182 protein-coding genes, 1 tRNA gene, 2 pseudogenes and 1 riboswitch (1 of these 186 running past the window's edge) are annotated in these 204,043 nt (G+C 66.4%); of the genes and pseudogenes, 74 read left to right on the top strand and 111 right to left on the bottom strand.

What is annotated here, in order from left to right; all coding sequences use genetic code 11:
• From WG902_RS21030 to WG902_RS21020, 3 genes are all read right to left on the bottom strand, one after another.
• Window positions 1–4,761 (bottom strand): Ig-like domain-containing protein (locus WG902_RS21030; protein WP_340062167.1); only part of this gene is annotated, 4,761 nt, incomplete at its 3' end.
• 107 nt (window positions 4,762–4,868) lie between these two features.
• Window positions 4,869–6,221, bottom strand: coding sequence for an HlyD family type I secretion periplasmic adaptor subunit (locus WG902_RS21025; RefSeq protein ID WP_340062166.1), 1,353 nt, complete (start codon window positions 6,219–6,221; stop codon window positions 4,869–4,871).
• Entirely contained in the window at window positions 6,221–8,416 is a 2,196-nt protein-coding gene (locus WG902_RS21020) for a type I secretion system permease/ATPase (RefSeq protein ID WP_340062165.1), read from the bottom strand. Before WG902_RS21020 ends, WG902_RS21025 begins: the two co-directional genes overlap by 1 nt.
• A 259-nt stretch (window positions 8,417–8,675) precedes the next feature.
• Here WG902_RS21020 and WG902_RS21015 point away from each other — a divergent pair, with 259 nt between their 5' ends.
• Entirely contained in the window at window positions 8,676–9,770 is a 1,095-nt protein-coding gene (locus WG902_RS21015; RefSeq protein ID WP_340062164.1) for an amidohydrolase family protein, read from the top strand.
• On the opposite strand, the gene WG902_RS21010 is transcribed toward WG902_RS21015, so the two are convergent.
• Window positions 9,760–10,293: a GNAT family N-acetyltransferase gene (locus WG902_RS21010; protein WP_340062163.1), complete on the bottom strand. Its 534-nt coding sequence runs from the start codon at window positions 10,291–10,293 to the stop codon at window positions 9,760–9,762. The genes WG902_RS21015 and WG902_RS21010 overlap by 11 nt on opposite strands.
• Before the next feature lie 39 nt (window positions 10,294–10,332).
• Window positions 10,333–10,542 (bottom strand): DUF3606 domain-containing protein, encoded by a 210-nt coding sequence (locus tag WG902_RS21005; protein ID WP_340062162.1) that lies wholly within the window; start codon window positions 10,540–10,542, stop codon window positions 10,333–10,335.
• 112 nt (window positions 10,543–10,654) lie between these two features.
• Here WG902_RS21005 and gspF point away from each other — a divergent pair, with 112 nt between their 5' ends.
• On the top strand, window positions 10,655–11,878 hold the full coding sequence (gene gspF, locus WG902_RS21000; RefSeq protein WP_340062161.1) for a type II secretion system inner membrane protein GspF: 1,224 nt from the start codon (window positions 10,655–10,657) through the stop codon (window positions 11,876–11,878).
• 3 nt (window positions 11,879–11,881) lie between these two features.
• The gene (locus WG902_RS20995; protein ID WP_340062160.1) at window positions 11,882–12,787 is read left to right on the top strand and encodes a 5'-nucleotidase; all 906 of its coding nucleotides are present in this window, start codon (window positions 11,882–11,884) and stop codon (window positions 12,785–12,787) included.
• Here WG902_RS20995 and ribB read toward each other — a convergent pair.
• A complete protein-coding gene (gene ribB, locus WG902_RS20990) occupies window positions 12,782–13,426 on the bottom strand; it encodes a 3,4-dihydroxy-2-butanone-4-phosphate synthase (protein WP_340062159.1) in 645 nt (214 codons plus the stop codon). The genes WG902_RS20995 and ribB overlap by 6 nt on opposite strands.
• Window positions 13,427–13,525: 99 nt before the next feature.
• Window positions 13,526–13,679, bottom strand: a riboswitch (FMN riboswitch).
• A gap of 97 nt (window positions 13,680–13,776) precedes the next feature.
• Here ribB and WG902_RS20985 point away from each other — a divergent pair.
• Window positions 13,777–14,697, top strand: a complete 921-nt coding sequence (locus WG902_RS20985; RefSeq protein ID WP_340062158.1) for a DMT family transporter — start codon at window positions 13,777–13,779, stop codon at window positions 14,695–14,697.
• Window positions 14,698–14,736: 39 nt separating this feature from the next.
• On the opposite strand, the gene acuI is transcribed toward WG902_RS20985, so the two are convergent.
• Genes acuI through WG902_RS20955 form a run of 6 tightly spaced genes read right to left on the bottom strand, consistent with a single transcriptional unit; the run spans window position 14,737 to window position 19,849 of the window.
• Window positions 14,737–15,714, bottom strand: coding sequence for an acrylyl-CoA reductase (NADPH) (gene acuI / locus WG902_RS20980; protein ID WP_340062157.1), 978 nt, complete (start codon window positions 15,712–15,714; stop codon window positions 14,737–14,739).
• A 28-nt stretch (window positions 15,715–15,742) separates the two neighbouring features.
• Window positions 15,743–16,270, bottom strand: a complete 528-nt coding sequence (locus WG902_RS20975; protein ID WP_340062156.1) for a Crp/Fnr family transcriptional regulator — start codon at window positions 16,268–16,270, stop codon at window positions 15,743–15,745.
• 23 nt (window positions 16,271–16,293) lie between these two features.
• Window positions 16,294–16,914, bottom strand: a complete 621-nt coding sequence (locus tag WG902_RS20970) for an ABC-type transport auxiliary lipoprotein family protein (protein ID WP_340062155.1) — start codon at window positions 16,912–16,914, stop codon at window positions 16,294–16,296.
• Window positions 16,911–17,888: an MlaD family protein gene (locus tag WG902_RS20965; RefSeq protein WP_340062154.1), complete on the bottom strand. Its 978-nt coding sequence runs from the start codon at window positions 17,886–17,888 to the stop codon at window positions 16,911–16,913. The genes WG902_RS20970 and WG902_RS20965 overlap by 4 nt, the downstream gene beginning before the upstream one ends.
• A 27-nt stretch (window positions 17,889–17,915) precedes the next feature.
• Window positions 17,916–18,740, bottom strand: a complete 825-nt coding sequence (locus tag WG902_RS20960; RefSeq protein WP_340062153.1) for an ABC transporter ATP-binding protein — start codon at window positions 18,738–18,740, stop codon at window positions 17,916–17,918.
• Window positions 18,740–19,849, bottom strand: a complete 1,110-nt coding sequence (locus WG902_RS20955) for an MlaE family ABC transporter permease (RefSeq protein WP_340062152.1) — start codon at window positions 19,847–19,849, stop codon at window positions 18,740–18,742. The genes WG902_RS20960 and WG902_RS20955 overlap by 1 nt, the downstream gene beginning before the upstream one ends.
• A 94-nt stretch (window positions 19,850–19,943) precedes the next feature.
• Between WG902_RS20955 and WG902_RS20950 the strand changes: the two genes are divergently transcribed.
• The 8 genes from WG902_RS20950 to WG902_RS20915 all read left to right on the top strand — a co-directional run bounded on the left by WG902_RS20950 (window position 19,944) and on the right by WG902_RS20915 (window position 29,759).
• Window positions 19,944–20,717: an enoyl-CoA hydratase-related protein gene (locus WG902_RS20950; RefSeq protein ID WP_340062151.1), complete on the top strand. Its 774-nt coding sequence runs from the start codon at window positions 19,944–19,946 to the stop codon at window positions 20,715–20,717.
• Window positions 20,718–20,778: 61 nt separating this feature from the next.
• Window positions 20,779–22,572, top strand: coding sequence for an acyclic terpene utilization AtuA family protein (locus tag WG902_RS20945; protein ID WP_340062150.1), 1,794 nt, complete (start codon window positions 20,779–20,781; stop codon window positions 22,570–22,572).
• Between the two features lie 30 nt (window positions 22,573–22,602).
• Window positions 22,603–24,144, top strand: a complete 1,542-nt coding sequence (locus tag WG902_RS20940; protein ID WP_340062149.1) for a CoA-acylating methylmalonate-semialdehyde dehydrogenase — start codon at window positions 22,603–22,605, stop codon at window positions 24,142–24,144.
• Between the two features lie 183 nt (window positions 24,145–24,327).
• A complete protein-coding gene (locus WG902_RS20935) occupies window positions 24,328–25,959 on the top strand; it encodes a GMC family oxidoreductase (protein ID WP_340062147.1) in 1,632 nt (543 codons plus the stop codon).
• Between the two features lie 74 nt (window positions 25,960–26,033).
• The gene (locus WG902_RS20930; protein ID WP_340062146.1) at window positions 26,034–27,380 is read left to right on the top strand and encodes a methyltransferase domain-containing protein; all 1,347 of its coding nucleotides are present in this window, start codon (window positions 26,034–26,036) and stop codon (window positions 27,378–27,380) included.
• Window positions 27,373–28,308, top strand: a complete 936-nt coding sequence (locus WG902_RS20925; protein ID WP_340062145.1) for a glycosyltransferase family 2 protein — start codon at window positions 27,373–27,375, stop codon at window positions 28,306–28,308. The genes WG902_RS20930 and WG902_RS20925 overlap by 8 nt, the downstream gene beginning before the upstream one ends.
• Complete coding sequence (locus WG902_RS20920) at window positions 28,292–28,975, top strand: CmcI family methyltransferase (RefSeq protein ID WP_340062144.1); 684 nt, start codon at window positions 28,292–28,294, stop codon at window positions 28,973–28,975. The genes WG902_RS20925 and WG902_RS20920 overlap by 17 nt, the downstream gene beginning before the upstream one ends.
• 4 nt (window positions 28,976–28,979) lie before the next feature.
• A complete protein-coding gene (locus tag WG902_RS20915; RefSeq protein ID WP_340062143.1) occupies window positions 28,980–29,759 on the top strand; it encodes a sulfite exporter TauE/SafE family protein in 780 nt (259 codons plus the stop codon).
• Between the two features lie 21 nt (window positions 29,760–29,780).
• On the opposite strand, the gene WG902_RS20910 is transcribed toward WG902_RS20915, so the two are convergent.
• The 3 genes from WG902_RS20910 to cysQ all read right to left on the bottom strand — a co-directional run bounded on the left by WG902_RS20910 (window position 29,781) and on the right by cysQ (window position 34,304).
• The gene (locus WG902_RS20910) at window positions 29,781–31,184 is read right to left on the bottom strand and encodes a capsule biosynthesis protein (protein WP_340062141.1); all 1,404 of its coding nucleotides are present in this window, start codon (window positions 31,182–31,184) and stop codon (window positions 29,781–29,783) included.
• Window positions 31,181–33,352 (bottom strand): capsular polysaccharide biosynthesis protein, encoded by a 2,172-nt coding sequence (locus tag WG902_RS20905; RefSeq protein WP_340062140.1) that lies wholly within the window; start codon window positions 33,350–33,352, stop codon window positions 31,181–31,183. The genes WG902_RS20910 and WG902_RS20905 overlap by 4 nt, the downstream gene beginning before the upstream one ends.
• A 163-nt stretch (window positions 33,353–33,515) precedes the next feature.
• Entirely contained in the window at window positions 33,516–34,304 is a 789-nt protein-coding gene (gene cysQ, locus WG902_RS20900) for a 3'(2'),5'-bisphosphate nucleotidase CysQ (protein WP_340062139.1), read from the bottom strand.
• Between the two features lie 97 nt (window positions 34,305–34,401).
• Between cysQ and WG902_RS20895 the strand changes: the two are divergent.
• The 3 genes and pseudogenes from WG902_RS20895 to cysN all read left to right on the top strand — a co-directional run.
• Window positions 34,402–34,590, top strand: a pseudogene (locus WG902_RS20895) (helix-turn-helix domain-containing protein); the annotation flags it as partial.
• A 591-nt stretch (window positions 34,591–35,181) separates the two neighbouring features.
• Window positions 35,182–36,081 carry a sulfate adenylyltransferase subunit CysD gene (gene cysD, locus WG902_RS20890; RefSeq protein ID WP_340062177.1) on the top strand — a complete coding sequence of 300 codons (900 nt, stop codon included), beginning with the start codon at window positions 35,182–35,184 and terminating at the stop codon, window positions 36,079–36,081.
• Complete coding sequence (gene cysN, locus WG902_RS20885; protein WP_340062138.1) at window positions 36,082–37,986, top strand: sulfate adenylyltransferase subunit CysN; 1,905 nt, start codon at window positions 36,082–36,084, stop codon at window positions 37,984–37,986.
• Between the two features lie 40 nt (window positions 37,987–38,026).
• Here the strand turns inward: cysN and WG902_RS20880 are convergent, their stop codons facing one another.
• Genes WG902_RS20880 through WG902_RS20865 form a run of 4 tightly spaced genes read right to left on the bottom strand, consistent with a single transcriptional unit; the run spans window position 38,027 to window position 41,749 of the window.
• Window positions 38,027–38,722: a class I SAM-dependent methyltransferase gene (locus tag WG902_RS20880; protein ID WP_340062137.1), complete on the bottom strand. Its 696-nt coding sequence runs from the start codon at window positions 38,720–38,722 to the stop codon at window positions 38,027–38,029.
• Window positions 38,723–38,730: 8 nt separating this feature from the next.
• A complete protein-coding gene (locus WG902_RS20875; protein WP_340062136.1) occupies window positions 38,731–39,147 on the bottom strand; it encodes a glycosyltransferase in 417 nt (138 codons plus the stop codon).
• Window positions 39,144–39,689, bottom strand: a complete 546-nt coding sequence (locus tag WG902_RS20870) for a hypothetical protein (protein WP_340062135.1) — start codon at window positions 39,687–39,689, stop codon at window positions 39,144–39,146. Before WG902_RS20870 ends, WG902_RS20875 begins: the two co-directional genes overlap by 4 nt.
• Window positions 39,677–41,749, bottom strand: a complete 2,073-nt coding sequence (locus tag WG902_RS20865) for a glycosyltransferase family 2 protein (RefSeq protein ID WP_340062134.1) — start codon at window positions 41,747–41,749, stop codon at window positions 39,677–39,679. Before WG902_RS20865 ends, WG902_RS20870 begins: the two co-directional genes overlap by 13 nt.
• Window positions 41,750–41,870: 121 nt before the next feature.
• Here WG902_RS20865 and WG902_RS20860 point away from each other — a divergent pair, with 121 nt between their 5' ends.
• Complete coding sequence (locus WG902_RS20860) at window positions 41,871–42,176, top strand: hypothetical protein (RefSeq protein ID WP_340062133.1); 306 nt, start codon at window positions 41,871–41,873, stop codon at window positions 42,174–42,176.
• Between the two features lie 32 nt (window positions 42,177–42,208).
• Here the strand turns inward: WG902_RS20860 and WG902_RS20855 are convergent, their stop codons facing one another.
• Together WG902_RS20855 and WG902_RS20850 are read right to left on the bottom strand one after the other, a co-directional pair.
• Window positions 42,209–42,919 (bottom strand): hypothetical protein, encoded by a 711-nt coding sequence (locus WG902_RS20855; RefSeq protein WP_340062131.1) that lies wholly within the window; start codon window positions 42,917–42,919, stop codon window positions 42,209–42,211.
• Between the two features lie 10 nt (window positions 42,920–42,929).
• Window positions 42,930–44,192 carry a GSCFA domain-containing protein gene (locus WG902_RS20850; RefSeq protein WP_340062130.1) on the bottom strand — a complete coding sequence of 421 codons (1,263 nt, stop codon included), beginning with the start codon at window positions 44,190–44,192 and terminating at the stop codon, window positions 42,930–42,932.
• A gap of 122 nt (window positions 44,193–44,314) precedes the next feature.
• On the opposite strand from WG902_RS20850, the gene WG902_RS20845 reads away from it, so the two are divergent.
• Window positions 44,315–46,141, top strand: a complete 1,827-nt coding sequence (locus WG902_RS20845; RefSeq protein WP_340062129.1) for a GSCFA domain-containing protein — start codon at window positions 44,315–44,317, stop codon at window positions 46,139–46,141.
• A 22-nt stretch (window positions 46,142–46,163) separates the two neighbouring features.
• The gene (locus tag WG902_RS20840; protein WP_340062128.1) at window positions 46,164–47,243 is read left to right on the top strand and encodes a sialate O-acetylesterase; all 1,080 of its coding nucleotides are present in this window, start codon (window positions 46,164–46,166) and stop codon (window positions 47,241–47,243) included.
• Here the strand turns inward: WG902_RS20840 and WG902_RS20835 are convergent.
• From WG902_RS20835 to rfbB, 13 genes are all read right to left on the bottom strand, one after another.
• The gene (locus WG902_RS20835; protein WP_340062127.1) at window positions 47,224–48,318 is read right to left on the bottom strand and encodes a hypothetical protein; all 1,095 of its coding nucleotides are present in this window, start codon (window positions 48,316–48,318) and stop codon (window positions 47,224–47,226) included. The two genes, WG902_RS20840 and WG902_RS20835, sit on opposite strands and share 20 nt — an antisense overlap.
• A 16-nt stretch (window positions 48,319–48,334) precedes the next feature.
• Complete coding sequence (locus WG902_RS20830) at window positions 48,335–49,561, bottom strand: hypothetical protein (protein WP_340062125.1); 1,227 nt, start codon at window positions 49,559–49,561, stop codon at window positions 48,335–48,337.
• Window positions 49,558–51,030: a hypothetical protein gene (locus WG902_RS20825; RefSeq protein WP_340062124.1), complete on the bottom strand. Its 1,473-nt coding sequence runs from the start codon at window positions 51,028–51,030 to the stop codon at window positions 49,558–49,560. Before WG902_RS20825 ends, WG902_RS20830 begins: the two co-directional genes overlap by 4 nt.
• Window positions 51,002–51,922: a sulfotransferase gene (locus WG902_RS20820; RefSeq protein ID WP_340062122.1), complete on the bottom strand. Its 921-nt coding sequence runs from the start codon at window positions 51,920–51,922 to the stop codon at window positions 51,002–51,004. The genes WG902_RS20825 and WG902_RS20820 overlap by 29 nt, the downstream gene beginning before the upstream one ends.
• A complete protein-coding gene (locus tag WG902_RS20815; protein ID WP_340062121.1) occupies window positions 51,900–56,258 on the bottom strand; it encodes a glycosyltransferase in 4,359 nt (1,452 codons plus the stop codon). The genes WG902_RS20820 and WG902_RS20815 overlap by 23 nt, the downstream gene beginning before the upstream one ends.
• A complete protein-coding gene (locus WG902_RS20810; protein ID WP_340062120.1) occupies window positions 56,255–56,917 on the bottom strand; it encodes an ABC transporter ATP-binding protein in 663 nt (220 codons plus the stop codon). The genes WG902_RS20815 and WG902_RS20810 overlap by 4 nt, the downstream gene beginning before the upstream one ends.
• Window positions 56,914–57,741: an ABC transporter permease gene (locus WG902_RS20805; RefSeq protein ID WP_340062119.1), complete on the bottom strand. Its 828-nt coding sequence runs from the start codon at window positions 57,739–57,741 to the stop codon at window positions 56,914–56,916. Before WG902_RS20805 ends, WG902_RS20810 begins: the two co-directional genes overlap by 4 nt.
• Before the next feature lie 245 nt (window positions 57,742–57,986).
• The gene (locus WG902_RS20800) at window positions 57,987–59,771 is read right to left on the bottom strand and encodes a polysaccharide biosynthesis/export family protein (RefSeq protein WP_340062118.1); all 1,785 of its coding nucleotides are present in this window, start codon (window positions 59,769–59,771) and stop codon (window positions 57,987–57,989) included.
• A 3-nt stretch (window positions 59,772–59,774) separates the two neighbouring features.
• On the bottom strand, window positions 59,775–60,968 hold the full coding sequence (locus tag WG902_RS20795; protein ID WP_340062117.1) for a chain-length determining protein: 1,194 nt from the start codon (window positions 60,966–60,968) through the stop codon (window positions 59,775–59,777).
• A 97-nt stretch (window positions 60,969–61,065) separates the two neighbouring features.
• A complete protein-coding gene (gene rfbC / locus WG902_RS20790; RefSeq protein ID WP_340062116.1) occupies window positions 61,066–61,623 on the bottom strand; it encodes a dTDP-4-dehydrorhamnose 3,5-epimerase in 558 nt (185 codons plus the stop codon).
• On the bottom strand, window positions 61,620–62,510 hold the full coding sequence (gene rfbA, locus WG902_RS20785) for a glucose-1-phosphate thymidylyltransferase RfbA (RefSeq protein WP_340062115.1): 891 nt from the start codon (window positions 62,508–62,510) through the stop codon (window positions 61,620–61,622). The genes rfbC and rfbA overlap by 4 nt, the downstream gene beginning before the upstream one ends.
• A 5-nt stretch (window positions 62,511–62,515) precedes the next feature.
• Window positions 62,516–63,412, bottom strand: a complete 897-nt coding sequence (gene rfbD, locus WG902_RS20780; RefSeq protein WP_340062114.1) for a dTDP-4-dehydrorhamnose reductase — start codon at window positions 63,410–63,412, stop codon at window positions 62,516–62,518.
• A gap of 8 nt (window positions 63,413–63,420) precedes the next feature.
• Window positions 63,421–64,485, bottom strand: coding sequence for a dTDP-glucose 4,6-dehydratase (gene rfbB / locus WG902_RS20775; protein WP_340062113.1), 1,065 nt, complete (start codon window positions 64,483–64,485; stop codon window positions 63,421–63,423).
• A gap of 344 nt (window positions 64,486–64,829) precedes the next feature.
• On the opposite strand from rfbB, the gene WG902_RS20770 reads away from it, so the two are divergent.
• Together WG902_RS20770 and WG902_RS20765 are read left to right on the top strand one after the other, a co-directional pair.
• Window positions 64,830–65,588: a sulfite exporter TauE/SafE family protein gene (locus WG902_RS20770; protein ID WP_340062112.1), complete on the top strand. Its 759-nt coding sequence runs from the start codon at window positions 64,830–64,832 to the stop codon at window positions 65,586–65,588.
• Between the two features lie 23 nt (window positions 65,589–65,611).
• On the top strand, window positions 65,612–66,139 hold the full coding sequence (locus WG902_RS20765; RefSeq protein ID WP_340062111.1) for a DUF2946 family protein: 528 nt from the start codon (window positions 65,612–65,614) through the stop codon (window positions 66,137–66,139).
• 48 nt (window positions 66,140–66,187) lie between these two features.
• On the opposite strand, the gene WG902_RS20760 is transcribed toward WG902_RS20765, so the two are convergent.
• Window positions 66,188–67,111 (bottom strand): c-type cytochrome, encoded by a 924-nt coding sequence (locus WG902_RS20760; RefSeq protein ID WP_340062110.1) that lies wholly within the window; start codon window positions 67,109–67,111, stop codon window positions 66,188–66,190.
• A 95-nt stretch (window positions 67,112–67,206) separates the two neighbouring features.
• Window positions 67,207–67,926 (bottom strand): Crp/Fnr family transcriptional regulator, encoded by a 720-nt coding sequence (locus tag WG902_RS20755; protein ID WP_340062109.1) that lies wholly within the window; start codon window positions 67,924–67,926, stop codon window positions 67,207–67,209.
• 227 nt (window positions 67,927–68,153) lie between these two features.
• Between WG902_RS20755 and WG902_RS20750 the strand changes: the two genes are divergently transcribed.
• Window positions 68,154–69,293: a sensor histidine kinase gene (locus WG902_RS20750; RefSeq protein ID WP_340062108.1), complete on the top strand. Its 1,140-nt coding sequence runs from the start codon at window positions 68,154–68,156 to the stop codon at window positions 69,291–69,293.
• Here the strand turns inward: WG902_RS20750 and WG902_RS20745 are convergent.
• Window positions 69,283–69,654: a hypothetical protein gene (locus WG902_RS20745; RefSeq protein ID WP_340062107.1), complete on the bottom strand. Its 372-nt coding sequence runs from the start codon at window positions 69,652–69,654 to the stop codon at window positions 69,283–69,285. The genes WG902_RS20750 and WG902_RS20745 overlap by 11 nt on opposite strands.
• 120 nt (window positions 69,655–69,774) lie before the next feature.
• Between WG902_RS20745 and WG902_RS20740 the strand changes: the two genes are divergently transcribed.
• The 6 genes from WG902_RS20740 to WG902_RS20715 all read left to right on the top strand — a co-directional run bounded on the left by WG902_RS20740 (window position 69,775) and on the right by WG902_RS20715 (window position 75,111).
• Window positions 69,775–69,850, top strand: a tRNA-Arg gene (locus WG902_RS20740).
• A 158-nt stretch (window positions 69,851–70,008) separates the two neighbouring features.
• A complete protein-coding gene (locus WG902_RS20735) occupies window positions 70,009–70,932 on the top strand; it encodes a hypothetical protein (RefSeq protein ID WP_340062106.1) in 924 nt (307 codons plus the stop codon).
• A gap of 197 nt (window positions 70,933–71,129) precedes the next feature.
• Complete coding sequence (locus WG902_RS20730; protein ID WP_340062105.1) at window positions 71,130–71,390, top strand: hypothetical protein; 261 nt, start codon at window positions 71,130–71,132, stop codon at window positions 71,388–71,390.
• A gap of 180 nt (window positions 71,391–71,570) precedes the next feature.
• Entirely contained in the window at window positions 71,571–72,872 is a 1,302-nt protein-coding gene (locus WG902_RS20725; RefSeq protein ID WP_340062104.1) for a DUF3987 domain-containing protein, read from the top strand.
• 12 nt (window positions 72,873–72,884) lie between these two features.
• Entirely contained in the window at window positions 72,885–74,108 is a 1,224-nt protein-coding gene (locus tag WG902_RS20720; RefSeq protein ID WP_340062103.1) for a hypothetical protein, read from the top strand.
• Entirely contained in the window at window positions 74,086–75,111 is a 1,026-nt protein-coding gene (locus WG902_RS20715; RefSeq protein ID WP_340062102.1) for a hypothetical protein, read from the top strand. Before WG902_RS20720 ends, WG902_RS20715 begins: the two co-directional genes overlap by 23 nt.
• A 42-nt stretch (window positions 75,112–75,153) precedes the next feature.
• Here the strand turns inward: WG902_RS20715 and WG902_RS20710 are convergent, their stop codons facing one another.
• The 4 genes from WG902_RS20710 to WG902_RS20695 form a co-directional block, all read right to left on the bottom strand.
• Window positions 75,154–75,858: a MobA/MobL family protein gene (locus WG902_RS20710; RefSeq protein ID WP_340062100.1), complete on the bottom strand. Its 705-nt coding sequence runs from the start codon at window positions 75,856–75,858 to the stop codon at window positions 75,154–75,156.
• Between the two features lie 615 nt (window positions 75,859–76,473).
• A complete protein-coding gene (locus tag WG902_RS20705) occupies window positions 76,474–76,959 on the bottom strand; it encodes a PaaI family thioesterase (protein WP_340062099.1) in 486 nt (161 codons plus the stop codon).
• On the bottom strand, window positions 76,943–77,497 hold the full coding sequence (locus WG902_RS20700; RefSeq protein ID WP_340062098.1) for a DUF4396 domain-containing protein: 555 nt from the start codon (window positions 77,495–77,497) through the stop codon (window positions 76,943–76,945). The genes WG902_RS20705 and WG902_RS20700 overlap by 17 nt, the downstream gene beginning before the upstream one ends.
• Window positions 77,498–77,506: 9 nt before the next feature.
• Window positions 77,507–77,764, bottom strand: a complete 258-nt coding sequence (locus WG902_RS20695) for a hypothetical protein (protein WP_340062097.1) — start codon at window positions 77,762–77,764, stop codon at window positions 77,507–77,509.
• A gap of 144 nt (window positions 77,765–77,908) precedes the next feature.
• Between WG902_RS20695 and WG902_RS20690 the strand changes: the two genes are divergently transcribed.
• Window positions 77,909–78,817, top strand: coding sequence for a LysR family transcriptional regulator (locus WG902_RS20690; RefSeq protein WP_340062096.1), 909 nt, complete (start codon window positions 77,909–77,911; stop codon window positions 78,815–78,817).
• 118 nt (window positions 78,818–78,935) lie between these two features.
• Complete coding sequence (locus WG902_RS20685) at window positions 78,936–79,334, top strand: tautomerase family protein (protein WP_340062095.1); 399 nt, start codon at window positions 78,936–78,938, stop codon at window positions 79,332–79,334.
• Here the strand turns inward: WG902_RS20685 and WG902_RS20680 are convergent.
• Together WG902_RS20680 and WG902_RS20675 are read right to left on the bottom strand one after the other, a co-directional pair.
• Entirely contained in the window at window positions 79,298–80,266 is a 969-nt protein-coding gene (locus WG902_RS20680) for a LysR family transcriptional regulator (protein WP_340062094.1), read from the bottom strand. The two genes, WG902_RS20685 and WG902_RS20680, sit on opposite strands and share 37 nt — an antisense overlap.
• A gap of 88 nt (window positions 80,267–80,354) precedes the next feature.
• Window positions 80,355–81,185, bottom strand: a pseudogene (locus WG902_RS20675) (LysR family transcriptional regulator).
• A 129-nt stretch (window positions 81,186–81,314) separates the two neighbouring features.
• Here WG902_RS20675 and WG902_RS20670 point away from each other — a divergent pair.
• The 3 genes from WG902_RS20670 to WG902_RS20660 are packed head-to-tail and all read left to right on the top strand — an operon-like array spanning window position 81,315 to window position 83,057.
• On the top strand, window positions 81,315–81,734 hold the full coding sequence (locus tag WG902_RS20670; RefSeq protein ID WP_340062093.1) for a DoxX family protein: 420 nt from the start codon (window positions 81,315–81,317) through the stop codon (window positions 81,732–81,734).
• A gap of 41 nt (window positions 81,735–81,775) precedes the next feature.
• Window positions 81,776–82,390, top strand: coding sequence for a glutathione transferase GstA (gstA, locus tag WG902_RS20665; RefSeq protein ID WP_340062092.1), 615 nt, complete (start codon window positions 81,776–81,778; stop codon window positions 82,388–82,390).
• A 7-nt stretch (window positions 82,391–82,397) separates the two neighbouring features.
• On the top strand, window positions 82,398–83,057 hold the full coding sequence (locus WG902_RS20660; protein ID WP_340062091.1) for a glutathione S-transferase family protein: 660 nt from the start codon (window positions 82,398–82,400) through the stop codon (window positions 83,055–83,057).
• Between the two features lie 180 nt (window positions 83,058–83,237).
• On the opposite strand, the gene WG902_RS20655 is transcribed toward WG902_RS20660, so the two are convergent.
• From WG902_RS20655 to WG902_RS20600, 12 genes are all read right to left on the bottom strand, one after another.
• Window positions 83,238–83,672 carry a GNAT family N-acetyltransferase gene (locus WG902_RS20655; RefSeq protein ID WP_340062090.1) on the bottom strand — a complete coding sequence of 145 codons (435 nt, stop codon included), beginning with the start codon at window positions 83,670–83,672 and terminating at the stop codon, window positions 83,238–83,240.
• A gap of 347 nt (window positions 83,673–84,019) precedes the next feature.
• Window positions 84,020–84,358 (bottom strand): ISC system 2Fe-2S type ferredoxin, encoded by a 339-nt coding sequence (gene fdx, locus WG902_RS20650; protein ID WP_340062089.1) that lies wholly within the window; start codon window positions 84,356–84,358, stop codon window positions 84,020–84,022.
• Between the two features lie 203 nt (window positions 84,359–84,561).
• The gene (locus WG902_RS20645) at window positions 84,562–84,759 is read right to left on the bottom strand and encodes a heavy-metal-associated domain-containing protein (RefSeq protein WP_340062088.1); all 198 of its coding nucleotides are present in this window, start codon (window positions 84,757–84,759) and stop codon (window positions 84,562–84,564) included.
• Window positions 84,760–84,968: 209 nt separating this feature from the next.
• Window positions 84,969–85,457 (bottom strand): Cu(I)-responsive transcriptional regulator, encoded by a 489-nt coding sequence (gene cueR / locus WG902_RS20640; protein ID WP_340062176.1) that lies wholly within the window; start codon window positions 85,455–85,457, stop codon window positions 84,969–84,971.
• 46 nt (window positions 85,458–85,503) lie between these two features.
• Entirely contained in the window at window positions 85,504–86,526 is a 1,023-nt protein-coding gene (locus WG902_RS20635) for a 2Fe-2S iron-sulfur cluster-binding protein (RefSeq protein WP_340062087.1), read from the bottom strand.
• Window positions 86,527–86,532: 6 nt separating this feature from the next.
• Window positions 86,533–86,799 carry a glutaredoxin family protein gene (locus WG902_RS20630; protein WP_340062086.1) on the bottom strand — a complete coding sequence of 89 codons (267 nt, stop codon included), beginning with the start codon at window positions 86,797–86,799 and terminating at the stop codon, window positions 86,533–86,535.
• A 27-nt stretch (window positions 86,800–86,826) separates the two neighbouring features.
• Window positions 86,827–89,424 carry a heavy metal translocating P-type ATPase gene (locus tag WG902_RS20625; protein ID WP_340062085.1) on the bottom strand — a complete coding sequence of 866 codons (2,598 nt, stop codon included), beginning with the start codon at window positions 89,422–89,424 and terminating at the stop codon, window positions 86,827–86,829.
• 60 nt (window positions 89,425–89,484) lie between these two features.
• Window positions 89,485–90,987 (bottom strand): TolC family protein, encoded by a 1,503-nt coding sequence (locus tag WG902_RS20620; RefSeq protein ID WP_340062084.1) that lies wholly within the window; start codon window positions 90,985–90,987, stop codon window positions 89,485–89,487.
• A complete protein-coding gene (locus tag WG902_RS20615; RefSeq protein ID WP_340062083.1) occupies window positions 90,984–94,160 on the bottom strand; it encodes an efflux RND transporter permease subunit in 3,177 nt (1,058 codons plus the stop codon). The genes WG902_RS20620 and WG902_RS20615 overlap by 4 nt, the downstream gene beginning before the upstream one ends.
• Window positions 94,157–95,323 carry an efflux RND transporter periplasmic adaptor subunit gene (locus WG902_RS20610; RefSeq protein ID WP_340062082.1) on the bottom strand — a complete coding sequence of 389 codons (1,167 nt, stop codon included), beginning with the start codon at window positions 95,321–95,323 and terminating at the stop codon, window positions 94,157–94,159. Before WG902_RS20610 ends, WG902_RS20615 begins: the two co-directional genes overlap by 4 nt.
• 62 nt (window positions 95,324–95,385) lie before the next feature.
• The gene (locus tag WG902_RS20605) at window positions 95,386–95,601 is read right to left on the bottom strand and encodes a hypothetical protein (protein WP_340062081.1); all 216 of its coding nucleotides are present in this window, start codon (window positions 95,599–95,601) and stop codon (window positions 95,386–95,388) included.
• Window positions 95,602–96,114: 513 nt separating this feature from the next.
• Entirely contained in the window at window positions 96,115–97,071 is a 957-nt protein-coding gene (locus WG902_RS20600; protein ID WP_340062080.1) for a GlxA family transcriptional regulator, read from the bottom strand.
• Window positions 97,072–97,258: 187 nt separating this feature from the next.
• Between WG902_RS20600 and WG902_RS20595 the strand changes: the two genes are divergently transcribed.
• Complete coding sequence (locus WG902_RS20595; RefSeq protein WP_340062079.1) at window positions 97,259–97,558, top strand: hypothetical protein; 300 nt, start codon at window positions 97,259–97,261, stop codon at window positions 97,556–97,558.
• A gap of 450 nt (window positions 97,559–98,008) precedes the next feature.
• Here the strand turns inward: WG902_RS20595 and WG902_RS20590 are convergent, their stop codons facing one another.
• Window positions 98,009–98,203 carry a heavy-metal-associated domain-containing protein gene (locus WG902_RS20590; RefSeq protein ID WP_340062078.1) on the bottom strand — a complete coding sequence of 65 codons (195 nt, stop codon included), beginning with the start codon at window positions 98,201–98,203 and terminating at the stop codon, window positions 98,009–98,011.
• Between the two features lie 171 nt (window positions 98,204–98,374).
• Between WG902_RS20590 and WG902_RS20585 the strand changes: the two genes are divergently transcribed.
• The 5 genes from WG902_RS20585 (at window position 98,375) to WG902_RS20565 (ending at window position 100,693) form a co-directional block, all read left to right on the top strand.
• Complete coding sequence (locus tag WG902_RS20585) at window positions 98,375–98,545, top strand: hypothetical protein (RefSeq protein WP_340062077.1); 171 nt, start codon at window positions 98,375–98,377, stop codon at window positions 98,543–98,545.
• Window positions 98,542–99,012: a Cu(I)-responsive transcriptional regulator gene (cueR, locus tag WG902_RS20580; protein ID WP_340062076.1), complete on the top strand. Its 471-nt coding sequence runs from the start codon at window positions 98,542–98,544 to the stop codon at window positions 99,010–99,012. Before WG902_RS20585 ends, cueR (WG902_RS20580) begins: the two co-directional genes overlap by 4 nt.
• A gap of 88 nt (window positions 99,013–99,100) precedes the next feature.
• Entirely contained in the window at window positions 99,101–99,445 is a 345-nt protein-coding gene (locus WG902_RS20575) for a hypothetical protein (protein ID WP_340062075.1), read from the top strand.
• A gap of 109 nt (window positions 99,446–99,554) precedes the next feature.
• Entirely contained in the window at window positions 99,555–100,331 is a 777-nt protein-coding gene (locus tag WG902_RS20570; RefSeq protein WP_340062074.1) for a HupE/UreJ family protein, read from the top strand.
• 11 nt (window positions 100,332–100,342) lie between these two features.
• Window positions 100,343–100,693 (top strand): DUF6488 family protein, encoded by a 351-nt coding sequence (locus WG902_RS20565; protein ID WP_340062073.1) that lies wholly within the window; start codon window positions 100,343–100,345, stop codon window positions 100,691–100,693.
• Window positions 100,694–101,005: 312 nt separating this feature from the next.
• Here the strand turns inward: WG902_RS20565 and WG902_RS20560 are convergent, their stop codons facing one another.
• On the bottom strand, window positions 101,006–101,320 hold the full coding sequence (locus WG902_RS20560; protein WP_340062072.1) for a heavy-metal-associated domain-containing protein: 315 nt from the start codon (window positions 101,318–101,320) through the stop codon (window positions 101,006–101,008).
• A gap of 147 nt (window positions 101,321–101,467) precedes the next feature.
• Window positions 101,468–101,980, bottom strand: coding sequence for a DUF305 domain-containing protein (locus WG902_RS20555; RefSeq protein ID WP_340062071.1), 513 nt, complete (start codon window positions 101,978–101,980; stop codon window positions 101,468–101,470).
• Between the two features lie 1,096 nt (window positions 101,981–103,076).
• Here WG902_RS20555 and WG902_RS20550 point away from each other — a divergent pair.
• From WG902_RS20550 to WG902_RS20515, 8 genes are all read left to right on the top strand, one after another.
• Window positions 103,077–104,498 (top strand): TolC family protein, encoded by a 1,422-nt coding sequence (locus tag WG902_RS20550; RefSeq protein WP_340062070.1) that lies wholly within the window; start codon window positions 103,077–103,079, stop codon window positions 104,496–104,498.
• A 26-nt stretch (window positions 104,499–104,524) separates the two neighbouring features.
• Complete coding sequence (locus WG902_RS20545; protein WP_340062069.1) at window positions 104,525–105,940, top strand: multicopper oxidase family protein; 1,416 nt, start codon at window positions 104,525–104,527, stop codon at window positions 105,938–105,940.
• A 39-nt stretch (window positions 105,941–105,979) separates the two neighbouring features.
• Window positions 105,980–106,507 carry a cupredoxin domain-containing protein gene (locus tag WG902_RS20540; RefSeq protein ID WP_340062068.1) on the top strand — a complete coding sequence of 176 codons (528 nt, stop codon included), beginning with the start codon at window positions 105,980–105,982 and terminating at the stop codon, window positions 106,505–106,507.
• Complete coding sequence (locus WG902_RS20535; protein WP_340062067.1) at window positions 106,479–106,991, top strand: DUF411 domain-containing protein; 513 nt, start codon at window positions 106,479–106,481, stop codon at window positions 106,989–106,991. Before WG902_RS20540 ends, WG902_RS20535 begins: the two co-directional genes overlap by 29 nt.
• Window positions 106,988–107,296 (top strand): copper-binding protein, encoded by a 309-nt coding sequence (locus WG902_RS20530; protein ID WP_445263714.1) that lies wholly within the window; start codon window positions 106,988–106,990, stop codon window positions 107,294–107,296. The genes WG902_RS20535 and WG902_RS20530 overlap by 4 nt, the downstream gene beginning before the upstream one ends.
• Window positions 107,297–107,600: 304 nt before the next feature.
• Complete coding sequence (locus WG902_RS20525) at window positions 107,601–107,972, top strand: four-helix bundle copper-binding protein (protein WP_340062066.1); 372 nt, start codon at window positions 107,601–107,603, stop codon at window positions 107,970–107,972.
• 30 nt (window positions 107,973–108,002) lie between these two features.
• Window positions 108,003–108,392: a DUF305 domain-containing protein gene (locus WG902_RS20520; protein WP_340062065.1), complete on the top strand. Its 390-nt coding sequence runs from the start codon at window positions 108,003–108,005 to the stop codon at window positions 108,390–108,392.
• A gap of 168 nt (window positions 108,393–108,560) precedes the next feature.
• Entirely contained in the window at window positions 108,561–108,854 is a 294-nt protein-coding gene (locus WG902_RS20515; RefSeq protein WP_340062064.1) for a copper-binding protein, read from the top strand.
• 17 nt (window positions 108,855–108,871) lie between these two features.
• Here WG902_RS20515 and WG902_RS20510 read toward each other — a convergent pair whose 3' ends face one another.
• Both WG902_RS20510 and WG902_RS20505 read right to left on the bottom strand, forming a co-directional pair.
• Window positions 108,872–110,281: a heavy metal sensor histidine kinase gene (locus WG902_RS20510; protein ID WP_340062063.1), complete on the bottom strand. Its 1,410-nt coding sequence runs from the start codon at window positions 110,279–110,281 to the stop codon at window positions 108,872–108,874.
• Window positions 110,278–110,952 (bottom strand): heavy metal response regulator transcription factor, encoded by a 675-nt coding sequence (locus WG902_RS20505; RefSeq protein ID WP_340062062.1) that lies wholly within the window; start codon window positions 110,950–110,952, stop codon window positions 110,278–110,280. The genes WG902_RS20510 and WG902_RS20505 overlap by 4 nt, the downstream gene beginning before the upstream one ends.
• Before the next feature lie 138 nt (window positions 110,953–111,090).
• On the opposite strand from WG902_RS20505, the gene WG902_RS20500 reads away from it, so the two are divergent.
• From WG902_RS20500 to WG902_RS20490, 3 genes are all read left to right on the top strand, one after another.
• Window positions 111,091–111,519: a hypothetical protein gene (locus WG902_RS20500; RefSeq protein WP_340062061.1), complete on the top strand. Its 429-nt coding sequence runs from the start codon at window positions 111,091–111,093 to the stop codon at window positions 111,517–111,519.
• Window positions 111,520–111,654: 135 nt separating this feature from the next.
• On the top strand, window positions 111,655–114,018 hold the full coding sequence (locus WG902_RS20495) for a heavy metal translocating P-type ATPase (protein ID WP_340062060.1): 2,364 nt from the start codon (window positions 111,655–111,657) through the stop codon (window positions 114,016–114,018).
• 15 nt (window positions 114,019–114,033) lie between these two features.
• Window positions 114,034–115,437 (top strand): multicopper oxidase family protein, encoded by a 1,404-nt coding sequence (locus tag WG902_RS20490; protein ID WP_340062059.1) that lies wholly within the window; start codon window positions 114,034–114,036, stop codon window positions 115,435–115,437.
• A 76-nt stretch (window positions 115,438–115,513) separates the two neighbouring features.
• On the opposite strand, the gene WG902_RS20485 is transcribed toward WG902_RS20490, so the two are convergent.
• The 5 genes from WG902_RS20485 to cadR all read right to left on the bottom strand — a co-directional run bounded on the left by WG902_RS20485 (window position 115,514) and on the right by cadR (window position 122,576).
• A complete protein-coding gene (locus WG902_RS20485; RefSeq protein WP_340062058.1) occupies window positions 115,514–118,690 on the bottom strand; it encodes an efflux RND transporter permease subunit in 3,177 nt (1,058 codons plus the stop codon).
• Complete coding sequence (locus tag WG902_RS20480) at window positions 118,687–120,327, bottom strand: efflux RND transporter periplasmic adaptor subunit (protein ID WP_340062057.1); 1,641 nt, start codon at window positions 120,325–120,327, stop codon at window positions 118,687–118,689. The genes WG902_RS20485 and WG902_RS20480 overlap by 4 nt, the downstream gene beginning before the upstream one ends.
• Before the next feature lie 13 nt (window positions 120,328–120,340).
• Window positions 120,341–121,597: a TolC family protein gene (locus WG902_RS20475; RefSeq protein ID WP_340062056.1), complete on the bottom strand. Its 1,257-nt coding sequence runs from the start codon at window positions 121,595–121,597 to the stop codon at window positions 120,341–120,343.
• 62 nt (window positions 121,598–121,659) lie between these two features.
• Entirely contained in the window at window positions 121,660–122,049 is a 390-nt protein-coding gene (locus WG902_RS20470; RefSeq protein ID WP_340062055.1) for a hypothetical protein, read from the bottom strand.
• A 62-nt stretch (window positions 122,050–122,111) separates the two neighbouring features.
• Window positions 122,112–122,576 (bottom strand): Cd(II)/Pb(II)-responsive transcriptional regulator, encoded by a 465-nt coding sequence (gene cadR / locus WG902_RS20465; RefSeq protein ID WP_340062054.1) that lies wholly within the window; start codon window positions 122,574–122,576, stop codon window positions 122,112–122,114.
• A gap of 85 nt (window positions 122,577–122,661) precedes the next feature.
• Here cadR and WG902_RS20460 point away from each other — a divergent pair, with 85 nt between their 5' ends.
• Together WG902_RS20460 and lspA are read left to right on the top strand one after the other, a co-directional pair.
• The gene (locus tag WG902_RS20460; protein ID WP_340062053.1) at window positions 122,662–124,971 is read left to right on the top strand and encodes a heavy metal translocating P-type ATPase; all 2,310 of its coding nucleotides are present in this window, start codon (window positions 122,662–122,664) and stop codon (window positions 124,969–124,971) included.
• Window positions 124,968–125,507, top strand: a complete 540-nt coding sequence (gene lspA / locus WG902_RS20455; protein ID WP_340062052.1) for a signal peptidase II — start codon at window positions 124,968–124,970, stop codon at window positions 125,505–125,507. The genes WG902_RS20460 and lspA overlap by 4 nt, the downstream gene beginning before the upstream one ends.
• 238 nt (window positions 125,508–125,745) lie before the next feature.
• On the opposite strand, the gene WG902_RS20450 is transcribed toward lspA, so the two are convergent.
• Window positions 125,746–127,119: a heavy metal sensor histidine kinase gene (locus WG902_RS20450; protein WP_340062051.1), complete on the bottom strand. Its 1,374-nt coding sequence runs from the start codon at window positions 127,117–127,119 to the stop codon at window positions 125,746–125,748.
• The gene (locus WG902_RS20445) at window positions 127,116–127,793 is read right to left on the bottom strand and encodes a heavy metal response regulator transcription factor (protein ID WP_340062050.1); all 678 of its coding nucleotides are present in this window, start codon (window positions 127,791–127,793) and stop codon (window positions 127,116–127,118) included. The genes WG902_RS20450 and WG902_RS20445 overlap by 4 nt, the downstream gene beginning before the upstream one ends.
• A 161-nt stretch (window positions 127,794–127,954) precedes the next feature.
• Between WG902_RS20445 and WG902_RS20440 the strand changes: the two genes are divergently transcribed.
• Window positions 127,955–128,284, top strand: coding sequence for a DUF4148 domain-containing protein (locus WG902_RS20440; protein WP_340062049.1), 330 nt, complete (start codon window positions 127,955–127,957; stop codon window positions 128,282–128,284).
• Between the two features lie 193 nt (window positions 128,285–128,477).
• Here WG902_RS20440 and WG902_RS20435 read toward each other — a convergent pair whose 3' ends face one another.
• The 9 genes from WG902_RS20435 to WG902_RS20395 form a co-directional block, all read right to left on the bottom strand.
• Window positions 128,478–129,365, bottom strand: a complete 888-nt coding sequence (locus WG902_RS20435) for a cation diffusion facilitator family transporter (RefSeq protein WP_340062048.1) — start codon at window positions 129,363–129,365, stop codon at window positions 128,478–128,480.
• Between the two features lie 120 nt (window positions 129,366–129,485).
• Window positions 129,486–129,839 carry a hypothetical protein gene (locus WG902_RS20430; RefSeq protein ID WP_340062047.1) on the bottom strand — a complete coding sequence of 118 codons (354 nt, stop codon included), beginning with the start codon at window positions 129,837–129,839 and terminating at the stop codon, window positions 129,486–129,488.
• On the bottom strand, window positions 129,839–130,210 hold the full coding sequence (locus tag WG902_RS20425; RefSeq protein WP_340062046.1) for a hypothetical protein: 372 nt from the start codon (window positions 130,208–130,210) through the stop codon (window positions 129,839–129,841). Before WG902_RS20425 ends, WG902_RS20430 begins: the two co-directional genes overlap by 1 nt.
• 42 nt (window positions 130,211–130,252) lie before the next feature.
• On the bottom strand, window positions 130,253–133,366 hold the full coding sequence (locus tag WG902_RS20420) for an efflux RND transporter permease subunit (RefSeq protein ID WP_340062045.1): 3,114 nt from the start codon (window positions 133,364–133,366) through the stop codon (window positions 130,253–130,255).
• Window positions 133,367–133,373: 7 nt separating this feature from the next.
• Window positions 133,374–134,486, bottom strand: coding sequence for an efflux RND transporter periplasmic adaptor subunit (locus WG902_RS20415; protein WP_340062044.1), 1,113 nt, complete (start codon window positions 134,484–134,486; stop codon window positions 133,374–133,376).
• Window positions 134,483–135,043: a hypothetical protein gene (locus WG902_RS20410; RefSeq protein WP_340062043.1), complete on the bottom strand. Its 561-nt coding sequence runs from the start codon at window positions 135,041–135,043 to the stop codon at window positions 134,483–134,485. The genes WG902_RS20415 and WG902_RS20410 overlap by 4 nt, the downstream gene beginning before the upstream one ends.
• Window positions 135,040–136,218 carry a TolC family protein gene (locus tag WG902_RS20405; protein WP_340062042.1) on the bottom strand — a complete coding sequence of 393 codons (1,179 nt, stop codon included), beginning with the start codon at window positions 136,216–136,218 and terminating at the stop codon, window positions 135,040–135,042. Before WG902_RS20405 ends, WG902_RS20410 begins: the two co-directional genes overlap by 4 nt.
• Before the next feature lie 105 nt (window positions 136,219–136,323).
• Window positions 136,324–136,674: a hypothetical protein gene (locus WG902_RS20400; RefSeq protein ID WP_340062041.1), complete on the bottom strand. Its 351-nt coding sequence runs from the start codon at window positions 136,672–136,674 to the stop codon at window positions 136,324–136,326.
• Window positions 136,675–137,644: 970 nt separating this feature from the next.
• Entirely contained in the window at window positions 137,645–138,664 is a 1,020-nt protein-coding gene (locus WG902_RS20395; protein ID WP_340062174.1) for a zinc-dependent alcohol dehydrogenase, read from the bottom strand.
• 205 nt (window positions 138,665–138,869) lie between these two features.
• Between WG902_RS20395 and WG902_RS20390 the strand changes: the two genes are divergently transcribed.
• Together WG902_RS20390 and WG902_RS20385 are read left to right on the top strand one after the other, a co-directional pair.
• A complete protein-coding gene (locus WG902_RS20390; RefSeq protein WP_340062040.1) occupies window positions 138,870–140,276 on the top strand; it encodes an SLC13 family permease in 1,407 nt (468 codons plus the stop codon).
• An 85-nt stretch (window positions 140,277–140,361) separates the two neighbouring features.
• A complete protein-coding gene (locus WG902_RS20385) occupies window positions 140,362–142,050 on the top strand; it encodes a hypothetical protein (RefSeq protein ID WP_340062039.1) in 1,689 nt (562 codons plus the stop codon).
• An 8-nt stretch (window positions 142,051–142,058) separates the two neighbouring features.
• Here WG902_RS20385 and WG902_RS20380 read toward each other — a convergent pair whose 3' ends face one another.
• Both WG902_RS20380 and WG902_RS20375 read right to left on the bottom strand, forming a co-directional pair.
• A complete protein-coding gene (locus WG902_RS20380) occupies window positions 142,059–142,496 on the bottom strand; it encodes a hypothetical protein (RefSeq protein WP_340062038.1) in 438 nt (145 codons plus the stop codon).
• Between the two features lie 4 nt (window positions 142,497–142,500).
• Window positions 142,501–142,797 (bottom strand): heavy-metal-associated domain-containing protein, encoded by a 297-nt coding sequence (locus WG902_RS20375; protein ID WP_340062037.1) that lies wholly within the window; start codon window positions 142,795–142,797, stop codon window positions 142,501–142,503.
• Window positions 142,798–142,986: 189 nt separating this feature from the next.
• On the opposite strand from WG902_RS20375, the gene WG902_RS20370 reads away from it, so the two are divergent.
• Both WG902_RS20370 and WG902_RS20365 read left to right on the top strand, forming a co-directional pair.
• The gene (locus WG902_RS20370; RefSeq protein WP_340062036.1) at window positions 142,987–145,413 is read left to right on the top strand and encodes a heavy metal translocating P-type ATPase; all 2,427 of its coding nucleotides are present in this window, start codon (window positions 142,987–142,989) and stop codon (window positions 145,411–145,413) included.
• Entirely contained in the window at window positions 145,410–146,459 is a 1,050-nt protein-coding gene (locus WG902_RS20365; RefSeq protein WP_340062035.1) for a type II glyceraldehyde-3-phosphate dehydrogenase, read from the top strand. Before WG902_RS20370 ends, WG902_RS20365 begins: the two co-directional genes overlap by 4 nt.
• A gap of 13 nt (window positions 146,460–146,472) precedes the next feature.
• On the opposite strand, the gene WG902_RS20360 is transcribed toward WG902_RS20365, so the two are convergent.
• Window positions 146,473–147,132 (bottom strand): DUF6629 family protein, encoded by a 660-nt coding sequence (locus WG902_RS20360; RefSeq protein ID WP_340062034.1) that lies wholly within the window; start codon window positions 147,130–147,132, stop codon window positions 146,473–146,475.
• A 112-nt stretch (window positions 147,133–147,244) separates the two neighbouring features.
• Between WG902_RS20360 and WG902_RS20355 the strand changes: the two genes are divergently transcribed.
• The 4 genes from WG902_RS20355 to WG902_RS20340 all read left to right on the top strand — a co-directional run bounded on the left by WG902_RS20355 (window position 147,245) and on the right by WG902_RS20340 (window position 153,753).
• A complete protein-coding gene (locus WG902_RS20355; protein WP_340062033.1) occupies window positions 147,245–147,580 on the top strand; it encodes a hypothetical protein in 336 nt (111 codons plus the stop codon).
• A 78-nt stretch (window positions 147,581–147,658) separates the two neighbouring features.
• Window positions 147,659–148,939 carry a TolC family protein gene (locus tag WG902_RS20350; protein WP_340062032.1) on the top strand — a complete coding sequence of 427 codons (1,281 nt, stop codon included), beginning with the start codon at window positions 147,659–147,661 and terminating at the stop codon, window positions 148,937–148,939.
• Window positions 148,936–150,555: an efflux RND transporter periplasmic adaptor subunit gene (locus WG902_RS20345; protein ID WP_340062031.1), complete on the top strand. Its 1,620-nt coding sequence runs from the start codon at window positions 148,936–148,938 to the stop codon at window positions 150,553–150,555. The genes WG902_RS20350 and WG902_RS20345 overlap by 4 nt, the downstream gene beginning before the upstream one ends.
• A 9-nt stretch (window positions 150,556–150,564) precedes the next feature.
• Window positions 150,565–153,753 (top strand): efflux RND transporter permease subunit, encoded by a 3,189-nt coding sequence (locus WG902_RS20340; protein WP_340062030.1) that lies wholly within the window; start codon window positions 150,565–150,567, stop codon window positions 153,751–153,753.
• An 85-nt stretch (window positions 153,754–153,838) separates the two neighbouring features.
• Here the strand turns inward: WG902_RS20340 and WG902_RS20335 are convergent, their stop codons facing one another.
• The 5 genes from WG902_RS20335 to WG902_RS20315 form a co-directional block, all read right to left on the bottom strand.
• A complete protein-coding gene (locus tag WG902_RS20335; protein ID WP_340062029.1) occupies window positions 153,839–154,087 on the bottom strand; it encodes a hypothetical protein in 249 nt (82 codons plus the stop codon).
• Between the two features lie 409 nt (window positions 154,088–154,496).
• Window positions 154,497–154,949, bottom strand: a complete 453-nt coding sequence (locus tag WG902_RS20330) for a universal stress protein (RefSeq protein ID WP_340062028.1) — start codon at window positions 154,947–154,949, stop codon at window positions 154,497–154,499.
• A 63-nt stretch (window positions 154,950–155,012) separates the two neighbouring features.
• A complete protein-coding gene (locus tag WG902_RS20325) occupies window positions 155,013–156,134 on the bottom strand; it encodes an acetate/propionate family kinase (RefSeq protein ID WP_340062027.1) in 1,122 nt (373 codons plus the stop codon).
• Window positions 156,131–157,300 carry an MFS transporter gene (locus WG902_RS20320; protein WP_340062026.1) on the bottom strand — a complete coding sequence of 390 codons (1,170 nt, stop codon included), beginning with the start codon at window positions 157,298–157,300 and terminating at the stop codon, window positions 156,131–156,133. Before WG902_RS20320 ends, WG902_RS20325 begins: the two co-directional genes overlap by 4 nt.
• Before the next feature lie 32 nt (window positions 157,301–157,332).
• Window positions 157,333–159,780, bottom strand: a complete 2,448-nt coding sequence (locus WG902_RS20315; RefSeq protein WP_340062025.1) for a xylulose 5-phosphate 3-epimerase — start codon at window positions 159,778–159,780, stop codon at window positions 157,333–157,335.
• Between the two features lie 207 nt (window positions 159,781–159,987).
• Here WG902_RS20315 and WG902_RS20310 point away from each other — a divergent pair, with 207 nt between their 5' ends.
• The gene (locus WG902_RS20310; RefSeq protein ID WP_340062024.1) at window positions 159,988–161,271 is read left to right on the top strand and encodes an MgtC/SapB family protein; all 1,284 of its coding nucleotides are present in this window, start codon (window positions 159,988–159,990) and stop codon (window positions 161,269–161,271) included.
• 6 nt (window positions 161,272–161,277) lie between these two features.
• On the opposite strand, the gene WG902_RS20305 is transcribed toward WG902_RS20310, so the two are convergent.
• The 12 genes from WG902_RS20305 to WG902_RS20250 form a co-directional block, all read right to left on the bottom strand.
• On the bottom strand, window positions 161,278–161,703 hold the full coding sequence (locus WG902_RS20305) for a hypothetical protein (RefSeq protein WP_340062023.1): 426 nt from the start codon (window positions 161,701–161,703) through the stop codon (window positions 161,278–161,280).
• Window positions 161,700–162,596: a ribose-phosphate pyrophosphokinase gene (locus tag WG902_RS20300; protein WP_340062021.1), complete on the bottom strand. Its 897-nt coding sequence runs from the start codon at window positions 162,594–162,596 to the stop codon at window positions 161,700–161,702. The genes WG902_RS20305 and WG902_RS20300 overlap by 4 nt, the downstream gene beginning before the upstream one ends.
• Window positions 162,593–164,119 (bottom strand): thymidine phosphorylase family protein, encoded by a 1,527-nt coding sequence (locus WG902_RS20295; RefSeq protein WP_340062020.1) that lies wholly within the window; start codon window positions 164,117–164,119, stop codon window positions 162,593–162,595. Before WG902_RS20295 ends, WG902_RS20300 begins: the two co-directional genes overlap by 4 nt.
• A complete protein-coding gene (locus WG902_RS20290; RefSeq protein ID WP_340062019.1) occupies window positions 164,119–165,474 on the bottom strand; it encodes an MBL fold metallo-hydrolase in 1,356 nt (451 codons plus the stop codon). Before WG902_RS20290 ends, WG902_RS20295 begins: the two co-directional genes overlap by 1 nt.
• 36 nt (window positions 165,475–165,510) lie before the next feature.
• The gene (locus WG902_RS20285) at window positions 165,511–166,161 is read right to left on the bottom strand and encodes a methyltransferase family protein (RefSeq protein ID WP_340062018.1); all 651 of its coding nucleotides are present in this window, start codon (window positions 166,159–166,161) and stop codon (window positions 165,511–165,513) included.
• Window positions 166,158–166,451: a DUF2933 domain-containing protein gene (locus WG902_RS20280; protein WP_445263713.1), complete on the bottom strand. Its 294-nt coding sequence runs from the start codon at window positions 166,449–166,451 to the stop codon at window positions 166,158–166,160. The genes WG902_RS20285 and WG902_RS20280 overlap by 4 nt, the downstream gene beginning before the upstream one ends.
• A 333-nt stretch (window positions 166,452–166,784) precedes the next feature.
• Window positions 166,785–167,408: a RadC family protein gene (gene radC, locus WG902_RS20275; RefSeq protein ID WP_340062172.1), complete on the bottom strand. Its 624-nt coding sequence runs from the start codon at window positions 167,406–167,408 to the stop codon at window positions 166,785–166,787.
• A 26-nt stretch (window positions 167,409–167,434) separates the two neighbouring features.
• Window positions 167,435–167,734 (bottom strand): hypothetical protein, encoded by a 300-nt coding sequence (locus WG902_RS20270; protein ID WP_340062017.1) that lies wholly within the window; start codon window positions 167,732–167,734, stop codon window positions 167,435–167,437.
• A 110-nt stretch (window positions 167,735–167,844) separates the two neighbouring features.
• Window positions 167,845–168,750 carry a recombination directionality factor gene (locus WG902_RS20265; RefSeq protein ID WP_340062016.1) on the bottom strand — a complete coding sequence of 302 codons (906 nt, stop codon included), beginning with the start codon at window positions 168,748–168,750 and terminating at the stop codon, window positions 167,845–167,847.
• A 47-nt stretch (window positions 168,751–168,797) separates the two neighbouring features.
• Window positions 168,798–169,805 carry a YqaJ viral recombinase family nuclease gene (locus tag WG902_RS20260; protein ID WP_340062015.1) on the bottom strand — a complete coding sequence of 336 codons (1,008 nt, stop codon included), beginning with the start codon at window positions 169,803–169,805 and terminating at the stop codon, window positions 168,798–168,800.
• Window positions 169,806–169,876: 71 nt separating this feature from the next.
• Window positions 169,877–170,839: a DUF932 domain-containing protein gene (locus tag WG902_RS20255; protein ID WP_340062014.1), complete on the bottom strand. Its 963-nt coding sequence runs from the start codon at window positions 170,837–170,839 to the stop codon at window positions 169,877–169,879.
• Window positions 170,840–170,848: 9 nt separating this feature from the next.
• On the bottom strand, window positions 170,849–171,457 hold the full coding sequence (locus WG902_RS20250; protein ID WP_340062013.1) for a hypothetical protein: 609 nt from the start codon (window positions 171,455–171,457) through the stop codon (window positions 170,849–170,851).
• On the opposite strand from WG902_RS20250, the gene WG902_RS20245 reads away from it, so the two are divergent.
• On the top strand, window positions 171,456–171,893 hold the full coding sequence (locus WG902_RS20245; RefSeq protein WP_340062012.1) for a helix-turn-helix domain-containing protein: 438 nt from the start codon (window positions 171,456–171,458) through the stop codon (window positions 171,891–171,893). The two genes, WG902_RS20250 and WG902_RS20245, sit on opposite strands and share 2 nt — an antisense overlap.
• 147 nt (window positions 171,894–172,040) lie before the next feature.
• The gene (locus WG902_RS20240) at window positions 172,041–172,832 is read left to right on the top strand and encodes a DUF5131 family protein (protein WP_340062011.1); all 792 of its coding nucleotides are present in this window, start codon (window positions 172,041–172,043) and stop codon (window positions 172,830–172,832) included.
• 31 nt (window positions 172,833–172,863) lie between these two features.
• Here the strand turns inward: WG902_RS20240 and tcmP are convergent, their stop codons facing one another.
• Window positions 172,864–173,700, bottom strand: a complete 837-nt coding sequence (gene tcmP, locus WG902_RS20235) for a three-Cys-motif partner protein TcmP (RefSeq protein ID WP_340062010.1) — start codon at window positions 173,698–173,700, stop codon at window positions 172,864–172,866.
• Window positions 173,701–173,806: 106 nt separating this feature from the next.
• Between tcmP and WG902_RS20230 the strand changes: the two genes are divergently transcribed.
• Window positions 173,807–174,271 (top strand): aminotransferase class I/II-fold pyridoxal phosphate-dependent enzyme, encoded by a 465-nt coding sequence (locus tag WG902_RS20230; RefSeq protein WP_340062009.1) that lies wholly within the window; start codon window positions 173,807–173,809, stop codon window positions 174,269–174,271.
• A gap of 957 nt (window positions 174,272–175,228) precedes the next feature.
• Here WG902_RS20230 and WG902_RS20225 read toward each other — a convergent pair.
• A complete protein-coding gene (locus WG902_RS20225) occupies window positions 175,229–178,495 on the bottom strand; it encodes a DEAD/DEAH box helicase (RefSeq protein ID WP_340062008.1) in 3,267 nt (1,088 codons plus the stop codon).
• An 896-nt stretch (window positions 178,496–179,391) separates the two neighbouring features.
• On the opposite strand from WG902_RS20225, the gene WG902_RS20220 reads away from it, so the two are divergent.
• Window positions 179,392–179,742 carry a hypothetical protein gene (locus WG902_RS20220; RefSeq protein WP_340062007.1) on the top strand — a complete coding sequence of 117 codons (351 nt, stop codon included), beginning with the start codon at window positions 179,392–179,394 and terminating at the stop codon, window positions 179,740–179,742.
• A 338-nt stretch (window positions 179,743–180,080) separates the two neighbouring features.
• Here the strand turns inward: WG902_RS20220 and WG902_RS20215 are convergent, their stop codons facing one another.
• The 7 genes from WG902_RS20215 to paaA all read right to left on the bottom strand — a co-directional run bounded on the left by WG902_RS20215 (window position 180,081) and on the right by paaA (window position 185,998).
• The gene (locus tag WG902_RS20215; RefSeq protein ID WP_340062006.1) at window positions 180,081–181,433 is read right to left on the bottom strand and encodes a tyrosine-type recombinase/integrase; all 1,353 of its coding nucleotides are present in this window, start codon (window positions 181,431–181,433) and stop codon (window positions 180,081–180,083) included.
• Window positions 181,434–181,674: 241 nt separating this feature from the next.
• Window positions 181,675–182,301: a TetR/AcrR family transcriptional regulator gene (locus WG902_RS20210; protein WP_340062005.1), complete on the bottom strand. Its 627-nt coding sequence runs from the start codon at window positions 182,299–182,301 to the stop codon at window positions 181,675–181,677.
• An 8-nt stretch (window positions 182,302–182,309) separates the two neighbouring features.
• Complete coding sequence (gene paaE / locus WG902_RS20205; protein ID WP_340062004.1) at window positions 182,310–183,392, bottom strand: 1,2-phenylacetyl-CoA epoxidase subunit PaaE; 1,083 nt, start codon at window positions 183,390–183,392, stop codon at window positions 182,310–182,312.
• Complete coding sequence (paaD, locus tag WG902_RS20200; RefSeq protein WP_445263712.1) at window positions 183,389–183,922, bottom strand: 1,2-phenylacetyl-CoA epoxidase subunit PaaD; 534 nt, start codon at window positions 183,920–183,922, stop codon at window positions 183,389–183,391. The genes paaE and paaD overlap by 4 nt, the downstream gene beginning before the upstream one ends.
• Window positions 183,916–184,689 carry a 1,2-phenylacetyl-CoA epoxidase subunit PaaC gene (gene paaC, locus WG902_RS20195; protein WP_340062002.1) on the bottom strand — a complete coding sequence of 258 codons (774 nt, stop codon included), beginning with the start codon at window positions 184,687–184,689 and terminating at the stop codon, window positions 183,916–183,918. The genes paaD and paaC overlap by 7 nt, the downstream gene beginning before the upstream one ends.
• Before the next feature lie 8 nt (window positions 184,690–184,697).
• Window positions 184,698–184,991, bottom strand: coding sequence for a 1,2-phenylacetyl-CoA epoxidase subunit PaaB (gene paaB / locus WG902_RS20190; RefSeq protein ID WP_340062001.1), 294 nt, complete (start codon window positions 184,989–184,991; stop codon window positions 184,698–184,700).
• On the bottom strand, window positions 184,988–185,998 hold the full coding sequence (paaA, locus tag WG902_RS20185) for a 1,2-phenylacetyl-CoA epoxidase subunit PaaA (protein ID WP_340062000.1): 1,011 nt from the start codon (window positions 185,996–185,998) through the stop codon (window positions 184,988–184,990). Before paaA ends, paaB begins: the two co-directional genes overlap by 4 nt.
• A 194-nt stretch (window positions 185,999–186,192) precedes the next feature.
• Between paaA and WG902_RS20180 the strand changes: the two genes are divergently transcribed.
• The 3 genes from WG902_RS20180 to WG902_RS20170 are packed head-to-tail and all read left to right on the top strand — an operon-like array spanning window position 186,193 to window position 188,862.
• Window positions 186,193–187,698: a DUF4331 domain-containing protein gene (locus WG902_RS20180; protein ID WP_340061999.1), complete on the top strand. Its 1,506-nt coding sequence runs from the start codon at window positions 186,193–186,195 to the stop codon at window positions 187,696–187,698.
• A 14-nt stretch (window positions 187,699–187,712) separates the two neighbouring features.
• Window positions 187,713–187,985 carry a hypothetical protein gene (locus tag WG902_RS20175; RefSeq protein ID WP_340061998.1) on the top strand — a complete coding sequence of 91 codons (273 nt, stop codon included), beginning with the start codon at window positions 187,713–187,715 and terminating at the stop codon, window positions 187,983–187,985.
• 1 nt (window position 187,986) lies between these two features.
• Window positions 187,987–188,862, top strand: coding sequence for a DUF4198 domain-containing protein (locus WG902_RS20170; RefSeq protein ID WP_340061997.1), 876 nt, complete (start codon window positions 187,987–187,989; stop codon window positions 188,860–188,862).
• On the opposite strand, the gene WG902_RS20165 is transcribed toward WG902_RS20170, so the two are convergent.
• Window positions 188,823–189,299 carry a cupin domain-containing protein gene (locus WG902_RS20165; protein WP_340061996.1) on the bottom strand — a complete coding sequence of 159 codons (477 nt, stop codon included), beginning with the start codon at window positions 189,297–189,299 and terminating at the stop codon, window positions 188,823–188,825. The genes WG902_RS20170 and WG902_RS20165 overlap by 40 nt on opposite strands.
• Window positions 189,296–190,036, bottom strand: coding sequence for an RNA polymerase sigma factor (locus WG902_RS20160; RefSeq protein ID WP_340061995.1), 741 nt, complete (start codon window positions 190,034–190,036; stop codon window positions 189,296–189,298). Before WG902_RS20160 ends, WG902_RS20165 begins: the two co-directional genes overlap by 4 nt.
• Between WG902_RS20160 and WG902_RS20155 the strand changes: the two genes are divergently transcribed.
• A complete protein-coding gene (locus WG902_RS20155) occupies window positions 190,035–190,841 on the top strand; it encodes a substrate-binding domain-containing protein (RefSeq protein WP_340061994.1) in 807 nt (268 codons plus the stop codon). The genes WG902_RS20160 and WG902_RS20155 overlap by 2 nt on opposite strands.
• Before the next feature lie 3 nt (window positions 190,842–190,844).
• On the opposite strand, the gene WG902_RS20150 is transcribed toward WG902_RS20155, so the two are convergent.
• The gene (locus tag WG902_RS20150; RefSeq protein ID WP_340061993.1) at window positions 190,845–191,348 is read right to left on the bottom strand and encodes an Lrp/AsnC family transcriptional regulator; all 504 of its coding nucleotides are present in this window, start codon (window positions 191,346–191,348) and stop codon (window positions 190,845–190,847) included.
• Between the two features lie 101 nt (window positions 191,349–191,449).
• Here WG902_RS20150 and WG902_RS20145 point away from each other — a divergent pair, with 101 nt between their 5' ends.
• Window positions 191,450–195,016 (top strand): indolepyruvate ferredoxin oxidoreductase family protein, encoded by a 3,567-nt coding sequence (locus WG902_RS20145; protein WP_340061992.1) that lies wholly within the window; start codon window positions 191,450–191,452, stop codon window positions 195,014–195,016.
• Window positions 195,017–195,161: 145 nt separating this feature from the next.
• Here WG902_RS20145 and WG902_RS20140 read toward each other — a convergent pair whose 3' ends face one another.
• Entirely contained in the window at window positions 195,162–195,875 is a 714-nt protein-coding gene (locus WG902_RS20140) for a glutathione S-transferase N-terminal domain-containing protein (RefSeq protein WP_340061991.1), read from the bottom strand.
• Between the two features lie 49 nt (window positions 195,876–195,924).
• Here WG902_RS20140 and WG902_RS20135 point away from each other — a divergent pair, with 49 nt between their 5' ends.
• The 4 genes from WG902_RS20135 to WG902_RS20120 are packed head-to-tail and all read left to right on the top strand — an operon-like array spanning window position 195,925 to window position 202,162.
• Window positions 195,925–197,703, top strand: a complete 1,779-nt coding sequence (locus WG902_RS20135; protein ID WP_340061990.1) for a type I secretion system permease/ATPase — start codon at window positions 195,925–195,927, stop codon at window positions 197,701–197,703.
• Window positions 197,700–199,427, top strand: coding sequence for a type I secretion system permease/ATPase (locus WG902_RS20130; RefSeq protein WP_340061989.1), 1,728 nt, complete (start codon window positions 197,700–197,702; stop codon window positions 199,425–199,427). Before WG902_RS20135 ends, WG902_RS20130 begins: the two co-directional genes overlap by 4 nt.
• 28 nt (window positions 199,428–199,455) lie before the next feature.
• Window positions 199,456–200,820, top strand: a complete 1,365-nt coding sequence (locus tag WG902_RS20125; RefSeq protein ID WP_340061988.1) for an HlyD family type I secretion periplasmic adaptor subunit — start codon at window positions 199,456–199,458, stop codon at window positions 200,818–200,820.
• 1 nt (window position 200,821) lies between these two features.
• Window positions 200,822–202,162, top strand: coding sequence for a TolC family outer membrane protein (locus tag WG902_RS20120; RefSeq protein ID WP_340061987.1), 1,341 nt, complete (start codon window positions 200,822–200,824; stop codon window positions 202,160–202,162).
• 36 nt (window positions 202,163–202,198) lie between these two features.
• Here WG902_RS20120 and pgi read toward each other — a convergent pair whose 3' ends face one another.
• Both pgi and tal read right to left on the bottom strand, forming a co-directional pair.
• On the bottom strand, window positions 202,199–203,737 hold the full coding sequence (gene pgi, locus WG902_RS20115; protein ID WP_340061986.1) for a glucose-6-phosphate isomerase: 1,539 nt from the start codon (window positions 203,735–203,737) through the stop codon (window positions 202,199–202,201).
• 4 nt (window positions 203,738–203,741) lie between these two features.
• A protein-coding gene (tal, locus tag WG902_RS20110) for a transaldolase (RefSeq protein ID WP_340061985.1) crosses the window boundary here: on the bottom strand, window positions 203,742–204,043 show its final stretch. It continues 646 nt past the right edge of the window; only the last 302 of its 948 coding nucleotides appear in the window; its start codon lies beyond the right edge, outside the window; its stop codon occupies window positions 203,742–203,744.

Genomic DNA, 204,043 nt, shown 5'->3' with positions numbered 1-204,043 from the left:
AGCACCGGTGAAGTTCGGGTTGGGCGTGAAGACCGCGTTGCCGCCGACGATGACGACCGTGCCACCGACCGGATTGCCCACCGCCGTGACCGTGAGCGTGTCGCCGTCCGGATCGGTGTCGTTGCCGGCCAGGGTCGCCAGCGAGATGGCCACCGGCGTGTCTTCGATCGTGGTTGCCGTGTCGTTGTTGGCCGTCGGTGCATCCTGCACCGGCGTCACGTTGACCGTGACGGTGGCCGTGCTCGTGCCGCCATTGCCGTCGCTGACCGTGTAGTCGTAGCTGGCCGTGCCCGTGAAGTTGGGGTTCGGCGTGAAGGTGACGTTGCCGCCCGCCAGGCTGACCGTTCCGCCCACCGGGTTGCCGACACCGGTCACGCTCAACGTGTCGCCCGTGTCCGGGTCGCTGTCGTTGGCCAGCAGCGAAGCGGTGGTCATGACGACCGGGGTGTCCTCCGCCGTGCTGAAGCCGTCGTCGTTCGCGGTGGGCGCATCGTTGGCCGCCGTGACGTTCACCGTGACGGTGGCGGTGTCCGTGCCGCCGTTGCCGTCGGAGACCGTGTACTCGAAGGTCGCCACCCCCACGAAGTTCGGGGCCGGCGTGAAGACCGCGTTGCCGCCGACGATCGCCACCGTGCCGCCCACGGGGCTGCCCACTGCCGTCACCGTGAGCACGTCGCCATCGGGGTCCGTGTCGTTGCCCGACAGCGTGGCCAGGGAGATGCTGACCGGCGTGTCCTCGGTGGTGCTGGCCGTGTCGTTGTTGGCCGTCGGCGCATCCTGCACCGGCGTCACGTTGATCGTCACCGTCGCAGTGGAGGTGCCGCCGTTGCCGTCGCTGATCGTGTAGTCGTACGTCGCCGTGCCGGTGAAGTCCGGGTCCGGCGTGAAGGTCACGTTGCCGCCCGCCAGGCTGACCGAGCCCCCCACCGGATTGGAGACACCGGTCAACGTGAGGGTGTCGCCGGCGTCCGGGTCCGTGTCATTGGCCAGCAGCGAGGCAACCGTCATGGTCACGGGCGTGTCTTCCGCCGTGCTGAACGCATTCGCATTCGCCGTCGGCGCGTCCTGCGCCGCGGTGACGGTCACCGTGACGGTGCCGGTGTCGGTGCCGCCGTTGCCATCGGAGACCGTGTACTCGAAGGTCGCAGCACCCACGAAGTCGGCGGCCGGCGTGAACACCGCGTTGCCCCCCACGATCACGACCGTGCCGCCGACAGCGTTGCCCACGGCGGTCACCGTCAGCGTGTCGCCGTCCGGGTCGGTGTCGTTGGCAGCCAGCGACGCCAGCGGAATCGACACCGGGGTGTCCTCCGTCGTGGCCGCCACGTCGTTGTTGGCCGACGGCCCGTCCTGCGCGGGCGTGACGTTGATGGTCACCGTGGCCGTGCTGGTGCCGCCGTTGCCGTCGCTGATCGTGTAGTCGTAGCTGGCCGTTCCCGTGAAGTTCGGGTCCGGCGTGAAAGTGACGGTGCCTCCCGCCAGGCTCACCGTGCCGCCCACCGGGTTGGCGACGCCCGCCACCACCAGCGTGTCGCCCGCATCGGGATCGGTGTCGTTGGCCAGCAGCGAAGCCACGGTCATCGTCACCGGTGTGTCTTCCGCCGTGCTGAAGGCGTTCGGGTTGGCCGTCGGCGCGTCCTGCACCGGCGTCACGTTCACCGTGACCGTGGCCGTGTCCGTGTTGCCCTGTCCGTCGCTGATCGTGTATTGGAACGTCGCCGCGCCGGTGAAATCAGCAGCCGGCGTGAACACGACGTTGCCGCCGACGATGGCCACGGAACCGCCGACCGCGGAGCCGACGGCGCTGACCGTCAGCGTGTCGCCTTCCAGGTCGCTGTCGTTCAGCAACAGGGTTGCGGGCGCGATCGTGATCGGCGTGTCCTCGACCGTGGTCGCGACGTCGTTCACCGCGTTCGGTGGGTCCTGCACCGGCGTGACGTTCACCGTCACCGTGGCCGTCGAGGTGCCGCCACGGCCGTCGCTGATCGTGTAGTCGAAGGTGGCGGTGCCGGTGAAGTTCGCGGCAGGCGTGAAGACCACGTTGCCGCCCGCCAACGACACCGTGCCGCCGACCGGATTGGAGACGCCCGTCACCGTGAGCGTGTCACCCCCGTCGGGATCGCTATCGTTGGCCAGCAGGGAAGCCGTGGTCATCGTGACCGGCGTGTCCTCCGCCGTGCTGAAGCTGTCCGCGCTGGCGGTCGGCGGGTCCTGGGCAGCCGCCACGTTGACCCTGACGATGGCGGTATCGGTATTGCCGTTGCCGTCGCTCACGGTGTAGGTGAAGCTGCCCACGCCCGTGAAGTCGGGGTTCGGCGTGAAGACGATGTTGCCGCCCACGATGGCGACCGTGCCGCCGATCGCGCCGCCCACGGCAGTGATCGCCAGGACGTCGCCATCCGGATCCGTATCGTTGGCCAGCAACGTGCCGGGGGCGATGGTGATCGGCGTGTCTTCCGTGGTGCCCACCACGTTGTTGCGGGCGTTCGGCGGGTCCTGCACCGGCGTGACGGTGACCGTGACGGTGGCGGTGGAGGTTCCACCGTTGCCGTCGCTGACCGTGTAGTCGTAGCTGGCGGTGCCCGTGAAGTTCGGGCTCGGGGTGAAGGTGACGTTGCCGCCCACCAGCGTGACGGTGCCACCCACGGGATTGGAGACGCCCGTGACCGTCAAGGTGTCGGTGACGTCCGGATCCGTGTCGTTGGCCAGCAGGGACGCCACCGTCATGATGACCGGCGTGTCCTCCGCGGTGCTGAATGCGTCGGCCGTGGCAACCGGGGGTTCCTGCGCCGCAGCCACGTCGACGAAGACGACCGCGGTATCGGTGCCGCCGTTGCCGTCGCTAACGGTGTACCTGAAGCGGCCGGTGCCGAAGAAGTCGGGGGCCGGCGTGAAGACCACGTTGCCGCCCACCAGGGCGACCGTGCCGCCGACGGCGCCGCCGACGGCGGTGATCACCAGCGTGTCGCCGTCGGCGTCCCGGTCGTTGCCCAGCAGCGTGGCGGGCGCGATGGTGATCGGCGTGTCCTCGGTCGTGGAGACCGTGTCGGGGCGCGCGTCCGGCGCGTCCTGCACCGGTGTGACATTCACGGTGACCGTGGCGGTGTCGGTGCCGCCCTGGCCGTCGCTGACGGTGTAGGTGAAGCTGCCGACGCCACTGAAGTCGGTTGCCGGAGTGAACACCACGTTGCCACCCACCAGCGCCACCGTCCCGCCGACGGCTGAACCGACGGCGGTGATGGTGAGCGGATCCCCCTCGGGATCCGTGTCGTTGCCCAGCAAGGTGGCCGGCGGGATGGTCAACGGCGTGTCTTCGGCCGTGGTCAACGCATCGTTGCGGGCGACCGGCGGATCCTGCACCGGCGCAACGTCGACCGTGACGGTCGCCGTGGACCTGCCACCGTTGCCGTCACCGATCGTGTACGTGAAGCTTGCGATGCCCGTGAAGTCGGGCGCCGGAGTGAAGGTGACGTTGCCACCCGCCAGCGCCACGGTGCCGCCGACGGCGCCGCCCACTGACAGCAGGTGCAGCACGTCGCCGCTGTCCGGATCGGCGTCGTTGGCCAGCAGGCTCGCAGCGCTGATCGTGACGGGCGTGTCTTCCGTCGTCGCCAGGTTGTCGGCGGTCGCCACCGGCGGGTCCTGCACGGGAACGACGTCCACCACCACCGTCGCGGTCGACGTGCGCCCCGATGTGTCCGTGACGGTGTAGGTGAAGCTGCCGGCGCCGGTGAAGTCGGCAGTCGGCACGAAGACGATGTTGCCGCCGGCGATGCTGACGCTGCCGCCCGTGGCGCCCGAGACGCCGGTGACGGCGAGGGCTTCGCCGTCGGCGTCGCTGTCGTTGGCCAGCAGCGTGCCGGCGCCGATGGTCAGCGGCGTGTCCTCGTTCGTGCGAACCCGGTCGTCGGCTGCGACGGGCGCGTCAGGTGCCGGTTGCACATCGACCGTGACCGTCGCGGTGCTGGTGCCGCCGTTGCCGTCGCTGATGGTGTAGACGAAGCTGCCGGTGCCGCTGAAGTCCGGATCGGGCGTGAAGACGATGGTGCCACCGACGATGGCCACGGTTCCGCCGATCGGCGAGCCCACCGAAACGACAGTGAGCACGTCCCCGTCGGCGTCGCTGTCGTTCGCCAGCAGCGTGCCGACGGCGATGGCCACGGCCGTGTCCTCGCGCGTGCTCGCCCGGTCGTCCAGGGCCACCGGCGCCGCGGGAGGCACCACCACGGGCGGCACGGGCGGCACGGGATGGATCGGGGTGACCGGGGTGTCCGGCGCTTCGTACTCCACGCCGTAGATCGGGGACCGGCCCGTGGGCGGCAGGCCGTCCGGTCCCGCAGTTCCCAGGCTTTCGTTCACGCGGTCCAGGCGGATGAAGCCGTGGCCGTCGTCGAACCGGACGCGGTCCAGCAGGATGGAACGGCCTTCGTTGTTTTCTTCTTCCCCGGTCCCTTCGGTGTCGACGGAGCCGGTCCGCGTGCGTTCGCCGGTGCGGGCCAGCAGCTGGCCGCGCTCCGCTTCGTTGTCCGCGAGCAGGCTGTCGAAGAGGGCGGCGCCGAGGGTGACGCTTTCCCCGGCGCGGAGCACGAAGCGGCCTGCCTGCGCGAAGGCGAGCTCGACCAGGGCGGCCGCCATCGTCTCGATGACCTCCCCTTCGAATACGCGGTCACCGACCTTCAGCTGGCGCTGTCGCCCGTCCTCGGACCGGGCCAGCACCACACCTTCGACCATGACCACCGTCCCTACGACGCGCGGTTCCATCTGCTCCTCAACGACATCCTCGATAACGAAAAGTGTATCTACACGTTACAAGCCACAGCGCTCTCCGGTCGGGGACGGACGGCCCGCGCTGCACACTTTTGCAGCATTCAACGCTCCGTGAACGCCGACTGCCGGGCCCGGATCACGGGTTTGAGCAGATAGGCAAGCACTGACTTCTGGCCGGTGAGGATGTTCACCTCCGCGACCATGCCGGGAATGATGGGCAGCCCCTGGGCCAGCTGCGACTTGCCGGTCCGCACGCGAACCATGTAGAACGTGTTGCCCTTGTCGTCCGTGACGGAGTCGGCGCCGATCATCTCGACCCGTCCTTCCAGCCCCCCGTAGATCGTGTAGTCATAGGCGGTGAACTTGACGATGGCCTTGGCGCCAGGCCGCAGGAAGGCGATGTCCTTGGCGAGCACGCGCGCATCCAGCAGTAGCGTCTCTTCCAGCGGCACCACTTCCACGATGTCCTTGCCCGGCTGGACCACGCCGCCGACGGTGGCCACGTACAGCTTCTTGACGGTGCCGCGCAGCGGCGACCGGATGACGGACTTGTCCACCTTGTCGGCCAGGCCGGCGCTGCCGGCCGCACTGGCATTCAGGCGCGCCAGGTTTTCCGACAGCTCCTTGCGCGCCTCGCTGCGGAACTGCAGCGTGATTTCCTGGATCTTGCGGGTGCTTTCGCTCATCGCCGACTGCGCCTTGGAGATCTGGGCTGCGGCGATGTCGCGCTCGCCGAGGAAGCGGCTGGCTTCGCGTTCCAGGCGCAGCACATCGACTTCCGACACCGCGCCACTGGCGATCAGCGGCTTCGTGTAAGCCAGTTCCTGGGCGGTGAGCTGGTAGGCCTTGGCCGCCTGCTCCCGCTTGGCCTGCGCCTCGGCGATCTCCTGGCGGCGCTGGGCAAGCTGCTGCTCCGCCACCGACAGCTGGGCCGCGAGCGCGGAACGCGCGGCCTGGTAGGCCTGCAGTTCCGCGTCCGCCGTCTTCGGCGTCTGTGCCACCGCTTCGGGCGGCGCCACGAAGGCCGTGTCGTCCGCCAGCGCCTTCAGGCGGGCCACCCGCGTCAGCAGCGACAGGTACTGCGAGCGGTTCTCCGCGACCGAGGAGTCGAAGCGGGTGGTGTCGATGTTGACCAGCACCTGGCCGGCTTCCACCACCTGCCCTTCCTTCACCAGGATCTCGGAGACGACGCCGCCGTCCAGGCTTTGCAGCACCTGCAATTGCTTGGAGGGAATGACGCGGCCCTCGCCGCGCGTGATCTCGTCCACCTTGGTGAAGCTGGCCCAGGCCAGGCCAAGCGCCAGCGTGAGCCAGAAAGCCCGCAGCAGCCAGCGCGCGCGCAGCGGCTCCTGGTCCAGTTCGGCACGGGCGGCGTCGGCCGCGAAGCCGGGCTCCGGCGGCGCCTCGGCCTCGCCACGCCAGGTGCGCAGCGCGCCGCGCAAGCTGGCGAACATCACGACGCCTTCCCCACCCGGCCGGCCTTGAGCTCGCCCAGCACCTGCTCGCGCGGACCGTCGGCCACCACCTGGCCCTCGTCCAGCACGATGACGCGCGTGGCCAGGTCCAGCAGGCTGCTGCGGTGCGTGACGATCACGACCGTCTTGTCCTGGGAGAAGGCGCGCAGCCGGTCCTTGAACTGCGCTTCGGAGGCATAGTCCATGGCGCCGGTCGGTTCGTCGAGCAACAGCACCGGCGGGTCCAGCAGCGCGGCGCGCGCGATCGCCACGCCCTGGCGCTGGCCACCGGAGAGCGTCTCGCCGCGCTCGCCGATCAGCATGTCGAAGCCTTGCGGGTGCCCATTGACGAAGGGCGCCAGCCCGGCGACCTCGGCCGCCGCCAGCACCGCGGCGTCGTCCGCATGCGGAGCGGCGATGGTGATGTTGTCGCGCAGGGTGCCGTAGAACAGCATCGGCTCCTGCGCCACGTAGCCGATGTTGCGGCGCACATCGGCCGGGTCGATCTGGCGCAGGTCGATGCCGTCCACCGTGATGGTGCCCTTCAACGGCGGGTACAGGCCGAGCATCAGGCGCTGCAGCGTGGTCTTGCCGGACCCGATGCGGCCGATGACCACCACCTTCTCGCCGGCGCGCACGCGCAGCGACACGCCGCGCAGGCACTCGTCGTCGCGGCCAGGGTAGGCGAAGTGCACGTCCTTGAAGACGATGTCGCCCGCCAGCCGTGGCCGGTGCACGAAGCGGCTCTCCTCCTGCCGCTCGCGCTGCGCCTCCATCGTCGTCTCCAGCGACAGCAGCGCCATCTTGGCGCTGTGGTATTGCATCAGCAGGCCCACCACCTGCGACAGCGGGCCCATCGCCCGGCCGCCCAGCATGGTGCAGGCGATCAGGCCGCCCATGGACAGGTGCCCGAAGTTGATCAGGTAGACCCCGCCCACGATCATTGCGATGTTCACGCCCTGCTGCAGCGTCATCACCCCGTTGCTGACGGACGAAGACAGCAGGCGCTGCTGCGCGGAACTGCGCGACAGGAAGGCCGCCGTGCTTTCCAGCCGTGCCTGCATCACGCGCTCGGCGCCGTGCGCCTTGATGGTTTCCAGCGTGGTCAGCGCTTCGACCAGCGTGGCGTTGCGCATGCTGGCGGCGCGGAACGTGGTCTCGGACAGCTTGTGCATGCGGGCCTGCACCACCCAGCTGTAGGCGACCACCAGCAGGATGCCGACGATCGGCGCGAACACCAGCGGCCACGAGATGAGCGCCACGACGATGAGGAACAGGATGGCGAAGGGCAGGTCCACCACCGCCGTCACGGTGGCCGAGGCGATGAAGTCGCGCACCACCTCGAAGGAGCGCAGCGTCGCCGCGTAAGCGCCCACCGAAGGCGGACGCTCGGCCAGCTTCATGCCCAGCACGCGCTCCATGATCAGCGCGGACAGCTTGATGTCCACCCGGCTGCCCGCCAGGTCGACGAAGTAGCCGCGCATCAGGCGCACGAGGTAATCGACGCCGAGGATCAGCAGCAGGCCGATGGTCAGCATCCACAGCGTTTCGACCGCGAAGTTCGGCACCACGCGGTCGTACACGTTCATGCTGAACAAGGGCATGGCCAGCGCGAACACGTTGATCAGGAGGGCCGCCGCCAGCACGTCGCGGTACAGAGGCATCTGCTCGGCCACCGCGCCCCAGAACCAGTGGCGGTCCCGCAGGTTCATCAATTGCGGCGTGCGGGCGTCGAAGCGGAACTTCGGTCGCGCGCTGATGGCGTAGCCGGCGTAACGCGCCTGGAGCTCCTCGCGCGCCAGGGTCACCGAGCCCTCGCCCGCTTCGGGCATCAGCACCTCGGCGCTGGCCCCGTCGGCGCTCCAGCGCGCCAGCACGCAGGCCTGGTTGCCTTGCAGGATCAGGATGATGGGGAACAGCGCGGCGTCGAGTTGCGCCAGCGACTTGGAGATCACCCGCGTGGCCAGGCCGGCGCGCTGGGCCGCGCGGCCGAACAGGGAAGGTGTCAGGCCCTCTTTTCCGAGCGGCAAGCCTGCGCACAGCGCTGCGGGGCTGGCCGGACGGCCGTGGATGCGGGTCAGTTCGACCAGGCAGTCGAGCAAGGGGTCGATCCGCAACGCGTCGGCAATGCCCGGGCGCGGGGCGGTGGCCCCGGCCGCAGCGGCCAGCCTCAGTGGCGCGTCAACATTGCTCATGCCCATCCTTGCGAACTCGGCGGCAGTGTCTGCCGATTCGAAAGCATTAAGGTGTTTTACCGTCAGTCACCTTAAGCAATGGTCGAAATTGTCGACGTAAGTACCTGTTTAGACAGGAAAAATGTCTCAACTCGTCAACACGCGTTGCGACCAGGCAACACCCGTCGGCGCGGCTTCGGAAGGCGGCTTGCCCCGTTGACAGGGCCCGCTTGCTGCCTAGAGTCGCGTGCACCTCCCAACAAAAGCAGGAGACAGATCCATGGAAGATTCGCAGCCGCTGCAGGCCCGCCTGCGCCATTGCACCGATTGCAGCCCGGGCACCAGCCGGCGCGGCTTCCTGCTCGGGGCCCTCGGCAGCGCGGCGCTCGCTGCGTGCTCGACGCCCGGCACTTCGCAACCTCCGGCGATGGCGCTCGGGGCAGGCCGGCGAATCGACGTGCATCACCATGCGTCGCCGCCGGCGTGGCTGGCGGTCGCGCGCCAACGCGGCATCGACGGACTGGCGATCAACTGGTCGGTGGAGAAGTCGCTGGCGGACATGGACCGCGGCGGCGTGCAGGCCTCCGTCGTGTCCATCACCACACCCGGCGTCGTGTTCCAGGACATGGACGTGGCCGCGGGCCGGCGGCTGGCGCGCGAATGCAATGAATGGCAGGCGCAGCTGGTTCGGGACCACCCCGGGCGGTTCGGCTTCTTCGCCGCGCTGCCGATGCGGGACACCGAGGGCAGCCTGGCCGAGATCGCCTACGCGCTGGACGTGCTCAAGGCCGACGGCATCGGCCTGCTCACCAGCTATGGCGACAAGTGGCTGGGCGATCCGTCGTACTTCCCCATCATGGAGGAACTGAACCGGCGCAAGGCGGTCGTGTACACGCACCCGACGGCAGCCAACTGCTGCGGCAACCTGCAGGCCAACGTCCAGCCCGTGATGATCGAGTTCGGCACCGACACCACGCGCACCATCGCGTCGGTCTTGTTCAACGGCAACGCCAGGCGCTTTCGCGACATCCGGTGGATCTTCTCCCATGCGGGGGGAACGATGCCCTTCCTGGTCGAGCGTTTCGTGCGCAACCCGATCCTGGTGCCCAGTTCGGCTGCGCTCTTTCCCGAGGGTGTCCTGCCGGAACTGCGGCGGTTCTATTACGACACCGCGCAGACGGCGAATCCGTCGGCGATGTCGGCGCTGACCAGGATCATCCCGACGTCGCAGATCGTCTTCGGCACCGACTACCCTTACCGGACGGCGTTCGACCACGTGAAAGGGCTGCGCGAGGCGGGCACCTTCGATGCCGCCGCGCTGGCGATGATCGAGCGCACCACGGCGCTGTCGCTGCTGCCCCGCTTCAGGGGTTAGGAAAGACGCGCGAATACAGCACGGTGTCGATCAGCCGGCCGTCCTTGGTGGCCGCGCAGCGCAGCACGGCGTCGCGCGCGAACCCAGCCTTCTCCAGCACGCGCATGGAGGCGGGGTTCCATTCGAACACCTGGGCTTCCAGCCGGGCGAACAAGCCTTCGGCCCCCACGTGGTCGGCCAGCGCTCGCGCGGCGGCGCTGGCGATCCCGCGGCCCCAATACGCTTCACCGAGCCAGTAGCCGAACTGCGCCGTCGCCTGGAAAATGCCCTCGCCCGCGATGGCGCCGATGCCGCCCGCCACGCCGGCGTCGACCTCGATCGCCAGTTGCAGGCTGGCGCCCGGATTGGCGGCGATCGCGAGCCAGAGATCGCCGTCCTCCGGCGTGTACGGATGCGGGAAGGTGTGCGTCATGTTGCGCCACACCGCGCGACTGTTCGCCTGCGCGATCAGTTCCGGCTTGTCCGCAGCGCGCCAGGGGCGCAGCACGCAACCGGGCAGGGCGGTCGGCAGGGGGGAGCGCATGGCGCGATGCTAGCGGAGCAAGGCGCCGTAGCGGGGGCCTCAGCCCCCGAGTTCCTTGACGCGGTCGGAATTCGTGGTGCTGCGCGCGCCCTTCAAGTGCATCTCGACGTCGGCCGCTTTGTCACCCACCGCTTTCACGGCGTCGTGCAATTGTTCGACCGTGGTGTCGAGTTTCCTGGCCCATTGCGCGGCGGCCTGTTGGTCGTCCACGTCGATGCGGTCCGGTTTCACGCCTGGTGGTGTCTGCATGAGCAATCTCCCGTTCGTTGTCCTCCAAGCTAACCCGGCACGGGGCGGCAGCGTGTAGGCCGCCGCCGCAGGCAAGGCAGCGGCCGCCGGGGCGTACCCGTATCATCCCCGCATGCCAGCTTACGCATTCGAGGCACTCGACGCGGAGGGCGCCACCCAGAAAGGCGTGATCGATGCGGACACCGCCAAGGCGGCGCGCGGGATGCTGCGCGGCCGCTCGCTCGTGCCGCTGGAAGTGCGGCCGGTGTCCACCGGCGAAAACGCCGGCGCCGGCGCCAACGCCGTGCTGTTCCGCCGGCGCATCTTCAGCGCCACCGAACTCGCCGTCTGGACGCGCCAGCTGGCGGGCCTGGTCGGCTCGGGCCTGACGCTGGAGCGCGCGCTGACCGCACTGGCGGAAGAAGCCGAGAACGAACAGCAGCATCACCTCGTTGCCGCGCTGAGGGCCGAGGTGAACGCGGGCTCGCCCTTCGCCAAGGCGCTGGCGCGTTTTCCGCGAGAATTCTCCGAGATCTACATCGCGGTGGTCGGCGCGGGCGAGCAGACCGGGCACCTGGGCGCCGTCCTGGAGCGGCTGGCCGATGACCTGGAAGACCGCCAGGCGCTGAATGCCAAGTTGATGGCCGCCACCCTGTATCCCGCCATCGTCACCGTGGTCGCCATCGTGATCGTGCTGCTGCTGATGACCTACGTCGTGCCGCAAGTGGCCAACGTCTTCGCCGGCAGCAAGCGCGCCCTGCCCTTCCTCACCGTCCTGATGCTGGGGCTGAGCGCCTTCCTGCGCAGCTGGGGCCTTGCGATGCTCGTGGTGCTGTTCGGCGCGTTCGTCCTGCTGCGCCTGTCCCTGCGCAACCCGGCTTTCCGCGAACGTTTCGACGCCGGCTGGCTGAACCTGCCGCTGGTGGGACGCCTCTCGCGCGGCTACAACGCTGCGCGCTTTGCCGGCACGCTGGCCATGCTGGCGGGCGCGGGCGTGCCGATCCTCAAGGCGCTCCAGGCGGCCGCCGAAACCCTGGGCAACCGGGCAATGCGCGCCGACGCGCTGGACGCGCTGGTGCTGGTGCGTGAAGGCGCGCCGCTGTACTCGGCGTTGGCGCAGAAGAAGCGCTTCCCCGGCCTGCTGGGCATGTTCGCCCGCCTCGGCGAGCAGACGGGCCAGCTGCCGTCCATGTTGCAGCGCGCGGCCAAGCAGCTGTCGGCGGAGGTGCAGCGGCGCGCCCTGCAGTTCGCAACCTTGCTGGAGCCGCTGTTGATCGTCGGCATGGGGCTGGTGGTCATGCTGATCGTGCTGGCGGTGCTGCTGCCCATCATCCAGCTCAACCAGTTCGTGAGATAAGGCATGGCGTCCGTTTCCCTCGACGACAAGCTGGTGGTGGCGATCTCCTCGCGCGCCCTGTTCGACTTCGAGGAAGAGAACCGCGTCTTCGAAAGCGGCGACGCGGCCGGCTACATGCAGATGCAGTTGCAGCGGCTGGACCAGCCGGCGCGGCCGGGCATCGCCTTCTCGCTGGTGAAGAAGCTGCTGGCTTTCAATGACACCTCGGCACAACGCGTGGAGGTCGTGGTGCTTTCGCGCAATGACCCGGTGTCGGGCATGCGGGTGTTTCGCTCGGCCAAGGCCAACGGGATCGACCTGCAGCGCGGCGTCTTCACGCAGGGGCGCTCGCCGTTCGCCTATCTGCGGCCGCTGAAGGCGACCCTCTTCCTGTCCACCAACGCCGACGACGTGCGCGGCGCGCTCGCAGCCGGTTTTCCCGCGGCCCGCGTGCTGACCGAGTCCGTGCTCGCCAGCGTGAACTACCCGAAGGAAGTGCGCATCGCCTTCGACGGCGATGCGGTGCTGTTCTCCGACGAGGCCGAGCGCGTGTTCCAGAATCAGGGCCTGGAAGCGTTCCAGCAGCACGAGCTGACCAAGGCCGCGCAGCCGCTGCCCGGCGGCCCGTTCAAGCCGCTGCTCCTGGCGCTGCATCGCCTGCAACAAGCCGCCAACGCGCAGATGCGCATCCGCACGGCGCTGGTCACCGCCCGTAGCGCGCCGGCGCATGAGCGGGCGATCCGCACGCTGATGGACTGGAACATCCAGGTGGACGAAGCGATGTTCCTGGGCGGGCTGCCCAAAGGCGAGTTCCTGCGCGAGTTCGAACCGGATTTCTTCTTCGACGACCAGACGCGGCACGTGGCGCACGCCGCCCTGCACGTGCCGTCGGGGCATGTGTCGGCCGGCATCGCCAACCTCGTTTCATAGGCCCGACAGCCGAAATTGCCGAACGGCTTCGACGGTGGTGCACAGCAGGCCGTGCCGCTGCGCGAACGCGCTGACCTGCTCGCCGCGCGCCATGCTGCCGTCCGCATTCATCAACTCGCACAGCACGCCCGCCGGTTCGCAGCCGGCCAGCTCCGCCAGGTCTGCCGCCGCCTCCGTGTGGCCCTGGCGCTCCAGCACGCCGCCGGCCCGCGCCACCAGCGGGAAGACGTGGCCGGGGCTGACGATCTCGCTGCGCTCGAGGGTCGAGCGCAGCGCGCACCGGATGGTCTGCACGCGGTCCGCTGCCGACACGCCGGTGCTCACGCCGTGCGCGGCTTCGATCGATTGCGTGAAGGCCGTGGCATGGCGCGACCGGTTGACTTCCACCATCGGGCGCAGCCGCAATGCGTCGGCGCGGTCCGGCCGGATGCAAAGGCAGACGATGCCGCTGCCTTCGCGGATCAACAGGGCCATCGAGGCCGGCGTGATGCGCTCGGCGGCGACGATGAGGTCCGCTTCGTTCTCGCGGTCGGCGTCGTCGAGCACGAGCACCGGCCGGCCGGCGGCGACCGCGGCAAGGATGTCGGAGAAGGGAGCCAGCGCAATGGCGCCGGCGGGTTCGAGGATGGCAGTGGTCATGAAACGCTCCTGTTGTTGAACAAAAACGCTCCAAGGCGGCAAGAACGCGCACGCCTGTCCTTGCGGACGAGCGCACGCACATCGCGCGCACGGATGCGCGCGAATCTTCTTTCATCCGGACTGTGACCGTCGGCTCCGGCATTCAACCGGATCTGCTGACCACGGCGTTCACGGGGAACGTCGCGCGCTCGCGGGCTCGCGGCTTGCGCCACTTACCGCCGGTGGGGAATTCCACCCCGCCCTGAAGACCCGGCCATCATAGGCGCGACGGTTTGCCCTGCGCGTCGCGTGGGTGTCAGCGCGCCTGCTTTCGTTCGCGTTTCGCGTTTCCGCCCTATAGTGACCCGCCGATGCCCACGCGCCGCACCTTGTTCGCCCGCCATGCGCTTGCCGCGCAGTGGCGCTTCTCGCGGCTGCACGCCACCACGCATGCCTTGCTGTGGTCCGCGGCCGCGGGCTTGCTGTTCGTCGTCCTGAACTCCATCATGCGCGGGCTGTCGCAGGTGCTCGACCCCTTCCAGGTGCAGTTCCTGCGCTACGCGTTGGGGCTGGCGGTGATGCTCCCGCTGGTGGCCCGCGCCGGCCTGGCCGCGTGCCGGCCGCAGAACCTGGCCGGCCAGTTCACGCGCGGCGGCGTGCACACCATCGGCCTGTGCCTGTGGTTCATCGCGGTGCCGCACATCACCATTGCGGACACCACCGCCATCGGCTTCACCGGCCCGATCTTCATCATGCTGGGCGCGGTGCTGGTGTTCAAGGAACCGATGCGCTGGGAGCGCTGGCTGGCGGCCGCCATCGGGCTGGCCGGCGTGCTGATCGTGGTGGCGCCCAAGCTGTCGGGCGGCGGCGGCATCTACACGCTGGTGATGCTCGCATCCGCTCCCGTGTTCGCGGCGTCCTTCCTCATGACGAAGGCGCTGACCCGCTACGAGCGCACCGAGGTGATCGTGTTGTGGCAGTCGATCTCCGTGGCCTTGTTCAGCCTGCCGCTGGCGCTGTGGCATTGGCAGGCGCCGACCATTGCGCAGTGGCTCCTGTGCCTGCTGTGCGGCATCCTCGGAAGCGCGGGGCATTACTGCCTGACGCGGTCCTATGCCGCGGCGGACATCTCGGCCACGCAATCGGTGAAGTTCCTCGACCTGGTGTGGGCGACGCTGATCGGCTGGCTGGCCTTCAGCGACGAACCGAGCCGCTCCACGCTGATCGGCGGCGTGGTGATCTGCGCCTCGACGATCTGGATCGCGCGGCGGGAGTCCCGGGGACCACGTTAGTTGCCGGAGTTCTGCTGCGCGCTCACCGCCAGCCTGGGTCTACGTCGTGCGGACCACGTAACGCCCCCGCACCTGCCCCGCCATCAACTTCTGCGCGGCGGCAACGGCTTCGTCGAGGCCGATCTCCGTGCTCATCGCCTGCAGCAGGCGCGGGTCCAGGTCGCGCGACAGCCGCAGCCAGGCCTGTTCGCGCAGGTGGATCGGCGCCATCACGCTGTCCACACCCAGCAGCGCCACGCCGCGCAGGATGAAGGGCGCCACGCTCGCCGGCAGGTCCATGCCCTGCGCCAGGCCGCAGGCCGCCACCGCGCCGCCGTAGCGCACCTGCGCACACGCGTTGGCCAGGATGTGGCTGCCGACCGCATCGACCACGCCTGCCCAGCGCTCCTTCTGCAGCGGCTTGCCGGGGGCGGACAGCTCCGCGCGGTCGATCACGCCGGCGGCGCCGAGGGTGCGCAGGTACTCCGCTTCCGCGGCCTTGCCCGTTGCGGCGACCACCCGGTGTCCCAGCTTGTGCAGCAGCGCCACGGCCACCGAACCGACGCCGCCCGTGGCGCCCGTCACCAGGACCTCGCCGTCCCCGGCGCGCAGTCCGTGGCGCTCCAGCGCCAGCACGCACAGCATGGCGGTGTAGCCCGCCGTGCCGATGGCCATCGCCTGCCGCGCGTCGAATGCGGCGGGACGGCGGACCAGCCATTGGCTTTTCAGCCGCGCCTTGCCCGCCAGGCAACCCTTGTGCGTTTCGCCGACGCCGAAGCCGTTGAGGACGACGGCGTCGCCGGCCTTCCACGCGGGCGAGGAACTTTCGATCACGCTCCCCGACCCGTCGATGCCGGCCACCATCGGCCAGCTGCGCACGACCGGAGACCGGTTGGTGATGGCGAGCCCGTCCTTGTAGTTGAGCGTCGAATATTCGATCGCCACGGTGACGTCGCCTTCGGGCAGGAAGTCGTCGTCGACCTCGCGCACGCCGGCGCGGAATTCGGGTTCCTTTTCCAGGACCAGGGCACGGAACATGAAGTGTCTCCTCTGTAGGCGGCGCTGCTCACGCGACTTGCTGGCGCAGCACCTTGACCAGCTGTCCGCTGGTGTTGCGCAGCCGCTGGGCGAGCAGTTGCGTGAGCTTGACGAGCAACTTGGCGCCGACTTCCGGACGCGAGCGGATCAACATGCTCACGGCTGCGCGATCCAGCACCGCGGCTTCCACCGTGCTCAGCGCCCAGCAACTGGCGTAGCGCGGTTCGCCGTCGAACATGGACATCTCGCCCAGCACCGCGCCGGTGCGCAGCACGGCCAGCCGCGTGTTGTCGCCGCGCTCCTCGGGCGCGGCCTCAGGGCCGATGCGCTTGCCCACGTCCACCGTTCCATTCAGCAGCAGCATCATCCAGTCGTTGGAGTCGCCTTCGACGATGAGCATCTGCCCGGGCTGCGCGCGCACGTGCAGCATCAGGGCGCCCAACACGTCCACCTCCGCACTGGAGAAATCCTGCAACAAGGGAGTCTGCTGCACCAGTCCGGGCCATTGCGACAGGCGCTCGCAGGCGCCGAGGATCTCCAGTCCCGCGGCTTGCATCTGTTCCTGGAGCGTCCCGGCCACTAACGCTGCTCCAGCCACGCCGCGATGTCGCGCGCCGCGGTGTCGGCCGCCGCGGTGAGGGCCCGCACCCCGCCTGCTGCATCGGCGGTGGGGGCCGGATGTTCCACAGCGAAGCTGCGTTGCGCCACGAAGCGCTCGCCGGCCGGGGTGTTTTCCAGCAATGTGCCACGCAGCCGCAACACGCCCTTGCTGTCGCTCGCGGAGTCGAAGCGGTGGCTGAACTCCTCCAACTGCACGCGCAGCACCAGCGGCACGCTGCCAGGGCGCCGCGCCAGCGTCGCGGAGGCGATCTCGTCCACCACCGCCCGATCGCGGCCCAGCACGGTGCGCAGCCGCTGCGCCAGCAGATGCCCCGGCGGTGCCGACCAGCGCGCCAGGGCATAGGCACGCAGCTGGTAGGGGTCGTCGTAGGCCAGGCGATAGAGCAGCGAGGTGGATTCCAGCGCGGCGTTCACTTCGATGTCCCCCAGCAGCAGCGTTGGCCGTGACGGGGCGCCTCCCGCAGTGGCGGCCGGCGCGGGGCCGAAGTCGTACACGGTCTGGCGCGCCGGCTTGTCCGGCAATGCACTGCACGCCGCCAGCACGGACAGCAGGCCGAGGCACAGGAGCCGGCGCATCATCGGCGGCCCCCTGGCGCCTGGAACCCGGGCTCGCCCGGCCCCGGCAGCGCCTTGCCGTCGCCATACAAAAGCGATTGCGGGTTGTCGCTGAAGTCATTGAGCGTGCGGCTCAGGGTGCGCGCGGCGCGGCTCGTGTCGTCCGAGGCGCGGCTCACGCGCGGCAGGGTCGAGACACTCAGGTTTTCAGCGGCGCTGGACAGCGCCTCCGTGCCTTCGGACAGGCGATCGAACGGACCGCCCGGGGCGTTGAGGCGCTGTGCGGTCTGGCCGAACTGCGTGGCGGTGACGCCGAACTGCGTGGCGGCGACGCCCACCTGCTCGGACGCCTTCTGAACCCCGCGCAGGGTGGTCGTGGCCTCGGCCAGCGCCGGGTCGAGCCGGCGGGTGACCGTTGTGTCCAGGTTCTTGGCCAACTGGTTGGCGCTTTCGGAGGCGCGGGCGATGTTTTCCAGGGCCGCGGCGATGCGCTTCTGGTTGGTGTCGTCCAGCAACGTGTTCACGCGCTCGGTGGCTTTCTGCACCTGGTCCAGGATCACCTCGCCTTTTTCCTCGATGCGCTGCAGCAGGCCGGGACGCAGCGGGATGCGCGGCGGCACTTCGTCGTTGGGCTCGAGGCGGGGCGCGGGCTTGCCGTCGTCGGACAGCTGCACGAAGGCCAAGCCGGTCACGCCCTGGTAGCTGAGCATGGCAAAGCTGTCGCGGGTGAGCGGCGTTTCGCGGTCCACCTCCAGCCGGATCAGAACGTTGCCGGGCACCTTGGGGTCGAACCCGATGTCCTTGACCTTGCCGACGTCGACGCCCCGAAACCGCACCGGCGCCTGCTCCTGCAGGCCGCTGACGGTCTCGCGGGTCGTGATCTCGTACTTGTCGCGTGCAGCGGTGTCGCGCGTGAGCCAGGCAGCGAGTGCCAGCACCAGCGCGGTGAGTAGCGCGACGAAGATGCCCGCAGCGAGGGCATGGGCCTTGTTTTCCATGGTGTGTGTTTTACCCTTTCCTCGACTTCAGATGGCAAACGGGTATTCGCGCAGCAGTTCCATCGCCCGCTGGCCGCGTTCTCCCAGGAAAAAGTCCTCCACGAACGGATGCCGGAAGGCGACCACGTCGCGCGGCCGGGCCGTGACGATCACGCGCTGCTCCGCCAGCACGGCGATGCGGCTGGACAGCTCGAACAGCGTGTCCAGGTCGTGCGTCACCATCACCACCGTCAGCGCCAGGTCCCGGTGCAGCGACCGCAGCAGCTGCACGAAGCCGTCGGAGCTGTCCGGGTCCAGCCCGGCCGTCGGCTCGTCCAGCAGCAGCAGCGGCGGATCCATGATGAGGGCCCGCGCCAGCGCCGCCCGCTTGATCATGCCCCCGGACAGCTCCGACGGCATTTTCTCGGCGTCGCCCGGCTTCAGGCCGACCATCTGCAGCTTGACCATCGCCGCCTCTTCGACCACGCGGTGCGGCAAGGTCTTCAGTTCGCGCAGCGGGAAGGCGATGTTCTCCAGCACCGTGAAGGCAGAGAACAGCGCGCCATGCTGGAACAGCATGCCGATGCGGCTGGACGCGCCGCGCCGGGACAGGTTCTGCAGCGGCTGCCCCATGATGCGCACCTCGCCGGCCGCCGGCCGCTCCAGCCCCAGGATCTGCCGCAGCAGCACCGTCTTGCCGGAACCGGAGCCGCCCACGATGGACAGCACCTCGCCGCGTTCCACGGTGAGATCGAGGTTCTTGTGGATGACGACGCGCCGGTCCGGCATGTTGAAGATGGACGACAGCTTGCGGATCTCCACCATCGGCCCCTGCGCCGGCAGCACCTCGATGCCTTCTTTTTCCCCGGCCATCACATTCCCACCTGGCTGAAGAGCACGGCGAACAGGGCGTCCACCAGGATCACCACCGTGATCGCCGTCACCACCGAGGCCGTCGTGCCCTGCCCCAGGCTCTGGGTGTTGGGCTCCACCCGCAGGCCGAAGTGGCAACCGATCAACGCGATGAGGACGCCGAACACCACGGACTTGGACATGCCCAGCACGAGGTTTTGCACGCTCACCGCGGAAGGCAATGCGTTCAGGAAGAAGATCGGGCTGATGCCCAGCGAGAGGTCGGCCGCCACCATGCCGCCCAGCAGCCCCGCCAAGGTGGTCCAGCCGGAGATCAGCGGCATGGCGATGGCCAGCGCCATCGCGCGGGGCATCACCAGCCGGTACGTGTGGGAGATGCCCATCACCCGCATCGCATCCAGTTCGTCCGTCACGCGCATGACGCCGATCTCCGCCGTGATGGCCGATCCGCTGCGGCCCGCGATCAGGATGGCCGCCAGCATCGGCCCGAGCTCGCGCACCAGCGAGACGCCCAGGATGTCCACGATGTAGGCATCGGCTCCGAACTGGCGCAGCTGCTGCGAGGTGAGGTAGGCCAGCACCACCCCGATCAGCCCGCCCACGAGAGCCGTGATCGGCAACGCTGTGGCGCCGATGCGGTACAGGTGGCCGGAAAAATCGCGCCATGGCCCGTTCTGCGGGCGGCGGATCAGCTCCCGCAAGTCCAGGGTGAGGCGGCCCAGAAGCTGGATGAAACCCGTCAGGTGGCCCAGGCCGCGCAGCAGGCTGGCGCCGAACTCGAGGAACCTGTCCCCCCACCCGAGGCGGGGCCGCCGTTGCCGCTTGCCGGTGAACTGCGCCACCCGTTCCAGGATGGTCCGCTGCGCGGGCAACAGCTCCACGTTCTCGGGCCAGCGCTGGCCCCACTGTTTCCACAGCAACTGCGCGCCGACGTGGTCGACCACCGCCTCCCGCAGGTCCCACAGGGTCGCGCGGTCCGCTGGGAGGTCGCGTTCGAGGTCCGGGACGAGCCGGGCACGGGCGAACTGGCCGGCCGTCCAGTCGCCAAGGAGGCGAACGGCGCCGCCGGGCGCTGGCTCTCGTTCGAAACGGGGCGTGGCGTCGGTCATGGTTGGGGAGCCGCCCATCCTAACGGCAGAGCCACTTCCTGTCGTGTAGGAGAAGGGGCCGGGGCGGTATAACGCCAGCGAAGGAGGTCCTGCCATGGCGAACGACGACGAACTGGGGGTGGAGCGGCGCGGGCCTGCCCTGTGGCTGACGATCCGCCGCGAAGAGCGCCGCAACGCCATGAGCCACGCCGTGCTCGCCGGGATGGCCCAGGCCATCGACACCGCCCAGGCCGACCGGGACGTGCGCGCGATCGTGATCACCGGCGCCGGCGAGAAGGCTTTCTGCGCCGGCGCCGACCTGCAGTCGGCCCAGGCCTTCACCACCGACTACTCCGACCCGACCGGCCACTTCGCCCGGCTGCTGCGGCGCGCCCGTGCCAGCCACGTCCCGCTGGTGGCGCGCGTCAATGGCGCCTGCATGGCCGGCGGCATGGGGCTGCTGGCGATGTGCGACCTGGCGGTGGCGGCGCGGCACGCAGTGTTCGGCCTGCCTGAAGTGAAGGTGGGGGTCTTCCCGGCCCAGGTGCTGACGGTGCTGCAGCACCTGGTGCCGCGGCGCAAGCTCGCGGAGCTGTGCCTCACCGGCGAAAGCATCACCAGCAGCGAGGCGCTGGAGATGGGCCTGGTGAACTACGTGGACGACGACCTGGACCAGCGGCTGGACTGGCTGCTGGCGCGAATGGCCGACAAGTCGCCGGCCGCCATCCGCCGCGGCTTGTACACGCTGAAGGCGATCGACACGATGGCTTTCGAGGAATCGATGGCGTTCACCGAAAGCCAGATCGCCCTGTTCACCCTCACGGAAGACGCCAGGGAAGGCCAGGCCGCCTTCCAGCAAAGGCGCAAGCCGCAATGGAAGGGGCGCTGAGCATGAGCCGCCGGGCCGCCCCAAGGCGAATCCCGCAGCGCGTAGCGCGGAGGGTAGTCCAGTGACCCGCACCATCCGCATCGGCGGCGCTTCCGGCTTCTGGGGCGACAGCAGCGTCGGCGCGCCGCAACTGGTTCAGCACGGCAACGTGGACTTCCTGGTGTTCGACTACCTGGCCGAACTCACGATGTCCATCCTGGCGGCGGCGCGTGGCAAGAACCCGGAACTGGGCTACGCCACCGATTTCGTGCAGGTGACGATGAAGTCGATCCTGCGCGATGTCGCCGGCAAGGGCATCCGCGTGATCAGCAACGCGGGCGGCGTCCATCCGCAGGCCTGCGCCGATGCGCTGCAGGCGCTGGCCGCCGAACAAGGCGTCGCCCTGAAGATCGCGGTCGTCACCGGGGACGACGTGATGCCGCTGGTGCCGGCCTTGCGCGAGCAAGGCGTGCGTGAGCTGCAGTCCGGCCAGCCGTTGCCGGAACGCCTGCTGACCGCCAACGCGTATCTCGGCGCGCTGCCGATCCGCGCGGCCCTGGACGCCGGTGCGCAGGTGGTCATCACCGGCCGCTGCGTCGACAGCGCGGTCACGCTCGGCGCGCTGATGCACGCCTTCGGCTGGAGCGAGGACGACTACGACCGGCTGGCACAGGGCAGCCTGGCCGGCCACGTCATCGAATGCGGCTGCCAGGCCACCGGCGGCCTGCACACGGACTGGGAAGCGGTGCCCGACTGGGCGCACATCGGCTACCCGGTGATCGAGTGCGAAGCCGACGGCAGCTTCGTGGTCGGCAAGCCGCAGGGCACGGGCGGCCTGGTCAACACGGCGGTCGTGGCCGAACAGGTGCTGTATGAAATCGGCGATCCGCGCCGCTATCTGCTGCCTGACGTCACCTGCGACTTCTCCGAGGTGCGCCTCGAGCAGCTGGGCGAGCACCGGGTGCGCGTCACCGGCGCGCGCGGCCTGGCGCCGGGGCCGCATTACAAGGTGTCCGCCACGTACATGGATGGCTGGCGCTGCACCGCCCAGCTCACCATCGTGGGCATGGATGCGGCGCGCAAGGCGCAACGCACGGGCGAGGCGATCCTGCAGCGCACGCGCGAACTGATTGCGCAGCGGCGCTGGCTGCCTTTCACGCGCACCCACATCGAGGTGCTGGGATCGGAGCAGGCCAACTACGGCCCGCAGGCCCGGACGCGGGAGGTGCGCGAAGCGGTGTTGCAGGTCGCCGTGATGCACCCGCAAAAGGAGGCGTTGGAGCTGTTCGCGCGCGAGGTCGCGCCGGCCGGCACCAGCTGGTCGCCCGGCACCACGGGGGCCGGCGGCCGCCACAGTCCGGCGCCGGCGATCCGGCAGTTTGCCTTCCTGCTGGACAAGTCCCACGTGGCACCGCAGTTGCGCATGGGCACCAAGATGATTTCCGTGGCCGTCCCGATGGGCCAGCCGCCGGTACCGCCCCCCGCCGCCGCGCTGCCTGATCCGGTGCGAATGGGTGCCGAGCACGCCACGGTGGAAGTTCCATTGATCCGCGTCGCCTATGCCCGCAGCGGCGACAAGGGCAACCATTCCAACATCGGCGTCATTGCCCGCCGCCCCGAGTGGCTGCCGCAGCTGCGCGCCGAACTCACCGAGGCGCGCGTGAAGTCCTGGCTCGGCCACCTGGTGGCAGGCGAAGTGCGGCGCTTCGACCTGCCGGGCCTGCATGCGATGAATTTTCTCTGCACCGAAGCGCTGGACGGCGGCGGCATGGCATCGCTGCGCAACGACCCCCTCGGCAAGGGGATGGCGCAGATCCTGCTGTCGATGCCGATCCGCATTCCCGCTGACTGGCTCCCCCCTGCGGGGGCGCGTTAGACTGCCCTTCTCTCCCCAGGAAGTCCTGCCATGAATGCTCCCGACAAGAACCGGCCGTCCGCCTCCCTGTCCTCCATCGAACACTGGATCGGCGGCCGCATCGTCCCCGGCCAGGGCGGCCGCCGCTCCGACGTCTTCAACCCCGCCACCGGCCAGGTGACGGGCAAGGTCGCGCTGGCCAACAGCGATGAAGTGGCGCAAGCCGTCGCGGCCGCCCAGGCCGCATTTCCGGCCTGGGCCGACACGCCCCCCATTCGACGGGCCCGTGTGATGTTCAAGTTCCTCGAGCTGCTGAACAAGCACCGCGACGAACTGGCACGCATGATCACCGCCGAACACGGCAAGGTGTTCACCGACGCGCAGGGCGAAGTGACGCGCGGCATCGACATCGTCGAATTCGCCTGCGGCATCCCGCAGCTGCTCAAGGGCGACTACACGGACCAGGTCTCCACCGGCATCGACAACTGGACGATGCGCCAGCCGCTCGGCGTGGTGGCCGGCATCACGCCGTTCAACTTCCCGGTGATGGTCCCGATGTGGATGTATCCGGTGGCCATCGCCGCGGGCAACTGCTTCATCCTCAAGCCGAGCCCGCTGGACCCGACGCCCTCGATCCGCATGGCGGAACTGCTGAAGGAAGCCGGGCTGCCCGATGGCGTGTTCAACGTGGTGCAGGGTGACAAGGACGCCGTCGACGCGCTGCTGGAGCACCCCGGCGTGAAGGCGATCTCCTTCGTCGGCTCCACCACCATCGCGCAGAAGATCTACGAGACCGGCGCGCGCCACGGCAAGCGCGTGCAGGCGCTGGGCGGCGCCAAGAACCACATGGTGGTGATGCCCGATGCGGACATGGACCAGGCCGTGGACGCGCTGATCGGCTCGGCCTTCGGCTCCGCCGGCGAGCGCTGCATGGCGATCTCGCTGGGCGTGCTGGTGGGGGATGCCGCCGACAAGATCATGCCGATGCTCGCGAAGCGGACGCAGGAGCTGAAGATCAAGAACGGCGTGGAGCTCGACGCCGAGATGGGCCCGATCATCAGCAGCGCGGCGCACCAGCGCATCACCGGCTACATCGGCCAGGGCGAGACCGAGGGCGCAAAGCTGGTGGTGGACGGCCGCAAGTTCCAGGGCGCCAAGGCGGGCGCGGGCTGCGACGCCGGCTTCTGGATCGGCGGCACGCTGTTCGACAACGTCACGCCGCAGATGAAGATCTACAAGGAAGAGATCTTCGGCCCGGTGCTGGGTTGCGCCCGCGTGAAGGACCTGAAGGAAGCCACCGAGCTGGTGAACAGCCATGAGTACGGCAATGGCGTGTCGCTGTTCACGCGCGACGGCAACACCGCGCGCGAGTTCTCGCGCCGCGTCGAAGTCGGCATGGTGGGCGTCAACGTGCCGATCCCGGTGCCGATGGCGTGGCATGGCTTCGGCGGCTGGAAGAAGAGCCTGTTCGGCGACATGCATGCCTATGGCGAGGAAGGCGTGCGCTTCTACACCAAGCAGAAGTCGATCATGCAGCGCTGGCCGGAGAGCATCGGCAAGGGCGCGGAGTTCGTGATGCCGACAGCGAAGTAGAAGACCAGACAGCCGGATAACCGGACGCAGAAGTCGCAGAAGTTACGCAGAAGACGCAGAAGAACATCCAAGAAAATGTCTTCGGTTTCTTTTGCGCCTTCTGCGTAACTTCTGCGCCTTCTGCGTCCGGGTGTTGGGTGTGGCGGTCGCCAGCGCAGCAGCCGCAAAGAGGAGACAAGAGCAGTGAGCGACACCACGTTCGACTACGTGATCATCGGCGCGGGCACGGCAGGGTGCCTGTTGGCGAACCGTCTGTCAAAGGACCCGTCCAAGCGGGTGCTGCTGATCGAGGCCGGCCGCAAGGACGACTACCACTGGATCCACATCCCGGTCGGCTACCTCTATTGCATCGGCAACGCCCGCACCGACTGGCTGTACTACACCGAGGCGGACGACGGACTGAACGGCCGCAAGCTGCGCTATCCGCGCGGCAAGACGCTGGGCGGCTGCTCCAGCATCAACGGCATGATCTACATGCGCGGCCAGGCGCGCGACTACGACGGCTGGGCGCAACGCGTCGGTGATCCGGGCTGGACCTGGGACAACTGCCTGCCCTACTTCAAGAAGCACGAGGACTACTACAAGGGCGCGGACGACGTGCACGGCGCCGGCGGCGAATGGCGGGTGGAAAAGCAGAGGCTGCGCTGGGACGTGCTGGACGCTTTCGCGGCCGCCGCGCAGGAGGCGGGCATTCCGCACAGCGAGGACTTCAACCGCGGCACGAATGAAGGCGTCGGCTACTTCCAGGTCAACCAGAAGAACGGCTGGCGCTGGAACACCGCGAAGGCCTTCCTGCGACCCACGTGCTACGGCAGGCCGAACTTCGAGCTGTGGACCGGTGCGCACGTTTCGCGCCTGACCTTCGAGACGTTGCCCGACGGCACCAGGCGCTGCACCGGCGCGGAGGTGTGGAACGGCACGGAGCTGGTGCGGGCGCACGCGGAGCACGAGACGCTGCTGTGCGCGGGCAGCATCGGCTCGCCGCAGATCCTGCAACTCTCCGGCATCGGGCCGGCCGAGCTGCTGCGCACGCACGGGATCCCGGTCGTCGCGGACCTGCCCGGGGTGGGCGAGAACCTGCAGGACCACCTGCAGATCCGCGCTGTCTTCAAGGTGGACGGCGTCGCCACGCTGAACACGCTGGCCAGCAGCTGGTGGGGCAAGCTGAAGATCGGCATGGAATACGCGCTCAAGCGAACCGGCCCCATGAGCATGGCGCCCTCGCAGCTGGGCGCCTTCACGCGCAGCAGCCCGGAGCACGCGTATCCCAACATCGAATACCACGTGCAGCCTCTCAGCCTGGACGCATTCGGCGACCCGCTGCACGCGTTCAACGCCTTCACGGCCAGCGTGTGCAACCTCAATCCGACCAGCCGGGGCTCGGTGCGCATCCGCAGCAACAAGTTCGAGGACGCGCCGGCGATCGCAACGAACTACCTGAGCACGCCGGAGGACCGCAAGGTCGCCGCCGACTCCCTGCGCGTCACGCGGCGCATCGCGCAACAGCCGGCGCTGGCGAAGTACAAGCCCACGGAATGGCGCCCGGGCCCGCAGTACCAGAGCGACGAGGACCTGGCGCGGCTGGCCGGCGACATCGCGACCACCATCTTCCACCCGGTGGGCACCACCATGATGGGCGCGGACAGCGACCCGCGGGCGGTGCTCGACTCGCGCTTGTGCGTGCGCGGCGTCACGGGGCTGCGCGTGGTGGACGCCGGCGCCATGCCCACGATCACCAGCGGCAACACCAACTCGCCGGTGCTCATGATGGCGGAGAAGGCCGCGGAGTGGATCCTGCAGGACGCGAGGGGCTGATCGGCTGAGCCGGCTCCGCCGGCCGGCGCACCAGGGTTCGCGATTACCATAGCTCCTCCTTCCTCCAGCTTCACATGCATCCCAGCTCCCTCGAGAACATGCAATGGTGCTACCGGCGCTACGCTGCGCCGCGCATCCTCGGCAGCACCCAGGAGTTCACGGTCCTGGACGTCGGCGGAGCGAATCACAACGGCAGCTACGCCGATGTGTTCAGTGCGCCGAACGTTCGCTACATCGGCATGGACCTGGCCGCGGGTCCCGGTGTGGAGGTCGTCCTGCAGGACCCGTACCGTTTCCCGCAGCAAGACGCTTCGGTGGACTTCGTCATCTCCGGCCAGATGCTCGAGCACTGCGAGCTTTTCTGGCTGGCATTCGCCGAAATGGTCCGGGTACTCAAGCCGGATGGCTTCCTGTTCCTGATCGCCCCGTCGGGGGGGCCCATCCACCGCTATCCCGTCGACTGCTATCGCTACTATCCGGACGCCTACCGAGCGCTTGCCAAGCACGCGAACTGCCACGTGGTGGACCTGCGCCACGACGATCGCGGCCCATGGAATGACCTCGTTGGCGTCTTCTCCCGCACCCCGCGGCCCAAGGCGCTTCCCCATCCCGCGACGAAGGCGGCCACCGCTCCCGTGGCCGTGCCGCCGGGCACGCCGGAGCAGGAGGCCGTGCGCGGCGCCAGGCCCTACCTGGAGGTGTTGCAGGAGTTGCACGAAGGATTGCGGCCGCGCGCGTACCTGGAGATCGGGGTGCGCAACGGCCGCAGCCTGCAGCTCGCCGGATGTCCGGCCCTGGGCATCGATCCCGAACCGGACCTCACGGTGGAACTTCCCGCCACGACGCACGTGCTGCGCATGACCAGCGACGATTTCTTCGAGCTCGAGACGGCGCGCTTGCGCGACCTCGCGCCCGATTTCGTCTTCATCGACGGCATGCACCTGTTCGAGTTCGCCTTGCGCGACTTCATGCACGTGGAGCGGCTGCTGGCGCCGGGAACGGTCGTGGTGATCGATGACGTGTTTCCGAACCATCCTTCCCAGGCCCGGCGCGAGCGCTCCACGCGCGTCTGGACGGGCGACGTCTGGCGGCTGTTCGATACGCTGCAGAAGATGCGCCCCGACCTGGCACTGTGTGCGCTGGACACGGCGCCGACCGGCCTGCTCGTGATCGCCGCACTGAGCCCTGACCATCGCGCGCTTTGGCAGCGCTATAACCCGACAGTGCGCACCATCCAGTGCGCCACGGACGCGCCGCCTGCTGCCATCCTCGAGCGCCATGGCGCCGTGTCCCCCCAGGGCGAGCCGCTGGCCCGGCTCATCGGACTGCTGCAGCAGTACCGCGCCGCGGCACCAACGGACACAAAGGCCCGCGAAACCCTGCGTCGCGGGCTTCGCCAGCTGGCGCCGCCGCATGCCTGACGCCAACAGGCCGCTGCGGATGACGGTGGTGCTCGTCGCCTACAACATGGCGCGCGAGATTCCCCGCACGGTGAAGTCGCTGTCGGCGACCATGCAACGGGGACTCGGCCACGCCGACTACGAAATCCTGCTGGTGGACAACGGGTCCACGCAAGCCTTCGACGAAGCGCTCTGCAAAAGTCTTGCCCCGAACCTGCGCGTGCTTCGCGTCCCGGATGCGGGACCCTCACCGGTACATGCCATCAACATGGGGCTTGCCGCAGCGCAGGGCGAACTGGTCGGCGTGATGATCGACGGCGCCCGCATGGCATCGCCTGGCTTGCTCGCCACCGCGCTCGCGGCGTCCCGCGTCCATCGCCGCGCAGTGGTCGGCACGCTGGCTTTCCACCTGGGGCCCGACGTGCAGCCGCGCAGCGTGGCGAATGGCTACGACCAGCAGGCGGAGGATCGGTTGCTGGCCTCGAGCGGCTGGGACTCGGATGGCTACCGGCTGTTCGACATCTCCGTGTTCGCCGGCTCCTCGCAAGACGGCTGGTTCGTCGTGCCGGCGGAGACCAATGCCTTGTTCCTGCGCGCCGAATTGTGGTCGGAACTGGGTGGATTCGACGAAGGGTTCGTCGGCCCCGGTGGCGGGCTGGCGAACCTGGACACCTGGTCCCGCGCTTGTGCCCTGGCGGATACGCAGGTGGTGATGTTGCTCGGCGAAGGCACCTTTCATCAGGTCCACGGGGGGATTGCCACGAATTCGCCGATCTCCAAGTGGCCCACGTTCCACGAGGAATACGTCCGGCTGCGAGGCCGTGCGTACGAGCGCCCGCGGCCCACCCCGACGTTCTATGGGTCGCTTGCGGCCATCCCGCGTGCCACCCTGGAGCACTCACTGCACCGCCATTACGACCTGAGCACCCCCCATGCAAGCCGACCCTGAATCGCCCGTCGTCGCCCAAGGCCGCTCCTTCGACACCGACCTTCCCCCCAGCGTGCTGGGGGACATCCAGAAAGGGGTCATGCGCTCGGTCTACCGCGGCGTTCCCTTCCTGAAGAGCCCGTTCGACATCGGCATCTACCTGCAGTTGCTGAGCCGGATCGCGCCTCGCTCCGTGATCGAGATCGGTACCAAGCATGGGGGCAGCGCGCTGTGGTTCGCCGACATGCTCAGTGCTGCGGGCGTGACGGCGCCCCGGGTCGTGTCCGTCGACATCAAGCCGATCGCCAAGGTCAAGGACCCGCGCATCCTGTTCCTGGAAGGGGACGCAGCCGACTTGTCGCCGGCCCTCACGCCCGCACTCCTGGCCTCGCTGCCGCGCCCCTGGCTGGTCGTCGAGGACAGCAGCCATTTCCATCATCATGTGCTGGGGACCTTGTGGTTTTTCGACGGGTACCTGCGGCCTGGCGACTGCATCGTCGTCGAAGACGGCGTGGTCGCGCACCTTGCGGACCCCGTGTACCGGCAGTACGAGAACGGGCCCAATCGTGCCGTGCGCGACTTCCTCCAGGACGCAGGTGACGCCTACCGGATCGATGACTCGCTGTGCGATTTCTACGGCCGCAACGCCACCTACAACCCCAACGGATACCTGCTGCGGGTGAGCTGATCAGATGATCGATGGCGCCTATTCGGCCGCCGGCGCCCTGACCGGGCTGCTGGTCGGCCTGACCGGCGTGGGCGGCGGCTCCCTGATGACGCCCATCCTGCTGCTGTTCTTCGGGGTTCCACCGGCGACCGCGGTCGCGACCGACCTGTGGTTCGCGGCCCTCACCAAGATGGTGGGTGCGCGCGTGCATTCCTATGGCGGCCAGATCGACTGGCAGGTGGTTCGCCGGCTGTGGGCGGGGAGCTTGCCGGTCGCCATCGTCGTCGTGACCGTCGTCGCCCTGGGCAACAACGTCGGCAAGCTGGACTGGCTGACGAAGGCGATCGGCGTGGGGGTTCTCATCACGGCGGCGGGCCTGCTGCTGGCGCCGAGACTGCTCGCCAAGGCGCGAGAGCGCCGGCTGCACGACCCCGTCCACTTCCACAAGCTCCAGCCGCCGCTGACGGTGGCGGCGGGCGCGACGCTGGGCCTGTGCGTCGCCCTCACTTCCGTCGGCGCCGGCGCGCTGGGCAACGTCATGTTGCTGTTCCTGTACCCGCTGAGGATGACGCCGCACCGCCTGGTGGCCACCGATATCGTGCATGCGATCCCGCTGACGCTGGCGGCGGGCACCGGCTACCTGATCGCCGGCATGGTGGACTTCCGCATGCTCGCCAGCATGCTGGCCGGCGGCATTCCGGCGATCATCGTCGGCAGCCTGCTGGCGCGCAAGTTCTCGAGCCGATGGCTGCAGGTCGTGCTGGCCCTGGTGCTCGTGGCAGTGGGCGTGAAGACGCTTCTTTGACGCGCTGCGCCGCGGCGGGCCTCAGGCCCGCACGTCCATGCGTTCCTGTTCGTAGTACACGGGGATCGTGCGCTCGGCCTCCAGCGCCTGCGCCAGGGGAGCCGCCCACACCGGAACGGGCTGGTCCGTCTCGCGCGTCTTGATCGCGACAACGGTCTGGATCGGGGGCAGCCGCCACACCGGCACGGCCAGGTGCGGCTCGCGCTGGGGCGACTGCGCGTCCCAGACCACCCCGGTGGACGAGGCCAGGCCCGGCAGGCGGCGATAGAAACTGCCATTGAGCTGGGTGGCAGCGACGAGGTGGCTGCGAAAGCGCCGATACAGGGCGGGGTCTGGCTTGTGCCGCGTCGACTCCGACCAGAAATCGTCCAGCGGGCCCTGGTAGGTGAGCCCGGGCATGTCGTACAGGGCACGCCCGCACACCTTGGTGGGTGCGGCGTGGTACAGCGCCGACAAGCCTACGGTGCTGTTGACAAGCACGACGCCACGGGCATGGTCCAGCAGCGTGGGCAAGTGCTGGTCATGGATGTACCGCAACCGCCCGCCGAGCTGCAGCTCGTGCGCCAGTTTGCGGATCAGCCGCGAGTAGTCGCGATAGCCGCGGTCCATCGGATGGTGCTTGAAGACCAGGAGCGTGTCGTCCGGCGCCCGGGAGGCGAACGACCGCACGGTGTCTTCGATGAAGTTCTCGATCCCCGGAAACGTGGCATGCACGCGGATCTGGGCGTCGTTGAACACCTGCAGGGGCGCCAGGAAATAGCGGCCCTTGAGTTCGCCGGTCAGTTCGTCCTGCGCGCCGCTCTCCACGCGCCTGTACCACTGCTTGCGCCAGACGGATCGCAGCCACGGGAAGGCTTCGAGGACGTTCAGGGGGCGGTGATGCACATAGTGCGGAAAGAACAGGCTGCCCAGGGAACCGATCGTGAAGTACCAGAAGCCGCAGCGGACCATGTCCCAGTAGGAGTTGCCCACCGGCAGCGCCTCCTGCTCGCTCTCGGCGGGCGCGCTGTAGGCCTGGGCCACCCGCGGCAGCCGCGAATAGCCGTTGACGCCCGAGCGTTCCAGGGTGATGTAGTCGGGACGGACGTAGCCTTCCTCGAACACGCCGACTTCCACGCCCAGCGCGGTGGCCACCCGGTGGGCGGCCTGGTGCACCGGTCGACAGTCGCCGAACAGGAACACGACGTCGATGTCCAGCCGGCGCAGCTGCGCCTCGAACCAGGTCGGCCACGCATCCATCGTGCCGCGGTAGTTCATGGCGCCGCGACGGTAGAAGAACCAGTCGCCGGCGTTGAAGTTGACCTTGTGCACTTCGGCGCCGACGGCGCGCAGGTCAGCCGCGAGGCGGGCGAAAAACGGCCCCACGGGCCCTTGCAGCAGCAGCACGCGCTTGCCTGAAAACGTCCGCAAACCCTGATCGATCATTCTTTTCCCCAACCCAGCCAGGCACGCGCCACCACCTGCAGTTTTCGTACCTGCCTGCGCACGAGGCCCACCCTCAGTTTGTCAAGTTGCCCGCTCGCCTCGAGGGCATTGCGTGTTTCGACGATCCGGGCCAGGACCGCTTCGCACGTCGTAAAGCCCCGGAGCTCCCAATCCCAATAGACAGGGTAACGCAGCAAGGCCCCGGCCACCAGCTCTTCGACCCCCAGCCGGCGGGTGCGCCGGGCCAGCGCCGCGCCCCCCACGGCCCGGTCTTCGGTCAATCCCCAGCCCGCGTAGAACGGCTGGCCATAGGTCACCACCTTCTTGCCCCGCAGCAGCGCGTCGAAGCCCGTGAGCGAAGTGATGGTGTGGACCTCGTCCGCCGCCTCGATGCAGCGGACGACGGAAACATCTGTTTCCACATGATCGGCAAAGGCGCGGGCCCGGGCCAGCGCCAGCCGGCCGGCACGGTTGCCGCTCACCACGTCGGGGTGCGGCTTGTAGACGATGAAGGCGTCGGGGCGGGCCTGTCGGGCGGCCTCCAGCAGCGCGAGGTTGGTCTTCACCTGCGCGCTGCCCAGGCGGATCGAGGCGTCGTCCTCCACCTGGCCCGGCACCAGCAGGACCGGCCGTCCGCGGTGGTCCCAGGCCGGCGCCGTCCTGGGCTCGATGTTGTACTTGGTGATGTCGTGGGCCACGATGAAGGCCTGGACCTGGCGGGCGCGCTCCAGCTCCTGCGGCGTGAATCCGCCGGCGTTGAGCAGCTGCTCCAGCGCGCAGGGCCGGCTCGGGTCGAAATAGATGCCCTCTGCGTCCAGCACCAGCGACTGCGGACGGATCAGGTCCGAGCCCAGGCCGACGGAACGCACGAAACCGTCTTCCATGCGCACCAGCCGGCCCTGGCATTCGCGGGCCAGTTCGGCCAGCCCTTCGGGCGCGGTGGCGCCCCAGAACACGAACCAGTCGCCGGGCCGGGGGTCCAGGCGACGGGCCGCGGCGGCGCTGCGCACGAAGGCAAGCTGGCCGCCGGTGGTGGCCAGGATCGGCCGCAGGTTGGAAGCTTTCCAGCGGGGCACCGCGACGCAGACCAGGCGCGAGGGCCGGCCGTGGCCGCGCAAGCCATGGATCGTTTCCTTCTGCCGCACCAGCCACTCGATGACGTCGAAGATGCTGCCCTGCCGGCGGGTGGCAGGGTTGAGGTAGCGGGTGTAGCGGAAGTACGCCGCGGCGAACAATTCGTCCACGGAGCGGCGCCGGTTGCGGCGCGGCACCGGCTGCCGGTCGTCGGTGGAGCCCCAGCCCGCGTACCAGGGCAGGCCGAAGCAGGTGACGGGCTTGCCCGCCAGCAATGCCTCGAAGCCCATCGTCGAACTGACCACGTACACGTGGTCCATGTGCTTCATGAGGCTCAAGGGATTGATCGCCTCGCGCAGGACGACGGTGCCGGCGTCGTCCCGCACCTGCGTGAGGTAGCCGCGCTTGCGGCCGGACGTCACTTCGGGATGCGTCTTGACGTAGACCGTCGCGCCAGGGTTTTCGCGGCGGGCAGCGGCCAGCATGGCGTCGAAGGTCCCTGCATCCGCGCCACCGAGCGTGACACTCAGGTCGCCGGCAGTCTGGTCCACCACCAGCACCTTGCGGCCAGCCGCTCGCGCCGGGGTGGGGCCGGACCAGTCGGGCGCGTGGTTGTATTTGCTCAGGCCGTGCTGCAGGATCAATGCGCGGGCCCGGGCGACGTCCTCGCCGACGCCGGCCAGCAGGTCATCGCCGGAGTTCAGCAGGTTTTCGAGGGTGCTCGGACGCGTGGAGTCGTAGAACACCCCGACCTCGTCGACGACGATGGACAGCGGCGGAAAGTGCTCTCCGGTGCCCAGGGAGCGCAGGAAGCCGTCTTCGAGTGCCAGGCAAGGCAGGCCCGTGTGCTTGGCCCAGGCCAGCGCCGGGTGGATGCGGCGACGGCGGCCCCATTCGGCCACGGCAGTGAGTTCGCGCCGCGCGACCTTGCCCAGGGGCTGGATGGCCATGCCCACCAGTTCGCCCAGGAACGGCAATCGGAGAATGCCGCGGGACTGGACGCCCACGATGCCTCGCACGGCAACCGTCATCGCCGGTACCGGGGACCGGCCTGCGATGCCCGGCAGCACGCCCGGAACGCGGGCGCGCGGCATGCCTTCTGACAGTGCATTCCGGGCGTCATCCAGCGATTGTCTCAGGCCGGGCGCTTTGCACCATCGCAGGGTTGCCGTATGAACAGGTTCTTTACGACCGGTCGTCGCTCAAAGACGACGCGACAGCGACAGAGTCCGGGCTCCTGACTCGGCCATACGCCCTTCATGCGCGTTGCCCCCAGCAGGCGAAGTGCGGGTTGTCGAAGCCCGGCTTCCCGTAAAGGAGGGGGCCGCCCTGCACGCAGTCGACCGTGCCGCCGGCGCCCAGCACCACGGCGTGCCCGGCGGCGATATCCCATTCCATGGTTCGCCCAAGGCGGGGGTACACGTCCGCCGAACCCTGCGCGACCTGGCAGAGCTTGAGGGACGAGCCCACGCTGATGCTGGCGGCCACCTTGCGTCCGGCCAGGAAGGCGTCGAGCGCGGAGGCGTCACCGTGCGAGCGGCTGGCGACCACCGTCAGGCCGTCGGCGGGCGTGTTGCGGCAGGCGATGGGGCGGCGCTCGCCCCCCTCTTCGACAAAGCTGCCGAGGCCGGGGCCGCCGGCCCACAGCTGTTCCAGCGCGGGGGCGTAGACCACCCCCAGCACGGGGCGACCATCCTCGATGAGCGCCACGTTCACCGTGAACTCGCCGTTGCGGCTGATGAACTCCTTCGTGCCGTCGAGCGGATCGACCAGCCAGAACATGCGGCCGATCTGCGGCACGTCCCCGGCGGAAACGGCTTCCTCGGCCACCACCGGCACGCCGGCAGCCACGGCCCGCAGCCGCGGGGTGATGAGGGCTTCGGCGCGCTCGTCCGCCAGCGTGACCGGGGACGCATCGGCCTTGTTCACCGCCTGGAAGTCCGTCGCGTAAACCTTCATGACCTCCGCGCCGGCGGCACGAACCACCTGCACCACCTGCTCCAGAAGTTCGCGCGTGACGCGGACTTCGCTCCCTTCCTTTGTCATCCACTGCTCCAAAACCGTGCCCGGCATGATTGTCGAGGATGCCCGTCGAATTTTAGGGTTTAATAACGCTTGAAATTTTTAATGCTTAATAGTCGGAATGGGAACCAGGCAGCTCACCGTGGTGGAGCTCAATCGGCAACGCCGGCAGGCGGTGCAATTGCGGCTCGAAGGGCAGACGCTGGCGCAGGTTGCCGAAGCCACCGGGCTGAGCACCCCCACCATCATCTCCGCGGTGAAGGCGTTCAAGCAGGCGGGATGGGGCGCGGTGACGGTGAATCCGCGCCGTGGCCGGCCGGTCCGCGGCACCGGGTCGCTGACCGGCGCACTGGAACTGGAACTGTTGCAGGCCATGCTGGCTGCACCCTCGCCCTGGAGCGTCAGCGCCGTCGTCGACTGGGTTGCATTGCACGGCCTGGTCGTGAGTCGCTCCGGCATCCTGCAATGGTGCCGCCGCACCGGACTGTACGACCCCGAACACGCGCTGCCCGCCGGGCAGCCTGGTTCGTCCGCCTTCGCCCTCTACTCGCTGGACGTCAGGCTGTCGGCGCAACAGCAGGCGGTGCTGGGCCCGCGGCTGGTGTCGCGCGTGGCGGTGGACACCCGCGGCCAGGTGCGCTGGCGCCTGTTCCGCGACAGCCAGATCCCAGCGGCTGAGCACGTTACGCTGTTCGAACAGCTGCGCTCGTCCGGTCGCGGCAAACTTCGGCTGACAATGCCGGGTGCGCGTGCCCTGCGCCAGCTGCCCGAAGTGCAAGCCTGGCTCGAGCAGCAGGCCGGCCGCGTCAGCCTCGATGACCCCGTGGTGGCGCCCGTCGCGGGCCGCGCTGCCTTCCCACCGAATCCGCCCCCGGGGCCCCGCCTCGCAGAGAACCCAACGATGAACCTCACCCATCTTCAACGGCTGGAAGCCGAAAGCATCCACATCATGCGCGAGGTCGTGGCGGAAGCCGACAACCCCGTGATGCTCTATTCCATCGGCAAGGACAGCGCGGTGATGCTGCACCTGGCCATGAAGGCCTTCCACCCCGCCAAGCCGCCCTTCAAGCTCCTGCACGTCGACACGCGCTGGAAATTCCGCGACATGTACGCCTTTCGCGACCGCATGGCCAAGGAGCTGGGTCTGGACCTGCTGGTGCACATCAATCCGGACGGCGTCGCCAAGGACATCAACCCGTTCACCCACGGCTCGTCGATCCACACCGACATCATGAAGACCGAGGGCCTGAAGCAGGCGCTGGACAAGTACGGCTTCGACGCGGCCTTCGGCGGCGCCCGCCGCGACGAGGAAAAGTCCCGCGCCAAGGAGCGCATCTTTTCCTTCCGCACCGCGCAGCACCGCTGGGACCCCAAGGGCCAGCGCCCCGAGCTCTGGCACCTGTACAACGCGCGCAAGCACAAGGGCGAGTCGATGCGCGTGTTCCCCATCTCCAACTGGACCGAGCTGGACATCTGGCAGTACATCTACCTGCAGAACATCCCGATCGTGCCGCTGTACTACGCGGCCGAGCGCCCGGTGGTGGAGCGCGACGGCGTGCTGATCATGGTGGACGACGACCGCATGAAGTTGCGACCGGGCGAGACGCCCATGATGAAGAAGGTGCGCTTCCGCACGCTCGGCTGCTACCCGCTGACCGGCGCGGTGGAGTCCACCGCGGCCACGCTGCCGGAGATCATCCAGGAGATGCTGCTGACCACCACGTCGGAGCGGCAAGGCCGCGTGATCGACCACGACAGCGTCGGCTCCATGGAGAAGAAGAAGCAGGAGGGATATTTCTAAATGGCACACGTCTCCGACCTCATCGCGACCGACATCGAGCAGTACCTCAAGTCGCACGAGCACAAGAGCCTGCTGCGCTTCATCACCTGCGGCAGCGTGGACGACGGCAAGAGCACGCTGATCGGCCGCCTGCTGTACGAGTCGAAGATGCTGTTCGACGACCAGCTCGCGGCGCTGGAAGCGGACTCGCGCAAGTTCGGCACCCAGGGCGAGCAGCTCGACTTCGCGCTGCTGGTGGACGGCCTCGCCGCGGAACGCGAGCAGGGCATCACCATCGACGTGGCGTACCGCTTCTTCTCCACCGACCGCCGCAAGTTCATCGTTGCCGACACCCCCGGCCACGAGCAGTACACGCGCAACATGGTGACGGGAGCCTCCACCGCCGACATCGCCGCGATCCTGGTCGACGCCCGCAAGGGCATCCTGACCCAGACGCGCCGCCACAGCTACCTGGTGTCGCTGATGGGCATCCGCAAGGTGGTCGTCGCCATCAACAAGATGGACCTGGTGGGCTACAGCCAGCAGGTGTTCGACAAGATCGTCGAGGAGTATCGCGCCTTCGCCAAGCAGGTCGGGCTGGAGGAAGTGACGGTGATTCCGGTCTCCGCCTTCAAGGGCGACAACATCGTGGAGCCCAGCGAGCAGATGCCCTGGTACCACGGCACCACGCTCATGGGCTACCTGGAGACGGTGGAAATCGACGAGTCGCGCATGCAGAAGACACCGATGCGCCTGCCGGTGCAGTGGGTCAACCGGCCGAACCTCGACTTCCGCGGCTTCGCCGGCACGCTGGCCAGCGGCAAGGTGGAACTCGGCGAGCGCATCCGCGTCCTGCCGTCAGGCAAGGAAAGCACCGTCACGCGCATCGTCACCTTCGACGGCGACCTGCGGCAGGCGGTGGCCGGCCAGGCGGTGACGCTGACGCTGGCCGACGAGATCGACATCTCGCGCGGCAACGTCATCTGCAGCGCGATGGCGCCCGCCAGCGTCGCCGACCAGTTCGAGGCCACGCTGATCTGGATGCACGACGAGCCGCTGCTGCCCGGCCGCCCCTACCTGGTGAAGATCGGGACGCAGACGGTCACGGCTTCCATCACCGACATCAAGTACCAGGTGAACGTGAACACGCTGGAGCACGTGGCCGCCAAGACGCTGGAGCTCAACGCGATCGGCATCTGCAACCTGAGCATGGACCGGCCCGTCGCGTTCGACTCCTACGCGGAGAACCGCGAGACCGGCGGCTTCATCATCGTCGACCGCCTGACCAACAACACGGTGGGCGCGGGCCTGCTGCATTTCGCCCTGCGCCGCAGCCACAACATCCACATGCAGCACGTGGACGTGAACAAGGAAGCGCGCGCCCGCGTGATGGGCCAGAAGCCCTGCGTGCTGTGGTTCACCGGCTTCTCGGGCTCGGGCAAGTCCACCATCGCCAACATGGTGGAAAAGCAGCTGCATGCCATGGGCCGCCACACCTACCTGCTCGACGGCGACAACGTGCGGCATGGCCTGAACAAGGACCTGGGCTTCACCGACGCCGACCGGGTGGAGAACATCCGCCGGGTGGCGGAGGTCGCGCGGCTGATGGTGGACGCCGGCCTGATCGTGCTGACGGCGTTCATCTCGCCGTTCGAGGCGGAGCGCGCGATGGCGCGCAGCCTCGTCGGTGAGGGTGAGTTCATCGAGATCTTCGTCGACACGCCCCTTGCCGTGGCGGAGCAGCGCGACGTCAAGGGTCTGTACAAGAAGGCGCGCCGGGGTGAGCTGAAGAACTTCACCGGCATCGACTCACCGTACGAGCGGCCCTCCGAGCCACAGCTGGTGCTGGACACCACGCGCATCTCGCCGGAAGACGCAGCCGGCCAGGTGCTGGACCTGTTGAAGCGGCGCGGCCACTTCGGCTGACGCGGCCGGTTGCGGCTGGTGCGGAGACTGCCGTCGCCGCTCAGCTCCCGCCGGCGTCGTGCACGCCGTGCCTGGGAGTGAACACCAGCATGCGCTGGTCGCGTGGGTGCGACCAGTCGCCGATGTGGCGGACGGCCAGCCCGCAGTTGTCCGCCATCCACTGGAATTCCGCCACGGAGTAGTGGAAAGGATCCTTCCCGTAGCGGGTGACCACGCCTCCAGGCGCGTGCGTGATCGGCTCCACGTGAACGGGATGCGGCGCCTCGAAGAAGGTCGCGAAGAAGCGTCCGTCCGGCTTGAGCACCTTCGCGACGTTCAGCAGGCATTCGCAGATGTGGTTCACCGGCAAGTGCGAGAACACCGACTGCGCGATGACGAAGTCGAACTGCGTCCCGAACCGGGACACATTGAATTCGGGATCGACCAGCAACCGGGCCTGCTTGAGTTCCAGTCCGGCGAGCTCGAGCTCATGGTAGCCGGCGTTGATCAGCGACTGGTTGATATCCAGGCCGGCGTACTGCCCGGGCTCGAGAAATTCCACGAACCGGATGCCGCCTCGCAGCGCGCCGCAACCGACATCCAGCAGCGAATGGTGCGGCTGCAGCCCCTGGCTGCGCAGGAACTCCAGCTGCAGCCGGCCCATTTCCTCCCACAGCCCGCCGACCCAGCCGCGATGTTCGCCGCGTTGGATGGCATCGTCGTCGATCTGGCGTTCGTAGTCGTTGAAGGTCGGCATGTGTGCTTTCAGGTCTGGAGCCGCTCGCGCGCGGCGATCGCCAGCGACTGGCGCGCGGGCTCGTCCCGCGCGAGTTGCAGGATGGCCTCGGCCCACGCATTCGGACGCATCGGCAGGACCAGGCCGTCGATGCCGGGCCGCACGAACCCGCCGCAGGCGCCCGCCACGGCGTAGATGCCGGCGGCGCCTGCACGCGTGATGTCGAAGAACTTGGTGCACGAGCGCGCGCGGTTGAACGGCAGTTCCAGCAGCGGCGCCAGGCCGATGTGGCGTCCCGGCTGGTCGAGGAACGCCTCGTAGGCCGGCCACTTCATCGGATGCACGACGGTCACTCGCGGCATGCTGCGGTACAGCCGGTACACGTCCTGGCCGCCGATGATCTCGAACACCACCCGCGGGTCCCGCTCCTGCACCTGCTCGATCACCGGACGCAGCCAGCGGATCTCGGCGCGATGCGAGGCGCTGCCGTGATAGAAGACGCGGCACGCGCCCTCCGTGCCCGGCAGCGGCCGCGGCTCCACCCGCAGGGGGACCAGGCGGCGTACTTCTTCTGCAGCCAGGCCGTGGAGACCCAGAGTTGCGCGTCCACCTTCTGCAGCCAGCCCGCATGGCGCGCAGCCTGCCGGTACAGCTTGTAGCGATAGCGCCAGGGCATGTCGTCCCAGGCCGCGGGATCGAGGACATCGTCGTCCATGAAGAAGACGAGTTGCGCCATTCCCGTGCGTTCGGCCTGCACCTTGCGGCGCCACAGCGGAGGGATGTAGCGCACGAACACCACCACGGCGTTCGCCAGGCTGACCTCCGGCGGCGGGTCGTCGAAGAGGCAGCGATGGAGGCGGCGTCCCTGCCCGGCGCAGGCGGGGTGGACGAAGTAATCGGTCGACGGGTTGGCACGCTCCTCCACGAGGTACACGTCCACGCCGGCCGGCAGCACGTCGAGCTCGACGGAAGATCTCAGGAGGTCCAAGGCTTGTCCACCACCGGCGCATGACTGAGCGAAAAGTCCGGGCGTTCGTGGCTGAGGTTGGGGTTGTAGAACGGATCGCGGCCGAGCACGTGCTGCCAGCGCCGCCGCATCCAGGCTGCCTCGCGTTTCGCGCGGCGCAGCTGCTGCCGCGTCAAGTCCTTGCCGCGCGAAATGGACTCGTGGTGGACCAGGACGGCGTGCGGCGTCCAGGCCACGCGCCCGCCCGCATCCCTGACACGCAGGCAGTAGTCGACGTCGTTGAAGGCCACCGGAAGGTTCGCGGCGTCGAGACCGCCGAGGGCCAGGTAACGATTGCGCCAGGTCAGCATGCATGCGGCGGTCACGGCCGAATACTCCTGGGCGACGACCGCGCGATCGCAGTAGCCCGGATCGTCCGACTTCAGGAAAGCGTGCGCGTGGTTCGCAACGCCTCCCACGCCGACAAGATCGCCCCCGTGCTGCACCAGTCCGTTCGGATACAGGAGCTTGGCCCCGACCACGTCCACGCCGGGCTGCAGCGCGTGCGAAACCATTTCCTCCAGCCAGCCGGGCTCCATGACTTCCGTATCGTTGTTGAGGAGGCAGACCAGTTGCCCGGCCGCCTCCTGCACCGCCATGTTGTTGATGGCGGCGTAGTTGAACGGGGCATCGTAGCGCAACAGGCGTACCAAGCCGGCGTCCTGCTGCGAACGCATCCACGCCAGTGCGTCGGCGTCGACGCTCTGGTTGTCCACCAGCAGGATCTCGTAACGGGGATACCGCGTGTGCCTGCGCACGCTCTCGATGCACAACCGGGTGATCGCCAGCGCATCGCGCGTCGGCACGATGATGCTCACCAGTGGCGGCTGCGCAGGCAGCGGGTGGCGGACGCGCCAACAGCCGGCGCGGACCGGTTCGACCGTGGACCCCGCGCCGCGCCGCGCGAGGTGGGCCCTGACGGCGTTCAACGCCCATGGGTCCGCGCTTTCCGGATTCACCGCGCCGCGGTGCAGGAGCACCGAGGGAATGTGCGCAACGTGTAGCCCGGGCTCTTCTCGCACCGTGTCGAGCACCCGCAGGACGGCGCCGTAGCAGCCGTGCCTGGCGTCGTCGGGTTCGAGGCCTCCCGCGCGCGCCAGCGCGTGCGCTTTCAACACCACCGCTTCGCCGAAGAAGCGCGTGCTGCGCGCGTGGGCCCAGGACCATGCGGGCTTGAAACGGGGGTTGCGGCGCTGCCCCTCGCCATCGATCTCGTCCTCGTCGGCGTAGAGCATGCAGGCATCGGGACGTCGCAAGGCCTCGTGCGCGAACCAGAACAGCGCATGGGCGGGAAGCTCATCGCCCGCGCGCAGCAGGAGCACCCACTGGCCGGCATCCGCCCCCCCCAGGACTGCGTTGAAGTCCCGCAGCACGGCCGCGGCGTCCGCGCTGCCCGGATCCCAGGGGGTCACGCGATGGCGCGGGTGCAACTGCGCCTGCAGCGACGCGAAACTGCGCTCGCGCGCCAGGCCTTCGGCTCCAGCGAGCAGCACGTGGAAGAAGGGGGCGTCCTGCGCACTGGCGACCTGCCTGCGCATGGCCTGCCTGTCCGCATCCGACAGCGTGTCGAAGCGCCGGATCCAGTCCGGGTAGCTGGGCGCGGGGGCGTGGGCGCGCAGGCGCGTCGCGAGCTCGTAAGCGGCGGCCAGGTCGGAGAAGAAGCGGGGCCACGTGAGGCCGAGCCGGTGGCGCTTGGCGGCGGGCTGCTGCCACAGGGCCGCCAGCACGCGCTGCGCCATCCGCCAGCGGCGCTCCAGCGAGCCCACCGGCCGGATGCGCATGGCGCCCAGTTCGTGGACCGGTGCGTCGCCAATGTCGAGTCGCAGGGCCTGCACGCCTGCCGGCAGCCACAGGAGGTCGTTGACCATGCCCTTGGCGGAGGTCGCAACGCTCACATGGCCGGCAGACGAGGAGCTCGTCGCGCCGTCGAAGTACAGCCGGGCGTCGTACGCACCTCCCTGGCGCCGCAGCGAGCCCTGGAGCAGGTGCCAGCCCCCCGCCGCGGACCGCGGCTCGACGGCTATGTGCACTGCCTCGTTCAAGAATGTTGTCTTCAAATGTGGAGCTTCCGGGTCCGGATACTAAATGTTCCAGCCGGGCACGCTGCCCCAGTGTCGCTGCGGGTGCCTGCTATATTTCTCCCATAGGACACGAAAGGTTTTCATGAAGATCAACGAAGCAGTTGCCCAGGCAATGCTCAACAAGGAAAGGGTGTTCAAGGACATCTCCGAACCCCAGGCCATCCGCATCGTGAAGGCGGCGCTGGCCGAGATCGCCAAGGAGATCGACGGAACGCAAGAAGGGAAGGTTTCGGTTCCCGGCTTTGCGACATTCAAGATCAAGCAGGTCGAGATCGAAAAGGACGGCAAGAAGGTTCCCCTCAAGCGCATCATGGCGCGCATGAAGGTGCGCAAGTCGGATTCGGACGAGGTCGAGGACGAGGACGAAGACGAAGACGACGAGGATTGACCCCCGGGCGGTGCAACGCCGCCCAGCGCACGTCAAGCGCCCGTCTTCAAGCCCACGGCTGGAAAGAAGCTCTCTTCCAGCCAGATCCGGCCGAAATCCCCGTTCATGTGCTTGTTGTCGACGTCCTTGTGCAGTTCGTTCGACTTCGCGTCGCCGATGTCCAGGCGGGTCGATCCGGCGGAGAACTCGGGCCTGGTGAACCAATCGTTCGCGAAGGTTCGCCTGGGCTGCTGCACCAGGCGCAGGTCTTCACCGCGCAGCGCGTCTTTCGTCAGGTCGTACACGCCGCCGTAGGGCAGGCTGCGGTTGACAGCGCGCCGCTTGCGCCCTTCCGCCTCCTGCGGATCGTGGCCGACGTACACCGGCTTGTTCGTCGCCTGCCGCAGCAGGGAACACAGGTGGAAGTTGAGCGTTCCGACCGCGGTGTCGCGACACGCCTGGCGCTGCACCGCGGCGCTCAGCTGCGTCTCCACCACCGGCAGACGGAAGCCGAGTCCGTACACGAGGAATGCATCGTAGTCGTCCAGCACCACCTCGCGCTTGCCACCGCTGGTGTGGCTGATCGCGCGCGCCAGGTTCTCGTTCCTCGGAACCAGTCGCTTGTTTTCCAGTCGCAGCCCTTCCATCGCACTCGCCCGGGACGCAAAAAATTCCATGGTGAATTTTTGCCGGCCCCCCGGCAGCTTCTCGAGGCCCAGCTTCAGGCTCGCCACATGGCTGTTGCCCAGCACACAGATTCTCACGTCGCAGACCTCACTTCGTCCTGGCAAAGGCGTTCAGGAGTTCCTCCTCGCACACGACCTCGTCGCTCTTGGCGGGCTGGCCGGTCGCGGCCCGTCGCGCCGCCTGCCGCTCCAGGCGCCTGGCGATCCGCTCGGGCGTGTCCGGGCGATCGGGGCGATTCGGCCCGTTCGGCCGGTCCGGGGCTTGCGCGCCGATGCGGTTGGGCCGGTTCGGGCGCTCAGGGCGGTTGGGCCGGTCTGCCCGGTTGGGACGATCGGCGCGGTCCGGCCGGTTGGGTCGATTCGGCCGGTCGATTCGTTCGGCCGCCGTTTCCTCGAACGGGAACTTCGCGCCGAGGCAGGCGAAAAAGGAGCGCATCACGTGCTCGACGCCGGCGTGATTGACGCTGCGCTGGTTGGCCTCGAAGAAGGTGCCACGGAAAGGCGTGGAGCTGATGATCTCGTACGACGGGAAGTAATCCGCGAAATCGAGCTGCCGCGCGACCATCCCGGCCACCGCGCGCAGCACCGACTTCGACTCCATCGTGGCCACCAGCACGTGGTTGCCCGACATGGTGGCCGTCAGCGGGACCGGCGAAACCGTCAGCAGGAACCTGATGTCGGGATTGAGTTGCTTCACGCGCTTGAGCGTGTCCACCAGCGTCTTGCGGATCGTGGGGAAGTCCTGGTTCACGAACTCGTGCTCGAGCGCGTCGAATTCGCCGGCCACCGTGCCCGGGCACATCGGGTATTCGTAGCCATGCCGCTTGTTCACCCAGCTCTCGGTGAGCCCGAGCGTGAACACGAACACGCTGGAGCCGGTCAGCGCCGCGCGGAACGCGTCGATGGCTGCCTGGCGGGAGCGCACCAGTTCCTCGCGCGACTCGAAGCCTTCGGGCTCGATGTTGGGCCGGAAGGGGTCGAAGTAGCGGCCGTCCTTCTCCCAGACTTCCGCCGGCGGCGAGGAGGCGCGGGTGGCCCAGTCCACCCACTGCTTCAACAGCGACACCGTGTAGATGTTGCCGGTGCGCGCGGAGAAGACGCCGTAGTTGAACTTCTTGGCGCTCTCGGCGCTGAGCCCCGGCGGGGTGGGCTCGGCGAGCATCCAGTTGAAGCCGTTGGCCGCCAGGGCACGGCCGATGTGCTGGGCGAAGCAGGAGCCGAAAGTCGCGACCTGCATGGTGCGGCCGATGCTGAATTTCGGTTCCCACAGGCCTTCGATGTCGAACATGTTGCGCTTGGCAACGGCCGACGACCAGAAGAATCTCTCGTCGAGGGATGCATAGGGGTGCATGGTGGTAGCTCCTGCGTTGGCAACGCTTGGCCGAAAGCTTACCTCAGCGCACGGCCTGCTATATTTCCCCTCGCCCCGCCGGGAGGAGCTGTATGAAAAGCGCGTCGCCATCGAGTCCTGCAATGAAGCTGCTGTTCGTGGGACGCAGCCACGTCACGTGCATCAACGAAGCTTACGATTCCGGCGCAAGCCCCGACATCGACTGCGAGTTCGTGTACCTGCACGAATATGCGAAGAAAGGCTCCGGCCCGCCGCAACCCCTGCAGCACGTGCGGGGACCCGTGGTCGTTGAAAACTACCACACCGGCCGCATCCGGGACATCATCGCCTCGGTCAAGGCCGATGTGCTTTGCATTTCCCTGCACGGCAACGAACATTACGCCACGTCCCTGATCGACGTTGGCCTGTCGCTGGAGGACCTCCTGGCAGAAGTGGAACGCAAGGTGCGGCTGCTGGCCCTGCCCTGGCTGCAGTTCTTCAAGGGGCTGCACCCCCGGGTCCTGCTGGTGCCGCCGCCGCCGCCCAAGGAAGAGGCGCAGATCCTTGCGCACCCGGGCAAGATGCGGGAAAGGATCAAGGGGCAGCGCCTGAGTCCTGTGCCTGTGCGCGTCGCCGCCTGGAAGCATCATGTGCAGTTGCTGCGCACCGAGGCCGCCCGCGCCGGTGTCGGCTTCCTGGAACCCCCACCGGCCGTCTTCACGGACGCCGGCCTGCTGCGTCCGGAGTTCGCGGCCGACGACCCCACGCACGGGAACCCCCGCTTCGGGGCGCTGCTGATCTCGGAGATCGCGGCAAGGATGTCGCCTTCCGGTTCGCGGTCCGGCAACGCCGAACGGGTTTCACCCCCCACTGCTGCAGCGGCTGCGCGGGCGGGGACGCCGGAGCCCGCCGCGCCGAAGTCCCATCCGTACAAGGGCCTGCCGGACGCCGCCTTCTGGCGCGAATCCGTCGCCTCCGTTCCTGTCGGCAGCCTGGACCCCGTGCGCCAGGTGCCCTTCGGCATCGGCAAGGCCGACAAGGTGGCCACGGCGGGCAGTTGCTTCGCGCAGCACATCTCCAAGCGGCTGCGCAAGGGCGGCTTTCACTTCCTGCTGACCGAGCAGGCCGCGAACGCTTCCGACAAGGACGCGGAGGCGCGCGGCTTCTACGATTTCTCCGCCCGCTACGGGAACGTCTACACCTCGCGCCAGCTGGTGCAGCTGTTCGACCGCGCCTTCGGCTTCTTCACCCCGCTGGAAGACCACTGGACGCTGGAAGGCGGCCGGGTGTGCGACCCGTTCCGCCCCCGCATCGAGCCCGACGGCTTCGCGAGCGTCGAGGCCCTGCGCGCCGACCGACAGCGGCACCTGGCGGCGGTGCGGCGGATGTTCGAGGAGCTCGACGTCTTCGTGTTCACGCTCGGCCTGACCGAATGCTGGATCTCCAGGCTCGACGGCGCCGCCTACCCCATCGCCCCCGGCGTGAGCGGCGGCGAATTCAATGCGGCCAAGCACGCATTCGTCAACCTGACCGTCGAGGACATCACGAACGACCTTCGTGCGTTCATCGCGAAGCTGCGCCTGGTGAACCCGAAGGCGCGCCTGATCTTCACCGTGTCGCCCGTGCCGCTGGCGGCAACCTATTCGGACGAACACGTCCTCGTGGCCACCACGTACTCCAAGTCCGTGCTTCGCGTCGCAGCGGAGATGACGGCGCGTGCGCACGAAGGCGTGCAGTATTTCCCCTCCTACGAAATCATCACCGGCGCCTACTCGCGCGGGAAGTACTTCGCCCAGGATCTTCGCAGTGTCACGGACGAAGGCGTCTCGCACGTCATGCAGGTGTTCATGAACCGGATGACGGCGGACGCGTCCCCATCCGCAGGCACGCCGGACGCGAAAGCGCTCCTCTCGGAACTCGACGACCTGGCAGAGGCGGTCTGCGACGAAGCGCTGCTGGCCCGTCGCTGAGCACCACGACACGAGGACGGAGATGATGCGCATCTGTCCGGCCCTGCCTGCCTCGCTGCCGCGCCAGCTGCTGGCAACGGCCCTCTTGCTGGCCTGCCTGCCCGCCATGGCACTGGGCCTGCCGCCAGTGCTGTCAGACGGTGCAGTGTTCCAGCGCGGCAAACCTGTCCGCCTGTGGGGCACGGCGAAGCCGGGCGAAAAGGTCACGGCTGCGTGGAGCGGTGTCACGGGCTCCGCGTCGGCGACGGACGCCGGCACTTGGCGGATCGACCTCGCCGCGCCGCAGCAGGCTGCCGGGGACATCGTCGTCACTGCGGCCGGCGGGGAGCAAATGCGCATCCGCAACGCGGTGCTGGGCCAGGTCTGGCTGTGCGGCGGCCAGTCGAACATGGCGATGCAGTTGCGGCGCACCGACCAAGCCGGCATGGCCGGCCAGGCGCTCGCGGCGCCGGCGCGGGTGCGCATGTTCCGCGCCCCGACGCCGGACGTGAACCGCTCCGGCGAGGGCGTGTGGGTCGACGACTCGCGGGACGCGGCGCTGGGCTTTTCGGCGGTGTGCTACCTGACCGGTCGCTTGCTGGCGACGCACTACAAGGACGTGGTGGGCCTCGTCGACACCTCCGTCGGCGCCACGGGCATCGAGGCGTGGGTGCCGGAGTCGGGGCAGGCCATCGTCACGCCGCAGGGGCGGCAGCGCCGGTCCAATCGGCATTCGATGGCAGGCGCCGGCGCGGCTTTCAATGCGGTGGTGAAACCGGTTGCTCCGTTCACCGCGAGGGGGCTGCTGTGGTACCAGGGCGAAGGCGACTACCGCCGCAACTCCGGCCGCTACGCCGAGCTCTTCGTCGCCACGATGGCGCACTGGCGCAAGCAGTTCGAGCAGCCGGACCTGCCCATCGTCTACATGCAGCTGCCGCAGTACGACGCCATCAAGACCGGAGGCTGGGAAGAAGTCCGCAGCCAGCAGGCGAAGGCGGAACGCATGTTGCCCGGCTTGCGCATGGCGGCGTCGAACGGCATCGTCGCCGCCGAAATCCACCCCACGGACAAGATGGAAGTCGCGCGCCGCCTCTTTGCACGCGCTACAGCCGCAACCCCTTGAGCCCGCGGGCGGCACGCCGCCATCCCGGGGGTCGTGCCCGCTCCCGAGGTTCCGGCACCTGCGCCAGGCAGGCGCTGAAATGCCTGTTCAGCAAATCGACCATCGTCTCCGAGCTGCCCGCCTCGATCCCCTTGGCCTGCAGCAACGCGCGATAGCCCGAAATCCACGCCGGGTCGATGTCGTTGATGTACTGCTCGAGTTCATCCGCCGGCATGACGGCCCCCGTGTCAACCTCGACCGGAAACGCGACGCCGCATTCCTTGGCCAGCCAGGCGATGTCGTCCCGGTCGATGGCCCCGGGCCGGAACTGCGCCGGCAGGTCGAACCTGCCCTTGAAGTGCGCGTTCAGTTCCTGGACCATGGCCACCCTCGCCCGCGTCTGCGTGCGATTCTCGAGCGAGGGCATGCCGGACCGGTTGAACAGGTGCATCAGCTTCATCGTGGGTTCGGAAAGGCTTTCGTTCGAGCGCACTTCCTTTTGCGGATCGAAGGGGATGCCCCACAGGTGGCAGAAGTCGGAAACCACCGAGCCGTCACGCAGGTTGGGCCGCGCAAACTCCTTCACGGAGAACTTGTCGCGGCCGAAGATCTCGATGAAGGGGACGAACTTCTTGCGGTAGTTGGCGCGCGACAGGGAGTAGCCGGCATAGCCTCCCTTGATCCGCTGCTGGAGCGCCGACGAGCTGTAGCCTATGGGATCGCGCACGTACGCGAACACCCGCACCTCGTCCACGTGCTTGTAGAAAATGTCCCGCAGCTCCTGAACGGCGTTCGGGGACAGGAAGACCATTCCCTCCCCGGAGATCACGAACTTGTCGAACTCCTTTTGCGCCAGCTCGGCCTCGAGCTGGGCGCGAATGCGCTGCTTCAGGGCTTCGGGGTTGTCCGAGCGCCCCGGCAGCGCCCGTCGACCCTTGGGTGTGCGATCGCCGAACGCCACGGAAAGCGGCCCCGAGTGGTTGGGGCTGCCCAGCGTCACGTACTTCACCCGGTCCTGCGCCAGGCCGCCGAGGCTGCGCTGGATCGACGTCGTCCCTGTCTTGTGCATCCCGATATGCAGGATCAGCTGTCTCATCGTGTCCTCTTGCTTGTCAGTTCGCCAGCTTCGTGGCGGCGTCGAGGATTTCCTGCGGCGTGCCCACCAGGATGTACGACTCGCCCCGCACGGCTTCGTACACCCCGCTGGCCGTCTCGAGCGGGCTCAGCAGGCCGGTGCTGGAGACGCGCGTTCCCATCAGCCACATCCCGCCGGTGCGGCTGAGGTTTCCGAGCAGTTGCCGACGGGTGACGCGCCGGTCCTCGTACTTCAACGCGTCATCCTTGGCCGAGCGGCCGACCACGTTGAAGGTGTTGACGCGGTTCGGCGGCTGGAAGAAACCAACCGCGGTGCCGGTCTTCGGGTCCGAACCGCTGGCGAAGATGACGAGGGAGGTGATGGCCGCATCCATTTCCTCCACGTCCCCGCGGCCGGAGCGGCCCGCCACGAGCCGGCCGCCGCCGTCGACGGTGAAGACGACGCTGGGCGACCACACCGCCCTGTCCCCGCGGATGGTGGAGCTCATGAGCATCTTGCTCAAGGTCGTCTCGGTGGCAGGGTGCACTCCGGCGGGCATCTCCACCGAGATGTCGGGGACCGCCTGCGTGGCGTCGAAGATGCGCGTCTTGCGGCCGAACTGCAGGATGGCTCCCGGCTTGCGCACATAGCGCAACTCGTATTCGAAGCGGAAGGCGGCGATGCGGATCCGGGCGCCGTCGGACACGTTGCTGTAGCGCCCGATGAAATCGAATTCGCTGGTCAGCTCGTCGGCCTGCTTGCCCGGCAACGCGGACTCGTCGATCCCGTCCTCGTCGGAATTCCCGCCGTCCTTCGGGTACGGATCCGCGGCCAGGTTCTCCCACTGCGTGAAATCGTAGCCGCGGTCGCCGTGCCACAGCGACAGGGGCCGGCGCGGCAGCAGCATCTCGTTGCCGCGAACGATGACCTCCACGTGCGTGCCGGCGCGGTCGGTGAAGCCGGCCTGCGTGGGGTTGTACTTGCGGCCGTGCAGCTCGTCGCGGATGGTCACCTGGCCGCCGCGGCCGTAGCGGGCGGCGACCGGACCGATGATGTCGCCCACGCCGGGGATCGACAGCTTGTTGATGTACCCGCCGCCCTTGTCGGAAACACCCAGCACCACGCCCGCCGACGTGATCTGGTGCGTGGTGATGTCGGCGTCCTGCGGGCGCCCCTCGACAACGATGGCGAAAGGCGCCGCAACCGCCATGAGCGGCACGGCAAGGACGAGAGCGACGAGACCGCGCAGCAAGGGGTGGCTCATTGGATGGTTGCCTGGTATTCCTTGAGCTTCTTCTTGATGGCGGCTCCGTTCGGCCGCAGTGCGGCGGCGGCCGTCATGAGCGCCAGCGCCTTCTGCGGATCCTCCTTCTCGATGCGGATGGCCTCGTTGCGCAAGGCGTTGACGAGTCGCGGGTCCGTGCACGCCAGGGGCTCGCCGGCCGCGGCAGCCCCGCCCCCCGCGGCGCGGCCTGCAGCCCTGGCAGCGGCCGGCCCGTTGGCCCCCCTTGCAACCGCCGCGCCGTTGGCCACCCTGGCAGCAGCAGCGCCGTTGGCCACCCTGCCAGCGGCGGCGCCGTTGGCCGCCCTCGCCGCGGCAGCGCCGTTGCCGGCGCCCATCCCTTGCCTGGCGGGACCGGGGCGCAGCGGCCGATGGGGCGCGCCCTCGCCGGGCGTCATGCTTTCGCCCTCCGCCGCCATCAGCTTGACGACCGTGTCGATCACGGTGGTGTAGATGGCGCGCACCGGAGGCAGCTCCCGCACGATCTTCTTGCCCGTGGGGTCGAAGACCTTCATCGGGGTCTTGCTCAGGTACTTGGTGTTCAGGTGCTCGATGGCCGGACGGAACACAACCTCGAGGTGGCGCAGCACCTTGTCGTCGAGCAGGATCTCCGTCTCGTGTTCAGGGTCGGCGTAGATCAGCGCGTCCGAAATGCGCGCGGAGAACGAGTTCGTGCCGCCGGGCACGTACTGGACGTATTTCTGATTGACCATGCGCAGGAGTTCCGACTCCTCGGCATCGAGCGAACGGTTCACCTTCGTGTCGGGCATGGGCGGCACCTTGGCGGGGTTGACGCCCAAGGCCTCCAGCATCGACTTTTCCAGGCCACGCTCGCGCTCGCTGTCGTAGTGGTAGACGTGGAGGTTCTCGAAGTTTCGCGCGAAGGAGGCCACCACCTCGAACTGCTGGATCTTGTCGCGCTTGAGGCCATACATGCGGAACGTCTGCGTGCCCAGGTGCCGCTTGATGAGCTGCTGGTAGGCGGAGTAGACGTAGTCGTAGACATCGCGTACGTACACGATGATCGCGACGCGCAGGCCGACGCGCGCCGCCTGCGCCTTGAGGTCGCGCAGGGTCTCGTCGCTCAGGCTCTGGAAAGCCTCCGACGACAGGAAGATCTTGCCGCAGGGCGACTTCGCGAGCTCCTGCATGAACGCCTCCCCCTCACCCGCTGCGATGGCGTCGATGAGCTTCTTGCCGTTGCCGCTGGTGATGGCGTAGTCGTCGAGCTTGCGGCGGCCGAAGGACGGGTAGTCCACCCCCAGCCGGCGCAGCACGTCCGCCTGGTGATTCAGCCAGACCTGCAGGGCCGACGAGCCGGTCTTGCCGCAGCCGATATGGATGTAGAGGGTTCGTTCATCCGACATGCTGGAACGCTTGATCCCTTGTTCGGAGACCCACCGCTTCACGGCGCCCAGCCGCTCAGGGATGTTGCCAGGGTGAGTTTTCAAGATCACGTACCTCGTTGACGACGCGGGCGCGCAGGACGTCGCCCGATTGAAGGACCAGTTCCGGCGGCAACTGGAAACTGTAGGCGCAGGCCTGGTTGAACCGCTGCATCAGGTCGGGACGCGGCTGGTCTGCGACCACGGTGCCGACCTTGTCGCCATTGACGAACAGGTCGACCGACGCCGGCTTCTTGCTGTGCAGCATGCGCGCCCAGCCGTACATCTTGCCGTTGGCAATGCCGCCCAGGCGACCCTGGGCCTTGGTGATGCGGGAGACGTCGAGGTAATGCTCGGGGTTGGGCTGGATGAAGGCCTGCGCTGCGTCCAGCTGTTCCTCGCGCGGTTCCACGCCGCAGAAACGCGCGAGCTCGCGCACGAAGTGGGCGGGGTCGGCCATCGCCTTCTCATACGACACGAGCATGGCACGCACGGGGCGCGCGCGCAGGAAGGCGAGCGTCTTCGCGTATTGCTGCATCGCCTTGTCCATGCCGGGCAGCAGGTCCGACAGCATGGAGATCGTGTTGCGCTGCGCGATGCTCATCACGTCCTTGTAGACAAAGATGTAGCGCGGCGCGTCGAGCACCCGGTGCACGTCGTCCAGGTGGTCGACGGACCAGGGTCGCTTCCAGCCCCACACCGCGTGGCTGCCGGAATATGCGGCCGCGACCGCCTTCGCCGCCTCCCAGTCCTTCTGCTCGAAGGCGGTGGACAGGCGCATGTCCTCGAAGACCGGGGGGTTGGCGCGGTCACCCATGAACACGCCCAGGTGCATCATGCTGCCGGCCACCATCGATGTGCCGCCGCGCGCGACGCCCACCACGACAACCGCTTTCGAAGTGCTGTCGGAGGGGGAGCCGGTGACGGCGACGCCTTTATTGGTCAGCGGATCGCTCATTCTGTTCCCACTCGATCGAGAAGTCTTCCTTCTTGTATGTGAGGTTCCGATTGTAGTAGCGGTCCTTTCGCAGTCCCTCGCCCCACTTGTCCATCATGAAGCGCACTTCGCCGTTGAAGCGCGTGATCTTTTCGGGCGTGTCTTCCAGGCCGCGGCTGATGGATTCATGGTGGTACAGCTCCGCGTAGGGCGTCCACAGGTTGCGGTAACCGGCGGCCTGGACGCGCAGGCAGAAATCGACGTCGTTGAAGGCGATCGCCAGGTTGACCTCGTCGAGCCCCCCCACCTCGCGGTACACGTCCCGTCGCACGATGAGGCAGGCGCCAGTGACCGCCGACAGGCTCTGCACCAGCTTGAGCCGGCCGAAATAGCCCGCGCTGTGCCGCGGCGCGGTCTTGTGGCTGTGGCCGGCGACGCCGCCCAGGCCGAGGATCACGCCCCCATGCTGGATCGTGTCGTTCGTGTAGTAGAGCTTGGCCCCGACGCAGCCGATTTCGGGCCGGCATGCGTGGCTGACCATCTCGGTCAGCCAGTCCGCGCTGACGACTTCGACGTCGTTGTTCACCAGCCCGATGATGTCGCCGCTCGCATGCCGCTCCGCGAAGTTGTTGATCGCGGAGTAGTTGAACGGATGGTCGTAGCGCAGCACCCGCACGCGCTTGTCCTCCCGCTGGATCTGCTCGAAGAATTCGAGCGTCTCCGCTTCCACGCTGCCGTTGTCCACGAGCAGGATCTCGAAGTTCGGGTACGTCGTCTTCTGCAGGATGCTGCGCACGGCGACTTCGGTCAGCGCGCGCCGGTCACGGGTGGGGATGATCAGGCTGGCCATCGGCGCCGGCGAAGGCAGCGGCCAACGCAGGCGGTAGGTATTCGGCAGCGCGGCGGGCTCGATGCGGATGTCGGCCACGCCGATGCTGGCGAAATGGTCGCGCAGCGCCCGGATGCCGGCCTGCGTCGTATAGCTTTTCTCCTCCGGGTTCTGCGCGGTGGATCCCTCCACCGTGCGCCAGTGGTACAGCACGCGCGGGACGTGCACCACCTCCGCGTCCTTCAGGTGCGGCAGGCAGCGCAGCAGCAGGTCCTGGTCCTGGCTTCCTTCGACGCCGGCGCGGAAGCCGCCGATCTTCTGGAGCAGGCTGCGGCTGTACACGCCGAGGTGCGACACGTAGTTCTGCGCGTAGAACAGGTCCGGGTTCCAGCCGCTCTTGAAGTGGGGGTCGACGCGGTCGCCGTTCTCGTCGAGCTTGTCCTCGTCGCTGTACAGGACCTGCACGCCGGGATGGCGGTGGATGGCTTCGGCCATGAACAGGAGGGCGTGTTCCGCCAGCTTGTCGTCGTGGTCGAGCAGCGCGACGTATTCGCCGGTGGCAAGTTCGAGCGCCGAATTGGAAGCGCGCGAAATGTGTCCGTTCTGGGTGCGATAGCAGACCTTCACGCGCGCGTCCCGGGCTGCATATTCGCGCAGGATTTCCCGCACGTGCGACTGCGTCGACGCGTCGTCGGCGATGCACAGCTCCCAATTCTCATAGCTCTGCGCAAGGACGGATTCCAGGCACGCACGCAGATGTCCCACCGCGGGGTTGTACGTGGGCACCACCACCGAGAATTTCGGCTTCGGGTCGATGTCCTGAAGCATGTACTTCAGGGCGACCTCGTCGGGCAGGCTGGGGACTTCGATCTTCTCGATCCACTCGCCATAGCTCATCGCCGCCTCGCCCGTGGACGTGAACGTCGCGCCGTAGCGGTCCAGGAGCAATTCGTCCAGCGGCGTTTCCAGGGCCCTGGATTGCGCCTTCAGGCGCCGGAGCATGTCGGCGCGCGTTCCACCGCGGAATTCATCGTCGTGGTTCTGCAGCCGCTTGAGCATGCGGTCGCGGGCGAACCAGCTCCATACGGGCGCGAAGTGGAGTTTTGCAACCGAGAACCGCGCCTTGCGTTCCATCGGGTCGAACCGGATCTGGACGGGAACCGGGTCGAAGCGCAGCAGCCTCTTGGCCACCACGCCCGAGCGGAACGGCAGCAGCGCGGTGGCGGTTTCCGTGTAGCCGGAGCCATAGTCCATGTAGAACTTCGCGGCGCCCGCATTCACTTCCGAATGGATCAGGACCTCCACCATGTACCAGCCCGGGCGCAACTTCTGGAGGCCGCTGACGTTGAAGTGGGGATCGCGGTCGGTCGCCATCCAGGCGTAATCGGTGTCCAGTGGCGCGACGCCGCTGACCGGCACGAGCTGGCCGGCATTGCCGCCCCGGCCTCCGAGCCTTTCATACACGTCGGCCTGCGCGGAGATGCGCGGCGCTTGCGACAGGGCCTTCAGCGTGCACCCGGGCAGCTCGAAAGCCATCGGCTTGTCACAGGGCCGCAGGCGCACCGCGATGCAGTCTTCCGGCACGAACACGTTCAGGCGCGACGGCGTCCGCGTGCCCTGCGGCACCTCGAGCTCGAGGCTTTCCCGGCCCCTGGCGGCGGTGTCGAATGTCAGGCGCATCGTGCATGCCTCGGGCATGGACGCTTCCAGCTCCAGCGTGTGCCATCCCTTCAGGCCGCTCCACGCACGTCCCGGCTCGAGCAGGAATTCCGGCTCCGTGCCTTCCGCCCGCCATCCTTGCTTCGTCCGTGCCAGCTGCGCCATGGGGATGACGTCCACGCGCCGAGGAGCGCCCACACGCCAGGCCAGGTCCTTCAGGGCGCGCACGGGCCGGCCGGCCACGCCCGCCAGCGACTTCCTCTGGCGAGCCGCACGGTGTCCGAGCATCGCGCTTTGCGCCTGCAGGCGCGCTGCCACCGCCGTGATGTTCTCGATGTGCACGTCCTTGTCGTGCACGGCCTGCAGCAGCCGCTCGCCTTCCTGCTGCAAGCGGGCGATTTCGCTCGTCGCGTGGGCCAGCTCCGCGGTCGCCACGCCAAGTTCCCCGCCGACCCTGCCGAGTTCCGCAGTCGCCGCTCCGAGCTCCGCCGTCGCCTTGGCGAGCTCGCCGCCGACCCTGCCGAGTTCCGCGGACTGCTGCGCCAGCGTCGCGTCCTGTTCGGCGACGCGCGCGTCTCGCGCTGCAACGATCGTCTCGAGATTGCCGATGTGCACGTCCTTGTCATGGACCTGCTGGCGCAACTGGCCGGCATCCGCTTGCAAGGCCGCGTGGGTGAGCGTCAGCTGCTCGTAGCCCAGCCTGGTGGCGGCAAGGGCGGCCTCGATGTTGCCGATGTGGACGTCCTTGTCATTCACCAGGCCGGCGAGGCGCGCGACTTCCGCTTCGCTGGCGCCGAGGCGCTCCCCGAGGCCGGCATTCTGCGCATTGATCGCCTCGATGTTCCCGATGTGCACGTCCTTGTCGTGCGCGATGCCTGCGAGCCGCGCGATTTCCGCTTCGTTCGCGACGCTGATCCGTGCAAGCTCTCGTTCGATATGGCCGATGTGCACGTCCTTGCTGTCGACGAGTCGCTGCAGCTCCGCGAGCTTCTCTGCCTCGTCACCGGCAAACGCGAACACGCGGGGCAAGTCGTCGAAGCGGCCCGCGAGTTCGCGGACCAACCCCTGCGTCTCGGGCGAGTCCAGGCTGGCCCCCTGGCGGGCGACCTTGCTCAGGGCCAGGAACAGGTCCCTGACCGCAGCCGGCACGCGCGGATCCGCGGCGCTGTCCTCGGGCTCGAATGCGGAGTGCCGCATGCCCTCGTCGATGAACTCGCTTTCGAAAGCTGCGACGGCGCTTTCGTCGAGTTTCCGCTGAAGCCCCAGGGCCTGGGCCATTCGGCGGATTTCAGGAGCGGGCGCCTGGATCAGCTGGTCGTAGTCGACCACCACCCTGGACATGCCTTCGGTCAGACGCACGCATGGCAGCATGTGCACCAGCCACAGGTAGCACGCCTTCTGGAAGTCCATCCGGTCGCGCTTTTCCAGCGACTTCGCAACGCTCAAGGGATTGCGCAACGCGAGGACGTACGACGGCTCCAGGCCCAGGTCCTTGAACAACGGCTGCCAGAAAGGCAGCAGCCTGCACGTGCGAGGGTCCTTGAAGCCGAAGATCCGGTTGTTTTCAAGGCGATCGCGCAGGACGGAAATCGCCCGCAGTCGCAGGGCTTCCACCTCGTCGGAGCCGAGGTCCGCGGCGCCGATCGGCGCAAGGGACCGCCAGTCGTCGCCGAACGCCTTGAGGAGGTCGATATTGATCGCATTGATCTCGACGTCCTCGAAGAAACCCTTCTCGTTGTTGCCGGGCGCCGGCGGCATCAGCTGGTCGCCCAGGCCCACGCCCATGGTTTCGAGCGCGTGGGTGATGGCGCTCGTGCCGCTGCGGTGCATGCCGAGCACGACCACGACCTTCTTTTTCCCGGTGTTCATCCCGATTTCTTCCTGTATTCCGTCAGCGCGTCCTTCACGTCGTCGAACCAGTGCGCACGCCCCTCGTGGATGAAGATGCCGGCTTGGCAAAACTGGCGCAGCATGCCCTCGGAGTGGGACACCATGATGATGCTGGCATGGTCCGCCAGGTTCTTGAACGCATTGCGCGCCTTGGCCTTGAACGCCGCGTCGCCCACCGCCGTGACTTCGTCCGAGATGTAGATGTCGAAGTCGAACGCGAGCGACAGGGCGAACTGCAGGCGCGACCGCATGCCGGACGAGTAGGTCTTGATCGGCTCATCGAAGGCCTCGCCGATCTGCGCGAAGTCCTGGATCTGCTTCAGCCGCTCAGCGATGTCGTCCTCGTGCCCGTGCACGCGGCACAGGAACTTGGCGCTCTGGCGGCCGGTGAGCGAGCCCTGCAGGCCGCCGCCGTAGCCCATCGGCCAGGACACCCGGCAATGGCGCTCCGCCCGCCCTCGCGTGGGCATGTCCACCCCGCCGATGATGCGCAGGAGCGTGGACTTGCCGGCGCCGTTGGCGCCCACGAGCCCGACACTCACCTTGGTCGGGATGACGAGGTTCACGCCCTTGAGCACCCACTTGCCGGGTCCGTGGTCGGTCTGGTATCGCTTGTAGACGTCGTCGACGATGATCATCTCGTCACCAGCTTGTGCGCAAAGACGCGGTGCAGTGCCAGTCCCAGGACGATCAGCACGAGGGCGAACCCATAGATGTACGGGATGTCGGTCTCGGGTGCGCCGTGGTAGTGCGCCGCGAAGGCCTTCCGGGCGCCCTCGACGCCGTGTGCCAGCGGGTTGAGCATCACCCATTCGCGGTACGGTGGGGGCACGCTCGCGATCGGGAAGATCACGCCCGAGATGAAGTACAGGGGCGTCATCACGAAGTTGACCAGCTTGCCGAACTCGGGCGCCAGCTCGACCACGATCGACATGGTCGTCGCGAAACCGATGCCCAGCAGCCACATGCCCAGGAACACCGCCATCACGGTGATCGGGTCGTCGGGAACGGCATCGACCCCGAAGAAGACCGCCGCGGCCATGACGGTGAGGGTGACCACCACCACCAGCACCCCTTCCAGCAGCGCCCGCGTCAGCACGGCGTCGATCGGCTTGACCTGCCGGTAGGTGAACAAGGCGTGGTTGGAATTCACCGCCTGCATGCTCTGCGACGCGGTGCGCCGGAACGCCATGAAGCTCAGGACGCCGATCATGATCCACGCCGCCGTGGCGATTCCGCCGATATGGCGGATCCGGACGACGGTGAAGATGACCATCATGTACGCGATGTGGAACGAGGGCTCCGCCAACAGCCAGAACCACGCGCCACGGGACGAGAACAGGCGTGTCAGCGACTCCCGCAGCAGCAAGGCCGTCCAGACCGAGCGCGTGACCTCGAAGGACGTGCGCCGCGACGCGCCGAACTGCTTGCCGATCGGCATGTTGCGGGCGGCCGCCACCATCTGCGCGTTGTCGCCCCCGCCGGAGGGCGGGGGGGGCGGCGGCGGAGGGGGCCGTGGCGGTTTCGGTGGCCGCGGCGGCCGGGGCGGCTTGGGCGGGCGGGGAGGCCTCGGAGGCTTCGGCTCCGCCGGCGCAGCCGGCTCCGGCGCAGGCTCCGCCGGCCGCAGCGGGGCCGGCGTCGGCACTTCGAGCGGTTTGGGCGGCCCCGGCGGCTCCGGCGGCCCCGGCAGCGCGGTGGCCTCGGTTGTCACAGTCCCAGCACCACCTTGGCGGCCACGGCGATCTGGAAGAGGATCTGGCTCCAGTCCTTGATGATCTGGCGCGACTTGACGTCGATCTTCGGCAGCACCAGGATCTCGTCGCCCATGCGCATCGGCAAGGCGCCACCCCTCCTGCCCGTGATCTGCGAGAAGGTGCCGTCCCGGTGCGCGACCACGACGCGCGCCTGCTCGGCGTTCTGCGTATAACCACCCGCGCTCTGGATGTAGGCCTCCACGTCCAGCGCCGGCTGGAAGGCGATCGTATTGGGAAACAGCACCTCGCCGCTCACCAGCACCAGGCCGTCGAGCGTCGGAACCCGAATGACGTCACCGTTTTCCAGCAACAGCGCATCGCGCGTCGCCGCGGCTCCGATCACCACTTGGCCGTTGGGCTCGATGGTCTTGGCCCGCTCCACCCACTGCAGCAGCAGTTCGGCTTCTTCCTTGCGCAGACGTGCCTCGTCGCTGGTGCCGGAACGCGCGGTCAGCGCCGCGGCCTCCAGCGTCTTGAGCGAGGCGGCCAGCAGCATTTTCTGGCGGTCCTTCACGCTGGTGCGGAACAGCTGGATGCTGTCCCGGTCGGAGCGCTCGGAAAACTGCAGCTGCGACAGGAGCGTGCCCATCCGCACGCCGTACGGAAGCACGTACTCTTGAGGGCTGAGGTGCTCCCCTTCCACACGCACGGTGATCGTGCCCGGCTTCTTGTCCGCGGTGAATTCGAGTTCGTCACCGTCGCGCAGCAGCATGGACCCCGCCTCCGCCAGCTGGAAGTACTCCACGTTCTTGACGGAACCGGTATTGCGCACCACGCGCACGTGGGTCGCGGAGGGCAGCGGCTTGGCAATCGACGCGAGGTCGGCAACGGTCCTCTCGTTCCCGCTGAACTCGAAGCGCTTGGTGGTCTCGGCCAGCCCGCGGACCAGCACGGTCTGCTGGCGCGGCTGGACAAAGATCACGTCGCCATCGGCCAGCTGGATCAGCGGCATCACCCCGCGCAGCAGGAAGTCGTACAGGTTGACGGTCGCGCGGATCGTGGCGCCCCGCTTGACCTGCACCGCCAGGAAGGAACCACGATCCACGTCGATGCCGCCCGCCTGGTCCAGGAAATGCAGCATGCTGTCCATGCTGGTGCCGCTGTACAGGCCCGGCCGCACCACGTTGCCGCCGACGAAGATGCGCACCGGCTGCGCGGCCGCCAGGCTGGCGTAGGCGTTCACGTTCGAGCGGAACACGCGGCCGACGGCCACGGCCACCAGTTGCTGCAGGTCCTGGTTGCGCACGCCCATGACCCGGATCGGCCCGACGTTCGGGATGAAGATGTTCCCCTGGGGATCTACGGTCAGGGTCGCATCGAAATTGTAGGCACCCCACAACCGCACCTGCACCTGGTCACCGATCGCAACCACGTAATCCGGATTGAACCGCGTCGCCCCCTCGCGCGCGAAAGTGCCGGTGAACAGGTTCGCGCCAAAGACGTCGGTGCGCACCAGCAGGCCGGGATCCACCACTGGAGGAAGCACCGGCTTCGCCAGGGTCTGCGTCGACGCGGCCGGACCCGAGGTGCCAGGCGACGGGAACAATGCAGTGCCCGCCCCCGGCGCGGGCGTGGTCAGCGCGCGGAACACCGGGTAATCCGACTGGCTGGCCGGAGGCGCCTGGGAAGGAGTGGTGGTGGTGGTCGTCTGGGTCGTCGAGGACTGCGCATTCGCCGTCCACGCGGAGAGCAACAGGAGCACGCCCACGAAGAGCTGCCAGAATTTTTGACTCGTCATGACTTAATCCTTGTGGTCCCGAACGATCGCCACCAGCAGATTGCCCACGCCGGCCAGCAGCAGCACCAGCAACATCAGCAGCGCCGTGTTGTAGATGCGGCGCGGCTCCACTGCGTATTCGGGTTTCGTGGGGGTCTGGATCACCGAGACTTGCTTGACGGTGCGGGTGGCCTCGACCCGCCCGGATTCCAGCGCCGTCAGCGACGTCTTGTACATGTCCTGCACGAACGTGGCTTCCATCTCGAGCCGCTGGAATTCCTCGACCGTCCGGTTCAAGCCCCTGCCGCTCGGCGCGGTGAGCTTCGCCCTTTCCATGTCGGCCTGCCGGTTCAGCGCGTCGATCTGCTGGTCGAGCTGGACGATGTTGGGATGGTTGGCGACCAGGTAGGACTGCAGCGCGCGCCGCTGGGTCTCCAGCTCCGAGCGCTGGGCCTCCAGCCGCGCCACGACGCCGGAGATCGACGTCGCCGTTTCCTGCGGGGACACGAGCCCCTTGCGGTTCTGGTACTCCAGCAGCGCCTGCCGCGCGCGCATCGCGCGCTGGCTCACGTTGGTCACCTGCTGCTCGAGGAACGTCACCTGGCGCTGCGCCAGCTCCTGCGCGATCCGGTTCATGAAGCGCTCGCCTTCGCTGACCAGGCCCTGGGCGATGGCATGGGCCTTGGCGGCGTCGTAGGCCTGCGCCTTGATCACGACGACGCCGGTGAATTCGTCCATCTCGACGCTGACGCGGGACAGGTAATACTGGTGGAAGCGCTCCTGCGCGCCGCTGGCGAACCAGAAGCGCGAAAAGGGGTCGCGGCTGCCGTCGCTGAAATGCTTCCGCAGGCCCAGTTCCTGGTCGAGCTTCTTGCTCATGTCCATCGACAGCAGGAAATCCCGCAGCAGCAGCTGGTCCGACTTGTTGGGTGCGGTCCCACCGAGCAACGACGACATGTCGAAGGTCGGCGTGCCCGCCAGCTCGCTTTTCTGCACGATCACGTGCGCCTCCGACACGAAACGGTCGGATGCGAAGAACAGCCAGTAGGGTGACCCGATCGCGATGACCAGCAGCCCCGCGGCGAAGATCGGGCGGCGCAGGATGGCCTTCCACGCTCTCTTGAGGAAAGGCTCCCTGATCGGTACTTTTACCGCCCGCCCCTTGGGCTCGACGGCTTGCCGCGGCCGTTCGGCCTCTGGCGCAGTCACTGTGTCCATGTCCCGCCTTGAATCATTTCTTGTCTTGTGGGCTGGAGTCGATGCCGCCGCCGGACGTTCGTCCGGCGACCGGATGCCCAGCAGCGCCTCCAGCGATTCAGCTGAAGACCTCGGCCTCCCGCAAACCCCTTGCCGCCGCATCCTTGGCGGAGAGTGACGGCGCCGTGATCCCACCGGCTGCCAGCGGCCACTCCACCCCGATGGCGGGGTCGTTCCAGGCGATGCAGCGTTCGTGCTCCGGCGCGTAGTATTCCGTGGTCTTGTAAAGAAAGTCCGCGGAGTCGCTCAGGACGACGAAGCCGTGGGCAAAGCCCGCCGGCACCCACAGCTGGTGCTGGTTCTGCTCCGACAGTTCCGTGCCCACCCAGCGCCCGAAATGGGGCGAGGAGCGGCGCACGTCCACCGCGACGTCGAACACGGCGCCGCGCACCACCCGCACCAGCTTGCCCTGGGGCTGCTTCAACTGGTAATGCAGCCCGCGCAGCACGCCGCGCGCGGAGCGCGAATGATTGTCCTGCACGAACTGCACGTCCAGGCCGGTCGCCTGCTGGAAGGCGCGCTGGTTGAAGCTTTCCAGGAAGAAACCGCGGGCGTCGCCGAACACCTTCGGCTCCAGCAGCATGACTTCGGGGATGGCAAGGCGGGTCGCCTTCATCGCGCGCTCCGCGGCTCGCGCAGGATGCGCGCGAGGTACTTGCCGTAGTTGTTCTTCTTCAGCGGTTCGGCCAGGCGCTCGAGTTGCGCATCGTCGATGAAGCCGGCGCGCCAGGCGAGCTCCTCCGGGCAGGCGATCTTCAGGCCCTGCCGGTGCTCCAGCGTCGCGATGAACTGGCCGGCCTCCAGCAGGCTCTCGTGCGTGCCGGTGTCGAGCCAGGCGTAACCCCGCTGCATGATCTGCACCGACAACTGGCCGCGGTCCAGGTAAGCCTGGTTCACCGCGGTGATTTCCAGCTCGCCACGGGCGCTGGGCTTCACCGACTTGGCGATGTCCACGACGTCGGCGTCGTAGAAATACAGGCCCGTGACGGCATAGTTGCTCTTGGGCTGCGCCGGCTTTTCCTCGATGCTGATGGCCCGGCCCTGGGTATCGAAGTCGACCACGCCATAGCGCTCCGGATCCTGCACGTGGTACGCGAAGACGGACGCGCCCGTTGCCTTGGCGTCCGCGTCGCCCAGCAGCGCGCCGAGGTCGTGCCCATAGAAGATGTTGTCGCCCAGCACCAGCGCGCTGGGGGAATTGCCGACGAAGCGCTCGCCGATGATGAAGGCCTGCGCCAGGCCGTCCGGGCTGGGCTGCACCTCGTACTGCAGGTTCAGGCCCCACTGGCTGCCGTCGCCCAGCAGCTGGCGAAAGCGCGGCGTGTCCTCCGGCGTGCTGATCACCAGGATGTCGCGGATGCCCGCCAGCATCAACGTGCTGAGCGGGTAATAGATCATCGGCTTGTCGTACACCGGCAGCAACTGCTTGCTCACGGCCAGGGTGGCGGGGTGCAGCCGGGTGCCGGCTCCTCCCGCAAGGATGATGCCTTTGCGTCGGGTCATAGGGGTCAGAGGGTTTCTTCCAGCATGCGCGCCACACCCTGCTCCCAGGGCGGGAGCGTCAGGTCGAAGGCGGCCCGGAAGCGCGCCGTGCTCAACCGCGAATTATGCGGTCGCCGGGCCGGCGTGGGAAAAGCGCTGGTCGGGACCGCTTCGACCTGGTCGGGCCCTGCCTTGAGGATCTGCCCGCGCTGCTGCGCTTTCGCCAGGACGAAGCGGGCATAGCCGTTCCACGTGGTTTCGCCCGCCGCCGCGACATGGTAGATGCCGGCCTTGTCCGGCTGCGCCAGCAGGCCGGGCAGGGCTTGGGCCGTGAGGTCCGCCAGCAGGTCGGCTCCCGTCGGGGCGCCGACCTGGTCGTCGATGACGGTCAGGCGGTCCCGCTCGCGGGCCAGCCGCAACATGGTCTTGGCGAAGTTGCCGCCACGCGCGCCGTAGACCCAGCTGGTTCGCAGCACCAGGTGCAGCGGCTGTGCGGCGGCAATGGCCTGTTCGCCTTGCAGCTTGGTCCGGCCGTACACCGACAGCGGACCGGTGGCGTCGTCCTCGCGCCAGGGGCGCGTGCCGCTGCCGTCGAAAACGTAGTCGGTGGAGTAATGCACGATCGCCGCGCCGACGGCTCGCGCCGCCTCTGCGATGGCGCCCGGTGCCAGTGCATTGACCGTTTGGGCGAGCTGCGGCTCGCTTTCGGCCTTGTCGACCGCGGTGTACGCAGCCGCGATCACCACCGCATCCGGCCGCACCGTGCGAACCGTGCGCGCCACGGCCGCCGGATCGCGGAAGTCACCGGCCAGGCCACCTTCGTCCGGGCCGGAGCCGAGCGCCACCAGCTCGCCCAGCGGGGCGAGGCTGCGTTGCAGCTCCCAGCCAACCTGGCCGTTGCGGCCGAACAGCAGTATCTTCACGAAGCCTCTCAGGCCGCCTGCGCGTACTGGGTCGCGATCCACTCGCGATACGCGCCGCTTTGCACGCGCTGCACCCAATCGCCGTGGGCCAGGTACCACTGCACCGTCTTGCGGATTCCCGTGTCGAAGGTTTCCTGCGGCTTCCAGCCGAGTTCGCGCTCGATCTTGCGGGCGTCGATGGCGTACCGGCGGTCGTGCCCCGGCCGGTCCTTCACATAGGTGATCTGCCCGGCGTAGCTGGCGCCGTCGGCGCGCGGCTGGAGCTGGTCGAGCAGGCCGCAGATGGTCTGGACGATCTCGATGTTCGGCTTTTCGTTCCAGCCGCCCACGTTGTAGACCTCGCCCACCCGGCCTGCCTGGAGCACCCGGCGAATCGCGCTGCAATGGTCGCCCACGTAGAGCCAGTCGCGGATCTGCTGGCCGTCACCGTACACCGGCAGCGGCTTGCCGGCCAGGGCGTTGACGATCATCAGCGGGATCAGCTTCTCGGGAAAGTGATAGGGCCCGTAATTGTTCGAGCAGTTGGTGGTGAGGACCGGCAACCCGTAGGTGTGGTGATAGGCCCGCACCAGGTGGTCGCTGGCCGCCTTGCTGGCGGAGTAGGGGCTGTTCGGTTCGTACTTGTTCTGTTCGGTGAACGCCGGGTCCGCTGCGGACAGCGAACCGTAGACTTCGTCGGTCGAGACGTGCAGGAAACGAAAGTCCTGCTTCGCCGCGCCCTCCAGGCCGCTCCAGTACGCGCGCACTTCCTCCAGCAGCCGGAAGGTGCCGACCACGTTGGTCTCGATGAAGGTGCCCGGAGCGTGGATCGACCGGTCCACGTGCGATTCGGCGGCAAAGTTCACCACGGCGCGCGGCTGGTGGCGCGCCAGCAGCTCGCCCACCAGCTTCTGGTCGCCGATGTCGCCCTGGACGAAGACGTGCCGCGCATCGCCTTGCAGCGATCGCAGGTTTTCCAGGTTGCCCGCGTAGGTCAGCTTGTCGAGGTTGAGGACCGGTCCGCCGCCCGCGGCAATCCAGTCCAGGACGAAGTTGGAGCCGATGAAGCCCGCTCCGCCGCTCACGAGAATCATAGAAGCCTCTCTGAAGGGTGCGCCAAGGCGTCACCGCCACCCCGGATTATGTCATCCGTGTGTAAGCACCCCCTCCTACCGGGCCATCGGCCTGCCAGCCGAGCCGTGGAGCGGGAAAGTCCTGATGCACCGCGGTTGGGCAGGCCGGTACATTACGCCCACTCGCAGTGCGCCCAGGCGGCGCACGATGACGAGGGCTCGAGGAGACAAACCCCCCAAGAATACGAGCAGATGACGGTGGCCCTCATGTGAGGGCCACACCCTCCAAGGCGCCGCTCTGCGGCGCTTTTTCTTTGGCCACGCCGCGCCGGGAGGCATCCCTGGCGAATGCCACAATGGCCGCAATGGAGTTGCTGCTGGTGACGCTGGCCTCGGCGCTGGCCGGGTTCGTGGATGCGATCGTGGGAGGCGGCGGGCTCATCCTGGTGCCCGCCCTCTTCGCGGTGTTCCCCACCACCCATCCGGCCACCCTCCTGGGCGTCAACAAGAGTGCCTCCCTCTGGGGCACGGCCATCGCGGCCACCAGCTACGCCCGCCGCGTGGACCTGCCCTGGGCCAGCCTGCTGCCGGCCGCGGGCGCGGGCTTCCTCGGCGGCTTCGCTGGCGCCTGGGCCGTCACGGTGGTCTCGCCGGTTTTCCTGCGCAAGCTCCTGCCCCTGGTGCTGCTGGGCGTGCTGCTCTACACGCTGGCCCGCAAGGACCTGGGGCGCGACCATGCGCCGGCGCTGCAGGGCCGCATGCAGACCCTCGCGGCCTGCATCATCGGCGCGCTGCTCGGGTTCTACGACGGCTTCTTCGGTCCGGGGACCGGCAGCTTCTTCGTCTTCCTGTTCGTGCGGGTGCTGGGGTTCGACTTCCTGCATGCGTCCGCCTCGGCCAAGCTGGTCAACACGGCCACCAACCTGGCCGCCCTCATCCTGTTCGCGCTGAAGGGCCACGTCTGGTGGCATTACGCAGCGGCCCTGGCGGTGTCCAACATCGCGGGCAGCCTGCTGGGCACCCACCTGGCGCTCAAGCACGGCGCATCCTTCGTGCGGGTGGTGTTCATCTTCGTGGTCAGTGCCCTCATCCTGAAGACGGGCTACGACGCCTTCCTGCGCTAGCGTCCGCGGCAGATAATGGGCCGATGGACGACATCGTTCGCCAGGCCATGGCCAAGTGGCCCAACGTCCCGCACTGCTACGGCTGGCTGGGGCTGGACGACCGCGGCAACTGGTACATGCGCGATGACCGGGTGCAGGCGGCCGGGCCCTTCCCCGTGGCCAAGGGCTCGCTGCTGCGCCACGAAAAGCTCATCGACTTCATCCAGCGCAACTACGGCCGCGACGACGCCGGCCAGTGGTACTTCCAGAACGGGCCGCAGCGGGTGTACGTGGAGCTGCAGGCCACGCCGTGGATCTGGCGCGTGGCAGCCGACGGCTCCATCGCCAGCCACACCGGCCAGGCGGTGCGGATGCAGCGCTGCTTCGTCGATGAAGCCGGGCGCGTCTACCTCGAGGCCGACCTGGGCTTCGGGCTGGTCCACACGCAGGACATGCTGCAGGCATCGGACGCCGTCGAATCGGGGCGCTGGACGCCGACGGAGGTACGGGCGGCCGACCTTCCGGGGCGTTTCGGCTACGTCACCAGTCCCGCCGCCCTGGCGGCGGCCTGACGAAAAAAAGCCGGCCCATGGCCGGCTTTCCCTTGCGCACCGCAGTGCTTACTTGACCGTGCCGACCATGTAGTCGACCGCGGCCTTGATGTCCGCATCCGGGGCGGGGCTGCCCCCCTTGGGCGGCATGGCGCCCTTGCCCTTGAGGGCGGAGGCGTGCAGCGCAGGCAGGCCTTGCGCCAGGCGCGGCGCCCAGGCGGCCTTGTCGCCGATCTTGGGAGCGCCGGCAACGCCGGCGCCGTGGCAGACGAAGCAGGCCTGCTTGTAGACCGCTTCACCGTTGCCGGCCGCAGCAACGGCCGGTCCGGCGGCGGCGGGTGCGGCAGCGGCAACCGCAACCGGAGCCGCCGCGGGTGCGGCAGCAGCGACGGGCGCGGCCATGGGGGCTGCCGGCGCCGCGGCGGTCGCGCCCGGGGCAGCGGCGGCGGTCGTCGCCGGCGCGGCCGGCGCAGCGGGCTCCGCGAACTTCGCCCCGGCGCTGTTGGCCATATAGGCTACCGCGCGCGCGACTTCCACGTCGTTGAAGTCACCGCCGGCCTGTGGCGGCATCGCGCCCTTGCCCTTCAACGCGGACTGGACGAGCGCGTCGAAGCCGGTCTTCAGGCGGTTGGCCCACGACGCCGCGTCGCCCAGCTTGGGAGCGCCGGCCACGCCAGCCGTGTGGCAAGCCGTGCACTGCGCCTTGAAGACTGCTTCGCCGTTGGCCAGCGGCCGGTTGGCATCGCGAATCTCGACCGAGCCGACCTTGCGGATGCGCTCGGCCACGCCGCGCTCGAGATCCTGCGCGGTGACCCCTCCGAGCACGTACTTGTCGATGGTGCCGCCACCGGCAGGCTTGTTCTCGGCGGCAACGTATGCGACCAGCGCAATGATCGCGAAAACCGGGACCAGGAAGGAGAACAGCACCGCGATCAGCAGCTGCTTGGGGGTCTTGATCGGGCCGGTGTGGGCTTCTTCGAGCGAGTCGCTCATGGTGTCCTCAGCGTATTCGGTGTTTTCGGGAACAACCGGCGATTATAGTCAGCGCCCCTGGCCGACCCGCCCCGCACACCTCACCCTGGCCCGCCTCAGGTTGCCTTGCCGGAAGGCAGCAACCGGTCGTACTCCTTCTTGACGACCGCGTAGCACTCGCACGTCCGCTCCTCGAGACCCGCGCGGTCCAGGACGGTGATGTGGCCGCGCGAGTAGCGGATCAGCCCTGCCGCCTGCAGCTTCAGCGCGGCGTCCGTCACGCCTTCCCGGCGCACCCCCAGCATGTTGGCTATCAATTCCTGCGTCATGCGCAGCTGGTTTCCCTCCAGGCGGTCCAGGCTGAGAAGCAGCCAGCGGCAAAGCTGCTGGTCCAGGGAGTGGTGGCGGTTGCACACCGCGGTCTGCGCCATCTGCGTGATGAGCGCTTGCGTGTACCGCAGCAAAAGGTGCAGCACCGGCCCCGCGCGATCGAACTCCTTCTTCATGACATCGGCGGCCAACCGGAAGCCGCGGCCGGCGCTTTGCACGACTGCCCGGCTGGGCGTCGTTTCGCCACCCATGAAAAGCGACACCCCGACCAGCCCTTCGTTGCCCACCACCGCGATCTCGGCCGATGCGCCGTCCTCCATCACGTACAGCAGCGAGACGATGGAATCGATGGGGAAATAGACGTGCGCCAGCGAGAGGCCGGACTCGTACAGGACGCGTCCCAGAGGCAAGTCCACTTCTTCGAGCATGGGCGCCCAGCGCTGGTACTCCGCCGCGGGAAGGGAAGCCAGCAAATGGTTGCGACGAGGGTCGAGTGAGGAAGACATGGGACCCCGGAAGTGCCGTCCAGTATAGGTGCGCTTTCGCACTCTGTCCGTTTCCGCACACAACCATCGCGCGTCAGCGTTGCCCTGCGGACGGCCCTTCCTCCATTTGTGTGCCAGCGCACGGACAAGCCCGGATTGCTCCGGCATGCTGGCGCGTCGAAGACTTTCATGACGCTCACCGCCCTGTTCCCCATGCTGCGACACTGCCCGATGGCGGAGGAGTTCCCGTGCGCGATTTCCTGATCAACAACCGGGACGAGCTGATCGTCCGGTGCCAGCACAAGGTCGCGCAACGTGCGGCCCGTTCGGCCACCCCGCTCCAATTGGAGCACGGCATCCCGCTGTTCCTCGACCAGCTGATCCGCACGCTGCGAGCGGAGAACAGCGCACGCCCGGACGACAGCCTGAGAATCTCCGGGGCGGCGGGAGGCGACGCGAAGCTGCTATCGGAAATCGGCGTCACCGCCACTGCCCATGGCGAGGAGTTGCTTCGGCTCGGGTTCACGGTGGACCAGGTCGTTCATGACTACGGCGATCTGTGCCAGGCCGTCACCGACCTTGCGTTCGAGCGCGATGCGGCGTTCCATGTCGAGGACTTCCGCACGCTGAACCGGTGCCTTGACAATGCCATCGCCGATGCGGTGACCGAGTTCAGCCGGCTGCGGGAGACGGCAGTGATCGGCCAGGAACTTGCCGCGTCGAACGAGCGGCTCGGGTTCCTCGTCCACGAGCTGCGGAACGCGATCGGCACGGCGACCCTCGCGGTGGGCGCCCTCGAGCTGAGCAACCTCCCGCTGAACAGCGCCACCGGCGCCGTCCTGAAGCGCAGCCTGGCGGCGGTGACGTCCCTGGTGCAACATGCGTTCGACACCGTGCGCGGCAACCTGGTCGTGGAACGACCGGTTTTCGGCCTTGCCGGGTTCATCGAGGACGCCAAGCATGCGGCGAAGCTCGATGCGCGGATCGCACGCTGCGAGTTCGCGGTGGACGATGTCGACCCTTCGCTCGGGATCCGCGGGGACCGGCTCCTGCTGCAGGGCGCCTTGGCCAACCTGGTCCAGAACGCCTTCAAGTTCACGCACGAGGGCACCGTGGTCACGCTGAAGGCCTTCGCGGCCGGCCCTCACATCCGCATCGAAGTCGCCGACCATTGCGGCGGGCTGCCCAAGGGGAGCGCGGAGGAGATGTTCACGCCCTTCCGCCAGCGCAGCGCCGACCGATCGGGCCTGGGCCTCGGCTTGTCCATCGCAAGACAGAACATCGAGGCGGAATCAGGAACGCTGAGCGTGCAGGACCTTGCCGGCATCGGCTGCGTGTTTTCGATCCGCCTGCCGCGGCACGCGTTCGGGGATACCGTCAGCCAGTGAGGTTCTCGCGCCCTGGCAAGTCGCCGAGATGCGCCAGCACGCTCTGGATGCCCTCGCCGGACCGGCGTCCTGCCGCGGCACTTTCGTCGCGAAGCGTGGCGTTCTCCCGCTCCGCCACTTTCAGCAGGTCGGTCACGACCTCAAGTTCCTTCACCGCGTCCTGCAGTTGCCCTTCCACCTGCAGGTTCTGCACGAGCGCTGCTTCCACGGTTTCCTTGGTGGGCTCGCTGTCGACCACCGCGTCCGCAAGCGCCTCATTGGCGTCGTGCAGGTTTTCCTTGGCCTGCTGGACGTCCCCGTGGACGGCCACCGCCTTGTCGTGCGCGACAGAGACCGATTGGCGGGGGTGTTTTGCGGACATCGCTCGATAGTAGTACATCGCTTCGCAGGGTCAATGTCCATTTTGCAAAGACCCTCGCCTTGCTCACCTGCTCAGCCAGGAAGGGGTGCGTGTGGCAAGCCAGTACAATCAAGCGCTCACGCGGCTGTAGCTCAGTGGATAGAGTATTGGCCTCCGAAGCCAAGGGTCGTGGGTTCGATCCCCGCCAGCCGCACCAATGAACATTGCCGTTTTCGAGACTCTTCAAGGCATTCTCTCAAACGCCATGTAAGCGTGGGTGTAAGCACCTTTCGCGAATGGATTTGACTCCGCTCGATGAGCCCCCGGCGCATGTTGAGCGAGTGGCCCGACGGGTTTCGCGTTCCGCGCCCTAACATGCAGTTCATCTCAATCGCCGAGGTGCTCCACACGCTCGCATCCACGGTGGATCTTCCCGAGAAGTGGCTAGATGATTGCCTGAAGCTTTCCGAGATTCCGGAGACTCGGACCCTGTTCGGACGTGAAATCTCGATGTTCGGACCTCTTGGTAAAGCCCCTTACCGTGCGCAGTTCGAATCGAGTTTTCGCCTGTCACAGGCAGCCGCACAACTGGACGCCGCACTGCACAACGCGTCGGAAAAGGCGGCAGGCCCAGTCTGGTACGACAAGCGACAGACGAACTACCCCAAGATCAGTTCCGGCGCACAAGAAGCGTACCTTCCGGTACTCGTGGACCTTGCTGGCCATTTCCCACGGCTGCTGGAAGCCCACCGTGCCGGAGATCTGGATCTAACAGGAAGATCTCAAAAGCCACTGAGTCGGTGGCACGAGTTCGACGCTCAACTGCGAGACCTGGTGGGTTTCGATGAGTCCGAAATTACGAAGCTTCTCGGTGTTGAGCGTAATCCTTCCGCGAGTGTCGATCACGCGGGAGCTGTTGCTGAAGGGGCTCCCGGCGACTCAGCAGCCACTGCACTGCCGCCGCCAGCAGCCCCAGTTGTTGCGCAGCTAAGTGCACCTCCGCGGCGTCTGCCCTTCCGGCATCCTGTTTCATTGAACGACCTTCTCAAGCTGACACTTTCGGAAGCCTTGAGCAGCATTCCTGTCGATTGCGCCGTTGAAAAAGAGCAGCGCAGATTCGTTCGCGACTTCGTTTGGGACCGTTTGACCGCGCTCGCTGGTTCTGACGAGAAGCCTTCATTCTTGGACGGGCTAGCGAAGAGCGGTGACATCAAGGTTCGAACTCCTGATGGGCAGGACACGTATCAATACGAGACGCTTCGGAGACGCGTTGATCGCGAGTTCAACAAGCGCAAGTGATCTGAATACCGACCCCCGTCGCCCGAACCAGCGACCGGGATCAAGACAGAGGGGGACCCCGTCGGACACGGCAAGACGAAGCCGGTCAAGGGATGGATTTCAATTCTTCACGCCGTCAAAGTACTAATCGCGGTAGGCGCCCGTCGAATCCAGTCCCGGGATTCAGCACCTCCGCGATTCAACTAGAAAGGTGTGCCATGAATGATCCAGAGGATCAACCCGAAGAATCCCAGTCCACGAACGACTTCGCTGACGACCTGGATATCAAGCCCCAGACCGTTCACAAACGGTATTGCTCCACGGGATCGTACTTCGGCATCCGTCCGTTGTTCAAGCTGCCCAATGGCCACTTGAGATGGCCGAAGAATCCGCTTGCAATCTTGAAGAAGACTGGCGTGAAGGCGCGGCGGAAGAAGGCGTCCGCGCCCATTGACGATGCCAGCTGGCCTGAGGCCTAGGTGCATCGAAATCCGTAGGCGACGCCTGCACCGCTCTGAAGACGTTCAGAAGCAACTACCGCCGCCGGCAAACCCGTAGATCGCGCGAGGGGCCCCTCGCCGGCAACCGGCATTCACTTCTTTCCATTTTCCCGTCCGAATCCCAAGTGGACTCGGGTGGAGTTGCTTTGCTCAAATTTCATGAACTCATTTTCATCTTCTCACTTCACCACCCCAAGTCATGCATACCAGATGGTGAAAGGCCGCCGGGCCGATGCTATTAACTACCTGATCACGCAGGGCGTGAATCCAGCGTCCGCCGGTGCCCAGCTGTGCGCGCAGGGAACGATCGTCACCCAATACCTTGCCAACATCAGCTGGCCGAACGGGCAGACCGTGGTCCCGGGCTGCCCGACCATTCATGTCCAGGAATCCAGTGACGGAAAGTCCCTGCTTGCGCAGCTGACCACGGCCCCCATCAAGCACTACATAGAGACATTGGAATTTGAAGGCCTACCAGTGGTAGGCGAAGTTCAAGCGAAGAATCCGTTTGCGCTGATCGAGGACGCAACGCGGGAAGCGGTGATCGACGCGATGACCGAAGCCCAAACGGTGACGCTGCTCACGACCGAGGGATCGATGGTCCTTCCGCTCATGCGAAAGTCCGCTTCTACGCTGGTCAAGCTTGTCGATGGCGAAGGCCTGGACCATGCGCGTCGCGGCGAGGGACGTATCTCCATCGGAACGGAGAAGCGCTTTTCTATCCACGCCCAGACCCAGGATGGTCCATTCAAGACGCACGCGCGACACCTGCGAACAGACGACGCCGGAACGGGGCTTCAGAACCGAACTGGGTTTTCTTATACGCCCCCGTCACTGCCGAGGGTCGCACCCGGTAGCTTCGATCCCTCACATGCTTCTCTCCGCGCTTGCATTGTCCGTGGTATGGAGCTCGTCAACGAGACGATCAAGCAAGTCCGGACCAAGGCCGTCCGCCCGAAACTGCGCCTTACCAAGGAAGCGAACGACTGCCTGCAGCATATGGCGATCCAGTCGCGCCAGGCCGCGCAGAGCTACCCCCCTTTCCTGCGTACTTATCTTTCGCGCCATGCTGAGCGTGCGCTGCGCGAGGCCGGCTCTCATCACCTCTTTGAATACGGCATTCAAGGCGAAATCACGCTCGCCACCATGCAGATGGCGGACCGCTTCAGCGCAGATAGTTTCAACGCGTTCTGCGTGCTGACCGACGAACAGCCTAAGCTGACGAAGCAAGAGGACAACGCCCTCACTCTCGAAAGCCTCATTTATGCCCAAGCCATCTACTTTGGGCCACGTCTCTCCGTCACCAAGCTCAGGTCTTTGACGGTCAACATCGGATTGACAAAGGGCCAGTTCAACGCCGCCCTGCCCCTCCTCTGCATCCAAGGCAAGGTCTACGTCGAACGCGACTGGCTTTACTACGTGCCGCTGATGGCCAACGGCTGGCCCCGTCTCAGCAGTTGAGGAGAACCGACGATGCACCACTTTATTCCGCCGCTCGGGTCGTACATGCTGGAAGACACCGCTGGTCAGACCACCATGTTCTCGCTACCAAATGCAGACATTTCGGCCGCACATCAGTTCATGCGGCTGGTACTCCGTACCCGCCAACAGCCGATGGAGCAGGACGCCCGTCGCCGTTGGTTTCGCACTGCACTGGGACAGCACGAGTTCTTGATATGCAGGTACTCGAACATGGACGTCCCGCATCTGAAACTTGAGCCACAACTGAGGCTTTTCCTGCAGGTCTACGCCTCCCGCCGCGCGCTGATGCGCGATGGCTCACGGATCGAATCCGATTGGGAGCTGACGTGCTCCTTCACCGAATTCATCAGCCACCTTCGCCATGCGGCGCACGCCGGCGGGGTGAAAAAGCAGCAAGCGGATTGGGAGAGCACCTTTCGCAAGAACACAAGCCGAATGCGGTCGTTGGAGCGCGCGTGCTTCCGCGCCTCGACTTTTGTGACCGTCGTTCCTGCGCATTTCGTGCTCAAGGAATGGATCTTGAGCCCAGGAGAGGTCACGTCGCACATCCCGCCGACACCCACCGGGAGCACGCCGCGGAATCCCCGCATCGCGGGAGTCTACGACCAAGGACACCGCGTGGGTTTCGACGACTTGCGAGTGGCCAGGCAGCGCTTCTTTGCCAAGCTGAAAGGGCGTACGTCGCTCAATGCGAAGTTGCTGACGTACGCGTGGCGGATGAATTTCGCCCCTGTTGCGGGATACCACATGCACGCGGTCTTCTACTTCGCGGCCGTGCCAACGGCTGACTCGTTCGCGCTCTGGCAGGGCCTAGAACAGCTCTGGACTTCGGTGACCCAGGGCTGCGGCTCGTTCTCGCGAACCGCAGCCTGCACCGCGGACGACATGTTCCGCCGTGGGTTCGGCCTGATTCACGCGACGGATGCAGCAAAGCGCCAGAACTACCGGAGGCTGACGGGCCTCCGGCTCCCCCCGCACCCCCACGCGACGATTGTCGTGCACGGTCGGCCGGCCACCATGTTCAAGACCGGCGAGCTGCCCAAGCGGGCGGCCGCGCAGCTCGGTGCCAACCGCGGGATCAGTGGCAACAGCTCCATATCCAACTTCGTCATTTATGAGAAGAATCAAGCACTTACGGAGAATGCTAACGCGCGGTGGACGGCGGTGGCCCCGTTGCAGAGGCGGGCGAGTGATGGAGGCGCCCATCGTGAATAGCGTGGAAATGCAACCAACTCGTCCCAGGGCCGCCGTCTTTGCCTGCGCGGTTTTAGCAGTTACGTCGACAGGCTTGTCCGTGTCTATCTCTGCGGCCAGCGGATGGAATCGAGGAGACACCGGCCTCAACGCCTGGCTGTGGGCTGCGCTCGGCGTGCTGGCCACTTTTTCAGCACACTTGCTGCCTTCGGCATCCCGGCTGGGAAATTGGCGGATGAAGGCATTGACCTGGATCCTCTGGATTTGCTGCTTCACTTTCGCGGCCATCACCCATGCTTCCTACTATCTCGGATCTCAGACCGCCCGCGGAGAGCAGAGGGCGACGACAGTTGCACCGCCATCGAAGGAAGGCAGGCGTCCGCTGTCGAAGGTGATGATGGAGAAGGGGGAGATCGACGCTCGAATCGCGGCCTTGACGCGCGCGACGTGCGCACCGGAGTGCACAGCAATGATGCGTAAACGTGCGCAGCTGCGCGCCCAAGGTATGGCTCTTGAACAAGAGGAGATAGAGCTTCGCCGCCTGGCGGCTGACGACGAGGTCGCCCGGCTCGCGACAGCGGAAGCCAAAAACGACCCGGCGGTATGGGCGGCAGCCAGCATGCTCGGCATTCAGCCGGCTCGACTCCAGCATGGACTTGCCGCGCTGGCCGGCATCCTGGTAGATGGCACGGCCTGCCTTTCCTGGACTCTGCTGCTTTTGATGCGCCCAGCCCGAAGACAGACGGTAACTGCAGGGGTGGATGTCCATGAGGGAGTAACAAGCGAGTGCACTGCCAAGCCGGTGAGTCACGGGACTGTCGATGCTGGTGTAACCGAGAGTCACGCAGCACGTGATTCTCAAGCTCTGAGCGATCAATTGAGGAACGTCCGTGAAGCGATCGAAGCAGGAACGTTGCGCAAGACGGTCCGGGCTATTCGTGCCCACCTTCAATGTGGCCAAGACAGGGCGATGGCGGTCTACCGGCGTCTCGACGGCGGCCCTGTCCGCGGCAACGCGGCCTAGGGCTATGGCGAGCCGGCCAGTCATTGGCCGGCTCGCTACTCCTCACAAGTAACGGACGACAAGAGCCGGCTCTTTTTCTTGGACTTGGCTCCAGACGCGTTTCGGTCCGAGGTGCTTGCCGGGGATGGCTGCGTCACCACGGTCCTTGTGACTGCGATGGTCAACCTGCTGCGAGTGGCCATGGAGACGAAGGTGATCGTTGATCAGCTCACTGGCCTTCCGGCGCTGCTCCTTCAGCCGCTCGGTCATGGCTCGATATGTGGGGCCCCCTGAGTCTTTCCTCCATCCACCGTTCTTCGGCGCCGCGGGGTTGTACCGCTTGAAGATTTGCTCTACTGGCCGGTCGATCCCGTCGGGTACACGGCCGCAAATCAAGGCGTGGAGGTGCGGCTGATCGCCTCCCTCCAAGGCAGCCTTGGGGCAATGTACCGCCCAAGCGACAGGACTTTGCCCGGCCAGCATGAGAGCGAGCTCCTTGGCGAGGGCGGCCTGCTCTTCCGGCTTCAACACCCGCGGCAGCGCGACTTTTGTGTCGACTGCTCCTCCGTTTCGTCGTTCATGATCATCCAAGGTCTCGAAGAATTCCTTGGGCTTCATGTCATCCGGCATGTTCTCCGCGCCAGCTGCCACCAAGTCCCCCTTCTTCGCGTATTTGCCGCTCCGGTGGTTGTACTTGAGCCTTTCTGCGGTGTTGCCGGTCTTGACCGGCTTGACGTTCATGTGGAAGAAGTTCTTGGAATCGTTCATTTCACTCGGGAATAGAAACTGTAAGTGCGCGTCCCCGCTACTCCTGTGAGTAGCGCTCGCTAGAGGGCAGGCTAGGGGATGCTCCAAACCAGAGTGTGAGCTGGCCTCTGAGGGCCAGTGTCACTGGTTCATAGCATTGATAGACGAGTAAAAAGTTACTCGCGGAGGTCGCAGTTAGGCGTGCGGTGGTGGCGTGCGCGATAATTTGCGCGCAGTCACTGCTGCCGCTGAACGGCCCCGATCGACCAGGCTAGACGGTGTGGAATACGCCCGGTTGAATCAGCGACGCCCAACCAGATGTGGCGCCGGCGAGAGTGGCGAGCCAGCATCCTCTCCCAAGCCGATCGGGATCCGCGCCCCAGCGTTCCGCCACGACGATCGCACTGGCGAGTGCCCCAGAAGCGACGGCCACCTGTGCGCGCATGGCCGGGAAGTCGAGGCTCGCATTGATGACCAAACCCATAGTCAAGACTGCGCCCCAACAAGCGACAAGACCAAGCAGGCGCCAACTCGCATGGCTGGTGATCCGATTGAGAGGCTCGCGGACGGGATCCGCAGACCAGTGCTGCCCTTCCAGCCCATCGCCGCAGCCCAGGCGGGTATGCGCCAACGCGTTCACAGCCTTCCTCCGGCTGCTGGCGCGAGCATTGCAGTAGCCGTGGCGAACGCCGCACCTCCGCCGATCGGCGCCAATGTGCCCTGGGCGAAGGCAAACGCGCGCGACGAGCGCGTCACGCCAGCGCGGAAGGCGAGCGGGCGGTCCGCACGGGCCAAGGACAGGAAGTGCGCCGAGAGCTCAAGGGTGACCACGACGTCGGAGTCGAAGTGCCCGAGCCCGGCGAGTACAAAGGCCGCGTCGAACCCGGCCGCGATCGCTCCTCCATTGAGAGCCGCGACGCCACCTCCTCCAAGCAGCCCTTCCTGCACGCGCGAGACCAGGATCTCCGCCAGCGCCGGGTCGCCGAAACGGCCTTCGAAGCCGAACCAAGAGATCTCGGGCCGGCGATTGAAGGCGGCGAGCTTGGCGCGGCGCGCCTCCGCGGGCTGACGGAATCGCAGGAACTCTGCGCGTGCGCTTTGGGCGTCAGTGGGAGTGGCCATGGCGCGCATGAACGATGGCGTGCCCCTTGCCACGGGCGATCAAGACGCGGTTCAGCGGGAAGGCGGCCAGTCCGGCAAACAGCAGCGAAGCGGCCAGCGCGATCCAGAACGCGACGGTGTCCAACCCCGCTTCCATCGCCCCGGGCCAGGCGAGCATCGCGGCGTTGTCGACGAACTCCATCAGCGCGATCGAGGCGGTGTCGGAGGGTAACGCGATCGAGGCGGCCGCGCGAGGAGGGATGCCGGCCTTCAACAGCGGCGCCATCGTGAACGCGTAGCCGAACAGGAACGCGAGCGCCACGGACACGGCGACGGTCGCGCCATTGGGCCAGGACAACGCGGTCCCGATGACCATCCCAAGGATCTCGCCGACGGCGCACCCCGAGAGGCAGTGCAGAGTCGCCAGGAAGGCGGTGCGATTGAGGCTGGGCGCAAAGGACGGGGCGTCCGCGCCGCCGCGTTGCCCGCGGGCATGCCCGTCGTCGCCGCCATGCGCCGCGCGGCCATGGTGGCGGTGCTGGGAGTGCACGTGCTGCATGGCGGCTCCTCAGTGATGGCGGATCGCGCGACGGGGGAAGCAGGGCTGCGCGTGGATCCAGTTGCGGTGGGCGATGGGGCCGCACTCGGTCATCATGATTCCGCTCTCCACCGCGGCGGCATGCGAGAAGCCGAGGTCGCTCAGCTCGCGCGAGTCCATCCGCGAGACCTCTTCGGCGTCGCGCCGCAGGCGCGAGCGCTCGGAGAGCCAGTGGCGAGTCCTTGAAATCCAAGCGGGGGCTAGGGCCCAGATGTTCGATGCGTCCATGAGTAGCTCCTTTGTGGTTAGGAGCCCCGATGGTCGACCTTGCCATGGTGTCAAGGTCAAGTGGCCCCTTGCGGATAAATTTAGGCCATGCGAAGCTGCGGCGCAATTCCGCGAAACAGCCGACCTCGTCTGCGAATTTGCACAATGTCCAAACTGGCGCGATCGAAAGCTCCGCCCCGACTCGCTTGGGACCAGCTCGAAGCGTTCCTGGCGGTCTGCCGCGCGGGAACGCTATCGGAGGCCGCCAGGCTGCTCGAAGTCGACCACTCGACGGTGCTGCGGCGAGTCGGCGCGCTCGAAGCGTCCGTCGCCACCCGGCTCTTCGACAGGCTGCCCGCCGGCTACGCGCTCACCGAGTCCGGCAGCGCGTTCGCCGAGAAGCTCGCGGGCGTGGCCGACCAGATCGATGGCGCGCACCGCCACGTGCTGGGCCTGGACGAGGCCGTGAGCGGCTTGATTCGAGTCACCACCACCGACGCCGGCATCGCCCTGCTCACGCCCCACATCGCGGAGTTCTCCAAGCTCCACCCCGGCGTCGAGATCCATCTGACAATGAGCAACGCGCTTTTGAACCTCACGCAGCGCGAGGCGGACGTGGCGCTGCGAGGATCGAACAAGCCCCCGGAGAATCTGGTCGGACGCAACGTCGGCAGGGTCCAGCTGGCGCTCTACGCCTCGAAGTCCTACCTCAAGGCGCTCGGAGGCGAGCCGACCATGGACCGCATGCGGTTCGTCGGCCCTGACGACTCCCTCGCGCAAGCGCCCTCCTCGACGTGGTTCGCAAAGCGCGTGGCTCCCAGCCAGGTGGCGCTGCGCCTGGACTCGATGGCCGGGATCGTCGATGCGGTTGCGCAGGGCGTGGGCGCGGGCATCCTCCTGTGCCCCTTGGCGGAGCCCCGCAAGGAACTGGTGCGCCTGGCGCCGCCCGACCCGGCGCTCGATTCGCAGACTCGGCTGCTCACGCACCCTTCGCTTCGCAACGTCGCCAGGATCCGTGTGTTCACGCAGTTCATGGCCGAAAGGCTCTTGGCCGATCCGCGGCTCGCCCACTGAGCGTGGAGCGCAGGACGCATTGGGGACTCGGAGGAAACAGCGGCGCGTCACCGCAGGCGGCTTCTCGGCGCGGCCGCGAGCGCCCACCATCGACTCCTTGATCAACAGGAGCCCCTCCATGCCATTCGTGCAACTTAAACTTTTCGGAGCGCGGGCGACCGACGCCGACGTCGCCGCTCTTCAAAAAGGCCTCACCGGCCTCATGGCCAGCCCGATGCGCAAGAAGCCCGAGCTGACCGTCGTCTCCGTCGAAGCCTCCCGCGCGCGCGTCTCGCGGGCCGGCGCGGAGCTTGCGGGGTCCGAGTGGACCGCGCAGCTGAAGGCCTTCGTGACCGCCGGCACGAACACGCAGGACGAGAAGGCCGCATTCCAGGCCGCGGCGCACGCTCTGCTGGTCGAGCAATTCGGCGAGCCCTCCGCCCCGCTCTACGTCATCGTGCAGGAGGTGGCGGGGACCGACTGGGGCTACGGCGGGTTGCCTCAGGCCGCTCGCGCCAAGACCGCCTTACCGGCCTGAGCCGGTCGAGCCGGCGCGGGCGCGCCGCCCTTCGCAGCGTCCGCGAGGAATTCCACGAACGCGGAGACCTTGGGCAGCGCGCGCCGCTCGGGCCGCACCGCCCAGAACGCGTCGCCATAGGGTCCCTCGACGGTCCACCCGGGCAGCAGCTCGACGAGCTCGCCCCGCGCGAGCGCGGCGCTGTGGACGTAGTCGGGCAGCAGGGCCACACCGAGCCCCGCGATCGCCAGCTCCAGCAGCGCGTCGCTCGTGTTCGCTCGCACCGGCCCCTCCGGAAGCACCTCCGCCCTCTCCTGCCCGCGCGACAGGATCCAGGGCTCCTTCGCCCGGCGACCGGCTAGCCGCAAGGCCGGGAGCGACTCGACGTCGCCAGGCGTCTTCGCCGCGGCGACGCCGGCGAGGCGCGGCGAGGCGCACAGCCGGTAGCGCACGTCTCCGAGCTTCTTGGCCACCATGCCTTCGGGCAGCCGTCGGCTCAAACGGATCGCAACGTCGAAGCCCTCCTCGACGAGATCGACCATGCGGTCGAGAAGGTGCAGCTCCACCTCGACCTCGGGATGGCGCTCGCGAAAGGCGGGCAGCAGGGGCACCAGGAAGCGTTGGCCGAAGGACACCGACGCCGTCGCTCGAAGCAGGCCGCGCGGCGCGCGCGACAAGCTGGCGGCCGATTCCCGCGCCATTGCGGCGAGCTTCGAAATCTGCGACGCGTGCTCATACGCCTGCTGCCCGGGCTCCGTGAGCGACACCGCCCGCGTTGTGCGCCGGAGCAGCTTCACGCCCCACTCCTCCTCGAGGCGGGCCACCTGCTTGCTCACCGCGGAACGCGTCATTCCGAGGCGGCGCGCGGCAGCGGCGAAGCCGTTCGACTCGACCACGGCCACGAAGGTCGCGAGCGACGGCAGGAGGTCTTGGGATCGCTCGAGGTTCATCATTCCCATTCTGGCGCGGGACCGCCGTATTCCCAACAGACTAGGCGACCTGCAATCCCAGCTCACCGGATGAAGTGCTCGCGAGTGGAGCTCAGCTACCCGAGGGCAGGCAGATCGCGTCCGACAGGTGCTTGTATACGGTGGCGATGCGGCGCAGGTGGCGCGACTCCGGATGCGCCAGGAGCCACAGTGTCGACTCGCAGCCCTCCAAGGGCGCCGACAATGCTTTCAGGCTTGGCTCCGCTTCCAGCATGAAAAGCGGCAGCACGCCCACGCCGAGGCCGGCCTGGATGGCGTCGGCGACGCCCACGATGCCGTCTACTAAATGGCGTGGCGCCAGCTTGGGCAGATGCTTACGCCGCCAGCGAACCGAGGGGTGTTCGGGCATCGCTTCGTCGGGCGCGATCTAATCCAGCGCCTCCAGCGGCTTGGCCTGCTGCCCGCGCACGCCCATCACGGCAAATCGGATGCGGCCCAGCTCGCGGCCGACCAAATGCTCTGGCGGGCGCGGCGTAGCCCGCAGGGCCAAATCGGCATCGCGCCGCGACAGACTCATAAGCTGGTTGCCGGCATGTAGCTCGAGTTGCAGCAGCGGATGCGCGCGCGCCAGCGCCGGTAACCTAGGCAGCACCAACCCGCGCAGCACCGAGTCGGTAGTGGTCAGCCGCACGCGACCGCTCACCTGTGCGCCTGCGCCCGAAGCCGCGGCGCGCGCCGACTCGAGCTCCGCCTCGATGCGTTCAGCATGGCGCGCCACTTCGCTGGCCGCCTCGGTCGGCAGGTAGCCCCGGCGGGTGCGCTCGAAGAGGCGCTGACCGAGCGACTTCTCCAGCCGCTGGAGAGCGCGGAACACGGTGGACGGGTCGCTACCGCTGCGGTGCGCCGCTTCGGCCAGCGATCTGCCGCGAACCAGCGCCAACACCACGCCGAGGTCAGCGGCGGTCAGATCGTATTGCGGCTTTGCAATGGAAGTTTTCACTCGCGCCTATTTCCGTTGCGACTCTGCAATCCTACAGTTCGCTTCCACCCACCGCAAACCCAGGAGCCATCCATGCCTTCCACCCCATCCAACGACCTGCCGTCCCACGGCCCCACCCTGCTGCGACTGGCGCTCGGCACCATGTGGATCACCCATGCCCTGCTCAAGGTGCTGGTGTTCACGCTGCCCGGCGCGGCACGCTTCTTCGACAGCGTCGGCCTCCCCGGCGCGCTCGCCTATCCGGTGGTCGCCTTCGAACTGGCCGGTGGCATCGCGATCGTGCTTGGCTTTTATGGCCGCCAGGTCTCGCTTCTCCTCACGCCCATCCTGGTGGGGGCCGCCTGGGTGCACCTGCCCAACGGCTGGGTGTTCACCAATCCGAACGGCGGCTGGGAGTACCCGGTGTTCCTGCTGGCCGCCTCCCTCGCCCACTGGCTGGTCGGCGACGGCGCCTGGGCCGCCCGCCGCAGCCGCGCTCTGGTGCCCGCCTGAGCGTTTTCTCCTGTCCCGTCAATTCATTCAAAGAGGTCCCCATGAAGCTCTATTTCTCTCCCGCCTACTGCTCGCAGGCCGTTCACATCGCGCTGCGCGAAGCCGGACTCGCCGCCGACTACGTGAAGGTCGACACGGTCGCCGCTCGCACCGAAGAAGGCGCCGACTTCCGTGCCATCAACCCGCGCGGATACGTGCCGGTCCTGGAACTGGACGACGGCAGCCGCCACACCGAGGTCGCCGCGCTGCTGCAGTTCGTCGCCGACCTGGCGCCCGCGTCCGGCCTGATCCCCGCCGTGGGCAGCCGCGACCGCTTCGTGGTGCAGCAGTGCCTCACTTTCGTCTCCAGCGAACTGCACAAGTCCTTCAGCCCCTGGCTGTTCCACAAGGAGACCGCGGACTCGACCCGCAAGGCGGTCAAGGACAAGCTGGCCGCGCGGTTTGCCGACGTCGACTCGCGGCTGGCCGGCCGCGAGTGGCTGGTGGGCGACCGCTTCACCGTGGCCGATGCCTATGCCTTCACCATCCTTAGCTGGGCCCCCATGCTGGGCATCAGCCTCGCTGCTTTCCCGAACCTCTCGGCCTGGATGGGACGCGTTCGCGCCCGGCCGCACGTGCAGGCGACGCTTCGCGCCGAAGGCCTGCTGAAGGATTGACGTCGCCATGGACCTCACCCTGGTCAGTCACCACCTCTGCCCCTACGTGCAACGCGCCGCCATCGTGCTGCACGAAAAGGGCGTCCCGTTCGAGCGCCGCTGGGTGGACCTCGCCGCCAAGCCGGACTGGTTCAACGCCGTCTCACCGCTCGGCAAGACGCCCGTGCTGCTGGTCGGCGGCGACCCGGTGTTCGAGTCGGCGGTGATCTGCGAGTACCTCGACGAGACGCTGGCGCCGCGGCTGCATCCGGCCGATGCGTTGCTGCGCGCGCGCCACCGTGGCTGGATGGAATTCGGCTCCTCGGTGCTGAACACCATCTGGGCGTACTACACGGCGCCGGATGCGGCCGCACCGCAGGCGCAGCGCGAGGTGCTGGAGGCGCGCTTCGCGCAACTGGAGCAGGCGCTGCATCCGCAGGGCCCGTTCTTCGCCGGCGCCGGCTTCTGCATCGTCGACGCGGTGTTCGCGCCGGTGTTCCGCTACTTCGGCACGTTCGAGGCCCTGGGCGAGCCGGGCTGGTTCTCCCGCACGCCACGAGTCGGCGCCTGGCGCGCGGCGCTGGCGCAGCGCCCATCCGTGCGCGCCGCGGCGGTGGCGGACTACGACGCCCGCCTGCGGGCGTTCCTGCGCGAGCGAGCAAGCGAGCTGTCGCGCCGAATGCAATAGCCGCCCCCAGGAACCCGAAGCACGTGGGAGGTTTAGGAACCGACTGCACTCACTGGAAGCGCCCAGCGGGTACTGCACGTCTCCCAGCTTTTTGGCCACCATCCTCTCAGGGCAGCCGCCGGCTCAGTCGAATCTGGTCGGTAGGGCTAGCGGTGGGGTGCCTCGCTTGTCTCAACCATATCAGTGGATTGCCTGCTGCGAGAGATTCAGCGCGAGTTCGGTCACGGAGGCGCTTCCTGGCTCCCGCCACGTCCGGAACCCGAACTCGCGCGCAAGCCCCAGCATCGCCGCGTTCTCCGACAACGCTGATCCGACCAGGCGACCAGCGCCGTGCCGGCGCGCGGCTTCGATCACGGCGCACATGAGAGCTCGGCCCACGCCGAGCCCCTGCCACTCGTCCGCGACCACCACCGCGAGCTCGGAGTTGCCAGCGTCCGCGAGATCCACGAAGCGTGCGACGCCGACTTGCAGCTCCTGGCCTTCCGCTTGGGCCACTGCGACTAGCGCCCCTTCGCGCGAGGCGTCGAGTTCGGTGCACCGGCGGAGCTCCTCGCCCGCGATTTTGCGGGTTGAGAAGAAACGCAGGTAGCGGGTGCGTTCGGAGAGCCTGGCCACGAACCGTGGTGAGCCCCAGGTCGCCCGCGCTAATCGGTCGGATGCGCACGGCGAGCCGCGCGAGGGTTGCCCTCGCCGTCGCGCAGGGCGAGGCTGGCCTGAACGCGCTGGAATCAGAAGGGGCGGCGACGCTTGCGCGGTGTTCGTACGACCCATATCGGCTCTCCTGTTTGCAGCCGACGATTGCCGACTCCATGCGAATCTAGCCTGTGCGCCCGCGCGCGGCAATTCCCGGATTTCGAGGAAGCGCTCCGCGGAAATGCACAGCAGCGCCGGCGGGACCAGCGCGAGGACGGCGCCGGTTGTGCGCTCGGTCTTAAGAACCTCTCCTACGTCCCCCAAGCCGCTCAGTGTTCTTCTTTCGCGTGATTCAAGGTGTACTTAGGAATCTCCACGGTGAGATCGTCGCGTCCCACGATCGCTTGGCAACTCAGGCGCGACTGTGCTTCAAGGCCCCACGCGCGGTCGAGCAGATCATCCTCGCACTCTTCCAGAGCGTTCAGAGACTCAAACCCACTGCGGACAATGCAATGGCAGGTAGTACACGCGCAGCTCAGGTCGCACGCATGCTCGATCTCGATGCCGTTTTCTAGCAGGGCTTCGCAGATGGAGGTACCTGAGGTGACGTCCAACACGGCGCCATCCGGTGCAAGTTCCGCATGTGGCAATACAGTAAGTCTAGGCATGTCGAGCTGCTACTCCCGCTGCGTGGTGTGCTCGATTGCCGACACGAAAGCATCGCGTCGAACCTGTTGTTGCGCCGGGCCTTCGCCAAGCGGCGCCTCTACCGAGACTGCCGGGAGCGCCGCAACATCGACCCCTGGGACGTCGGTTGATAGACGATGCTCGATCTGCATGAGTCGCTCGATCAGTAGGTAGTCGCTAAGGATCACCGCTTGTCCGGGTACCCCGCCTCGATAAGCACCGCAAGGAAAGCGCGCTCATCCTCCGCGCTATGGACCCGAACCTCACGCGCGGGCGGGTCGGCCTCGATACGGGCCTGCGGATCGACGCTCAGCAGCGCATTGGTGACGGACTTCGCGCAGCCGCCGCAGGTCATGTTCGGAATGTGGAAACGAAGCATCATGATTTCCTGGTTGTCAATCTGTCCAACTAATGTGGGGTTTGACAGCGTGGCAAGGTCAAGCGCTTCTCAGAAAGTTTTTTGCCTCCCGTCCCCTGGCGAAGTTCTTGCACCGCGTTTGCGCGCACCGGAGAAGGGAGGAAAGCGAAGAAGCGCGAAGCACACTTAGGTGAGAACGACGCTCGGCAAGCTCGTGCCCGTTCGGCCTCAGTTCACGTGGCGGCGCGATGGCGCGACGAGGCAGGCGTGTCGACCCCAAACCGCGGGGTTCTGTGTGGAGCCTGTGAACAATGTTCCGCCGCCGCGGCAGCCGTAGGTTCAGCCAAATCCGCAATGATCGGACAATCCGGGCGGTCGTTACCGTGGCAGTGATCGGCCAGGTGCTCGAGCGTTTGCGCCATCGCTTGCAGTTCGGCGATCTTCGCCTTCAATCCCGCCACATGGGAAAGCGCCATCGCCTTGACGTCGGCGCTCGCGCGGTCACGGTCGCGCCACAGGACAAGTAGCTCCGAGATCTGTTCAACGGAGAAGCCGAGGTCGCGTGCGCGGCGAATGTAGCGAAGGCTATGTACGTCCGACGAACTGTAATGTCGGTAGCCTGAGTCAGAACGAGCGGCTTGCGGAACCAAGCCAATCTGTTCGTAATAGCGAATCATCTTCGCGGAGACGCCAGAGAACTTGGCTGCTTCACCGATATTCATCATTCTTTTCCTCTAGGGGCGCGTCAACCGATCGGAAGCCTTGCACTTACCTAGGCGCTGATGCTTCTGCGGGCGTAAAGAACACGTCGGCATGCACGTCCTCAGACCGCAGACCTCGTGCCGTCGTGATTTGCATGGCTGCTTCGACCATCGGTGGGGGCCCGGCGACATAGGCCTTCCAGCCGTCAAGTTCCTTCAGGTCATTAGCGACGGCGTCAGTCACGAACCCGGTACGCCAGCGCGCCGCAACAGGGGCATCGGAGAGGACGGGCGTGAAGCTCAGGTTGGGGTGCCGCTTCGTCAAACCTTCGAAATGGTCTACGAGATAGAGATCGCGGTCGCTGCGCGCGCCAAAATAGACATGAACCGGCTGCTTCATGCCCCGCGCCATTGCAGCCTCGATGATCCCTTTGACCGGCGCAAGCCCAGAGCCCCCGGCGATGCAGAGGATAGGCCCGGCATGCTGATCGCGCAGGTAGGAAGAGCCGAATGGCCCTTCGACCATCACCGGATCGCCGATTTTCAACAGCGTGTGGATTCGCTCGGTCGCGGCTCCATTCGGCACTCGGCGGATGTGGAATTCGAGTGCTCGCTCGCTTGGCCCGCTTGCCATTGAATAGTCGCGGGTGGGAGCACCCGGGAATGTGAGCCGAGCGTACTGCCCTGCCGAAAAGGCGAGCCGCTCGGCCCCCTCGGTGACGATCTCGATCCGTTTGATGTCATGTGTAGCGTCCGCTGTCGACGTCACGCGGCCATTCAGACAGCGGCGCGGGTGGGATGGGGTGTCGTCCATGCCATCAAGCCAGGCAACGGTCGCATCCGTTGTCGGTATCGCGCGGCAGGCGAGGATCAGCCCCTGCGCTTTCTCCTCGCCTGAGAGCGCGAAGCGACTGTGTTCGAGAAGGTCAACCTTGCCGCTGAAGAGGCGCGACTTACAGGCCCCGCATCGCCCGGAGCGGCAACCATGCGGATAGGCGATCCCATTGGCAAGTGCCGCATCCAGGATGGTGACGCCCTCCGGCACCGCAAGCGTGCGTGCGGCCTGGCGTATATCGACAAATTTAGTCATGGCGCGTCAGGCGGTACTGGATAGACCGAGCGCCATAGTCAAGCCCGGTTTTTGCGACTGGAACGTGCCGTAGAAGACCGTCTCCCCCACCAATGTGATCGGAGCGACGCGCACACCGGTGCGCGCCTTGGCTTCGGCCATGATCTTGGGGTAGGAGAGATCGCGTTCGTCGAATGCGATCCCCTCACTCTTCAGCCACGCCTTCAGCGCCCAACAGTCAGGGCAGGTCGGCGTGGTGTAGACGATTACTTCGGGATGAGATTCGCTAGCCATGACGGCCTCCTCGATGTCTTGTGCCGTTCAGTCGGCGGCGGGTCGGTTCGGGATGAAAGCGCGCTCACCAGGCGCGGCGTGGGCCACCGCCGCCGCGTTCGCCGGGAACCCGGTGCGGTTCTCGACTGTCATCGGAGCCCGGAAGCTCCTGAGCCGAAGCGCATTGCCGAGCACGAAGACACTGGAGAGAGCCATCGCGGCTGCGGCGAAGATCGGCGAAAGCAGCGCGCCGTTCACCGGATAGAGCGCGCCCGCAGCAACCGGAATCAACACGGCGTTGTAGGCAAAAGCCCAGAACAGGTTTTGCTTGATGTTGCGGATCGTCGCCTGGCTCAGCGCAATGGCATTCGGCACGCCACGCAGGTCGCCCGACATCAGCACCACATCAGCTGCCTCGATGGCGACATCGGTTCCCGTGCCGATGGCGAGCCCGACATCCGCTTCGGCGAGCGCCGGCGCGTCATTGATCCCGTCACCCACGAAGGCCACCCGCGCGCCATTGCTCCGAAACCTCTTGAGCGCCGCAACCTTTCCGTCGGGCAAGACCTCGGCCGCGACTTCATCGATGCCGAGTTGTCTGGCGATGGCCTGGGCCGTAGCTGCGTTGTCGCCGGTGATCATCGCCACCTTGAGTCCGAGCGCGTGCAGCGCCTTGATCGCCGCAGGCGTCGTCTCTTTGATCGGATCGGCGACAGCGATCACCGCCGCCAGGCGGCCGTCGATCGCGGCATAGAGCGGACTCTTACCTTGCTCACCTAGACGCCGGGCGGTCGGCAGGAAACTCGCCACATCAAGACCGAGCTGCGACATGAACCGGTCAGCGCCGACGGCGACCGTCCGACCAGCGACCCTGGCCGAAACGCCAAAGCCCGGTATTGCGTCAAAGGCCTCGATGGGTGCGAACGTGATGTCTCGCTGCTTTGCGGCTGCGACGATCGCTTCGGCGATCGGGTGCTCGGAGCGGGTCTCGACCGCCGCCACGAGAGCCAGGACTTCACTGTATTCGAAGCCCTCAGCGGGAACGAGGTCAGTCAGCTCTGGGCGCCCTTTGGTCAGGGTGCCGGTCTTGTCGAGCGCGATAACGCTCACATCGCGCAGTGACTGCAAGGCTTCGCCTTTGCGAAAGAGAATGCCGAGTTCGGCCGCCCGGCCCGTACCGACCATGATCGAGGTCGGCGTGGCCAGCCCCATGGCGCATGGGCAGGCAATGATCAGAACCGCGACCGCATTCACGAGCGCGAAGGTCAGCGCCGGATCCGGGCCGAAGATCAGCCAGACCAGGAAGGTCAGCACGGCGGCTGCCATCACTGCCGGGACGAACCACATTGTCACCTTGTCGACTAGCGCCTGGATCGGCAGCTTGGAGCCCTGCGCTTCTTCGACCAGGCGGATGATCTGCGCGAGCACCGTGTTCGCACCGACCTTGGTGACCCGGAAGCTGAAAGCACCCGTTTTATTGATCGTCCCTCCGACGACCTCGGCGCCCGCCCCTTTCGACGCAGGCACCGGCTCGCCGGTGATCATGCTCTCGTCGACATAAGAGGCGCCCTCGACGACCTCCCCATCCACCGGAATCTTTTCCCCAGGACGAACGAGAACGATGTCACCGGTCGTCACCTGATCAAGTGCAATCTCGACCGTCTCCCCGTTGCGCTCGACGCGTGCGGTTTTGGCCTGAAGACCGACAAGTCGCTTGATCGCCTGGGAGGTCCGCCCCCTGGCGCGCGCCTCCAACGTGCGTCCGAGCAGGATCAAGGTCACGATGACGACGGCCGCTTCAAAATAGACGTTGGCGGTGCCCGGCGGAAGCGCTTCAGGCATGAAGGTCGCGACCACCGAATAACCATAAGCCGCTGCCGTGCCGAGAGAGACCAGCGAGTTCATGTCGGGTGCGCCGCGCAGCAACGCCGGCACTCCCTTTTGGAAGAAGCGCAGACCCGGGCCGAACAGCACAAGGGTGGCGAGCGCGAACTGGACATACCAGCTCGTCTGCTCACCCATGACCCCCATCACCCAATGGTGCATGGCGGGAATGAGGTGAGAACCCATCTCGAGGGCGAAGACTGGCAAAGTGAGGAAGGATGCAATGAGCAAGGCGCGCCGCAACGCCCGTGCCTCGGCCTCGCGACGCTCGGCGTCTTGGTCGACTGCAGTCGGACTTTCGGCTGATAAGCGACGGGACTTGTAACCCGCACGTTCGACCGCCCCCTCGAGATCAGCCAAGGCGACAACCCCGGCGAGGTGGCGAACCCGCGCACGCTCGGTCGCCAGATTGACGTTAGCTTCGAGCACGCCCGGAATCTGTGAGAGCGCTTTCTCGACACGCCCCACGCACGACGCGCAGGTCATGTCCTCAATGGCGAGCTCGGTGGTCTCTTCGCGAACGGTGTAGCCGGCCTTCTCGATGGCGTGGACCGCCGCCTGCGGATCGGCCTGGCCGCTGAACGTGATGTCGGCGCGCTCGGTGGCGAGATTGACCGCCGCCGCCTGCACGCCGGGGACGTCTTTCAGCGCGCGCTCGACACGACCCACGCATGAAGCACAGGTCATTCCTTCGACCGGCAGGCTCAGTCGAGTCAGCGAGGACGTGGGCCGCATGGCGTCTTGCCGGGCAACGGAAGTCATGGAAAAACCCCTTGAATGATTTCGATGAATACGAGTTTCAAGCTTCCCACTATGGGAAGGTCAAGGCCTGTGGGCAGCTTTTTCTACGACGCGCAGGTTTGAACTCCCGTCGGCTCCTCCGCAGTCCTGGTCCGACCGCACGCAGATCTCCCAGCCGCCGCCCAGCGCCTTGTAGATGCTGACAACGGCAAGCCGCTGGTGTGTGCGGGCCACTGTCAACGCACGCCGGCTTTCAAAGTCGGATCGTTCAGCCTCCAGCACATCCAGGTAGATTCCTTCACCTGCTGAAAACCGCACGCGGGCAAGCCGAGCCGCCTCGCGATTTGCCGCTGACTCGAGCAGACGCAGCTCAAGCGCGCTGCCCGCAGCGCCATAGGCTTTGAAGGCGTCATTGGTTTCCTGCAATGCGCGCAACACGGTCTGGTCGTAGACGATCAACGCCTCTTTGGTGCGTGCCTCGCTGGCCGCGATCCGGGCACGCACGCGCCCGGTATCCAGAAAGGACCAGCGAATCACCGGGCCGAGGAAGCTGGTCAACACTCCAGCGCCACTCATTGCATCGAGACTTCCGGCAACGACGCCAATCGAGCCTTGCACCTGGAGCTCGGGGTAGAGACCGGCGGTTTCGACTCCGATTTGTGCAGTCGACGCAGCAAGGGTTCGTTCAGCGGCCGCAACGTCGGCGCGCCGCGACAGGAGTGCGGCGGGGTCCCCCACGGCAATTGTTCGAACGGTCAGCGTTTCGTGCGCAGGCGAGGCAACGGGTGGCTTGAACGTCTGAGGCATCTCCCCAAGGAGGATGGCCAGTGCGTTGGTGGTGGCCGCCCGGCGCCGCTCCAGCTCTGGCACGGCCACCTCTACTTGGCGCAACAAGGCTTCGGCACGGAGCCGGTCGAACTCGCTGGCGGAACCGGCGCGCACGAGGCGCGCAACCTGGCCGAGGCTTTCGCGCTGGCTTTGGCTGATGTCGGTCGCCACAGCGAGTTCGGCTTCGATACCGCGTAGCTCGAACCACGTGGCGGCCACCGCGGCGGCGACCCCCGCCTGCATACCGCGCATCAGCGCCTCGCGTGAGCCCGCTTGCGCTTGAGCGGCCTCCACCGACCGCCGCACACGGCCGAACAGATCGATTTCCCAGAAAGCGTCGACCGCGCCGCGATAAGTTTCGATCCGGCGCGGCTGGCCAAGCGGCGTCTCGACCACGCTGCGGCGACGGTTCTCATGTCCGAGCACGGCGCCGCCGCTCGGCAGAAAACCCTGACGGCTCTCGCCCAGCAGGGCTTTTGCCTGTTCGAGCCGCGCAGCAGCGATGCCGATGTCATGGTTCGCGGCGAGAGCCCGCTGGACCAAGGTGGCCAGCGCCGGGTCGTTGAAGGCGCGCCACCAAGCCACCTCCACGGCACCAGAGCTGAGACCTGCAGGTGTCTCACCGAAGCCGGCCAGGAACTGCGACGAAGACAGCGTGGGAAGCGTCGGCGGTGAGTAGTTGGGGCCTACCGCGGCGCATCCGGCCAGGAGGAGTGCGGTCAGACTGGGCAGAACGGCTTGATAGAGACTTCTCATGACGTGCTCACCTCCATGCGCGAGGAGTCGATTGACCTGCGCCGCTCGAAGCGAGCGGACAGGCCGCGCAACACGACATAGAAGACCGGCGTCAGGAACAATCCGAACAGCGTCACGCCGAGCATTCCCGCGAAGACCGCGATTCCCATGGCTTGCCGCATCTCGGCCCCGGCGCCGGTTGCCAATACCAGCGGAACAACCCCAGCGATGAAGGCAAGCGAGGTCATCATGATGGGCCGCAGCCGCAATCGGCACGCCTCGATGACCGCATCCAAAGCGCTGGATCCATGGGCCTCGCGATCGCGGGCGAACTCGACGATGAGGATTGCGTTCTTGGCGGCCAAACCCACGAGCACGATGAGCCCGATCTGGACGAACACGTTGTTGTCGCCGCCCACCAGCCAGACGCCAACGATCGCGCTCAGCAGACACATCGGCACGATCAGCAGGACCGCCAACGGCAGCAGCCAGCTGTTGTATTGCGCTGCGAGGATGAGATAGGCAAGCAGCACGCACAGCGGGAAGATGAACAGTGCCGAATCTCCGGCCAGCTTTTGCTGGTAGGTGAGGTCAGTCCATTCGAAGGTCATGCCTTGGGGCAAAACCTCTTTTGCCAGGCGCTCCATGACGGCAACTGCTTGACCCGAACTGACCCCCGGCATGGCGCCGCCCGAGATGTCGGCGGATGGGTAGCCGTTGTAGCGGATCACGCGGTCCGGACCGGAGCTCGGCGAGATGGTGACGAACGAGGACAAGGGCAGCATGTCGCCGGCGGAGTTGCGCACCTGCAAGCGGCCGATGGCTTCGGCCTGCATGCGGTGGTCCGCATCCGCTTGGGCCGTCACCTTGTAGGTCCGGCCCAAGCGGTTGAAGTCGTTGACATAGAGGGATCCGAGATAGACCTGGAGCGACTCGAAGACATCTGCCAGACGGACCCCCTGGCTCTTGGCCTGGGTACGATCGATGGCGACGTCCAGCTGCGGAGCATTGACGTCCAGGCTGGTGAGAAGCCGGGCCACCTGTCCTGACTCGGTGGCCTTCGTCATCAGGATCTGCGTCTGCTGGACCAGGGCATCCAGTCCGACGCCCCCGCGATCCTCGACCAGCATCTTGAAGCCACCCGTTGCGCCGAGCCCGGGCACGGGTGGCGGCGGGAACACGCCGAGGAAGCCGTCCGGGATGCTTGCGAACTTCGCTTGCAGACGGCCCGCGATGGCGGTCGCAGTGAGATCGGGCGTCGTGCGGTCCTTGAACGGGTCGAGCATGACGAACATGACCGCGGCGTTCGGTACGTTGACGAAGCCGTTGATCGACAGTCCGGGGAACGCCACGACGCTTTCGACCCCAGGTTCAGCAAGCGCGATCTTCGACATCTGCTTGGCGACCGCGTCGGTGCGATCCAGCGATGCCGAGTTGGGTAGCTGGGCGATCCCCACCAGATAGTATTTGTCCTGCATTGGCACGAAGCCCGGCGGGACGGCCTTGAATCCGAGGAAGGTCAGTGCGAGAAGTCCGCCGTAAACCAGGAGCGCTACTCCGCTGACCCGCACGACCTTGCGAACCGTGTTGCCATAAGCGTCTGGTGCACGCCGGAATGGCCGGCCAAGAACCTGGATCCAGCGATCAGCACGGCCTCGCAGGCTGTTCGGGTCAGGCACGACGCCAGCCTTACGCGGCCGCAACAGCATTCCCGCAAGAGCGGGGCTCAGCGTGAGCGAGTTGACTGCCGACAGGATGGTCGAGATGGCGATGGTGAGCGCGAACTGGCGATAGAACTCACCTTGCAGACCGCTCAGGAAAGCGGTCGGGATGAAAACGGCGGCGAGCACCGAGGTGATCGCAATGATCGGACCGGTGACTTCGTCCATGGCGCGCCTGGCGGCTTGGGCGGGTTCCTCGCCATCTTCAATGTGGCGTTCAACGTTCTCGACCACGACGATCGCGTCATCGACCACGATGCCGATCGACAGCACCAGGCCAAACAGGGACAAGGTGTTGAGCGAGAAGCCCATCAGATGCATGACGGCGAAGGTGCCGATCAAGGACACTGGGACTGCCATGAGGGGGATGAGCGAAGCCCGCCAATTGCGCAGGAACAGCACCACCACGATGACGACAAGAAGGATCGCCTCCAGCAGTGTGGTTGCCACCGATTCCAGCGAGGCTCGGACAAAGACCGTCGGGTCATAGGCGATCCTCGAGCTGAGTCCGGCCGGGAAGCTGGCTTCAAGCCGCTTCATGGTGGTCCGCACCGACTGCGCGACGTCGAGGGCGTTGGCCCCCGGGCTTTGGACGATCTGCAGCGCGACGGCGGGCTCGCCGTCCAGCAGGCTGCGCAATGCGTAGGCATCGGCCCCCATCTCGATGCGTGCGACATCGCGCAACCGCGTCACCTGGCCGTCGCCGCCCGTGCGAACGATGATTTCGCCGAACTGCTTCTCGTCGGCCAGGCGCCCGAGCGTGTTCACCGTCACCTGGAATGCGGCGCTCGAATTGGGCGCCTGGCCGACGGAACCAGCCGCCACCTGCACGTTTTGCTCACGCACGGCGGCAATCACGTCGCCAGCCGTCAGCCCGCGTGCGGCGATCAGGCTCGGATCCAGCCAGAGGCGCATGCTGTATTCGCCAGCGCCCCAAACCAGCACGTCGCTGACCCCCGGGATGCGGGACAGTTCGTCGCGCACCTGGAGGTAGGCATAGTTCGAGATGTAGAGGGGGTCGTAGCGCTTGTCGGGCGACAGCAGGTGAACCACCATCAGGATGTCCGGCGAAGTCTTTTGCGTGACGACACCTTGGCGCTGGACCTCCTCTGGCAACCTCGGCAGCGCGCGTGCGACCCGGTTTTGCACCTGGATCTGCGCCATGTCGGCGTTCGTTCCTTGCGCAAAGGTGACGGTCAGGACCATCCGGCCATCGGTTGCTGATTGCGACGACATGTACTGCATGCCCTCAACCCCTGTGATCGCCTGTTCGAGGGGCGCTGCCACCGTCTCGGCGATCACTTTGGGATTGGCGCCCGGGTAGGACGCGGTCACCTGCACCGTCGGTGGCGTCACCGCCGGGTACTCGCTGAGCGGCAATTGGAAGAAGGCAGCGATTCCTGCGATCACGATCAGGATCGACAGGACGATGGCAAAGATCGGGCGATCGATAAAGAAGCGTGGGAAAGTCATTGTGCGGCTCCCGAGGCGTGCGCCGCCGCCATGGGCGCGCCGTCTATCGCGGCCGGCTGTGGCGTCACCTGCATGCCCGGGCGCACCAGCCCCTTGACGACGATGCGCTCGCCCGGCTGCAGGCCTTGCTCGATGACCCGCAAACCGTCGACCACCGGACCAAGCTCGACGGGCCTGTATTCCGTCTTGTCGTCCTTGCCGACGACGAGCACATAACGGCGGCCCTGGTCGGTTCCGACCGATTGATCGGAGACCAGAACCTTGGCTTGCGGCGCGCCGGTCTCCAGTTTGACCTTGGCAAAAAGACCGGGGGTCAACTGCCCATCGGGGTTGCTGACAACAGCGCGGATACGCACCGTCCCTGTCCCACGATCGGCGGTGTTCGAGAGGAAGTCGACGCGACCAGGCCGGCTATACGTCTTGTCGGTGAGCAATGCCACCATGACCTTTGCCGCCTGTGACCCCTGCGTGGCAGCGTTCGCTCGGCCTGCGGCGAGAGACCGCAGGTACGTGCGTTCGTCGACATCGAAATGCACATGGAGCGGATCGACTGAGACGATCGTCGTGAGCGGCGTCACGCCACCTGCGACGTAGTTGCCCTCGGTGACGAGGGTCTGGCCGATGCGTCCGCTGATCGGCGCCGTGACGCGCGTGAAACTCAGCTCCAATTGCGCGGCATCCAGTGCTGCTTTTGCGGCGTCGACCTGTGCCTTGCGCGCATTCAGCGCGGCGGTTGCGGTGTCGAGGCGATCACGTGCAACGATCTTCTGGGCGAACAGCTGTTCGGCTCGCGCATGTTCGGTCTGGGCGAGCAACGATGCCGCTTCGGCCTCTCGCAGGCGTGCCGTTGCGGCAGTCAGCGCGGCCTGCAACACTCTCGGATCGATGAGAAAAAGCTCGTGGCCCTTTTGTACGAAGCGGCCCTCAGGCACGCTCACGGCATGGATGTAGCCGGCGACCCGTGGGCGCACTTCAACCTTCTTGACTGCCGTCAGCGAGCCGGTGAATTCCGCAAAGGGCGTCACAGGGCGAACGATGACCTCGGCCACGGGAACGCCGGGTGGCTTTGCGGGAGCGGCGGAGGGCACCGTCTCCTTGCATCCGGCGATAGCGAGGGCGATCCCCATCGCAGCGGGGATCAGGGTTACGCGTTTGACTTTCATCGTTTTTCCTTTCGCGACAGCCGTCGACTTGGTTTGCTGAGCCGAAGCAGCTCCTGTCGCATTTATGCGGCTTGCCACGCTTGGAAGGTCAAGCGCTTTGGATTCGAGCGTTTCATTGCCAGATCCTGTTGGCTGGCACGATCTCCGGCACTGCGCTGCACGGCGTGGTTGGTGGGTTGGCTCGCGATGATGGGTCGGCCCATGGCCATGGCTCCATCATTGGCGCGGCACTCGGCGCGGCGCTCATCGTCAAGAAGAGATTCGAGGATCACTGACATGTCATTCTCCTGACAAGAAGTGGCTGGTTCGGCATCTGGCTAGGGCAACCCCGTTGGTGGCTGGCTGCTAACCAAACTGCAGATGCGGCGCGGCTGCGCCGAGGCCCGCTACGACCGAATAGCCAATGGAGCGCCTCATGCTTGCAGGGTCGAAGCTCCAGGAGAGCAGCAAGGTGCCGGCAGCACCAGAGCCCGATCAAGCACACGGCCAGCGTGAACCGCACCTCGCCATGACACCAGTCGAACGCCGGCGGCACAGCCCGGTAGGCAATGAAAGTGGCACACACCGGGAGTCGCTTCAGTCCCGCCGGGACCGGCGCGGCACGCCGGCCGTGATGGCGGCAGTGCATCGCGCGGTGCTTGGCATGGGCGGCGGATCGCATGGCGTGGGCTCCACAGGGAGTACGGCCGGACCAATGTGCCAACCGTTCCGCCCATCTTCCCCAAATGCCGACGGCCGGGAGCGACGACTACCCGACGCTTTACGCCAAGCTACCTACCGGGGCGTAGCCCCTACGGTCCACGCAGGGCGCCCGGAGTTCGGTGCGCTCCCGCGATCTCGCTTGGCGTGGTGGCCACCACACGCAGAAAAGAACGCCGCATCGAGTCGGCACTGCCGAAGCCGCATTTGGCGGCCACGGATTTCGCGCCCACCCCCGACGCCTCGAGCAGGCTCCGTGCCACTTCAACGCGGACCCGCTCGACAAAGCGCGCGGGCGTCGTGCCCTTCTCGCTGCGAAAGACGCGCGTGAACTGGCGAGCGCTCATGTTCACTTTGGCGGCCATGCGCTCGACGCTGATGTCCTCGGCGAGGTGCTCGAAGATCCAGTTCTCCAAGTCGTCCAAGGGCTTCACCGAGCCGGACTGCAGTGCGAGCAGCTTGCTGACCTGGGAGTAGCTCGCGGTCCGCCGGACGAAAAGTACGAGCCATTGCGCGATCGCAAAGGCCTTGCGTGGACCAAAGTCCTCCTCGACGAAGAGTAGCGCCAGGTCTATGCCGGTGGTGATGCCGGCGGAGGTGTGGATGTGACCGTCCTTCACGAAGATTGAATTGCGCACGAGCTTGACGCGCGGGTAGCACTCGGCCAAGTAGTCGCACCACTGCCAGTGCGTGACCACGCGCCGGCCTTCCAGTGCACCCGACGCGGCGAGGACGAACGTGCCGAGGCAGCTTGCGCCTACGCGACGCGCCTGCGACGACATCTCTTTCAACCAGCGCAGATAGGCCGGGTCGTAATGTCCCGAAGGGGCCTCCGGTCCGCCCACTACCCAGAGCGTGTCGATGGGACCCTCAAACTTGCGGAAGTCGGTGCCGCCCGTGATTCGCAGTCCCCGATTGATGGCGGTCGAGCCCTCGCGCTCCGGTGACACCAGCTCGATCTCGTATTCGCACTGGTCGAACACCTCCAGTGGACCGGCCAGGTCCTGCACCTCGAACGGCGGTACCCCGGTGAGTACGATTCTGCGCATTGGGAGTCATTGTGTCCGAAAACGTCGGCACGATGTCTGTTTTGGTCGTCCTCAAGGCTGTCTGCGCCCGGGCGCCCGCCAATTGGTGTGGGCGATGCTCGGGACCCCAAGTCGTCGCGTGCGTGGAACGCCGTCAGCGCAGACTCGTCGTCAAGCGTCCGGCTCGCGGACGCAAGGAGTCGCCCCGATGGACGCTTCGCAATCGCTGATGCTTCGCGCGCTCCAGATCGACGCGTCAGCGCGCCCGCGCCTCCCGATCCCGCCCGGCGTGACCGTTGTCGCGGCGGTAGTGGGGGGGTGGCTGGTCAACTTAGTGGGCTGGAGCGTCGGCGACGCGGGGGCTATCCTCGCCGTTTGCACGGCGAGCCTTGTGGCAACCGCGGCAATCGCCGCGGGGTGGGCCTCGGAGCCCGAGGAACTCGAGCGATGGGCCATAAGGGCCGGCGCCGCAGCGTTCGTGTCCGCCTTGCCGGTCCTGTTTGGCTAAGCTCTCGCCTCGAACGACGCCGCCGCGAACTCATAGCCAAGTTCAGCGATTGCAAGGTTCCCGGCTGTTCGTCGCTTCTTCACCGCGTGCTACGTGGCGACCAGTACCGGAAGCGCGGACCCGAGAGCGGCCACAAGGGCCCGAAACGCCCATCGCTCGAGCTCCTCAGGCTCGGAAGTCCACCCGGTCGCCAGCACCGCAGTGGCCACCAAGCTCCCCAAGCCCACGGCAACCATGAGTCCGGCCAGACCCAAGCCCCAATCGATAGAGTTCAGCGGCCAGGCGGCCACCACCCCCGCGGAAACCGCTGCGGCCGGCCAGCCAGGTAAACGCGGATGAGCAGTAGCGACGAACTGGCTAGCTCGAAACGCTAGGTCGCGCGCGGCAGCTGAAATCAGCCCCACGGGAAGGGGCGGCAGGTAAGCGAGATCCATCGCCGCAGCTCGCGCATCAGGCGGCGGGCGGGTAGCCAGCTTCGCTCAGGGCCTCGGCGAAGTCCCCGGGATCTTCGTTCGAGGAGATCTTGACCAGCTTTGAGTTCAGGTCGACCTCGACTTTCGCGGCCGGGTCCACCAGCTTGCAGGTTTGGGTGACGGTGCTGGCGCAATGGCCGCATGTCATGTCGGGGAGGTTGAGTTCAATCATGGCGTTCTCCTGAGAAAAATGGATGAAGGCCTGCATGGTCAAGCTTGCCACCGTGTCAGAGTCAACAGTGGGTCTCATCGCAGCCCTGCTGACAAAAGGGACTTGACCTTGCCACGATGGCAAGCCTGAAGATGCCGCTATCGCATGGGATGCGGGCGCAAGGACCTAACCATGCAGAACACAACGACGTTGCCAGCGAGCCTGGCCATGAACCTGCAGAAGCTGGGCATCGAGCTGCCGATTGGCGGCATGACCGGTGCCTCGTGCAGCATGGCGTTCTCCTTGGTGAGCGTGGTTGCCAACGCTTTGACGCTGCGCCGCTGGAAAGGAAAGACCTCATGAAAACGATCGCCGACGGAATGAACATCGGAGAAGCCGCCGAGAAGGCGGGAGTGACGCCGAAGATGGTGCGCCACTACGAGTCGCTGGGGCTTTTGCCCAAGGTCCACCGCACCGAGACGGGCTACCGCGTTTACGGGGAGCCGGAGGTCCACACGCTGCGGTTCATCAAGCGGTCACGCGATCTGGGCTTCTCCATTCCAGAGATCAGCGAACTCGTGAAGCTTTGGCAAGACCGCAGGCGGCCGAGCAGCAGCGTGAAGAAGGTCGCCGCGACGCACCTCGCAGAGCTCGATCGCAAGATCGAGGAGATGCAGTCCATGCGCAAGACGCTCTCGCACCTGATCCACTGCTGCCAGGGCGACCAGCGTCCTGATTGCCCGATCCTCGAAGACCTGGGCCGCGCGACCCCGATCCTTGGCGCGAAGAAGGCGACGGCGTCCACCGCGCCGGCCCGCAGAGCCGCGTAGCCGATGGGTTCGCCGCGGCACATGTGGGAAGGTGGCCGCCTGATATTCCGCTGAGCTCGTGTTGAATGCACGCACGTAGAATGAGCTCGTGATTCGCAAGCTGATGCTCCTCCTTGCCCTCCTGGCCGCGTTGGGCCAGGCGCTCGCGGGAGCTTCTTGTCCCGGAACCGCTTCGGGCGAGCTCGGGCACGTTCTGGCGCACGCCCAGGAGGAAGGGCACCATCATCACGACGATGGCGGCATGCACGTCGACGAGACGGATGAGGGCGGCTTTCACGTTCACTTGGACGGCTCCAACTCCGCGGCGCTGCCTGCCGGGCTCTCCTCCCGACCCGCGCTCGCGATGCCGCAATGCCCGCCTGACTGGGAGCCGCGCGCGCACCCGTCGCCTACCATAGACGGCCTTCTGAGGCCTCCGAAACTCGCGTCCTGACCCGCGCGGCCTGCCCCGTGCCCGTTCTCCGTGTGAACTGAGATGGGCGGCGGCGCGCCGCTCTCCCCGCGGGCGCGCCCGCGGCTTTCGGACGCATCTTCGGGAAAGCATGAACCTTGTCCTTCGCGCGGCGGCGCTCGCCGCGCTCATCGACCCATCGCTGGCCTTCGCCCACGGCATCTCGGAAGCCGACAAGCTGGCCATGCTCGACGGCGGCTACTTGCAGTACGCCGTGCTTGGCGCCAAGCACATGCTCACCGGCTACGACCACCTGCTCTTTCTCTTCGGGGTGGTCTTCTTCCTGACCAAGTTCCGCGACGTCGCCAAGTTCGTCACCGCATTCACCGTGGGCCACTGCATCACGTTGATCTTCGCCACGTTCCTGGGCATCACCTGGAACTATTGGCTGGTCGACGCGGTGATCGCGCTCACCGTGATCTACAAGGGCTTCGACAACAACGGGGGCTTCCAGCGGCACTTGGACATGAAGTCGCCCAACCTGGTGGCGGCCGTGTTCGTCTTCGGCCTTATCCACGGCTTCGGGCTCTCGACGCGACTGCAACAGCTCCCGCTGGGGGAGGACAAGATGGGCATGCTGGGCAGGATCCTGAGCTTCAACGTCGGCGTCGAGGTGGGACAGATCGCCGCGCTCTCCGCGATGCTCGTCGTTCTCGCCGCCTGGCGCAGGCGCCCGAACTTCCCCAAGCTCGCCATCGCGGCCAACACCGCGCTCATGTTCGCAGGCGGCCTCCTGCTCCTGATGCAGCTCCACGGCTACGCCCACGACTCGGACCCCGGCGCGTTCCGCTTCCCTGAGGAGGAGCACAAGCACCTCCATGAGGACTTGGACCTCGCCAAGCCCGACCCCACTCGCGACAACCTCTGAAGGAAACCACCATGAAAACCATCGCCATCGCCATCGCCTCCGCCGTCGCCCTCTCGCTGGCCACCCCCGCCTTCGCCGACAAGGGCAGCTCCTGCCACTTCCACGGCTCGACCCCCGCCAAGGAGGAGACGGTCCTCACGTGCGCCGCGCAGCGCAAGGACGCCCTCGTGGCCAGCGGCAAGCTCGACGCCTCGTGGAAGGGCGTGAAGCACGAGAAGGTCGAGCAGGTCGAGGGCAAGAAGGGCAAGGAGTGGAAGGTCACCTTCAAGAACCCGGCGGCGTCCGACAAGGACAAGCAGTCCCTTTATGTGTTCCTGAGCGCCCCGGGCAACGTACTAGCGGCGAACCACACCGGGAAGTGACCTGGTGGCGCAGGCCATGTGCGGCTCGCGCCCTCGCAGTCGGCAGCCTGTTCGCGTTGCCGGCTTACGCACACGCTGAGCATTCGCCGCCGCCCACGTCAAGTCGCGCGGGCCAACGGCCCGCCTTCGCGGGCGTAGCACCGAAGTAGACCCCGTTCGCTCAGCGGCGGGCCACGCGCGCAGGCCAATGCGCTCTTTGGCACTATCTCCGCCATCTCTGCGCGGTTGCATAGCTTCGAGCGCTACGTTGCGAACGAAGCCTGGACGACGCGAGCCATGAGCGCCCCCGGACGCTCATGGGTAAACGAAACCTCAGCCGCAGCAGGAGCTGCGGCCCGCTGGGGCCGCTTGCGCGCCGCTCGTGGAAGCTCCCTTCCGCGCGCCGCCGCAGCATCCGCCAGAAGCGGCCGTCGAACGGGGCGCCGAGGCTGTCAACTTTGCGGGGGTGTATCCAGCCTCCTGGATGGCTGTGGCCAGCTCGCTTTCCGTCGCGGCGCTTTGCACCGACAGAAGCTTCTGCCCGATGCTGACTTCGAGACGGGCGTGCTCGTCGACTCTAGCCACGGCCCGCGCGATCGCACTCGCGCAGCTTCCGCAGGTCATGTCAGGGATGTGGAATGTGATCATGGGAGGCGCCTTTCTGGATTGATGAAGACAGTGTGAACCTTGCCATCGTGGCAAGGTCAAGCACTTTCTTCACGCCCAAGGATTCAGGGGCATCGTGCCGCAGGGACGGCCCTCTCCAACGCTTTGTCACTTCCAGAGGCTGTCGGACTATTCTGAGCTCCGCAGGCGGGCGGCGATCGCCTCCATCTGACTGATCTCCGCGCGCTGGGCCTTTACGATCTCGCCGCAAAGCTTTCCGAGCTCCGGATCGGTCAGCCGCGCCTCGCGGCACATGAGGATCGCGCCGGAGTGGTGGGGAATCATCGAGTCGACGAACTGCTTGTCATCGACGAGCGCCTGCGAACGTGTGGCCACCAGGGATGCGGCGAACAGGATGGTGAGGCCAGCGTAGAGTGCCAGGTTCAGCGGTTTGTTCCCATACATCGAGCCCATTGTGGCCAGCATGATCATCCCCATCGGCGCGAGCATCGTCAGCGCCATATAGAGCATGTTCACGTTGTTCCGGTAGTCGCCCCAGCCATCAATCATCGTGAACATGGCCAAGTACATTGGAATGAGGCTCAACGCAAGATTGAGCGCGAACATCCAGTAGGCGCGCGTCGTCGACCGCTGATGACCCGTCGCTGCATGCTGAGTGTCGCGATGTCTGTTTTCGTTCATTTGAAGCTTCCTGATTGCTGGGACAGCCACTCTGAGCCTTACCCTTGTGGAAAGGTCAAGCAGGCGGCGAGGTGGCCCGCGCGCCTGTTTTCTGGACGCGCCATCATGGAGCAGGCTTCGCGCAAGCGACAGAGCCCAGCTCAGCAACGGCGACACCCAAGCCTAGATTACGAATCTGTAATCTGGATGTCGCTGTTCCTGGGCGAAGGTGTCCTTAGAATCACCCTCGAATGTCCGTTCTTCGTTTCCTGGTCGCCTGGTTGATGATGGCTGCGCTTCCGCTGCAGGGGTTCGCTGCCGCATCCATGGTCTTTTGCAAGGGCGAGCACCATGCAGCTGCAAGTAGCCCGGCTGAATCGGGCCACGCGACGACTGGTGCACACGACCACACGAGTCATTCGCATGGAATGGAAGCGCAGGCCGACAAGGCAGTCGCCGCATCCGCCGACTCAGAACTACCCGACACGGCTCACAAGTGCGGTGTTTGCGCCTCCTGCTGTCACAGCTTGGCCATCGCCCAAAATGTGCACTGGCCGTCGTTCTCCCCTGCCCCGCAGGCAGAGTCGGCAGAGCCCTTCCTACTGATTCTCGGCACACCAGCCTCGGTGCTGGACAAACCACCTCGCGCTTGATTCAAAGCTGACCACAGCGCCCTTTTGGGCGACTGACCACGGCTTCCGTTCGTCTGCTATGGCTCCAAGCCATCGCATCCGCTCCATCGAACTCGCGAGGATTTCATGTTCCATCGTCTGCTGGCCCTAGGGCTGGCTCCCCTTGCCGCTTTGTCGGCCTTGCCCGCCCATGCCCAACCTGCCTCAGGCGCGGCTTCTGAGGTTCCCGCTCCTGCCTTTCGATCGGCACTCGACGGATACCAGTCGTTCAGCGACGAGAAGCTCGTCCCGTGGCGGGACGCGAATGACAACGTCGGCCGCATCGGCGGCTGGCGGGTGTATGCCAAAGAGGCGCAAGAGGGCGCGGACGGCACAAAGACGGCACCCTCCGGTTCAGCAACGGGAGGCCCCGCAGCCAAACCGGCAAGCCCCGCCTCTTCTCTAGCGAACCCGCACTCCGGCCACGGCAGGTAATGAAGATCCAAATGAGAAGCTACTTACGTCTCCCTGCTTCGGCAGCCGCCGCACTTTTCCTCGCCGGTTGCGCCACGGTGAGCATCGACGACGCCGTGAAAGATGCGAACCAGGCGCTCCCGGGTTTTACGCAGGGCAACCTGGAACTCAGCCAGGGTGACGCCCAACGGGACAAGCGAGCCCGGTTGGCTGATGATCTCCTTGCCAAGCCATTGACCAGGGAAGACGCGGTTCAACTCGCGCTTGCCAACAGTCCCTCCATGCAAGCGTTGGTCGCGCAAAGTTGGGCCGAGATGGCGACAGCCAACCAAGCTGGCCGCATCGCCAACCCTGTCTTCACCTTCGAACGTATCCGGGCCGGTGACGAACTGGAGTTGGGGCGCCTGCTATCGATCGGACTGCTGGATCTCCTCACCCTTCCCCGGCGCCTGGCCATATCCCGTAACCAGGTCGCTCAGGCGAAAACGCAGTTGAGCATCACGGTGGTCGACCAGGTGAGCCAGGTGCGTCAGGCGTGGGTGCGCGCCGTCACCAGCCGCCAGGTGCTGCAGTATGCGGAACAGGTCAACCAGTCCGCGCAAGCAAGCGCCGAACTGGCAAAGCGCATGCAGCAAGTGGGCAACTTCACGAAGTTGCAGCGCGCACGGCAACACGCGTTCTACGCCGACGCTACTGCGCAACTCGCATCTGCTCGCCACGCAGAAACCGCGGCGCGGGAGGAACTGGTTCGGCTTTTGGGGCTGACCGATGCTCAAGCAAGCAAGCTGAAGCTTCCAGACCGGCTACCGGACTTGCCGAAAGAGCCGCAGGCGGCGGCAAGCATCACCGCATCTGCATTGCAGCAACGCTTGGACGTGCAGCTTGCCCGCGTGCAACTTGAAGGCGCCGGAAAGTCCCAAGGACTGGCTCTGCTCAACAGCTTGATCGATGTCGAAATCGGTGGACGCCGCGACACCATCTTCGACAATGCCGAGGGAACCAAGAGCCATGCGCGCGGTTTCGAGCTGGAGATCCGGCTTCCCATCTTCGACTGGGGCACCGCGCAGCGCGCCAACATGAACGCGCAGTCATTGGCCGCCGCCAATCGCTACGAAGCCGTCGTGCGCTCTGCCTCGTCTCAGCTGCGGGAAAGCTACTCCGCCTACCGCACGGCGTACGACCTGGCACGTCACTACCGCGACGAGATCGTGCCGCTTCGCAAGACCATGTCCGAGGAGAACCAGCTTCGCTACAACGGCATGCTCATTGGAGTCTTCGAGCTGCTCGCCGATGCACGAGACCAGGTGGCAAGCGTGGTCGCGGCGATCAATGCACAGCAGCAGTTCTGGCTGGCGGATGCCGGTCTCTCGTCCACCTTGATCGGCAAACCAATGGCCATGGGTGCGACGCCTGTTTCCACTAGCACCACCAGCGGGTCAGACGGCGGCCACTGAGCTGCCCGCACCACACAACGAACATCATGACCAGCAGACGAAATTTTCTCTCGGGTGCAGGCGCCATCACGGGCGCTCTCGCAGCCGCATCGGTGAGCAAAGTCGCCATGGCGGCCCTGCCTGAACCGATGATCCAGACCAAGCCGGACACACAGCCGCCCCTCGTCCCGAGCACAGGCCGCCAGTACAACCCGGTTGTCACACTCAACGGATGGACGCTCCCCTGGCGCATGAACAACGGCGTCAAGGAATTCCATCTTGTCGCCGAGCCAGTGGTGCGCGAGATGGTCGCGGGCTTCAAGGCGCATCTCTGGGGCTACAACGGCCAGTCGCCAGGCCCCACGATCGAGGTTGTCGAGGGGGATCGGGTCCGCCTGTTCGTCACCAACAAGTTGCCAGAGCACACGAGCGTCCACTGGCACGGGCAGCGGCTTCCCAACGGGATGGACGGCGTCGGTGGGCTGACGCAAAAGCACATACCACCTGGCAAGACCTTTGTCTACGAGTTCGTCGCGCGCCGTCCCGGCACTTTCATGTACCACCCGCATGCCGACGAGATGACGCAAATGGCGATGGGGATGATGGGGTTCTGGGTCACCCACCCGAAGGGGAAGCATCCCCTGATCGATGACGTCGACCGCGACTTCGTCTTCCTGCTGAACAACTACGACATCGATCCGGGTGCCTACACGCCGAAGATCATGACGATGCTGGACTTCAACATCTTCAGCTTCAACAGCCGCATCTTCCCGGGAATCGACTCGATGAACGTCAGGATGGGCGACAAGGTCCGCATTCGCATGGGAAATCTGACCATGACGAACCACCCCATCCACCTGCACGGCCATGAGTTTCTGGTCACCGGGACTGACGGCGGGCCCACTCCCAAGAGCACCCGCTGGCACGAAGTGACCACGGATGTCGCTGTGGGCCAGATGCGGCAGGTCGAATTTCTCGCGGACGAGGAGGGCGACTGGGCTTTCCATTGCCATAAAAGCCACCACACGATGAACGCCATGGGCCATGACGTGCCCACCATGATCGGCGTGGACCATCGCAACGTGGTCAAGCAGATCACAAGCCTCGTCCCCGACTACATGGTGATGGGAGAGCGTGGCATGGCCGACATGGCGGAAATGCCGATGCCGCTGCCAGACAACACGGCGCCCATGATGAGTGGTGAAGGCCCGTTTGGGTCCATGGAGATGGGCGGCATGTTCACGGTCGTGAAGGTGCGTCGTGACCAGAAGCCGGGTGACTACAAGAACCCCGACTGGTTCAAGCACCCCGCGGGCACGGTCGCCTATGAGTTCACTGGCACCTTGCCGCCGGCGCCAAGCGCATCGAACGCCGGTACGGGCTCCATGCCGGCGAAGGTGGCCCCCAAGCAGGATGTGGAAGTCAAGGTCCGGAAACCTTCGGCTGGGCATTCCAAGCATTGAACTGGCAAGTGAAACCACGTTTCTCGAAAGGAACAGCAAATGAAAGTAATGAACGCACTTCTCGCCGCATCCCTGTTGGCTGTCTCGCTGGGTGTGTCTGCCCATGAAAACCATGCCAAGGCCAAGACCACTGCCGTAAAAAAGGAGCAGAAGGATTGGGGCATCGCCGGCGATGCAAAAGCCGCAAAGCGCACCATTGAAGTCTCCATGCTCGACACCATGCGCTTTTCGCCCGACAAGATCGAAGTCAAGCAAGGCGACACCGTCCGCTTTGTTGTGAAGAACTCCGGGAAGATGATGCACGAGATGGTCATCGGAACCAAGAAGGATCTGGACGAGCACGCAGCGCTGATGGCCAAGTTCCCGAACATGGAACATGATGAGCCCTACATGACCCACGTCGGACCAGGCAAGACCGGTGAAATCGTCTGGACATTCAACCGACCCGGCGACTTCGACTTCGCGTGCCTGATCGCCGGCCACTACCAAGCCGGCATGGTTGGCAAGATCAAGGTCGTCGCCGGCGACAGCAAGGCTGATGGACATGGCAAAGCGCACAAGCATTGATGCGGGTCGACGGAACTTGATTGGGGCAGCTTCGGTGGCCGCCGCGCTGACCTTCGTCGACTCCGCGCTTGCAAACGCTCCTGTGCAAGTGGAGCTTTGGAAGGACCCGAGTTGCGGGTGCTGCCAGGACTGGGTTACCCACCTGCAGTCCGGTGGCTTCGTGGTCAAGGTCCATGACGTCGGCAACAACGCCGTCCGCGCACGACTTGGGATCGACCGCAAATACGGCTCATGTCACACGGCCCTCGTAGCTGGGTACGCTATCGAAGGACACGTTCCGGCTGCAGATATCCGGCGGCTACTGCGCGAGCGGCCTCAAGCCTTGGGCTTGGCCGTGCCTGGGATGCCCGTAGGCTCTCCCGGAATGGATGGTGCGGTCTACGGGGACCGCAAAGATCCGTACAGCGTGATGCTGCTGGCCAAAGACGGCAGTGCAAGCGTTTATCGGAAGTACGCAGGCAAGACTGAAGGAGCGAAATCATGACGCGCAACAAAATCCGGACCGCCCTCAGCGGCGCCCTCGTGGCTATGACGGCCGCACTCGCGATGCCGTCGCTGGCGCAGTCGACCATGACCGACGCCGAGGTCCGCAAGGTCGACAAGGAGAGCAAGAAGATCACTCTCAAACACGGCGAGATCAAGAACCTGGACATGCCACCAATGACGATGGTGTTCAACGTCTCCGACCCGAGCATGCTCGACAAGGTGCAGGCCGGCGACAAGATCCGCTTCAGCGCCACCAATGACGGCGGGAAGTTCACCGTCACGGAAATCCAGCCGGTGAAGTGACGCTGGCGCATTGCCGATGTCGCACGAGCTCTTCCGGGTGAAGACCGCGAGCCCAGAAACACTGGAGCTTCTCGTGGCCTACGGCGCTGTTGGTGTGCTGGTGATGCTCGCCTTGGTGGGCTTTCTTGTCTGGCGTGGCAAGCGGGAGGGTACGGGTCATCCGTCCGTACGTTCCCGCGGGTCGCGCGCGAAGAAGCTGCGGAGACGGTGACAAACGCCGCAGGCGGTTCTCGAACATGTGAGCGAGAAGACGGTTTTTCGAGGAAGCGGGGCAGCTAGCCGGCTGTGACATGCCGGGTTATCCATGCGTGAAGGCGCAATCATTTACTCGGAGAACACAATGCGCGACCATAAGTTCAATGCATGCATTGAAGCGTGCAACGCGTGCGCAATTGCATGCAGTCACTGTGCTGCGTCCTGCCTGCAGGAGCAGGACGTCAAGATGATGGCGCGCTGCATCGCACTGGACGTCGACTGCGCCGAAATTTGCGCCTTGGCGGCAGCAGCAATGGCGCGCGCCAGTGAGAACGTGAAGGCGATCTGCGCCGCGTGTGCGCAGGTTTGCCAGGCATGTGGGGACGAGTGCGCGAGGCACGATATGGAACATTGCCAGCAGTGCGCCAATACTTGCCGCCGATGCGCAGAAGAATGCCGTAGCATGGCATCCATGGCTTGAGTCTCAACCAGTTAGCTCGAAGGAAAAATCATGATCAAACAAACGCGAATCAGGAACATCATCGGAAGCTTGATGTTCGCAACCGCATTGACGGCTGCCCCCGCCGCAGTGGCACAGGCTCATCAGCAACACGGCGCGAGTGCTGCAACTTCATCTCCCATGGACATGAAGTCCATGATGAAAGAGATGAACGATAAGATGAATTCGATGCCGATGACTGGCAAGCCCGACATCGATTTCGCCATGATGATGCGTGTCCACCACCAGGGCGCCATCCACATGGCGGAGGCGGAACTCAAGGCCGGCAAGGAACCAGAGATGCGCAAGATGGCACAGAAGGTGATTGCTGCACAGAAGAAGGAAATTGCCGAGCTCGACAAGTTCCTGGCGAAGCACGGCCACCCCGCGGAAAAGAAATAGGCGTTCGTCGGATGGCGGCACGCTTCCATAGACGGTGCTGCCAGATAACCAAACCGTCATCTTCGGGTCACCGACCCGTCGATCCCAGGTCCTTAGAGTTGCATCTGTGCTTGACCGGCTTCTCTCTACAGAGAGCGGTGCCTGTAGCTCAACCTCAAGGAGTACCTGATGAAGTCAAAGATGAACGTCCTGTTTGCCGCTGGTTTGCTGTCCCTCGGCATGGCGAGCGCCTTCGCTGCAGAACTGACCGCTGGCGAAGTCCGCAAGGTGGATACGGAGCAAGGGAAGGTCACCCTGAAGCATGAGGCCATCAAGAATCTCGACATGCCGCCCATGACCATGGTGTTTCGTGCCGAGAAGCCCGAGCTGTTGAAGGACCTGAAGCCCGGCGACAAGGTGCGCTTCGCAGCGCAGTCGGTTTCCGGCGCCATCGTGGTCACCGAAATCCAGCAAGCCAAGTAAGGTGCGGTCGCTCCCCGTCACGCGCTAGTCGTCGGGAAGATCAGCGTCAGCGTTGTGCGGCCTTCAGCAACATTGCTCGAGGCCGCAACTTCGCCGCCGTGCGCCTCCATGATGGAGCGGACGATGGCCAGCCCCAGGCCTGTCCCTCCACTCAGGCGGGCACGCGAGGCGTCCACCCTATAGAAGCGGTCGAAGATGCGCCCCAGATGTTCCTCGGGTATGGGCTCTCCGACATTGTTGACGGCCAGGGTTGTGCGGCCCTCAACACCGCCGATGGTGATGCTGACCGCGGATCCGGCACGGGCATGACGGATGGCGTTGGACAGCAGGTTGGTGATGGCTCGCTGTACGAGTAGCGGATCCGCCCGCACGTTCGCCTGGCCGACTACTTGAACGGAAACCTCCTTCTCCTCGGCAACCAACGACAGGTACTCGGCTACCCGCGCCGCTTCGTCATGCAGGAGGACGGATTCGAGTTGCAAGGCTGCGGGCCCGTGGTCGGCTTGCGCGATGAACAACATGTCGGAGATCAATCGCGCCAGGCGCTCGAGTTCTTCGATGTTGCCCACCAGGACCTCACGCAACTCCTCCGGACTCCGGCGCTGCGACAGCGCCACCTGGCTTCGTCCGAGGAGGGTTGCAACGGGCGTACGCAGCTCGTGCGCGAGATCGGCCGAAAACTCCTGGAGACGTCGATAGCCGCTGTCGATGCGCTCCAGCATCGCGTTCAATTCCTCGGCAAGCTCGCGCAATTCTTCCGGCAACCCGGCTGCCGACAGGCGCTGGCTGAGGGACCTGGCGCCGATCGAAGCCGCCAATCGGCGGAACCTGCGGAGCGCGGAAAGACCCGTTCTGGCGATCAACCAGGAACCCAAGGCGACAGTACCGAGCAACACAGGCAGGCCAAACAGGCTCGCACGCAGGAATCCGCGCAACAACCGGCCGTCCTGACGGGTGTCCAGCGTGACGTAGAAGCGGACAGGCGTACCGTCGCCGACTGGCGCTTGCGCGCGCACTGCCTTCATCTGGACGCCAGGGCGTGGCGTCCAGCGAACCTGCGCTCCCTCTGCACCTGCGGTGTCGAGGACACGCACGGACTCCGACGCCGTAGGGGAGAAAGTAAGGAGCACGTTGCGACTTCGCGGATCCACCAACGCGAGGTGCACGTCGTCATGCCCGATCAGGAGATCACCGAACCTGTGCCGATTCGCGGCGACGGCGTCGCTCGAGGGAAGTTCTGAAAGGATGTGCGCTACCAGCTCCCGTTTGCCAGCGAGCTCGCTGGCCGATCGTGCTTCGAGCTGCTGCGCAAGCGCCCAGTACCCTACAGCGACTCCGGCACCGATGATGGCGAGGCCGAAGAGCGCGCTTGCCGCTGCGAGGCGACCGGCGAGCGAGAGCCGCTGCAGCGACAGCCACGGGATCAACTACGGCGCTCCAGAACGTATCCCACGCCACGCACGGTGTGTATTAGTTTCTCCTCGAAGGGATCGTCGATCTTGGCGCGCAGCCTACGCACGGCGACTTCAACCACATTGGTGTCTGAATCGAAGTGAATGTCCCAGACGAGCGAGGCAATCTGGGTTCGCGACAGGACCTGTCCCGTCTTCTGTGCCAGCAACGATAGCAGCGCGAACTCCTTCGCCGAGAGGTCGATGCGCTGCCCGTTTCGCGTGGCGCGGTGCCGAACCGGATCGATCTCCATGTCGGCGACCCGCACGACCGGGTCAGCCGGCACAGCCTGGTTGCGCTTGAGCAGCGCGCGCACGCGCGCCAGCAGCTCTGGGAACTGGAACGGCTTGACCAGGTAGTCGTCCGCCCCCAGGTCGAAGCCGCGGACCTTGTCGTCCACGCGATCCCGGGCAGTGAGCATTAATACGGGGACTTGTCGGGATGTACGCAGCGCGGACAGCACTGCAAACCCGTCTATACCAGGCAGCATCACGTCCAGGATCACGAGATCATGGTCCCCATTCGCCGCCGCGTGCAGGCCGTCCGTGCCGCTATGCGCCACCTCCACGGTGTAGCCGCTCTCGGCAAGGCCCTGCCGGAGATACTCCGCCGCCTTCGTCTCGTCCTCGACAACCAGAATCTTCACTGTCTCACCATTTCAGGGAAGCGAAAAGCTATCGCTTCCGCATCGTAACGGCGTTGCTCGCGGCAACGCTGAACCTGACCAATTCGTAATCGACAAGTCACGGCCCCGTCGCGCCTGCTTTCCTAAAGTAGCTACGCGATGCAGCAGACCTGCATCCCGACGATCCGAACCGGAACGCCGCCCTCAAATTTCAAGGAGTTGAACATGAACCCCCGCAAGACCCTCATCGCCATCGCGGCGCTCGCAGCCTCCCTTCCCGCCGCCTACGCCGGCAACTTTGTCGGTGGTGAAGCTGGCTATGACACTCATCCGGCAAACAGCGGTCTCAGCCGGTCACAGGTCCAGCAGGAGTACCGGGCCTTCCGTGACCACCCGGTGTACTCTGACGGCACGGTGATGCTGCAAGGCGAGGCGGGCTACGTCTCCGCAAACCAGGGCGTGTTTGCCGACCGCCAGCCGAGTGGCCCGCACACGCACGTGCTGGGCAATACGGGTGCGCCGGCCGCAGCCGTCGCACCCATGAGTGACGCCGAGCGCCGGGCTTACCGCCAGCAGTACATCAACTAGGCCCCGAGCCTCGAGACGACGGCCGCGTTTGCGGCCGTTTCTCGTTGTGGAACAAGCCTGGCCGAAAGTTCTTGACTCTCCCCTCGTGGGATGGTTCAGACTTGCCGACTGACACCCCACGCTACCGAGGCATCCATGCAGCATGAAAAAGACCGCGCCGACACCGGCCACCATCATCCCCCCGCACCGCCTACTGAAGCCGACGGGGCGAAGACGAAAGACCCGGTCTGTGGAATGACTGTTCCGGCCGATTCCGTCCATCACTCGCAGTACGAGGGACTGCCCTACCACTTCTGCAGCGCGGGGTGCAAGAAGAAATTCGACGTGGAGCCACTCAGGTACTTGGCGCCAGTTGGCCGCGCCGAGCCTGCAGCCACGATGATTCCTCCTGTACCGGGGACCGTCTATACCTGCCCGATGCATCCGCAGATCCGGCAGGACCATCCCGGCAACTGTCCCATCTGCGGCATGGGGCTCGAGCCCCTGATGCCCAGCCTCGACGATGACGACAACCCGGAGTTGAAAGATTTCAGCCGGCGTTTCTGGTGGACATTGCCGCTGACCGTGGTGGTGACCTTGCTGGCCATGTTCGGCCATGGAACCGGCTGGCTTGACATGAGGACGCAAAGCTGGGTCGAGCTCGTGCTCTCGCTGCCGATCGTGCTGTGGGCGGGCTGGCCATTCTTCGTGCGAGGTTGGCAGTCGGTCATCAACCGCAGTCCCAACATGTGGACGCTGATCGGATTGGGCACCGCAGCGGCTTTCGTCTACAGCGTCGTGGCGACGGTCGCGCCAGGCGTGTTCCCGGCCGAATTCAACCAAATGGGGCGCGTGGCCGTGTACTTCGAGGCGGCTGCGGTGATCATCTCGCTGACGCTGCTCGGGCAGATGTTGGAGCTGAAGGCGCGCTCCCAGACCTCCGCTGCGATCAAGTCCCTGCTGGGACTCGCCCCCAAGACGGCGCGGCGCATCCGCACCGACGGCACCGAGGAGGACGTGCCCCTGGTCCAGGTCCACGTCGGAGACTTGCTGCGCGTGCGTCCCGGCGAGAAAGTGCCTGTCGACGGCGTGGTCGTCGACGGCAGCAGCGCGGTCGACGAATCCATGCTGACCGGCGAGCCGATGCCAGTCTCCAAGCGCCCCGGCGACAAGCTGATCGGGGCCACCATGAACACGGCGGGCGCCTTGACGCTGCGAGCTGAAAAGGTGGGCTCCGCCACAGTGCTGTCGCAAATCGTGCAGCTGGTGGCCCAGGCGCAGCGTTCGCGCGCGCCAATGCAGCGCATGGCGGACGTCGTGGCGGGCTATTTCGTCCTTGGCGTGATCGCCATCGCGGTGCTGACCCTGCTTGTGTGGGGCTTCATCGGGCCGCAACCGAGCTGGGTGTACGGACTGATCAATGCAGTCGCGGTCCTGATCATCGCCTGCCCTTGTGCGCTGGGGCTGGCAACTCCGATGTCAATCATGGTGGCGACGGGGCGCGGAGCGACGCAAGGCGTGCTGTTCCGGGACGCCGCCGCGATTGAGAACTTTCGCAAGGTCGATACCCTGATTGTGGACAAGACCGGCACCCTCACGGAAGGGAAGCCGGCCTTCGAGCGCACGGTCGCGGCGGAAGGATTCAGCGATGAACAGGTTCTACGCCTGGCCGCCAGCCTCGACCAGGGCAGCGAGCACCCGCTGGCGGCGGCGATCGTCCAAGCCGCGCGGGATCGCGGCCACGCGCTGGGCAATGTGGAAGGCTTCGAGTCGGGTTCGGGTATTGGAGTCACCGGCAAGGTCGATGGCCTGTCACTGGCGCTCGGCAACACCGCCCTGATGGAGCAGGCCGGCATTGACAGCAGCCGCCTGACGTCGGCGGCGGAAGCACTGCGGGCGGAAGGTGCGAGCGTCATGTACCTCGGCGCGGACGGCCGCCTGGCCGGGCTGCTGGCCGTGTCGGATCCGGTCAAGGCCAGCACTCCAGAAGCATTGCAGGCGCTTCGTACAGCCGGCATTCGGGTGATCATGGCGACGGGCGACGGGGTCACGACGGCCAGGGCCGTGGCCAAGCGGCTCGGGATCGACGAAGTTCACGGGGAAGTGAAACCTGCCGACAAGCTCCAGCTGGTGACGCGCCTGCAGGCCGAAGGCAAAGTGGTTGGCATGGCAGGCGACGGCATCAACGATGCGCCGGCTCTCGCAAAGGCGGATGTAGGCATCGCGATGGGCACCGGCACCGATGTGGCCATGAACAGCGCGCAGGTCACGCTGGTAAAGGGTGATCTGCGCGGCATCTCCATCGCCAGGCAGCTGTCCGATGCGACCGTCGCCAACATGAAGCAGAACCTCGGCTTCGCCTTCTTCTATAACGCGCTCGGCGTGCCGCTCGCCGCCGGCGTGTTGTACCCTCTGACCGGCTGGCTGCTGTCACCGATGATCGCGGCGCTGGCGATGAGCCTGAGCTCCGCTTCGGTGGTGTTCAACGCCCTGCGTCTGCGGAAGTCGCACCAGGATTGATCTCGCGGGAGTTCCATGCATAGACGCGGCCTTCTGTCCTCCCTCGCGCTGGTGCTCCTGCCGCTGCAGGCATGCACCTCACTGCGCGCTGGTCGCAAGCTGCGGGAGTTCGAGCTTGTCACGATGACCGGAGATGCTCAGATCGACTCCACCAAGGCCCCGGTACCGGTCTGGACGTATGGCGGATCAGTGCCCGGGCCGCAATTGCGGGTGCGACAGGGCGATCGAATACGGGTCGCTGTTTCCAACCGACTGTCTCAGCCCACCACCGTGCACTGGCACGGCCTGCGCGTGCCGAACGCCATGGACGGTGTCCCTCACCTCACGCAGCATCCGATCGCGCCAGGTGGACGCCACGTCTATGAGTTCGACGTTCCCGACGCTGGCACCTACTGGTATCACTCCCATTTCCAGAGTTCGGAACAGCTGGACCGGGGCTTGTACGGCACAGTGATCGTCGAAGAGCGTGACCCGATCCCGGTCGACCGAGACCTTACCTGGGTGCTTGATGACTGGCGCATCACGCCGGCGGGCCGGATCAGCGAGACCTTCGGCAACGCGCATGACATGGCCCACGCCGGACGCATCGGCAACGTGGTGACGGTGAACGGCTCGGTGCACGAAGAATTTAGCGTGCGGGCTGGCGAGCGGCTGCGGATGCGGCTCGTGAACGCGGCCAATGCCCGCATCTTCGCGCTCGCCTTCCACGGCCACCGCCCGCTCGTGATCGCGATCGATGGCCAGCCCGTGGAGCCGCACGAGCCGGCGGGAGGACGTGTGGTGATTGCACCCGGGATGCGGTGTGACTTGCTGCTGGACGCCGCGGGAAGGCCAGGTGAGCGGCACGAAGTACACGACCTGTTCTATCCACGGGATCGCTACGTGCTCATGCAGTTCGTATACGACCAGCAGGCGCCTCTGCCGCGCCGCTCAGCGGCCATCGTGTCCCTGCCGGCCAACACCGTTCCTGAGCCGGATCTCGTAAACGCAGGCACACACGAGATCGTGTTCGAAGGCGGGATGATGGGCACTCTGCATCAGGCGTTGCTGGATGGCAAGCCAACCGACATGCGCGGGATGCTGGGACGTGGCAAGGCCTGGGCAGTCAACGGCCTGGTGTCCGATGGTCATGAGATGAAGCCGATGCTGGAACTGCAGCGAGGACGCAGCTATCGCCTGCGCATGCGAAACGAAACCCGCTGGCACCACCCCATTCATCTGCACGGCCACACGTTCCGGGTGCTCGGGCGCAACGCCAAGCCCACCGAACATCGGGAGTGGCAGGACACCGTGCTCATGTCGCCTGGCGAGCAAGTCGAGATCGCCTTCGTGGCCGACAATCCTGGCGACTGGATGTTCCACTGCCACATTTTGGAGCACCAGGACGGCGGAATGATGAGCGTGCTGCGGGTTAGCTGACTCGGGTGCTGCCACGAGATGGCAATGGTGAACTGACGAGCAACGCCAGTTCGTCCAAGGCCCAGCACGTGTGGAATCACGAGGTCGCAGGACGCCTTCTCCAGAACACCGGCCGCGACTTGGCAGTGGCAGCATCGCGCGGCCTGTGCAGCAGCAGATACGCGGCGGGTAGGACGAACATTGACAGCAGTGGCGCCGTGATCATGCCGCCGACCATCGGCGCGGCAATCCGCTGCATCACTTCCGACCCCGTGCCGGAACCCCACATGATCGGAAAGAGGCCGCCCAGGATGACGGCTACCGTCATGGCCTTGGGCCGCACGCGGAGCACCGCACCCTCACGGATCGCATCCAGCAAGTCCGGCAGGGTCCCCTTGCCCTGGTCCACGCGGTCCTTCCAAGCATGCGTCAGGTACAGCAGCATGATCACCCCGAACTCCGCGGACACACCGGCCAAAGCGATGAAACCGACCGCCCCTGCCACCGAGAGGTTGTAGTCGAGGAAGTAGAGCAACCAGATGCCGCCCACCAGCGCGAACGGCAGCGTCGCCATGATCAGCAGCGCGTCGCTGAAGCGCTTGAAGGTGAGGTACAGCAAGACAAAGATGATGAGGAGCGTGAAGGGGACAGCGATCTTCAGCTTCGCCGTCGCGCGCTCGAGGAATTCGAACTGCCCCGACCACGAAACGGAGTAGCCGGGTGGCAGCGTCACCTTCTCCGCGACCGCCTTTTGCATGTCGAGCACCGCCGAGCGGAGATCTCGATCGCGGATGTCCACGTACACCCACCCCGAGAGGCGCGCGTTCTCGCTGCGCAGCATGGGCGGTCCGTCCGTCACGCGAATATCGGCCACGTCGGCGAGCACCAGGCGGCTGCCGCGCTCGGTGACCACCGGCAACGCGCGCAGCTTCTCGAGCGAGTCACGAACCTCACGCGGATAGCGCACGTTGATCGGAAAGCGCTGCAGGCCTTCGACCGTCTCGCCGACATTCTCGCCGCCCACCGCGGAGCTCACAACGGACTGGATGTCGGCCACCGTCAGGCCGAAACGCGCTGCCGCATCCCTGCGGATGTTCACATCCACGTACCGTCCGCCAGTGAGGCGCTCGGCCAGCGCACTCGTCACACCGGGCACGTTCTTCAGCACGCGTTCGATTTCAACGGTGGCACGTTCGATCTGGGCGAGGTCCTGGCCGGCCACCTTCACTCCGACCGCGCTCTTGATGCCAGTCGCCAGCATGTCGATGCGGTTGCGGATCGGAGGCACCCAGATGTTGGCGAGTCCGGGGACCTTCACCACGCGATCCAGTTCCTCCACCAGCTTGTCCGTCGTCATTCCCGCGCGCCACTGGTCGCGTGGCTTGAACTGGATGGTGGTCTCGAACATTTCCAGGGGTGCCGGGTCGGTGGCTGTCTCCGCGCGTCCCGCCTTGCCGTACACCGTCGCAACTTCGGGCACTGTCTTGATCAGCCGGTCGGTGATCTGCAGCAGTTCCCCTGCCTTGGAAGCCGAAAGTCCGGGCAGTGCCGAAGGCATGTAGAGCAGGTCGCCCTCATCGAGCCGCGGCATGAACTCGCCCCCGATGTGCTTCAACGGCCAGATGCTGACGACCAGCAGCACTGCCGCAACGAGAAGCGTGAGCTTCGGGGCACGCAGCACCCGCTCCAGCAGCGGCCGGTAGGCCGCGATTAGCACGCGGTTCAATGGATTGGACTTTTCATCCGGGATGCGCCCGCGGATCAGGTACCCCATCAGCACCGGAATGAGGGTGACGGACAGGCCCGCGGCGGCGGCCATCGCATAGGTCTTGGTGTAAGCCAGCGGGGAAAACAGCCGGCCTTCCTGCGCTTCGAGGGTGAAGACCGGAATGAACGAGAGAGTGATTATCAGCAGCGAGAAAAACAGAGCCGGGCCGACTTCGGATGCGGCCTCTCCGATCACGCGCCAATGGGCTGCGCCTTCCAGCTTCTCGCCAGGATGCTTGTGGGACCATTGTTCGAGGTGCTTGTGCGCGTTCTCGATCATCACGACCGCCGCGTCCACCATCGCTCCGATGGCAATGGCAATGCCGCCCAGCGACATGATGTTGGCGTTCACGCCCTGGTAGTACATGACGATGAAGGCAGCCAGGATGCCGAGAGGCAACGACACGATTGCCACCAGCGCCGAGCGCATGTGGAACAGGAAGATGAAGCACACCACCGCGACCACCGCGAACTCCTCCAGCAGCTTGAAGGACAGGTTGTCGACGGCACGCTGGATCAGGTTGGAACGGTCATACACAGGCACCAGTTCCACGCCCTTCGGCAGGCTGGCCTTCAACGACTGCAGCTTCGCCTTGACGGCTTCGATCGTCTCCATGGCATTCTTCCCCGAGCGCATCACGATCACGCCGCCGACCGCCTCGCCCTGCCCGTCCAGCTCGCCGATGCCGCGGCGCATTTCCGGGCCGAGCTGGACACGCGCGACATCGCCTAGCCGCACCGACACGCCGGCGGCCGTGGTCGTCAGCGGAATCTGGCGGAAGTCGTCCAGTGACTTCAAGTAGCCGGAGGCGCGGACCATGTACTCGGCCTCGCCCATCTCGAGCACCGAACCGCCCGCCTCCTGGTTCGACTTTTGCAGCGCCTCGATCACCTTGGTATGGGGGATCATGTACGCGGCCAGCTTTTCGGGCTGCAGCACCACCTGGTACTGGCGCACCATGCCGCCGATGGTGGCCACCTCGGCGACGTTGGGCACGGTCTTGAGCTCGAATCGCAGGAACCAGTCCTGCAGCGCGCGCAGTTGACTGATGTCCTGCGTCCCGCTGCGGTCGACGATTGCGTACTGGTAGATCCAGCCGACGCCCGTCGCATCCGGCCCGAGCGCGGCCTTCGCCGAAGCTGGCAGCCGCGACTGCACCTGGTTGAGGTATTCCAGCACGCGGGAGCGCGCCCAGTACAGGTCGGTGCCATCCTCGAACAGCACGTACACGAACGAGTCGCCGAAGAACGAATACCCCCGAACGGCTTTCGCCCCGGGCACCGACATCATGGTTGTCGTGAGCGGATACGTGACCTGGTTTTCGACGATCTGCGGCGCCTGGCCCGGATACGTCGTGCGGATGATCACCTGCACATCGGAAAGATCCGGCAGCGCGTCCAGCGGCGTGCGCACCAGCGCGAAGATGCCCCAGGCCGCGATCACCACCGTAGCCAGCAAAACGAGGAAGCGATTGTGGATCGACCAGTCGATCAGGCGCGCGATCATTGCCTGGCTCCGAGCGCCGGTGCGCCGGCAGCGCGCGTGACGCGGGTGAGCTGGGGCAGTCCGTCCTTGCCCATCACGAACTCGAAACTCACCTGATCGCCCGCCTTCAAGTCCGCGGCAACCTTGTCACGGGCGGGCGGCAGCTGGAAGTCCATGGTCATGGCACCCCACTTGATGGAGGGGATCGGCCCGTGCGACAGCGTCAACGCCTCCTTCGTGACCGCCTCGATCTTCGCCGTACCTTGGTGCACCGGGCCGGCGGGGGCGGCCGACTGCGCTGGCGCCGTTGCCGCCGCCGACGCCGGCGGCGATGCTGCTCCGGCCGCTGCCGGCGCGTTGTTCAGGCGCGCTTCGACGCCGCGCAAGCTGGCTTCCGAGTCGACCAGGAACTGCGAGGAAACCACCACGCGCTGCCCCGCCTGCAAGCCTTTCCTGATCTCCGACTGACCGCCGCTTTCGGTTCCTGGCTCCACCTCGACCGGCCGGAACCTGCCACCCGCCTCCGCGACCATGACCACGGTGCGCTGCCCGGTGTAGATCAGGGCCTCGGTCGGGATGAGCACGCTGCGCCGTTGCCGCGGCTCGGTGAACTCCATGGACACGAACATGCCCGGCACCAGGAATGCATTTTTGTTGGCGAGCTCCACGCGGGCCTTGATGGTGCGGGTGGACGGATCGACGCTGGGCAGGAGCTGCTCCACCTTGCCATTGAAGCGTTCTCCCGGCTGCATGGGACTCTCGGCCACCACGGGCGCGCCACGGCGCAGCAGGTGCGCCTGGCTTTCCGGAATCTCCGCGTTGGCCCACACGGTCGCAAAGTCGTTGACCTTGAACATGGTCGTGCCCATGCCCACCGCCATGCCGTCGCGCACGCCAATCTCCGTCACCAGGCCGGTGATCGGGGACGTGATGTCAACGCGCGGATCGGGGCGACCACTGGCTTCGACGCGGCGGATCTGGTCATCGTTCATTCCAGCCAGTCGCATGCGGGCCTTCGCGCCTTCGATCAGCGGACCCAGGTCGTTGCCCTTCATGCGGCGCAGGCCGAGGAACTCTTCCTGTGCTGCGATCCAGTCCGGTACATAAAGCTCCGCCAGCACCTGTCCCGCGCGCACGCCGTCGAGCGTTGCACGCACGTGCACCCGCTGCACGAAGGCCGAAGCGCGGCTCTGCACCACGGCCTGGTTGCGCTCGTTGAACACGATGGTGCCAACCGCCTGCAGCTTCGTGCCCACTGCCCCTTCGGTGGCGATCGCGGTGCGGATACCCAGGTTCTGCTGCACGCGCGGGCTGATCGAAACCATGCCCTGGTCGCTTTCGCCACCGGCGAACACGGGCACGAGCATCATGTCCATGAAAGGCGACTTCGCAGGCTTGTCGAACTTGTTCTGCGGCACCATGGGGTCGTGGTAGTAGAGGATCTTTCGGCCGCTCACCGGGTCGGTGTCGCCTGCCTTCAACCCGCTGGCGATGTGCCGACGCGTTGCGTCCTCGCCCTCGGCTGCGCCACTGGCGGCAGCCGTAGCCCCGGCCGCCGGTGGCGCAGCCCGCTGCGTGCCGAGCCAGTACATGCCCGCGCCGCCCGCCACGAGGGCGGACGCGACGAGAGTGCCGATCAGGAGTTGCTTGCGGTTCATGTGAGTCGCCTTGTCATCGCACGTCCTGCGGGACGATGAAATTCAGTCGGGCCCAGACGCGCGCGGTGTCCATTTCGAGCTGCAGCACCTGCATCTGGGCATCGAGTTCCTCGCGGCGCGCCGCGAGCACGGCCAGCAGGTCGCCTTTGCCGCTGCGGTAGGCAGAGATCGCACCTTCGGTGCGACTGCGTGCAGCCGGCAGCAGCTCCGCCTGTAGTCGGATGACACGCTGCCGGTCCGACTCCCACTCGGTCAGTTGGACTCGGATCGCCCCCTCTTGTGCCGCCAATGCGTCCTGGTAGCGGGCCTGCGCTTCTGTCAGCGTCGCCAGCTTGGCCGCGACTTCCCGGCCCTGCCGGTCACCGCGGTTGATCGGCAGCGGAATCGAAACGCCGATGGAGAACATGTCCGGGTACGCGGGTCGTCGGCCGTACATCGCCTCCACGGTCACATCCGGGTGCCGGTTGGCCTGCGCCTGCCGCACCTCTGTCTCGGCGGCGGCAACCTGGGCTTGCAGCACCTGCAGGGCAGGAAGATCCTGCAGACGCTGCAGCAGCGCGACCGCAGCGGGCGGCTGATGCCAGGGCACGTTGCCCGCTGGAGCCGCAACGGCAGCCTCTTGCCCAATCCATCGCGCCAGCATGACACGCGCGCCTTCCACCTGGCGCTGCGTTTGGCGAAGCCTGTCTTCGATGCTAGCGATGGCACCACGGGCGGCAAAAACGTCGGCCTGGCTGCCCCGACCGGTGCGGAAGGCGAGTTCGGCCCCCTCCACCTGCAAGCGGTTCTCCTCAACCTGCTGCCGAACCAGCTGTGTGAGGAGTTGGGCGTAGCGCTGCTCGATCCAGGCAAGGGCCGACTCGCGCTCGATCATCGCTGCGGCCTCGCGGCGCTCGGCGCGCACGCGTTCGCCATCGCGCTGCACACGCTCCACGCGCAGGCGGCGCTTGTCGCCACGGGTGAGCTCCTGCATCACGCCGATGCGCTGCATGGTCATGTCGTCGCGCGACAGGCTGAAGCGTGCCGGGCCGCTCAGCGGCACGTTCTCGACGCCAAGCTTGAGCACCGGGTCGGGCAACTGTCCGGCGGCCACAGCGAGCTCACGGGTGGCGCCGGACGCCGAATCAAAGGATTCGAGCAGTCGGGAACGCGAAAGTGCCAGGCGCTGCGCTTCCTGAAGGGAAAGCGCAGGCTGCGACCAACTCGGCAGCACAGGGGCGACGAGGCAGCCAGCTATGACAAGCCGGCGGAGCGAGATAAAGGAAATCATGGAACCTCCGAAAGCGAGCCGAACTGCCCGGCAGATGCACGGGCAGGCGATGCTTCAGGAGGTCAAATGCGGAAGCAGCAGTTCGCTATCGCCAGTGGAGGGCTGGCGTTGGGTCGTACCGGAATGCTGGGAGGTGGCTCATTCCGTGTCACCCGCAGGGGGACGGTCAGTACGACGCCCAAGTCGTGGATGGAGGCGAGGGCAGGCACCTGGTAAGTGTCGGACGTCTGATGCGAGCCTTGGCAATGCGCCTGGCAAAGACCGGCTTGCTCGTCGTCCATTGCCCGAGACATGCTCTCCGCGCATGGCATGCCGGCCTCGGTCATCTGCGCAATCTCGACAGCGCGCGCCGCAGCCGGACAGCTGTAGCCGGCAAGTGCCAGTTGCGCAAACACCAGTGCCCACAGTGCCAGCAGCACTGTGAAAAGGCGGTGGCGACGCAGGCGGGACATGGCGGGAAGTTTAACGGAAAGCGACGCATTTCACCGCGCCACCCCAAATCGTTCGCCTCTGATCAACGGACTGCCGCGTGCGACCCGTGCACGTGACCTCGCCCGGATTTGGACACCCGCGCCTGGCCATTCAGCGAAGCCTTGTCCAGGCCTTTGAGGATGCCGCACGCCGCCGCGTCGCGCGCCGCGCCGCACTGCTCCCGCAAGGCTTTGAGCTCCGTCTGCAAGTGGCGCAGCTCCTTGATCCGGGCAGCCACGTGCTCGATGTGCTCGTCCAAGAGCTCGTTGACCTCCTCGCAATTTCGCTCCGGGGCGTCCTTGAAGCGCAGAAGCGTCTTGATCTCGCCTAGCGTCATGTCCAGCGAGCGGCAGTGGCGGATGAAGGACAGCCGCGCGACGTGCGCTTGGCCGTAGACCCGGTAATTGGACTCCGTCCTGCCGGCCGTGGGCAGCAAGCCCTCGGCCTCGTAATAGCGGATCGTTTCCGTTTGCGTCCCCGTGGCCTTCGCCAGTTCGCCGATTTTCATTGCGTCTCCACTGTGAGCCGCCGCCTGTGGAGCCGGGAAGCGGCCCGCTTGACTCTCTAGCGGCTTTAAGGTTTCTAATTGAAGCATGAAAACAAAAACGTCGCCCGAAGTCGAGTCTGAGTCCTGTTGCGGAGCCTCCTGCGCGCCCGCCGTTGCTGCCGAGGTTCAGCCGCCGGACGAGTGCTGCGGCTCGCCGGCGACCGCGGCGGTGCAGCCGGTGGTTTTCACGGGAAGGCGCTACCGGATCGCCACCATGGATTGCAGCTCCGAGGAGTCCGAGATCCGGCGCGCTTTGGAAAACGTCGCAGGCGTCCGCTCGCTGGGCTTCCAACTCGGCGCCAGGCAACTGCGCATCGACGCTGACGCCGCCGCCTTCGCGCCGGCCCTAGAGGCCATCCGCAAGGCAGGCTTCGACCCGCAGCCCCTAGACGCCCCCGAGCTGGTGGCGCGGAGCGAAGCCGAGGCGCACGCCGACGGCGACGAGCACGACCACGACCACGCTCCCGAGGCTGGCGCGAAGCGCTTGGGCCTCGCCCTCGCTTTCGCCGTGGGCGCCGAAGCGCTTTCCTTCTTCGCCCCGGAGGCGCTCCCCTGGAAGATCGCCGGCATGGCCTTGGCGGCCATCGCAATCTGGCTGGCGGGACTGGACGTCTACAAAAAGGGCATGGCCGCTCTGTTCCGAGGCAAGCTCAACATCAACGCGTTGATGTCGGTGGCGGTCACCGGCGCCTTCTTCATCGGCGAGTGGCCCGAGGCCGCGATGGTGATGGCGCTCTACGCGATTGCGGAGCTGATAGAAGCCAAAGCTGTCGACCGCGCCCGCAACTCGATCAAGGACCTGCTGGACATGGCGCCGGAGAAGGCCCTCGTGCTCGCGCCCGGCGGCGCGTGGGTCGACACCCCGGCGGCCGAGGTCCCGGTGGACGCGGTCGTGCGCGCGCGCCCGGGCGAGCGCGTGGCTCTCGATGGCGTGATCATCAAGGGCGAGAGCGCGGTGAACCAGGCGCCCATCACAGGCGAGAGCATCCCGGTCGACAAGGCGCCAGGAGATCAAGTCTTCGCCGGCACCATTAACGAGACGGGCGAGATCGAATTCCGGGTGACGGCAGCCTCGGCCAACACGACGCTGGCCCGCATCATCCACGCGGTGGAGCAGGCGCAAGGCGCGCGCGCGCCCACGCAGCGCTTCGTCGACCGCTTCGCGGCCGTCTATACGCCGGCGGTGTTCGCGCTGGCGGTGGCCACGGCGGTCTTGCTGCCTTGGCTGGCCGGTGCGACTTGGCTCGAATCTGTCTACAAGGCATTGGTGCTTCTGGTGATCGCCTGCCCCTGCGCCTTGGTGATCTCCACCCCCGTCACCGTCGTGAGCGGACTCTCGGCCGCCGCGCGCCGCGGCATCCTGATCAAGGGCGGCACGTTCCTCGAGGAAGCGCGCCTGCTGAAGGCCGTCGCCCTGGACAAGACCGGCACCATCACCGAGGGCAAACCGCGCCTGGTCGACTTCAAGGCTTGGGGCGGCGCCGACGAGTCCCGCGCCAAGCGTCTCGCCGCGGCTCTCGCTTCGCGCTCGGACCATCCGGTGTCCAAGGCGATCGCGACGGGCCTCGCGATCGATTCCCCGCCCGTCGACGACTTCAAGGCGCTGGCGGGCCGCGGCGTCGAGGGCGCGGTCGAGGGCGAAAGGCTCCTGCTGGGGAATCACCGCGTCATGCACGAGCGCAGCCTGTGCGGCCCCGAACTCGAAGCGGAGCTCGCGCTGCACGAGGCGAAAGGTCGGACCATCACGATGCTGGCCGGCCCCGCGGGAGTCATGGCGCTGTTCGCGGTGGCCGACACCATCAAGGAGAGCTCCAAGGAGGCCATCGCGGACCTCGCGAAGCTTGGCGTCGCCTCCGTCATGCTCACCGGCGACAACCAGGCCACGGCGCAGTCGATCGCAAAGCAAGCCGGCATCGGCGACGCGCGCGGCGACCTGCTGCCGGAGGCGAAGCTCGACGCCATCCGCGACATGCAGAAGCGCTACGGCGCGGTGGGCATGACCGGCGACGGGATCAACGACGCGCCTGCTCTGGCCCAGGCGGACGTCGGCTTCGCCATGGGAGCCGCCGGCACCGACACCGCGATGGAGGCGGCCGACGTGGTCATCATGAACGACGACCTCCGACGCGTGGCCGAGACGGTGCGCCTCTCGCGCAGGACGCACTCCATCCTTTGGCAGAACATCGCCGTCGCCCTGGGCATCAAGTCGGTGTTCCTCGTGTGGGCCGTCTTTGGCGAGGCGAGCATGTGGATGGCCGTCTTCGCCGACATGGGAGCGAGCCTGCTAGTGGTCGCCAACGGCCTGCGTCTGCTGGGAGGCCGTTCCGAGTCCGCCCCGAAGGGCGCCGACGCATGAGCGGGATCCGAGGCGTCCAGACGGCAAGCGCCGCCCCCATCGCCAAGGCGGCATGGGCCGAGCGCACGCGGACGGCGCTGCCCTGGTGGGGCTTGGCTGCGGCGGCGATCGTCGCCGACACCGCCACCAAGCACTTGGTGCGCAGCCGCATGGTTGAAGGGGAAGCCCTGCCCCTGGCGCCATTCTTCAATCTGGTGTCCGCGCGGAACTTGGGAGCGGCGTTCAGCTTCCTCGCCGACGCGGGCGGCTGGCAGCGATGGTTCTTCGTTGTCCTGGCCCTCGTGGTCTCCGCCGTCCTCGCTTGGATGCTGAGCGCGAAGCGCGACCGGATCGAAGCCTTCTCCTACGCCATGATCCTGGGCGGCGCCGTCGGCAACGCCATCGACCGCTTCGTGTTCGGAAGCGTCACGGACTTCCTGGACTTCCACCTCGCAGGCTGGCACTGGCCCGCGTTCAACGTGGCCGACATCGCGATTTGCGTGGGCGCCGCTTGCTTGGTGGCCAGCTCGTTTAAGCGCTCCCGCGCTAGCGATTGAGTTCCGCGACGGCCAGGCTGGTGGCCGAGTTTTGGGCGCGCGTCGCCTAAGCCGGGGCGGTCAGCTCGCCTGCGGGCATCCGCCATGCGTCGTTCAAGCCTCGCGCTGTAAGAGGACTCGCGCTGCGCGACTTTCGGATGGCAACGGCGCGACCTTCGAAAGAAGAAGCAGCCTGCGACCAGAATCCCCACGATCGCAATCCATATCAGCAGGTGGGGCAGCCCGACTTGCAGGTTCATCAAGGCAGGGCGCATGTCGGCTCTGGGCTATCGCGCGGCGAACCGACCTCCCCAAGCGTAAAGCCGACGGTCGTGACGCCGCCGCCGCTATGAGCGAACGTCTCGCCCCCGTGCATCTTGGCGATGGCTGCGACGATCGCCAGGCCAAGTCCGTGGCGCCCGTCGCCTCCGGACCTTGACTCCTGGCCTCGGTAGAAGCGGTCGAAGATGCGATTCAGGTCGTCCGGCGGGATTTCGGCGCCTTCATTGGACACGCCGATTCGAGCGCCGCAGGCGTCCTCCTCGATGGACACTGTGATCGACGCGCCTGGAGCCGAGTGCCGAATGGCGTTCCCGAGCAGGTTCGAGAGGGCGCGGCGAATCAGACCGGCGTCGAAGCATGCGCGCGCTTCCCCGCCCGAGCGCGCCTCCAACCCCGCCTCGGCCAACGCCGCCTCGTGGAAGTCGATCGTCGCGCGGACCTGCTCCGACAGCGAGGCGTGGGCGGTGGCCCGCGCGAGCGCGCCGCCGTCGACGCGCGCCAAAAACAACATGTCGTTGACGATCGAGGCCAGCCGCTGGAGGTCCTCCAAGTTAGATTCCAGAATTGAGCGCAGAGCGACCGAATCGCGGGGGCGGCGCAGCGCCAGTTCCGTGTGGCCCATCAAAGTCGTCAGCGGCGTGCGCAGCTCGTGCGCCACGTCCGCGTTGAACGCTTCGAGCTGCCGATAGGCGCCGTCGACGCGCCCCAAAAGCGCGTTGAACTCGTCGATCCAAGGCGTGAGCTCGACGACGGGGCGATCGAGGCTCAGGCGCGAGCCCGAAAGCCGCCCGGCTCCCAAGGCGCGCGTCTGGCGAGCCAGACCGATCAAGGGTCGCATGGACCGGCGCGTGAGCCAGAAGCCGGACGCAGAAACGAGGAAAGCTCCGACGAGCGTGGAGGCCACCAGAAGGCCGGCCAGGCCAGTCAGGAGCTTCTCGTCGTCCGTCCGGTCCATCTCGATGAAGCCAGAGGCGAGGCGCGCGCCAGCGGCGCCTGCCGGAACGTCGAAGCGGGCCGTCAAGCGAGCCGAGCTGCCGGCCTTCGTGGCGCTTTGGAACGCGATCGCTCCGCTGGCGTCGAACAACATGACTCGCAAGTCCTCGTGCGCGTCGAAGAACTCGCCGAGCTTGTGGCGCATGGCCTCTTGGTCGCCCGTGCTCGCCGCTTCCTCGACAAGGCTCCTCACCAGCGTCACCTTCCGCTCGAGCTCGACCTCCGACTTGCGATCAAGATGCGCCGCCGAGGCCAGGTAGACCGCGGCGCTGAGGGCGCCGAAACCGAGCAGCGTCTGGGCGGCGAAAAGCCAGGAAAGTCTCCAAACCAGCGAGTATGGCCGGCCCCCTGGCGTCATTCGCGCAGCTCCAAGACGTAGCCCATGCCGCGCGCGGTGTGCAACAGCTTGGTCTCGAAAGGATCGTCCAACTTCGAGCGCAGGCGGCGCACCGCGACCTCCACCACGTTGGTGTCGCTGTCGAAGTTCATGTCCCACACCTGCTCGGCGAGCACGGTGCGCGAGAGAATCTCTCCGCCGCGTCGCACGAGCAAGGCGAGCAAGGCGAACTCTTTGGCCGTGAGGTCGAGGCGGCGCCCACCCCGGACGGCCCTGCGCTTGATCAGATCCACTTCGAGGTCCGCCACGCGAAACAGGCTCTTCTCGGTCCGCGCGCCGCCGCCGCGGCGCAGAAGGGCGTCGACTCGCGCCACCAGTTCGGAGAAGGCGAAGGGCTTGGCCATGTAGTCGTCCGCGCCGGCTCGCAGCCCGCGCACGCGGTCCTCTACCGCGTCGCGCGCGGTGAGCATCAAGACTGGCGTGTTCTTGGCTTGGCGAATGGCCGAGAGCACCGCGAATCCGTCAATGCCTGGGAGCATGGCGTCGAGCACGATCAAGTCGTACTCGCCTTCCAGCGCCAAGTGCCTCCCGTCGATGCCGTCGCGAGCGACGTCGACGACGAAGCCTTGCTCGCCGAGCCCCTTGCGAAGGTAGGCGCCTAGCTTGGCCTCGTCCTCGACGACCAACAGCTTCATGGCCCGCGCCCTTCCGCCGCGCCGGCGACCAGGGCCACCATTGCGCGCTTGTAATTTTGATGTCCGCGTGCCGTCGAGGTTGGTTTTGCAAACTTGGCTTCGCGGTTCCGAGATCGCCTTAGCGACTCGAAGCGCCGCGAGAAACCACCAAGGAGATTCCTATGAAAGCCAAGACCCTCTTCGCTACCCTCGCCTGCGCCGCGTTGACGGCTCCCGCCTTCGCCGGGCAAGTGCTGCATGGGGCGAACAGCGAGATGGGCTACACGGTCCATCCCGACCACGCCACGCAAGGCCTCACCCGCGAGCAAGTGCGGGCCGAGCTGATGGCCGCGAAGGCGCAGCCAGGCTGGGCGCAGATGCGGGTGGGCGCCACGCCCACCCGCTTCGAGTCCAAGATGACGCGCGCCGAGGTCGAGGCCGAGCTGCTGCGCGCCCAGAAGCACCCGACCTGGAACGCGCGTCGCCTGGGCGCGCCGGTGTCGATGGACTGACGCCGCTGGCCGCGCGGGCGCCTTGCCGGCGCCCGCCATCGCTTCTTCGCGCCACGGCGCGCGCGGACCGCTGCGAAGCGCCCCGACGCTCGAGTCCCCTCGCTTCTGGGACTCTCTCCTCCGTCGCCGACACCCGTTGGCGAGAAGCGGCATGCACTTTGCCCCGCCTTCCCCCACAACGTGCGCGAGAACGCTAGCGCGCATGCGGCTCCGGCGCGGATTGCGCGCCGCCCTCCTCCACTCCCTTGGTCCCGCGATGACCCTGCTCCTCGCCTTCGAGCTCGACCTCGACGGTGACGTGCTCGAAAGCATGCGCGTCGAGAAGATCCCTGACGGCCTGCTTGGCCCCAGCGACTTGGTCGCGGGCCAAGCCCGCGGGCATGGTGAGGTGGGTGGTCAGCACGTGGCTGTCGCCGTCGATCGACCAGCTGTGGGTGTGCGCCACTCCCGACACGCCGGGGATCGCGCGCGCCGCCGCCTCGAACTCCTCCAAGTCGAAACCGGCGGGCGTGCGTTGCAGGAAGATGCCCACGAATTTGCGCAGCGTCCGCAGCACGTTCCAGAGCACGAACAGCGAGATGCCGATCGACAGCAGCGGATCGAGGATGGGCAAATCCCAGATCGCCATGGCGCCAGCGCCGATGAGCACCGCCACCCATCCGAGCGTGTCCTCGAGCAAGTGCCAGCTCACGACCCTCTCGGTGAGCGACGACCCCTTGCGCACGCGCAGCACCGCCGCTCCGTTGAAGGCGATGCCGATCAGCGCCAGCGCCATCATGCCCGGCGCGTTGACCGGCTGGGGATCCACTAGCCTCCCCAACGCGCTCCAAAGGACGAACGAGATGCCCACGATCAAGACCGCCGCCGTGATGAGCCCGCCCAACAGCGAGTAGCGTCGGTAGCCGTAAGTGTCCCGCGGCGTGCGCCCGCGCTGCGACAGCCGGTCCAAGCGCCAAGCGAGTCCGAGCGAAATGGAGTCGCCCAGGTCGTGCACCGCGTCGCTGAGGATCGCAATGCTGTTGGTCCACAGCCCCCCGATCACCTCGATGATCGTGAACGCCAGGTTCAGCAGAAATGCCACTTTGAGGTTGCCGCTGCTGCCGCCATGCGCGTGAGGGCCAGGGCCGTGGCTGTGTCCGTCAGACATGCAGGCGCCCTTCGCCCGCGGAGGGTAGGAAGGCGCCTGCGGGCGAGAGGGTCGTCATTTGCCGTTTCGCGCGATCGGCGACTCGCAACCGCGCCAGTTGACCAACACCTGGGAGCCGACGGCCGGCTCCTTGCCCGCCTCGACCGGAGCCACGACGTGGCGGTGCTTGCCCATGTTCCGGACGGCCACCACGGCGAAACGACCTGTCGCCTCACGCCCGGCGCCGTCGTTGCGATAGCGGCAGTCGTAGGACTGCCGGTAACCCAACTCCGAAGCGTTGCCGACCTTCTCGACTTTTCCCTCGCGCCAGCCTTCGTTCCAGGCCCGTCCGCCTTCGAACACTGGCGTGGAGGCGCAGCCCGCGAGGGCGGCGACGGCTGCGAGCGCCAAAATGACGCGCGCCGTCATCACTTCACCTCAAAGCGGGCGGTGGCGGCGGACTTTCCAGCAAGAGTCACCGACGCGATCCCTTTGGTGCCCTTGGCGACCTTGAAGGCGCCCTTGGCTTCGAGCTTGTCGCCGGCCGGCGCGAGGTCGACTTCCGTCTTCTCGCTGCCATTGAGCAGCGTGAGCTTGCCCTTGGCGCCGTCGAGCTTCACAGGCTTGCCGTGGTCGGCGACATAGACATGGATGACGTCGGGCTTGGCGACGATTTCAAAGTCGAGCGCCTTGGTCTCAACAAAGATGCCGCCGTGCTTTGCGGAGTGGTCGTCCTTGCCGGCGAAGACGGGCCCGGCGAGCGCGATGGCCGCGGCGAGCAGGATGGCTTTTACTTTCATGGATATCTCCTGGTTGGTTGATGGATGGATGGGAGGGCGGGATCAGTAGGCCTCGGAGCCCGATTGAGCGACGAGGTTCTCGATAGGCTTGCGCCCAAAGAGCTTGACCATCGCCGGGGTCAAGAACGAGTCAAGCAGAGTCGAGGTGATGAGTCCAGAGAAGATCACCACGGCCACCGGATGGAGGATCTCGGTGCCCGGACGGTCGGCTTCGAACAAGAGCGGCGAGAGCGCGAGGGCGGCGACCAGGGCCGTCATCAGCACCGGCGTGAGCCGCTCGAGGGAGCCTCGCGCGAGCATCTTGTCGCCGAAGGAGTCGCCTTCGAACGCGCACAGGTTCACGTAGTGCGAGACCTTCATGATCCCGTTGCGGATCGCGATGCCCGCGAGCGTGATGAAGCCCACAAGAGCCGCGATCGACAGCGGCTGCCCCGAGAGCCATAACCCGAAGACGGCTCCCACGAGCGCCAGCGGGATGTTGGCCATGATGATCGTGGCCAGGACCGCCGACTTGTAGCGGGAGAACAAGATCAGGAAGATCAACGCCACCGAGGCGATCGACAGCAGTCCGATCAGGCGGCTCGCTTCCTCCTGCGCCTGGAACTGGCCGCCGATGGTGACGAAGTAGCCCTCGGGAAGCTTCGTGTCGTTCGCCGCCGCGCGGATGTCTTGGACGACGTCGGACAGAGCGCGGCCCTGCGCGTTGGCCGAAATCACGATGCGCCGCCTGCCGTCGTCTCTGCTGATCTGGTTGGGTCCGTCGGACTCTTCCACCACCGCGAGCTGCGATAGCGGCACGCGCCCGCCAGGCGTGTCGATCATCAGGTTGCGCAAGCCCTCCATGCCGCGAGAGGCCTCCGGCAGGCGCAGCACCAGGTCGAACCTGCGACTGCCCTCCACGATCTGCGAGACCTTCTCGCCGTCGATCATCAGTTGCAGCTCGCGCAGCAGCTTGGCGGGGGGAAGCCCGTAGCCCAGCGCCTTGTCGTAGTCCACGCGCACTTTTATCTGAGGCGTGAGAACCTGCTTCTCGACTTCGAGATCCACCACGCCCTCAAGGCGCGCCAGGCGTTGACGCAGCGCCTCGGCCTGCCCGCGCAGGACGTCGAGGTCGTCCCCGTAGATCTTGATGGCGATCTGCGTGCGCACGCCAGAGAGCATGTGGTCGATGCGGTGGCTGATCGGCTGCCCGATGCCGATGGCGGCGGGGAGCGAAGACACGCGCGAGCGCAGGTCCGCGTAGATCTCCTCGACGCTCCTCTCGCTACGTTTGAGCTTCACGTCCAGCTCCGACACGTGCACGCCCTCGGCGTGTTCGTCAAGCTCCGCGCGCCCGGATCTCCTGCCCACGTGCTCGACCTCGGGAACGCTTCGCAGATTCTGTTCCGCGACCGCGCCGATCCGCGTTGTCTCGGCCAGCGTGGTGCCCGGGTTCAGCCTCAGTCCCACGAGCGCCACGCCTTCATTGAACGGTGGCAGGAACGTCGTCGGGAAGAAGGGGACGGCGATGGCCGCGATGACGGTGGCCACGGCTCCGGCGACGATCCAGCGCTTGGGGAAAGCCAGGACCTTCATGAGCCCGCGTTCGTAGCGCGCCTTGACCCAGATCTGCGCCCTGCTGTCGCCGTGGTCGAGCGACTTCATCTTCGGCAGCAGGTAGTAGCACATCACCGGCGTGACCGTGACGGACACGAGCATCGACGCGAGCAGCGAGACTATGTAGGCGACCGCCAGAGGCTGCATCAGGCGCCCCTCGATCCCCGGCAGGAAGAAGAGCGGCAGCAGCACCAGGACGATGATCACCGTCGCGTAAACGATGGCGGATCGCACTTCAAGCGTGGACTTGGCGATGAGCTCCAACGGCCCCATGCGGCGCTCCGGGTGCCCGCTTCTGTCCATCTTCAATCGGCGCAGCACGTTCTCGACGCCCACCACTGCGTCGTCCACCAGCCCCCCGATGGCGATCGTGAGTCCCCCCAGCGTCATCGTGTTGATCGAGAAGCCGAAGTATTGAAAGACCAGCGCCGTGATCATCACGGACAGGGGGATCGCCGTGAGCGCGATGATCGTCGTCCTCACGTTCATCAAGAACAGGTAGAGGATGACGGCGACCACGGCGCCGGCGGCCAGGAACTTTCCTTGCAGCGTGTTCACGGAGGCTTCGATGAAGCTCGCCTGGCGCATCGTCACGATGGGAGCGCCCATGCCAGGCGGCAGGCTCTTTTTGAAGCCGGCGAGGGCCTCCTCCACGCGCTGCGTGAGCTTCACCGTATCAGCGTCCGGCTGCTTTTGTATTCCCAGGATTACCGCCGGCTTGCCGTTGTAGCCAGCGTCGCCGCGCTTGATGGCCGCGGCGAAGGCGACCGTCGCCACTTGCGACAGGCTGATCGGCTGGTTGTTCTTGAACGCCACCGGGAGCCGCTGCAAGTCCTCGATGCGGGTCGTGCGCCCGATGTTGCGGATCAAGTATTCGCGGGAGTTGAGTTCGAGGAACCCGCCGCTGGTGTTTGAGGAAAAGCCTTTGAGCGCGTCCTCAACGTTCTCGATGGTGACCCCCAGCGCCGACATGCGCGCAGTGTCGGGCTGCACCTGGTATTGGCGCACCTCGCCCCCGATCGGCACGACCTGGGCGACCCCCGGAATCGTCAGCAGCCTGGGGCGGATCACGAAGTCCGCGTATTCGCGCACCGCCATCGCGCTGATCTTGGAGGGCTCGATCGGCAACGCCACAGACATGATCTCGCCCATGATGGAGCTCACCGGACCCATGCCCACGTGCTCGACCCCGGCCGGGAGCTGCTCGCGGGCGGTGGAGAGGCGCTCGCCCACCATCTGCCGCGCGCGGTAGATGTCGGTCTTCCAATCGAAAGTGACGTAGACGAAGGCCAGGCCGACGCTAGACACCGAGCGGATGCTCTCCACACCCGGGATCCCGCCCATGGCGGTCTCCAACGGCACCGTGATGAGTTGCTCGACCTCCTCCGGCGCCATGCCGCCGGCCTCGGCCTGCAGTGTGACGGTCGGCTTGTTCAAGTCGGGGAAGACGTCCACGGGCATGCGCGCCAGCGTGAAGACCCCGTAGAACATGAGCACGGCGGCCGCCACCGCCACGATCAGGCGGTTGTGGAGCGAGAAGTTGACTAGCTTGTCGAACATCCGCGCCTCACCTGACCTGGTTGACCAAGGCGGCGCCTTGGGTCACGACGCGCTCGCCAGCCTTGAGGCCGTCGACGACGGAGACGGTCGCGCCGTCCAAGGGCGCCACGCGCACGGGGCGCGCCTGGAACGTCTCGGCGCCTGCGTGCACCCAGACCAAGTCCTGGTTCGACGCGCTCTTCACGACCGAAGCGGCGGGGACGGCGACCCCCTTGACCATGCTTTTGGTGTGCACCAGGACCTTCACCGCTTGGTTGACCGCCATGGGGATCTCCGCGGACCCGGTCGTGCGGAACTGCAACGGGATCGCGCCCTCGCGCTGCGCGCGGCCCGCCCCCATGAAGCTCAGAGGCACCGAGACTCCTAGCGCCGGAGCGGCGCTGGCCGCTCCGATGTTGCTAAGCAGCGCCACGTCGAAGGCTTGCGCCTCGACGATCAACTTGGAGGGGTCCACGATCTCGAAGAGGATTTCACGCGCGTCGACAACCTGGCCGGCTACGACGTTGATCGCCGAGACCACGCCGGCGACGGGAGCGGTGAGGGTCTCCACCGCCGAGACCGACGCGCTCACGGCGGCAAGGCGCTGCTGGAGGCTGACGACGTCGGATCGCGCCGCCTCGATGTCCTTCTGCGGCACCGTGCCCTCCAGCTGGGACAGACGGTCGACGCGCCGCCGCGCGAGATCCAGCTGCGCGCGCAGCTCCGCGCTCTGCGACTGCTGGTTGCCGCGCTCGATGGCGGACGCCGAGGAGCGCACGACGGCGAGCGCCTCGCCCTTTTGAACGCGCTGCCCGAGCCGCGGCAGTCCCCGCGGGCCCGCTTCGACGCGCCCCGCCTGGGTCGGCTGCACGCGTCCCCCGGAGTTCGAGTCCATGAGGACGCGCCCGGTGAGCTCCACCGACTGCGGCGTCAAGCGCTCCTCGGCGACGACGGTGCGCACCGCGAGCTGGCGCTGGGAGTTTTTGGGCAGGAACACGCTGCCGTCCGGCAAGCGCTTGGGCGCGTTCCCGGTCGCCGCCGGGGTCGACTCGCCGTGGTTGTGCTCGGGGCCGGCCCAAGCCGGCGCGAGAGAGAGCAGCGCGGCCAAGAGGATCGCGAAGGGTTTGATGTTCTTGTTCATGCGAGAGTCCTTTGGGCGCGCCGGCTAGCAAAACGGCGGCGGGCGAATAAAGCGGCGGCCAAGGCGGCCAAAACGGCGGCGACGATGCCGGCCCAGCGCGCCCACGGGCGCCCGATCGCCTCCTCGGGGCCGTGCGTGTCTTCGATGTGGAGCTCGCCGGCGAGCAGATCGGTGTCGGAGCCGGCCGCGACGGTGAAGGAGAAGGGAATCTCGCCGGGCTTGGAGAGCGCGTCGAACTTGATCAGGTAAGTGCCGTCGGTCTGGGGACTGGCGACCCCCTTTTGAACGCCTGCCTCGAATTCGATCTTGGCGTTGGCGATCGGCTCGTTGGTGGCGTAGCGGTCCAGATACACCGTCATCTGCCCGTTCTCGACGATGCCGACAAGCTCGAAGAGGTCCGAATGCGCCTGAACGCGCGGGCTGGCCTGGCCCTCCGCGCCGGCAGGGACGGCGTCGTGGTTGTGGCCTTCGCCCGCGAAGGCGGGAACGGTCGCGGCGAACGCGAGCGCGAGGGACGCGAGGGTCGCCCGGAGGGCGGGCGCGAGTTTCTTTTTCATGGCATGGACCCGTTGGCCTGATTGAGTTTGGACAGGGCGCGGCGCGCCTCGATGGAGGCGCGGGCTCGCGCGAGCTCGGCCTCGAACCTTTCGGCGTCGGCGCGCAGCCTGGTGGGAAGGTCGGTCTCGCCCAGCCGGTGGGACTTGGCGATGAGCTCTTGGGCCTCGCGCGCGAATCGTTCGCGCTCCGACGCCAGGCGTTCCGAGCGGCGCGCGGCTTCGAGCTCCGAGATGGCAGCCTCGCGCTCGGAAGTGGCCAAGCGCCTGGACGCGTCGAGCTCGGCCTCGGCCGCGTCGAGCTCCGCGCGCGCCGCAGCTATCCGAGCGCCGTTGCGGATGTCGCCCCCGAGGGGCACGCGCAGAGAGATCCTCAACGCGCTCTCGGAGGCCGCTCCGCCTCCGGGACGTTCGCGAATCACCCCGACGCCGACCTCCATCGGGTCGCGCCGGTCGGCCTCGGTGACTTCGAGCTTCGAGCGCGCCGCGCGCGCTTGCGCTTCCGCGGCCTGGACCAGCGGATGGGCGCCTTCCGGGCCTTGGGCCTCGTCCAGCGCGGCCGCCTGCGGAAGCCCGGTGAGGGCGCGCCAGTTCGCCAGCGTGCGCGCCAACGCCCCCTCGGCGCCCGCTCGGGCCGACTCCGCCTCGCGAAGCGCGGAGCTCGCTCGCAGTGCGTCGACCCGGGCGCTCTCGCCGGCCCTCACGCGCCGCTCGGTGTCGGAGGCCAACGCCTGCGCTTCGGCCACCTTGCGGCCGGCGAGTTCCAGTTGGCTCTCGGCCAACGCGGCGGCCGCGGCCAGCTCGCGCGCTTCGGCCGCGAGCTTTAACTTCCCCGAGGCGATCTGCGCGGCGAGAGCCGCCCTGTCGGCCTCGACTTGGCTGGCGGTGGCCGAGCGCAGCCGGGGCTGCCAGAGGGGAGCCGAGATCTCGGCCTCCGTCTCCTGCGCTCCGCTAGCGGCGCCGCGGCCCGCCTTGTGGGCGAGCGAGACGGTGGGCGCTCCGGCCAAGAAGGATCCCGCGGCCCGCGCCCGGGCGTCGAGCTCAGCCTGGCGGTTGGCGAGGGCGCGCGCTTGGGGGCTGAGGCTCCATGCCGCGTCAACGGCGTCGCGCAGCGTGGGGCGGGCTGTTTGCGCGCCGACCGAAAAGGCGAGCGCGGATAGGCCCATGATCGCGGCCATGCGCGGCCGCGCTGAGGAAAAAAGCATTGAGTTCTCCGAAAGTCGAAACGAACGACTGCTTCGGCGAACCGCGAGGGGAAGGGTTTGTGTTGTCGCGGCCCGCCGTCAGGCGGCGGACCAATTCGGGCGCTCGATCCGGGACTGGGCCTCGGAGAGCGGCGGCGCGGCGCCGGACGGAGCCGGCATCTGGGTGGTGGCGGTCGGAGTGAACGCGGGGTCCGCCTGTCCCATGAGGTGATGCAAACCGTGGCAGCCATGCGCCGCCCCGCAGCATGCGTCGGCGATCTTCTCGGCCTTCGCGTCGGACTGCTCGTCCGCAACCGCGGCGTGCGCGCCTTCCTCGGCCGCGGCGACCGCGTGGGCCACCAGCTTCTCGTCGTCGCAGAAGTGCACCGCCGCCCAGCTCATTTGTAGGGGCAGTACGAACGCGAGCAACAGCAACAGCAAACGCTTCATCGGCGGTATCGATTCTATTCGTACTGGCGCTCTGCCAACGAAATCGGGGAGAAACAACTGTCGAGCACCTGGAGCCATCCGACGATCGGGCCCGGCTCAGCGGTCGGCGGTTAGCGTCTATCGGCTAGCGGTTAGCGGTTAGCGGTCAGCGGTCATCGGCCGACGGCCGGCGCTGGGCCATTGCGTTGGTATGCAGCCGTCGGCGCGGCGCCGCTACCTTGAGGGGCCCTTGGCAGTGTTGATCGACGTGATCAGCCTAACCTCGGTCACATGGGCAGCGCGAAAGAACTCGATGCGCTCGTGTAACGACAACCGGCTGCGCCCCTTAGCCGTCGTCCTGGTCGTAACCACATCTTGCGCGTCCAGCAATCGCTCAACTGCACTCCGGAGGTGCATTAAGGCAGCATCGAAATCTCCCCACTGGGCGGTATCCGCCTTTCGAATCTGCGCAACGATGGCTTCTGGCGCGCATGCGGAATCCCGATCAGCGAGGGCGAGGGGCAGACATAGTTCGGCGCAAACAACGCCAAGTAGTCCATCTGCTGTGCTTCCGAGATCGGGATTCTCATGCAGGGTGCCGTGACCAACGACCGTAGCGGCTTCCTTGCACTCGTCGTTGTCGCAATTTGCGAGGGCGGTGAACCGAAATCGGAAGTCGTCGTAGTCGAACCAGTCCTCTCCCTGGTTTACCTCAGTGTCGCCGTCGGGAGGGCGAGGCAGTGGTCCAGCACCGCCGCACCGCGCGCCACTTCTGCATCAGGACTACTCCAGCTCGCGACGGCGTGCGCGAGGAACACCAGGAGCGCACCGAACCACCCTAGAGAACTGACGAGATGTGCGGTTAGTGTGACTTTTCGGGTGCGCGGTGACATCGACATGCGGCAGTCTAAACACGTCCGACCTCGCAGGTGTTTGCACGTGGACGATCCCGGACGAGAGGAGGAACGCGGCCCGACAATGCCAGCCCGACTCAGCCCCCTGAAACCCGCATCACCACCCGGCCCTCCACTTCCCCAGAGCGAAGCCGACCCAGCACGGAGTTCACTTGGTCGAGCGGCTCTTCAGTGTAGACCGTGCGAACCTTGCCCTCTCCGGCGAAGGCCAACGCTTCCTGCAGGTCCTTCCGGGTGCCGACAATCGACCCGCGGACAGTCTTGGCATTGAGGACAACGTCGAAGATCGGGAGCGGGAAATCGCCGGGCGGCAGGCCCACCAGCGACATGGTGCCGCGTTTGTGCAGCATCCCCAGCCCTTGTGCAAAGGCTGGTCGAGAAGCTGCAGTGACCAGCACACCGTGTGCACCCCGCACCAAACGCTGCACCTCTTGCACCGGATCCGTGTTTGCTGCGTTGATGGCCGCGTCAGCACCCAAACGTGTCGCCAGGCTGAGTTTGGCGTCGTCGACGTCAACCGCGATCACGTGGTAACCCATTGCCTTGGCATATTGAACGGCGACATGCCCCAGCCCGCCAATGCCTGAGATCACGATCCAGTCGCCTGGCTTGCAGTCGAGCACCTTCAAGCCCTTGTACACAGTGACGCCGGCACACAGGATCGGCGCGATCTCGGAAAAACCGACCCCAGCCGGAAGATGGCCGACATAAGCAGGGTCCGCGAGAACGTATTCTGCGTAGCCGCCGTTGACCGTGTACCCCGTCATCTGCTGCTCGTCGCAGAGAGTCTCCCAGCCGGTGATGCACTGCTCGCAGTGGCCGCAAGCCGTATGAAGCCATGGCACACCGACGCGATCGCCTTCCTTGATTCTGGTCACCCCGGGACCCACTGCCGCTACGTACCCGACGCCCTCATGACCCGGGATGAACGGAAGCTTCGGCTTCACAGGCCAGTCGCCGTCGGCTGCGTGCAAGTCCGTGTGACACACGCCCGAGGCAACGACCTTGACCAGCACCTGGCCGCAGTGCACCTCCGGAATCGGGACATCCTCGAGCTGCAGTGGCTGGCCAAAGGATCGAACTACCGCCGCCTTCATCGAATTCACTTCACTCTCCTTGTCGAGTTCTGACCGGGACAAGCGACAGGTTAGAGGTGTTCGGCGTTTGCTGGTTGACTTGGATCATCCCCGGACCACAGTTCCACCGAAGGGGCTGCGAAATCTCCAACAAGACTGTTTCGCTTGCCGCCGCCAGTTGACGTGCATCAAGTGGTGCCGGCGCTCTGCTGCGCAGGATATGCTGATGAACCTCAATGGATCGGGCACTCGGCAAGTGTTTGACGGCCCAAAAACTGCCGCGGGCGCCGCGATGCGTCCTGTGCTGTACGGACGACTGATGCTGTGCATCCTCATGGCCGGCGGGGTTTGGCTGCTCACGCCCGGGCCAGGTCCGCTGCGTTCCGGCATTGCACTGTTTGTGCTCGTCGGCGCGTTGTGGATGACGCAGGCGATTGCACTCGCGGCGACTGCGTTGCTGGTCCCTCTCCTCTCGGTGTCAACCGGCGTGCAGCAGCCGCAAGCCGCCCTCGCCGCCTTCGCGCACCCGATCATCTTTCTGTTCCTTGGCGGCTTCGCTCTGGCCGCCGCCGTGCAAAGGCAAGGCCTCGCAAAAGCGCTTGCCTTTTCGGTGCTTTGTGCGGCGCGGGGACACCGCGGTGCGAGCATCGTGCTGCTCGCGGCAGTCACGGCGCTGGTAGCCATGTGGATGAGCAACACAGCGGCTGCGATGCTGATGGTGCCGATAGCGTTGGGCTTGATTGATGCGCAGGAAGACACAATCGGTCCGCGGGAACAGCGCTTCACGCTCCTTGCCGTCACGTACAGCACGGCTTTGGGGGGCATGGCATCTATCGTCAGCACCCCGCCAAATGCGATGGCAGCTGCCCAAGTTGGCGCCGGGTTCCTGGAATGGTTCGTGCGGGTGGCGCCACTGTCGCTCACGATGTGGCTGCTCATGCTCGCACTGCTTTACGCCACGCTTCGACCCAGCCTTGCCGGACGCGCTCGAACGGAAGCAGTGGCGTTCAAGTGGACCCGCGAGCGGTTATGGACGGCGCTGATCTTCAGCCTCGCCGTCATCGGGTGGGCTGCGGGAGGGCCCCTTGGTCGGCTGCTGGGCGTACACACCGACGTGCATGCGGTTGTGGCGCTCGCAACGGTTGCAGCACTCGTCGTCTCGGGCGTGATTACCTGGAGCGACTTGGAAAAGGAGATCCAATGGGGTGTTTTGTTGTTGTTCGGCGGGGGACTTGCACTCAGCGAGGTGATGGCGGCGAGCGGAGGCAGCCGGTTCCTGGTGGAGCGGCTTCTGGAAGTCCTTCAAGGTGCGCCCGGCCCGCTGGTGCTGCTGGGCGTGGTCGCGTTCGTGGTGGTCCTCAGCGAGCTGATGAGTAATACGGCAAGCGCCGCACTGGCGCTTCCGCTTTTTATGCCGCTCGCCCCTGCATTCGGGATGTCCCCGCTGTCAATGGCTGCCGCAATTGCGCTCGCAGCATCCTGCGGGTTCATGCTTCCGGTGGCTACCCCACCAAATGCCCTGGTGTTCGGCACGGGTCGCGTCAGCCAGGTCGTGATGATGCGCAGTGGGTGGAAGCTCGATCTCGCCTGTATCCTGGTCATCACGACCGGGGCCTACTCGCTGTGGACGTGAGGGCCGCGGCCATCGCGTTGCAATTCGTGCAGGTCAGCCACGTGCAGCCAGTCTTCACTACGATGCCTATACCCCATGAACGACCATGACAGATACGGAAGTTGATGCCACCGCTGCTTGCGGCCAGGGCACGCAGGAGGGCGGCGACTTTTCCGGAGCCTGCTTCTGCGAGACCCTCGATGAAGCCCAGCTCGCCGGTGCCCTGACGCACGAACTCGATGACCTTGGCATCTCGCGACGCGTGTTGTCATCCTGGGCCACGGCATTCGCCCGTTGGCCGGTCTTCATTTCTCTTGCTGATTGGCAGCGGATGACGCAGGTGGTAGGCGCTATTGAGAAAGTGGTGTCCTTGCCCGCCTGGCATGAAGAGGCGCTGCGGTTGGCGCCCGCTATTGCCAGCCACTCGCCCCAAGGCGCTGCCAGCGTCTTTTTTGGGTACGATTTCCACGTGAGCGGCAGCCGCATGGGGCTCATCGAGATCAATACGAATGCGGGGGGCGCGCTGGTCAACACCCTGCTGGCGCGGGCGCAACGCAAGTGCTGCAGATCCATCCAGCGGCTGCAGCCCGGCGCGGCGGAAGCAGCGGCATTCGAAACTGCCATCGTCGGCATGTTCCGATCGGAGTGGCGCCTGGCTAAACGCACACGGCCCTTGCGCTGCATCGCCATTGTCGACGATAGCCCGGAGCAGCAATATCTGTATCCCGAGTTCCTTCTCATGCAGCGGCTGCTGGCGCGCCACGGCATCCGAGCTCTCATTTCGGACCCGTCCCAGCTCGCCTGGATTGATGGCGTGCTCCGATATGGTGATGAGACAGTCGACCTCGTCTACAACCGCCTGACGGATTTCTACCTTGAATCTGCTCGTTCGGCAGCGTTGAAGGAGGCGTACTTGCAGGACGCGATCGTGCTGACGCCCCACCCGCAGGCCCACGCGCTATATGCTGACAAGCGGCGGCTGATCACCCTCAGCGACGACGCCGCGCTGCAAAGACTGGGCACACCGGAGCATGTGCGTTCAGTACTGCGGCAGGCGATTCCCGCGACCACGCTTGTCACTGTGCGAGACGCGGACGCTCTTTGGGAGCGAAGACGCAACCTCTTCTTCAAGCCTTTCGCCGGCTTCGGCAGCCGTGCCGCATACCGAGGCGACAAGCTGACGAAGCGTGTGTGGCAGGAAATCCTTGCTGGCGGCTACGTGGCGCAGGAGATCGTCGCGCCGGGCACCCGCGTGACAGCGGCGCCAGAAACGGGCACAGCCATGAAGTTCGACCTGCGGCTCTACGCCTATGCCGGCCACGTCCAATGGACAGCAGCGCGGCTCTACCAAGGGCAGACCACCAATTTCCGAACGCCAGGTGGCGGCTTCGCGCCCGTGTACACGTTGGCCGCTGGCGAAACCGCACGGTGCGGCAGCGAGGCCCGGGACGGTCACGCATCCTTCGTATTCCTCATCGACAGCATCGGGGCCGTGCACCCGCTGCCGCACTCGCTGTACGTCGCCCTGGCACGCGGGGAAGCGGCCAGCCCTGCCCTGGCCGGGCAGACATTCCGCGCAGCAGACTGGTACGTGCGCATGGAGGGAAGCAACCCGAAGGAGGTTGTGAACGAATGGTACGGCTGGGTGCAATTCGACACCACGGGTCATTTGGATCCAACAGGAGAGCCTCCGCTTACCGAGCGGGCCGCCTCGGGCCCGTCGAATGTGGATTCTTCGGCTTTTCCCACCGAGAAGGAGCGCGCATCGATGCATTCCGCGCTATTCGGCGCATAGCGCGTCTGTTACCGGCCGGTCGGCAGCTCCCAGCGGAACACCCGTGGAATCGGCTCTCCGGGCCGCTGGAGTCGCAGCTCCATGTTCCCAACGTTTCCCTCAGGGGCAGCGAAGCGCAGGATGCCTTCACGGTGATGCCCACCGCTGCCGGTGCCCTCCCAGGCAATCGGTTGACGTGCCTTACCGTCCACCAACAGCAGGGACTTGCTCGCGATCTCGTCCGTCAGCTCCCCCGCGTGGGTGTCGAGTACGACTTTGAACTCCCATTCGAGAGAAGCCAGCTTCACAGGCGTGACCGTCACCGTGACCTCGCGTGCCACGCTGGTCCGGGAGGCGCCTAACCCTTGCTGCGCGCTGGCTGGCGGCTGCCACACAGCAATGGCGAGCCCCACAAGCAAAACCGCGAACGTCACTCGTCCAGGCGTCTTGATGGCGGTCGGTTTCATGGGATCACCGCCCGCAGCAGCAGCCACCCGCCGCCCGCCCGCTGCCGCAGTTCCCGCCGGCGTGCGGCTTCGGACTACCGGCCTCGGCGCCAGCCAATCGTGCCTGGTACCCAGCCGCCTGCAGCGCCGCGATGAGCGCCGGGGACTTGCCTGCGATGGCTCCGCCGCGAACGGTTGCAATGCCCTCCTGCAGCCGCACCTCCACTGCTTCGACGCCGGGCACTGCCGCCAGCGCGCGCGTGGCAGCCTTGACGCAGGAGCCGCACGTCATGCCGTCAATCTTCAGTTGGAGTGCTTCCATGGTTTCCTTTCGTTGCTGGTCGTCCGAGAGTACGGCGCACACGTGGGTGCAACTTGCGGAAGATCAAGTGAGCTGGAGAAAACGCGGGGGTTCTTTGCTCGCGGACTTGAGGCGGATCAATCGGAACGAGGTGCAGCTTGGCACCATGGGCTCCCGGAGCGCCGTGTAGGCGCGCATGAAAGGCACCCCGTGAAGAAGAAGACATCCACATTTGAAGTTGGAAACCTGCTCTCGCCGCTTTCTGCCCGAGGCGTCGAGAAACAGCTTGGCGCAATACATGGCGTACACGCGGCGGCGGTGAACCCCGTCAGTGGTGAGGCGACGGTCACGTTCGACGAGACCCATACCTCAGTCGGTGGCATCCGGCAATTGATCGACGACTGCGGCCATCACTGCCGGGGCGAGGCCATGCCACGCCACCTGTGCGAGGCAGATCCGGTGACGCGGGGAGCCGTGCTACACGAGCATGGACCCGCGGCGCAGAATCACGCGCATGACCATCATGCGAGCGGGAAGCAGCAGTCGCAACCAGCCTCAGAAGGTCACCACGACATGATGCACGAAATGGGGCACGGCTCCGGCTCCATGGAGGACATGGTGCGCGACATGCGCAACCGCTTCTTCGTCGCGCTGGCGTTCGCCATCCCCGTCTTCCTCTACTCCCCCATGGGAGCGATGTTCGGCGACTTCGCCGTGCCGTTCGGGATGGATCGCAAGCTGTTCCTCTTCGTCGTCGCCTCTGGTGCGATTGTCTACCCGGGATGGCCCTTCTACGTCGCGGCCTGGCGCGCGCTGCGCAATGGGGTGGTCAACATGGCGACCCTCGTGGCGCTCTCCGTGGGAACCGGCTACCTGTTCAGCATCGGTGCGACCTTCCTGTACGAAGGGGATGTGTTCTACGAGGCGGCGGCGACTCTCCTGGTCTTCATCCTGCTGGGCCACTGGCTGGAGATGCGCGCTCGCGCGGGAGCTTCCGACGCCATCAAGGCCTTGATGAATCTTGCACCCCCGATGGCCACGGTGCTGCGAAATGGCGCGGAGCTGAAGTTGCCGACGTCCGAGGTGCTGCTGGGGGACACCGTGGTCGTAAAGCCGGGAGACAAGGTGCCGGTGGACGGAGTCGTATCGGAAGGCAGCTCGCAGGTGGACGAGTCCATGCTCACCGGCGAGTCCATGCCCGTCAGGAAGGGACCCGGCGATGTCGTGATCGGCGCCACGATCAACAAGAGCGGCAGCTTCCGTTATCAGGCAACCAAGGTGGGCAGCGACACGGCACTTGCGCAGATCGTCAAGCTTGTGCAGGAAGCACAGAACTCCAAAGCACCCGGCCAGCTGCTCGCGGATCGCGCGTCCCAGTGGCTGGTACTCGCCGCCATCGTCATCGGCCTGGGCACCTTCGCTGTCTGGTACTGGGTCCTTGGTCAATCGCTGCTGTTCGCATTGACGCTCACCATCACCGTGTTCGTGATCGCCTGCCCCGACGCGCTGGGCCTCGCCACGCCGATGGCGGTGATGGTCGGAACCGGACTCGGTGCCCTGAATGGCATCCTGTTCAAGAATGCGGCGGCGCTGGAGAACGCCACGAAACTCACCGTCGTCGTCTTCGACAAGACCGGCACCCTGACAATGGGGCAGCCGGACGTGGTTGACCTGGTCGCAGCTCCCGGCATTGATCCACAGTTCGTGCTGGCCACGGCGGCGGCAGTCGAGCAGTTTTCCGAACACCCGTTGGCACTCGCGATCCTCAAAAAGCAAGGCGCGATGCCTGCGGAACCAGCCAGCGCCTTCACCAACATCGATGGCCAGGGGGCGCGGGCAGACGTCGGCCGTGACACCGTATTCCTGGGCAACCGGCTCTTGATGCAGGCCAACGGCATCGAGCTGGGCAGCCTCTCGCAGGACGCGGCGCGCCTGCAGGGCGCGGGTCGGACAGTCGTGCACGTTGCACGTGGGGGGCGTCTGGTCGGCCTGATCGCGATCGCTGACGCAGTACGTCCCTCCTCGCGGCAAACGATCGAGGCCCTGCAGAAGCGCGGCGTCAAGGTCGCCATGCTGACGGGGGACAACCAGGCGACTGCCGAGCGCATCGGCCGCGAACTGGGCATCGACATCGTGCTGGCGGACGTGCTCCCCGGGCAGAAGGCGGACAAGATCAAGGAGCTGCAGAAACAGGGACACAAGGTGGCGATGGTGGGTGACGGCATCAACGACGCGCCGGCGCTCACGCAGGCAGACGTGGGCTTTGCCATCGGCGCCGGGACGGATGTGGCCATGGAAAGCGCCCAAGTCGTCCTCATGAAGAGCGACCCCCTGGACGTGGTCGGCGCGATCGAGCTGTCACGCGCGACCTTGCGCAAGATGCACCAGAACCTCTGGTGGGCGGTGGGATACAACACCATCGCGTTCCCGCTCGCGGCCGGTGTCTTGTACCCGTTCACACTGTCGCCGGAGGTGGCGGCCCTCTCGATGTCCGGAAGCTCGGCGATCGTCGCCATCAACGCGCTGCTGCTCAAGCGAATGAAGCTCACCGGCATCAAGCGCCACCAGCCCGCACCAGTTGCAGACGGCGGGCAGCGCACAGGCAACATGTCGCCTGTGCTCGAGGAGAAAGCATGAACGCGCAGAACTCATTGCTCGTGCGGGTGGCGGTCGTGGGATACGGCGTCATCGGCAAACGCGTGGCGGACGCAGTCGCGCGGCAGACCGACATGCGGCTCGTAGGCGTGGCAGACGTGCAGTCCGACTGGCGCGTGAAGGCGGCGGGGCAGCGCGGGCATGCTCTCTACGCAGGAAATCCGGACGCGCTGGAGCAGATGCGGGAGCGCGGCCTGGAAGTGCAAGGCACCCTCGACACGCTGCTGCGCCAGGCAGACGTAGTGGTCGACTGCACCCCAAAGAAGGTGGCAGCAGGCAACGTCGAGATGTACCGGCAGGCCGGCTTGCGGTACGTGCTCCAGGGCGGCGAGAAGCACGAAGCCGCCGGGCACTCTTTCGTGGCGGAAGCGAACTATGTGTCCGCACTGGGCCGGCGCGCCACGCGCGTCGTCTCCTGCAACACCACCTCCATCGTGCGTACCCTAGGAGCACTGCGCGACGCTGGGCTGTTGCACAGTGCTCGCGGCACGCTCCTGCGGCGCGCCACGGACCCAGTCGACAGTCATGTCGGAGGCATGATCAACACCATGGTCCCGGAGACAAAGGTACCCAGCCACCAGGGTCCGGATGCACGTACGGTGCTGCCTGACCTGGACCTCGTGACGATGGCCGTCGCCGTGCCCGAGAACCTGGCGCACGTGCACTCATGGTCGGTTCGGCTCACCCGATCGACCAGCAGGGAACAGGTGCTGGAAGCCTTTGCTCGTTCCAGCCGGATCGCGTTACTGCGCGCAGATGATGGCCTCGGGGCCATCAACGTGGTCAAGGAGTGGATGGCAGACCTGGGCCGCTCCCGCGCCGATCTCTACGAAGTGGGTCTCTGGGAGGACCTGGTCACGGTGCAAGGCGATGAAGTGTTCTTCAACTACATGGTCGACAACCAGGCGATCGTGATCCCGGAGACTATCGATGCGATCCGCGCGCTGTCGGGACACCAGCCGGATGCGGGCAGCTCTATCGCCGCGACCGACGAAAGCCTGGGGATCCCGTTGCTGCGTCGCGCCTGACCGCGGTGCGTCTTCAGACGCGGGACATTACCGTGCTGGACTGATCGCGCGCGCGAACCGCAAGGTGCAGGCAGACGATGACGCTCAGCAGGGCAGCAAAGAAGCACCACACCGAGATGAACCATCGAGCGTAAGCGGCGTAGCTGAAGACGGCAGCTGCCAGAGTGGCCCCTCCGAAGAGGCGCACCAAGGGTTCGCTGGTTACCAGCATGCTGAGCGTGGTGGCGGCGAGGTAGAGCGACATGACGATCGCCACGTAGAAGTGGGGCGACACGTACTCGATGTGGCCGCCGACGGGCACCGCAGTGATTGGATAGGCGACCATTGCGTACAGCAGGTACAGCGACACCGCCGCACCGCCCACGCTTATGGCGCCGAGCAGGCGTCGCCTGGGGCCCACGGGTTCGAGCAACCAGCACGCCACGGGAATGAAAGCCGGCCAGAGAACGTGCGAGAAGAACGAATAGACCTGCGTCAGCGCATTCGTGATGCCGGGATGGTCCCAATCAAAGCTAAGCCAGACGAAGCCCTCGGTCAGTTGTTGAAGCGCGAACAGCAGTGGAATGGCGGCAAAGGCGCGCTGCGGGGCGGCGCGGGCAAGTCGCTGCGCAGCAAAGCCGGCGCCGAGCAGGACGGTTCCGGCCGCGAAGCTGGCGGTAGCGGAGAAGCACATGGAGCAGGTCGCATCTGTTACGTTGCGGTCACTTTAGCAGGTGAGCGCACGCGCAGTTGACCTGCATCAATTGGGCCAGCGGGTTGCTTCCTATGATGGTCTCAGAGGCAACATGAACACCACCTTGCGCAACGGCAGTCGGATCGCACGCGCGACCATCCTGGCCCTGCTGCTGCTGTTCATCGCTGTGGGGTCCGTGTTCGCACAGGTGTGCAGCATCGGCGAGCACTTGGCATGCGCGGCCGCCTGCGAGGAAATGAGGGAAAGTGTGCCTTCGCAGGCCCGCCATGATTCCGCGCCTCTGGTTCAGCCTTTCCACCCGCTGCCGGAGTGCCCAGTCTCCTCCGCGGCGGCCGCGTCGGTCGGGCAACAGTCACGCGCGCCTGTCGAAGCGGCAGCGCATCGCATCGTTCCCATCCCCATTCTCTTTCTCCGGTTGGCGCTCTAGCGGGCGCTCTTTGCCCGTTCGCGTCCGCGGCGGCCGCTCGGCACCGCCGCCAGTCCCTTGCATTCCGGAGAAGGAAAAATGACTTCCGTATCCCTGCGCAGCCTCCTGCGCGCTACCTCGCTTGCTGCGCTGCTCACGGCCGCCATCGCTTCCGCGCAGCCGCCCCTTCCCGGCACGAACCTCGCATCCCTGCTGGATTACGCGCGCGCCCACAACCCGGAGCTCGCGGCAATGCGCCTGGAGGCGGACGCCGCCGCGCAACGTGTCCAGCCGGCCGGCGCCCTTCCCGATCCGGTGCTGCGCGTGGAGCTGGAGAACGTCAACAACTATGGCAACGGCGGCGGCGTCAACCTGTTGCCTTCAAAGGTCGGCGAGACGAAGTACACGCTGATGCAGCAACTGCCCGCCTGGGGCAAGCGCGAGCTGCGCAGCGCGGCCGCCGCCGCCGACGCGTGGCAGGCGCAGGCGCGCAGCATCGCGACCTGGTCGGAGCAGGCGATGCGCATTCGCACCGCTTTTGCGCAGTACTACCTGGCCAGCCGAAGCGAGCGCATCACGCGCGAGCTCCTGGACCTGGTCGTACGGCTGGAGCAGGTGGCGCAGGCGCGCTACGCCGGCGGGCTGGCGCCGCAGCAGGACGTGATCCGCTCCCAGCTGGAACAGACCGCCATGCGGGCGGAGCTGATCGCCCTGGCCGGCGAGAAGCGCCAGCAGCAGGCGCGCATCAACGGGTTGCTGGGCCGGGATCCCGCGGCACCGCTGGCCGAGCCGGAGGCGCTCCCGCCGCTGCCTGCGACCGGCACGTTCGCCGCGCCGGAGCTGATCGCACGTGCGCGCAGCGCCAGTCCCACCGTGCAGGCCGAAAGGGCACGGCTGCAGGCAGCGCAGGCGAACCGCGAACTCACGCTGCGCAATCGCTATCCGGATTTCAACATCGGCATCTCGCCGTCGCAGATGGGATCGCGAATCACGACCTGGGGCGTCATGGTGGAGGTCAACATTCCGCTGCAGCAGTCCACCCGCCGCTCGCAGGAGCGCGAAGCCGTGGCCATGGTGGACGCCGCACAGGCCCGGGCGGAAGCAGCGGCGGTGCAGGCCGCGGCCGGCCTGCAGGAGCAGGTGGCCGCCTTGCACGCTGCGCGCGAAAGCGAAACGCTGATCGCTACGCGGCAGCTGCCGCAGTCGGAACTGGGACTGCAGTCCGCAGTTGCCGCGTATGAATCGGGCAAGGTGGACTTCGCCACCCTGCTGGAAGCCCAGCGCCTCACGCGCAAGGCGCGGCTGGACCTGTTGAAGTTTCAGACCGAGGCGCAGGCGCGTGCGGCCGAGATCGAACGCACCTTGGGAGAGTCGCTGTGAAGAACGCTACCGTGGCCGTCCTGGCCGTTTCCGTCGCTGTCGGCGGCCTGTTCGCCGGCCAGTGGTGGGGCGCACGCCGGCATGCTGCGCCTTCGAGCGAGGGTGCCATCGCCTCGGCCGCACCAGCTGCACGCAAGGTCCTCTACTACCGCAACCCGATGGGCCTGCCCGACACCTCGGCGGTGCCGAAGAAGGATCCCATGGGCATGGACTACATCCCGGTCTACCAAGGGAATGAAGCGGAGGGCGCCAGCGCGGCCGGCCAGCTGCGCATCAGCGCCGACAAGGTACAGAAGCTCGGCGTGCGAATGGAGGTCGCCGCGCTGCGCCCGCTGGGCCGCGTCGTGCGCGCGAGCGGCCGCGTCGAACCCGACGAACGCCGGGTATATGCCGTGACGGCCAAGTTCGAAGGTTACGTGGAGCGCCTGCACGTGAACGCGACGGGGCAGCCCGTGAGCCGCGGACAGGCTCTTTTCGAGGTCTACAGCCCCGAACTGGTCTCCGCCCAGCGCGAATACGCCATCGCTGTGCAGGGCATGCGCTCGCTCGCCAACGCGGGCGGCGACGCCGCGGCGGGCATGAAGCAGCTGGCCGAAGCCAGCCTGCTGCGCCTGCGCAACTGGGACCTGCCGGCCGACCAGCTCGAAGCGCTGGCGCGCACCGGTGAAACGAGGCGAAGCGTCACCTTCCGCTCGCCGGTAGGGGGCATCATCACGGAAAAGAAGGCGCTGCAAGGCATGCGCTTCCTGCCGGGAGAGACGCTCTACCAGGTGACCGACCTCGGCTCGGTGTGGGTGATCGCGGACGTGTTCGAACAGGACATCGGGCTTATGAAGCCGGGCGCACGGGCCAGCGTGCGCATCAACGCCTATCCGGATAAGGCCTTCGCCGGCACCGTGACCTACGTGTACCCCACCCTCAAGGCGGAGACGCGGACAATCCCCGTGCGAATCGAGCTGCCCAATCCCGGACAGTTGCTCAAGCCGGCGATGTACGCGCAGGTCGAACTGCCCGCGGCTGACGCCCGCCCGGTGCTGGCCGTGCCGGACTCGGCGGTGATCGACAGCGGCACGCGCCGCATCGTGCTCGTGCAGCTTGGCGAAGGCCGCTTCGAGCCGCGCGAGGTGCGGCTCGGCGCCCGCGGCGACAGCTACGTGCAGGTGCTCGAAGGTGTTCGCGAGGGCGAACAGGTGGTGGTCGCGGCGAACTTCCTGATCGACGCTGAGAGCAACCTGAAGGCAGCCATCGGCGCCCTGGGGGGTCACGCGGGGCACGGCGCTCCCGCGGCCAGCCCGGCGTCCGCTCCGGCTCCCGCAGCTGCGCCGGCGGGCGCGGCCGCGGGACACCAGGGGGAAGGCATCATTGAGGGCATTGAAGCCAGGGCAGGAACGGTCAGCCTGGCGCACGGGCCCATTGCCACCCTCAAGTGGCCGGCAATGACGATGGACTTCAAGGTGGCGAACCCTTCCCTGCTGCAAGGGCTCAAGGGCGGCGCACGGCTGCAGTTTGAGTTCGTCGAGCGTGGCCAGGGTGAATGGGTGATCACGAGGATTTCACCCGCGGCCCCGTCGTCGCCGGCTCCAGCCACCCCTCCCGCCGCCCACTCCCGCCACTGAGGAACAGCCATGCTTGCCAAGATCATCGGCTGGTCCGGCCGCAATCCCTTCCTGGTCCTGCTCGCGACCCTGTTCGTCACCATCTGGGGCGTCTACGCCGTCCTCAAGACGCCGCTGGACGCGCTGCCCGACCTCTCCGACGTGCAGGTGATCGTCTACACGGAATACCCCGGCCAGGCACCGCAGGTGGTGGAAGACCAGGTGACCTACCCGCTCACCACCGCGATGCTCGCCGTGCCGAAGTCCAAGGTGGTGCGCGGCTTCTCCTTCTTCGGCGCTTCCTTCGTGTACGTCATCTTCGAGGACGGCACGGACATCTACTGGGCGCGCAGCCGCGTGCTCGAGTACCTGAACTTCGCGTCGAGCCGGATGCCCAAAGGCGTGACACCGCAGCTCGGTCCCGACGCAACGGGGGTCGGCTGGGTCTACCAGTACGTCGTCGTCGCCAAGAACCGCACCCTCGCCGAGCTGCGCAGCATCCAGGACTGGTTCGTGCGCTACCAGCTCACCAAGGCTGCGGGCGTGGCGGAGGTCGCCTCGATCGGCGGGTTCGTTCAGACCTACCAGGTCACAGTCGACCCCGCCAAGCTGCGCAGCTACGGCATCCCGCTGTCCAAGGTGGGACAGGTGATCCGCGACTCCAACCGCGACGTGGGCGGCCGTGTGGTGGAGATGGCCGAAACCGAGTTCATGGTCCGCGGCAAGGGCTACCTGCGCGGGCCTGCCGATATCCAGAACCTCGCGGTCAAAAGCGAGGCCGGCACGCCAGTCCTGATCCGCGACATCGCGCGCGTGGAGCTCGCGCCGGACGAGCGCCGCGGACTGAGCGAGCTGAACGGCGAGGGCGAAGTGGTATCCGGCATCGCCATGGCGCGCTACGGCCAGAACGCGCTGGAGGTGATCCACAACCTGAAGCAGAAGGTCGCTGAAATCTCCTCGGGTCTGCCAGCTGGCGTCAGCATCGAGGCCGTCTACGACCGCTCGGACCTGATCCACCGCGCCATCGACACCCTCAAGCGCACGCTGCTCGAGGAAAGCCTGATCGTCGCGGTGGTCTGTGTCGTGTTCCTGCTGCACGTTCGCTCGGCGCTGGTCGCCATCCTGATGCTGCCGGTAGGTGTGCTGATCGCCTTCATCGCCATGCGGCTGCTCGGGATGAATTCCAACCTCATGAGCCTGGGCGGCATCGCCATCGCCATCGGCGCCATGGTGGATGCGGCCATCGTGATGATCGAGAACGCGCACAAGCACATCGAACGACTGCCGGCCAATCACGGCAGCCGCGAGCGCGCCGCGGCAATGCTGGAAGCCTGCGAGGAAGTCGGCCCGGCCCTGTTCTTCTCGCTGCTGATCATCACGGTTTCGTTCCTGCCCGTCTTTACGCTGGAGTCCCAGGAGGGTCGCCTGTTCTCGCCGCTGGCCTACACCAAGACGTTCGCCATGGCAGGCGCCGCCCTCCTGTCGGTCACGCTGGTTCCGGTGCTGATGATGCTGTTCATCCGCGGCCGCATCATGCCGGAAGCTAAGAACCCGGTGAACCGCTTCCTGATCTGGGTCTATCGGCCCATCATCGCCTGGGTGATGCGCTGGAAGAAGCTCACGATCGCGGCTGCGGTCGCCATCCTGGCGGTGACGCTCTACCCGGCCTCCAAGCTCGGCACCGAGTTCATGCCGACGCTCAACGAGGGAACCCTTCTCTACATGCCCGCGTCACTGCCCGGCATGTCCATCACCAAGGCCGCGGAGCTGGTCCAGACCCAGAACAAGATCATCAAGAGCTTCCCCGAAGTGGCTTCCGTCTACGGCAAGGCAGGCCGCGCCAACACGGCCACCGATCCCGCGCCGGTGGAGATGTTCGAGACCGTGATCAACTTGAAGCCGGAATCGGAATGGCGTCCCGAAATGACCACCGACAAGCTGATCGCCGAACTAGACAAGGCGCTGCAGTTCCCGGGCGTGTCGAATGCCTGGACGATGCCGATCAAGGCCCGCATCGACATGCTGTCCACCGGCATCCGCACGCCCATCGGCATCAAGGTGTTCGGCAAGGACCTGCTGGAGATGGAGAAGGTCGCCAAGCAGATCGAGTCGGTCGTGAAGGCGGTGCCCGGCACGACATCGGCTTTTGCCGAGCGCATCACCGGCGGCTCCTACCTCGTGATCGAGCCGGATCGCACCCAGCTTGCCCGCTACGGCCTGTCGGTGGGCGAGCTGCAGGACGTGATCGGGACCGCCCTTGGAGGCGAGATGGTGACCACCACCGTCGAAGGGCGCGAGCGCTACGGCGTGACGGTGCGCTACCCGCGCGAGCTGCGGGCCAACCCGCAGCAGATCGAGCGCGAGGTGCTCGTGCCGACCGCCGACGGGCGCGCGATGGTGCCGCTCGGCCAGGTGGCGAAGGTGAGCGTGGAGCGCGGCACGCCCGGCATCCGCACGGAGAATGCGCTGCTGTCGGCGTACATCTTCGTGGACATTCGCGACCGGGACATCGGTTCCTACGTCGCCGACGCCCGCAAGGCGGTGGCCGAGCAGGTCAGCTTCCCGTCAGGCTACTACGCCACTTGGAGCGGCCAGTTCGAATACATGGAACGCGCCATCGAGCGGATGAAGATCGTGATCCCGGTGACGTTGCTGACCATCTTCCTGCTGCTGTACCTGAACTTCCGCCGTCTGACCGAGACCCTGATCGTGATGCTTTCGGTGCCATTCGCGCTGGTTGGCGGGGTCTGGCTGATGTGGTGGCTCGGGTACAACCTGTCGGTGGCGGTGGCGGTGGGCTTTATCGCGCTGGCGGGAGTCGCGGCCGAAACCGGTGTGGTCATGCTCATCTATCTCGACCAGGCATGGCAGCAGGTGCGCGGCAAGTGCGCGGCCGAGGGCCGCAGTCCGAAGGCAGCCGACCTGTACCACGCGATCATGGAAGGTGCCGTCGAGCGCGTCAGGCCGAAGATGATGACCGTCGTCGCCATCATGGCGGGGCTGCTGCCGATTCTGTGGGGAACGGGCACCGGCTCCGAAGTCATGAGCCGGATCGCGGCGCCGATGGTCGGAGGCATGATCTCCTCCACGGTGCTGACGCTGGGCGTGATCCCCGCGATCTACGCACTGGTCAAGCAATGGGAGTTGCGGCGCGCATCAGATCGCGCGCCGCAACCGGGGGCAACCGCGAAGCCCGGCGCTCTGGCGACCGTGGAATAGCGCGTGCCACGCAAGGATGTGCTGACCACGGCGTGGCGGCTGAGCCCCCGCGCAGGCAGAGCACTGGTTCCGCACGGCACGCTTCTCAGCGCGCCAGGTTCCACGCGACGTAAGCCAGCAGCGCGAGCATCAGAAGCCAGCACGTCCACTCGGTCGCGACGACCCAACGTGGCTTCATTTCCGCCGGCATGCGTTCCGTGCGCATCATGGCGACCATCGCGCCGCCATGCACGACCATCCCCACGAGCAGCGCGGGGACCGCGAATGGTTGGAGCGCATTGGCGAACAGGAGCGCGACACCGGCACCGAGGATGCCGGCACCTAGGCTGCTCACCAGCGATATCCGCTTTTCGCTTGACGTTATCATTTGCGAGGCCTCGGCCCTGCCCGACGCCGAGCGCTACCTGCAGCGATCCTGCATTGCGTGCATGTGATTGCGCATCTCTTCCGCGGACATAGACATGCGCTTCCTGTGCTGCTCCATCATGGACTGCCGCTCGGCGTCGGTCTTTCCCGCCATCATTTGCCGGTGCATCTCGCACATCGCTTGCGGGTCCGTCGCGCCGTGGGCTGCACCAGGTGAGCTCGCGGAATGTTGCCCGTGCGAGGCATTGCCCGTCGCGGCGCAGCCGGCGAGGGCAACCACAGCGAGAGCAGCTGCGGCAAGGGAAAGGCGAAAGGATGAGGATCTCATGGAAGTTCCTGGTCTTTGTCTTGGGCGTAGTAGGAATACGAGGGGTAGGCTAGTGAGAAGGCTGGCGGTCTTCGGCACGGATCACGAGGGCTGGGACCGGCGCGAGGCGAATGATCTGCTCGGCGCCGCTGCCGAGCAGCACCCGGCCGATGCCGCGCCGGCCGTGCGTGCCGACGACGATCAGGTCCGCTTCGAAGCCGATCGCCTGCTGCGCGATCTCCTCCCCCAGGCGCTGGCCGCTGACTTCGACCATCTTGCCGTCCGCGGGAACCCCGGCTGAAGCGGCGATATCCAGGGCGTCTTGCAGCACCTTCTCCCCGTAGACGCGCGCCTGCTGCAGGATCTCGGGGCCCTGTTCGTATCCCGTAAGGTAGGCAAAGGCATCGAAGGAGTGCACCACCCGCACGCGAGCTCCCTGCTCGCGGGCAAGCTGCAGGGCGGCGGTGAGCGCCTTGTTGGCCGTATCGCTGCCGTCGGTGGGCACCAGGATTCGCTTGAACATGGATGAACTCCTCTCGGATGTCTCGATGTTGCCTTCGTCATGCTCCACCCGGGTTGATCATGATCAATTCGCGGTCGCGGCGAGCAGGAGCTGGGTGCCGCGAAAAACCATCCACTCCTCGCGTGCCTGCACCGACAGGATCGCTGCAGGCGATCCTTCGACCTGCAGTTCCGCAACGCCTGCAGCATCGCTTAAAGGCTTCCCATTGCGCGCCGGGTCCAGCACGAGGCCGAGGAATTCCATACCGCGCATGACGGACGCGCGCACGCCCGCCGAGTTCTCCCCGATGCCCCCCGTGAAAGCGACCGCATCGCAGCCGCCCATGGCCGCTGCGTATGCGCCGATGTACTTGCGAATGCGGTACGCATACGCCGCGAGCGCCAAACGTGCGCCCGCGTCGCCTGCGACGGCTGACTCCTCGATCAGCCGCATGTCGCCGCCGTGCCCACCGAGCGCCGCCAAACCGCTCTCCTGGTACAGCATGCGTTCGATCTCAGGCAGCGTCAGCCCCAGCTCGCGGTGGATAAACCCCGGCGCGCCAGGGTCGATGTCGCCGCAGCGGGTTCCCATGACCAGGCCCTCGAGCGGCGTCAGTCCCATCGACGTGTCCACGGACCGGCCGTGCTCGATCGCACAGACACTCGCCCCGTTGCCCAGGTGGCAGCTCATGATCTTCAGGTCGGCTGCCGGCCTGCCCAGGCGACCAGCCACGGCTTGCATCACGTGCTCGTGCGACAGGCCGTGGAAGCCGTACCGGCGCAGGCCTGCGTCGCGCCACGCTGCGGGAACCGCATAGCACGATGCATGCTCCGGCATCCCGGAATGGAAGGCGGTATCGAACACCGCCACCTGGGGCGTCTGCGGCCACAACGCGCGAGCGGACCGTACCGCGTCGAGCGAGAGGCGGTTGTGCTGCGGCGCCAGGTCCAACAGGCTCTCGATCTCGCTTTCGACCGCGGCATCGAAGAGGACAGGCGCGTGACGCCTGCCCCCATGGACGACGCGGTGGCCGATGCCGGTCAGGCGCGCGACCTCCTTCGGCAGCCCGCGACACACGTCGTCCAACGCGCTTCGCACATCGGCGGGGCGGTCCACGATGGAGTGGGCCAGGGCCGTGCCGTCCTCTGCAAACAGGGCGTACTTGAGGCTGGCGGAGCCGAAGTTCAGGGCGAGGAAATGGTTCATGCGTTCCTGTCGCTCCTGAGGACACCGAAGGCAAGGGCACCGACGACCACCAGCGCCGCAGCCCCAACGAAGGGCAACCAGGGCGCCACGGCATAGAGCGCTCCAGTCGCCGCAGCACCAAGAGCTTGGCCGAAACTGCTGGCCGCTGCCTGCCGTCCAAGCCCCCACCCCTGGCGCCCTCCGGCGGCCTGGGAGATGCGGACGGCCAGCGCTGGCACGAGCACGCCGACGGAGCTTCCCGCCAGCAGGAATGCGAGGGCGGGCAGCCAGGGTGTCAGGGGCCAGGCGAGCAAGGCGAGAGCTGCCGCGAGGCCGCCAAACGCGCCGCCGACCATGCGCGGCTCGCCCAGCCGCCGTTCCAGCCATGGATAGCCCCAGAGTTGCGCCAGCACCATGACCGCGCTGCAGATCCCGAAGTAATAGACGACGAGCTCCGGCGGGACTTGCGGCTGGTCGCGGCTGACCAGCGTGATGCCCACCTCGGCCACCGTGATTGCCAGCAAGACCAATCCGGTGAGTGGCAGCGCCTGCCGGATCGCCCGTTCGTGGCCGTTGCCACCGTGTCCGTGGGCGAGCCCCGCTTGCATCGCGGGCAGGGTGAGGACGGCAGCCGCCGCCGCGAATGCCAGGAAGGCGGCAATCGCAAAAGGAGAGTCGAGCATGGGCCGTCCCGCCCGTGCCGCCACCATATCGCCGAGCAGGTTTCCGACCACGGGACCGAGGACAAATCCGAGCGCGCCGGCGCTCGCCACCCACGCAAAGCGATTCTGGCGCTGTGCGGGCAGGGTTCCGTCGACCATGCAGGAAAACACGGCGGGCGCGACGGCAGCAGACATCCCACCGGCGACGATGCGCGCTGCGTAGAGTGCGGGCAGGCTCGATGCGAGATCCAGGGACCACAGCGCCAGTCCCGTGCCGGCCAAGCCGAGTGCGATCACCTTTCGACGGTCCATGCGATCGGAGATGGCGCCCCACACCGGAGAGAACAGGACCAGTGCCAAGGTGAAGGCCGCGGTGAGCCAACCGGTGTGGCCGGCCACCGATGGCCTCGACACCAGCGGCTCCAGCACGCCGGGCAGCAGGGGCAATGTCACCCCGTAGCCCATGGAAACCACGAGCGCCGCCGCGAGCAGCACCGAGAAGCGCGCCCCTGACAGCGGCTGCATGTCAGCTCCCGAGCGGAGCGGCGAGTCGGTGCTCACCGCGCGTCGAACAGCACGTGCGGATCGCCGCAGCCGCGGACGGAATCGATCTCGGCTGGATCCAGCACCGAGTCCAGCGCCTGCCCGAGCGTCTCCGCTGCCGCGGCTACCGCATGTGCCCAGGTGCTGCGGTTCGCGAACAGCATGCCGTTCACGTCGAGCGTGCCGCCGCGGCTGATGAAACCAAGGGTCCGCGTTCTTGCCGGTCCGGTGTCCAGCCGGCGCAGCAATCCCACCATTGGCTCGGGACGGGTGTGGGTCAGGATCACGCGAGCAAATATTTCCGGCGGGAACAGCCTGGCGATCTCGGCGTCGCTGGCCGTCACAGTCGACTCGGCGGAGTCGCGCGGCATGCGGAAGCGACCGGGTTCCAGCACGTAGCTCAAGGCAACCGGCACGCCGCGCGCAGCGAGGCGGTCGGCGGCCAGCAGCGCCTCCTGCAGCTGGTAGGCGCCGATCGCAACGAAAAGCACGCGCGCCTGTGCGTCGTTGCGGATCATCATCGCCCCGTCTTTCACCAGCCTCTGGGCCTGCGCCGGAGAGGCGCGCACCGGCAGGGGACGCTTGGGGACGACCATGGACCAGAACTGGCCGTGCGTGACGTACGCTGCCAGCAGCGCCGCCTGCGCCGTGTTCCAGTCACACGGGAACAGGACGCGTGACGTGTCGCCCATCTCGCCCAGGAGCGTTTCGCCGAAGGTCGGATCCTGGTGGGATTGCTCGTTCTTGCCGTTCTCCCAGGCATGGGAGGTGGCGACGGTGACGACAGACAACCACTTGGGCGGGCGTCCGGCCAGGGCAAGGTGCCGCGCGAACAGGATCTCCTGCCGCAGCGCCCCGAGCATCTTGGCGGCAAACGCCTCGTACGAGACGACCAGGTTGAGGCCGCCTTTGTTGGCCAGCGCCGCGCTGACCACTGCCTCTTCGTTGAGCGCGGTGATCACCGACCCGGTGATCGACTCCGACACTCCTGGCTCGGGGCTCACCACCCGGTGCTTCAGGATGTCCAGCGTGCCTCCCATGCGGTTGCTTCGCAGTTCGTCCGGGTTGCCGACCCGAACGCGCAGATGGGAGTTCCGCCTGACCACGGCCTGGAACGCGGCGTCGATGCCGTCCATGGGCGATGCGAGGCTGCCGGCGGAGGGAGCGGCAGGCAACTCCGGCGTGACGATAGCCGGCACCGAGCGCGTTGCCAGAATATGGTCCTTCTCGCGCGGACGCCCCTGCACTTCATGCAGGTTCAGCGCGGCCACGGCGGCGCGTAGTTCATCGGGCGCCACATGCAGCAGCGCTGTGCCCTCGTTGAAGCGTCGGCGGGCCTGTGCGTCCGTACGCGGGTTCGCGCCCAGGGGCAGGTTGTGCGCGTCATTGGTGCCGGCCCCAGGAAACCCGAAGCCCTTGGGGGCCTCGGCGATGGTGTAGTGCAGGTGTGCCGGATACACCATGTCTCCGCGCTGGACAGCCGCGGCACACGCCTGCTGCCGGTCTTCCATGGTGAAGATGGCCCACGCGAAAGCGGCGGGGTCCGTCCCGTCGATGGCGATCGGATCGAAGCCGTTATTGCGCAGGTGCTCCTGCAACCAGGCGACCCCCCCGAGCTGCTGCATGGTGCTGCGCTGTTCGATCCGGCGGCCGTTCAGCACCATGATCGGCGCCACCAGCCCGCTGTCCTCCGCGCGCCACCAGCGTGGGGCCCAGTCGCTGCCACGCTGCTCCTCGAAGGCGCCGTCGCTGAGGAAGGCCACGAGCCGCTCGCCGGGGAGGGGCATGTGCACGTACTGCAGCTCGGTGAAGCCCAGGTACCCCCCTTCCGAGATGCCGCCGGCGGTGTTCGCGCTGACGTGGCTGCCCAAGGGCGAAGCGGGCGTCCCGTCGGGCGTAAGCGCGTACGAGTAGAAGTCATTGACAAAGCGCGTCAGCCCGGCTTCCGTCGTGTCGTAGCGCTCCGCCTGAACAGGGAGGAGATTGCCGACCAGCAGGTTGCAGGCCTCGATGCCAGCCACGCTGTGACCCTGCCCCATCACCCAGGCACGCGTATGGGCGGTGAGGCTGTTCGCGGCCAGGTAGCCGATGTAGGCGGGCACCATGTTCAGGGAGCCGCCGGTGTGGCCTTCGGGAACGCGCTTGAAGTCCTCGGCCGCGAGCGGCATGCCATCGCATCGAACGCTCGAGGCGTACGTCATGTGCACCGTGAGCCACATGGCCGCTGCGGCGACGCGATCGGCGGCAGCAAGCACGCGATACACATTGGCGGCTTCGCACGTGCGCCGCTGTGTGACCAGCAACTGCGCCATCTCATGCACCCGCACCTGCGTGCGCGCGGCATGCCGGATCGGCCCGTAGCCCTCCGCCCAGTGGGCGAAAGCGGGATCGGCCTGGCGGAACAGCTCGGCGTGCGATGCGGCCAGGGAGTCTTCGTGCTGGAGCGGGTGGGTGTCTTGCATGGTGGAGGTCAAAAGCTCCAAGCAAGGTACCGGCAGCAGGCGCCCAGGCGCTTGATCCTTATCAAGTCAGAACCTCAGCGCGTCCGCGCTCACCCCCGCGGCGCGGGCAGATCACGCCTTGCCGGGCACGATTGACATGTCTCAACTGCTGCATTCCGGCCACGGCTTCCAATGGCAGATCCAACCCGACTGCAAACCTAGGAAACCATGTCACCGGAAAGTACACCATTCCTTGCGCCCGCCCAAGCTGTTGCATCCGCGCTCGCCGTCGGCCTGCTGGTGGGGCTCGAACGCGGGTGGAGCCAGCGGGGGATGGACGAAGGGGGGCGGGTGGCCGGTCTGCGCACCTTCGGTCTCATCGGGATGTTGGGCGGCGTCCTGGCGGTCACCACCGCGGGCGCGAGCGCACTCGCGGTCGGCCTGGGCGCCATCGCAGTGCTGTTCGCCGTGTCGTACCGGCGGGCTTCGCTGGCAGCCGGCAGCTTGAGCATCACCACGGCCGTCGCCGGCCTCGTCACCTTCGTGCTGGGAGCGCTCGCCGCAAGCGACCAGGCGGTGCTTGCCGTTGCGGGTGCCGTGCTGGTGGCCCTGCTGCTGGGGCTCAAGCCAACGCTTCACCACTGGCTGCGCCTCATCGCGCCGGCAGAGCTCACCGCCCTGCTGCAGCTGGGTGTGCTCTCCGCGGTGGTGTTGCCTTTGCTGCCGGACGCCGGCATTGGACCGTACGGGAGCATCAATCCATTCCGCCTGTGGGTCGCCGTCATCCTGATCGCGGCGCTCTCCTTGCTGGGCCACGTGGCCAGCCGCTTGGTAGGCCAACGTCGCGGCTTGCTCTGGGTGGGGTTGCTCGGTGGACTTGCTTCCTCCACGGCTGCCACGCTTTCGCTGTCCCGTATGGCGCGCGGCCAGCGCGAACTGGCCCATGCCGCAGCCGCTGGCGTGTTGGCGGCTTGCGGCGTCATGTTCGTGCGCATGGCCCTCGTGGTGAGTGCGCTCAGCACGGCCGGGACAATACGGCTCGTCGCGCTGCTGGTGCTCGTGGGGCTTGTTGCCTCCTCGGTGGCTGCGTGGATCTGGCGTTCTGCGCGTGGCATCCCGTCCTCGACCGATGCAGCGCGCCACCCTCTCGAAACCAAGGTGTTCGACTTGGCATCGGCGCTGGCGTTCGGCGGGCTGCTGGCAGGCGTGAGCATCCTCGCCCGCGCGGCGAGCGACGCGTTCGGAATTGCCGGCCTCTATGGCGTCGCCTTCGTCTCGGGTCTGGCTGACGTGGACGCGGTGGTCATTTCTGCAGTACAGCTCCCGCCTGCAGGCATGTCGGCCGCCGCACTGGCGACGACGGTTCTGATCGCCAGCGGCGCCAACCTGCTGGTGAAGGGGACCATGGCTTGGCTCGTCGGTGGACGGGCGATGGGTGGCTGGGTCCTGGGCGGGTACGCGCTGCTGGCCGGACTCGGTGCAGCACTGGCCGTGGCCGCCGCGTGGATGTAGCGCCTCTCAGCGTGCGATACCGCGTACCATCAGCGCGAGCGCCATGAGCCAGAGGACCGCCGGCACCAGCAGCAGCCAGCGAAAGTCCGAATGCAGGACGAAGTTCACGGCACTCATCGTGCCCACGCTCGTCGCTCCCGCAAGGATCATGGCGACCAGCGCGGGGCGCTGGCGCAGCCGGCCGAGGTGCATGGCAAGCGCCAGCGTGAGCACCCCCGACGCGGCCATGAAGCCGCCCATCACGGTGAACACGAGATCCAGCCAGCCGGCCAGTCCGGGCAGCGATGCGCGGATCTGCTCCAGCGTGGCGCCCATGAATCGCGGATCTTCCGGCAGCAGCGGTGGTCGCAGGAAGATGAAGTACATCCCGAGTCCGACCAGCCAGACCCCGCAAGCGATGAACAGTCGGCGCGCAGCAACGTTAGCGGTCATCTCACATTCCTGTCAGTTTCGCGGATCGCCGCGGCAAGCTCCGGCCCGACGTCGATCCCATTGGATTCATGCGGCAGCGTGTTGCAGGTGACGACGCGGCCCGCGCCCGCATCGCGCAAGGCCTGCACCGCGTCCGGCGCGAACACCGCATGCACGCCCACGCAAACCGGCGCGGTCCCGAATGCCTCCCGCGCGCGGGATGCGGCCACGGCCATGGTCCGCGCGCTCGAGATGATGTCGTCGATCAGCACCGGTGTGCGGCCGCGGTACGCGCCGGCCTCCGGGACCGTGATCTCGACGCGCCGATCCCCCAGCCGGGTCTTGGCCAGCACGATGGCCGGACAGCCGACCCGGCGCGCCACGTCGCTGGCCCACTGCTCGCTCTCGGAATCTGGGCCCACGATTACGGGTTGCGGCACTTCGGCCGTCACCCACCGGGCAATGGCGGGCGCGCTTGCCACTGCCTGTGCCGGCACGCTGTAGATCTCAGCCAGCGAGGCATACCGGTGGAGGTGCGGGTCCACGGTTACTAGCCAGTCGAAACGCGCGGAGAGGAACTGCGCAAAGCTGCGCGATGTCACCGCTTCGCCCGGGTGGAAGCGTCGGTCCTGCCGCATGTAGGGCAGGTAAGGCGAGACGAGACCCACCCGGCGCGCGCCGAGTTCCCGAGCAGCGTCCGCAAGATACCAGAGGGACAGCGCCTGTGGGTCCGGGTCACGCAGGGTGGCGACGAGCACCACGTCGCAGCCCTCGACGCTGCCTGCCAGGCGCAGGTAGCTCTCGCCGTCCGGGAAGCGCCGCGACTCCACTTCCACTATCGGGGCTTGCAGGTGCAGGGCCAGCCCTCTTGCCGTCGGCTCGGCACCAGGGGCCGCCAGCAGGATGGTCTTCATGGTTCGTCTCCGATGGTGATAATGCCCTCCTGGGCTGCGACATAGGCTTGCGCATAAGCGAGCTCGCCAGGCGTCAGGGCATGCAAGTGAAAGAGCGGCTGGCCGCGTTCGACGCGTGACCCGAGCTTCACTTCCATCGCGACGCCCGCCACTGCGGCAGCCGGCGCGCCGGCCAGCTTGGCGGCTTGCGCGATGCGGCGGTTGTCGATCGAGAGCACCACGCCGGCGCGTTCGGCGACAATGGGTTTCACCTGGGTGGCATGCCCAGGTTCACGCATCCCGCCCTGGGCCTGGCAGATTGCCTGGAACTTCGCCCATGCGCGCCCGGCGTCGAGTGCGGCGCGCGCCAGCACGTATCCTTGGCCCGCGGGTGCGAGGTCGCCGATCTCCAGCACGTGCCCAGCGAGCACGAGGGCGCGCTCGCGCAGGTCCTGCGGTGCGCTCGGCTGAAGTTGCAGCACGCCTAGCACGTCCCACGCCTCCAATGCCGGCCCGATGCCACGGCCGATCGGCTGGGTGCCGTCAGTCTGCACGACGCGCAATTGAAGCCCCACGGCCGTGCCCACCTCCGTCAAGGCGCTTGCGAGCGCGTCCGCGGCCTCGCGGCTGCGCACCTTCGCCGTTGGGCCGACGGGAATGTCGATCAACACCCGCTGCGAACCAGCGGAGGCCTTCTTGGAAAGGACGGAGGCGACCAGCTGCGCGGTGCTGTCGATGTCGAGCGGGCGTTCGACGCGGATCAGGACGTCGTCCGCCGGGCTCAGCTGCACGGAGCCGCCCCACACGATGCAGCCGCCTTCGCGTTCGACGACCCGCCGCATCGCCGGCAGATCCAGATCCACCGGTGCCATGGTTTCCATGGTGTCGGCGGTACCGGCCGGAGAGGTGATGGCGCGCGAGGAGGTCTTGGGCATGACCGCGCCGCAGGCGGTGACAATCGACACCACGAGGGGGGTTGTGCGGTTGCCAGGCAGGCCGCCGACGCAGTGCTTGTCCACTACGGGTCCCTTGGCCCACTGCAGCCGCTCGCCCACGGCGATCATCGCCTGCGTTAGCGCGATGGTCTCGCTGCGCGACATGCGGTCACCCGAGCAGGCCGTGACGAATGCCGCCAGGTGCAGGTCGGACACGCGGTTCGCGGCGACGTCGCGCATGATCGCCCGCAGCTTGACCAGGTCCAGCGGCACGCCGTAGATCTTGCTGCGAATGTGGCGCAGCGATTCAAGCACCGGCGCATGGGCCACATCAATGATGTCGCCCTCGCGCGCACCGAGCGCTTTCCAGGCTGCCTCCGATAGCGCGGCCTCGTCCGTGCCGATCCAGCCAGCCCGCACCTGGTGCAGCGTGGCGATCACGCTGCGGGCGGCGAGCTTGAGCTCCACCCGGGCCTGGGCCTCGAAGCCCTCGGAGCGGCAGACGGGGCAGTCCGCATGCATGTACACGATGGGCGCCTGGTACGTGTCGATGGCGGCGCGTCGCGCCACCAGACGCGCACCGCTGGGATGCGAAAGCTGCTGCTGCATCACAGCTCCACGGCCTGCATGTGGTCGGGAACGGTGCACGACCAGCCATGCTTCTCCTCGATGGCCTGGCGCAGGTGGTCGGCCGCCACGGGCTCGCCGTGGGTGACAAACACCCGGCGCGGCGCTCGCGGCAGCTTGGCCAGCCAGGCGAGCAGTTCGTTGCGGTCAGCATGCGCCGAGAGCGCGCCGATGTTGGCGACCTCGGCGCGCACCGGGACATAGTCGCCGTGGATCTTGATCTGCGTCGCCCCGCCGGCGAGCGCAGCACCTCGGGTTCCCGCCGCCTGGTAGCCGGCCAGCAGCACCGTGTTGCGGTGGTCCGGTGCGAAAGCCTTCAGGTGGTGGACCACGCGGCCGCCGGTCGCCATGCCGCTGGCCGAAATGATCACCGCCGGGAAGCGGAGCTCGTTCAGCTTGCGCGACTCTTCGACCGTGTTGACGATACGCGCGCCGGTGTGCATGCGGTCGCACTCTTCCACGCTCAGCCGGTGCTGCGGGCGGTACTTGTGGTAAAGCGCCGTCGCATTCACGGCCATGGGGCTGTTCAGGAACAGGGGCAGGTCCGGGATGCGACGCTCTTTCTTCAGCACCGCGACGATGTGCATCAGCGCCTGGGCGCGGCCTACCGCAAAGGCGGGGATCACCACGACGCCGCCCCGGGCGGCGGTGCGGTTGATCGCCCCAGCCACCAAGGTTGCCGGGTCTTCATTCGCATGCAGCCGGTCACCGTACGTCGACTCAACGATCACATAGTCGGCAGCAGCCGGCGCCTCGGGTGGACGCATGATGACGTCTTCATCGCGGCCCAGGTCGCCGGAAAACAGCGCCGAGCCGCCCTCCCAGGCAACGTGCACGCTGGCCGCGCCCAGGATGTGGCCAGCTGGCGAGAAGCGGATCGACACGCCCGGAATGGGCTCGAACGCAGTCCCAAAAGGCTGCGCGCGGAACAGCCGCAGCGCGCGGCGGCCGTCCTCCTCCGTGTACAGCGGCTCGGCCGGGTGGTGCTTGGAGAATCCATGGCGATTCGCGTAGAACGCATCCTCCTCCTGCAGGTGGCCGGAATCGGGCAGGAGCAGCTCACACAGATCGCGCGTGGCTTCGGTCGCGAAGACCGGTCCCTTGAACCCCTTCTTGATGAGCCCCGGAAGGTAGCCGCTGTGGTCGATGTGGGCATGGGTCAGCACCACGGCGTCGATGCTCGCAGGGTCGAGGGGAAAGCGGTCCCAGTTGCGGAGGCGCAGTTGCTTGAGGCCCTGGAAGAGGCCGCAGTCGACCAGCAGCCGGCGGCCGTCGTGCTCGAGCAGGTACTTGGAGCCGGTGACGGTGCCCGCTGCCCCCATGAACGTCAGTCTCATTGTTGTGTTCCTTTTGTTTGAATGACGCACCGGTGTTCAGGCCGGGCGCCGTGCGCCGGCTTGGCTGCGCGGGAAGAAACGCGGCGTGCGCGCGGCGTACTGCCGATATTCCTCGCCGAACTCGCGCAGCATGTCGGCCTCCTCGCGGGTAGACAGGTACCCGTACATGAACACCAGGATCGGGAACATCACCAGCGTGATGAGCGTCGGCCATTGCAGCAGGAAGCCGAACATGATCAGCACGAAAGCAACGTATTGCGGATGGCGCATGCGCGCGTAGATTCCTGTCGTGGCCAGCCTGTGGGAACGCTGCGCGTCATAGAGAACGCGCCAGGCAGTCGATAGCAGGATGAAGCCTCCAAAGATGAAAAGATTGCTCAGGAGGTGAAACGGTCCGAAGTGCGGATTGGTCTTCCAGCCGAAGATCATCTCCAGCAGGTGCCCGGCGTCATGCGAGAGGAAATCGATTCCCGGGAAGCGCGTGGTGAGCCACCCGGACAGCAGGTAGATCGTGAGCGGGAAGCCGTACATCTCCGTGAACAACGCGACGATGAAGGCGGAGAAAGCGCCGAAGGAGCGCCAGTCGCGCTTGCTTTGAGGCTTGGCAAAGCTCAAGGCGAAGATGATGAAGACCAGCGAGTTGACAACGACCAGGCTCCAAAGGCCATAGGAGGACGGGGCGTTCATTTGCCGGCCTCCCGGTTAGTGGTTTGCTGCGCCTGATCCTGCAGCGGTTCATCGCGTCTCCCGTGCGCGTGCCCGCCATGCGCGCCGTGCCCGCCATGTCCTCCGTGCATGAACATGTGCAGCAGCGGGCAAGCCAGGAGGAGGATGAAGGGCAGGTACTCGAAGACGTGTGCACGGTGTTCCGTCAGCAGGAAGAACGCTGCGATGCCGATGAACACGAACAGCACGATGCGGCCGCGGGAGCCGGGGTCGGAGCTTGGCTTGGTCTGGTGATGTTGATGGTCGTTCACGTGGAGCCTTTCGTTCAAGGCGATATTCCCGCCTTCGTGTGCACGTTAGCTGCTCGCCCCATTGCGCACTTGACCTGCGTCAAGCGGGAACCCCGCGCACGCGCAGCTGACGGAACTGTCATGGGCGTGAAATGCGGCGGCCGGTTACCCGCCTGTTGCTGAGAGCGTTCCGGTTCATGCAACTAGCCCGCCGATACGACTTGAGACATTCGGAGCCCTGGTCACCGGCACGCGCGGCTTCGACTGGGCGGGTTGAGAAATAGGATTTCGTCCTCGGTGGAGCAATGCGACCGCTTTGGGGCAAAAAAAAGTGGCATGCAGCCACTTCGGTCGCTAGACCAAACCCTTTTCTGCCATCGAGAGCGCGGCGCCAGGGGCGACGATCACGTGGTCCAACACCCGGATGTCCACCAACGCTAGTGCGGCCTTGATCGTCTGCGTCAAGGCTTCGTCAGCGCGGGAAGGCTGCACCGTACCGCTTGGGTGGTTGTGCGCCAGTACGACAGCTGCCGCGTGGAGCTGGAGGCTTCGCGCGACAACTTCCCGTGGATAGACAGACGTCTGCGTAAGGGTGCCGCGGAACATCTCCTCCATGGAGATCAGTCGGTTCTGCGCGTCCAGGAACAGCACGGCGAACACCTCATAGGGCTGGCGGGCCAGATGAAGCTGCAGGAAGTTTTTAACTGCGTCCGGCGAACTGAACACGTCCCGCTCCTGCAGCTGTTGTGACGTTGCCCTCTTCGCCAGTTCCAATACGACGCCGAGTTCTGGTCTAGGCGGTTGCTCCCCGGTTCCCGCACGACCGTCACCGGCGAGCAGTTGCGCAATTCCTCCGGCGCGGTTGATCAGCGCATCTGCGAGTTGGGTTGCCGGGTGTCCCGGTGTCCCAGTCTTCAGCAGTACGGCCACCAGCTCCGAGTCCGTCAGGGCTGTCGGACCCAGTCGGGACAAACGCATCCGAGGGCTCTCGCCAAAGATGGCCGTCACAACTTCCCCTCCCCCGGCCCCGGACGCGGCACCCCCTGGCAGCAGCCTGTCAGCGAAAGCTGGTAGCACACCGAGGCGAGCTCACTGAGCTCGGCCATCAGCGTGCCAAGGCTTTCCATGCATTCGGCCGGGATCGTGCGGTCCTCGACCTGGACTGCAGAGTGGGCCAAGAGATGCCCGATCGCGCCAAGCCCCAGTTGGATCACCCGCATGCTGGTCTCAGCATGATGAGCGATCCTCTCTCGCCCAAAGGGCGACGGTTCGGCCTGGTTCAGATGCTGCAGCAATGCGCGCATTGGCCGTACCTGCGGACCGGGGTGACCTGCGTTGTAGCTGGCCACGCAAGCGTCCTTGGCTTGGCGCGATGCGCGCCGAGCTTTGCTTTCCATAGTCGTCCTCCAAGAAGTCAGTTGTGGCTGTGAACGTGGCCGGAAGGATCGGCTTTCGCCGAGAGCTTGTCCCGCAGGGTGCGCCGGCTACTTCGCGAGGCTGTGTTTTCCGGGTGCGGTGGAGGTTCGGGGAAGAACTCCTGGACCACTGCCACGCCCTCCTCTGCGGATTCCTCGAATGCGCCGCGGGCGAACCCCTCACGCGCCGCACCGTCCAAGGCCTCCTGGTCGAAGCCTCCCGCTCGACGCGCTGCGTCCAGGTCCTTCGCCTGCGCTAGCGTCTCAGCCAGGGACGAACCTGCCCTGGTCGTCAAGTCGACGTAGAAGATCGGGGTGCCGAACGACTGCGCGGTGGATTTGCCTCGCAACCGAAGTTCCAACGGCAGGCTCGCCAGCAGTCCTCCTGAAAGCGCCTGCAGGTAGTGAAGACGCGCAGCCAGGGTGCGGATGCTGTTGAACCCCGTGGTCCTGAAAACGAACGTTCCGAGTTCATCCTCATCTCCGATGCGCACATTCATGCGCGCGTACGGTTTGCAGCCTCCTTCAGCCGCCAAAGCGCAGCCGTCGGGCGAAGGGCAGGCCAAGGTTTGCACGCCCTCTGCAGTTGCGCGTTTGCAGGTCTCTCCATTCCCGACGCAGACGGGCCGACCTGTCCGCCGGTCGAACATGGAGTAGCTGGCCCGCATGACCAGGTCGGGGTCGTTGAACGGCAGCCGGACAGGCACTGCCCTCAGCTTCGCACCAGCCGTCTCCCGCAGAGTCTGGTCGACCGGGTGCGGAATCCAGCCTTCCCTCCCCTGTACCTGCGTGGTGATCGTGAACTCATCGTCCTTCTCGGGCAGGCGCCTGCCATCCCGTTCGACCACCCGCCCGATGGAAATTCTTCCAAGCACTGGTGGCGTCAAGGCCAAGCCTTTGAGCATGTTCTCTCCTCGCCACCTTGCGGCGGCATAAACGCCGGAGGCAAGGCCTACGGCTTTTCGTTGATGACGAATCTGCGGGAGCCGCTCTTGGCGACTGAATATCGGCTGAACAGCTCCGGGTGCTCCCCGGCAAACCGCTCCGCATCGAACCTTGCGGAGTCCCGTGTCCGCTTCCAAGTCACGGACCCGCCGTTGAAGACGGCCTTGGTGGCATCTCCCATGCGCTGCTGGATCATTTGCTTCAGCTCGCCCATGCGGCGTTGCTCCTCGTCGAGTTGAACCTTCGCCTGCAGCAGATCGTTGAAGATGCCCTGGAGGTAAGGGTCGTCCGCAAACACGAGGCTTTCACCGAAGTCCTGTGGGAACAGCTTCTGTAGTGCGCGTTCTGCCGACTCACTGCCATCGACGGGCGGAGTGATCCCCTGCGTCACGAGCCGCCAGAACTCCTCCTCCAGCCGCACCAGCTGCGCGATCATGGTTTCGTCGCGCTCGATGCGATGGATCCGGAGTTCCTGGCCGCATATGAGCACGGCGACGTCGGCTGCCTCTTTGCCGGTCACCGCGAGTTGATGCAACACCTGGAGCTGCACGTACTCGGGGACGCCATCGCGCCACAGCCGCGCGCCGTTCAAGCCCGCGGTCTTGCACTCCAGGATCTGGACGTCAGGGGCGCCCACCACTTCACGGTCGAGGTTCGCAAGCATCCAGGGGTAGTCCGGGTGTGCAAGCACGGCGTTTACGCGGCGGACGCGGTTTCCCGTCTTCTTCGTGTAATGCGCCGCCACGATCGGCTCGAGCAGTGTCCCCCAGTAAGCGGGGCTGGAGTCGTCATTGGGATCGATGCGAGACGATCCATCGTCACGTCCCGTCTTCTCCATCCAGAGTTCGAGCTGCGATTTGTACGGGTTCAGTCCCACGGCGGCGCCGGCATCGGAGCTCCCGATCCCGTTCCTGCGGACCGCGAGCCATTGCTCGCGATCGAGTTCCAGCGTCTTCACCAGGCGCAGCGCCGGCTTCGCCTTTCGCGGGCCGCGAATGTCAGCGACATTGTTCATGTTGGTCCTTCCTGAAAAAAAGAAGCCCCGCCGGGATTTCCGCGGCGGGGCCTATGACGAAACGACCCAGGTCAGGACACGAGGTCCAAAGCCTGATCCAGCGCTCGCTGCTTCACTGATGCGCCTTGGCCGAACCACGCACTCTCCAACCGATGGTCCTGGCTACGCGCGCGTCGCTCATGGTCGACGTACTCGGTGACCGCGTTGAGCAGCCCCCAGGCAGTCTGCTTTGCAGATTGCATCTCGGCCCCGTGGCCGTGCCCTCCATAAAGCTCTTGCACGCGCTTTAGGGCGCGCTCATGCGCCAGGCGCTGGGTCGGATCAGCCGAGACGTCCGCTCCGCACAGCACCTTGAGGAAGAACCGGGTCGCTTCCTGGTCCTTCACCTTTCTCTCCGCGAGCGCCTTCATGCGGTACATGAAGTCATCCCACTGGCACACAGCAACGCCCAGGCGCTTCTTGACAGCGTCAGCGTCGAAGGCCGTGCTGTGCGGCACCTTGACAGCCCCGCTGGCCTGGTTGAGCGCCACCGTGAGCGTGTTGTTGCACACGACGCGGATACTGGTCGGCGTGGCCGTGGTCGCAAGCGTGCCATCGCATGAGGTCGCCAAGAGAAGGTATCCCTTCACCAGGTCGTCGCCTTTCAGCCTGGCTTCCTTCCCGATCCGCGCCAGCGCCCAGAACTTGCGGCCTTCCTTCAGGACTCCGGCAGTCTCCAGCTCGTAGCCGGAGACCTCTGTCAGGTCACGATAGAACTCCAGGACAGCGCGAGGCTGGACCACCTGGTAGCGGCCACTCACCACGGACAGCGGTCGATGGTTGTCGCTGCGGAACAGGACCTTCTGATCCGGGAAGGTCCGCACGTTGCCGCCCTCCTCGCCTGTCGCGTAGCTCACGGGCGATTCGTGGATGTCCCAGTCCATGCCTGCGCGCTGTGCCCAGACTTCGATCGGCTGCTTGTGAGGGAGCTCGTTGCCCAGGTGGTGCCAGGGTGCCGCGCCAACGTAGGCCATGCTTTCGATGAGATGTGCCATGTATCGCTCCTACTCCTTGGGGCCTGCATCAGCAGCGGCGTCGCCACTCTCGCCGCGCTCAGCGCGGAACGTGAAGTTGCAGTCCAGGCATTCCCGGTTGTCCATGAAGTTCTCGTCCGCAACCGCGCCGAGTGCGGCACCCATGGCGGCTCCTGCCGAACCGGCGAACAGCGCTGCGAGCGCGGCGCCAGCTACGCCTCCCGCTGCGGCGCCGGCTGGGCCGAATGCAGTTCCGACAATCACTCCTGTCTGGGCGCCGCGCAAAACGCTGATTGCGCCCACGGCGGCTCCGGTGAAGAAGCCGATCCCCGCGGCGGACTTCTTCCCTGTTTGGCGAGGGTTCACTCGCTCCGATTTGCAGTTCGGACAATTCATTGCAGCTTTCCGATGTTTGCTGTCAGGGACAGCAGGTGATGAGGCCGCCGCACTGGCATTGGCGCAACCGCGCGCGTTGCCGGACGGCGAAAAAACCCAAGTGGTGCGAACGTTCCCGCACGTGAAGCGCGAAGGCAGCATTTCCCCTGGATCTCTTTTGTCATATAGGTCTGAAAGAATCTGGGATCGATCTCTCATCTCGCCAGCAGCTTGTGTTTGCAGGCCGGCGTACGATCTAGCCATGACAAACATTGCATCGGCACTGAAATCAGAGATCTCGCGTCTTGCGCGTAAGGAATTGCGTACGGAGACCGAGGCCTCCAGGAAAGCGATCTCTGCTTTCCGGCATCACATCGCAGAGATGAAGCGCAGACTTCAGGCCCTTGAGAGAGAAATGGCGAAGCTGCACAGGGGCACGGCGAAGACTCGGACCGCCGCAGCCCCAGAGAGCGGGGCAAATCTGCGGTTTCGCGCAGCGGGCTTCGCCAAGCACCGGCAACGCCTGGGCCTGTCCGCCAAGGACATGGGGCTGTTGCTCAATGCTTCATCCTTGTCCGTGTACAAGTGGGAGCATGGCCAGGCGAGGCCGAGGGCCAATCATCTCGAGGCGATCGCTGCTTTGCGGAAAATGGGGAAGCGAGAGGCGAGGGAGCGCCTGGAACAACTGGGAGCAGCCTGAAGATCACGCTTCAGGCGCGAACCTTCCAGGCGGCGTCCAATCAATCCGGCTATACCGCTGCTTCTGGCAGACGTCTGTTCTCTACAGGGTGGTCACGGATGCGTCGAGGCGACGTCGCGGGCACAATCCGACCAACGGAGGTGGACCATGGCTGAATCGAGTATCGAGTGGACGGACTACACATTTAACGGTTGGATCGGCTGCACTCGCGTTAGCCCCGGTTGCGACAATTGCTACGCGGCTGCCCAAGACAAGTTCCGCGGCTGGACGACCGAGGGGTGGGGAGCCGGCAAGCCGCGGCGACGCACCAGTGAAGCGAACTGGAAGCAGCCGCTGCGGTGGAATGCTGCCGCGCAGCTCCAAGGTCGACGCAAGCGGGTCTTCTGCTCCAGCCTGGCTGACGTTTTCGATAACGAGGTACCCGACGCCTGGCGCGCGGATCTCGCTCGATTGATCCTTGCTACGCCGTCGCTGGATTGGCAGCTGCTCACAAAGCGGATCGGCAATGCAACGAGCATGCTCACCGAGATGTTCCCGCACGGCACTCCGGACCATGTGTGGATCGGCGCCACGATCGTCAACCGCCAAGAGCTGCTGCGCGATGGACCAAAGCTCATGGCTGTGCAAGCGCGCGTTCGCTTCTGGAGTGCGGAGCCGCTCCTCGAAGACTTCGGCAAGATTCCGGAAGGGCTGCTCCCCGCGTGGGCGATCGTCGGCGGGGAGTCAGGAGCGAAGGACAAGGTGCGCCCCATGGACATTGCTTGGGCGGAATCACTTGTGAGGCAATGCCGGGATGCTGGCGTGCGCGTATTCATGAAGCAGCTGGGCGCAAAGCCGCAGCAGGCCGGTGCAAGCTATACCAACAGCAGCGGCAAAGGTTCGATGATGACCGAGTGGCCTCGCGCACTGCGCATCCGCGAAATGCCGGCAACTGCTTAGAACTATGGGGCCGGGCAGGGAAATGCTGGCCTTACTGGATTCCGCCAAGCATCGGACGAACAACTTTCGTGGCTAGACGAATGGCCGCTTCGCTGCGGTTCGAAACGGCGAAGTAGAGAGCGAACAACACGGCGTTGTTGGGGCCGCGCAGCAGCGCAGGAGATTCGACGTGGGCGAACTCGCTCTTGAGTCTGGCTTCCACGAATTGAAGGATCGGGTCCACGCCTGACTCTCTTCGATGGACGGGATCCGCGATGAACATGTCCTCTTGCGCCGGGGGCTTGTACAACGCCTCGCGCCACTCATTTGTTCCCAGGAACCGATCGAGCGCTTCCTGCTTCTTGATGTCGATCGCACTGGCGGAACGTGCAGCCTGTCGCGTCAGCCCTGACACGCTGACCAAAAAAAACACGTCCAAGGCCCTCGTTCGTGCAATGAGCTGCACCATGTCCCAAGTGCACTGCAAGCCGTAAGGATCGAGAAAGAGAACCCCTCTCGTGTCAGCCCAATTGAGAGCCTCCAGGACACGCCGCAGCTCATCGCGCGCATCGCCGTGGGTGATGGTGCAGCGAGTTCGAAGCGGGTGATTTGAGGTCAGCGCCTGCAAGGCGCCCACATGGCGCCTCCTCCGCTCGATGAAGAAGTACCGATCGAAGGGGTGCTTCAAACGGAGCGCAATTGCCGCGGATCCGGGGATCGTCCGTTCCACGCCGCTCGTCTCGATGGTCACGCTGCCAGTTCCGGCAAATGTATCGATGTAAACCAGATTGAATTGCTTGTTCCCGAGCGCTACCGGGAAGAAGCCGAGATACTTCTCCAATGCGTCGAGCTTCTGCTCGGTCCACACGCCGCCGAATTTATGCTTCATCCCTGCCTCCCGGCCGCGATTTTGCGCCAAAGCCGCCGTAAGCTAAAGCACGGGCTACGAGATGCGCTTATCCCTCGTTCCCAAAACTTCTACAGCCTCCGTAGCTATGGGGATTGCGGAAAAGATCGTCGACCTCATGTACGCACCTATCGCCGGTGCGAACTTCCCCACGGTCGCTTGGAGCACGGCATCGCGCCGGATCGATCGCGAGCGCCCCGATAAGCTGGCCCATGGCGATCCACGAGGGGACGTCGGACTTCGTCGGGCGCTGCATGCCTACTTGGCGCGCGCGTGCGGCATCTCCTGCGACCCGGATCAGTTGCTGGTCGTGAGCGGATCCCAGCAGGCGCTCGACCTATGCGCCCGCCTCCTGCTCGATCCGGGCGATCGCGTCTTCGTCGAGAGCCCCGGCTACCGCTTGGCGCATCAAGTGTTCGCTTCCCAATGGGCGAGGCTACTAGGCGTGGACATCGACGAACACGGATTGCGCACGGACGACCTGCGGCGGTGCGCAGCGCCGCTCTTACCTATGTCACTCCTACGCACCAGTTTCCGGTGGGGGCCTTCCTGACCATGTGCAGACGGCAGGCCCTGCTCGCATGGGCTGCCAAGGCGGGCGCGTGGATCCTGGGGGACGACTACGACAGCGAGTACAGATTCTCCGTCCGGCCCGAGCCGCCGCTCCTCTCGCTCGATCGCGAAGGTGTCGTGATCTACTCGGGACCTTCTCCAAGACGCTTTCACCCGAGCTGAGGCTCCGGTACATGATCGTCCCACCGCACGTTGCCGAGGCTTATGCGTCCGCCAAGCGCCTGACTGACCGGCACTCGGCATCACACGCTCAGAGCACTCTGGCGCTCCTGCTGGAGGACGGCAGCTACGACCGCCACGTCCGCCACGTCCGCCGGCAACAGGACATACGTCGCAGCGCGCTGCTGCAGGCGTCGCTACCTGCCGGGGCGTGTCAGCGTAGTGGGCGCAGGCAGTGGCCAGCACGTGGTCGCTTGGTTTCTGGACATTCCGCGTACTCGCGAATTTGAACTCGCCGCGGCGGCGCTGCGGCACCGCGTGCTCGTCTATCCAATCGGCTCCTTGTACCTGCCTGGCTCTGAATCCCCCGCTGCGACGCGCTCAGCCGGCTTGGTACTTGGGTACGCCTTTCTAGATGCAGGCGAGATCGATCTCACTCTCAAGCGCTTGGCTGCGGCTGTCAAAGAGCAAGTGCGCTGACAGCCGCTTTTGGCCGTGAGCGGACTGCCGCTCGGTTGCGACTGGGGGGAGCAACGACCTCGGGCTGCCGCTCCTAGAGGCCAGCAAGAATGACTCCTTTGCAGCGGTTGCAGTCGACTGTCGATCGGCCCCGAGTTCTCGGTCTGGGCTCCATTGCGGTCATTGGGTCACTCTGACCTGCGGAAGCGCGAGCGACTTCAAGGGGTCGAAAGCACACGTCCAGCAGAGCCAGCCGACTAGCGCTAATAGCGTTTTCGCTAGTTGCCTAGAAGTGCCCCTCTCCGGAGCATTTCAGCGGTCAGCCGCAGTAGACCTTTAGAGGAACTTGGTAGGTCTCGGACAGAAACCTTTCCGTCACGCCCAGAAGTGCGAGCTGATGTTCCGCCGCACCTAACTTAGAAAGGCCAGGCTGGACGATATAGACCCGCAAGGCGACCGCGCAGACGCGACTGAGGTCACGAATCTCCGCCAAGCGTTCCTTTGAGCCCACCTCAAAGCGGGTGGGCCTGCCACTCTCCACACGATCCGCGTCTCTCTTCAAGAGGTGCGCAAAGAGATCGGTTCGTCGATCCTTGTTGTGAAGCCACATTACACTGCGTTGGGCCTGTCCGCAGACCACGTACATGTCGTCGATGCGTGCCCCGGGCGTGTCGCCGCCCGAATACTTGCAGTGATAGAGATCCACGGTGATCAGGCGCGGCTGGATCTGGTTGTCGAGGCTAATGCCGACGATGTCCGCGGCCTCACCAGCGCCGTCATCGTCAAGCAGTATTTCATGCCGATTTTCTGCCTTGATGTGCTCGATGGTCCGAAACTGCACTGAGTCCTTGCGGCGTTCATCCCGCTGTGATTCCTTGGTGATGTCGACGCCTGTCCAGTCAATACTCTCCAAGCGGTCTCGCGAGTACAGCTGGGCAGACGTGCGCAGCTCCACGTGGGTGTTCCCTTCCAGTTTGGAGCCGTCGGCGAACCAGATCGTAGGTGCGTTCTTGGTCAGGTAAGCACACAGGTCTGAGGTCTCGCCGCGACGAATTGTCGCGGTGTGGGCGCCTAGATAGACGAACTCAAAATCCGCTGCGTTCCCACGGGTCACGAAGTTGAGTTGGACCTGAACCTCACGCTGCTCGCTGAACACTCGTAAGACCAAGGGGCCGGTCGCGCTGTAGTCTCGGAGTTCGATGCTGACGTTAGTAAGGTGGTCCTCGATGGTGTGGGAGAACGAGATTTTGGTGGCGGACTCCACCAAGTCGAGTAACTCCGCCGGCCAGTCCACGCCCACGGGCACGACCACTGGCCGGGCGTTGACTAACCGGGGTATCAGCGTGCCACTCAAGATCTCCTCGGGGTCGATGTTCTCGTCAATGAGCTTGGCGCCCACCCGCTTGCACCACGAGGCGTACTCATTGACCTTCAGGCGCAAGGTAGCCCAGATGCGCCCTTTCTTGCCCGCACCTATCGAAGCCTGTCCGCCGTTCTCAAAGCCAAAGCCCGCGAGGACGGCCTTGGTCGTCGTTCCCAGGGTGGCGTCGGAGAGACGCGCACCCACGTCGGGCCCCATGCGACCGGTGTACCGGAGCTGGCGGCCGAATTGCTCATCGAGGCCGACGTTCATAAGCATCAGTCGGTTGATTCCGGCGAACACACGAAACACTTCGGGCGCCTGAATCAGCTCAACGTCGTGTCCGCACAGGGCCCGTGCGAAAGAGGAGTACATGCCCGTGTTCGTCGATCCGTGGATGAAGAGCAGCGACTGTTCCTTGTCCCAGATGGCAATGCAAAGCTCCCAGACGAGTCCCTCGACCGCTGGAACATCAGTCCAGGGCACCCCCTGCCTCCTGGCAGCGATGATGATGAGCATCCGCTCCTTTTCATTGAGGATGCGATAGATCTCTTCACCTTCGGCGAGTCCAGGGAACGCGTCCCTGTACTCTGACGGTTTCCATTGGCTGCATTGCGTGCGATACGCCACCATGCTCGCGGCAGGCCTGATCTCGTTCACCGGGATGTCGTCGATCTGGCTGTCAAAGCCCTTCATGAAGCGTTGAGCCTCCAGTTCTTGCCCGATCGCGCCTTCGCTCAAGGCAGGAAGCAGGAGGTTCCAGTCGGGATCCTGCGTGTAGAGCGTTCGAAGTTCCTCACGCAGATTGACGTCAGCGATGTTGGCAATGAACACCGGATCGCCCAGGTCGGACCTTGACCTCGTGAAGCGGCCCGCCAATTGCAAGGTGACGGCCAGGCTCTTGCGCAAATCGTGGAAAGCCGCGATCTTCAGCTCCGGCATGTCGAAGCCCTCGCCAAGCATATCCACGCAGACGACTATGCGCGACTGGCGCTGGTCCAACTGGCTGCGCGCTGCCTTGGCGTCAGCCTTCTTCATGCCGCTGTGAAGCATCACCGGATTGAACTGGCCGAGCTCCTTGTAGATCTCAAGCACCTGAGAGGCCCGCACTTGCGTGGACACACGTGCCATCGCGACGTGCAGGCCGGTTTCGTCCGCCTTGAGCTCTTCTATAACCTTGGCTGCAATGTCGCGGTCGGCCCGAGCGCTGTTGAATGCGTAGACCGAACTGAACCTGATCTCCCTGAAATAGCCCTCGCGTTGGGCTTGCCTCATGGGATAGACGTAGACGATCTCTCCATCAAGTTGCACGCCATCTTCGCGAAACGGCGTCGCAGTGAACTGCAGGACATGTCGGCTCTGCGCCTTGAAGACAGACTTAAACGCGTGCCAGGTCGGCGCTTCAGCGTGGTGCGCCTCGTCGATGAACAGGTGCGTGCACAGCTCCGCCATCCTGGTCTGCACTTCGTCGCTGCACTTCCCCGCTAGGGCGCTGGTAGTCACCACAACGTTGCATTGCTTGAACAGCTCGTCGATCTCCTCAGAGTCGGTGGGTCGCCTTTCGAGAATGCCGACGATCGGGCGCAGCACACCGGCGGCGAGCAGCACCGAGCGCGGGTCCTTCAGGATGCCGAGGGTGAAGAACTTCGCTGCAACCTGAGTCCTCAGTGCATCGGTCGGCACGATTACCATGATTCGCGTGCACCGCGCTGAAACCATCGTGGCCAACATCGTCTCGGTCTTGCCCGTTCCAGTCGGCATGACCACGGTTGCGACATCGCTTGTGGTGGACCAGTGTGCATGGATCGCGTGCAGGGCGCCGAGCTGCGGGCGGCGTAGGCCCACTTGACCCCCGCGAAGTTGCTCCTCGCCAATGAAGTTGAACGCGGCGAACCAGCTGTCCCGGGCTTGCGCGGGCGTGAGGCCGCTGTCCAAGTCGGGATGTGCAAGCCATTTCCCCTCGCTCAAGTCGGCGGTGTTTGCTCCGTCCGGAACGGCACCGAGCAGCACCGGGCCATCGCTGGGCATCTGGTCGTGCGCTGGAGCCTTGGGGAACACGTACAGCACGCGCCCATCCGTCGCCGCAAGCTTCCAGCCCGAGCGGGATGGAAGTACGAACTTCATCCACTCGCCCTCGATGGTTTGCGACGGATGCGCGAGTTGGTGGATGAACCCGCGTGACGTCTTGGCATCGACGCCCTTGACGGGTGGCAAAGTTAGTCGCATCACACTCCTCCTGGGCCGGCAAGACTTGCTCTTCTGTAATGTGTGCAATCGTAAATCAGGTCATGGGACGAGTTAGGTTGCTTAGCGCGTGCCGGTCCACCGCTTAGTGCGATGACCGAAACAAGAGGGATTCGCCGGGTTAGTCCGAGGCGAATAGCTTCGTCCCTCTGCTGCCGGGGGTGGTTCGGTCGTCTGAGCACGTCGCTTGGCTCGCCAGCTATGAGCTGCTGAAGGAGACAACGCACAACGCGCAAACCGGCGCGAGCAGGCGGAGGACTCCGTGCCCCCATTCAGCCGGGTTAAAGGCAAATGGCGACGACGCGGAGAAGCCAAACCGATTCCATCCCTTTGCAGTGGGTGAACCGCTTCAAATACGCGAAGACGGGCTCGTCGTTGCGGCCGGGTGCGCGCAGGTCGTAGGTTACGAGAGGGACTGCCATTCGTAGTCACCTCCGTCGCGCAGAGTGGCCCGAGCGGGTTACCTAAGCCTCACCCGAATGGCGGCGGCCCAAAGTATTCATTTTCTCAAGCTCTCTCACGGGAGTTTTGTGGGTGGAACGCCCGCTATGGGTCAAAAGCAGCCGCGTCCCTTAGCATCGGGACCAAGGAGGTGCTAGATGGCGTCCCTTGTGTTGCCCAACCCCATGGCCTACTACCCGCCTGGATGGCCAACGTTCGATTTATACGCACCCCAACTCGGTACGGGCGTTTTCCTTTTTGCACGCGGCGTCGGAGATTTGAATCGCTTCGCTGCAAGGTACAAGGCCGCGAGATGTTTCAGGTCAGTCGAGTTTGAGGGGCTTTCGCACGACACAGCTTCAAGCTACTCAGGGCTAGTGCAACTCCTGCTCACGTACTCGGCATTTGAGTATCTGTTGAAGTGCATCGGAACCGAGATGAAGGACACCGGCGCGCTGCTGTCGGATCTGCAGCGGGCGACATTCCTGCAGAACATCCGGAACCTGAACGGGCAAGAGGGCGTGTTCACCGCGGTACGTTCACACGTGAACAAGACATACCAACAGCAAGTTGATCGGCATCTTGTGGGTGTCGATTGCAATCCGTGGTACTTAGCCGGCGCGTTGCGACACGCCTTCGCGCACGGAGCACTCACTGCGACACCGCAGAACGTCCAGCCGCAAGCGATGGGAACAGTTGCGAGATTCCTGTCACGCGGGTTATTTCAGTGCATGGACACAGAGTTTCGCGAGCGCGTTAGGCAGTTCGAGCAAATGCTCGATGGTTGATGTCCGCTTTCCGCCAATCGCGCTCGCTAGCCGCGCGCATCCGCCAACGTCAGCTATTGATGACAGCTGTCATCGCACGGCCGAATCCGACCGTCCGCCCCCAGTCTGAAGCGGTCATTCGCCGAAGTTGCACGCGGATTGGCCAGCGCAGTACAGCATGATGGCTGCTTTCGACCCAAATCCGACGTCAGCGCTGGAATGAGACGAACTGCTACCGTTGCTACCCCAGCAGCTCGCTGAGCCGGCGGGCTCTGTACCGGCACCGGACGCCAAGAACCATAGCTCGCTGGGGCAGGCGCACTGTTCGTGGCCGGAGCTCTGGCGGACCGCTCCTGGTGCTAGTGCTGTTCCGCTAGGGCATCACTCCGTTCCGCTACAACCCGCTTCTTGCGCGCGCCAGGCCTCATCTCTGGTGTCCTCACTTCCGAGGGACTCCACGTAACTCTCGCTTCCCGCAACATCCAGGCCTCGAGCCGCTCGTGATACATCCTCAACAAGTCGACGGGTCGCCGCTTGTAGTGCTTCTCCGCGATCGCACTCGGCTTGTGACCTTGGATCTGCGCAACGACGCCGACCGGAATTTCGAGCCACTCGCTCAAAGTCGCAAAGGATCGCCGCAACCCATGAAGCGAAACATGCCGCAAATCTGCATCCTTGCAGGCCTGGGCGTGCGGCTTGCTGACGCCGATGACGAACCCGCCTTCGGATGATGTGCTGCTGAAGACGTAGTCATTGAAGCGGGGTAGGCCCTTAAGCACCGACGCCAGGTAAGGAGTCAGCGGGATCACGCGCTTCCCTTCGACCTTGTCGCGGATGGTCATCTTCCGCCCGTCGAAGTCGACGTCCGCCCACTTCAGGAGCTGCCACTCCGTTCGGCGCGCGCCGGTCAGAAGGAGCCCCTGCAGGTACGCGCTGAAGACGGGGTTGCTGATCCCGCGGACCTGCTCGAACCAGGCCGCGAGCTGGTCCTTCTGCAGGGCATCTTCTGACTTGGTGCGCTTGGGTGGTGCGATTTCAGCCACGGCCTTCGCGGTCGCGCAGTCCGGATGGACTGCGGTGCGGTACACGGGATGTTCCGCACACCACGCGATGAATGTTCGCAGCTTGCGCAGCGAGTTACCCGCCGCCGTCGCACGGGAACCGCTTTCCTTTTTGAGCCAAGCCCCGACGACACTCGCAGTAATCTCGTGAAGAGGCATGGCCAGCAGGCCCGCCAACGGCCCGGGCTTGGTAAGCGCCTTGCCGCGCTTGGGCGGTTGCCCGCCTTCCTGCGCAGCAAGCTCGTGATCCCGTCGGTGTGTTTTGCCCCACTTCGGGTGCGGCGCTTTCAGGTACGCCTCCCATGCAATCCGGGCTGTTACCAGACGAGCTTGCCGCACCGCTGCTTCGGCTTGGGCGACTGACTTGGCCTTTGCAGCCACGGCCCGCGGATCGATGCCCTGATCGACGCTCACCTTGAACCGATTCGCCGCCTCACGCGCATCCTGGATCGTCCACACGTCGGTCGATCCCAGCGTGATCCGGATGTCCTTGCCGTGAAGCTTGGCCTGGCAGACATACGCCTTCGCGCCGTTCTGGGTCGCGCGAACAGCAAGGCAGGGGGACTTGCTGTCCCAAAGAAAGGACTGACTCTTCCCCGCTTCGCAGACGTATTCAGCGATGCGCCCCGCCGTGAGATTGACTCGTGCCATGTAAGCTGTGGTGTAAGCAAATTTGGAGTATATCGATACATCCCGATCCATCCGCGATCGAGGCGGCAACGGCGTAAGCCGTTGATATCTATAGGAAAATCAATTCGGATCCATGTCGATGCATGGACTGACCCTTGGCCTCCGAAGCCAAGGGTCGTGGGTTCGATCCCCGCCAGCCGCACCAGATTCTCCAATCGCCTCCCGTCAAGACGCCGCTCGAAATGGAGCGAACCGCTGGGCGTCAGGCGCGGCGCTGCCGAGGCAACTGCGCCGGCGCCTCCACCGCACCGAGCCCCCCGAGGAACAGGTCCGCCACCAGCGGGGCCATCGCCTCATAGTCGAGCCGGCCTCGCGGCTTCATCCAGGTGAACAGCCAGTTGATCATGCCGAACAGCAGCATGGTCAGCGGCTTGGTCATGGCGGCCTGCAGCAGGTCGGGGCGCAACTCCCCCACCACCTGCGCGAAACCGCGCACCACCTCCCGCTCCTTGTCCAGCACGCGCTCGCGGTCTGCGGTGTCGAGAAACTTGACGTCTTCGGTCAGCACGCGATGCGCATGCTGGGCGTTGGCGTATTCCTCCACCAGCCGCGCGACCAGCTCGCGCATCTGCGCTTCGGGCGGCAACGGCTCGGCCAGCGTTTCGCGCACGATGCCCTGCAGCCGCGACACGTGGTCGTCGGCGATGTTCACCAGCAGCTCGTACTTGTCCTGGTAGTAGTGGTACAGCGTGGCCTTCGACAAGCCGCAGGCCTCCGCCACCTGGTTCATGGACGTGCCGGGATAGCCGCCACGCGCGAACAGCTCCGCGGCGCGGGCCAGGATCATCTCCCGCTGGCCTTCGTAGTTGGCGGCGCGTCCGCGTCCCATCGTTTGTCTTATCTCTCGTCGAAGGAGAGCACGACCATGTCGGTCGTGGGATGCGCCTGGCAGGTCAATACGAAGCCGGCCGCAACTTCCTTCTTGTCCAGCGCGAAGTTGCGCTCCATGCGCACGCTGCCCTCCACCACCTTGGCGCGGCAGGTGCCGCAGACGCCGGACGTGCACGAAAACGGCACCTCCAGGCCCGCTGCGGAGGCCGCGTCCAGGATGCTCGGCTGGTCGCGCGTGAAGTCGATTTCACGCCGCAAGCCATCGCGCACGATCACGACCCTGGCCTTCGCCGCATCGCCCGGTTGCGCCTGGTGCAACACGGCGCCGACCTGGCCGGCGGCCTGCGCCACGCCGAAGCGCTCGATGTGGATGCGCTCCTCCGGCACGCCGGCGGCCAGCAGCGCGGCCTCGGCTTCGTCGTTCATCTGGAACGGCCCGCAGATGTAGGCATGGGCGATCGATGCCGCGGGAACCAGCGTCGACAGGAATTCGCCGATCTTGGCCCGGTCCATCACGCCGGCATTGATCTCGCTTTCGGTGTGCTGGTCGGAGAACACGTGGTGCAGGACCAGCCGCGCCATGTACTTGTCCTTCAGGTCTTCCAGTTCCTCCTTGAACATCGTCGACTTGAGGCTGCGGTTGCCGTAGACCAGCGTGAAGCGGCTGCCGGGTTCGCGCGCCAGCACCGTCTTCATGATCGACAGGATGGGCGTGATGCCGCTGCCGCCGGCGATGCCCAGGTGATGGCGGCGGCTGTCCGCCTCGATCGGCACGAAGAAGCGCCCTTGCGGCGCCATCACGTTGATGGTGTCGCCCGGCTTGAGCTGCTCGTTGATCCAGTTGGAGAACACGCCGCCCCGGACCTTGCGCACGCCCACGCGCAGCTCGCCGTCGTCCACGCCGGCGCAGATGGAATAGGACCGGCGCAGGTCCTGCCCTTCGATCTCCTTGCGCAATGTGAGGTACTGGCCTTGCGTGAAACCGAACACCGGACGCAATTCCTCCGGCACGTCGAAGGACACGACCACGGCCTCCTGCGTGTCCGGCTGCACCGCGCGAACGCGCAACGGGTGGAAGATCACGCTCATATCGGCTTGAAGTGTTCGAAGGGTTCGCGGCAGGCCAGGCAGCGGTACATCGCCTTGCAGGCGGTGGAGCCGAAGGCAGAGAGGCGTTCGGTGTTCTTGCTGTGGCAGCGTGGGCAGGAGACGAGGGCTGCTTTGGGGAAGAAGCGAAGAGGGAAGCCCTGGGCCCCCGGGACAGAGCCTGCCCCCGCGTAGGCGGGGGCGGGGGTGACGGTATGGGGAGGAGCGATGCCGTATGCCTGCAGCTTGCGCTTGCCGTCTTCCGTGATCCAGTCGGTCGTCCAAGCCGGCGCGCGGCGCAGCGTGGCGCGGGCCGGGCCCAGGCCTTCGGCGCGCAGCGCCTCGAGCACGTTCTCCTCGATCATTTCCGTGGCCGGGCAGCCGGAGTATGTCGGCGTGAGCACCACTTCAAGCTCGCCCCCGTGATCGATGACGTCGCGCACGATGCCCAGGTCGCACACGGACAGCGCCGGAACCTCGGGGTCCAGCACCGTGTCCAGCACGGCCCAGGCGCGCTGCGCGCGTGTCACCACACGCCTCCCGGATAGGCGCGCTGCAGGTGCTGCATCTCCGCGAGCAGCAGGCCCATGTGCTCGCTGTGCGTGCCGGACTTGCCCGTGCTCAGGAAAGGGGCGTCCGCCGGGGCCTGCAGTTGCGCCTCGTCCAGGATTTGTTGCATCTCTGCGCGCCACCCTTCCTGCAGGTCGCCCCACTGCGGGCCGAGTCCGGCGGCTGCCGCTTTCGTGTCCACTTCATCGGATGCGAACAGCTCCACGTGAAATCGCCACAGGTCGGCCAAGGCACGTTCCATGCGCAGGCGCGATTCGGACGTGCCCTGCGCCAGCCGCACGATCCAGTCGGCGGCATGCTGCTGGTGGTAGCGCGCCTCCTTCAAGGCCTTGCCCGCGATCGCGGACAGCTCGCCGTCGGTGGAGGCGGCCAGCTTCGTCCACAGCAGCTTGAAGAAGGTGGCCATCATCGCGTTGCGCAGTACGGTGAAGGCGAAGTCGCCGCGCGGCAGTTCGGCCAGGGTCACGTTGCGGTAGTCCCGCTCCTCGCGCAGGAAGGCGAGCTGGTCCTCATCGTGCCCCGCGCCTTCCACCATGCCGGCGTGCGTGTAGACGGCGCGCGCCTGGCCCACCAGGTCCAGCGCCATGTTGGACAGGGCGATGTCCTCTTCCAGCACCGGCGCATGGCCGCTCCACTCGGAGATGCGCTGGGCGAGGATCAACGCCGTATCGGCGATGCGCAGCAAGTACTGCAACTGCGCGTCCTGCCTGACCTGGATGGATCCCTGCATGGCGCTGCTCACATGTGGTCCACGGAATCAGGCAGCTTGTAGAAGGTCGGGTGGCGGTACACCTTGTCCTCCGCCGGGTCGAAGTACATGCCCTTCTCGCCGGGGTCGCTGGCGACGATGTCGGTGGAGCGCACCACCCAGATGCTGGTGCCTTCCTGCCGCCGCGTATAGACGTCGCGCGCCATCTGGATCGCCATCTTCGCGTCCACCGCGTGGAGGCTGCCGCAATGCTTGTGGTCCAGGCCGCTGCGGCTGCGGACGAACACCTCCCAGAGGGGCCACTCCTGCTTGATGTCGCTCATGCTGCTTCCTTGTGTTCGGTCGACTGCTTGCGGGCGTATGCCAGCGCCGCATCACGCACCCATGCGCCGTCATCCCACGCCTTCACGCGTGCGGCCAGGCGTTCGCGATTGCACGGGCCGTTGCCGCCGATCACGCGCCAGAACTCGCCCCAGTCGATCGCGCCGAAGTCATTGCTCTGCCGCTCCTCGTTCCATTTCAATGCGGGGTCCGGCAAGGAGACGCCCAGCACCTTGGCTTGTTCGACCGCCGAATCGACGAACTTCTGCCGCAGCTCGTCGTTGGAGACCCGCTTGATGCCCCAGCGCATGGACTGCGCCGTGTTGGGCGACTGGTCGTCGGGCGGCCCGAACATCATGATCGACGGCCACCACCAGCGGTTCACGGCGTCCTGCACCATCGCGCGCTGCGCGTCGGTGCCCTTCTGCATCATCGTCAGCAGGCTTTCGAAACCTTGCCGCTGGTGAAAGCTTTCTTCGCGGCAGATGCGGATCATGGCGCGCGCATAGGGCCCGTAGGAACAACGGCAGATCGGCACCTGGTTCATGATCGCCGCGCCGTCGACCAGCCAGCCGATGACGCCGACGTCCGCCCAACTGAGCGTCGGGTAATTGAAGATGGAGCTGTACTTGGCCTTGCCGCTGTGCAGTGCCTCGATCATCTGGTCGCGCGAAGTGCCCAGTGTTTCCGCGGCGGAGTACAGGTACAGGCCGTGCCCGCCTTCGTCCTGTACCTTGGCCAGCAGGATGGCCTTGCGCTTGAGCGTCGGCGCGCGGGTGATCCAGTTGCCCTCGGGCAGCATGCCGACGATCTCGGAGTGCGCGTGCTGGCTGATCTGGCGCACCAGCGTCTTGCGGTAGTGCTCGGGCATCCAGTCCTTGCCCTCGATGAACTCGCCGGCGGCGATGCGGGCCTCGAACTTCTCTTCCATCTGCAAGTCGTCGGCCGAGCGCACCGGCTTGCGCGCCTCGCCGTCGCGGCCCTGGGTGTCCATGGCTTGGGTGTACATGCGGTCTCCTGGAAAGGGCGGCGAGCTTTACCGACCGATCGGTCGATGATACGCGGAGAGCCCCGTGCTGTCCATTGCGGGGAGATCGGCATGCCGTCCTACAAACCAGTCGGAACCGGCTTGCGTACCAAAGGGTGGGCGGACGAGTCCTTTCCGACCACCACGCCTTCCATCACCGCTCTTCAGGAGACGAAATGAAATACCTCACCGGGCTCACGGCCGCGCTTGTCGCGCTGGGCGCCGCCAGCTTCTCGCACGCATCCAGTCACCGCGAGGCGCCGTTCATCACCGGGCAGCCCAAAGTCGACGCCACAGACTTCTACATGTTTCGAAGCTACGAGACCGGCCGAACCAATTACGTGACCTTGATCGCCAACTACCAGCCGTTCCAGGATCCGCAGGGAGGGCCCAACTTCTACATGTTCGACCCGAACGCGCTATACGAGATCTCCATCGACAACAACGGCGATGGCGCCGAAGACCTGACGCTGCAGTTCCAGTTCAACAACACCTCCAAGAACCAGACCGTCCCGGCCGGCAACCAGATGACCCCCATCCCGCTGATCAACAGCGGCCAGATCACCCGCGTGAACGACGCCCAGTTGAACGTGCGCGAAACTTACACGGTCAATCTGGTCCGGGGCGACCGGCGCACCGGTGCGCGCGTCGCCGTGACCGAAACCGGCGGCAACAGGGCCTTCGACAAACCGGTGGACAACATCGGCGAGAAAACCTTCCCGAACGGGTATGCACCCTACGCTCGTCAGCACGTCTATGACGTGACGGTGCCGGGCTGCCCCGCCGGGGGCCGCATCTTTGTCGGCCAGCGCAAGGAGTCGTTCTACATTGCCGTCGGCAAGACGTTCGACCTGTTCAACCTGGACCCGCTCGGGCCGGAAGTCGGTGGCAACAACAACGACCTCGAAGCCAAGAACGTCAGCACGATCGCCGTCGAGTTGCCGATCAACTGCGTCAAGGGCGCCGGAAACGACCCGGTGATCGGCGGCTACACGACCGCCAGCGTGCGCCAGTCGCGCATGATCAATCCCAACCCGGCAAGCGGTTTGGGCAACGCCACCCAGGAAGGCGGCGCGTTTGCGCAGGTGTCTCGACTCGGCATGCCGTTGGTCAACGAGGTCATCATCGGGCTGCCGGACAAGGACCGCTTCAACGCGTCCGAGCCGACGGGAGACAGCCAGTTCGCGAACTACGTGACCCATCCTGCGCTGCCGTCACTGATCCAGGCCCTGTTCCCGGCAGTACAGGCTCCGAACAATTTCCCGCGGACGGACCTCGTCGCGGCTTTCCTCACGGGCATCCAGGGCCTGAACCAGCCGAACAACGTCGTAGCGTCGGAGATGCTGAGACTGAACACCTCGACGCCGCCGGTTGCCTTCGCCGAGCAAAATCCGCTGGGGGTCATCGCCGGCGACAACGCAGGGTTCCCGAACGGGCGCCGTCCCGCCGATGATGTGGTCGACGTATCGCTGCGCGTGGCGATGGGCGTGTTATGCAAGGCGACCGGCCGTGAGGACACGCTGAACGTGGGTTGCAGGCCGGGCAACGCGCCGTCGGGCAGCTTGGCTTTCACGGATGGCGTGCGCAAGACCGCGCGTGACTACGGCAGGGCATTTCCGTACCTGATGACGCCGATCCCGGGCAACTTCAACCCGCCCACGCCCGCAGGTTCCATGCCCTGAGTGGAGAAAGGGCGATGAAGCAGCTTTCCAACAGAACCGGATGCGCGGTGCTTGCCGCAGCCGCACTGCTGGCCGGTTGCGGCGGCGGTAGCGACGACAGCGGGCCCGTCATGGCATCCGGTGGGGCTTCGCAAGTCCCCGCTGCGGCGCTGCAAAGCGCGGAAGGATTGGTGGCGTTCCTGAGAAGCGTGAACCAGAACGGGACGGACTCGACGAGCGCCCCGTTGGCCCTGGGCGATGCGGCTTTTCCGAAGACGGACACCGCTGAACCCTCGCCAGTGAACTGAAGTGGGCACCAAGGCCTGGAGGTCCCTGCGTGCCGCGATGCTCGGCCTCGGCGCACTGGTGTGCGTCGGGGCCGGCGCGCACGAATTCTGGATGTTGCCGCAAGCTTTCAGCCTGCCGGCCGGCGCCGCCGCGACACTGTCGTTGTCCGTCGGCGAGAATTTCAAAGGGGACCCGATCCCCTTTTCACGTCCCCTGGTCGCCGGCCTGCGCCACCTGGCTGACGGTTCCGACACGGACTTGCGCGCCCTGGCGCCGGCCTCCGGCAGCGCGGCGAACATCCGCGTGAGCCTGGCGCGCGCGGGCACGCACGTCATCGCACTCGACACGCACCCCAGTTTCATCGAGCTTCCCGCGAAGCAGTTCCACGATTACTTGCGGCTAGAGGGCCTCATCGGCGTATTGAAGGCCCGGGAAGCGGCCGGCGCGACGGCAATGCCAGGTCGCGAAAGGTACCGCAGGAACGTCAAGACGATCGTGCAGGCCGGCGAGCAGAGCGACAACACTTTCCAACGGCGCACCGGGCAGAGGCTGGAGCTTGTGCCGCTGCAGGATCCGGCAGGGCTGCGCGTTGCGCAGCCGTTGACCTTGCAGGTCTGGTTCGACAACCGTCCCTTGACCGGCGCGTTGGTGAAGCTTTGGCATGGCCAGGGACCCGAGGCCGAGTTGGTCACGGCGGAAGGCGTGTCGGATTCCAACGGACAGGTCACGCTGCCTCTGGCGCGCGAAGGCGCGTGGATGGCCAGTGTCGTGCACATGGTGCCGGCTACCGGCTGCAACTGCGACTGGGACAGCTACTGGGGCAACCTGACGTTCGCCGTGCCCCGGGCGCCGACTGCTCAGCCCGGCAATGCCTCTTTGGGCGCTCCCCGGATGTAGATCAGGGCTCCGGTGTCCGTGGTCACCGCGTCGTGCATGCTGCCGCTGGCAGCCACGTGGAAATCACCCTTTTGCAGCAACAGGCTGGCGCCGATGCGCAGGCTTCCTTCCAGGACGACGCACTCCTCGTCCATCGGATGCAAATGCGCGCACGCTACGGCGCCGGGAGCCAGCCGCACCATATAGGACTCCGCGGAGCCGGAGGTCCAAAGCAACTTGCGCTCGACGCCAGGAGCGACCTCCCGCCAGCCGCCGTCTGCGGCCCGCACGGTTCGATGTTGCGCATGGCCCTCCGCGGCGATCTCCAGCAGCACCCGCGCCTTCACGCGGGCCAGCAAGGCTTCGTCGCCGACTGCGCTGCAGCCCAGGCGCCGATCGAGCGCCCTGCGCATATCGGCGCCCAGGTCGTCGTCGGGACCGGATTTTTCCTGCGTCATGCCGTGGCTTCCGGCGAGCGAGGGCTGGCGCCGGCAACTTCGAAATACGACTTCAGCTTGTCACGGGCGCGAACCATGATCGTCTTCACGGTGCCCAGCGGCAGCCCGGTGAGGTCGGAGATCTCCTGCTGCGTGCTGTCGCGGAAATAAGCGAGTCCGAGCACGGTGCGCTCATCCGGACTGAGCTGCGTCGCAGCCAACGAGAGTTGCACCAAACGGCACTCCTCGGCCCGAGACAGCAATTGTTCAGGTCCATCCCTGTCATGCAGTTCCATGGCCGAGATCATCTCAGGACTGTCGTGTGCTTGTCCAAGCCTCTTTTCACGCCGCAGGTGGTCGAGGGCACGCGACCGCGCGATGACCGCGAGCCAGACACGGGGCGGGGCTTTTGCTGCATCGTACGAATCCAGGGTCTTCCACACCTGGATATAGGCTTCGGCAAGCACGTCCTCGGCTTGCCCATCGTCCACAAGCCTCCGCACCACCGAGAGGAGCCAGCGCGCGGTGCAGTTGTAGATCTCCTCGAAAGCACGAATGTCACCGGCTCCCGCCTTGACGAACAGGTGCAGGAGGATTTCGTTTTCCTCGTGCCATTGGCCGGCGGCTTCAGCATTCGAACCGCGCGTGTGTGAATGCTGCATGTGTATTTCAGGATCTCCGCAGAATGTAAATTCCAAGCTCCAGGTTTGTTGTAGGACATACACGTGCTTGGGCAACGCGCGCAGAATCTCACCCATGACCTCGCTCTTCCACCGCTCCCGCCGATGGCTGCTGGCCGGATTTGCCGCCCTTCTCCTGCTGGGCTCGTCCGCATTCGCCAACGAGATCCGGGTCGTCACCTCGGGCGCTTTCACGGAGGCGTACAAGCAGCTGATCCCGATCTATGAGCAGGCCTCGGGCCACAAGGTCATCAGCGCCTATGGGGCGTCGATCGGCGATGCGCCCGATTCGATCCCCAGCCGCTTCGCCCGCGGCGAAATCTTCGACCTGGTGATCCTGTCCGAAGGCGGCCTGGAAGCGCTCGCCCGGCAAGGCAAGGTCGTTCCCGGCTCACGGATGGACCTGGCCCGCTCGCAGATCGGCGCGGCAGTCCGCAAGGGCACGCCCAAGCCGGACATCAGCACCGTCGAGGCGCTGAAGCAGACGCTGCTGGCCGCCAAGTCGGTGGCCTATTCGGCCAGTGCCAGCGGCGTGTACCTGTCGACCGAACTGTTCCCCAGGTTGGGCGTGCAGGAACGGCTGCAGGTCACGGGCAAGAAGATCCTCAGCGAGCGCGTGGGCGCGGTGGTAGCGCGCGGCGATGCGGAGCTGGGGTTCCAGCAGGTCAGCGAGCTGATCTACTTCAAGGAACTGGACTTCGTCGGCACGCTGCCGCAGGAAGTGCAGCAGACGATCTTTTTCTCGGCAGCCCTGGTGGCCGGCTCCGACCGGCAGGATGCCGCGCGGCACCTCGCGCTTTTCCTGGCGTCGCCCGCGGTGGCGGAGATCGTGCGTGCCACCGGCCTCGATCCGGCGGGGGCTCGCACCAACGCGAAGCCGTAAGCCTTACGCGCTTTTGCGTCGCCGCGCCGCGACCGGTTTCACCGGCTCCAGCGGCAGCCGCGTCTCTGCCTTCACTTCCTTGAGCACCACGCTCGACCGCACGTGCGTCACGCCGGGCAGCTTGAACGCGGTTTCGTGCAGGAAGTTCTCGTAGCTCTTGATGTCCGGCACCAGCACCTTGATCACGTAATCGGCCTGGCCCGTGGTCGCGTAGCAGCTCACGATCTGCGGCGACTCGGCCACCGCCCGCTCGAAGCGGCGCACGTCGTCCTCGTTGTGCCGGGTCAGGTTCACTTCCGCGAGCACGCACAGCGAGAGGCCCACCTTCTCGCGGTCCACCAGCGCCGTGTATCCGCGGATGATGCCGCTGGCCTCCATGTCCTTCACGCGCTTCCAGCACGGCGTGCTCGAAAGGCCAACCGCAGTCGCCAGCTGCTGCACGGTCTGTCGCGCATCGCGCTGAAGCTCGGCCAGCAAGAGGGTGTCGTGGCGGTCGAGCTGGTTCATTCTTTATTTCCGACGAATTGGAGAACAGCATTCTCTTTCACTGCCGACGCCGAGGCAAATGAGAACCCCTTTCTTCGGGATGCGGCATAAGCTTCTCTCCCATGGAAGCCATCGATCCGCCGGTCCACCGGCCCGACTACCGTCTCGAGCACAGCCTCTGGGCCACCGGCGGCCAGATCTTCCTGACCGGCACGCAGTCGCTGGTGCGGCTGCTGTTGATGCAGCGCCAGCGCGACGCCGCGGCGAACCTGGACACGCGCGGCTTCATCAGCGGTTACCGAGGCTCTCCGCTGGGCATGGTGGACCAGGCGGTGTGGAAAGCCGGCAAGCGGCTGCAAGACAGCGGCGTGCGCTTTCTTCCCGCCATCAACGAAGAGCTCGGCGCGACCGCGGTGCTGGGCACCCAGCGCGTGGAGGCGGACCCCGAGCGCACCTGCGCCGGCGTGTTCGCCATGTGGTACGGCAAGGGCCCGGGCGTGGACCGCGCCGGCGATGCGCTCAAGCACGGCAACGCCTATGGGTCCTCGCCGCATGGCGGCGTGCTGATGGTGGCCGGCGACGACCACGGCTGCGTGTCGTCATCGATGCCGCACCAGAGCGACCAGGTGTTCCAGTCCATGCACGCGCCCATCGTCTCGCCGGGGAGCGTGGCGGAGTACCTGGAGTTCGGACTCTACGGCTGGGCGCTTTCGCGTTTCTCGGGCAACTGGGTGGGCTTCACCGCGCTGTCGGAGGTGGTGGAGAGCGCCTCCACGGTGGACCTGGACCTGGTGAACGCCCGCGTCGCAACCTGGCAGGATGCCGACACGGTGCGGCGGGCCACCGGCTTCGCGGCGCCGGCGGGTGGATTGCACTACCGCTGGCCCGATCTTCCCTCGCTGACCATCGAGCAGCGCCTGCACGCCAAGCTGGACGCCGTGCGCGCCTTCGCCCGGGTGAACAGCATCGACCGCCATGTCGTGCCAAGCGAGCGCGCCACGGTCGGCATCGTCACCGCCGGCAAGGCGCACTACGACTTCATGGAAGTGCTGCGCCGGCTGGAGATCACGCCCGAGACGCTGGCCCGGCATGGCGTGCGCATCTACAAGCTGGGCCTGACCTATCCCGTCGAGCCCACGCGCATGCAGGAGTTCGTGCAGGGCTTGCAGGAAGTGCTGGTGATCGAGGAGAAAGGGCCCGTGGTCGAGGACCAGCTGCGCTCGATGCTCTACAACGCGCCGGCGCGGCCCGCGATCGTCGGCAAGCAGGACGCGCAAGGCCGTCCGCTGATCTCCGCGCTGGGCGAACTGCGGCCCTCGCGGCTGATCGAGATCATTGCCGACTGGCTGGCGGCGCATTTCGCCGACCTGGACCGGCGCCACCTGGTGCGCGATTTCACGCCGCCCGAGCTGCTGGCCAACGATTCGGACAGCGTCAAGCGCGTGCCCTACTTCTGCGCCGGCTGTCCGCACAACACCAGCACCAAGGTGCCGGAAGGCTCGCGCGCGCAGGCCGGCATCGGCTGCCACTTCATGGCCAGCTGGATGGACCGCGACACCGAAGGCCTGATCCAGATGGGCGGCGAAGGGGTGGACTGGGTCTCGCACGCCATGTTCACGAAGATCCCGCACATCTTCCAGAACCTGGGGGACGGCACCTACTACCACTCGGGCTATCTCGCGATCCGCCAGGCCGTCGCGGCCCGCGCCACGCTCACCTACAAGATCCTCTTCAACGACGCAGTCGCGATGACCGGCGGCCAGCCGGTGGACGGCATCATCAGCGTGGACGGCATCGCCCGCCAGGTGGAGGCCGAAGGCGTGACGAAGGTGGTGGTGCTCTCGGACGACATCGGCAAGTACGACGCCATCCAAGACCGCTTCCCCGCGGGCACGGAGTTCCATGACCGCGCCGAGCTCGATGCAGTGCAGCGCCGCTTGCGCGAGATGCCCGGCGTCACGGTCCTGATCTACGAGCAGACCTGTGCCGCGGAAAAGCGCCGGCGCCGCAAGAAGGGCGAGCTGATCGATCCGGACCGCCGCCTCTTCATCAACGACCGCGTGTGCGAAGGCTGCGGCGACTGCACGGTGCAGAGCAACTGCGTGGCAGTGCAGCCGCTCGAGACGCCCCTGGGCCGCAAGCGCAAGATCGACCAGAGCAGCTGCAACAAGGACTACTCCTGCGCCAAGGGCTTCTGCCCCAGCTTCGTCGGCGTCAGCGGCGGCAAGGTGCGCAAGCAGGCCGGCGCGCTCGCGGGTGGCTCAGGCGATTTCCTCGCGCGCGTGCAGGCGTTGCCGCGACCCGCCGCGCATGCCTGGACTGGTCCTTACGACCTGCTGGTGACCGGTGTCGGCGGCACCGGCGTCGTCACCGTCGGCGCGCTGATCACCATGGCGGCGCACCTGGAAGGCAAGAGCGCCAGCGTGCTGGACTTCATGGGCTTCGCGCAGAAGGGCGGCTCGGTCCTGAGCTACGTGCGCATCGCAGACGTGCCGTCACGCCTGAACCAGGTGCGCATCGACACGCAGCAGGCCGATGCCATCCTGGCCTGCGACCTGGTGGTGGGGGCATCGGCCGACGCGCTGGTGACCGTGCGCCATGGCCGCACGCGCGTCCTGGCCAATACGCACGAAGTGCCGGTGGCCGAGAGCCTGCGCAACCCGGATGCGAACCTGAGGGTTCCCCAGCTGCTGGAAAAGCTGCACTTCGCCGCCGGCGCGGACCGCGTGGAGACGCTCGATGCGCAGGCCCTGGCGGAGACCTTCCTCGGCGACACCATCTTCTCCAACATCGTGGCGCTCGGCTTCGCTTGGCAGCGCGGGCTGGTGCCGGTGGGCCTGCAGGCGCTGGTGCGCGCGATCGAACTCAATGGCGTCGGCGTCGACAGCAACAAGATGGCGCTGTCGCTCGGGCGGCTGGCAGCGGCCGATGCCGCGGGCATCGCGGCGCTCGGGGTGGAAACGCCGCCAGCCGCCGCGGCCGAAACCCTCGACGCGATCGTTGCGCGCGGCGTCGCGCACCTGACCGGCTACCAGGATGCTGCGTATGCCGGGCGCTATGCGCAGGCGGTGGACGAGGTGCGCGCGCGTGAAGTCCAGGTGGGCGCCGACGCCACGCTGCCGTTGACGCGCACCTTCGCACAGTCCCTGCTCAAGCTGATGGCGTACAAGGACGAATACGAAGTGGCGCGCCTCTACACCGACGGTGAGTTCCTGCGTTCGCTGCGCCATCAGTTCGATGGCGATGTGGCGCTGGAGTTCTACATGGCGCCTCCCGTGATCAGCCGGTCCAGGGGCGGCCAGGCGCCGCGCAAGGTGCGGCTGGGCGGCTGGATGCTGCCCGCGATGAAGCTGCTGGCGCACGGCCGGCGCCTCCGCGGGACCTTCCTGGACGTGTTCGGCCGCACCGAGGAACGCAAGCTGGAGCGCGCGCTGGTCGAGGCCTACCTGCAGCGCATCGACGCACTGCTGCCGGCATTGACCGCGGAGCGCCTGAAGATGGCGTGCGAGATCGCGGCGCTGCCGATGTCGATGCGCGGCTTCGGCCACGTGAAGCTGGCCAACGTGGCGCTGGCGCGGGCGCGGGAGGCCGAACTGCTGCATCGCTTCGATCCGGATGCGTATCCGCGGCCGGCGGCGACGCGCGCTGCGGGGCAGATCCGGGGTATCCGGGTGACGGCGGAGGTTTGATTCAAGCCATGGCGGGGTCGCTTTCGCGAACCCGCCCTACAGGTCCCTTGATCGACACACGGCGGGGTCGCTGCCGCGAACCCGCCCTACGGGTTGCGCTCTCCCGGCGTAGGGCGGGTTCGCGAAAGCGACCCCGCCGGTGACGTCAACGCGGCGGGATGTTCAACCCCCGCTGCACCGCCGGCCGCGCCACGAACGCATCCAATACCCGCTGCACCTCGGGGAACTCACTGAACCCGACCAGGTCTCCCGCGCCATAGAACCCCACCAGGTTGCGCACCCACGGGAAGATCGCGATGTCCGCGATCGAGTATTCGTCGGCCATCATCCACTGGCGCCCCTTCAGGTGCCCCTCCAGAACACCCAGCAGCCGCTTCGATTCCGCCACGTAGCGGTCGCGCGGGCGCTTGTCCTCGAACTCCTTGCCGGCGAACTTGTGGAAGAAGCCCACCTGGCCGAACATCGGCCCGATCCCGCCCATCTGGAACATCACCCACTGCAGCGTCTCGTAGCGCGCCGCGGTGTCCTGCGGCATCAGCTGGCCGGTCTTGGCGGCCAGGTAGACCAGGATGGCGCCCGACTCGAACAACGCCAGCGGCTTGCCGCCGGGACCATCCGGATCCAGGATGGCCGGAATCTTGTTGTTGGGATTGAGTGACAGGAATTCGGGCGTGGTCTGGTCGTTCTGCTCGAACGACACCTTGTGCACTTCGTACGGCAAGCCCGTCTCCTCCAGCGCGATCGACACCTTGACCCCGTTCGGGGTAGGCAGCGAATAGAGCTGGAGACGATCCGGTTGGCGCGCGGGCCACTTGCGGGTGATGGGGAAGGCGGAAAGGTCGGGCTTGGGTGCGGGCATGGCAGGCAGTGTGGCAGCGATGCCGATTTCTTGCACAATCCCCCACCGGATGGCCACTCGCACGACAACAACGACACCAGCGGCCAGCGAGCTCAAGGCGGAACTCATCGCCAGCATGCCCTGGCTGAAGCGCGCCACCGCCTTTGCGCTGGTGGGCGCCCTGCTCCTGCTCATGCCCAGCTGGTACATGCTGGAGGTGTACGACCGCGCCGTCGGCAGCCGCAGCGAATCCACGCTCGCCATGCTGACGGTGCTGCTGCTCGCCGCGCTGGTGGTGATGCAAATGCTGGACTGGGTGGCGGGCCGCCTGCTGCACCACGCCGGCATGCGCTTCGAACAGCGCCTGGCGCCGCGTGCCTTCGACGCCTGCTTCGGCGCCCGCCTGCGCGGCGTGTCCGCCGGCGCGCTGCAGCCGCTGCAGGACCTGCGAACGCTGCGCGACTTCTTCCCCGGCCCCGCCGTGCGTGCCGTGCTGGAAGCGCCGATCTCCGTGATCTTCCTGCTGCTCGTGTTCGCGATCCATCCGCTGCTGGGCTGGCTGACGTTCACCTTCGCCGTGGTGCAGACGTTGCTGGCATGGATGAACGAGCGCACCACCAAGAAGCCGATGGTGGAAGCCGCCCGCGCCGCGCGCGACGCCCAACTGCATGCGGACGCCACGGTGCGCAACGCCGAAGTGATCGAGGCGATGGGCATGCTGCCCGCGATCCAGCGGCGCTGGCGCCAGCGGCAGGACGAATTCCTGCGGCTGCAGGCCACGGCCTCGGACCGCGCGGGCTCCTTCCAGGCCGCCACCAAGATGATCCAGCTGATGCTGGGCTCCGCGCTCCTCGGCGTGGGCGCGTGGCTGCTGCTGCGCGAGCACCTGGTCGACGACGGCGCCCTGATGATCGTGGCGTCGATCCTCGGCGCGCGCGTGCTGTCCCCGCTGGTCTCGCTGGTGATGCAATGGCGCGGCGTGATCGGTGCGCGCGACGCCTGGGGACGGCTGGAGCAGGCGCTGGCGGCGGTGCCCGCGCGAGCCCAGGCGACGTCGCTGCCGGTTCCCGTGGGTCGCTTCGCGGCGGAGAGCCTCGCGGTGCCGGTGCCCGGCACCAACAACCCGATCCTGCGCAACGTCAGCTTCGCGCTCTCCCCTGGGGAAGTGCTGGCGGTGATCGGCCCCTCCGCCGCGGGCAAGTCCACGCTCTCGCGCGCCCTCATCGGCGTGTGGCCTTCCATCGGCGGCAAGGCCCGGCTCGATGGCGCCGATGTCTTCACGTGGGACAAGGCGGAACTCGGTGCGTACATCGGCTACCTGCCGCAAGGCGTGGAACTGTTCGACGGCAGCGTGGCGGACAACATCGCGCGTTTCGGCACGCCCGACCTCGCGAAAGTCGAGGCGGCGGCGCGCAAGGTGGGCCTGCACGAGCTGATCCTGGGCCTGCCCGAGGGTTACGACACGGAGATCGGCGCCGACGGGGCGCGGCTGTCCGGCGGCCAGCGGCAACGCGTGGCGCTGGCGCGCGCGCTGTATGGCGATCCGGTGTTCGTCGTGCTCGACGAACCCAACGCCAGCCTCGACGAGGCGGGCGAGGCCGCGCTCGGGCAGGCCATCGTGGACGCCAAGAAGAAGGGCACGACCTTCGTCATCATCACCCACCGGCGCAGCGTGCTGGCGGTGACGGACAAGCTGCTGGTGCTGCGCGACGGCCAGGTGCAGGCGTTCGGGCCGCGCGACGAAGTCCTCAAGGCCCTGCAGGGTGGCGCCAAGGGCGCGGCGCCTGGCCGTCCTGCCGCCGTCCCCGCGCGCATCGAGTCGGCTGCGCCCGGCGGGAAACCGGCATGAACAAACCCAGCCTGCGCAGCCGCGCCGAGCACGGCCTCGGCCCGATCCTGATGTCGTTCCGGCGGGAGTTCATCGCCGTGGGCCTGTTCAGCGGCATCGCCAACCTGCTGATGCTGACGCCCACCATCTACATGCTGCAGGTGTACGACCGGGTGCTGGTCAGCCAGAGCGAGATGACGCTGCTGGCCGTGTCGCTGATCGCCGTGTTCATGCTGGCGCTGATGGCCTTCACCGAGTGGGTGCGCTCGCGCGTGCTGGTGCGCATCGGGCTGCGGCTGGACCAGCAACTCGGGGGCCGGGTCTTCGCGGCCGGCTTCAACGCGTCGCTGGCGGCCACGGAGCAGACTCCCGCGCGCGCCGCGGCCGACATGCTGCAGGTGCGCCAGTTCATCACCGGCCAGGGCGTGTTCGCCTTCTTCGATGCGCCCTGGATCCCGGTCTACCTGGCGGTGGCCTTCATCCTGCATCCGGTGCTGGGCTTCGTGGCGCTGGCGTTTGCGTGCGTGCAGGTGCTGCTGGCCTGGCTGGGCCACCAGCGCACCGCGGAGCCGGTGCATCAGGCAACGCGCGCGGCCACCGACGCCAACATGTACCTGCAGGGCAAATTGCGCCACGTCGAAACACTGGAGGCGATGGGCATGCTGGGCGGCCTGCGCCGCCGCTGGCAGGAACGGCATGCGCACGCCGTCGGCCGCCATTCCGCCGCGCAGGACCTGGTGCAGAAGGTGGCTGCGGCCAGCAAGTTCGTCCGCTACGCACAGCAATCGCTGACGCTCGCGGCCGGCGCCATGCTGGTGATCGCCGGCGACCTGACCCCCGGCGCGATGATCGCCGCCAACCTGCTGGTGGCGCGCGCGCTGGCGCCCATCGACGCCATCGTGACCAACTGGCGCGAATTCGTGCTGGCGCGCAGCGCCTACGCGCGGCTGCGCGCACTGCTGGAGGCGCATGCCGAACCGCCCCCGCAGGGCACCCCCGATGCGCCGCAAGGCGCGTTCCAGGTCCGCAAGTTGGTGGCCTCCGCTCCGGGACGGACGGCACCCATCCTCAATGGCGTGGACCTCGACATCGGCGCAGGCCAGATGGTGGCGGTGGTCGGCCCATCGGGCTCGGGAAAGAGCACCCTCGCCCGCTGCCTCATCGGTGTCTGGCCGGACACGCAAGGTGAAGTGCTGCTCGATGGCCAGCCGCTGGCCGGCTGGAGCCGCGCCGACCTGGGGCCCTTCATCGGCTACGTGCCGCAGGACGTGGAGCTGTTCGAAGGCACGATCGCGGAGAACATCGCACGGATGGGCCAGCCCGATTCGCCGCAGGTGATCGCTGCGGCCCGCTCCACCGGCCTGCACGAAGACATCCTGCGGCTGCCGCGCGGCTACGACACGGCGATCGGCGACGCGGGCGGCGTCCTGTCCGCGGGCCAACGCCAGCGCCTGGCGCTGGCCCGCGCGCTGTACGGCGATCCCCCGATCGTCGTGCTCGACGAGCCGAATGCCAGCCTGGACGAAGCGGGCGAACGCGCCCTGCTGCAAGCCTTGCAGGAACTGCGGCGGCGCCGCCGCACCATCGTGCTGGTGACTCACCGCCATCCTGCCGTCCAGTTGGCCGACCTGGTGCTGGTGCTCAAGGACGGCGCCGTGGCCGCCATGGGCAAGCCCGCCGCCCTGGCAGCGCCCGGCGCCGCGGTCCCTCCCGCCCCCACCGGGGGCACCCCCCAACCTGCCTGACGCGCGAGCCGCGTTATCCTGTGCTTCGATGTTCCGTCTTTCTTCCAGCCAGGCGCCCGCGCCGCAGCCCACCCGCCCGCCCGATGACACCGCCGATCCCGCCGGGCCGGATGACGCCCGCCGCATCGTCCGCATCGGGCTGTGGGTGCTGGGCATCGGCTTCGGCGGCTTCCTGCTGTGGGCCACGCTCGCTCCGCTGAACGAGGGCGTGGCGGCGCCGGCCACCGTCTCCATCGACACCAACCGCAAGGCGGTGCAGCACCTGAGCGGCGGCATCGTGCGCGAACTGCTGGTGCGCGAAGGCGATCGCGTGCGCGAAGGCCAGCCGCTGCTGCGGCTGGACACCGCGGTCGCCAAGGCGAACCACGAAGGCTCGCGACAGCGCTACCTGGGCCTGCGCGCCGTGCAGTCGCGGCTGCTGGCGGAGAAGGCGGGCCTGTCCACCATCAGCTGGCCTCCCGAGCTGACCAGCGCCGCGGCGCAGGACCCGTTGGTGCGCCAGATGATGGACAACCAGCAGCAGTTGCTGGCATCGCGGCGCGGTGCGCTGGCCGCCGACCTGCAGGGCATCCAGGAGTCCATCCGCGGCTACGAGGGAATGATCCAGTCGTACCAGGCCATGGCGGAAAGCCGCCGCAGCCAGATCGCACTGTTGCAGGACGAGCTGAAGAACACGTCCGGCCTGGTGCAGGAAGGCTACGCGCCGCGCAACCGCATGCTGGAGCTGCAACGGATGGCCGCCGAACTGACGACGTCGCAGGCCGAGCTGCAGGGCAACATGATGCGCTCGCGCCAGGCGGTGTCCGAGCAGCGCCAGCGCGCCATCGCCCGGCAGCAGGAATACCGCAAGGAGATCGAGCAGCAGCTGGCCGATGCCTCGCGCGACGTGATCTCGGAGGGCGAGAAGCTGCGGGCCGTGGAAAACGATCTCGCGCGCACCGACGTCCGCGCCCCCGCCACCGGACAGGTCGTCGGGCTGGTGATCCACACCGTGGGCGGCGTCGTGCAGTCGGGCCAGAAGCTGATGGACATCGTGCCCTCCGGCGAGCTGCTGCTGCTGGATGCCAAGGTGGCCCCGCGTTTCGTGGACAGCGTGCGGCCCGGGCTGCCGGTGGACATCCGCTTTTCAGCCTTCGCGCACACGCCGCAACTGGTGGTGGATGGCGTGGTGAAGTCAGTGTCGGGCGACCTGGTCACCGACGCCCCCAACACGCCGCCTTATTACCTCGTGCGCGTGGGCGTCACGCCCGAAGGCCTGCGCAAACTGGGCCAGCGTCAGCTGCAGCCCGGCATGCCGGCCGAAGTGGTGGTGCGCACCGGCGAGCGATCGCTGCTGACGTACCTGTTGCACCCGCTGACCAAGCGCATCGCGGCGTCGATGAATGAGGAATGAGTTGAAAGCCGCGCACGCACCGCTGCAGCGATTGGCCATGGCCGCCGTGATGGCCTGTGGGGCGTTGGCGCCCGCCTGGGGCATGGACCTGGCGCAAGCCTGGCAGGCGGCGCTGGAGAATGATCCGCAGTACCAGGCGGCGCGCGGAGCCGCGAACGCGACGCGCGAACGGGTGCCCCAGGCTCGTTCGCAGTTGCTGCCGCAGATCGGCGGCACGGCGCAGCTCAATCGCAACGACCTGCGCTCCAGCATCGGCGGCCAGTACATCCCCCGGCAGCGCTATACCAGCAGCGCCGACGCGTTGACGCTCCGCCAGCCGCTGTTCCGCCCGCTGCTGGCTTCGCAGCTGCGGCAGGCCGAGGCCCTGGTGGCGCAAGGCGACGCCCAGCTCGACGCGGAACGCCAGCGCCTGCTGATCCGCGTGACCGAAGCCTACCTGGAGGTGCTGCGCTCCGAGGAGCAGCAGCGGCTGCTGGCGGTGCATCGCAACTCGCTCGCCGCGCAGCTGGATGCCGCCCGCAAGGCGTTCGCCGCCGGCAGCGGCACGCGCACCGACATCGACGAGGCGCAGTCGCGCATCGACCTGCATGTGGCGCTGGAGCTGGAGTCCCGGCAGGCCGTGGACCTGGCGCGGCGCCAGCTCGCAGCCATCGTGGGCGAGCCGGTCGGCATGGTGTCGGCCATCGCCGTGGAACGCCTGCCGACCGCGCCGCCGCGGGAAAGCCTGGAGGAGTGGATCGCCCGCGCCGATGGCGCCAGTCCGGAAGTCACTGCTGCCCGCGCGCAGGTGGTCGCCGCCCGCGAAGCAGTGGACATGGCCAAGGCCGAATTCCTGCCGACACTGGACGGCACGGCCCAGCTCCTGCGCAACGACAGCGACGACCCGACGAACTTCAACCGGAAGTACTACCAGTCGCTCATCGGCGTGCAGCTGAACGTGCCCTTGTTCGACGGCTTCGCCACACGCTCGCGCGTGCGCCAGGCCGTCGCCGAAGTGGAGCGCCTGGAAGGCCTGCTGCGCGCCGTCTCGCTGGACCTGTCGAATCGCGTGCACCGCGAGTACCGCGGCGTCACCGAGGGGCTGGCGCGCATCCGTGCGCTGGAGCAGGCGGTGCGGTCCAGCGAGCAGCTGGTGCAGTCCAGCACACGTTCGTACCAGGCCGGCGCGCGGACCCTGCTGGACATCCTCAACGCCGAGCAGCAACTGGGCACCGCGCGGCGCGACCTTGCCACGGCGCGCTTCAATTTCCTGCTCGCGATGATCCGCTTGCGGGCACTGTCCGGCGATATGGCCGAGCCGAGCATCGCGGAAGTGAATGGTTGGCTGGTTCGCACTCCGTAGGCCGGGTTGCGGCAACGCCGCACCCCGGCAACCCGCCTACACCCCGCGCAACCTCTGCACCAACGCCGCGCTCGACGCATCGAGCCCCTCGACACTCCCCGATCCCAGCCGCTTGGCGATCTCCCCCGCCAGCACCTTGCCCAGCTCCACGCCCCACTGGTCGAAGCTGTCGATGCCCCACACGGCGCCGCTGGTGAAGACCCGATGCTCGTACAGCGCCAGCAGCGCGCCCAGCGACGCCGGTCGCAGTTCGTCCAGCACGAAAAAGGTGCTGGGTCGGTTGCCCGGGAAGTTCCTGTGCCCGCCCGCGTCCGCCTTGCCCTGCATCAGCGCCTGCGACTGCGCGATGGCGTTGGCGAGCAGCAGCGCGTGATGGCCATCCAGCGCGTGCGCCGGCTGCCGCACGGCAATGAACTCCACCGGCACGCGGTCGGTTCCCTGGTGCAGCATCTGGAAGTAGGCATGCTGGCCATTGGTCCCCGGCTCGCCCCACAGCACGGGTGACGTGCCGAAGGCCAGCGGCTGCCCCTGCGCATCGACGCCCTTGCCGTTGCTTTCCATCTCCAGCTGCTGCAGGTACGCCGGCAGGCGGCGCAGCGCGCTGTGGTACGGCGCGATGCTGCGGCTGGTGAAGCCGTGGAAGTTGCGGTACCAGACGTCCAGCAGGCCCAGCCGCGCCGGCAGGTTGCGCTGCAGCGGCTCGGTGCGGAAGTGCTCGTCCATCGCATGCGCGCCGACGAGCAACTCGCGAAAGCCGTCGGCGCCGACGGCAATGGCGACCGGCAGGCCGATCGCCGACCAAAGGGAATACCGGCCACCCACCCAGTCCCAGAAGCCGAAGGTGGTGGTGATGCCGAACTGGCGCGCGGCCTCCACGTTGGTCGTCAACGCGGCGAAATGGCGCGCGATGTCCGTTCCGCCCTGCGCCTCGAACCACGCACGGGCCGAACGCGCATTGGTCATCGTCTCCAGCGTGGTGAAGGTCTTGGAGGCGACGAGGAACAGCGTACTGTGCGGTCGCACGCGCCGCAGCACCGCGGCCAGCTCGTGGCCGTCGATGTTGGAGACGAAGTGCAGGCGCTTGTCGGCGGCCGCGAAGCTTTCCAGCGCGGCCACGGCCATCTGCGGGCCGAGGTCGGAGCCGCCGATGCCGATGTTCACCACGTCGGTGATCGCCGCGTCGGCGCGCACCCGATCGGCATAGCGCAGCATGGCATCGAGCGTTTCGTGCACCGCCACCGAATCGGGGTCGGCCGCATGGCGCGGCGCCCGCAGCAGCCAGTGCTTGACCGCGCGGTCTTCGGTGTTGTTGATGCGCTCGCCGGCGAACATCGCGTCGCGATACGTTTCCAGGCCGGTCTCGCGCGCCAGCGCAAACAGCATCTGTTCGGTCTCGGCGTCGACCAGGTTCTTGGACAGGTCCGCGAAGACGTGCGGCGCCTGCTGGCTGAAGTGCGGCACCCGACCGGGGTCGCGCGCGAGCGCATCGCGCAGGTCGAGCGTGGCGCCCGAGCGGTCGAACTTCTGCTGCAGCTGCTGCCAGGCAGCCGTACGGTCGCAGCGCGTGCGCGTCATGGGCTCACACCGCCTGCATCAGTTTTTCCAGCTTGACCGCATCGGCCCCGAACGCGCGGATGCCCTCGGCCAGCTTCTCGGTCGCCATCGCGTCTTCATTGAGCGCCCACCGGAACGACGCCTCGTCGTATTGCACGGCACGGATGTCGGCGCCCTTCGCCTGCTGGGGATCCAGCGCGCGCTGCAACGGCGCATCCGATGATGCCAGCTGGGCCAGCAACTCCGGGCTGATCGTCAGCAGGTCGCACCCGGCCAGCGCCAGGATCTGGCCGGTGTTGCGAAAGCTCGCGCCCATCACCTCGGTGG

Source organism: Ramlibacter sp. PS3R-8 (assembly GCF_037572435.1).
GTDB lineage: Bacteria > Pseudomonadota > Gammaproteobacteria > Burkholderiales > Burkholderiaceae_C > Ramlibacter.
The sequence above is the reverse complement of the archived record's forward strand: the minus strand, read 5'-3'. Positions and strand labels throughout refer to the sequence as shown.

Coding starts and splice junctions, on each gene's coding strand:
- WG902_RS20805 (WP_340062119.1), bottom strand. CDS start 57,741: ATGGTGGCGGCCGCCCGCAACATGCCGATCGGCAAGCAGTTCGGCGCG.
- WG902_RS20910 (WP_340062141.1), bottom strand. CDS start 31,184: ATGATCGATCAGGGTTTGCGGACGTTTTCAGGCAAGCGCGTGCTGCTG.
- WG902_RS20840 (WP_340062128.1), top strand. CDS start 46,164: ATGATGCGCATCTGTCCGGCCCTGCCTGCCTCGCTGCCGCGCCAGCTG.
- cysQ (WP_340062139.1), bottom strand. CDS start 34,304: ATGACAAAGGAAGGGAGCGAAGTCCGCGTCACGCGCGAACTTCTGGAG.
- WG902_RS20930 (WP_340062146.1), top strand. CDS start 26,034: ATGCATCCCAGCTCCCTCGAGAACATGCAATGGTGCTACCGGCGCTAC.
- gspF (WP_340062161.1), top strand. CDS start 10,655: ATGCCAGCTTACGCATTCGAGGCACTCGACGCGGAGGGCGCCACCCAG.
- WG902_RS20700 (WP_340062098.1), bottom strand. CDS start 77,497: ATGCAGCACGTGCACTCCCAGCACCGCCACCATGGCCGCGCGGCGCAT.
- ribB (WP_340062159.1), bottom strand. CDS start 13,426: ATGACCACTGCCATCCTCGAACCCGCCGGCGCCATTGCGCTGGCTCCC.
- rfbA (WP_340062115.1), bottom strand. CDS start 62,510: ATGACCCGACGCAAAGGCATCATCCTTGCGGGAGGAGCCGGCACCCGG.
- WG902_RS20940 (WP_340062149.1), top strand. CDS start 22,603: ATGAATGCTCCCGACAAGAACCGGCCGTCCGCCTCCCTGTCCTCCATC.
- WG902_RS20975 (WP_340062156.1), bottom strand. CDS start 16,270: ATGCAAGCCGCGGGACTGGAGATCCTCGGCGCCTGCGAGCGCCTGTCG.
- acuI (WP_340062157.1), bottom strand. CDS start 15,714: ATGTTCCGTGCCCTGGTCCTGGAAAAGGAACCCGAATTCCGCGCCGGC.
- WG902_RS20355 (WP_340062033.1), top strand. CDS start 147,245: ATGAACACCACCTTGCGCAACGGCAGTCGGATCGCACGCGCGACCATC.
- WG902_RS20285 (WP_340062018.1), bottom strand. CDS start 166,161: ATGAACGCCCCGTCCTCCTATGGCCTTTGGAGCCTGGTCGTTGTCAAC.
- WG902_RS20295 (WP_340062020.1), bottom strand. CDS start 164,119: ATGCAGCAGCAGCTTTCGCATCCCAGCGGTGCGCGTCTGGTGGCGCGA.
- WG902_RS20710 (WP_340062100.1), bottom strand. CDS start 75,858: ATGAACGATTCCAAGAACTTCTTCCACATGAACGTCAAGCCGGTCAAG.
- WG902_RS20155 (WP_340061994.1), top strand. CDS start 190,035: ATGACCTCGCTCTTCCACCGCTCCCGCCGATGGCTGCTGGCCGGATTT.
- WG902_RS20560 (WP_340062072.1), bottom strand. CDS start 101,320: ATGATCACATTCCACATCCCTGACATGACCTGCGGAAGCTGCGCGAGT.
- WG902_RS20475 (WP_340062056.1), bottom strand. CDS start 121,597: ATGATTTCCTTTATCTCGCTCCGCCGGCTTGTCATAGCTGGCTGCCTC.
- WG902_RS20725 (WP_340062104.1), top strand. CDS start 71,571: ATGAACTCATTTTCATCTTCTCACTTCACCACCCCAAGTCATGCATAC.
- WG902_RS20490 (WP_340062059.1), top strand. CDS start 114,034: ATGCATAGACGCGGCCTTCTGTCCTCCCTCGCGCTGGTGCTCCTGCCG.
- WG902_RS20125 (WP_340061988.1), top strand. CDS start 199,456: ATGTTCCGTCTTTCTTCCAGCCAGGCGCCCGCGCCGCAGCCCACCCGC.
- WG902_RS20245 (WP_340062012.1), top strand. CDS start 171,456: ATGACAAACATTGCATCGGCACTGAAATCAGAGATCTCGCGTCTTGCG.
- WG902_RS20405 (WP_340062042.1), bottom strand. CDS start 136,218: ATGGCCGCGATCATGGGCCTATCCGCGCTCGCCTTTTCGGTCGGCGCG.
- WG902_RS20555 (WP_340062071.1), bottom strand. CDS start 101,980: ATGAACGAAAACAGACATCGCGACACTCAGCATGCAGCGACGGGTCAT.
- WG902_RS20240 (WP_340062011.1), top strand. CDS start 172,041: ATGGCTGAATCGAGTATCGAGTGGACGGACTACACATTTAACGGTTGG.
- WG902_RS20545 (WP_340062069.1), top strand. CDS start 104,525: ATGACCAGCAGACGAAATTTTCTCTCGGGTGCAGGCGCCATCACGGGC.
- lspA (WP_340062052.1), top strand. CDS start 124,968: ATGAGCGGGATCCGAGGCGTCCAGACGGCAAGCGCCGCCCCCATCGCC.
- WG902_RS20760 (WP_340062110.1), bottom strand. CDS start 67,111: ATGAGCGACTCGCTCGAAGAAGCCCACACCGGCCCGATCAAGACCCCC.
- WG902_RS20670 (WP_340062093.1), top strand. CDS start 81,315: ATGCCTTCCACCCCATCCAACGACCTGCCGTCCCACGGCCCCACCCTG.
- WG902_RS20215 (WP_340062006.1), bottom strand. CDS start 181,433: ATGGCACGAGTCAATCTCACGGCGGGGCGCATCGCTGAATACGTCTGC.
- WG902_RS20605 (WP_340062081.1), bottom strand. CDS start 95,601: ATGTCAGTGATCCTCGAATCTCTTCTTGACGATGAGCGCCGCGCCGAG.
- WG902_RS21010 (WP_340062163.1), bottom strand. CDS start 10,293: ATGCGCTCCCCCCTGCCGACCGCCCTGCCCGGTTGCGTGCTGCGCCCC.
- WG902_RS20845 (WP_340062129.1), top strand. CDS start 44,315: ATGAAGCTGCTGTTCGTGGGACGCAGCCACGTCACGTGCATCAACGAA.
- WG902_RS20705 (WP_340062099.1), bottom strand. CDS start 76,959: ATGGCCACTCCCACTGACGCCCAAAGCGCACGCGCAGAGTTCCTGCGA.
- WG902_RS20180 (WP_340061999.1), top strand. CDS start 186,193: ATGAAATACCTCACCGGGCTCACGGCCGCGCTTGTCGCGCTGGGCGCC.
- WG902_RS20265 (WP_340062016.1), bottom strand. CDS start 168,750: ATGCTCAAAGGCTTGGCCTTGACGCCACCAGTGCTTGGAAGAATTTCC.
- WG902_RS20440 (WP_340062049.1), top strand. CDS start 127,955: ATGAAAGCCAAGACCCTCTTCGCTACCCTCGCCTGCGCCGCGTTGACG.
- WG902_RS20745 (WP_340062107.1), bottom strand. CDS start 69,654: ATGTCCGCAAAACACCCCCGCCAATCGGTCTCTGTCGCGCACGACAAG.
- WG902_RS20955 (WP_340062152.1), bottom strand. CDS start 19,849: ATGACCGACGCCACGCCCCGTTTCGAACGAGAGCCAGCGCCCGGCGGC.
- WG902_RS20820 (WP_340062122.1), bottom strand. CDS start 51,922: ATGAGCGATCCGCTGACCAATAAAGGCGTCGCCGTCACCGGCTCCCCC.
- WG902_RS20415 (WP_340062044.1), bottom strand. CDS start 134,486: ATGAACAAGAACATCAAACCCTTCGCGATCCTCTTGGCCGCGCTGCTC.
- WG902_RS20425 (WP_340062046.1), bottom strand. CDS start 130,210: ATGAAAGTAAAAGCCATCCTGCTCGCCGCGGCCATCGCGCTCGCCGGG.
- WG902_RS20485 (WP_340062058.1), bottom strand. CDS start 118,690: ATGATCGCGCGCCTGATCGACTGGTCGATCCACAATCGCTTCCTCGTT.
- WG902_RS20495 (WP_340062060.1), top strand. CDS start 111,655: ATGCAGCATGAAAAAGACCGCGCCGACACCGGCCACCATCATCCCCCC.
- WG902_RS20590 (WP_340062078.1), bottom strand. CDS start 98,203: ATGATTGAACTCAACCTCCCCGACATGACATGCGGCCATTGCGCCAGC.
- WG902_RS20450 (WP_340062051.1), bottom strand. CDS start 127,119: ATGACGCCAGGGGGCCGGCCATACTCGCTGGTTTGGAGACTTTCCTGG.
- WG902_RS20730 (WP_340062105.1), top strand. CDS start 71,130: ATGAATGATCCAGAGGATCAACCCGAAGAATCCCAGTCCACGAACGAC.
- WG902_RS20290 (WP_340062019.1), bottom strand. CDS start 165,474: ATGAGACTGACGTTCATGGGGGCAGCGGGCACCGTCACCGGCTCCAAG.
- WG902_RS20960 (WP_340062153.1), bottom strand. CDS start 18,740: ATGGCCGGGGAAAAAGAAGGCATCGAGGTGCTGCCGGCGCAGGGGCCG.
- WG902_RS20250 (WP_340062013.1), bottom strand. CDS start 171,457: ATGGCTAGATCGTACGCCGGCCTGCAAACACAAGCTGCTGGCGAGATG.
- WG902_RS20420 (WP_340062045.1), bottom strand. CDS start 133,366: ATGTTCGACAAGCTAGTCAACTTCTCGCTCCACAACCGCCTGATCGTG.
- WG902_RS20365 (WP_340062035.1), top strand. CDS start 145,410: ATGAACGCGCAGAACTCATTGCTCGTGCGGGTGGCGGTCGTGGGATAC.
- radC (WP_340062172.1), bottom strand. CDS start 167,408: ATGCGTTTGTCCCGACTGGGTCCGACAGCCCTGACGGACTCGGAGCTG.
- WG902_RS20520 (WP_340062065.1), top strand. CDS start 108,003: ATGATCAAACAAACGCGAATCAGGAACATCATCGGAAGCTTGATGTTC.
- paaC (WP_340062002.1), bottom strand. CDS start 184,689: ATGCAGGGATCCATCCAGGTCAGGCAGGACGCGCAGTTGCAGTACTTG.
- WG902_RS20160 (WP_340061995.1), bottom strand. CDS start 190,036: ATGGGTGAGATTCTGCGCGCGTTGCCCAAGCACGTGTATGTCCTACAA.
- WG902_RS20815 (WP_340062121.1), bottom strand. CDS start 56,258: ATGAACACCGGGAAAAAGAAGGTCGTGGTCGTGCTCGGCATGCACCGC.
- WG902_RS20135 (WP_340061990.1), top strand. CDS start 195,925: ATGGCCACTCGCACGACAACAACGACACCAGCGGCCAGCGAGCTCAAG.
- WG902_RS20830 (WP_340062125.1), bottom strand. CDS start 49,561: ATGAGCCACCCCTTGCTGCGCGGTCTCGTCGCTCTCGTCCTTGCCGTG.
- WG902_RS20850 (WP_340062130.1), bottom strand. CDS start 44,192: ATGCACCCCTATGCATCCCTCGACGAGAGATTCTTCTGGTCGTCGGCC.
- WG902_RS20375 (WP_340062037.1), bottom strand. CDS start 142,797: ATGGAAGCACTCCAACTGAAGATTGACGGCATGACGTGCGGCTCCTGC.
- WG902_RS20765 (WP_340062111.1), top strand. CDS start 65,612: ATGGACGACATCGTTCGCCAGGCCATGGCCAAGTGGCCCAACGTCCCG.
- WG902_RS20470 (WP_340062055.1), bottom strand. CDS start 122,049: ATGTCCCGCCTGCGTCGCCACCGCCTTTTCACAGTGCTGCTGGCACTG.
- WG902_RS21015 (WP_340062164.1), top strand. CDS start 8,676: ATGGAAGATTCGCAGCCGCTGCAGGCCCGCCTGCGCCATTGCACCGAT.
- WG902_RS20800 (WP_340062118.1), bottom strand. CDS start 59,771: ATGACGAGTCAAAAATTCTGGCAGCTCTTCGTGGGCGTGCTCCTGTTG.
- WG902_RS20970 (WP_340062155.1), bottom strand. CDS start 16,914: ATGATGCGCCGGCTCCTGTGCCTCGGCCTGCTGTCCGTGCTGGCGGCG.
- cysN (WP_340062138.1), top strand. CDS start 36,082: ATGGCACACGTCTCCGACCTCATCGCGACCGACATCGAGCAGTACCTC.
- WG902_RS20860 (WP_340062133.1), top strand. CDS start 41,871: ATGAAGATCAACGAAGCAGTTGCCCAGGCAATGCTCAACAAGGAAAGG.
- WG902_RS20315 (WP_340062025.1), bottom strand. CDS start 159,780: ATGCAAGACACCCACCCGCTCCAGCACGAAGACTCCCTGGCCGCATCG.
- WG902_RS20985 (WP_340062158.1), top strand. CDS start 13,777: ATGCCCACGCGCCGCACCTTGTTCGCCCGCCATGCGCTTGCCGCGCAG.
- WG902_RS20770 (WP_340062112.1), top strand. CDS start 64,830: ATGGAGTTGCTGCTGGTGACGCTGGCCTCGGCGCTGGCCGGGTTCGTG.
- WG902_RS20480 (WP_340062057.1), bottom strand. CDS start 120,327: ATGAACCGCAAGCAACTCCTGATCGGCACTCTCGTCGCGTCCGCCCTC.
- WG902_RS20320 (WP_340062026.1), bottom strand. CDS start 157,300: ATGCAGCCGCTGTCAGGGGCGCGCTTCTCGGTGCTGCTCGCGGCGGCG.
- WG902_RS20130 (WP_340061989.1), top strand. CDS start 197,700: ATGAACAAACCCAGCCTGCGCAGCCGCGCCGAGCACGGCCTCGGCCCG.
- WG902_RS20445 (WP_340062050.1), bottom strand. CDS start 127,793: ATGAAGCTGTTGGTCGTCGAGGACGAGGCCAAGCTAGGCGCCTACCTT.
- WG902_RS20755 (WP_340062109.1), bottom strand. CDS start 67,926: ATGTCTTCCTCACTCGACCCTCGTCGCAACCATTTGCTGGCTTCCCTT.
- WG902_RS20270 (WP_340062017.1), bottom strand. CDS start 167,734: ATGCGCGCATTGCTGCAGCATCTGAACCAGGCCGAACCGTCGCCCTTT.
- WG902_RS20410 (WP_340062043.1), bottom strand. CDS start 135,043: ATGAAAAAGAAACTCGCGCCCGCCCTCCGGGCGACCCTCGCGTCCCTC.
- cueR (WP_340062076.1), top strand. CDS start 98,542: ATGAAAACGATCGCCGACGGAATGAACATCGGAGAAGCCGCCGAGAAG.
- WG902_RS20350 (WP_340062032.1), top strand. CDS start 147,659: ATGACTTCCGTATCCCTGCGCAGCCTCCTGCGCGCTACCTCGCTTGCT.
- pgi (WP_340061986.1), bottom strand. CDS start 203,737: ATGACGCGCACGCGCTGCGACCGTACGGCTGCCTGGCAGCAGCTGCAG.
- WG902_RS20210 (WP_340062005.1), bottom strand. CDS start 182,301: ATGGGACGCGGACGCGCCGCCAACTACGAAGGCCAGCGGGAGATGATC.
- paaB (WP_340062001.1), bottom strand. CDS start 184,991: ATGAGCGACATCAAGCAGGAGTGGCCCCTCTGGGAGGTGTTCGTCCGC.
- WG902_RS20720 (WP_340062103.1), top strand. CDS start 72,885: ATGCACCACTTTATTCCGCCGCTCGGGTCGTACATGCTGGAAGACACC.
- paaE (WP_340062004.1), bottom strand. CDS start 183,392: ATGAGCGTGATCTTCCACCCGTTGCGCGTTCGCGCGGTGCAGCCGGAC.
- WG902_RS20625 (WP_340062085.1), bottom strand. CDS start 89,424: ATGACTTCCGTTGCCCGGCAAGACGCCATGCGGCCCACGTCCTCGCTG.
- gstA (WP_340062092.1), top strand. CDS start 81,776: ATGAAGCTCTATTTCTCTCCCGCCTACTGCTCGCAGGCCGTTCACATC.
- WG902_RS20390 (WP_340062040.1), top strand. CDS start 138,870: ATGAACCTCAATGGATCGGGCACTCGGCAAGTGTTTGACGGCCCAAAA.
- WG902_RS20600 (WP_340062080.1), bottom strand. CDS start 97,071: ATGCGCAGAATCGTACTCACCGGGGTACCGCCGTTCGAGGTGCAGGAC.
- WG902_RS20630 (WP_340062086.1), bottom strand. CDS start 86,799: ATGGCTAGCGAATCTCATCCCGAAGTAATCGTCTACACCACGCCGACC.
- WG902_RS20595 (WP_340062079.1), top strand. CDS start 97,259: ATGGACGCTTCGCAATCGCTGATGCTTCGCGCGCTCCAGATCGACGCG.
- WG902_RS20140 (WP_340061991.1), bottom strand. CDS start 195,875: ATGCCCGCACCCAAGCCCGACCTTTCCGCCTTCCCCATCACCCGCAAG.
- WG902_RS20530 (WP_445263714.1), top strand. CDS start 106,988: ATGACGCGCAACAAAATCCGGACCGCCCTCAGCGGCGCCCTCGTGGCT.
- rfbB (WP_340062113.1), bottom strand. CDS start 64,485: ATGATTCTCGTGAGCGGCGGAGCGGGCTTCATCGGCTCCAACTTCGTC.
- WG902_RS20395 (WP_340062174.1), bottom strand. CDS start 138,664: ATGAAGGCGGCGGTAGTTCGATCCTTTGGCCAGCCACTGCAGCTCGAG.
- WG902_RS20795 (WP_340062117.1), bottom strand. CDS start 60,968: ATGGACACAGTGACTGCGCCAGAGGCCGAACGGCCGCGGCAAGCCGTC.
- WG902_RS20260 (WP_340062015.1), bottom strand. CDS start 169,805: ATGAACAATGTCGCTGACATTCGCGGCCCGCGAAAGGCGAAGCCGGCG.
- fdx (WP_340062089.1), bottom strand. CDS start 84,358: ATGCCTAGACTTACTGTATTGCCACATGCGGAACTTGCACCGGATGGC.
- WG902_RS20360 (WP_340062034.1), bottom strand. CDS start 147,132: ATGTGCTTCTCCGCTACCGCCAGCTTCGCGGCCGGAACCGTCCTGCTC.
- WG902_RS21020 (WP_340062165.1), bottom strand. CDS start 8,416: ATGAGCAATGTTGACGCGCCACTGAGGCTGGCCGCTGCGGCCGGGGCC.
- WG902_RS20715 (WP_340062102.1), top strand. CDS start 74,086: ATGGAGGCGCCCATCGTGAATAGCGTGGAAATGCAACCAACTCGTCCC.
- WG902_RS20835 (WP_340062127.1), bottom strand. CDS start 48,318: ATGAGACAGCTGATCCTGCATATCGGGATGCACAAGACAGGGACGACG.
- WG902_RS20950 (WP_340062151.1), top strand. CDS start 19,944: ATGGCGAACGACGACGAACTGGGGGTGGAGCGGCGCGGGCCTGCCCTG.
- WG902_RS20920 (WP_340062144.1), top strand. CDS start 28,292: ATGCAAGCCGACCCTGAATCGCCCGTCGTCGCCCAAGGCCGCTCCTTC.
- cadR (WP_340062054.1), bottom strand. CDS start 122,576: ATGAAAATCGGCGAACTGGCGAAGGCCACGGGGACGCAAACGGAAACG.
- WG902_RS20535 (WP_340062067.1), top strand. CDS start 106,479: ATGGACATGGCAAAGCGCACAAGCATTGATGCGGGTCGACGGAACTTG.
- WG902_RS20525 (WP_340062066.1), top strand. CDS start 107,601: ATGCGTGAAGGCGCAATCATTTACTCGGAGAACACAATGCGCGACCAT.
- WG902_RS20735 (WP_340062106.1), top strand. CDS start 70,009: ATGCAGTTCATCTCAATCGCCGAGGTGCTCCACACGCTCGCATCCACG.
- WG902_RS20680 (WP_340062094.1), bottom strand. CDS start 80,266: ATGATGAACCTCGAGCGATCCCAAGACCTCCTGCCGTCGCTCGCGACC.
- WG902_RS20695 (WP_340062097.1), bottom strand. CDS start 77,764: ATGGACGCATCGAACATCTGGGCCCTAGCCCCCGCTTGGATTTCAAGG.
- WG902_RS21005 (WP_340062162.1), bottom strand. CDS start 10,542: ATGCAGACACCACCAGGCGTGAAACCGGACCGCATCGACGTGGACGAC.
- WG902_RS20400 (WP_340062041.1), bottom strand. CDS start 136,674: ATGAAGCGTTTGCTGTTGCTGTTGCTCGCGTTCGTACTGCCCCTACAA.
- WG902_RS20645 (WP_340062088.1), bottom strand. CDS start 84,759: ATGATGCTTCGTTTCCACATTCCGAACATGACCTGCGGCGGCTGCGCG.
- WG902_RS20165 (WP_340061996.1), bottom strand. CDS start 189,299: ATGACGCAGGAAAAATCCGGTCCCGACGACGACCTGGGCGCCGATATG.
- WG902_RS20380 (WP_340062038.1), bottom strand. CDS start 142,496: ATGAAACCGACCGCCATCAAGACGCCTGGACGAGTGACGTTCGCGGTT.
- WG902_RS20430 (WP_340062047.1), bottom strand. CDS start 129,839: ATGACGGCGCGCGTCATTTTGGCGCTCGCAGCCGTCGCCGCCCTCGCG.
- paaA (WP_340062000.1), bottom strand. CDS start 185,998: ATGTACACCCAAGCCATGGACACCCAGGGCCGCGACGGCGAGGCGCGC.
- WG902_RS20540 (WP_340062068.1), top strand. CDS start 105,980: ATGAAAGTAATGAACGCACTTCTCGCCGCATCCCTGTTGGCTGTCTCG.
- WG902_RS20880 (WP_340062137.1), bottom strand. CDS start 38,722: ATGCCGACCTTCAACGACTACGAACGCCAGATCGACGACGATGCCATC.
- WG902_RS20500 (WP_340062061.1), top strand. CDS start 111,091: ATGCAGCAGACCTGCATCCCGACGATCCGAACCGGAACGCCGCCCTCA.
- WG902_RS20620 (WP_340062084.1), bottom strand. CDS start 90,987: ATGAGAAGTCTCTATCAAGCCGTTCTGCCCAGTCTGACCGCACTCCTC.
- cueR (WP_340062176.1), bottom strand. CDS start 85,457: ATGAATATCGGTGAAGCAGCCAAGTTCTCTGGCGTCTCCGCGAAGATG.
- WG902_RS20175 (WP_340061998.1), top strand. CDS start 187,713: ATGAAGCAGCTTTCCAACAGAACCGGATGCGCGGTGCTTGCCGCAGCC.
- WG902_RS20330 (WP_340062028.1), bottom strand. CDS start 154,949: ATGTTCAAGCGAATCCTGGTGCCCACCGACGGCAGCGATACGGCCAAC.
- WG902_RS20565 (WP_340062073.1), top strand. CDS start 100,343: ATGAAAACCATCGCCATCGCCATCGCCTCCGCCGTCGCCCTCTCGCTG.
- WG902_RS20310 (WP_340062024.1), top strand. CDS start 159,988: ATGTCACCGGAAAGTACACCATTCCTTGCGCCCGCCCAAGCTGTTGCA.
- WG902_RS20570 (WP_340062074.1), top strand. CDS start 99,555: ATGAACCTTGTCCTTCGCGCGGCGGCGCTCGCCGCGCTCATCGACCCA.
- WG902_RS20635 (WP_340062087.1), bottom strand. CDS start 86,526: ATGACTAAATTTGTCGATATACGCCAGGCCGCACGCACGCTTGCGGTG.
- tcmP (WP_340062010.1), bottom strand. CDS start 173,700: ATGAAGCATAAATTCGGCGGCGTGTGGACCGAGCAGAAGCTCGACGCA.
- WG902_RS20385 (WP_340062039.1), top strand. CDS start 140,362: ATGACAGATACGGAAGTTGATGCCACCGCTGCTTGCGGCCAGGGCACG.
- WG902_RS20230 (WP_340062009.1), top strand. CDS start 173,807: ATGGGGATTGCGGAAAAGATCGTCGACCTCATGTACGCACCTATCGCC.
- WG902_RS20325 (WP_340062027.1), bottom strand. CDS start 156,134: ATGAACCATTTCCTCGCCCTGAACTTCGGCTCCGCCAGCCTCAAGTAC.
- WG902_RS20615 (WP_340062083.1), bottom strand. CDS start 94,160: ATGACTTTCCCACGCTTCTTTATCGATCGCCCGATCTTTGCCATCGTC.
- WG902_RS20810 (WP_340062120.1), bottom strand. CDS start 56,917: ATGATCATCGTCGACGACGTCTACAAGCGATACCAGACCGACCACGGA.
- cysD (WP_340062177.1), top strand. CDS start 35,182: ATGAACCTCACCCATCTTCAACGGCTGGAAGCCGAAAGCATCCACATC.
- WG902_RS20305 (WP_340062023.1), bottom strand. CDS start 161,703: ATGACCGCTAACGTTGCTGCGCGCCGACTGTTCATCGCTTGCGGGGTC.
- WG902_RS20585 (WP_340062077.1), top strand. CDS start 98,375: ATGCAGAACACAACGACGTTGCCAGCGAGCCTGGCCATGAACCTGCAG.
- WG902_RS20150 (WP_340061993.1), bottom strand. CDS start 191,348: ATGAACCAGCTCGACCGCCACGACACCCTCTTGCTGGCCGAGCTTCAG.
- WG902_RS20610 (WP_340062082.1), bottom strand. CDS start 95,323: ATGAAAGTCAAACGCGTAACCCTGATCCCCGCTGCGATGGGGATCGCC.
- WG902_RS20145 (WP_340061992.1), top strand. CDS start 191,450: ATGGAAGCCATCGATCCGCCGGTCCACCGGCCCGACTACCGTCTCGAG.
- WG902_RS20515 (WP_340062064.1), top strand. CDS start 108,561: ATGAAGTCAAAGATGAACGTCCTGTTTGCCGCTGGTTTGCTGTCCCTC.
- WG902_RS20550 (WP_340062070.1), top strand. CDS start 103,077: ATGAGAAGCTACTTACGTCTCCCTGCTTCGGCAGCCGCCGCACTTTTC.
- WG902_RS20685 (WP_340062095.1), top strand. CDS start 78,936: ATGCCATTCGTGCAACTTAAACTTTTCGGAGCGCGGGCGACCGACGCC.
- WG902_RS20915 (WP_340062143.1), top strand. CDS start 28,980: ATGATCGATGGCGCCTATTCGGCCGCCGGCGCCCTGACCGGGCTGCTG.
- WG902_RS20300 (WP_340062021.1), bottom strand. CDS start 162,596: ATGAAGACCATCCTGCTGGCGGCCCCTGGTGCCGAGCCGACGGCAAGA.
- rfbC (WP_340062116.1), bottom strand. CDS start 61,623: ATGAAGGCGACCCGCCTTGCCATCCCCGAAGTCATGCTGCTGGAGCCG.
- WG902_RS20660 (WP_340062091.1), top strand. CDS start 82,398: ATGGACCTCACCCTGGTCAGTCACCACCTCTGCCCCTACGTGCAACGC.
- WG902_RS21025 (WP_340062166.1), bottom strand. CDS start 6,221: ATGTTCGCCAGCTTGCGCGGCGCGCTGCGCACCTGGCGTGGCGAGGCC.
- WG902_RS20460 (WP_340062053.1), top strand. CDS start 122,662: ATGAAAACAAAAACGTCGCCCGAAGTCGAGTCTGAGTCCTGTTGCGGA.
- WG902_RS20255 (WP_340062014.1), bottom strand. CDS start 170,839: ATGGCACATCTCATCGAAAGCATGGCCTACGTTGGCGCGGCACCCTGG.
- WG902_RS20925 (WP_340062145.1), top strand. CDS start 27,373: ATGCCTGACGCCAACAGGCCGCTGCGGATGACGGTGGTGCTCGTCGCC.
- WG902_RS20965 (WP_340062154.1), bottom strand. CDS start 17,888: ATGGAAAACAAGGCCCATGCCCTCGCTGCGGGCATCTTCGTCGCGCTA.
- WG902_RS20340 (WP_340062030.1), top strand. CDS start 150,565: ATGCTTGCCAAGATCATCGGCTGGTCCGGCCGCAATCCCTTCCTGGTC.
- WG902_RS20220 (WP_340062007.1), top strand. CDS start 179,392: ATGAAGGACACCGGCGCGCTGCTGTCGGATCTGCAGCGGGCGACATTC.
- WG902_RS20690 (WP_340062096.1), top strand. CDS start 77,909: ATGTCCAAACTGGCGCGATCGAAAGCTCCGCCCCGACTCGCTTGGGAC.
- WG902_RS20995 (WP_340062160.1), top strand. CDS start 11,882: ATGGCGTCCGTTTCCCTCGACGACAAGCTGGTGGTGGCGATCTCCTCG.
- WG902_RS20225 (WP_340062008.1), bottom strand. CDS start 178,495: ATGCGACTAACTTTGCCACCCGTCAAGGGCGTCGATGCCAAGACGTCA.
- WG902_RS20905 (WP_340062140.1), bottom strand. CDS start 33,352: ATGCCGCGCGCCCGCGTTCCGGGCGTGCTGCCGGGCATCGCAGGCCGG.